We start from the raw sequence: 227,869 nt of genomic DNA, 5'->3' as shown, positions 1-227,869 counted from the left end.
CAGCAGATAGCGCTGGTCGTAATAGCGCCCCTCGCCGCTGTCTGCCACCAGCCGCACATGGGCCGCATTGACGCTGGCCACCGGCGCCACATGGCGCACCTCGAAGCGGCTGCCGCGACTCACTCTGGCACAGCCGCGCAGTTCCATCACCGACCCGCTGCGCGCATTTGTCGCACACCCCGGCTCGACGATGGCGCCAGTGAACCTGATGGTGCCCTGCCCGACTGTCTGCGCCGCGCCGCAGGTGCTTGCCCATAGGCAAAGAAGGCCTGTCACTACCGCAAATCGACGAACGTTCATGCCGAGACTCCTTCTTGGGTTAGTAAGAAGTTAGTCGTCGGCGCAGCGGTTAACTTGAGCTTATTTGTCTGGGAATGAGAGGTGCATCACGGATCCACCTGCCCCATCAACTCGGGGATGGTTTCCGGGCGCTGGGCATAACGCTGAGCCAGCGCCGCGCACACCATCAGCTGGATCTGGTGAAACAGCATCAACGGTAAAATCAGCACGCCCATGCTCGCCCCGGCGAACAGCACCTGGGCCATAGGGACGCCGGTGGCCAGGCTTTTCTTCGAGCCGCAGAACAGGATGGTGATGCGGTCTTCCTGGCTGAAACCGAATGCCTTGCCCAACAACGTGGACGCTACCAGCACCAACGCGAGCAATACGCAGCAGGCAACTACCAGACCGCCCAGTTGCCACAGAGGGATCTGGTGCCAGATGCCCTCATTGACCGCTTCGCTGAATGCGCCATAGACCACCAGCAGGATCGAGCCCTGGTCGACAAATTTCAGCCAGGATTTGTTGCGCCCGACCCAGTCGCCGATCCAGCGGCGGGCGATTTGCCCGGCAATGAATGGCAGCAGCAACTGCACGCTGATCTTCAGGATCGCGTCGACGGTGGAGCCGCCATCGCCGTGTACGTTCAGCAGCAGCGCCACCAGCAGCGGGGTCAGGAAGATACCGAACAGGCTGGAAGCCGCCGCACTGCAAATCGCCGCCGGGATATTGCCGCGGGCCAGGGACGTGAAGGCAATCGCTGATTGCACAGTGGCCGGCAACGCGCACAGATAGAGCATGCCCATGTACAGCTCAGTGCCGATCAGCGGCGACAGCACTGGCTTGAGCGCCAGGCCCAACAACGGGAACAGCACAAAGGTCAGGCTGAACACCAACAAATGCAGGCGCCAGTGGCCGGCGCCGGCGACGATGGCCTGGCGCGACAGCTTGGCGCCGTGCAGGAAAAACAGCAGCGCGATGGCCAGGTTGGTCACCCAGCCGAAGGCCACGGCGGTCTGGCCGCTGGCCGGCAGCAGCGAGGCAAGGATCACTGTGGCGATCAGGGTCAGGGTGAAGTTGTCGGGCAGAAAGCGCGGGCGGGTCATAAGCAAATCTTCCAGGGGTTGCCAAGAGCGTCCCGGCGACTCTAACGTAACGATCCTTTACCGACTAACGCCAATGAGCCAGTAAATGCCGCCAAAAGGACATGAAAAAACCGTGCGGCGCAGTGTGCCCGGGCTTTCCAGCCTGCCACGGCCGGTGTATGGGCGTACCGAGTCCTTGCCCAATCGGGCGCTGACAAGACGGCACAGCCACCCGTGGGTGCAGTTGTCCTACGCGATTTCCGGGGTGCTGGAGATCCACACCAGCGTCGGCCGTTTCGTCGCGCCCCCGCAGCGCGCCGTCTGGATTCCGGCAGGCATGCCCCATCGGGTGTTCAGTTCGCCCCATACCGAAATGCGCAGCTTGTACCTCGATTGCAGCGTCACCGCCTGGGCGGCCGAACGGTGTCAGGTGCTGGAAGTGAGCAGTTTTTTGCGCGAGTTGATCCGTAATTTCAGCCAGGTGCCGGTGGAATATGCTGAAGATGGGCCGGATGGGCGCCTGGCCCAGGTGCTGCTCGACCAACTTGCAGCCGCCCCCCAGGTGGATTTGATGCTGCCGCTACCCCACGACCCGCGGCTGCGGCAGATTTACCACAGCTTGAACCTGCACCCCGAGCAGCAGACCACCCTGGGGGATTGGAGCCCCAGGCTGGGCGTCAGCGAAAAGACCCTCAGCCGCTTGTTCCTCAAGGACACCGGGCTGACGTTCCGCGCGTGGCGCCAGCGCCTGCGACTGCTGAGCGCCCTGCCCGCCCTGGAGCGAGGCGAGCGGGTGACGGATGTGGCGTTGGGGTGTGGCTATGAATCGACCTCAGCGTTTATCAATGCATTTCGTCAGCAGTTCGATTCCACCCCCGGTGAGTTCTTCCGCTGACCCTCCCACGACGCAAATAATCCCCAAACCCACGCTCGGCTGGTATTGTGCCGCGCTTTGAAACACAGCAACCGACTGCGAGGAAATGGACGTTGAACACTGACGAAAAAATGACCGGGGACCTGTTCGAGGTCGATAAGCGCCTGTCACTCAAGCCCGTGGTGGACTTCAACGCCTACCTGCGCAGCGCCTTCGGCGATGGCCCCTGCACGTGCGTGCGTTGCGCTGCCAGTGACGGTGACGAAAGCGGCTATGAGTTCCAGCACACCTTCGCCTTCGACGCCAAGCCGGTGCATCGCCGTTTCGCTTCGACGGCGGGCAGCGATGTGTTGATGGCGTTGAAAAAGGCATGGCTGTCGTACACCAAGGCCGAGTTGCCGCTCAGTGGCGTGCTGGTGCTGGACACGGTCAAGGAGTTTGTCGAGCCGCAGTTGCACAAGCGCCTGGCGCCGTTGTTCGTGGCCAGTGGCTTGGTCAAGGATGTGGACGGCGAGTTGCGTATTCAGCCGCAAGCCATGGCCTGACACATCAAAAGGCGCCTGTGCGCAGCCCATCAATGGTCGCCGCGACTCTGAGCGAGCAAATGGTCGACCACGCTGCCCAGGCTGCCCACCTCATCGGCACCGTCGGCGCGGGCCTGGGCGTACCAACGTAACTGTTCGGTGGCACTGTTGCCGCGCCGCAGCAGCGCTTGCAGCGTATCGAACAGCCGCGGCTCGCTCAGGGCCTCTGCGGTGGCACCGAACGTCTGGCGCGCGCAGTGCAACCACTGTTCGGCGCTGCCCATGGCGCCTGTGTCGTCCAACGCAAAGTGACCGCCCGCGCCGTAGCGTTTGGCCTGCCAGCGATTTTCCTTGAGCAGCCAGCGCGTTTGCGCACAGAACCCGGCGCCGGGTCGCTCCAGGCCGCAGGCATGGGTGACCATGACGCGAAACAGCGTGGCCAGGGCCAGGGCATCCGCCAACCGCGGGCAGGCGTCGGTCATGCGCAGTTCGAGGGTTGGGTAACGCGCCGCCGGGCGAATGCCCCACCAGCCGTTGCCATCGGCCTTGATTGCACCCATGCGATGCAGCAACGCAAGATAGCGCAGGTATTCGTTCCAATCGGCGAAATGTTCCGGCACGCCCATGCGCGGCCATTCATCACAAGCGGCCTGGCGGTAGCTCATAAAGCCGCTGGGCGCGCCATCCCACAATGGCGAGGAGCAACTGAGCAGCAACAGCAGCGGCAGCCACGGTGACACCTGGTTCATCACGGCGATGCGGTCATGGGTGTGCGGCACCTGCACGTGCACATGCAGCCCGCACAATACGCTGCGCCGCGCTACGTATTGAATATCGTCGAACAACTGCTGGAAATGGGCTTGGTCAGTAGGCCGCTGTTCGCGCCAGTCGGCCAACGGATGGCTGCCGGCACACACCACGCCGAGGCCAAATTCACCCAGGCGCTGCGCCAGATTGCGGCGCACTGTCGCCAGGTAATCCGCGGCTTCAGCGCTGGCACTGAATACCGGTGACGCGACCTCGATCTGGCCCTGGAACATTTCATACGCAAAGCCTGCGCCGATCGCCTCACGACACGCCGCCAGCACCGCTGTCGAAGGCTCGCCGAGCATCCGGCGAGTGTGCAGATCGGTGATGAAGTATTCTTCTTCGATGCCGAAAGTGAGCATCAAGGGTCAACGCAGTCGGGTAACGGTGAGCGCAACCACCGCGATGCGCTCCACACGTTCATAGCCAGGTTTTTCCAGCTCCTCGCCGAAGACATCAGGATCCAGTTCGCGGTAGGTCCAGCCGTAGGCATCACTGCCCAGCAACGGCTTGACCGCGCCAAGGAAAGGATCGCCACCCGCCACCATCGCCACTCCGGTATACAGCAACAGGCTGCCGCCCAGAGCCAGGCGTGCGAGGGACTCGCTGACGATGCGCACCGACAACTGCTCCCCCAACGCCCCGCCACCATGGCGATAGGCACGCTGGCGGTCATCGTTCATGTACGGCGGGTTGGCGACGATCAGGTCGAACTGCCCTTCGACGCTGGCCAGCACGTCACTGTGGTACACGCTGACATTATTCAACCCGGCCAGCTCGGCGTTCACGGCGGTCAGGCGCAGGGCACGCGGGTTGATGTCCACCGCCAGCACCTGGGCGTCATGCCTGGCCCGGGCAACCACCAAGGCACCCACACCGGCGCCACAGCCAATGTCCACCGCACGCTTGAGCGGTTCGAAACGCTGCTGCAAATGGGCTTCGATCACCTGGGCAAAACGGTAGCTGTCGGGGCCGAAGAACACCGCATCCGCTTGTACCGTGGGATACGGCGAATGGGCGAACAGCAGATCGTCGAGGCTCGACCAACGCACCGTGCTGCGCCATAAGGCATCGTGCTTTTCGATCACATCGGCTTGCTGCAACTCTTCGCGAAACGCCTCGGGCAACAGGTCGTGGTCGAACGGCATCGACCAGCCGAATACGTCGCGCAGCGTCATCGCCAGCGGCGTCGCCAAACGCCGGTAGACGCGCTCATGGGTCAAGGGCGTCGGCGTAATGAAGCGGTAACCGCTTTCCTTCAACCCCCGGCCCAGGTTCAGCAAGGCACGATCAGCGAGTTGTTGGGCAGACATAGGCACATTCCTTAGCGCAAACGCGCACGCAGTTGGATAAAGCGGCGGGTGGCGTACAAGCCTGCGGGACTGCTGTGGCGCCGCGCTGACATCCATGGGATCAGCGCATTGAGCTGTTGCTCGTCGGGCAGGTTCCACAGTGAATCGGCCAGGGCCTGGGTGTCGGGGTCCGCCGGGCATTGCTGTTCGCGGGCAAGCCGACTGCCGCGCCCCGGCCGTACCGGCGGCACGCGCTGGCCGCTGGCCCAGTCACCGGCGATCCAGTCATGCAGCAGCTGTTTTTCCGCCGCGCTGAATACCCCGAACATCGCCGCGCCGGCCCCCTCGATCAACTGCCAGAAACGGCTGTCGGCAGGGTCCTGGTTGCGCTTGATCCAGCCCTTGTCCTGCAAGGCGGTGAGGAAATCGCCGATCTGCCCCGGCTTGGCCAGCCATTGGTTGACGGTCTGGCCTTCGAAGCGGCAGTAGTCCGAATGCATGTGCTGGCCGAAAGTGCGTTTGCGCTCAAGCATCGCGACCACTTCGTCGTGCAGGTTGAACTGCTGGATGACAGCCGTGGTACCCGGGCCAAGATCGTTGAGGCGATACCCAGCGGCGACGCGGCGGTAGAACGCGGCCCTGCCCTCGCCCAGCGGCAGCAGGCCCAACACCGATTGCGCGGCCTTGCTGGCGTGGCCGCTGCTGGCGTTATCGATGGTCACGTGGAGGGTGAAGTAATAGGGGTCGATGCCCAGTTCGCTGAGTTCGTAAGCGGTGATCAGCAGGTGCAGCGGCAACTGTTCGTAGCCCAGGTTGTAGCCGATGACTTCCGGCAGGAATTGGTCGGCGCACAGGCCCAGGGCCAGTTGCAGCGCACCTTGCAGGTAGTGCTCATCCTCAAGGCCGGCTTCGCTGTCGGCATCGTGGTCGCTGAGCAACTTGCGATAGATCACCACGTGGTTCTGCGCGGCCTCACCGTCGCCCAATTCCTCCAGATAGGTAGTGAGCAAGCCGTCGAAGCGCTGGTCTTGCCAATAGTGCAGCAGGCCGTAGAGCCAGGCGCCGTCCACCAGTTTGGTCGGTGCCACACGCTGCAGGACATACAACGCGTGGGCTTTGTTGTGAAAATAACGCCGTGGCCGGCCTTGCTGGCGCTGCTCAAGGTAGTCGGCATAGGCCTGGGCCACGACGGCGCAGCGCTGTTCGACCCAGGCCGCCAGGTGTTCGGGCGCTTCAGGCAAGTCGCAGTCGGTTTCCTCTACCTGGGCCAATTGATCCTGCAGGTAGTCACGCGCCAGTTCGGCGGCGTCTGGCGTTTCGCCGTACAGCTGTCGATACACCCGTTGATGGCGGCCCTGGGCCGAGTCGGTGAGAGAGGCCGGCTGGCCCGACAGCGCTGTAAGGAGTGTCATGATGGCAGTTTCCGCAAAGTCCGTTACAACGGGCCTTCCACAAGGTGGCCCCGCAAGAGCGCTCAACTTCACGCGCTTCTAGAATGCAGAGCGTCGGGGCGTGCGGAAAATTCAAATGAGGTTATGAAGGGGGGGATAAGCGGTCGCAGTAAAGGCGCTCGCTGATGAAATACGAAGGCGGGAGGCTCAGGGATATTCTTGCCGGGCGTGCAATACGTTGACTATTTCGATCCGCTCAGCAGTCACTCTATACACCAGCACATAATTGGGATGTACAACCACCTCACGAGTACCTGGCACCCGGCCGCACGGATACAGATAGGGGTGCTCAGCCAGTGGTAGAGGCGCGCCTTCCAGGCGGGTCTTGATGCGTCGTGCAGCGCCGGGGTTTTCTGCTGCGATAAAAGTCACGATATCAATCAGGTCGCCGATGGCTTCGTCAAGCCAAACAACGGCCAACATCAAGCCTTGGCCCGCTGCTCAAGCTCTGCTTGCAGAATAATCGCCTCAACTCGTGCCATGACCTCGTCATGAGGTACACCGGGGCCGGGGTTGGCCAAGCTTTTTTCGACTTTTTTACGAAACCAGAGATCATGACTACTCGCCTGCTCTTCGGTTTCAAACTCGGAAACAATTGGGGAAAGTTGAACACCCATCAGATAACCTCCTGTATGAATGCTCAGCAGTTTAGTCGCAACCTGGCGGGCTGTCTCGAACCACCGGATGAAATGCAGGGCGTCGCACTTCAAGCTTCAAACAAAACGGCACGTAAACGTGCCGTTGCGTCGTACTCACTCAGCGCTGTTACTTGCGCGCCGCCTCCCACTGCTTGAGCAGATCGTTGTAGTTCACGGTTTCACCCTTGGGCTTCTCGTTGGCCAGTTTCGGCTTCGGCGCGCCCGGCTGGTCGAACCAGTATTGCGCGTCACGCTCGGGGTTCATTTTCGGGCCGCACACCGGTTGCACCTTGGAGCGTTCCAGGCGCGTCATGATCGCGTCCTGCTCCTTGGCCAGATTGTCCAGCGCCTGTTGCGGGGTTTTCTCGCCGCTGGCGGCGGCGGCGATGTTGCTCCACCACAGTTGCGCCAGGCGTGGGTAGTCCGGCACGTTGGTGCCGGTAGGCGACCACTCGGTGCGCGCCGGGCTGCGGTAGAACTCCACCAGGCCCCCGAGCTTGGGCGCCATGTCGGTCATGGCCTGGGAGTTGATATCCGACTCACGAATCGGCGTCAGGCCCACGATGGTTTTCTTCAGTGACACGGTTTTGGAGGTGACGAACTGCGCGTACAGCCAGGCCGCGAGTTTCTGCTTCTCAGGCGTGGACTTGAGGAAGGTCCAGGAGCCTACGTCCTGATAGCCCTTCTTCATGCCCTTTTCCCAGTACGGCCCGACCGGCGACGGCGCCATGCGCCATTTCGGCGTACCGTCGGCATTCACCACCGGCAAGCCCGGCTTGACCATGTCGGCGGTAAACGCGGTGTACCAGAAAATCTGCTGGGCAATGTTGCCCTGGGACGGCACCGGGCCGGATTCGGAGAAGGTCATGCCCGCCGCTTCCGGCGGCGCGTAGGCTTTCATCCAATCCACATATTTTTGTGTGGCGAACACCGCCGCCGGGCCGTTGGTGTCGCCGCCGCGGGTCACGCTGGAACCCACCGGGTGGCAGTCCTCCACACGAATGCCCCACTCGTCCACCGGCAAGCCGTTGGGCAAACCCTTGTCACCGCCGCCGGCCATGGAAAACCACGCATCGGTAAAGCGCCAGCCCAGGGACGGGTCTTTCTTGCCGTAGTCCATGTGCCCGTAGATGCGCTTTCCGTCGATTTCCTTGACGTCTTCGCTGAAGAACTTGGCGATGTCTTCATAGGCCGACCAGTTCACCGGGACGCCGAGGTCGTAGCCGTATTTTTCCTTGAACTTGGCTTTCAGCTCCGGGCGTTCGAACCAGTCGGCGCGGAACCAGTAGAGGTTGGCGAACTGCTGGTCGGGCAGCTGATAGATCTTGCCGTCCGGCGCGGTGGTGAAGGACAGGCCGATAAAGTCCTTGAGGTCCAGGGTCGGCGAGGTGAAGTCCTTGCCTTCGTTGGCCATCAGGTCGGTGATGGACTCGGTCTTGCCGTAGCGAAAGTGCGTACCGATCAGGTCCGAGTCATTGACCCAGCCGTCATAGATATTCTTGTCGGACTGCATCTGGGTTTGCAGCTTCTCCACCACGTCGCCTTCCTGTAGCAGGTCGTGGGTCAGCTTGATGCCGGTGATTTCACTGAACGCCTTGGCCAGTACCTTGGATTCGTACTCATGGGTGGTGAGGGTTTCCGACACCACGTTGATCTTCATCCCACGGAAGGGCTCCGACGCCTTGATAAACCACTTCAATTCCTCAAGCTGTTGGGCTTCGGTGAGAGTCGAGGGCTTGAACTCGCTGCCGATCCATTTTTTCGCGGCATCTTCATACGCATCGGCCCAGGCCGAAGCGCTCAAACCGCTGAGGGCCAGTACGGCGGCCAATGAAATGCTATGTCGCAGCTTATTGTTTTTATTCAACATAGAGACCTCCTGGTTGTTTATTCATAAGGGCATTAGCCCCAACGCATCACACTCAACAGCCATAACAGGGAGAGCGCGGACGCCACCCAGATGCTCCAGTCGGTAACGCCGATGACCAGCAAATGCAGGTAGGCGCTGCCGAGAAGACCGATAAACAAGCGATCACCACGGGTGGTGCTGATCGGCAGCAACCCGCGCCGCGGAATGCTCGGCGAACGCAGTTCCCAGGTGGTCATGCCCGCCAGAATCAGGGCGATGCCACCAAAGAACAGCGCAGTGGGGGTGGTCCAGGCCATCCATTCCATCATCGACTCCTCTAGACCCGGCCCAGGGCAAAGCCCTTGGCCACGTGGTTGCGAACAAACCAGATCACCAACATGCCCGGGAGGATAGTCAATACCCCCGCTGCCGCCAGTACCCCCCAATCAATACCCGACGCAGAGACCGTGCGGGTCATTACCGCCGCGATGGGCTTGGCGTTGACCGAAGTCAGCGTGCGCGCCAGCAGCAGTTCGACCCAGGAAAACATAAAGCAGAAAAACGCAGTCACCCCGATGCCGGAGCCGATCAACGGAATAAAGATCTTCACGAAGAACTTGGGAAAACTATAGCCATCGATGTAGGCGGTTTCGTCGATTTCCTTGGGCACGCCGGACATGAAGCCTTCAAGGATCCACACCGCCAACGGCACGTTGAACAGGCAATGGGCCAGGGCCACGGCGATGTGCGTATCGAACAGGCCGATGGAGGAATACAGCTGGAAAAACGGCAGCAAAAACACCGCAGGCGGCGCCATGCGGTTGGTCAGCAGCCAGAAGAACAAGTGCTTGTCCCCCAGGAAGCGGTAGCGCGAGAACGCATAGGCTGCCGGCAACGCCACGCTCAGAGAGATCACCGTGTTCAGGCTCACGTAGTACAACGAGTTGAGATAGCCGGTGTACCAGCTCGGGTCGGTGAAGATCACTTTGTAGTTGGCCAGGGTGAAATCCTGGGGAAACAGGGTCAGGCCGCCGAGGATTTCGGTGTTGCTCTTGAACGACATGTTCAGCAGCCAGTAGATCGGCACCAGCAGGAACAGGATATAAATCAGTAACGGAATAAGCTTGCGCTTGCTCATGTCGGTGGCCTCAGCGGTTGGCGTCGGAATGGGTCATGGCGGTGTAGAACAGCCAGGACACCAACAGGATGATCAGGAAATACACCAGCGAAAACGCCGCCGCCGGGCCCAGGTCGAATTGGCCTACGGCCATCTGGGTGAGCGTCTGGCTCAAGAAGGTGGTGGCGTTCCCCGGCCCGCCCCCCGTGAGTACGAAAGGCTCGGTGTAGATCATGAAACTGTCCATGAAGCGCAGCATCACCGCGATCAACAGCACGCTTTTCATCTTCGGCAACTGGATATGTCGGAACACTGCCCAGGCCGATGCACGATCAATCCGCGCGGCCTGGTAGTAGACGTCCGGAATGGCCCTTAAACCCGAGTAGCACAACAGCGCCACCAACGAGGTCCAGTGCCACACATCCATCACCAGCACGGTGACCCAGGCGTCCATGGTGTTGGCCGCATAGTTGTAGCTGATGCCCATGGCGTTGAGGGTCGAACCCAGCAGGCCGATGTCGGCACGGCCAAAGATCTGCCAGATGGTGCCGACCACGTTCCATGGAATCAGCAGCGGAATGGCGAGGATAATCAGCACCAGCGATGACCAGCGCCCCTTGGTCGGCATGGTCAAGGCGATGGCGATGCCCAGCGGGATTTCAATCAGCAGCACACAGGCCGAGTAGATGAACTGGCGCAGCAACGAGTCATGCAAACGTGGATCGAGCAGCACCTGCTTGTACCAGTCGGCCCCGACGAAGTAGCGGCTGGACTGGTCGAAAATATCCTGCACCGAGTAATTGACCACGGTCATCATCGGGATCACCGCACTGAACGCCACCAGCAGGAACACCGGCAACACCAGCCACCAGGCCTTGTTGTTCTGCACCTTGTTCATGGCGCCACCTCCAGCAGGTAATCGTCGGCGTAAAGCATCAGCCATTGCGCGGGGAAGCTGATGGACGCCCTGCCCTCCGGCACCGGTTTGTCTTCGGCCAGGCGCACTTTGAGCGTGGCGCCGTCGAGGTTGAGGGTCATGATCTTGTAGGTGCCCAAGTCCTCCACATGCGTGACGTCGGCTTGCAGGGCGTCAGGGTTGTGGTCATCCCATACATGGATAAATTCCGGGCGGATGCCAACCTGGAGTTTTTTGCAGTCGGTCGCATGGATACGTTGCTGCAACGCGTCGGACAACGGCAGCAGTGTGTTGGCAAAGCCTACGCCGCCAGGCTTGGCCTGCACTTCGATCAGATTCATCCCAGGGCTGCCGATGAAATAGCCGACAAAGGTGTGGCTCGGCCGCTCGAACAACTCACGCGGTGTGCCGAACTGCACGATCTGCCCGCCGTACATCACCGCGATCTTGTCGGCGAAGGTGGAGGCTTCCAGTTGGTCATGGGTGACGTAGACCATAGTGATATTGAACTGCTCATGAATCTGCTTGAGCTTGCGCCGCAGTTTCCATTTCAGGTGCGGGTCGATCACCGTCAGCGGCTCGTCGAACAGGATCGCCGACACGTCATCGCGCACCAGGCCACGGCCCATGGAGACTTTCTGTTTTTCGTCGGCGGTGAGGTTGCGGGCTTTTTTGCTCAGCAGGGTTTGCAGGTCCAGAACTTCGGCGATTTCCTGCACCTTGCTGTGGATTTTCGCTTCGGCCATGCCCTGGTTTCGCAGCGGGAAGGCCAGGTTGTCGAACACCGTCATGGTGTCGTACACCACCGGGAACTGGAACACCTGGGCGATATTGCGTTTCTCCGGCGTGAGGTCGTTGACCACCTGGGTATCGAACAGCACCTGGCCCTCAGAGGGGCTGAGCAGGCCGGAGATGATATTGAGCAACGTGGACTTGCCGCAGCCCGACGGCCCGAGCAACGCGTAGGCACCGCCCTGCTCCCACACATGGTTCATTTCCCGAATGGCGTAGTCGTCAGGCCCTTTTGGCGTGGGGCTATAGCTATGGGCCAGGTTACGCAAATGGATCTCGGCCATCAGGCAACCCTCGCAACACGGCGCCCGGGGGCCTGGACCAAACGGCCCTGTCCATCGAACACAAACAGTTTATGGGTGGGGATATACACGCGGATCGGCGCGTCCACATCGTACTCATGCACCCCCGGCAAGTGCAGCACCAGCAGGAAGTGCTCGCTGCGCACATGCAGGAAGGTTTCCGAGCCGCTGATCTCGGCGACTTCCACGGTCACCGCCAGCTCCAGGTCATCGTCATTGCTCGGTACCAGGCTGATATGGCTGGGACGCACGCCGAAACGGAACTCGCCCTCGCCGATGGGGCGCAGGTCGACGTTGAGTGGGAAATGCACGAAATTGGCGAAGCTCACTTCGTTGCCGCTGATGCGCCCTGGCATCAGGTTGATCGGCGGTTCGGAGAACAGCTCAGCGGCCAGAACGGTTTGCGGCTGGTGATAGACCTCGGCGGCCTTGCCGCTCTGGATCACCCGGCCTTCGTGAAGAATGGTGGTGGTGCCACCCAGGGCCAGGGCCTCGTTGGGTTCGGTGGTAGCGTAAATGGCGATGGTGTGGCGCGCTTTGAACAGTTCGCGCATTTCCTGACGCAGCTCTTCGCGCAGTTTGTAGTCCAGGTTGACCAGGGGCTCATCGAACAGAATCAGTTCGGCGTCTTTGACCAGGGCGCGGGCCATGGCGGTGCGCTGCTGCTGGCCACCGGACAGTTCCAGCGGGTGGCGTTGCAGGAACTTCTCGATGCGCAGCATCCTGGCGGTTTCCAGCACCTTGCTCTGGATCAGCTCGTTGGACACACCGGCCTGGCGCAACGGCGAGGCGATGTTCTCGAATACGGTCATGGTGGGATAGTTGATGAACTGCTGGTAGACCATCGACACATTGCGCAGGCGTACCGGCTTTTGCGTAACGTCTACGCCGTTCATCAGGATGCGGCCGCTGTCGGGCTTGTCCAGACCAGCCATCAGGCGCATCAGACTGGTTTTGCCGGACAGGGTGCGACCGAGCAAGACGTTGAAAGAGCCGGCTTCAAAACGCAGGTTGGCGTCGTCGATCCAGGTTTGGCCGTCGACAACGCGGGAGACATGTTCCAGGGTCAATGACATGACACGACCTTTTTATTATTGGAATGAATCTGGCCAGGTGTCAGAGCGAGTTTCGTGCCAAAACTGCAAGCGCTTGATGCGTAAGGGAATGGGTTAATGGTGATGTTCAGGAGTGAACAAAGTGGCTGAACAACTGAACACTTTCGGGGTTGACAATGAACAGTTCTGAACAACACTCTCATGACCAACACAAGATAAAAATGTGGGAGGGGGCTTGCTCCCGATAGCGGTGTATCAGTCAGCATCTTTTCACTGACATACCGCTATCGGGAGCAAGTCGAATCGTCGCACCGCCCCTCCCACACTTGAACCCATTTCAATGGTTGAATGTGCACATCCAATAACAATAACAATAAAAATGAAGGTCGCACCATGGCCGAACCACTGGCACACGACACCCTTATCCAGGAATCCTGGCGACGTTGCCGCGCCTTCGGCCTGGACCACCAGAGCACGCCAAGCTTTGATCAACTGCCCGCCGAAGGCATCAGTCAACTCCTGGAAAGCCAGCATTCACTGGTGCAGACCACGCACCAGGAAGTACTGCCCTACTATGAAAACATCCTCAGCAACTCCAACTGCCTGATCATGCTGGCTGACAATCAGGGCCAGGTCCTGACGTCGTGGGGCACCCAGCGGTTTATCGAACCCAAGCTGGCCCGTGGCTTCAGCCCCGGCGCCAGCTGGATGGAACGTGCCAGCGGCACCAATGCCATCGGCACCGCGCTGGCCTGCGCCCAGGCCGTGCATATCGAGCACGATGAACACTTCCTAAAGGCCAACCGTTTCATGACCGGTTCCGCGGCGCCTATTTTCGACGCCCAGCGCGAAATCATCGCGGTGCTGGATGTGTCCAGCGACAGCTACCTGCCGCCCTCCCACACCCTGGGCATGGTCAAGATGATGAGTCAGACCGTGGAAAACCGGCTGATCCTCAACCTGTTCCGTGGCGAACATTTCCAACTGACCTTCAACACCGGCTTGAGCAACCTCGACAGCCAGTGGGCCGGCCTGCTGATCTTTGATGAAAGCGGCCAGGTACTATCAGCCAATCGGCGTGCGGATAACCTGCTGGGCATCAGCCTGTCGCGGGTGATGATCGACAGTCTGTTCAAGGTGTCGCTGCTGGAGTTGCTCAACCAGCCCGAAGGGTTGCCGTTTGCGTTGCAGGCGGCTGGGCGCAACCGCTTCCAGTGCCTGTTGAAGCGACCCAGGCAGATGCCAGTGCAGGCCCGGGTGTTCAGCCAACCGCCGCCAGCGCCGACCTCGATCAACCTCAAGACCCTGCATTTTGGCGATGTACGCATGGAGAAAGCGGTGCGCCAGGCCGAACGCCTGCTGGAAAAGGACATTCCATTGCTGATTCACGGCGAGACTGGGGTGGGCAAAGAGGTGTTCGTCAAAGCCCTGCATCAGGCCAGCTCGCGCAGCCGACAGGCATTGATCGCTGTGAACTGTGCGGCGATTCCGGCTGAGCTGGTGGAATCGGAACTGTTCGGCTACGAAAAAGGCGCCTTCACCGGCGCCAATCAGAAAGGCAGCATTGGCCTGATTCGCAAGGCGGACAAGGGCACGCTGTTTCTCGACGAGATCGGTGATATGCCCTTGCCGACCCAGGCCCGCCTGTTGCGGGTGTTGCAGGAGCGCTGTGTGCAACCGGTGGGCAGCAGTGAGGTGTTCCCGGTGGATTTGCGCATCATCTCGGCGACCAACCGCGCACTGCGCGAGCTGGTGCAGGCCGGGCGCTTCCGCGAGGATTTGTACTACCGCATCGGTGGCCTGACCCTGGAGTTGCCGCCATTGCGCGAGCGCACCGACAAGCAAGCGTTATTCCAGCAACTGTGGCAGCAACATCGCGAGCCGAACCAGTGGGCCGGGCTGAGTGCCGAGGTGCTGGGGTTATTCGAGCAACATCCGTGGCCGGGCAATTTGCGTCAGGTGAGCAGCGTGTTACAGGTGGCGCTGGCGATGGCCGAGGAGCAGCCGATCCGCGCAGAACATCTGCCCGATGATTTTTTTACCGATTTGAAGCAAACGGCGCCGCTGCCCACCTGCGAGCGCCTGGATGAAAATCTTGACCTCAACCAACGCCTGCGAGCCGTGGGCGGCAATATTTCCCACCTGGCGCGGGAGTTGGGAGTGAGCCGCAACACCCTGTACAAGCGCCTGCGCCAGCACGAAGGTTGATTTAACGCCAGCTCCACGACACGCCGGTGTAGATACCACGCCCATCGGCAGGGGTAGAACGTGCTGCGTCCATGCCTTTGTCGTCGTACCCCGGCGTAACGGTATTGGCATAGCGACGGTTGGTCAGGTTGCGCAGATCGACCCAGGCTTGCCAGTCTTGCTTGGGCGCGTCATAGCCGAACGTGGCGCCGAGGGTGGTGTAGGCCGCGGCGTAGTAAGAGTTGGCGTAGTCCACCGCTACCCGCGAGGCATGTTCGGTGTTGAGGCTGGTGTAGAAACCCGTCGGGTGGCTGTAGCGCACATGCGCCTGATAGTAATGCTTGGGGATGCCGGGCAAGGTGTTGTCGCCGAAACGGTCATCGTCACGGTAGTGGAAGTCGCTGAAGGTATAGGCCTGGCGCAGGTCGAGCTTGCCGTTGCGGCCGCCGTCCCATAACGGGCTGAGCAGGCTCAGTTCCACGCCCTGGTGCACGGTGGGGCTGGCGTTGGATTCGGCGATGATCGCGCTGCTGTTGGCAGTCTGGGCCTGGGTTTCCACGGAAAGCAGTTCGTGGCGTACTTCAGAGCGGTAGAGGGCCAGGTCCCACTGGCCGAGCCACGCTTCGCCGCGCCCGCCGATTTCCAGGGTGGTGGCGGTCTGATTGCGTAACTTCACACCTTCGCGCTGTAGCCCCGTAGCCGCGCCGCTGCCCGGACCGAAGTATTTGTTGGAACCCCAGATCATCGACCAGGCGTGCGGCGGCTCTACCGAGCGGCTCAGGTTGGCGTATACCTGCAATTGCGGGGTGAAGTCATAACGCAGGCCGATACGCGGTGCGTAGTCCCAGTCATGTTGACTGAGCGGCGCCTGGCCATCGGGGTAAGTCACCTGGGTTTCGCGGCGGGTGTAGATCGCGGCAAGGCCGGTGGTGAGCCACAGATCCTCCACCAGTTCCAGCTCGTTGCCGACATGCAGCACGGTGTCGGAGCCCAGGTAGCTGTAATCGCGGGTCTTGGTGCCGGGCGCGTAGATTGCGGTGTTGCCTGCGGGGGTGCGTACATATTCCGACGCGCCATTATTGGGCATCGCCTGGGTGGTACGCAGGCCGACGGTGGTTTTGCTGGCATGGCCGAACAGGCTGTCCTGACGGATGTAGTTCAGGGTGCCGCTGATATCGGTGTAGGCGACCTTGAGGCGGTTGGTGCCCTCGCGCAGATCCATCGGGTAGTCGTGATAGGCCAGCCCGACTTCCACTCGGGCGTTGTCGTCCAGTTGCAAGGTGGTCTTGTTGGCGATCCAGGTAGAGCCCGGTTGCAGGCGTTTTGAATCGCGGGCGGCGTTGAGGCTGTTGGCGGCACGCGGGTCATGGCTGATCTGGTAGCGCGTGAGCTTGCCGGGGGAATCGTTGGTGGTTTCGCGGTAGCGCAGGTAGAAGCGCGTTTCCAGGTCCGGGTTGAAGCGGTAGCCAAAGTTGGCGGCGATGCCCTTGCCGGTCCCGGCGCTCTGGTGCTGGTAGCCGTCGGACTCGGAATCGGTGAGGCTGATGTAGTAATCGGCATCCCCCAGCACCTGGCCGGAACTGACCTCCCGCTGGGCATAGCCGCGGCTACCGACTTCATAACGCACTTGCAGCTTGGGCGCGTCGTAGCCGGTGTGGGTCACGTAATTGACCGAACCACCCAGGGCCAACGCGCCCTGATCGAAGCCATTGGCGCCCCGCAGCACTTCCACGCGGCTTTGCCACAACGGGTCCTTGAGTTCATAAGGTGTACCGCCCGGGCCCGTGAGCGTCAGACCGTCGAACATTTCATACAGGCCGGAGGCATGGGCGCCCGGGCTGCGATTCAGGCCAGAACCGCGAATGGACAGCTTCACGCCTTCGTTATTCGCCGCCTTGGCGTACACCCCGGCCTGGTACTTGAACACATCCTCGTTACTGCTCACCCGCCCCTGTTGCACGCTGCTCATATCGATGTAATTGCTGCCGCCGGGCACGCGCTGTAGCTGTGCCTGGGCAATTTCGCCGGCACTGGCTTCAGTGGTGGTGACTTCGACTGGCGCCAGTTGCAGGCCTTCGGCCTGTACCAGCGAGCTGAGAGTCAGGGCGGCAAAAAGAAAGGGCGGGTGGCGCAGCAGCATTGGGGCGGGTCCTTGGGATTACGGAACGTGGCAGGCCAGGCCCACCACGCGAACAGTGATGGGAAGGCAGGCACGCCCGTCAGGTCACGCCTTATTGACGAACCATGACCCTGGCAAAACAGTACCAGACAGGTTTCAGCCGTCCGGCTTCGCCAATTCCCGCATCAGATCATCCGCATCGGAACCCGGCGCAAAGCGGAAACCGTACATTTCATCGGTAGCCAGAATCTCGTCCAGGGCATCCAGCAACTGGGCTTGCGAGGGTGAGTTGCGCAGCAGCGTGTGCGCCGGCAACAGCAACTCGGCAGAGACGCCCTGAGCAGTCGCGGCGTCGATGACCGCGAACAGGATAAACCGCAAACGTATTTCGCGATCCGTGGGCCAAACCGTTTTTCGTTTACCCAAGGGAGGGCCTCGTGTTTAAGAAAAATCCGAGGCTATTGCTCGCAGGCAAGCGTTTCAAGCAGCGAGAGGCAAGATAGGCACCTTCCTACAGCAGAAAGGGAAACACCCCACTGATTGTTCGATGGATGCGCCTCACTGCACCGGCAGGAAGTTCATCAGCAATAAACTTTGCGCGTAATTGAGGCCAATGCGTCGGTAACGCTCATCAAGGATTTGGGTAAGTAAGTCCAGGCGCGCAACGATCTTGCCAAACTCAACGGCAAAACTGAGGTTACTGCCCTCCTCCGATATTTCATTGGAGAACAACAGCAATACACCGTTGGCATCCTGGCGCTGGCTGAGCAGCCAGGTGGCCTTTTCGATATTGCGCGCCGCATTGCTGACAAACTGCGGGTTGATCGAGTCGGTCACATAAAACTGCGTACGCCCGCCGTGGGCGGTCACGAGCATACTGCCAATCGCGTAGATAAACGCGCCGACACGGTCACCACGAAAGTCGGGACTCAGGGAGTAACTCAGGGCGGCCAGATCACGCCGGTCTCCCAGTGCGGGCAAGGGTTGACGGTTTTCGATGGCCTGGCGAATGACCCGGGCGGCGCTCACCGCATCCGGATAGCCCGACTGACGCCACTGGCTGGGATTGCGCAGGTAAAGCTTGCTCATCAGCAGGTAGAGGCTTTGCAGGTTGTCGCGCATCCCCAGGGTGGCCATGCGATCGACACTGGTCTGGAAGAACTCATCGGGCTTGCCATCGCTGAATTGCCTGGCGATATCGCGGCCTTGTTGCTGGCTGCAACCCACTGCGCAGAGCGCGAGCAGCGCAGCCAGCAACAGCGGCCATAGAGAGGTAAAAACAGTTGACGTTCGATCCATCGGCACCGGGTCTGATTCTGTGGGCCACGTGCGGGAGTCGAGTGGCCGGGACAGGGGTAGATCAGCAAAATGGAAAAAAGTGCAGCGGTGCGGGTCAGATAAGCATGGGACTACAGGCGCTGATCTGACCCGGCACTTGATGGCCGGATGCGCTAAAGCACTATCGTGGCAAGCATCCCCAAGGCGCCCAGGCAAAACCCGACCAACGCGCCGCGCCCAGGCGCTTCATGAAACAGCGACCAAACCACCACAGGCTCAAGCAGCAACAAGGACGTGACCGAGACCACGGTGACAATCCAGATATCACCCACCGCCTTGTACCCCAGCCAATAAGCGCCCAGCAGGCAAAGCCCGGCAAAACACATCACCACGACAGGCAGCACAAACGTCGCCCAGGAGCCGCTGCCGGTGTGGGCCAGCCTGGCGGTTACCACCTCGCTGTAGATTGCACAAAACTCCCCGATCACCATCAACCCTAGAGCAAAAACTCCGAGTAGTTCTTTGGACATATCAAAAACTCCTTCGTATTCAGCGCAGTGTTTTTCAGCTCCCAGCCAGCGACGCTGACATCTAGGGAGGCGTTGGCTTGATACGAAATGCTTTTGAAAAGACCTGAATTATCGAAGTACTTGTCCACGCTCATATCCTTCAAAGGGGGTCGAGGCTCAGCGCCTCTTTGGTGAGTGCGAGCTGATCATAGAGGTACCGTGCCGCCATTCACAATGATCGAATGCCGATATTGAACGGTAAAAGCCGAGCCCCTCCCGGTTAGTGAGAGAAAAATTAAATAAGGATTTTCGCTGGAAAAATAAGAAAGGTCTTACATCTTTAGCGCTGATTTCATGCAATTAATCCCATATATTCAAGGAGCTAACCAGAAAGGATACCCATTGCTAGTTGTCACCAGAACACCCAATAAACGCCTATACATCGGCGACGAAATCCAAATCAAAGTGATCAAGGCTGAAGGCGACACTGTGTGTCTAGGAATCATTGCACCGAAACACATCTTGATTATTCGATCAGAACAAGACGAAAGAGCCTTGGATGACGCGCCTATACCTTCCGATGCACTGGAATAGGCAAGGTGCCCATGAGCATGATCGTAGTCATGGGCTGGTAATTGATGGCGAGTGCTGCCATGAGATTTTCTCTGGAAAAAAAGCCCGCCGAAACGAGCCTTGAGTAAATGGCGGATCGTTTAAAGACAGCTTTGCAGTGCCGCCAGTCTTTTGTTGGCGATCCAGTTGCCAACCACCACATAATATTTGGCCTCCGAGCCGGCCCCTTGAGGCTGAATATCGACGAAATATTGGGAGCCTTCTGTAAAGACCGTATATCCATTATCGCGTCCAGGCTGAAGCGTTGCGCCAGGAGTACCCCCGAAGATGGGCTGGTTTTGCCATTCGTAATGAACACATTTAGCCAGCGCTGCGTCGGACTTCTTCGAGGTCAAGACTTTGTATGGTCCCTCTTGGCGAGCCTCGTTCATCGTTGGCGCCATACACCCCGCTAGCATCGCCACCGCGGCGGCCACTATCAAAATCCGCATGTCATTCCCTTTTTAGTTTGGCGGGACTGTAGCACTGAGAGGGCTGGATGCAAAAAACCCAGCTCGGGACTGGACTGGCAAAGGTTTATGCCTGCGCACTCCAGACCGCCAACTCATAACCATCCGGGTCAATGAAGTGAAACCTTTTGCCTCCAGGAAAAGAGAGAATCTCCCGGCTTAATAGGCATCAAGCATGGATGGAGTACCAGTAAAGTGGGAGCGGCTCGGCGTGATCTGTGCGCCCTGGCTGCATGACTGATTGAGCAATTGCGTTGTCGAACTGTTTGAAGCAGCGACGATCTACCGACGTAGCGGTTTACCGTCGTTCCGAGGAGAGTATGAAGCCTACGCGCTGACCGCGGTAAGCAATAGGTTGCGGAAACCGCCAGAAATGATGCGGAAACGATCAGGCTTTAGAGCTTCTGCCTATCCAAAACCCGAAAACGCAAAAGCCCCGCAATCGCGAGGCTTTTGTGTAAATCTTGGCGGGAAACCAGGGATTCGAACCCTGGGAACGCTATTAACGTGCACGACATTGGTGACGCCCGACATCACTGTGAGCGCGCCTGGTAGGCTGCGTCGCTTCAAGGCCATGTGCTTCCTCAAGCCCGGCGAGCCTGAAAGAATCTTTAGATCGAGCTCCCAGACCGCCGCTTCTTTGAGTCGGGCAGCTCTCTTCGCTTGCAACTCAATGAGACCTACATCGTTAAGTACCATTGGAGATATCGCCCCATTGAACTTAGGTCGCCAAATCGCCCTTATTTCGAGCTGTTTTGCAAACCGGGGTTCTTTAATGATAGCAGGGTGACCCCCCCAGTTTCGACCGTTCCAGTCCTCTTCACGCATCATGTACCGAACTGTAGAAACCCCCAAAAGCTGTACCGGAATTTGTCTGTTTAAGGTTTTAGTCAGCCGCTGATAAAACTTACCTAGATCGGTAATTTCAATACAGGAATCAGCTTCCTCAAACTGATCCAGAACATCCCTTGAGTACTCGGCTGACACGCAATGAACGAAACAGTCCGGATGATTAAAGCCTCGAATAAATTGAATATCCTGCAGTACAACATCGGTCGAGTCGCCTAAATTAAAAATTTTGAATTGTTTAATAGCTTCAAGATGGATACTGCCAACATCCTTTTCAGTGACATAAGGGATGTGATGAGAAACGCGCTTAATGCCCTCATTTGCATCGGCTATGCCCCCTTTGTGCTCAGTTCGCCTGAAGTCATGGAGCGTTCCAATCCGAACACCTCCAAGCGCCAACAAAGAATCATTATGCCTCTGACCTGAATATCTAAACGCTGAAAGCACTCTTTGCTCCTTGATCCGGCTCCATGCCGGTCACATGGTACGTTAACCCAATTTCGCCCCTATCGAACTAAAGCCCAAACAGCGATAGATATCCGGTGTCAGGCACTTTCTTTCGTGGACTTCTTAGCTAAAAGAGCAAGTCGCTTGAATATTTCGCTTTTTCCTTCCTGCCTCGTTTTAGCAGACAAGTCGACTTGCACATCAAGCCAAGCATCTTCCAACTCAACGCGAAATAGATCTCTTAACTTATAAAGATCTATTATAAAATCATCCCAAGATTCTTTATAAGACAGCGCATATAGCTTGTCACACAAAGCTCTATCAAGCGAGAAAATTGCTTTAGTTGATGGGTCATCCCGGCTCAAGAGAAGCTCAATTCTAAATGTCAATAATGCTATTTTTTCTTGCGCAGCAAAGTACTCTCCTGACTCCGCATAGCCTTCCTTTTCCGTTAAGCTCCACGCTACTGAAAAAAGATATTGCATGTACTCTGCAGCGCACCCCCTTAACTCCACCATCCATTGATGTCGAAAGCCGGTGATATTCGCCCGTATCTGACGCCGTTGAAAAAGTATCGTAACGACGCCTATTAACAATGTAACGACAACTCCCGCGATGCTAGGCATGACAACTGAAAGATCTGTATCAGATGACACGTGCAAATAATATGGCGTGTCTTTTTCGCTGCCCAGAGAAGTAGCCACTGTATTTGGTTTTTCATATTTAACCTGATCAGCCGCAAGTTCGAATTTCTCAATAATTTCCATATAAGTGCCTCCAAGAATTTCATTAAGGATACTCAAATGGCCATCACTTATGGAAGCGTTTGTAGTGGCATCGAGTCCGCGACACAAGCGTGGCACCCGCTGGGCATGAAGGCCGCCTGGTTCGCCGAGATCGAGCCGTTCCCCTCGGCGGTCCTGGCGCACCACTACCCCGACGTCCCGAACCACGGCGACATGACGAAGCTTGCCGCCCTGGTGCTGGCCGGTAAGATCCCGGCGCCGGACGTGCTGGTCGGCGGAACCCCGTGCCAGGCCTTCTCGGTCGCCGGTATGCGCGAAGGTCTCGCCGACCCGCGCGGCGCCTTAACCATCAAATACGTGGAGCTTGCAGATGCAGTTGACTATGTTCGAACCACTAGAGGAGAAGCTGAGTGCGTTCTTACCTGGGAGAACGTCCCCGGCGTACTCAGCGATAAAGGGAACGCCTTCGGATGCTTTCTTGGCGCGCTTGCTGGGGAAGACTGCGAGCTGCAGTCTCCAGGGAAAAAATGGCAGGACGCTGGTTGTGTGTATGGACCCAAAAGAACAATCGCGTGGCGGGTCCTGGACGCCCAATATTTCGGCCTGGCCCAACGACGCCGTCGTGTGTTCGTTGTCGCAAGTGCTCGAGACGGGTTCGATCCCAGCGAGGTACTTTTTGAGCGCGAAGGCGTGCGCCGGGATACTGCGCCGCGCCGAGGCGAGGGGCAAGACGTTACCGGAACAGCTCCTTTCGGCCCTGCACTTCAGTGCGGATGTGGATTCGTCTTCGCTGAGCCACTAGGTCAGTACGGCTGCCCGAACTGCGAAGGTGACGAAGGCCCGGCGGTCGATATGTTTGGCGGTATTCCAGCGTTCGGCGGCCACAGCCTTGGCGGCTCGATCGAGCGGGCGGCAACGCTCACCGCCAAGGACAGCCGGTTAGACATCGAAAGCGAGACATTCTTCATTCACCCGGAGGTCGCCGGGACGCTCACAAGCCACGCGTTCAGTGGAGGCTCAGGCGGCAGGCCTGAGGGCGCAGCGGCAGGTCATTTCCTTGTTGCGCCAACACTCGTCGGTGGGGGCAGGAAAAACGGCGGCTACAGCTACGACGATGTGCCCTGCGTTGCCGCGACTCTCGACGCGAGCTATGGGCGGCTGCAGGTTTGTTCTGGCCAGGATGCGAATCACGGCCACAGCCACCTTGTGGTGCACGGAACGCAAGACCCCTGCGTCAGCATTGACCAAGCGCACAGCCTGGGAAGAAACAATGGTCAGGAAAACGCAGTTCTCTCTGTCACGCTGCGCGGTCGCGAGGGTGGCGGGACAGCTGATCTCGGCGGTGAAGTGCAAAACTGCTTACGGGCATCCGGAGGCGGTGGCGACAAAGCACATGTGCTGATTGATGCTGCCGTTCGCCGCCTCACTCCTATCGAATGCGAGCGCCTACAGGGTATGGCCGACGACTACACCCTGATCCCCTGGCGCGGCAAGCCTGCCAGCGAATGCCCGGACGGCCCCCGCTACAAGGCGATCGGCAACAGCAAGGCCGTCACCGTGGTTCGCTGGATCGGCCTACGACTTCTGCGCCAAATCACACCAAGCCCGTACGGGTGAGCATAGCTATCACTTGCGCGACAGACGTGATTAGGCCGAACAGCGCCACAGCTAATCGAAGCACGAGAATCGAGCATTTCATTGGGGCAAATCTCCAGATTTTGGGAGAGACGTTGTCCCTCTACCATTACATCCGACTTCAAGCCCCCCACTCCACCGCCCGAGCATGGCCCGGCAAGGACTCCCCATGTCTCCCTACAAAATATCCGGGACTACGGTAGTCAGCTTTTCCGGAGGCCGGACCAGCGCCTACATGCTGCGCAAGGTGCTGGACAACAACACCGATCTAGACGACCTTGTCATCACCTTTGCCAACACCGGCAAGGAACACCCCGCCACCCTGGAGTTTGTCCGGGAGTGCGCCGAGCGCTGGGCAGTGCCGATTGTCTGGCTGGAGTTTCGCGACGATGAAGCGGGTTTTGCGGTGGTGGATTACCCCACCGCCAGCCGCCAGGGCGAGCCGTTCGAAGCCCTGATCCGAAAACGGAAGTACCTGCCCAATCCGGTGACCAGGTTCTGCACCATCGACCTGAAGATCCGCATCATCCACAAGTACCTGCGCAGCTTAGGTCTTTCGACCGAGGAAGCCCCGGTGGCCATGATGACCGGCATTCGTGCCGACGAGCCGCGCCGGGTGGTGAAGATCAGGCACCGAAAAAGCACCAGCGAAAGCAAATGGGCAACAATGGTAATGCCGCTTGCCGATGCCGGTGTCGGCGTGCAAGACGTGACCGACTTCTGGGCAGGCCAACCGTTCGACCTGATGCTGCCGACGATCAACGGCAGGACGCTGGAAGGCAACTGCGACCTTTGCTTCCTAAAAGGTGCCAAGCAGGTCTATTCAATCATCGCAAGCGACCGCGATGAACCGATCCGCAAGGGTGATTGGTGGGCACGTATGGAGAGCTCAGTTGTTTCCGGCGGGAAGTTCACCGGCGACGGCGCCCGCTTCCGCAGCGACCGGCCCAGCTACCAGCAGATGCTCGACTACTCCGACACACAGTTCGATATGTTCGCCTACCACGACGAGTCCATTGATTGCTTTTGTGGTGACTGAGGCGCCCCTACTGACTTGGAACCTTGGCGCAGATAGCGTCATAGGCCAAATTGAAGTCGTAGCGAGGCAGTCCAGGTGTTTGACGGTAATCAGCAACTCTGCCCTCACGCTCAACTTTGAACGTATCTAGAAACTCATCATTTTCAGCAATAAGAATCTCAGGTTGACTGTAGTTTTCAAACTGACTTCCCGTTATGTCGATGATTTTTCCATCAAGCTTTAGCCAGACGTGCGTGCGCAATTCGTTATTTCGTCCGCCTAGCTCTCCATGAACCCTAACGGCGCCGGGAAAGCCCTGATCAGTAAGGTATCTAGCCAGCAGAAGCGATGAGTCATCACATGCTGCGTGCGGAAAGCTTCTGTCAATACTTACATTGAAGTAGAAGCCACTGAGAGCCAGTTCCTGTAACGCCGCTCGAAACTCAGTGACTACCTGCTCAAGGTCTCTTCGGTGCACACCCATCTCCTTAGTAGTTTCCCCAGAATGTAGCCTAGAGGTTTCATTATGCCCAATGTCTTTTGGCGAATGCTCGCCAAGCTGCTTGCGCGCCCGGCAGTAGCCGCCTGGCTCATCACCTGTGCCCAGCGCACACCGTACCTGCACATCATGACCGCCGACGGCGCCGAGGTGTACATGGGCCGTTGGTGGCTGTTCAACCCCTACTCCCGCGACACGCACAAGCCTGCGCTGTGGTGGTGCCCGTGGTCGTTCCGCATCCACCACATCATGCGGACCGATGAAGACCGGGATCTGCATGACCATCCCTGGAACGCCCGGACCGTCATCCTGCAGGGTTGGTACACCGAACAGCGGCTGCTCGATCATAAAGACCCTGTGCTGGCCGGTCTGAACGTGCCTACCGGCGCCCAGGCCACCGAATACATCGACCTCCACGCCGGAGACACCGCTCGGCTCAACCACGGCGAGTACCACTGTATCGACCAGATATCGCCAGGCGGCGTCTACACCCTCTTCATCACCAGCAAGTGGCGTGGCGACTGGGGCTTTCTGGTCAACGGAGTGAAGGTGCCTTGGCAGACCTATACAGGAATAAGCAAGCAACCCGAAAAAACTACCGATCTTCCCGATTGCGAGCTATTTTTAAGAAAATTATCTGCCAGGTATGACGAGCGATGATGGGTATAAACACTAGTAAAAATCCAATGAACTTCCCCGATGCGGAAAAGAAAGGGGGCTATAAATTAGCTTCCCTACTTAAAGAAAACACAGTTAATCCCGGGGACACTATTATAATCGAGCAATACATCACTGGATATGGAGCGTATAGCGGCTTCAAGCTGGTATCTTACATTTCAAATAAAGTTTTCGACGAAAACAAGTCTTTCCTTTATGCTGGATTCATTCCACCTTCTGAAAAAAACAATAACAAGTTACAATGGGGGAACGAAAAACTACGTTTTACAAACGATGGCGTGACAGTTTTACCTGCATCAATGAGAATAGATGGATGGCCAAGACCAGAGTCAACTTTCGATATGGAGTCTGGAACGAACAAGATAGTCACAGAAATGGCTCTTCTTAATGCCCCTTTTGTCTACAAACTCAAGACTCTCAAAAACGCCAGGCCCGGAGTGAAATACATGGTATTTTACTTAACATTTTTTAATGGTTCCGAATGGATATGCGAAGAGAGCAAAGTCGAATTCAAAATCAATAACACATTCGAAAGATATAACACTACATTGTCAATCCTAGCAGCACTGGCGTTGTTTGTAACAATTTTACATGATGGAGTCGCACCATTATTCGATGCATTCCATGAAGTAGCAAAACTTATTGCATCACTAAAAAAATGATCAAAAGCACACACCTTCTTCTATCTTAAAAAACCTGTAGAAATCACTCCAGATTAATTTTTTGCCGTCATAGCGGCAAGGACGAAGTCATGCCTGAAATAAAGGAACGCCCCATACTGTTCTCGGCGCCGATGGTGCGCGCCATCCTGGAAGGCCGGAAGACGGTCACGCGCCGGGCAATGAAGTGCCAGCCCGACGCGGATGCCAGCATCACGGTTGAGTCGTACAACGTGGCGGTCACCAATCGTCGCGGCTACCAAGAGGCAGGGCCAGCGATATTTGGCGCCTGGTGGCGTGATGGCGAGTCTGGGTGCAAGTCCCCTTACGGCAAGCCCGGCGACCGACTGTGGGTGCGCGAGACCTTCGCCTTGCTCGGCAACGAGGACGGCTGCTGTATCGACTGGCAAGACAACTTGGTCAAAGGCGACGAGCGGGGTGCGGCACGGATCTACCGGGCAAGCTGTCCACCGGGCGACTACGGGCTTAATCAGATCCCAGCGAAAGCGGAATGGAAGCCAGATACTGAAGCCATGGAGTATGACGGCGCATGGCGCCCCAGCATCCACATGCCGCGCTGGGCCAGCCGCATCCTGCTGGAAATCACCGACGTGCGCGTCGAGCGGTTGCAGGGCATCAGCGAGGAACAGGCCAACGCAGAAGGCGTGCGTCTCTATACCGACCATGCCGAACTGGGTGATTGGTGGCACGTTGACGGGATAGAGACGTATAGCGCTGACCCGCGCAAATCGTTCGAATTGCTCTGGTCATCAGTAGGTGGTAACTGGAGCGCCAACCCGTGGGTTTGGGTGGTCGAGTTCAAGCGGATGAAGCCAGTATCTCAGTAGCCCTCTTATTCACAAACCAATCGCAAACTTTTGCCCTGCCCTAATGCTGCCGCTTGAACCCTTCTGCAGGCGTCTCTATCACGTGTATGCATGTTGTCGATGCTTGGATTGCCAGTTTTTTCCATATCGCGCATCGCGGGCCTGCCAGGGTGATTGAGCGCCTCTTGGCCTTCGATGTGCAATTCGCGCGGAGTAGTTTTTGCCTCAGGGGACGATGCTGGTTTGGGCAACTCGTTAATGGCATCACCAAAGCGCTGAAGCAACGGTCCTTGCGGTAGTTCCTCAGCTGCCACCAACGTTGATATGGCGACGGCCAACATTGCAACGATGTATCCCTTAAGCACTGCAAACACCTCCTCATTGAGTAGCCTGACCATATAGCCGAGCAATCAATAACCGCCTGCTCAGATGCTTAGGCTGCCTCAGCACGACCTAATATCAAATTTTCAGCGAAACACTTCAGCGCTGTCACTTGCTGAACTGTTATCGAAATGTAACCCCCCCTTATATGCCTGCCGGTGAGTGGCGGGCGAGGTATTCACGCATGTTTATTTGCGCAGAAACGAAGATCGGGCAGTGCCAATCGCTCGGCGACCAAGTGCGAGTGTGTGCGCTTCGTCGCGGCGGCGGCTGGAGTCAGGCCCGCGAGGATCTGGCGAAGGAGGCAGAGCACTGGTTTGGCCGCGAGCCGATAACTACCAAACAAGACTGGCGCGCCGTTCGCGCTGAAGTCTTCCGAACCGATTAACTCACCTTTTGCCGCCCAGCGCGGCAAGGACACCCCATGTTCGCTATGAAACTCACCCTGATACTGCTGGGCGCTTTTCTGTGCCTGGTAGGAACCATCGGCTGGTTCGGCTGGCTCGGGCTCGACCTGCTGGACACCGGCACCACCGAGGCACTGCTCTACACCTTCGCCGGCACGTGCGCCTGGCTGCTGATCACCTTCGGCCTGGCCATCCACATCATTAAGACAGCGCGGCCCACTGTGGGCGGCGGGAGGTAGATATGCAGGCTGAAATACTGTCGGACGATGAGCTCGCCGACCTTACCGGTTACAAGCGTCGATGTGATCAGCGCAAATGGCTCAAGGATCGCAACTGGGTGTACGTCGAGAGCCGCGGCGGCCGGCCACTGGTTGGTCGGATGTTCGCCCGCATGAAGCTGGGCATGGTCAACGCCAAAATTGCTGATCCAAATCCGCCACCGGCGCGTCCGGCTTGGACGCCTGATTTCTCCAGAGTGAACTGATATGCGCCCCCGGAACACGGAAAACAGGGACTTGCCGCCAGGAATGGTGCGCCGCAAGCGCCCAAGGAAGAATGGAAAGATCTGGATCGGCTACTACTACCGTGACTCAGCGGGAAAAGAGATTCCGCTTGGAATGGACCTGAGCAAAGCCCGGCTGAAGTGGGCCGAACTGGAGGCCAAAGAAAAGCCTGCCGACCTGACAACGATGAAGGGCGTCTTCGACCGGTACGTGCGCGACGTCATCCCAAAAAAGGGCGAGCGGACCCAGAAGGACAACATGGCCGAACTGAAACAGCTTCGTCCTACGTTTGATGAGGCGCCCATCGATTCAATTACACCGTTCAACATCGCCGGCTACCGTGATGCCCGCTCAGCGAAGGTTCGTGCCAACCGCGAGATCGCGCTCCTGTCCCACGTTTTCAACATGGCCAGGGAGTGGGGGCTGACGGAGCGGGAGAACCCTTGCCAGGGCATCAGGAAGAACAAGGAGGCGCCGCGTGATTACTACGCCAACGCGGCTGTTTGGGATGCCGTCTACGCGGTTGCCGAACAAGAACTGAAGGAAGCCATGGACCTGGGCTATTTGACCGGACAGCGGCCTGCTGACGTGCTGATCATGCGCAGCGACGATACAGAGGGTGACTACTTCCTGGTAACGCAGGGCAAGACCGGCCAGAAGCTTCGAATCCTGATGCGTACGGAAGCCGGGGAAAACAGCTTGGGGAGATTGGTCAGGGAGATTGGCGAAAGGAATGTCGGTCATTCATCCAAGTACCTGTTGATCAACAGGAATGGAAAGCGAATGACGAAGGGGATGTTGCGCTTGCGCTGGGACAAGGCTCGGGAAAAAGCCCAGCAGAACGCCATCGAACAAGGCGACCCGCTGCTCGCGGCCAAGATTGGAGGGTTTCAGTTCCGCGACATCCGGCCGAAGGCCGCGTCGGAAATCATCGATATCGGGGATGCAAGCCTGCTGCTGGGACACAGCAAACAGGAGATCACAAAGCGGGTTTACAGGAGGATCGGCGCCACCGCGAAACCGTCCAAATAGGCAAAGTATCGGAACTCCTACCTAAAAGTTTCGGAACTCCCGCCAAAAGCAGAAGAAACATTCTCAAACCCCAGAAACACAAAAGCCCCGCAATCGCGGGGCTTTTGTGTAAATCTTGGCGGGAAACCAGGGATTCGAACCCTGGGAACGCTATTAACGTTCGCCGGTTTTCAAGACCGGTGCATTCAACCACTCTGCCAATTTCCCTTGTGCATCACAGGATTATAGTAGCTCATCCCGTGTCAGCGGGCGCCATAATACCCGAATGAAACACACTGTCAAACTCTCTGCATCGCTTGTTACAGAGCGTCTGTTATGATCTTTGCGACTGAACGTTTCAAAACTGAAGGAGTGTCGCCATGCGCGAACAGAATTACGCAGTGAATGGCAACGCGCAGGCTGAGCAGCTTGAAGTCAGCCGCGTGTTGCGCAATACGTACGGCTTGCTCGCCTTGACGCTCGCATTCAGCGGCGTGATGGCGTATGTGGCCCAACAGATGCGCGTTGGTTATCCGAATATCTTTGTCGTGCTGATCGGCTTCTATGGTCTGTTCTTCCTGACCAACAAGCTGCGCGATTCGGCCTGGGGCCTGGTGTCGGCGTTTGCCTTGACCGGTTTCATGGGCTTTATCCTCGGCCCGATCCTCAACCGTTACCTCGGCATGGCCGGCGGTGCGGAAGTGGTCAGTTCGGCGTTTGCCATGACGGCGCTGGTATTTGGTGGCCTGTCGGCCTACGTGCTGATCAGCCGTAAGGACATGAGCTTCCTGGGTGGCTTCATCACCGCAGGCTTCTTCGTGTTGCTGGCGGCGGTGGTGGCCAGCATGTTCTTCCAGATCAGCGGCCTGCAACTGGCGATCAGCGCAGGTTTTGTGCTGTTTTCCTCGGTGTGCATCCTGTTCCAGACCAGCGCCATCATCCACGGTGGTGAGCGTAACTACATCATGGCCACCATCAGCCTGTATGTATCGATCTACAACCTGTTTATCAGCCTGTTGCAGATCTTCGGCATCATGAGCCGCGACGACTGATCAACCAGCGCAATAAAAAATGCCCCGTATCGCAAGATACGGGGCATTTTCATTTCCAGGCCTGAAAGATCAGTACTGGTTGGGTTCCATCTCCAGCTCAACCTTGAAACGCTTGAAGATATCCTGCTGGATACGTAGCGCCAGGTTGGCAATCTCGCGCCCTGTGGCTGCGCCGTAGTTGACCAGCACCAGCGCCTGCATCTTGTGTACCCCCGCATCGCCGTCTCGAAAGCCCTTCCACCCTGCCTTGTCGATCAGCCAGCCGGCGGCGAGTTTCATTTGCCCGTCGGCCTGAGGGTATGCGACCAAGTCCGGGTATTGGCTTTGCAGTTCGGCAGCGAGGGCCTGGGACACCAGTGGGTTCTTGAAGAAGCTGCCGGCATTGCCCAACTCTGCCGGGTCCGGCAGTTTCTCGCGGCGAATGCTGCAAATCGCCCGGCTCACATCGCTTGGTGTAGCGTGGGTGATGCCCTGCGCGGTCAGGCGCTGTTGCACCGGGCCGTAGTCGAGTTTCAGGTGAGTGGTGCGGCTGAGGGCAAAGCGTACCCGCAGGATCAACCACCGCCCGACTTCATGCTTGAACAGGCTGTCACGGTAAGCAAAGTTGCATTCGTCCAGGCTGAAATCCCGCAGTTCGCCTGTCTGGCGATCCAGGGCGGTGAGGCCGGCGAAGACATCCTTGATCTCCACGCCATAGGCCCCGATGTTCTGCATGGGTGCGGCCCCGACGGTGCCGGGGATCAGGCTAAGGTTTTCCAGACCGCAGAAGCCGTGCTCAAGGGTCCACAAAACGAACGGGTGCCAGGCTTCGCCCGCTTCGGCTTCGACCACCACGTGCACGCCATCGTCCTGCAGCACGCGAATGCCTTGGGTTGCCATGCGCAACACCAACGCCGGGACATCCTGGGTCAACAGCAAATTGCTGCCGCCACCGATCACCAGCAACGGCACCGCGTGTGCAGCGGCATAGGCGATGGCCTCGCGAACCTCGGCATCGCTGTGGGCCTCGGCGAATAATTGAGCGCGCACATCAATGCCGAAGCTGTTGAATGGCTTGAGCGATACCTGCGCAAGCACTTGCAAGGTCATAACCGCCCCTTCAATTCGATCACCAATAAATCACAGGCGCGCTCGATCAGGTCCAGGACCCGCTCGAAACCTTGTTCACCTTCGTAGTAAGGGTCTGGCACTTCGTCCACTTCGCCGTCAAAGCGGCGCAGGAACAAGTCCAGTTCCGCCTTGCCCTGACCCGGCTGCATGGCCTTGAGGTTGCGCAGGTTGCTGTGGTCCATGGCCAGGATCAGGTCATAGCGCGCAAAGTCGGCGCGGCTAACCTGCTGGGCACGCTGGGATGACAGGTCGTAACCACGCCCCAGTGCCGCACGCTGGCTGCGCTGGTCCGGCGGGTTGCCGATATGCCATTCACCGGTGCCGGCAGACGCCACCTCGATCTGGCCGGCCAAGCCCGCCTCGCGCAATTTATGGCGCAGGACGCCTTCAGCGGTTGGCGAGCGGCAGATATTGCCCAGGCATACAAACAGAACTTCCATCAGGCGCCCAGCAGGCGACGGACGCGTTCGAGATCTTCCTGAGTGTCGACACCCGCCGGCGGCGCTTCCAACGCATCGCCCACATGGATGCGCACGCCGTGCCACAGGGCACGCAGTTGTTCGAGGGATTCGGTGTTTTCCAGCCAGCACGGGCCCCAGCTGACAAAATCATGCAGGAAACCCGCGCGGTAGGCGTAGATGCCGATATGGCGGCGATACGGCACGCCTTCCGGCAACACGTCGCGACTCCTGGCAAAGGCATCCCGCGCCCACGGCAAGGTAGAGCGACTGAAGGTCAGTGCCAGGCCGTTGATGTCGCTGACCACTTTCACCACGTTCGGGTTGAACAGCGTCTCGATGTCTTCGATCGGTTCGGCCAGGGTCGCCATACGCGCCTCGCCATGGGCCGCGAGGTTGGCGGCGACCTGGTCGATGACACCCGGCGGTATCAATGGCTCGTCACCTTGCACGTTGACCACGATGGCGTCGGGCGCCAGGCCAAGCTTGGTCGCCACCTCGGCCAGACGATCAGTGCCGGAGTTATGGTCTTCGCGGGTCAGGACGGCTTCGGCACCGAACCCTTTGCACGCCTCGATGATACGCGGGTCATCGGTGGCCACCACTACCCGCTCGGCGCTGCTCTTGCACGCTTGTTCCCACACCAGCTGGATCATCGGCTTGGTGCCGATCATTTGCAGCGGTTTGCCCGGCAGGCGCGTCGAGGCATAGCGCGAGGGAATGACGACGGTAAAGGCGGTGGTCATTTATCCAGGCGCTCATCGGTGGTCAGGGTACGGGCTTCGCTTTCAAGCATCACCGGGATGCCATCACGGATCGGGTAAGCCAGGCCGGCACCTTTGCTGATCAGCTCGGTTTTGTCGGCGCTGAGCTTGAGCGGGCCTTTGCAGATCGGGCAAGCGAGGATGTCGAGCAGTTTGGTGTCCATGAGTGATTCCTGGAAAGAAGCGTTAAGGCAATAGACGGTTGGGCAGCAGACGCATCAGCTGCGTGTCGAACCAGGCGACAAACGCCGGCGACGGCACCGCATCCACCGCAAGGTACCACCAGTCGGGCTGGGCAAAGGCGCGGCACTTCACCGCGTCCTTTTCGGTCATGACCAGCGGCAATGACGGGGTAAAATTCAAGACCTCGGCGCTGTAGGGCGCGTGGTCGGCAAAAGCATGGGGCAGCGGCTGCCAGTGTAGCGTTTCAAGGGTATTGAAGAAACGTTGCGGATTGCCGATACCGGCGACCGCATGCACCTGTTGGCCCGGCGCAAAGTGCGTGACGGGCTGGCGCTCGCCGCTGTGCAGGTTGACCAGCGCGGTGGGCTGCAGTCGGAAGGCAAAACCATCCTTACGGTCCGAACCGGCACCGTTATAGAGCAACGCATCCACACTTTGCAGGCGCTCCACCGGCTCGCGCAACGGCCCGGCCGGCAGGCAGCGACGATTGCCAAGGCCACGGGCAGCGTCGATCAGTACCAGTTCGAGATCGCGGGCCAGGCGGTAATGCTGCAGGCCGTCGTCGGAGAGGATCAGGTCCAGCGGTTCACTGGCCAAGAGGGCCTTTACCGCGCGGCTGCGGTCGGGGTCGATCATCAGCGCTACGCCGCTGCGCTGCACGATCAGCAAGGGCTCGTCGCCGGCCACCTCGGCACTGTGGCTGGCCTCGACCCGCCACGGCAACTGCGGCGGCTTGGCACCGTAGCCACGGCTGACCACGCCCACGCGCAAACCGCTACGACGGCAATGCTCGATCAACCACAGGATCAGCGGCGTCTTGCCGGTGCCTCCCACGGTGATATTGCCGACCACCACCACCGGCACCGGCGATTGATAAATCTCGCCCTCACCTGCCACGAAGCGCGCACGCTTGCGTTGCACCACCCGGCGATACAGTGACTCCAGCGGCCGCAACAGCACCAGTGCCGGATGGCCCTCATACCAGGCCTTGAGCAAACGATCGGACATGGCCATCAGGGCGGGCTCGCCGCCTCGACGGTGGTCATGCGCAAATGGCTGAAGCCGAGCTTGCCGGCCGCGTCCATGGCGGTGATCACCGCTTGGTGCTGGGTCTTGCCATCAGCACTGATCGACAGCGGTAGCTGGGTATCGCCACCGGACTCCTTCTGCAAGGCCTCCATCAGGCTGGCGAGGTCGTTTTTCTGCAGCAATTGGTTATTCACTGAAAATACGCCGTCTGCGCTGATGGCAATATCCAGTTGCTTGACCTGCTGGTCTTCGGCAGGTGAACCGCTCACCGCCTCGGGCAAGTCGACACGCAGCTGGGTTTCCCGAGTGAAGGTGGTGGTCACGACAAAGAACAGCAGCAGGATGAACACCACGTCGATCAATGACGCGAGGTTGATATCGACATTTTCCCGTTGCTTGCGGCGAAATTTCACGCTTTGCCCTCGACCAGGTCTACGTCACGATCGCCCTGCACCACTTCCACCAGCTTGATGGCCTCCTGTTCCATGCCAACCACCAGTTCGTCGATACGACGCTGCAGGAAGCGGTGGAAGAACACCGAAGGAATCCCCACCATCAGGCCGGCGGCGGTGGTGATCAATGCCTTGGAAATCCCCCCGGCCAATACTGCCGCGTTGGTGGTCATGCCCGAGCCCATGAACGAGCTGAAGATATCGATCATGCCCAGCACCGTGCCGAGCAAACCGAGCAGCGGTGCCATGGCGGCAATGGTGCCGAGGGCATTGATGTAGCGCTCCAGTTCATGGATAACCCGGGCAGCCGCTTCTTCGATGCACTCTTTCATGATCTCGCGACCATGCTTGGAGTTGGCCAGGCCGGCGGCGAGGATTTCACCCAGCGGCGAATTGGCGCGCAGTTCCTTGAGTTTTTGCTTGTCGAGCTGTTTGTTCTTGATCCAGCCCCAGACCTGCCCCAGCAGGTGTTCAGGGGTCACGCGACTGGCGCGCAGGGTCCACAGGCGTTCGGCGACGATGCCGAGTGCGGCGATGGAGCTCAGAATGATCGGCAACATCATCCAGCCGCCGGATTTGACCAATTCCCACACAGTGAATGTCCCCTCGAAAAAGTGCGCCACTTTACCATATAGGTTCGGCAGCGGGGTTCGTCGGCAACAGGCCCGCCTGTCGCACCCCTGAGTCTTTGGTAACGCTGGGTTACGGTAACGGTTCGCGCCAGAAACGACGTTGACTGCGCGCAACCGTTGGTGGCGTGAATGCCCCCAGGCGCAGCCGTACAGCGCCTTGCTCGGCACTGTCATATACCCGGCTACCCAGCGCCTGATAGCGCTCCAGCACCTGCGGATGCGGATGACCGAACGCGTTGCCGCGCCCCCGGGAAATCAGCACCGCGGTTGGCGCCAGCCGCTGCAGGAAAGCCCAGGACGAAGAACTGCGGCTGCCATGGTGCGGGGCTTGCAGCCAGTCGGTCGGAACCGCCAGCGGCGAGGCCAGAAATGCTTGCTCGGCGGCGCGATCGATATCACCGGTGAGCAGCAAGCGTTCACCGTTGGCCTGGACCTGCAATACACAGGATTTCGGATTGCCCTCGATAGCACCAGGCCATTGCCACAGTTCGAATGCCACGCCGTCCCACTCCCAATGTTCACCGCTCCTGCAGGGTTGCGTAGCGAGAAACGCTGGCAGCCCTTCGGTTTCACCGCCTACTACACGCTTTATGGGCAGGCCACGGCCCACCGCCGTCGCACCTCCGGCATGATCGGCATCGGCATGACTGAGCAGCATCATGTCCAACCGCCCTACCCCGAGCTTCTGCAACGACGGCAAGACCACGCGCGCGCCCAGATCGACAGGCCCCGAGCGCGGGCCGGCATCGTAGAGCAAGGTGTGATGGCGGGTACGCAGGATCAGTGCCTGGCCCTGGCCGACATCCAGTTGCAACACCTCCACCTGGCCATGGGGCACCCCATCCCTGGGTGGAAACACTGCCACCAACAGCATGGGCCAACCCAGCACTCGGAATGGCAGCCCCTTGGGCAACAACACAATCACTGCGCCCGCCAGGCTCACCAGCCAATACCTCAAAGGTACCTCAGCCGGTACCCAGGCCGGCAGTTGTGCAGCGAGCAGCGCCAGGCCCTTGAACAATCCGTCCAGTGCGCCACCGGCCAGCCACAACACGCCCTCGCCGACCAACGGCACCCACAGCAGCGCCGTACCCAGCAGCGCCAAGGGCAGTACCACCAGGCTGATCCAGGGCACGGCGAACAGATTGGCCACTGGGGCGCTGAGGCTGATAGGCAACCCCAACACCAGCAGGACCGGAAACAAGCCAATTGCGATCAACCACTGTGGACGGGTCCAGATTTGCCAGACGCTCCACGGTCCCAGGCGCCCGCTGAATGCCAACACCAACACCGCGACCGCCGCAAAAGACAACCAGAACCCCGGCTGTAGACTGGCCAAGGGCTCGATGAGCAACACGCCATTCAACGCCAGCAACAACGGCCACCACACCCCCAAATGGCGAAAACGCAAACGCCACAACAGCACCAGGCCCACCATCACACAAGCCCGCTGCACCGGCACGCCGGACCCTGCCAGCAGGCCATAGCCCAACGCCCCGGCAAACGCCAAGCCGCACGCCCATGGCAGCCATGGCCAGCCTCGCGGCCAGCAACCATAGCGCGCCAACATAGAGATCAAGCCGTAGATCAACCCCGCCAACAAACCAATGTGCTGTCCGGAAATCACCAGCAGATGCACCGTGCCGGTGTTCTGCAACACCTGCCAATCCTCAGGTGCAAGCCCGGAACCGTCGCCCAGCACCAACGCCGCCAGGCCCGCCTCGCGGCCGTGCGCTTCCACGGCCATCAGGCGCTGGCGAACGGCATCGCGCCAGGCATTGCGCGCCGGCGCCAGGCGCTCACCATCCTTCACCGTCGCGCTGGCGCCGATACGCTGGGCCAGCAGCCAGGCTTCGTGGTCAAAGCCATGAAAATTGAGCAGGCCGGCGGGCCGCTTGAGCGTCAGTGCCAGACGCCAGTACTCGCCGCTGTTTACGGTCGGCCCGCCGTGCCAGGACACCCGGATACGTTTGGGCAGCCGTGCATTGCGCGACCGACTGTCGGCCAACTCGAATCGCACGCCCGTGCCGGTCTGCTGCGGCAAGCCGATGACACGCCCTTGCACCCAGCGCGTCTGCCCGTCCAGCGCCGGTTGCAATCGATCATCCAGCGCCCACTGTGCGCTGATGCAGGCCCAACTCAGGCCGACCAGAAAAAACGCCACGGGATAGGTGCGAAAAGGCAGCAGCATCAAGGCCAGTATCAGCATGGCCAGCAACCCGGCGCCAGACGGCAATGCGGGTAACCAGCGCAACATCAGCAACCCCAGCGCCAGCGCGAACATCCCTGTTTTCATGAATCATCCTTTTCCAGTGATCCATTCAGTCTTAGCCGGCTGACCGATAGCGCCTATGATGTTTTGTCACAAAGTCTGAATTTTCTGTTTATAGAATCCGGGCATACTTGCCCTTCAAATTGACCTGGACCCCTTATGCCCCGGCGCTTATTCAAACGGTACATGCCCGATCCCAGCAGCATCAGGGAACACAAGTCATTACAGTTTCTTGGCACCCTGCTGCATGATCCGAACCTCTGGCACCTGAACCGGCATTCGGTGGCTCGCGCCATGGCGGTGGGTTTATTTGCGGCGTTTATACCGATTCCGTTGCAGATGCTGCTTGCGGCGATCCTGGCGATCACCGTGCGCGGCAATATGCCGATAGCGGTCAGCCTGGTGTGGCTGACCAATCCGGTCACCATGCCGGTGGTATTCGTCTGTACCTACCTGACCGGCGCCTGGCTGATGAATGTGCCGCCACGCAGCCTGCCCGACGACCTGACATGGGAATGGATCAGCGGCCAGTTGAGCACACTCTGGCAACCGTTTCTGCTGGGTTCGGTGGTACTGGGGCTGGTGCTGGGGGCGCTGGCTTATTGCTTGACCATGGCCTACTGGCGCTGGTGGGTCGCGCACCAGTGGAAGAAACGCAAGCTGCGTCGCCGTTGACGGTTAACGGGCCGGCAAGCGTATATGCACGCGCAAACCCGGACCGCAGTTCTGCGCCCATAAGCGCCCGCCCTGACGCTGCACGGCGTTGCGGGCAATGCTCAAGCCCAGGCCGAACCCGCCATCGCCGGGCCGCGAGCCGTCCAACCGGGTAAAGGGCGCGAAGATAGTTTCCAAATCCTGCTCATCAATACCGCCGCCCTGGTCCTGCAGCCAGATATGCCAATAGTCTCCTTCGCGGCAGCCGTCGAGTAGCACGGTACCCTCGGCTGGCGAGTGGCGTATGGCGTTGCGCAGGATATTCTCCAGGGCCTGGGCCAGTGCATTCAGGTTGCCGCGCACCCAACTGTCCGGCGGTAATAAGCACGGCAAGCGCGACGCCGGCCAGTGGCTTTCGAAACAGGCGTTTTCCCGCAACATGTCCCACAGCGCCTGGAGCTGAATGTCTTCCTGGGGCAGCGGCGCTGTTTCACTGTCGAGCCAGGCCAGTTGCAGGCTGTCTTCCACCAGGCGCTGCATGGCGTCGATTTCCCGACCCAGGCGCTCACGCAGCCTGGCCGGGTCTTGCTCGCTGTCGCAAGCCACCCGCAGGCGACTCAAAGGCGTGCGCAATTCATGGGACATGTCGCGCAGCAACTGCTGTTGCAAGCGCACCGTGCCCTGCAAGCGTTCAGACATATGGTCAAAGGCGCGCCCCAATTCCCCCAGTTCGTCCTGGCGACTGGTCGCATCCCGGGACATCCGCGTATTCAATTGATCCGCACGCCAGGCATTGGCCTGCTCGCGCAATTGATTGAGGGGCATGATCAGCAGCCGATAGAGGCCGATGCACAGCAACAAGGTAAACAGCCCCGGGATGACGCCATTGGTCACCACCCGCCAGAACAGTTGATAACGCCCCGGCATAAAGCGCTGCGGCAACTCGATCACCAGCGACCCCATCCCAGGATCAACCGGAAACGGTACCTTCATCCACGGCAAACCGATGACATGTCGGCTGACCGGCCAATCCAACCCGCGTAAGAAGGTCAGGCGCTGGCTTTCCTTGTCGCTGAGCGGCGTGCTGCCCAGGGATTGCAAATCGTTGCCGATCACACCCACCCAGGTGGTTTCACGCTTGGCCATCAGTTGCAACCAGGCATCCACGCCGGCGCGGCCTTGTGTACTCCACGCCAGTTCGGCACCTGCGGCGTAACCGCTGAGGATCTCCCGCGACTTGTCGGACAGGTAAGCACTCTGCTGCTCCATGTAGCGGCCCCACGACCAACTAAGCCAGATCATCAGCAAACAGAAGGCGATCAACAGGCAGGCCAGCTTCCAGAACAACGAGTGTTTGCCAGGCAGCCGCTCAAAGCCCTTCATCATGACCGCTCAGCACATAGCCTTTGCCCCACACTGTACGCACTTCACGCTCGGCGTAGCCGATGGCCTTGAGTTTGCGGCGAATCTGACTGACGTGCATGTCGAGGCTGCGGTCATGGGGTGCATAACCGCGCTGCAGCACGTGTTGATACAGGAAGGCTTTGCTGAGCACTTCTTCAACATTGCGCTGCAGGGTTTCCAGCAGCCGGTATTCGCTGCGCGTCAACCCGGCCCAGTGTTGCTGGCAGGCCACATCACAGCGCTCATCGTCAAACTGCAACACCCGGGCATCCTCACGCATCACCGGGCGCGGCGGCTCGGGTCGGCGATCCAGGGCCACGCGGCGCAGGATGGCTTCAATGCGCACACGCAGCTCTACCATGCTGAACGGTTTGGGCAGGTAGTCGTCCGCCCCCAGGCGAAAACCGCTGATGCGATCGGCTTCAGCGCCCAGGGCCGACATCAGGATCACCGGCATGGCATGGCTCTTGCGCAAATGGGTGAGGATCGACAAGCCGTCGAGCCCCGGCAGCAGGATGTCCATCAACACCAGGTCGAACGCCTGCTCGCAAGCCATTTGCAGGCCCTGTTGGCCGTTGCGGCACCACGTCACCTGAAAACCACTGCGGCCAAGTTGCTCATGCACGTAGGCACCCAGCACAGGGTCATCTTCGATGGTCAGGATTGTGGGTAGGCCAACTGCTGCGGGAGTCATTAGCGTCTGCAAGTCATTCTCAATCACTGATTATTCAAGATTAAACGTTCACAGGCAATCGCCACCCGGCGCCGAATGGCCCGAAGATTGCCGCATGTCATTAATTTGCAAGATTCCAGGCCGTGCAAATGGCTACACTGCGCAGGTGGCGCGGGCCGGATGCCTGTGTGGATAATGGATAACAACGTGGTAGCAGGAGAGTGGCGTGCTTAGAAGAATGGGGATAAAAGGCCGCGTACTGTTGCTGACCTTATTACCGACCAGCCTGATGGCTCTGTTGTTGGGAGGCTATTTCACCTGGATGCAACTTTCGGAGTTGCAGAGCCAGTTGCTGCAGCGCGGCGAAATGATTGCCGAGCAATTGGCGCCATTGGTAGCGCCGGCCCTGGGCCACAAGAACGCCGAGCTGCTGGAGCGCATCGCCACCCAGTCCCTGGAGCAACCGGACGTGCGCGCAGTGTCGTTCCTGGCGCCAGACCGTTCGTCCCTGGCCCACGCCGGCCCGACCATGCTCAACCCACCACCCACCGGCAACAGTTCGCGCCTGTTGCAGCGCACCGGCAACGATGCCACCCGCTATCTGCTGCCGGTATTCGGCCGTCATCGCAACCTCGCCGGCGACTTGATCCCGGATGAGGCAGACCGCCTGCTGGGCTGGGTCGAAGTGGAGCTGTCCCACAATGGCATGTTGCTGCGCGGCTACCGCAGCCTGTTCGCCAGCCTGTTGTTGATCGCCATCGGCCTGATGTTCACCGCAGCGCTCGCCCTGCGGATCAGCCGCACCATCAATTCGCCGATTGGCCAGATCAAGCAAGCCGTGGCCCAGCTCAAGGACGGCAACCTGGAAACACGCCTGCCGCCCCTGGGCAGCCAGGAACTGGACCAGCTCGCATCGGGCATCAACCGCATGGCCGAAACCCTGCAAAACGCCCAGGAAGAACTGCAACACAGCATCGACCAGGCCACCGAGGACGTACGCCAGAACCTGGAGACCATCGAGATCCAGAACATCGAGCTGGACCTGGCGCGCAAGGAGGCCCTGGAGGCCAGTCGCATCAAGTCCGAGTTCCTGGCCAATATGAGCCATGAGATCCGCACGCCGCTCAACGGCATCCTCGGTTTTACTCATCTGCTGCAAAAAAGCGAGCTGTCGCCGCGCCAGCTGGATTACCTGGGCACTATTGAAAAATCCGCCGATAACCTGCTGGGCATCATCAACGAAATCCTCGATTTCTCGAAGATCGAGGCCGGCAAGCTGGTGCTCGACAGCGTGCCCTTCAACCTGCGGGACTTGCTGCAAGACACCCTGACCATCCTCGCCCCCGCCGCCCATGCCAAGCAGCTTGAACTGGTGAGCCTGGTGTACCGCGATACGCCGCTGGCGTTGGTGGGCGACCCGCTGCGGCTCAAGCAGATCCTGACCAACCTGATCAGCAACGCGATCAAGTTCACCCGCGAAGGCACCATCGTCGCCCGGGCGATGGTCGAGGACGAACAGGAGGACAGCGTGCAATTGCGCATCAGCGTGCAAGACACCGGCATAGGCCTGTCCAACCAGGATGTGCGCGCGCTGTTCCAGGCGTTCAGCCAGGCCGACAACTCGCTGTCGCGCCAACCTGGCGGCACCGGCCTGGGCCTGGTGATTTCCAAGCGTTTGATCGAGCAGATGGGCGGTGAAATCGGCGTCGACAGCACGCCGGGTGAAGGCTCGGAATTCTGGATCAGCCTGAACCTGCCCAAGACCCGCGACGACGTCGAAGACCTGCCCGCCCCGCCGCTGCTGGGTCGCCGCGTGGCCGTACTGGAAAACCACGAGCTGGCGCGCCAGGCCCTGCAACACCAACTGGAAGACTGCGGCCTGGAAGTCACACCCTTCAATACCCTGGAAAGCCTGACCAACGGCATCACCAGTGCGCACCAGACCGAGCAGGCCATCAGCCTGGCGGTGCTCGGCGTGACGGCCAATGACATTCCGCCCGAGCGTCTCAACCAGCACTTGTGGGACCTTGAACACCTGGGTTGCAAAGTGCTGGTGCTGTGCCCGACCACCGAACAGATGCTGTTCAACCAATCGGTACCCAACCCCAACAGCCAATTGCAGGCCAAGCCGGCCTGTACACGCAAGCTGCGCCGCTCCCTGGCCGACCTGATCAGCCCCCGCCCTTCACGCAGCGAGCCGGGTGAGCCGCTGTCCAGCCGTGCGCCGCGTGTGCTGTGCGTGGACGACAACCCGGCGAACCTGTTGCTGGTACAAACCCTGCTGGAAGACATGGGCGCCAAGGTGCAGGCGGTGGAGAGCGGTTACGCGGCCATTGATGCGGTGAAGCAGGAAACCTTCGATCTGGTATTGATGGATGTACAAATGCCCGGCATGGACGGCCGCCAAAGCACTGAGGCGATCCGCCAGTGGGAAAGCGAGCGCCACGGTACGCCGCTGCCGGTGGTGGCCCTCACGGCACACGCCATGGCCAATGAAAAACGCGCCCTGCTGCAAAGCGGCATGGACGACTACCTGACCAAGCCCATCAGCGAGCGGCAACTGGCCCAGGTGGTGTTGAAGTGGACCGGCCTGGCCCTGCGTAACCAGGGCCCGGAACGCGTCAACGACGGCCCGGCTCAAGGTGTGCAACTGCTGGTGCTCGACCACGAGGAGGGCCTGCGCCTGGCCGCCAACAAGGCCGACCTCGCCGCCGACATGCTCGCCATGCTGCTGGCCTCCCTGGAAGCCGACCGCCTGGCGATTACCGTCGCCCGCGAAGCCAATGACAATCACGCCCTGATCGAACGCGTGCACCGTTTGCACGGCGCCACGCGCTACTGTGGCGTGCCGCAACTGCGCGCGGCGTGCCAACGCGCTGAAACCCTGCTCAAGCAGGACGATGCCAAGGCCATGGCCGCGCTGGATGAACTGGACATGGCGATTGCGCGGCTGGCCAGTGAAGCCAGAGTCAGCGCCTGACGCAACTTTATGGACAACACCAATCAAAATGTGGGAGCAAGCCCCCTCCCGCATTTAGTCAGCATTTCCATCGTGTAAATTGCAGGGAGCCTTCTTGATGCGCGTCATTCTTTTCAGCAGCCAGACCTACGACCGTGACAGTTTTCTCGGTGAACCGCTCCCCTCGGCCCTGGAGCTGCAATTCCAACCCGCCCGCCTCAACCTCGCCACCGTAGCCCTGGCCGAACACCATGAGGTGGTCTGCGCCTTTATCAATGACGACCTCAGCGCCCCGGTGCTGGAGCAACTGGCCAAGGGCGGTACACGCCTGATTGCCCTGCGTTCGGCCGGCTACAACCATGTCGATTTGGTCGCCGCCAAACGCCTGGGCCTGAGCATCGTGCGCGTGCCCGCCTATTCGCCCCACGCCGTGGCCGAACACGCCGTGGCGCTGATCCTGGCTCTCAACCGCCGCCTGCACCGTGCCTACAACCGTACCCGTGATGGCGACTTCAGCCTGCATGGGCTCACCGGTTTCGATCTGGTCGGCAAAACCGTCGGCGTGGTCGGCACCGGGCAGATCGGCGCGACCTTCGCCAAGATCATGGCCGGCTTCGGCTGCCAATTACTGGCTTATGACCCCTTCCCCAACCCACACGTCCAGGCCCTGGGCGCTCGCTACGTCAGCCTGCCCGACTTGCTGGCCGAGGCGCAGATCATCAGCCTGCACTGCCCGTTGACTGCCGACAGCAAACACCTGATCAACGCCCGTTCCCTGGCGCACATGCAGCCCGGTGCAATGCTGATCAACACCGGCCGCGGTGGCTTGGTCGATACGCCCGCGCTGATCGAAGCCCTCAAGGAGGGCCAATTGGGCTACCTGGGGCTGGACGTTTATGAAGAAGAAGCCCAGCTGTTTTTCGAGGACCGCTCGGACCTGCCCCTGCAAGACGACGTACTCGCGCGTCTGCTGACCTTCCCCAACGTGATCATCACTGCGCACCAGGCATTTCTCACTCGTGAAGCCCTGGCGGCGATCGCCGGTACGACGCTGGCCAACATTGTGGCGTGGGCCGATGGTCGGCCACAGAACCTGGTCGAGGGTTGATCAGCGGTCACATACCAGGCTCATGATGGGCCGGCACCCGTGATAGGATGCCGCGCCTATTTGGAGGATCCATGGCCGAACACGATTTCCGCTTCAGCTTGCTGAGCCCGCAACACACCCTGATCGAATGCCGCGCCCTTGTGCCGGGCCGTTACCAGGTCACCGGCAACGGTGGTTCGATCAAGCACGGTGACGTGCTGATCGTCACCCTGCGCGGCAGTAAAACCCTGTCGATGCGCCTGACCGTCGAAGGTGACGCACGCTACTCCATACGCCCGGCGGGCCAATGGGTCGCCATGGCCCAGGGGCCGAAGTTCGGCGAACTGGAAATTCACACCTGGAAGGTCAACTGCGACAGCTGCGACGTCGTGCTGGAGTTTGAATTTTCGGTGGAAACCAAGCTGACCAAAGAGCCGCTGCAACCGGCCGCCAACGCACGCATCAAAGAACTCGGCTGGGCCAGTGAAGGCGACAAGCACCGCTGCCCGAAATGCCAGCAGGCCGCACAATGAAGGGCCCGCTGCTGCTCGCCGCAATCGGCGCGGCTCTGACGGGTTGTGCTGCCGACGGCCCGAAGCTCGAACGCGACCACAGCTACGTGGTGGAGTGGATCGGTGAGCGCCCGCTGATGGACTACGCGCACCTGACCGTCACCCTTGGCGCTGATGGCCGCGCCTACGGCAACGGCGGCTGCAATCACTGGTTTGCACCGTATACCGTCGAGGGTGACAAGCTCAGCTTCGGACCTATCGGCAGCACCCGCAAAATGTGCGCCGAGGCGTTGATGGAGCAGGAGCACCGCTTCTTCCAGGCCTTGCAAGGCGTGCAGCGCTGGGACATCTCGCCGATCGAACAGACGCGGTTCTGGCCGGCCGAGGGCAAGCCGATTCGTTTGTGGCTTGAAGAAGGCTGATATTCCCAGTCTTTGGATTGATGGGATCCCAATGTGGGAGGGGGCTTGCTCCCGATAGCAGTGTGTCAGTCAATACATCAATTGACTGTTACACCGCTATCGGGAGCAAGCCCCCTCCCACACTTTCTCTGAGGTGTTGCTTTAACCGCGCAGAGCCTTGAGCTTGGCCAGCACCCCTTCTGCAGTCTGCTCACCCATCAACTGCTCACGCACCTTGCCCTTGTCGTCGATGATGTAGGTCACCGGCAACGCCTCGCTGCGTGGAATCTCGAAGATCCCGTCCGGGTTCTGGGCCAGGACCGTGAACTTGATCCCCAGCTTGTCGCTGGCGGCCTTCAGTTCCTCACCCTGCACATTGTCGAAGTTAACCCCGAACACCTCCACACCCTGCCCTTTCAGTTGCTCGGCCAAGGCATTGAGCTCGGGGATTTCCGTGCGGCACGGGCCACACCATTCGGCCCAGTAATTGACCACCAGCCACTGTTTGTCCAGGCGTTCGGCCGCCACTTTCTGGCCATATTGGTCAACGCCGTAATCGTTACCGCAGCCGCTGAGCAGCAGGGTTGTGATGATCGCCAATGCACCGATCAGTCGCCTTGTCATGGGGTATTCCTTCGCAAAAATGAACGTTGGCTGCGACCTATCGCCTCTTACGGTTTAAGGACAGGCGCCAGCGCAGGTAGAATACCCGCCACCTTACGCAAGATGCGACCCGCACATGACCGATCTGACGCTTTATCACAACCCGCGCTGCTCGAAATCCCGCGGTGCGCTCGAACTGCTTGAAGCTCGCGGCCTCAACCCGACCGTGGTGCGCTACCTGGAAACCCCGCTGGACGCCGCGCAAATCCAGGCCTTGCTCAAAAAGCTGGGGATCAGCGCGCGCCAACTGCTGCGCACCGGCGAAGAGGAATACAAAACCCTCAACCTGGCCGATGCCAACTTGAGCGAAGCGCAATTGATCGCCGCTATCGCCGGGCACCCCAAGCTGATGGAACGCCCGATCCTGGCAACTGCCGACAAAGCCATCATTGGCCGCCCACCCGAGAACGTATTGGAGATTCTGCCGTGACCACGCCCTATGTGCTGGTGCTGTATTACAGCCGCAACGGCTCGGTAAGCGAAATGGCCCGGCAGATTGCCCGGGGGATCGAGCAAGGCGGCATGGAAGCACGTCTGCGCACCGTGCCGGCGATTTCCACCGAGTGCGAAGCGGTGGCGCCGAGCATTCCCGAGGAAGGCGCGCTGTATGCCAGCCTGGATGATCTGAAGCACTGTTCAGGCCTGGCCCTGGGCAGCCCGACACGCTTTGGCAACATGGCTGCACCGCTCAAGTACTTCCTCGACGGCACCAGCAACCTGTGGCTCACCGGTGCCCTGGTCGGCAAGCCCGCCGGCGTGTTCACCTCTACCGCCAGCCTGCATGGCGGCCAGGAAACCACGCTGATGTCGATGTTGCTGCCGCTGCTGCACCACGGCATGTTGATCACCGGCCTGCCTTACAGCGAACAGGCACTGCTTGATACCCAGGGCGGCGGCACGCCATACGGCGCCAGCCACCATTCCGGGCCTGACGGCAAGCGGATGCTCGATCAACATGAAATCACCCTGTGCCGGGCCCTGGGCCTGCGCCTGGCCAAGACCGCCACGCTGCTGGAGCACGGCCGTGGCCCGCAAACCTAAAATCCTGCCGCCCCAGGCGTGGCTGGAACCGCGGGTAAACATTGCACGCGCACTGAGCCTGCTGGCGTTTTTTGCCCTGGTGGGCTTGTTGTGCGTGTACTACCTGTTCATCGCCGACCTGCATGGGGCGCGCCCATGGGTGATCCTGCTGATCGAACTGGTGCCGCTGCTGGTACTGGCGCCAGGGATGATGATCGGCAGTGCGCGCGGGCATTCGTGGATGTGCTTTGTGGTGAATCTGTATTTCATCAAGGGCGCGCTGGCGGTGTACGACCCGAACCGCCAGTGGTTCGGGGTGTTGGAGATGCTGGCGAGCCTGGCGGTGTTTTGCACGGCGCTGTTGTATGTGCGTTGGCGGCATCAGTTGAATCGGCGGTTGGCTGCAGAACCTGTATCGGCCTGAAGTCCGCTATCGCAGGCAAGCCAGCTCCCACATGTTGATAGGCGGCGCGGTCAAAATGTGCGGGCTGGCTTGCTCGCGAAGGCGTCACCTGGGTCTCAATGGTTGACGGTGTACGCCAACATCATCGACAACTGGCACATCGGCCGCCCACTCTCGGCATGCCACTGGTTGAAGGCGCCCTGTACTGTGGCCAAATCCCGCAGGCTGGTCGGCGCCTTGTCGACGATCTTCTGCGCATTCAACGCCGCCACCACGTCATAGCTCGGCACAAACGTATCCTTGCCCACCATGCGCAGGAAACGCGGTGCCGACAGCCCGCCCAGTTGGTGGCCATGCTTGCTCAGGTATTTCCATAACCCGACGATATCGGTGACCGGCCAATCGGCGACAAACGCACCGAAGCTGCCCTTTTCCTGCTCGATATCCAGGATCATCTGCGCATTGCGCGGCACACTCTTGAGTTTGCCCAGGTGGCGGATGATGCGGGCGTCCTGCATCAGGCGTTCCAAGTGCTCGGCGCCCATCAGCACGACTTTTTCCGGATCGAAGCCGAAAAAAACCTGCTCAAACGCCGGCCACTTGGCATCGACCACACTGTGCTTCAAGCCCGCACGAAACACCCGTAGCGCCAAAGTCGACAGGTAACGGTCATCGGTGATCTTGCGCAATTGCGCCGGGGTCTTGGGCACAGGCAGGTGGGCTTCCAGCTCGGCCGCCGAACCGAAGCGGTTCAGACAATATTCGTGCAGCCACTTGTAATCGCGCATGCCCTCTCCTGGCAGTTGAATTGAAAACGGCGCCCGCAAGCGCCGTTTACTAGAGCCTCGACGAGGCTTAGAGGTTCACTACATTGACGAAACGCGATGCGGCCGTCTCATCGATTTTCAAGCTGGTGAAATCGAACAGGTTGCGATCAGCCAGTTGAGACGGGATCACATTTTGCAGGCTGCGGAAGATGCTCTCGGTACGCCCGGGGGTCTTGCGCTCCCAGTCCAGCAGCATTTCCTTGACCACCTGGCGCTGCAGGTTTTCCTGGGAGCCGCACAGGTTGCAGGGGATGATCGGGAATTGCTTGAAGTCGGAGTACGCTTGGATGTCCTTCTCGTTGCAATACGCCAGCGGGCGGATTACCACATTGCGCCCGTCATCGGCGCGCAGCTTGGGCGGCATGGCCTTGAGCGAGCCATTGAAGAACATATTCAGGAAGAACGTCTCGACGATGTCATCGCGGTGATGACCCAGGGCCATCTTGGTCGCGCCGATCTCGTCGGCAAAGGTGTAGAGCGTGCCACGGCGCAGGCGCGAGCACAGCGAGCAGGTGGTCTTGCCTTCCGGGATCAGCTCCTTGACCACCGAGTAGGTGTCTTTCTCGACGATGTGGTATTCAACGCCCAATTCCTTGAGGTAGGCCGGCAATACGTGCTCGGGGAAGCCGGGTTGCTTCTGGTCCATGTTCACCGCCACGATCTCGAACTTGATCGGCGCGACCTTTTGCAGGTGCAGCAATACGTCGAGCATGGTGTAGCTGTCTTTGCCACCAGAGAGGCAGACCATGACCTTGTCGCCGTCCTCGATCATGTTGAAATCGGCGACCGCTTCACCGGCCAGGCGACGCAGGCGTTTTTGCAGTTTGTTCTGGTTGACCGTAAGAGTGCCCATGGCGCTTGGATCCGCTGAAGGTGTGTGACGAAAAGCCGGGTATTTTAGCGATGTCGAGTACCTACATTCAATGTGAGAGGGGGCTTGCTCCCGATAGCGGTGCATCAGCCACCACTTGTAGTGCCTGGCACACCGCTATCGGGAGCAAGCCCCCTCCCACATTTGACAGACCCCACCGCGATTAAGCGCCCTGTTTACAGCGCAATTTGCTCTAAAGGCCCTACAGTTATTCCGGTCATCACTTCCTATACTGCGACTTGAGGTCGCACACATATCCAGACCTTTCAGGCCATCTGGCCGGTGGGCGCTCCGATGGGGGGCGATGGTAATAACGACAGGAGTGACTGGCATGATCCATCACGTCGTGGGGCTTTTTACCCATCCCGACCAGGAATGGCGGGAAATCCGTGGCGATAAAGAAGAAAGTATCGGCCACATGTACCTTACTCACACCCTGATTCTCGCGGCGATCCCCGCCGTGTCCGCCTTTATCGGCACCACCCAGGTTGGCTGGGTCATCGGCAACCGGGCGCCGGTGATGTTGACCCAGGAAAGCGCACTGTGGATGACGCTCATGTCGTACGCGGCCATGCTTGGCGGCGTGGCGGTGATGGGCGCGTTCATTCACTGGATGGCCCGCACCTACGACGCCAGCCCCAGCATGGCACGCTGCGTGGCCTTCGCCACCTATACCGCAACGCCACTGTTTGTCGGCGGGCTTGCGGCACTCTACCCGCATATGTGGCTGGGCATGGTGGTCGGCACGGCGGCCATTTGCTACACGGTGTACCTGCTCTACGTGGGGCTGCCGACCTTCATGAGTATCGACCCGGACGAAGGCTTCCTGTTTTCCAGTTCGGTATTGGCCGTGGGCCTGGTGGTACTGGTGGCGATCATGGCGTTTACCGTGATTGTGTGGGGCCTGGGCGTAGGGCCCATCTACACCAACTAAGCAACTCAACCCGCAGGCAAGGCCACCGCAAGGTGGCTTTGTGCGTTATGCATGACCATTCGGCGCCTGACAGATTCGGAAACACCCTGCTTTGCGGCATACTGGGCGTCTCTGGAGATTTGTACAGCATGCCCGAGCAACTCAATACCCGCGTCGAAGATTGTTTCCTGCAAGCCGAATCCTTTTTCAAACGAAGCTTCAAACGCCCCCAGGTCAGCCTCAAGCTGCGGGGCCAGAAAGCCGGTGTCGCGCATTTGCACGAGAACCTGCTGCGCTTCAACCCGCAGTTGTACCGTGAAAACAGCCAGCATTTTCTCAAGCAAACCGTGGCCCACGAAGTGGCGCACCTGATTGCCCACCAGTTGTTTGGCGAGCGTATCCAGCCCCACGGCGAGGAATGGCAGTTGATCATGCGCGGGGTCTACGAACTGCCGCCGGACCGCTGCCATACCTATGAGGTCAAGCGCCGCCAGGTGACCCGTTATATCTACCGCTGCCCGTGTGCGGACAGTGACTTCCCGTTCTCGCCGCAGCGCCATGGCCTGGTGAACCAGGGGCGGCGGTATTTGTGTCGGCGGTGTAGGCAGACTCTGGTGTTCACCGGGGAAACTCGGGTGGAATGAGGGCCTCTTCGCAGGCAAGCCAGCTCCCACATCTGGATCTGTGAACGCAATCAAAATGTGGGAGCTGGCTTGCCTGCGAAAGCGTCGGCTCAGTCAACCTACAACCTTGGCCTGACGCAATTCATCTATCCGCTGAGCACTGATCCCCAACTCCACCAACACCTCGTCACTATGCGCCCCCACCGCCACCCCAATATGCCTGGGCGCCGGCAACCCTTCTGAGAACTTCAGCGGGCAGGCCAATTGCGCTTGTGTCGAGCCATCCCCCCGGGGCACATGGCTGACCAGCTCCCGCGCCTTCAACTGCGGATGCTCAACAGCCTCCGCCAGGCTCAACACCGGCTCCACACACGCATCCACCCCGGCAAACAACTCACACAATTCTTCAAAACTGCGCTTCTCGAATTCCACCTGCAGGGCCTGCTTGAGCACTGCCTGCTGCTCTGGCTTCACGCTGTGGGCCGCCAGCTCCGGCCTGCCCAGTGCCTCACACAACTGCTGCATAAAGGCCGGTTCCAAACTCCCCACCGACATCCAGCGCCCATCGCGAGTGCGATAGTAATCGTAAAAACTGCCACCATTGAGTACATGGTTCTCCCACTCCGGCTCCACTCCGCAGGCTAGATAGCCAGCCCCGACCATGGCGTTCAGGCTGAACGAACAATCGGTCATGCTCACATCCAGGTATTGCCCCACTCCGCTCTGCTGCCTGGCAATCACCGCCGCCAGCAAGCCCACCACCGCATGCAGCGAACCACCTGCCACGTCCGCCAGTTGCACGCCCAGCGGCAACGGCCCGCTGTCCCTCCGCCCGGTGTGACTGGCCACACCGGCCAACGCCAGGTAATTGATATCGTGCCCGGCGCGGTCCTTGTAAGGGCCGGTCTGGCCGTAGCCGGTAATCGACACATAAATCAACCCGGGATTGATCGCCTTCAGCGCCTCATAACCCAGCCCCAGGCGCTCCATAACCCCAGGGCGAAACTGTTCGAGCAGGATGTCATGACTCTTGACCAGCTCACGCACGATCTCCACCGCCTCGGCCTGCTTGAGGTCCAGGGCCAGGCTGCGTTTGTTGCGGTTCAGATACGCGTGGCTGGCCGAGGTACCGCGGTCATGGGGCGGCAACACCCGCAACAGGTCCATGCGCGTGGGCGATTCGATACGCAGCACCTCGGCGCCCATGTCCGCCAGCATCAACGAGGCAAACGGGCCGGGCAGCAAGGTGGAAAAATCCAGCACTTTAAGGGACGCCAAGGGACCAGACATAGAGACTCCATTCGGGTTGCGATCACCCACAGACTAGGCAGCCTGGCGGCTGCCGGCAATCGTCAGAACGATCAGCGACAGTGACCGTTTTGATCACGGCGGGCTTTTTCGCGGCGGCGGCTTTATCATTGGCCGACGTTTGTTGGCAGAGTCTCCCATGAAGTTCGCGATTGCACTGTATAGCGCCGCCCACGCGCCCTCCTCGCGCCGCGCCCTGCTGTTCGCACAAGCAGCGCTGGCGGGCGGGCATGAGATTGTGCGGCTGTTTTTTTATCAGGATGGCGTGTACAGCGCGTCCAATAACATCGTAGCGCCCCAGGACGAGCCAGACATTGCGCGCCAATGGCGCGAGTTTGTCAGCCAGCACCAGCTCGACGGCGTGGTGTGCATCGCCGCCGCCTTGCGCCGTGGTGTGCTGAACGCCGAGGAGGCCGCACGCTATCAACGCAGCGCGGTCAATCTGCAGGCGCCATGGGCGTTATCGGGCCTTGGGCAATTGCATGACGCGATCCAGGATGCCGACCGCCTGATCTGTTTTGGAGGGCCGTGAGATGTCCAAATCCTTATTGGTGATCAGCCGACAGGCGCCGTGGTCCGGGCCAAGTGCGCGGGAAGCACTGGATATCGTGCTGGCTGGTGGCGCGTTTGATCTGCCCATCGGTCTGCTGTTTCTGGATGACGGTGTGTTCCAGCTGGCGCCGCATCAGGCCGCCAAGGCCGTGCAACAAAAAGACCTGAGCGCCAACTTGCAGGCATTGGGCCTGTTCGGCATTGATGACGTGTTCGCCTGCGGCCACAGCCTGTCCGCACGCGGGTTGCTGCCGCCCGCCAATGCGCAGACGCTGCACAGCCAAGCCATTTGCGAGCTGATTGATCGTTACGACCAGGTGATTACCCTCTGATGTCGACTCTACATGTGGTGTCTCACTCTCCCTTTACCGACAGCCGCCTCGACAGCTGCCTGCGCATCTGCGGCGCTCAGGACGCAATCCTGCTGTGTGGCGACGGTGCCTACGCGCTGCACACGCCCGCCCTGCAAAGCAAAGGCGTGAAGGTCTTTGTACTGGCCGAAGACATGCAGGCGCGCAACCTGCCGCTTCCCGACTGGGCTGACAGCGTGGATTATCCAGGTTTCGTGCAACTGTCGATCGACTACGACAAGGTCAACACCTGGCTATGAACACCCTGACCGTCGGCACACGCAGCCTCGAACTGGACAAGGACGGTTACCTCGTCGACCTCAATGACTGGTCCGATGAGGTGGCGCACGCCCTGGCCGCTGCCGAAGCCCTGGAGCTGACTGCGGATCACTGGGAAATCCTCAAGCTGCTGCGCCAGTTCTATACCGAATTCCAGCTGTCCCCTGCCACACGCCCGCTGATCAAGTACACCGCCTTGAAACTGGGCCCGGAAAAGGGCAACAGCCTGCGTCTAAACAAACTGTTCAACGGCACTCCCGCCAAACTCGCCGCCAAGTTGGCGGGCCTGCCCAGGCCGACGAATTGCTTATGACCGACTTCGCCCCCTTGACCCTCAACACGCCCGAAGAGCACCCTTTTGCCCAGTTCGTACGCATCCTCGGCAAAGGCAAGCGCGGCGCGCGCAACCTCACCCGCGAAGAAGCGCGGCAAGCCATGGGCATGTTGCTCGACGAAAAGGTTGAAGACACCCAGCTCGGTGCCTTTTTGATGCTACTGCGTCACAAAGAAGAGAGCCCGGAAGAACTCGCCGGTTTCACCGAAGCGGTACGTGAACGCCTGGATGCACCGGCGTTGAACGTGGATATCGACTGGCCGACTTACGCCGGCAAAAAGCGCCATCTGCCGTGGTTTCTGCTGGCGGCCAAGTGCCTGGCGCAAAACGGCGTGCGCATTCTGATGCACGGCGGCGGTGCCCACACGGCGGGCCGGCTGTACACCGAGCAACTGCTGGAGACGCTGCAGATCCCGCTGTGCCGCAATTGGCAGCAGGTGGGAAGCGCCTTCGAGCAGGGCAACCTGGCCTTTATCCCGCTGGGCGACTGGGCGCCGCAATTGCAACGCATGATCGACCTGCGCAACACCCTCGGCCTGCGCTCGCCCATTCATTCCCTGGCGCGGCTGCTTAACCCGCTGAATGCGCGCTGCGGCCTGCAAAGCATCTTCCACCCGGGCTACCAGGGCGTGCACCGCGATGCCAGCGGCCTGCTCGGGGACAATGTGATCGTGGTCAAGGGCGACGGCGGCGAGATCGAAATCAACCCCGACACCCTCAGTCACCTGTATGGCACCACCGGCGGCCAGAGTTGGGACGAAGAGTGGCCCGCGCTCTCCGCCCAGCGTCACGTCAAACCGGCGACGCTTGAGCCTGAACAGTTGAAAGCGTTGTGGCGCGGCGAAGTCGAGGACAGCTACCCGCAACTGGCGCTGATCGCCACCATGGCCCTGGCGTTGCGCGGTCTCGGCCACCCGCGGCAACAGGCCTTCGATTTGGCCCAGCAATACTGGGACGCACGGGATAAATCGATTTAGTCGATCATTCACCCCCGGTCTTTGCGCTTTTAGTTCGAACTCATCCCTTTAGACTGGACTCCAACGTTTAACAGCCAAGGAGCCAGTCATGGGTTTGCTGATTGAAGGACAGTGGAAAGACCAGTGGTATGAGAGTAGCGCAGATGGCGCTTTCCAACGGGAACAGGCACAACGCCGCAACTGGGTGACCGCCGATGGCGCGCCCGGCCCGAGTGGCGAAGGTGGCTTCAAGGCTGAGGCTGGCCGCTATCACCTCTATGTATCCCTGGCCTGCCCCTGGGCGCACCGCACCTTGATCCTGCGCAAGCTCAAAGGCCTGGAAAGCCTGATCGACGTGTCAGTGGTCAGCTGGTTGATGCTGGAAAACGGCTGGACCTTCGACAAGGCCCACGGCTCCAGCGGTGACAAACTGGACGATCTGGCCTTCATGCACCAGCGCTACACCGCCGATACGACCGACTACACCGGGCGCGTCACCGTGCCGGTGCTGTGGGACAAAAAACTCAAGCGCATCGTCAGCAATGAATCGGCGGAAATCATCCGCATGTTCAATAACGCGTTCAACGGGCTGACCGGCAATACCCTGGATTTTTATCCCGACACGCTGCGTCCGACCATCGACGCCCTGAACGAGCGTATCTACCCGGCCGTGAACAACGGCGTATACCGCGCAGGTTTTGCCACGTCACAACAGGCGTATGAACGTGCGTTTGATGATGTGTTTGCCGAGCTGGATCATTTGGAACAACACCTGGGCCAGCATCGTTATCTGGCCGGTGAGTACCTGACAGAGGCGGATGTGCGGCTGTTTACCACGTTGATTCGCTTTGACGCGGTGTATTACAGCCACTTCAAGTGCAACCTGCGGCGGATTGCCGATTATGCGAATTTGTCGAATTGGCTAAGGGAGATGTATCAGTGGCCGGACGTGGCCGAGACGGTGGACTTTGCCCATATCAAGGGGCATTACTATGCCAGCCATCGCACGATCAACCCGACGGGGATTGTGCCGAAGGGGCCGTTGCAAGAGTTTGACAACAGCCATGATCGGGCGCGACTTTCAGGTAAAGGTGTCTTTAGCTGATCTGGATTATCGGTTGTATTTGATGGCCTCATCGGGAGCAAGCCCCCTCCCACATTTTGACTGTGTTCACAAACCAAAATGTGGGAGGGGGCTTGCTCCCGATGCTTTTAAGGCTCAGACCTGAGACTGAGCCCCTTCGAACCATTTGAGCTTCTCGCGCAACACCACCACCTCACCCACGATCACCAGCGTCGGCGCATGTACTTCATGCTCCGCCACCATGCGCGGCAAGTCCGCCAGGGTGCCGGTAAACACACGCTGGTTGGAAGTGGTGCCCTGCTGGATCAAAGCCGCCGGTGTGTCCGCCGAGCGCCCGTGCTTGATCAACTGCTCGCAAATGATCGGCAAGCCAATCAAGCCCATGTAGAACACCAGGGTCTGCGACGGCCCGACCAGGTCCTGCCAGGGCAGATCCGACGTATTGTTCTTCAGGTGCCCGGTGATGAAGCGCACCGATTGCGCATAGTCACGGTGCGTCAGCGGAATCCCGGCATACGCGGCACAACCACTGGCCGCCGTGATCCCTGGCACCACCTGGAACGGGATGCCATGGGCCGCCAATTCCTCGATTTCTTCGCCACCGCGCCCAAAAATGAACGGATCGCCGCCCTTGAGGCGCAGCACGCGCTTGCCTTGCTTGGCCAGGTCGACCAGTTGCTGGTTGATCTTATCCTGAGGCACAGCGTGGTCGGCACGCCGCTTGCCGACGTAAACTCGCTCGGCATCACGACGGCACAGTTCCAGGATCGCCGGCGCCACCAGACGGTCGTACAGCACCACGTCGGCCTGCTGCATCAGGCGCAAGGCACGAAAGGTGAGCAAGTCCGGGTCACCCGGGCCTGCACCCACCAGGTACACCTCGCCGGGTGCATAAGGTGGCGCGCCATTGACCTTTTCGATCAACAGGCGCTCAGCTTCATCGCCCTGCCCGGCCAGTTGACGGTCGGCAATCGGCCCTTGGAACACCTCTTCCCAGAACGCACGGCGCTGCTGCACATCCGGGTACAAACCTTTGACCTGGGCGCGAAAACGCGCGGCCAAACCGGCCAATTGGCCGTAGGTGGACGGAATCCAGGTTTCCAGCTTGGCGCGGATCAAGCGCGCCAGCACCGGCGCGTCGCCGCCGCTGGACACCGCAATTACCAACGGCGAACGGTCGACAATCGCCGGGAAGATCACGCTGCACAAGGCCGGCGCATCTACAACATTGACCGGCACGCAACGGCGCTTGGCCTCACTGGACACTTGCGCGTTCAGCGGCTCGTCGTCCGTTGCCGCGATGATCAGGGTGCAACCCTCCAGGTCAGCCTCCTGATAACCGCGCAAAATCAGTTCCCCGCCACTGCCCAGTACCAGCTCACGCAACTGGTCTTCGATCTGGGGAGCAACCACCCGCAGCAACGCACCGGCGTCGGCCAGCAGCCGGGATTTGCGCAAGGCAATCTCCCCACCACCGACGACCAACACTCGACTGCCGCGCAGGTTATGAAACAGCGGCAGAAATTCCATTTAGGCGATGACCTCAACGCCGCCCATGTACGGCTTGAGCACCTCAGGTACACGGATCGAACCGTCAGCCTGCTGGTAGTTTTCCAGCACGGCCACCAAGGTACGGCCTACGGCCAGGCCCGAACCGTTAAGGGTGTGCACCAACTCCGGCTTGCCGGTTTCCGGGTTGCGGAAACGCGCCTGCATACGACGGGCCTGGAAATCACCGCAGTTGGAGCACGACGAAATTTCGCGGTACTTGTCTTGGCTCGGTACCCACACTTCCAAATCGTAGGTCTTCACAGCGCTGAAGCCCATGTCGCCGGTGCACAGCGCCAGTACGCGGTACGGCAGCTCCAACAGTTGCAGAACGCGTTCGGCATTGGCGGTCAGGCCTTCCAGGGCTTCCATGGAAGTCGACGGCTCGACCACCTGCACCATCTCGACCTTGTCGAACTGGTGTTGGCGGATCATGCCGCGCGTATCGCGACCCGATGCGCCGGCTTCACTGCGAAAGCACGGGCTGTGGGCAACCAGCTTCAACGGCAGTTGCTTGGCATCGAGGATTTCGCCGGCGACGATATTGGTCAGCGACACCTCGGCGGTCGGGATCAGGTACAGATCGGCTTCGCCGTCGCGAGTGATCTTGAACAGGTCTTCTTCGAATTTCGGCAACTGGCTGGTACCCATCAGCGCCGGCGCTTGGACCAGGTACGGGGTGTAGGCTTCTTCGTAGCCATGCTCACCGGTGTGCAGGTTGATCATGAACTGCGCCAGCGCACGGTGCATACGGGCGATCGGGCCACGCAGCAAAGCGAAACGGGCACCGGACATTTTTGCCGCGGTCTCGAAATCCAGGCCACCGGTCAATTCGCCCAGGGCCACATGGTCCTTGATCTCGAAATCGAAGGCTTTGGGCGTACCCCAGCGGCGTACTTCAACGTTGCCGTCTTCGTCTTCGCCTACCGGCACGGATTCGTGGGGCAGGTTCGGAATGCCCAGCAGGATCGAGTCCAGCTCGGTCTGGATGCCTTCCAGCTCGGTTTTGCCGTTGGACAGCTCAGTGCCCATACGCTCGACATCCGCCATCAGCGGTGCGATGTCTTCGCCGCGCTGTTTGGCCTGGCCAATGGACTTGGAACGCGCATTACGCTCAGCCTGCAGTGCTTCGGTGCGGGTCTGGACGGTCTTGCGCTGTTCTTCCAGCGCTTCGATGCGCGCAACATCCAAGGCAAAGCCACGGGATGCCAGGCGGTCCGCTACGTCCTGAAGGTTGCTACGTAACAGTTTGGAATCGAGCATGTCGGTCTCTCGTTATCAAAGTTTGGTCAAGGACAGGCCGGCCCAGGTGGCGAGCAGCCCGCCGAACACGCTGATGCCCAGGTACCCGAAGGCGACCAGGGCCTGCCCGCTTTCCAGCAGCCGCAGCGTATCCAGTGAAAAGGATGAAAAGGTCGTCAGACCGCCTACAAAACCGACAATCAAGCCGGCGCGAATTTCAATCGGCACTTCCGGGCGCAACAGGAACCAGCCGTACAACAGCCCGATAATCAAACAGCCCACCAGGTTGACTGCCAGGGTCGCCGCATAAAAATGCTTCGGCCACTGGGCGCTGACCCAGGTGCTGGTGGCGAAACGCAATAATGTACCAGCGATGCCGGCTGCGGACACGGCAAGAATCGTCTTGAGCACTACTTTCTCCGCTGACGGGGGCTGAGACGGTCGAGTTGGGCCAGATGGTTGAGCTTTTCGCCGATCTTCAGCTCCAGCCCACGGGGCACTGGCTGGTAGAGCGGCAACGGTTCCAGAGCATCGGGGAAGTAGTCTTCGCCGGCTGCATAGGCATCCGGTTCGTCATGAGCGTAGCGATATTCGTCACCGTAACCCAGCTGCTTCATCAGTTTGGTCGGCGCGTTGCGCAAGTGCATCGGCACTTCCAGCGAACCATGTTCAGCCGCCGCTCGCAGCGCCGACTTGAAGCCCATGTACACCGCGTTGCTTTTCGGTGCGCAGGCCAGGTAGGTGATGGCCTGGGCCACCGCCAACTCGCCTTCCGGGCTGCCGAGGCGCTCCTGCACCTCCCAGGCCGCCAGGCACAGGCTCAGGGCTCGCGGGTCGGCATTGCCGATGTCTTCGCTGGCCATGCGCACCACGCGACGGGCCAGGTACAACGGATCGCAACCGCCGTCGATCATGCGTGCGAACCAGTACAGCGCACCGTCCGGGTTGGAGCCGCGCACGGACTTGTGCAGGGCGGAAATCTGGTCGTAGAAAGCTTCACCGCCCTTGTCGAAGCGCCGGCGCGTATCACCCAGCAGGCTTTGCAGCAGATCGACGCCAATTTCACCGCCGTCTTCAGCCAGGTCCGAAGCGTTTTCCAGCAGGTTGAGAAAACGCCTGCCATCGCCATCTGCGGCGGTGAGCAGGATCTTGAAGCCTTCTTCACTGACGCTCAGATGGCGCTTGCCCAGGCCCTTGTCTTCATTCAAGGCCCGCTGCAGCAGCTTTTGCATCGCCGCCTCGTCCAGGCTTTTGAGCACGTAGACACGCGCTCGCGACAACAAGGCGTTGTTGAGTTCAAACGAAGGGTTTTCAGTGGTGGCGCCGATAAAGATCAAGGTGCCGTCTTCAACATACGGCAGGAACGCATCCTGCTGCGACTTGTTGAAGCGATGCACTTCGTCGACAAACAGGATGGTGCGCTTGCCGTACTGGCCGGCCTGCTGCTTGGCGACTTCCACCGCCTGGCGGATTTCCTTGACCCCGGCAAGCACCGCCGAGACCGTTTCAAAGTGGGCATCCGAGACTTTCGCCAGCAGCCGCGCCAGGGTGGTCTTGCCCACGCCCGGCGGGCCCCAGAAAATCATCGAGTGCAGCGCGCCCTGCTCCAGCGCTTCGCGCAAGGGCTTGCCGCGAGCGAGCAGGTGTTCCTGACCGACGTACTCATCCAGGTTGGTCGAACGCAAGCGTGCGGCCAGGGGCTGGGCAATCGGGTCACTTCGAAACAGATCCATGGGCAGCGCTTGAAACCTCTCGGCAGGTTATTCCTGGATCACGTCGGCACCCTTGGGGATGTCGAACTTGAACTTGGATGCATCCACAACGCCGTTGGCCTTGACGCCGGTGAACAGAATATTGGTGCGCTGACCCACGCTGTCGACCAGTTGCATGTCATTGATCAAACCGCCACGGAACGAAAGGCGAAGACTATCGAAAAGGGTGTCTTTGGCTTTCGGCTTGAGGGTGAAATCCATTACGTCACCGGTTTGCTTGGAAGTGATGTCAAAGCTATCGCTGATTTTCGACACATCGCCCGACAACAGCAACGCCGGCGTCTGATTCAAGCGCGGGTCGAGCTTCTTGATCGTGGCCTGCTCTAGATCCGGGTCCCATAAGGTGACCTTCTGGCCATCAGAAACGATGGTCTGCTCAGCCTTACCCTCGGTATGCCAATAAAAAAGCCCTGGACGCTGCACGGCCATTTCACCGGCAGTTTCCTGTAATTGAGTACCACCGGCATCCAGGGTCAACTGGGAGAAGCGCGAGGTCAGGGTTTTGGAGTCATTCAGCAGTCCGGTCAGGCGCGTTACGGCCTGTTCATCAGCGTGAGCCGAAACAGCGGTCAAGGCCAGTGCCGGCAACAACAGCATGCGGATAAAGCGCATGGGAGTCCTCATTGAGTAGTCAGGGCGGTGCCGCGTGTTACCACGCGGCACCGGGGTCAGTCGCGCATCTGCCCGGGGGCGATGATTTCACGCGAGCCGTTGGTGTTCATTGCAGTGACGACGCCGGCGTGTTCCATGGCTTCGATCATGCGGGCAGCGCGGTTGTAGCCGATTTTCAACTTGCGTTGCACTGCGGAGATAGAGGCGCGACGGCTTTCCAGCACGAAGGCCACGGCCTCATCGTACAGCGCGTCGGTTTCGGCATCATCGTCGCCACCGCCGCTGCCACCGTCAAAACCGCTGCCGGCCTCTTCGACGCCTGCGAGGATGTCGTCGTTGTATTCCGGGGCGCCGCGCAGTTTCCAGGCTTCGACCACGCGGTGTACTTCGTCATCGGACACAAAGGCACCGTGAACGCGAATCGGCAGGCTGGTGCCCGGCGGCATGTAGAGCATGTCACCGTGGCCCAGCAGCTGCTCGGCGCCACCCTGGTCGATGATGGTCCGTGAGTCGATCTTGCTCGATACCTGGAACGCCATGCGTGTCGGGATGTTGGCCTTGATCAGACCGGTGATCACATCCACCGACGGGCGCTGAGTCGCGAGGATCAAGTGAATCCCGGCGGCACGTGCCTTCTGGGCAATACGCGCGATCAGTTCTTCGACCTTCTTGCCGACGATCATCATCATGTCGGCGAATTCGTCGACCACCACCACGATGGTCGGCAGCTTGGTCAGCAGCGGTGCCTCATCGTGAATGTTTTCGCGTTTGTACAGCGGGTCGGTCAGCGGTTCGCCGGCGTCCTGGGCTTCCTTGACCTTGGCGTTGAAGCCCGACAGGTTACGTACGCCCATCTTGGCCATCAGCTTGTAGCGGCGCTCCATCTCGGCAACGCTCCAACGCAGGGCGTTGGCGGCGTCCTTCATGTCGGTAACCACCGGGCACAACAGGTGCGGAATGCCTTCGTAGATCGACAGCTCCAACATCTTCGGGTCGATCATGATCAGCTTGGCGTCATCCGGCCCGGACTTGAACAGGATCGACAGGATCATTGCGTTCACACCCACCGACTTACCGGAACCGGTGGTACCGGCTACCAGCAGGTGAGGCATTTTCGCCAGGTCGGTGATCACCGGCTTGCCGCCGATGTCATGGCCGAGGGCCAGGGTGACCGGCGATTTGAAATTGTCGTACTCGGGGGTCGACAGCACTTCGGAGAAACGCACGATCTGGCGGTCTTCGTTAGGAATCTCTATACCCACGGTGGTCTTGCCCGGGATCACTTCCACCACGCGCACGCTGGTCACGGCCAGGGAACGGGCCAAGTCTTTGGCCAGGTTGGAAATACGGCTGACTTTGACACCGGCGGCCGGCTGGATTTCGTAACGGGTAATCACCGGGCCGGGATGGATCGAATCCACCGACACTTCGACGCCGAACTCCTTGAGCTTGATTTCCAGCAGATGGCCGACAGCCGCCAGGGATTCGGGGGAATAATTGAGCTGTTTCTTTTCTGCCGGGTCAAGAATCGAGATCGGCGGCAAGGTGCCTTCGACGGCGCTGTCGATAAACAGCGGGGCCTGTTTCTCTTTCTGTACGCGATGGCTGGGTTCTGGCGCCTTGGGCGGTGCCGGAGCGATCACTGGCGGTACCTGCTTCTCGCGATCCGACATGTGCTTGCTCAGGGCCTGCTCGCGCTCGATCAAGCGTTCCTTGACCTTGGCCTGCTCGCGCCGATCCGGCGTGCTCGGGGCCACCACCTCGTTGACGCGGGTGTCGACCTCACGCAGTTGGGCAACCATTTGCTTGCGCTCGACACGGGCGGCCCACCAGCGGTTGGCAGCGCCCTGGAACAATTCGAACAGGTCGAGGGTGATCTTGCCGGTCACGTCCATCACCTTGAACCATGACAGGTCGGTGAACACCGTGAGGCCGAACAGGAACAGCGCGATGAACATCAAGGTGCTGCCCTGGATATTCAGCGTGCGGCGCGCCAGGTCACCGAGGCTTTCGCCCAGCGCCCCGCCCGCACCCGCCGGCAGGCCGGTGGGTGCATGGAAGTGAATATGCGCCAGCGCCGCGCCGGACAGCACCAGGAACACCAGGCCGATCAGGCGCCAGGAAAACAGCCAGCCGCTCCACTGCCACGGCTCGTGACGCTGGCGGAAGATCTGCCAGGTCTTGATCGCCAGCAGCAGCGGGAAAATGTACGCGAAATAACCCAGGATCATGAACAGGATATCGGCGCTGTAGGACCCTACCGGCCCACCGAAATTCTGCACATCGTCGATCTTGCTGTTATGGCTCCAGCCCGGATCGTCCTTGCCATAGGTGAGCAAGGCCATCATCAGGAACAGGCACAGGGCACCGATGGCAATCAGTGCGCCTTCCTTGAGTCGGTAATGCAGGTGCTGGCGCCAGGCCGGTACGACTGCTGCTTTGGGTGCTGCGGCGGATTTCTTCAAAACGGGTCTTTTCCTGCGCCTTTAGCGCGTCCATCTGTTGAATGACTACACATGACTGCCCTATCCCGAGCAGCTGAAAAATGAACGTATGTTGCTGAATCTACTTTTAACACCAGGTCACGGATAGGTGAAATGGCGATAACGCCACAATGGGCGCATTGTACGGGTTTGCGTGCGCGATGCCACACACTTGCCCTCCACCTGGCAGCCTTGGCAATCGAAGTGTCAAAGCCTGTTCAATTTGAGCATGCATTGCCTTTGCTGACAAAGGCTTATGAGCTGTATCTGGCAATCCAGGCAAACTTGGCAGAGGGCTGGCATGGGCCAGCCCCGATTACGACCACGCCTTATGCACAGAGTTGCAGAAACACCCGCTCATGCTAATCCGGCCTCACCGCTTAATCGGGCTGGCCCCTTGGCGCCGGGTCGACAATAATCAACGCTTGTGCGGCAGACGCCTTGTCTGCCACTCCCCTCCCCTTCCGTAAGCCTGGATGCCATGCTGACCTGGTTACAACGCGACAACCTGACTTTCCCGCCCCTGGCCAAGGCCATGCGCGAACCCAATGGCCTGCTCGCCGCCGGTGGCGACCTGTCGGCCGAACGCCTGATCCAGGCCTATCGCCATGGCTGCTTTCCGTGGTTCTCCGAAGGCCAGCCTATCCTCTGGTGGTCACCCGACCCACGCACGGTGATCTTCCCCGACGAACTGCATGTGTCCCGCAGCCTCGGCAAACTGCTGCGCCAACAGCGTTATACCGTAACGTTCGACCAGGATTTCGCCGCTGTCATCCAGGCCTGTGCTGCACCGCGCGCCTACGCGGACGGCACCTGGATCACCGAGGGCATCCAGAACGCCTACCTGGCGCTGCACAAGCGCGGCTACGCCCACTCCGTGGAAGTGTGGGACCAGGGCGAACTGGTAGGTGGCCTGTATGGCCTGGCGATGGGCCAGCTGTTTTTTGGCGAATCCATGTTCAGCCGCGCCGACAACGCCTCGAAATTCGGTTTCGCCACATTGACCCGTCAATTGCAGGCGTGGGGCTTCGTGCTGATCGACTGCCAGATGCCCAATGACCACCTGCACAGCCTGGGCGCCCGCGCCATACCGCGCAGCGACTTCGCTGACTTGCTGCGCAAGCATTTGGACCAACCCAGCTCTGGACCGTGGGTTTCGTAGGCGACTTTGGCCTACCTGGCTTACACTTATTCCAAAGCTTATCCCGAGGGTTGATCATGACCGAGCTGGCGCGCTTGAAGTTCTATGCCACTCAAGCCCACTCTTGCAGCTATCTGCCCGATGAGCAGGCCACCACGCTGTTCCTCGATCCCAGCCAGCCGATGGACGTGCATGTGTACGCCGACCTCTCGGAGATGGGGTTTCGGCGCAGCGGCGATCATCTGTACCGACCTCACTGCCAGAATTGCAACGCGTGTGTGCCGGCGCGCATCCCTGCCGCGCAATTTTTGCCCGATCGCAATCAGAAACGCATCCTCAAACGCAACGCCGACCTGACGGTAAACGCGGTCAAGCCGCAGTACAGCGAAGAGTATTTCGATCTTTATCAGCGCTACATCGAGCAACGCCATGCCGATGGCGACATGTTCCCGCCCAGCCGTGATCAGTTTTCCACCTTCCTGGTACGTGACCTGCCGTTCTCGCGCTTCTACGAGTTCCGCCTCGATGGACGGCTGCTGGCCGTGGCGGTGACCGACCTGCTGCCCAATGGCCTATCGGCGGTATATACCTTCTATGAACCCGACGAAGAACGCCGCAGCCTGGGGCGCTTTGCGATCCTCTGGCAAATAGGTGAAGCGCTGCGCCTGGAACTGGAAGCGGTGTACCTTGGATACTGGATCAAGAACTGCAAAAAGATGAACTACAAGACCCAATATCGGCCCATTGAGCTGCTGATTAATCAAAGATGGGTCACACTTAACTAGAACCCCTTGGCTTGAACCCTCTTTTTCGGGCACAATGCACGCCGCTTTTGCCTGGCGCAGTTGCACCGGGCCATTCACTGGATACCGAGGGCTTTACTGCATGTCGAAAGAAGACAGCTTCGAAATGGAAGGCACTGTCGTCGACACCCTGCCCAACACCATGTTTCGTGTGGAGTTGGAAAATGGGCACGTCGTAACCGCGCATATCTCCGGCAAGATGCGCAAGAACTACATTCGTATTCTTACCGGTGACAAAGTGCGCGTCGAGCTGACGCCCTATGACTTGAGCAAAGGGCGCATCACTTACCGCGCTCGCTAAGCAAGTCAATACAAAACGCCCGGTTATGCCGGGCGTTTTTGTGTGGGTGGCATACACATAAATTGTGGGAGGGGGCTTGCCCCCGATAGCAGTGTGTCAGGCAACTAATTTGTTGCTGAACCACCGCTATCGGGAGCAAGCCCCCTCCCACATTGGATCTCCATTGTTCTGAGAATTGCATTTCAAGTCAGCAAAAAGGCGCCTTTCGGCGCCTTTTGTGTTGCTGCAGAACGATCAGGCCATTTCTGCCGTGGTCTCGAACTCGAAGGTCAGCTCGCCGTCCTTCAGGTCGATATGCACCACGCCGCCATGATCGGAGAGTTCGCCGAACAGGATCTCTTCGGCCAGCGGCCGCTTGATCTTGTCCTGGATCAGACGCGCCATTGGGCGTGCGCCCATTGCCGCATCGTAGCCGCCCTCTGCGATCCAACTGCGAGCCGCTTCCGTCACATCCAGCTGCACGCGCTTGTCTTCCAACTGCGCCTGAAGCTCGGTGAGGAACTTGTCCACCACGCTCTTGATAACCTCATGGCTGAGGCGACCAAATTGGATAATGGTGTCCAGACGGTTGCGGAACTCCGGCGTGAAGCTCTTCTTGATCACTTCCATTGCATCGGAAGAGTGATCCTGATGCGTGAAGCCGATAGACGCTCGCGCAGCAGTTTCGGCACCGGCGTTGGTGGTCATGATCACGATCACATTACGGAAGTCCGCCTTGCGCCCGTTGTTATCGGTCAGCGTCCCGTGATCCATGACCTGCAACAGCAGGTTGAAGACTTCCGGGTGAGCCTTTTCGATTTCATCGAGCAGCAGTACGCAATGCGGCTGCTTGGTGATCGCCTCGGTCAACAAGCCGCCCTGATCGAAACCGACATAGCCCGGCGGCGCACCGATCAGGCGCGACACTGTGTGACGCTCCATGTACTCGGACATGTCGAAACGGACCAGCTCGATACCCATGGCCTTGGCCAACTGCCGCGCCGCCTCGGTCTTGCCGACGCCGGTAGGCCCTGCGAACAGGAACGAACCGACCGGCTTGTCCGGCGACTTGAGGCCCGCGCGGGACAATTTGATAGCCGTGGACAGCGAGTCGATCGCCGCATCCTGACCGAACACAGTGAGCTTGAGATCGCGCTCCAGGTTACGCAGCAGCTCCTTGTCGGAACTGGTGACGTGTTTTGGCGGAATCCGCGCGATTTTCGCCACGATGTCCTCGACCTGAGGCACATCGATACGCTTCACACGCTTCTCGACCGGCTGCAGCCGCTGGTAGGCGCCCGCCTCGTCGATCACGTCGATGGCCTTGTCCGGCATGTGCCGGTCATTGATGTAGCGCGACGCCAGCTCAGCCGCCGCACGCAGGGCCTCATCGGTGTACTCGATGCCGTGGTGCGCTTCAAAACGCCCCTTGAGCCCACGCAGGATGCCAATAGTGTCTTCAACCGAAGGCTCGGACACGTCGACTTTCTGGAAGCGTCGCGCCAAGGCACGGTCTTTTTCGAAAATGCCGCGAAACTCCTGGAAGGTGGTGGAGCCGATGCAGCGGATATCACCCGAAGACAGCAATGGCTTGAGCAGGTTGGAGGCGTCCATCACCCCACCGGAGGCCGCACCGGCACCAATGATGGTGTGGATCTCGTCGATGAACAGGATCGCCTGCGGGCGTTTTTTCAGCTCGCCGAGCAGCGCCTTGAAGCGCTTCTCGAAATCGCCACGGTACTTGGTCCCGGCGAGCAATGCGCCCAGGTCAAGAGAGTAGACGACGCTGTTGGCCAGCAGGTCCGGCACCTGGTTGTCGACAATGCGCTTGGCCAGGCCTTCGGCAATCGCGGTTTTACCCACGCCCGCCTCACCCACCAACAACGGGTTGTTCTTGCGACGCCGCGCGAGAATCTGCGCTACACGCTCGACCTCGCTCTCACGCCCGACCAGCGGATCGATCCGCCCCTGTCGCGCCATCTCATTGAGATTGCTGGCATAGGCATCCAGCGGGTTGCTTGAAGAAGAAGACTCACCGCCCTCGTCGTCCTGCATATCCTGCTCACCCTCGGAATGATCGCCGTGCCCGGGGACCTTGGAGATACCGTGGGCGATGTAATTGACGACATCAATACGGGCAACGCTCTGCTGCTTGAGCAGAAACACGGCCTGGCTTTCCTGTTCGCTGAAAATTGCCACCAGCACGTTTGCGCCTGTGACCTCACGCTTACCGGAGCTCTGTACGTGGAAGACAGCACGCTGCAATACCCGCTGGAAGCCCAGGGTTGGCTGGGTCTCGCGGTCCTCGTCATGCACGGGGATCAGTGGCGTGGTGGAGTCGATAAACTCCTGCAGATCATGCTTGAGTTTGTCGAGGTTGGCGCCGCACGCACGCAGAACGGTGGCGGCAGCTTCATTATCCAAAAGTGCCAGCAAAAGGTGCTCGACGGTCATGAACTCATGACGCTTCGAACGAGCCTCCTTGAAGGCAAGATTGAGGGTGACTTCGAGCTCGCGGTTTAACATAGCTTCACCTCATACCCAAGTGGTCGGCGTTAACCGTCCTTCTCGATTTCACAGAGTAGCGGATGCTGGCTTTCCCTGGCGTACTGGTTGACCTGCATGGCCTTTGTCTCGGCGATGTCGCGGGTAAACACTCCACATACTGCCCGTCCTTCTGTGTGAACGGCCAGCATTACCTTGGTCGCCAACTCGCGGTTCAGGTTAAAAAACACCTCGAGCACTTCGACGACGAAATCCATCGGTGTGTAGTCATCATTGAACAAAACCACCTTGTACATCGGCGGTGCCTGTAAAGCAGGCTTGGCCTCCTGAACAGCAATGCCTGCAGAACCGTCGTCGTCATGTTCCTGATCCGGGCGATCCTGATTGAATGTTAGTCGAATCTGGCTATTTGCATGCATGGAAAGAAAGGTTCGTCAGTGGTTCAATTACAGTGGTGGGGGCGAGCTGTCAGAATTTCAACTCTGACCGATTGGTCGCCTTGACTATCGGCAAATCGGTGTTACAACCAATAGAGCCCACAGTGGGTAAAAAAGGTCCGCGCAGTCAACCTTATTTATTCGGGTTAGGACGGATAAACTGGATGATACTCCAGTGATGGAGTCTGGTGCAGAGGGATATGGCGATGCTAAGTGGTAAGGTCAAGTGGTTCAACAATGCCAAGGGTTACGGTTTCATTGTCGAGGACGGCAAGGATGAGGACCTTTTTGCGCATTTCTCCGTGATCGATATGGATGGGTACAAAACGCTGAAGGCGGGTCAACCGGTGTCCTTTGATCTTAAACAGGGCCCAAAGGGCTTGAATGCGGTGAATATCAAGTTAGTCACCGCCCCGTCTGCCGCAGAAAAAGTTGCAGCGCCCGATCAAAAGTCAAAAAAAGAAACAGGCCTGATCAGCCACTGAACAAAGCACTGAAAGCAAACCGGCCGCCCAATTCATCAAGGCGGCCGGTTTTTTTCTGCCTGTTTACATGTGCTTGATCAGCGCATCACCAAAGCCCGACGACGACACCAACGTAGCGCCATCCATCAGGCGCTCAAAGTCATAGGTCACGGTCTTGGCAGAAATCGCACCATTGGTGCCCTTGATGATCAAGTCAGCCGCCTCGACCCAGCCCATATGACGCAGCATCATTTCCGCCGACAGAATCAATGAACCCGGGTTGACCTGGTCCTTGCCCGCATACTTGGGCGCAGTACCGTGAGTAGCTTCGAACATCGCCACGGTGTCCGACAGGTTGGCTCCCGGCGCGATACCAATACCACCAACCTCCGCCGCCAAGGCATCGGACAAGTAGTCGCCATTGAGGTTGAGCGTGGCAATCACATCATACTCAGCCGGACGCAGCAGGATCTGCTGGAGCATGGCATCGGCAATCGCATCCTTGACCACCACATTCTTGCCGGTCTTGGGGTTCTTGAACTGCATCCACGGGCCGCCGTCGAGCAGCGTCGCGCCGAATTCTTCAGCCGCCACTTCGTAGGCCCACTCCTTGAAGGCGCCTTCGGTGAACTTCATGATGTTGCCTTTGTGCACGATGGTCAGCGAGTCGCGGTCGTTATCGACTACATACTGCAGGGCCTTGCGCGCTAGGCGCTTGGTACCCTCTTTCGACACCGGCTTGACGCCAATCCCGCAATCCTGGTCGAAACGGATCTTGGTAACACCCATTTCCTCCTTGAGGAACTTGATCACCTTGATAGCCTCAGGCGAACCGGCTTTCCACTCGATACCCGCGTAAATATCCTCGGAGTTCTCACGGAAGATGGTCATGTCCACATCGCCTGGCTTCTTGACCGGGCTGGGCACGCCTTCAAACCAGCGCACCGGGCGCAGACACACATACAGGTCGAGCTGCTGACGCAGAGCCACGTTCAGCGAGCGAATACCACCCCCGACCGGCGTGGTCAGCGGGCCCTTGATGGACACTACGTAATCCTTGACCGCGTCCAGGGTTTCCTGGGGCAACCAGGTGTCCTGGTCGTAGACCTGGGTCGCCTTTTCGCCGGCATACACCTCCATCCACGAGATTTTGCGCTTGCCGCCGTAAGCCTTTTCAACAGCTGCGTCGACTACCTTGATCATCACCGGGCTGATGTCGACGCCAATACCGTCACCTTCGATATAGGGGATGATCGGTTGGTCAGGAACATTGAGAGAATGGTCTGCATTGACGGTGATTTTGTCGCCGACTGCCGGAACCTGAATCTTCTTGTATCCCATGCTGAACTCCATCTATGGATTGAACATCTGGCTGCGTTCGAGCCTACTCCAGATAAATGGCGACCGAAACCTCGCGCCATGCTCATTTGCATCGAAAACAGCATAAATTGTCGCCTACAAGCCTGAAAGCAAAGGGAAAAGTGCCAATCTTGAGCACATCATTCAACTTTCGGCGTAACCCCACCCCTGCGACCTTTAGACCAATGGACGACACACCTTTTGTATGAAGGCTCTGCGTAAGCATAGCGACCTATGTATAATGCCGCCGCTGACCAAAGAGTCACGACGGTTGACCGCTCTAGACAGTAGCCTTCAGCCAGAAAGCAGGACTATTACAATAGTCCAAACGCTTGACGCTCGACTGATGCAACCCAACATCACCGCGAAGAAACCTCGACATTTCGCTCATGGATGACTTTGAACGAACGCGCTCCACCCGGCGCATCTCGAGTTTCTGCGCACGCTTTCAGCAAAGAAGAGAGTTAATCCGAATATGCCCACCCGCTCGAAGATCATCTACACCTTCACCGACGAAGCTCCAGCCCTCGCCACCTATTCACTGTTGCCTATCGTAGAGGCCTTCACGGCTTCCGCTGATATTGCCGTTGAAACCCGCGACATCTCCCTCGCAGGGCGCATCCTCGCAAGCTTCCCCGAGCAACTGGGCACCAAGGCTATCCCGGACCACCTCGCCGAACTGGGCGACCTGGCCGTAACCCCTGAAGCCAACATCATCAAGCTGCCTAACATCAGTGCCTCGACCCCGCAGCTGCAAGCCGCGATCAAGGAACTGCAGGCCCAGGGCTACGCCCTGCCGGACTACCCGGAAACCGTAACCACCGACGCGGAAAAAGAAACCCGTGCACGTTACGACAAGGTCAAGGGCAGCGCCGTGAACCCGGTACTGCGCGAAGGCAACTCCGACCGCCGCGCGCCGCTGTCGGTCAAGAACTACGCACGCAAGCACCCGCACAAGATGGGCGCCTGGGCTGCCGACTCCAAGTCGCACATTGCCCACATGAGCAATGGTGACTTCTACGGCAGCGAAAAAGCCGTACAGATCGAAGCCGCCGATGCTGTCAAAATTGCGCTGGTTGCTCAGGACGGCACCACCACCGTCCTGAAAGAAAAGACCAGCGTCCAGGCCGGCGAGATCATCGACACCGCCGTGCTGAGCAAGAAAGCGCTGCGCAGCTTCATCGCCGCTGAAATCGAAGACGCCAAGAAGCAAGGCGTGCTGCTGTCGGTTCACCTCAAAGCCACCATGATGAAGGTCTCCGACCCGATCATGTTCGGCCAGATCGTTGCCGAGTTCTATAAAGATGCCCTGGCCAAGCACGCTACCGTGCTTGAGCAGATCGGCTTCAACCTGAACAACGGCATCGGCGACCTGTATGCCCGCATCAAGGCCCTGCCGGCCGACCAGCAAGCGCAGATCGAAGCCGACATCCAGGCCGTCTACGCCGCTCGTCCTGCCCTGGCGATGGTCAACTCCGACAAAGGCATCACCAACCTGCACGTGCCGAGCGACGTGATCGTCGACGCCTCGATGCCGGCCATGATCCGTGACTCCGGCAAGATGTGGGGCACCGACGGCCAGTTGCACGACACCAAGGCTGTGATCCCGGATCGCTGCTACGCCACCATCTACCAGGCGGTCATCGAAGACTGCAAGGCCAATGGCGCCTTCGACCCGACCACCATGGGCAGCGTGCCAAACGTTGGCCTGATGGCCAAGAAAGCCGAAGAGTACGGCTCCCACGACAAGACCTTCCAGATCAAGGCTGACGGCGTTGTTCGCGTCACCGACAGCCAGGGCAACCTGCTGATGGAACAGAAAGTCGAGGCCGGCGACATCTTCCGCATGTGCCAGACCAAAGACGCGCCGATCCAGGACTGGGTCAAGCTCGCCGTCAACCGTGCCCGCGCCAGCAACACCCCGGCCATTTTCTGGCTGGACCCCAAGCGCGCTCACGATGGCGTAGTGGTCGAGAAAGTTCAGGCGTACCTGAAAGACCACAACACCGAAGGCCTGGACATCCGCATCATGGCCCCGGTCGATGCGATGAAGTTCACCCTGGAGCGCACCCGCAAGGGCCTGGACACCATTTCGGTGACCGGCAACGTGCTGCGCGACTACCTGACCGACCTGTTCCCGATCATGGAACTGGGCACCAGCGCCAAGATGCTGTCGATCGTGCCGCTGATGAACGGCGGCGGCCTGTTCGAAACCGGCGCTGGCGGTTCGGCTCCCAAGCACGTTCAGCAGCTGCTGGAAGAAAACTTCCTGCGTTGGGACTCCCTGGGCGAGTTCCTGGCCCTGGCCGCTTCCCTTGAGCACCTGGGTGTGACCTACAACAACCCCAAAGCCTTGGTACTGTCCAAGACCCTGGACCAGGCTACCGGCCAGTTCCTGGACAACAACAAGTCGCCATCGCGCAAAGTCGGCAACATCGACAACCGCGGCAGCCACTTCTACCTGGCGCTGTACTGGGCCCAAGCCCTGGCCGCCCAGACCGAAGACGCTGCACTGCAAGCGCAGTTCGGCGAACTGGCAAAAACCCTGGCCGAGAACGAAGCAACCATCGTTGCCGAACTCAACGCCGTACAAGGCAAGCCAGTGGACATCGGCGGCTACTACGCGCCGAACCCCGAGCTGACCAGCAAGGCCATGCGCCCAAGCAACACCCTCAATGCGGCGATTGCCAAGTTGAAGTAAGGTTGTAAGGATGCAAAGAAGCCCCGGCCCAGTGCCGGGGTTTCTGTTTGTAGGGACTTCATTGAAGAAACCCAATCAAATCTGGGAGCTGGCTTGCCTGCGATTACAGTCTGTCAGTTCATACAGGTGCAGCTGACCCACCGCCATCACAGGCAAGCCAGCTCCCACATTGACCGAGTCACCTTCCCGATACCGAGGTTTGCAATGACCTGGCTCCCCCACATCACCGTCGCCACCATCGTCGAAGACAACGGCCGCTTCCTGATGGTTGAAGAACTCAAGGGCGGCCGCGCCGTACTCAATCAGCCCGCCGGCCACCTGGACCCGAACGAAACCCTCACCGAGGCCGCGGTGCGTGAAACCCTCGAAGAAACCGGCTGGGATGTCGAGCCCACTGGCATCGTCGGCATTTACCTGTACACCGCACCGAGCAATGGCGTGACCTATCAGCGCGTATGCTTTATCGCCAAGGCGCTGAAACATCACCCGGACTATCAACTCGACGAAGGCATCCTGCGCGCCCGCTGGCTGACCCGTGACGAGCTGATGACCGTGCGCGATGACTGGCGCAGCGAGCTGATCATCCGCTGTATCGATGATTATCTGGGCGGCCACCGGCACAGTCTCGAATTGATCCGCCCTTCTCTTTAGCCTTAGCGGCTCGGGCCTGATAGAATCGCGTCCTTTTTCAAGACACCCGTTGAAACCCTATGCGTGATCCAGCCCCTTCTGACACACAAAAGAAGCGCGTCATCGTCGGTATGTCCGGCGGCGTGGATTCTTCCGTTTCCGCCGTTCTGCTCATGGAGCAGGGTTATGAGGTGGAAGGCCTGTTCATGAAGAACTGGGAAGAAGACGATGGAACCGAATACTGCACCGCCATGGACGACCTGGCGGACGCCCAGGCCGTGTGCGACAAGATCGGTATCAAGCTGCACACCGCCAACTTTGCCGCCGAGTACTGGGACAACGTGTTCGAGCACTTCCTGGCCGAATACAAGGCCGGCCGCACGCCGAACCCGGACATCCTGTGCAACCGCGAAATCAAGTTCAAGGCGTTCCTCGATTACGCCATGATGCTTGGCGCCGACCTGATTGCCACGGGCCACTACGTGCGCCGTCGCGATATCGATGGCCGCACCGAATTGCTCAAGGGCCTGGACCCGAACAAGGACCAGAGCTACTTCCTGCACGCCGTCGGCGGTGAACAGATTGCCAAGACCCTGTTCCCGGTCGGCGAACTGGAAAAGCCCGAAGTGCGCAAGATCGCCGAGCAACACGGCCTGGCCACCGCCAAGAAGAAAGACTCCACCGGGATCTGCTTTATCGGCGAGCGCCGCTTCAGCGATTTCCTCAAGCAGTACCTGCCGGCGCAGCCGGGCGAGATCAAGACCACTGACGGCGAAGTGATCGGCCGTCACCATGGCCTGATGTACCACACCATTGGCCAGCGCCAGGGCCTGGGCATCGGCGGCTTGAAAGACGCAGGTGAAGAGCCTTGGTACGTGCTGGTCAAGGATCTGGAAAACAACGTGCTGGTGGTCGGCCAGGGCAACGAACATCCGTTGCTGTTCTCCGGCGCCCTGCTCGCTTCCGAGATCTACTGGGTCAACCCGATCGACCTGAGCACGCCACGCCGCCTGACCGCCAAAGTGCGCTATCGCCAGAGCGACCAGCCGTGCACCCTGGAAAAAACCGCCACCGGTTACCGCGCGACCTTCGATGACCCGCAACGCGCGGTCACCCCAGGCCAATCCGTGGTGTTCTACGACGGCGAAATCTGCCTGGGCGGCGGCGTGATTGAAGTTGCGCAAGCCTGGAGCCATCCGGCATGAGTCCGACCCAGGAGCAATTGACGGCACTGGGCGGGGTCTTCCTCGCAGCAGTCCTGGTGGACAAGATCGCCAAGACCGGCCAGGTGACCGAGGCCGGCCTGACGTGCATGCTCGGCAGCCTGCTGGTGGTTGATCCGAAGGATACCCTGGACGTGTACGGCGGCGACGACCTGAGCCTGCGCGAAGGTTATCGCGCCCTGATCGGCGCCCTCGAACGCGACCCAAGCACCCTGCAGCGCGAGCCGTTGCGCTACGCCCTGTCGATGCTCGGCCTGGAACGACAGCTAGCCAAGCGCGACGACCTGCTGGAAACCATCGGCAAGCGCCTGCCGCAAATCCAGTCCCAGGTTGAGCACTTCGGCCCGGCCCACGAAAACGTAATCGCGGCCTGCGGGGCGCTTTACCAGGACACCTTGAGCACCTTGCGCCAAAGGATCCAGGTCCACGGCGACATGCGCAACCTGCAACAACCCAATAACGCCTCGAAAATCCGTGCCCTGCTTCTGGCCGGTATTCGTTCGGCGCGGTTGTGGCGGCAGTTGGGCGGACATCGCTGGCAACTGGTGATCAGCCGACGCAAATTGCTCAAAGAGCTTTACCCGTTGATGCGCAACGAATAAGTCGCATCAGCAGGCCATTTTCAAGCCGTTACGCGTAATACGCCGGTCAGTTGGCAACGGACCGGCGGATTTTTTCATGTATGATACGCGCCCCATTTCGTTGCCCGACTGTCCGAGAACACCCCATGCAGCTCTCTTCGCTCACTGCGGTTTCCCCTGTTGACGGCCGCTACGCCGGCAAAACCCAGGCCCTGCGCCCTATTTTCAGCGAATACGGTTTGATCCGTGCGCGTGTACTGGTTGAAGTGCGCTGGCTCCAGCGCCTGGCCGCTCACCCTGCCATCGGCGAAGTGCCGGCGTTTTCCGCCGAGGCCAACGCTGTATTGAACACCCTGGCGGAAAACTTCTCCCTGGAGCACGCCGAGCGTGTGAAAGAGATCGAGCGCACCACCAACCACGACGTCAAAGCCATCGAGTACCTGCTCAAAGAGCAAGCGGCCAAGCTGCCGGAACTGGCCCAGGTCAGCGAATTCATCCACTTTGCCTGCACCAGCGAGGACATCAACAACCTGTCCCACGCCCTGATGCTGCGCGAAGGTCGTGATGACGTGATGCTGCCGTTGATGCGCCAGACCGCCAACGCTATCCGTGAACTGGCGATCCGTTTCGCTGATGTGCCGATGCTCTCGCGCACCCATGGCCAGCCAGCGTCGCCGACCACCCTGGGCAAAGAGCTGGCCAACGTGGTGTACCGCCTGGAGCGCCAGATCGCTCAAGTGGCCGCCGTGCCATTGCTGGGCAAGATCAACGGCGCCGTGGGCAACTACAACGCCCACCTGTCGGCCTACCCCGAGATCGACTGGGAAGCCAACGCCCGCGCCTTCATCGAAGACGAACTGGGCCTGGGTTTCAACCCTTACACCACGCAGATCGAACCCCACGACTACATTGCCGAGCTGTTCGACGCGATTGCGCGCTTCAACACCATCCTGATCGACTTCGATCGCGATATCTGGGGCTACATCTCCCTGGGCTACTTCAAGCAGCGCACCATTGCCGGTGAAATCGGCTCGTCGACCATGCCGCACAAGGTCAACCCGATCGACTTCGAGAACTCCGAAGGCAACCTCGGCATCGCCAACGCGCTGTTCCAGCACCTGGCCAGCAAGTTGCCGATCTCTCGCTGGCAGCGCGACCTGACCGACTCCACCGTACTGCGCAACCTCGGTGTAGGCTTTGCCCACAGCGTGATCGCGTACGAAGCCAGCCTCAAAGGCATCAGCAAGCTGGAGCTCAACGAGCAGAAAATCGCCGCTGACCTGGATGCATGCTGGGAAGTCCTGGCCGAGCCGATCCAGACCGTGATGCGTCGCTACAACATCGAAAACCCGTACGAAAAACTCAAAGAACTGACACGCGGCAAGGGGATCACCTCTGAAGCGCTGCAGACTTTCATCGACGGCCTGGACATGCCAGCTGCCGCCAAGGCCGAGCTGAAACTGCTGACCCCGGCCAACTACATCGGTAACGCTGTAGAGCAAGCCAAGCGCATCTGATTACCGCAAGACCCTTGAGACGCCCGGCCGCGCCGGGCGTTTTTATTCCAGTCTTAAAAGTGCTTTTTTTCAATAGGTTACACATGAATCCTGATATCCCTCTTCAACTTCTGGGCGGCATCACGGCACGGGAATTCCTGCGCGACTACTGGCAGAAGAAACCCCTGCTGATCCGTCAGGCCATCCCTGACTTCGAAAGCCCGATCGACGCCGACGAACTGGCAGGCCTGGCCCTGGAAGAAGAAGTCGAATCGCGCCTGGTGATCGAACACGGCGAGCGCCCGTGGGAACTGCGTCGCGGCCCATTCGCCGAAGATGCCTTCAGCGCCCTGCCAGAGCGTGAGTGGACCCTGCTGGTGCAGGCGGTCGACCAGTTCGTGCCGGAAGTCGCCGAACTGCTGGAGCACTTCCGTTTCCTGCCAAGCTGGCGTATCGACGATGTGATGATCAGCTTCGCCGCGCCCGGCGGCAGCGTCGGTCCGCACTTCGATAACTACGATGTGTTCCTGCTGCAAGCCCAGGGCAAGCGCAACTGGAAGATCGGCCAGATGTGCAGCTCCGAAAGCCCGCTGCTGCAACACGCTGACCTGCGCATCCTCGCCGAATTCGAAGAAAGCGCCGAATGGGTGCTGGAGCCAGGCGACATGCTCTACCTGCCACCGCGCCTGGCGCACTTCGGCATTGCCGAAGACGATTGCATGACCTACTCGGTGGGTTTCCGCGCCCCGAGCGCCGCCGAAGTGCTGACCCACTTCACCGACTTCCTCAGCCAGTACCTGACTGACGAAGAGCGCTACACCGACGCCGACGCCCAGCCGGTCAGCGACCCACACCAGATTCAGGTCGACGCTCTGGATCGCCTCAAGGGTCTGCTGGCTGAGCACATGAGCGACGAGCGCATGTTGCTGACCTGGTTCGGCCAGTTCATGACCGAGCCGCGCTACCCGGAACTGGTCGCTGGTGAAGAGCTGGGCGAAGAAGACTTCATCAACAGCCTGCAAGATGGCGCGATTCTGGTACGCAACCCAAGCGCGCGCCTGGCCTGGTCTGAAGTCGACGACGATGTATTGCTGTTTGCCAGTGGCCAGAGCCGTTACCTGCCCGGCAAGCTGCGTGAACTGCTGAAGCTGGTGTGCTCGGCCGACGCACTGCACAGCGAAAACCTCAGCGTATGGCTGGCCGACGAAGACGGCCGCGACCTGCTGTGCGAACTGGTCAAGCAAGGCAGCCTGGGGTTCGCGGATGAATAAGATTCACGTAAGTGTCGCGGACTGGCGAAAGGATATCGACGAGATTCGGCGCATTCGTGAAGCGGTATTTATCGCCGAGCAATCGGTTCCAGCCGAGCTCGAGTGGGATGCGGACGACGCTGGCGCCATGCATTTCCTCGCATTCGAAGGCGACTTTCCGATTGGTACCGCACGCCTGCTGCCCAGCGGCGAGATTGGTCGCGTGTCGGTGCTCAAGGACTGGCGCGGGCTGAAGGTGGGCGACAAGCTGATGGAAGCGGTGATTGGAGTGGCTGAAAAGCGCGGCCAGACCCGGCAGTTCCTCAGTGCGCAGGTGTATGCGGCGCCGTTTTATGAGCGGTTGGGTTTCAAGATCGTCAGCGATGAGTTTCTTGAAGTCGGGATTCCGCATGTGGATATGGTGCGCGGGGGCTGACTCAAGACCGAGTCGCCTATATCGGGAGCAAGCCCCCTCCCACATTTGACTGAGTCCATCCGTTGAAATGCGGTCAAAATGTGGGAGGGGGCTTGCTCCCGATAGCCATATCAGCAACACCTCAAAATGCCCTGCCTGCCAGGGCATTTTGCCGTCTACGATTCAACTTGCGCCCCGCCAGGCCGACAAACTGGCACTATCAAGCCAAATGACTCGCAGAGATAACGGACATGTCCCTACGCACCTTGCTCACCGCCCTGCTCCTGACCGCCAGTGTTTCGGCCCTGGCTGCCACCGAGGTCGTCAACCTGAGCAACCGCACCAGCGCCGACCTACTGCCCGTGGCGCAGAACTTCATCGGCAAGGACGGCACCGTCAGCGCCTACGGCAACCAGCTTATTGTTAACGCCGACCCTGCGAAGATCGAGGGCTTGCGTACCCTGCTCTCCCAACTGGACACGCCGGCCAAGCGCCTGCTGATCACCGTCGACACCAACGAAACCAACCAGCAGAACAGCGGCGACAGCCAGACCCGCATCATCAGCTATGGCACCTTCAGCCGCGATGGCGGCATCCAGCAGATCCAGGCCAGCGAAGGCGTGCCGGCGCTTATTCAGATCGGCCAGAGCGTACCGCTGACCACCACGCACCAGGATGGCTATGGCCGCCTGCAGAACCAGACCCAGTATCGCAACGTCACCCAGGGCTTTTACGTCACCGCCAGCGTCACCGGCGAGACCGTACACCTGGCTATCAGTACCAACCGTGACCGTATGAGCCAGGAGCGTCCTGATGTAGTGAACGTGCAGAGCACCGACACAACCGTCAGCGGACGCTTGGGCGAATGGATTACCCTGGTAGGCATCAATGGCGAAACCCAAGCCGACAAATCTTCTACAACCCGCAGCTACTCTACTCAGGGCCGCGATGACCTGACGGTACGGGTCAAGGTCGACACCCTGAACTGAAGCACCAAAAACTGACTGGCGAGTCGTATTAGACCAAAGATGTAGTGCCTTGAAAAAAGCACTACAAAACATTTGACGATCCAAAAAAGCATGGGCATGATGGCCTCGCTCCCGCTAATCAGGGGCCCTGGCAAGGGCCTTCGGATCGCCGCTCCAAGTTACCCACCTGAGCCGATTCGTGTCTGTACCGCCCACAAGGCACGTTGGACGAGGTTGCGACTGGAACGAAGTTGTCCCGAGGGACGGAAGCTAACCAGGTAACCCGGCTACGCACTGATGAATCGTACAAAGGCCCACGACGCCCGAAGACCGTTTGCAGTTTGCCCTTACCTGCTCAACTCCGCCTTGAGCCAATCGTTCATCCCGTCGCCTACCCCGCCGAACTTGACTTGAACACCCAAGCTTCTGGTCAGCGAGCAGCCATCACCACGCACTTTCTACGTGGCTGGCAAATGGAATTTTCCACCTAGACCTATGCGACGAGGTTTTTCCCCATGGCACTGACACGCGAACAGCAAATTGCAGCCCTTGAAAAAGATTGGGCTGAAAACCCACGCTGGAAAGGCGTGACCCGCGCTTATTCCGCTGCTGACGTCGTCCGCCTGCGTGGCTCGGTCCAACCTGAGCACACCTTTGCAAAACTCGGCGCCGAGAAGCTGTGGAACCTGGTCACCCAAGGTGCCAAGCCGTCCTTCCGTCCCGACAAAGATTTCGTCAACTGCATGGGCGCCCTCACTGGCGGCCAGGCAGTCCAACAGGTAAAAGCCGGCATCCAGGCGATCTACCTGTCCGGCTGGCAAGTGGCAGCGGACAACAACTCCGCTGAATCCATGTACCCCGACCAGTCGCTGTACCCGGTGGACTCGGTTCCAACCGTGGTCAAGCGCATCAACAACTCGTTCCGTCGTGCCGACCAGATCCAGTGGAAAGCCGGCAAGAACCCGGGTGACGAAGGCTACATCGACTACTTCGCGCCAATCGTGGCTGATGCCGAAGCCGGTTTCGGCGGCGTACTCAACGCCTACGAGCTGATGAAGAGCATGATCGAGGCAGGCGCTGCCGGCGTGCACTTCGAAGACCAGCTTGCTTCCGTGAAAAAATGCGGCCACATGGGCGGCAAGGTACTGGTACCAACCCAGGAAGCCGTACAGAAGCTGACCGCTGCTCGTTTGGCGGCCGACGTCGCCGGTACTCCGACCATCATCCTGGCCCGTACCGATGCCAACGCCGCTGACCTGCTGACCTCGGACTGCGACCCGTACGACCAGCCGTTCGTGACTGGCGAACGCACCCAGGAAGGCTTCTATAAAGTCCGCGCCGGCCTGGACCAAGCCATTGCCCGCGGCCTGGCCTACGCGCCGTACGCCGACCTGATCTGGTGCGAGACCGCCAAGCCGGACCTGGACGAAGCTCGTCGCTTCGCCGAAGCGATCAAGAAGGAATACCCGGACCAACTGCTGTCCTACAACTGCTCGCCTTCCTTCAACTGGAAGAAGAACCTGGACGACGCGACCATCGCCAAGTTCCAGCGTGAACTGTCGGCAATGGGCTACAAGCACCAGTTCATCACCCTGGCCGGCATTCACAACATGTGGCACAGCATGTTCAACCTGGCGCATGACTACGCCCGCAACGACATGACTGCCTATGTGAAGCTGCAGGAGCAGGAATTCGCTGACGCCGCCAAAGGCTACACCTTCGTGGCGCACCAGCAGGAAGTGGGTACCGGCTACTTCGACGACATGACCACCGTGATCCAGGGCGGCACCTCGTCCGTGACCGCGCTGACCGGTTCGACCGAAGAAGAGCAGTTCCACTGATCCACTGAGTACACGGCCACTGCGGCCCCAGGGAAGACCTAACCGCAGTGCCGCACAACAATCACGCCCCGACTGGTTCGGGGCGTTTTTTTGCCTGCACAAAACCTACCGATGCACTGCGGACCAAATGTGGGAGGGGGCTTGCTCCCGATAGCGGTGGATCAGCAACAGTTGGGTTGGCTGATACTCAGCTATCGGGAGCAAGCCCCCTCCCACAAGGAATTTTGCGCAAAACATTGATCCAGAGCGGTATTCGCACACATCCAATCGGTTAAAAGAACCGTTGCGACAACTAAGCGACACTCAAGCAAGTAACGGCAACTTCCCCCGCCACATGAGAAACAATCGCTTAAACCCCACGCAAACAATATTCATTATCATTTGGCGCCTGAAAACTTCGTTACAGCTTAAACAAAACATAATTGATGAAAAGCCCGCTAATGCCCACGGTACAAGGGCTACAGCCCCAAGAAGGTGCACTATGTGCTTATTCCACCGAATAATTTCGCCCTGGGAATTTTACTTGCCCGGTGTTTAGCCATAAAATCACCGCGATTGATTGCAGTGCGACATATCGTCACTGCATCGTTACTTTTTCGAGCTCAGAGACCTTTGCTCTCTGTTAAGGATTTCCAGCATGACCGACGCGACAGGACTCATGGCCCACAACTGGGGCTTTGCCATTTTCCTCCTCGGTGTAGTGGGCCTCTGCGCCTTCATGCTTGGCGTCTCCAGCCTACTCGGGTCAAAAGCCTGGGGCCGCAGCAAAAACGAACCGTTCGAGTCCGGCATGCTACCTACAGGTGGCGCCCGCTTGCGGCTCTCAGCCAAATTCTATCTGGTCGCGATGCTCTTCGTGATCTTCGATATCGAAGCCCTCTTTCTCTTTGCATGGTCTGTGTCCGTCCGCGAAAGCGGCTGGACCGGATTCGTCGAAGCTCTCGTTTTCATAGCAATTCTGTTGGCAGGTCTTGTCTACCTGTTCCGAGTGGGCGCCCTTGACTGGGCTCCGGAAGCTCGTCGCAAGCGGCAGGCGAAGCTGAAACAATGAGGCTTTGGCAATGCAATACAATCTCACCAGGATCGACCCGGATGCTCCTAACGAGCAGTACCCCATCGGCGAACGGGAAACCGTTTCCGACCCGTTAGAAGACCAAGTCCACAAAAACATCTACATGGGCAAGCTGGAAGACGTGCTGAGTGGCGCGGTCAACTGGGGGCGTAAAAACTCCCTGTGGCCGTACAACTTCGGCCTTTCGTGCTGCTACGTGGAAATGACCACCGCCTTCACGGCACCCCATGACATCGCCCGCTTTGGCGCCGAAGTTATCCGGGCATCACCGCGCCAGGCGGATTTCATGGTTATCGCCGGTACCTGCTTCATCAAGATGGCGCCGATCATCCAGCGTCTCTATGAGCAAATGCTCGAACCGAAGTGGGTCATCTCCATGGGTTCGTGCGCCAACTCCGGTGGCATGTACGACATCTACTCGGTCGTTCAAGGGGTGGACAAGTTCCTGCCCGTGGACGTCTACGTGCCTGGCTGCCCGCCCCGCCCCGAAGCATTCCTGCAAGGCTTGATGCTGTTGCAGGAATCGATTGGCAAGGAGCGTCGCCCACTGTCCTGGGTCGTCGGTGATCAAGGCGTGTACCGCGCCGAGATGCCGTCCCAAAAGGAACAGCGCCGCGAACAGCGAATCGCAGTCACCAACCTGCGCAGCCCCGACGAAGTCTGATCCAGCACCGCTTCTTTTATAGAACGAAAACCTGGCTTCATTCTTTACGTTGACCGAAAGCGATAAAAAACCATGACTACAGGCAGTGCTCTGTACATCCCGCCTTATAAGGCAGACGACCAGGATGTGGTTGTCGAACTCAATAACCGTTTTGGCCCTGACGCCTTCACCGCCCAGGCCACACGCACCGGTATGCCGGTGCTGTGGGTGGCGCGCGCCAGGCTCGTCGAAGTCCTGACCTTCCTGCGCAACCTGCCCAAGCCGTACGTCATGCTCTATGACCTGCATGGCGTGGACGAGCGACTGCGCACCAAGCGCCAGGGGCTGCCGAGCGGCGCCGATTTCACCGTCTTCTACCACTTGATGTCGCTGGAACGTAACAGTGACGTGATGATCAAGGTCGCCCTGAGCGAGAGCGACCTGAGCATCCCGACCGTCACCGGTATCTGGCCGAACGCCAGCTGGTACGAGCGTGAAGTCTGGGACATGTTCGGCATCGACTTCCCTGGCCACCCACACCTGACGCGCATCATGATGCCGCCGACCTGGGAAGGTCACCCACTGCGCAAGGACTTCCCTGCCCGCGCCACCGAATTCGACCCGTACAGCCTCAACCTCGCCAAGCAGCAGCTTGAAGAAGAAGCGGCGCGCTTCCGTCCGGAAGACTGGGGCATGAAACGCTCCGGCACCAACGAGGACTACATGTTCCTCAACCTGGGCCCGAACCACCCTTCGGCTCACGGTGCCTTCCGTATCATCCTGCAACTGGACGGCGAAGAAATCGTCGACTGCGTCCCGGACATCGGCTACCACCACCGTGGCGCCGAGAAGATGGCCGAGCGTCAGTCCTGGCACAGCTTCATCCCGTACACCGACCGTATCGACTACCTCGGCGGCGTGATGAACAACCTGCCGTACGTGCTCTCGGTCGAGAAGCTGGCCGGCATTAAAGTGCCAGACCGCGTCGACACCATCCGCATCATGATGGCCGAGTTCTTCCGCATCACCAGCCACCTGCTGTTCCTGGGTACCTATATCCAGGACGTCGGCGCCATGACTCCGGTGTTCTTCACTTTCACCGACCGTCAGCGCGCCTACAAGGTCATCGAAGCCATCACCGGTTTCCGCCTGCACCCGGCCTGGTACCGCATCGGCGGCGTGGCCCACGACCTGCCGAACGGCTGGGAGCGCCTGGTCAAGGAGTTCATCGACTGGATGCCCAAGCGTCTGGACGAGTACCAGAAAGCCGCGCTGGACAACAGCATCCTCAAGGGTCGTACCATCGGCGTCGCCCAGTACAACACCAAAGAGGCCCTGGAATGGGGCGTCACCGGTGCCGGCCTGCGTTCCACCGGTTGCGACTTCGACCTGCGCAAGGCGCGCCCGTACTCCGGCTACGAGAACTTCGAGTTCGAAGTACCGCTGGCGGCCAATGGCGATGCCTACGACCGTTGCATCGTGCGCGTCGAAGAAATGCGCCAGAGCCTGAAGATCATCGAGCAGTGCATGCGCAACATGCCGGCCGGCCCGTACAAGGCGGATCACCCGCTGACCACGCCGCCGCCCAAAGAGCGCACGCTGCAGCACATCGAAACCCTGATCACGCACTTCCTGCAAGTTTCGTGGGGCCCGGTCATGCCGGCCAACGAATCCTTCCAGATGATCGAAGCGACCAAGGGTATCAACAGTTATTACCTGACGAGCGATGGCGGCACCATGAGCTACCGCACCCGGATTCGTACCCCAAGTTTTGCCCACTTGCAGCAGATCCCTTCGGTGATCAAAGGCGAGATGGTCGCGGACTTGATTGCGTACCTGGGTAGTATCGATTTCGTTATGGCCGACGTGGACCGCTAAGCATGAACAGCACGCTTATCCAGACAGACCGTTTCACCCTCAGTGAAACCGAGCGCTCGGCCATCGAGCACGAGCTGCATCACTACGAAGACCCGCGCGCAGCGTCGATCGAAGCCTTGAAGATCGTCCAGAAGGAACGTGGCTGGGTGCCCGACGGCGCCCTTTACGCCATCGGCGAGATCCTCGGCATCCCCGCCAGCGACGTTGAAGGCGTGGCGACGTTCTACAGCCAGATTTTCCGTCAGCCGGTCGGCCGTCACATCATTCGCGTGTGCGACAGCATGGTCTGCTACATCGGCGGCCATGAGTCCGTGGTCAGCGAAATCCAGGCCAAGCTCGGTATCGGCCTCGGCCAGACCACCGCCGACGGCCGCTTCACGCTGCTGCCGGTGTGCTGCCTGGGCAACTGCGACAAGGCGCCGGCGTTGATGATCGACGACGACACATTCGGTGACGTACAGCCTGCTGGCGTGACCCAATTGCTCGAGGGCTACCCATGACCCTGACTTCCTTCGGCCCGGCCAACCTGATCAAGCGTTCGGCCGAGACCCACCCGCTGACCTGGCGCCTGCGTGACGACGGCGAGCCGGTATGGCTTGACGAATACCAGGCCAAGAACGGTTACGCCGCAGCGCGCAAAGCCTTCGCCGATATGGCCCAGGACGATATCGTCCAGACCGTGAAGGACGCCGGCCTCAAGGGCCGCGGCGGCGCAGGCTTCCCCACGGGTGTGAAGTGGGGCCTGATGCCCAAAGACGAATCCATCAACATCCGCTACCTGCTGTGCAACGCGGATGAAATGGAGCCCAACACCTGGAAAGACCGCATGCTGATGGAGCAACTGCCCCATCTGCTGATCGAAGGCATGTTGATCAGCGCCCGTGCGCTCAAGACCTACCGTGGCTACATCTTCCTGCGTGGCGAGTACACCACCGCCGCCAAGCACCTCAACCGTGCAGTGGCAGAAGCCAAGGCCGCGGGCCTGCTGGGCAAGAACATCCTCGGTTCCGGCTTCGACTTCGAACTGTTCGTGCACACCGGCGCCGGGCGTTATATCTGTGGTGAAGAAACCGCACTGATCAACTCCCTCGAAGGTCGCCGCGCCAACCCGCGCTCCAAGCCGCCCTTCCCCGCCGCCGTAGGCGTGTGGGGCAAGCCGACCTGCGTGAACAACGTCGAGACCCTGTGCAACGTGCCGGCGATCATCGCCGACGGCGTGGACTGGTACAAATCGTTGGCTCGCGAGGGCAGCGAAGACATGGGCACCAAGCTCATGGGCTTCTCCGGCAAGGTCAAGAACCCGGGTCTGTGGGAGCTGCCGTTCGGCGTGACCGCACGCGAGCTGTTCGAGGACTACGCCGGCGGTATGCGCGACGGCTACACCTTGAAAGCCTGGCAGCCAGGCGGCGCCGGCACCGGTTTCCTGCTTCCTGAGCACCTGGACGCACAAATGTATGCCGGCGGCATCGGCAAGGTGGGCACCCGGATGGGTACCGGCCTGGCAATGGCGGTCGACAACACCGTGAACATGGTCTCGCTGCTGCGCAACATGGAGCAGTTCTTTGCCCGTGAATCCTGCGGATTCTGCACCCCATGCCGCGACGGCCTGCCGTGGAGCGTCAAGCTGCTGATGGCCCTGGAAAACGGCGAAGGCCGCGAGGGTGATATCGAAACCCTGCTGGGCCTGGTCGGCTTCCTCGGCCCAGGCAAGACCTTCTGTGCTCACGCACCGGGCGCCGTAGAGCCATTGGGCAGCGCAATCAAATACTTCCGCTCGGAGTTCGAAGCCGGCATCGCGCCCACCAGCGCCGCCGTCCCGCCTCTGGCGAAGCCGATCGTAGTCGGCGCGTAACGCTTAAACAGGCGAAGGGTCCGTGCCCTTCGCCCGCTCATGTGCTGACGCCGTAAAGGCTGTGTAGATGCACATGAATAACAAGATTCCATTAGCCACGCCCGCTGACAACGGGCCAACGAAGAACTTTGAACCATGGCCACTATCCACGTAGACGGCAAAGCGCTCGAAGTCGATGGGGCGGACAACCTGTTACAGGCGTGTCTGTCACTCGGCCTCGATATTCCATATTTCTGCTGGCACCCCGCGCTCGGTAGCGTCGGTGCCTGTCGCCAGTGTGCGGTCAAGCAATACACCGACGAGAACGACACCCGTGGTCGTATCGTCATGTCTTGCATGACCCCAGCCACCGACAACACCTGGATCTCCATCGACGATGAAGAGTCCAAGGCGTTCCGCGCCAGCGTTGTCGAATGGCTGATGACCAACCACCCCCACGACTGCCCGGTCTGTGAGGAAGGCGGCCACTGCCACCTGCAAGACATGACGGTGATGACCGGCCACAACGAGCGCCGTTATCGCTTCACCAAGCGTACCCACCAGAACCAGGACCTCGGCCCGTTCATTTCCCACGAAATGAACCGCTGCATCGCCTGCTACCGCTGCGTGCGCTTCTATAAAGACTACGCCGGCGGCACCGACCTGGGCGTCTTCGGCGCCCACGACAACGTGTACTTCGGTCGCGTTGAAGACGGCGTGCTTGAGAGCGAGTTTTCCGGCAACCTCACCGAGGTCTGCCCGACCGGTGTGTTTACCGACAAGACTCACTCCGAGCGCTACAACCGTAAGTGGGACATGCAATTTGCGCCGAGCATCTGCCATGGCTGCTCCAGCGGTTGCAACATCTCCCCGGGCGAGCGCTACGGCGAACTGCGTCGCATCGAAAACCGCTTCAACGGTTCGGTCAACCAGTACTTCCTGTGCGACCGTGGCCGTTTCGGCTATGGCTACGTCAACCGCGAAGACCGCCCACGCCAGCCGCTGCTGGCCGATGGCGCCAAGCTGAGCCTGGACGCCGCGCTGGATAAAGCCGCCGACCTGCTGCGCGGGCGCAATATCGTCGGTATCGGTTCGCCGCGTGCCAGCCTCGAAAGCAACTTCGCGTTGCGCGAGCTGGTCGGTGCCGAGCACTTCTACTGCGGTATCGAAGCCGGCGAGCTGGAGCGCATCCGCCTGGTCCTGCAAGTGCTGAACGACAGCCCGCTGCCGGTTCCGAACATGCGCGACATCGAAGACCACGATGCCATCTTTGTGCTCGGTGAAGACCTGACCCAGACCGCGGCGCGCATTGCCCTGTCGCTGCGCCAGTCGGTCAAAGGCAAGGCCGAAGAAATGGCCGACGCCATGCGCGTACAGCCGTGGCTTGACGCGGCGGTGAAAAACATCGGTCAGCACTCGCTGAACCCGCTGTTTATCGCCTCGCTGGCTGAAACCAAGCTCGACGACATCGCCGAAGAATGCGTGCACGCCGCACCGGACGACCTGGCACGCCTCGGTTTCGCCGTGGCCCACGCCCTCGACGCCAGCGCGCCTGCCGTCGACGGCCTGGACACCGAAGCCGTCGAACTGGCCCAGCGCATCGCCGACGCCCTGCTGGCGGCCAAGCGCCCGTTGATCATTGCCGGTACCTCGTTGGGTTCCAAGGCGCTGATCGAAGCCGCTGCCAACATCGCCAAAGCCCTGAAGCTGCGCGACAAGAACGGCTCCATCAGCCTGGTGGTGCCGGAAGCCAACAGCCTGGGCCTGGCCATGCTCGGTGGCGAGTCCCTGGACGCCGCCCTGCAAGCAGTGACCGACGGCAGCGCCGACGCCATTGTGGTATTGGAAAACGACCTGTACACCCGCACCGCTGCCGCTAAGGTTGACGCTGCGCTGGACGCTGCCAAAGTCCTGATCGTGGCCGACCACCAGAAGACCGCCACCAGCGAGCGCGCCGACCTGGTGCTGCCAGCCGCCACCTTCGCCGAAGGCGACGGTACCCTGGTCAGCCAGGAAGGCCGCGCCCAGCGCTTCTTCCAGGTGTTCGATCCGAAGTACATGGACGCCAGCATCCTGGTACACGAAGGCTGGCGCTGGCTGCACGCCCTGCGTGCGACCCTGCTGAACCAGCCGATCGACTGGACCCAGCTCGATCACGTGACCGCTGCCACCGCCGCCAGCGCGCCGCAGCTGGCTCGTATTGTCGATGCCGCGCCGTCTGCCGCGTTCCGTATCAAGGGCCTGAAACTGGCCCGTGAACCGCTGCGCTACTCCGGTCGTACCGCCATGCGCGCCGACATCAGCGTGCACGAACCGCGTACCCCGCAAGATATCGACACTGCGTTCGCCTTCTCCATGGAAGGTTACTCGGGCTCGGCCGAGCCGCGTCAGCAGGTGCCGTTTGCCTGGTCGCCGGGCTGGAACTCGCCGCAGGCCTGGAACAAGTTCCAGGATGAAGTCGGTGGTCACATCCGTGCTGGCGACCCGGGCACCCGACTGATCGAAAGCACCGGTGACTCGCTGAACTGGTTCACTGCGGTACCGCGTCCGTTCAACCCGGCTCCGGGCACCTGGCAGGTCGTGCCGTTCTTCCACCTGTTCGGCAGCGAAGAAACCTCTTCCAAGGCCGCGCCGGTTCAAGAGCGCATTCCTGCCGCTTACGTGTCCGTGGCCAAGTCCGAAGCCGACCGCCTGGGCGTCAACGACGGCGCGCTGCTCAGCCTCAACGTCGCCGGCCAGACCTTGCGTCTGCCGCTGCGTATCAATGACGAGCTGGGTGCCGGCCTGGTTGCACTGCCTAAAGGCATCGCCGGTATTCCGCCTGCCATTTTCGGCAAAACCGTTGACGGTCTGCAGGAGGCAGCGCAATGACTTGGTTCACGCCGGAAGTAATTGACGTGATCATCTCGGTGGTCAAGGCCATCGTGATCCTGTTGGCCGTGGTCGTCGCGGGCGCGCTGCTCAGCTTCGTCGAACGTCGCCTGCTGGGCTGGTGGCAGGACCGTTACGGTCCGAACCGCGTTGGCCCATTCGGCATGTTCCAGATCGCGGCCGACATGCTGAAAATGTTCTTCAAGGAAGACTGGACCCCGCCGTTCGCCGACAAGGTGATCTTCACCCTGGCACCGGTGGTAGCCATGAGCGCCTTGCTGATCGCCTTCGCGATCATCCCGATCACCCCGACCTGGGGCGTGGCGGACCTGAACATCGGCTTGCTGTTCTTCTTCGCCATGGCCGGTCTGTCGGTGTATGCGGTGCTGTTCGCCGGTTGGGCCAGTAACAACAAGTTCGCCCTGCTGGGCAGCTTGCGGGCCTCGGCCCAGACCGTGTCCTACGAAGTGTTCATGGGCCTGGCCCTGATGGGCATCGTGGTGCAGGTCGGCTCGTTCAACATGCGCGATATCGTCGAGTACCAGGCACAGAACCTGTGGTTCATCATTCCGCAGTTCTTTGGCTTCTGCACCTTCTTCATCGCTGGCGTGGCCGTGACTCACCGTCACCCGTTCGACCAGCCGGAAGCGGAGCAGGAACTGGCCGACGGTTACCACATTGAATATGCCGGCATGAAGTGGGGCATGTTCTTCGTCGGTGAGTACATCGGCATCATCTTGATCTCGGCCCTGCTGGTCACGCTGTTCTTCGGCGGCTGGCACGGTCCGTTCGGCATCCTGCCGCAGTTGGCCTTCTTCTGGTTCTTCTTGAAGACCGCGTTCTTCATCATGCTGTTCATCCTGCTGCGCGCCTCGATTCCGCGCCCACGCTATGACCAGGTGATGGATTTCAGCTGGAGATTCTGCCTGCCGCTGACCCTGATCAATTTGCTGGTGACGGCTGCCGTCGTGTTGTTGAACACGCCAGCTGCCGCGGTTCAGTGAGGATTTGACCCATGTTCAAATATATTGGCGACATCGTTAAGGGTACCGGTACCCAGTTGCGAAGCCTGGTGATGGTGTTCGGTCACGGCTTTCGCAAACGCGACACCCTGCAATACCCCGAAGAAGCGGTGTACCTGCCGCCGCGCTATCGCGGCCGCATCGTACTGACCCGCGACCCCGATGGCGAAGAGCGTTGCGTAGCCTGCAACCTATGCGCCGTGGCGTGCCCGGTGGGTTGCATCTCCCTGCAGAAAGCTGAAACCGAAGACGGTCGCTGGTACCCGGACTTCTTCCGTATCAACTTCTCGCGCTGCATTTTCTGCGGCCTCTGCGAGGAAGCTTGCCCGACCACCGCGATCCAGCTCACACCGGATTTCGAGATGGCCGAGTTCAAACGTCAGGACCTGGTGTACGAGAAAGAAGATCTGCTGATCTCTGGTCCCGGTAAAAACCCTGATTACAACTTCTATCGTGTTGCAGGTATGGCCGTTGCCGGTAAGCCGAAGGGCGCCGCACAAAACGAAGCCGAGCCGATCAACGTGAAGAGCTTGCTGCCTTAAGGAAGAAAGATGGAATTCGCTTTCTATTTCGCATCGGGTATTGCAGTGGTGTCCACGCTTCGCGTGATCACCAACACCAACCCCGTGCACGCCCTGCTCTACCTGATCATTTCGTTGATCGCCGTGGCCATGACCTTTTTCAGCCTCGGCGCACCGTTCGCCGGTGTACTGGAAGTGATCGCCTACGCCGGCGCCATCATGGTGCTGTTCGTGTTTGTGGTGATGATGCTCAACCTGGGGCCGGCTTCGGTCGCCCAGGAGCGCGTCTGGCTCAAGCCCGGCATCTGGCTCGGCCCGGTTGTCCTCGCAGCATTGCTGCTGGGTGAACTGCTGTATGTACTGTTCGCTCACCAGAGCGGCCAGGCCATCGGCCACACCACCGTAGACGCCAAAGCCGTGGGCATCAGCCTGTTCGGCCCGTACCTGCTGGTGGTCGAACTGGCTTCGATGCTGCTGCTCGCCGCAGCCATCACCGCCTTCCACTTGGGCCGCAACGAAGCCAAGGAGCAATGACGATGCCTGCTATCCCTTTGGAGCATGGTCTGGCGGTCGCCGGCATCCTGTTCTGCCTTGGCCTGGTCGGCCTGATGGTGCGCCGTAACATTCTGTTCGTGTTGATGAGCCTGGAAATCATGATGAACGCCGCGGCACTGGCGTTCATCGTGGCGGGCGCACGTTGGGGCCAGCCGGATGGACAAGTCATGTTCATCCTGGTGATCAGCCTGGCAGCCGCCGAAGCCAGTATTGGCCTGGCGATCCTGCTGCAGCTGTATCGTCGCTTCCACACGCTTGATATCGACGCTGCCAGTGAGATGCGCGGATGAACATGATCTTTCTGACTTTCGTATTCCCCCTGATCGGTTTCCTGCTGCTGTCGTTCTCTCGCGGGCGCTGGTCGGAAAACCTCTCGGCCTTGATCGGCGTGGGTTCCATCGGCCTGTCGGCCATCGTGGCCGCCTACGTCATCTGGCAATTCAACGTGGCGCCGCCAGAAGGCGGTCACTACACCCTGGTGCTGTGGCAGTGGATGTCGGTGGAAGGCTTCAAGCCCAACTTCGCCCTCTACGTCGACGGCCTTTCGATCACCATGCTCGGCGTGGTGGTCGGTGTAGGCTTTTTGATCCACCTGTTCGCGTCCTGGTACATGCGCGGTGAAGCGGGCTACTCGCGCTTCTTCTCGTACACCAACCTGTTTATCGCCAGCATGTTGTTCCTGGTGCTCGGCGATAACCTGTTGTTCCTGTACTTCGGCTGGGAAGGCGTGGGCCTGTGCTCGTACCTGTTGATCGGTTTCTACTACAGCAACCGCAACAACGGCAATGCGGCACTCAAGGCATTTATCGTCACCCGTATCGGCGACGTGTTCATGGCCATTGGCCTGTTCATCCTGTTCCAACAGGTGGGCACGCTGAACATCCAGGAACTGCTGGTGCTGGCACCGCAGAAATTCCAGGTCGGCGACTTCTGGATCACCTTGGCGACCCTGATGCTGCTGGGCGGCGCCGTGGGTAAATCCGCGCAACTGCCGCTGCAAACCTGGCTGGCGGATGCGATGGCTGGCCCTACACCGGTTTCGGCACTGATCCACGCCGCAACCATGGTGACCGCCGGTGTCTACCTGATCGCCCGTACCCACGGCCTGTTCACCCTGGCGCCGGACATCCTGCATCTTGTAGGTATCGTCGGTGGCGTGACCCTGGTACTGGCCGGTTTTGCTGCCCTGGTACAGACCGACATCAAGCGTATCCTCGCCTACTCGACCATGAGCCAGATCGGCTACATGTTCCTGGCCCTGGGCGTTGGCGCCTGGGACGCGGCGATCTTCCACCTGATGACCCACGCGTTCTTCAAGGCGTTGCTGTTCCTCGCCTCCGGTGCGGTGATCGTCGCCTGCCACCACGAGCAGAACATCTTCAAGATGGGCGGCCTGTGGAAGAAACTGCCACTGGCCTACGCCAGCTTCATCGTCGGTGGTGCCGCACTCGCAGCCCTGCCGTTGGTGACCGCCGGTTTCTACTCCAAGGACGAAATCCTCTGGGAAGCCTTTGCCAGCGGTAACCAGAACCTGCTCTACGCAGGCTTGGTGGGTGCGTTCATGACCTCGCTGTACACCTTCCGTCTGATCTTCATCACCTTCCACGGTGAAGCCAAGACCGAAGCACACGCAGGCCATGGCATCTCCCACTGGCTGCCACTGTCGGTGCTGATCATCCTGTCGACCTTCATCGGCGCCATGATCACTCCACCACTGGCCGGCGTATTGCCAGAAAGCGTTGGCCATGCCGGCGGCGCAGACAAGCACAGCCTGGAAATCGCCTCGGGCGCCATTGCCATCGCCGGTATCCTGCTGGCCGCCCTGCTGTTCCTCGGCAAGCGTCGCTTCGTGACCGCCGTGGCCAACAGTGGCATCGGGCGCTTCCTGTCGGCCTGGTGGTTCGCTGCCTGGGGCTTCGATTGGCTCTACGACAAACTGTTCGTCAAGCCATACCTCGCCATCAGCCATGTACTGCGCAAAGACCCACTCGACCAGACCATCGGTTTGATCCCGCGCGCCGCCAAGGCCGGTCACACCGCCCTGAGCCGCAGCGAGACTGGCCAACTGCGTTGGTATGCAGCGTCCATGGCGGCCGGTGCCGTGCTGGTGATCGGCGCCATCGTCGTGGTAGCGGTCTGACTATGTTTAAGTGCACTGCGTACTTTGCAAACTTGCGAAAGGAAACGAGCCCGTCATGATTCTGCCCTGGCTAATCCTGATCCCCTTTATCGGCGGCCTGCTCTGCTGGATGGGTGAACGCTTCGGCGCCACCCTCCCCCGCTGGATTGCGTTGCTGACCATGTCCCTGGAACTCGCACTCGGCCTCTGGCTGTGGGCCCATGGTGACTATTCATTCGCTCCGGCACCGGGTGTCGATCCGACCTTCGCGCTTGAATTCAAGCACGTGTGGATCCAGCGCTTCGGCATCAACGTGCACCTGGCCCTCGACGGCCTGTCGCTGTTGATGATCCTGCTGACCGGCCTGCTGGGTATCCTCTCGGTACTCTGCTCCTGGAAAGAGATCCAGCGTCACGTGGGCTTCTTCCACCTGAACCTGATGTGGATCCTGGGCGGCGTGGTCGGCGTGTTCCTGGCGCTGGACCTGTTCATGTTCTTCTTCTTCTGGGAAATGATGCTGGTGCCGATGTACTTCCTCATCGCGCTCTGGGGTCACAGTTCTTCGGACGGCAAGAAAACCCGGATCTACGCGGCGACCAAGTTCTTCATCTTCACCCAGGCTTCCGGCCTGATCATGTTGGTGGCGATCCTGGGCTTGGTCCTGGTCAACTTCAACAGCACCGGCGTGATTACGTTCAACTACGCCGACCTGTTGAAAACCAAGATGTCGCTGACCACCGAGTACATCCTGATGCTCGGCTTCTTCATCGCCTTCGCGGTGAAGCTGCCAGTGGTGCCGTTTCACTCCTGGTTGCCTGACGCTCACGCCCAGGCGCCGACTGCCGGTTCCGTGGACCTGGCCGGTATCCTGTTGAAGACGGCGGCCTACGGCCTGCTGCGTTTCGCCCTGCCGCTGTTCCCGAATGCCTCGGCCGAGTTCGCGCCGATCGCCATGACCCTGGGTCTGATCGGGATCTTCTACGGTGCGTTCCTGGCCTTCGCGCAAACCGACATCAAGCGCCTGATTGCCTTCTCGTCCGTTTCCCACATGGGTTTCGTACTGATCGGCATCTACTCCGGCAGCCAACTGGCGCTGCAAGGCGCAGTGATCCAGATGTTGGCCCACGGTGTTTCGGCCGCTGCCCTGTTTATCCTCAGTGGTCAGTTGTACGAGCGCCTGCACACCCGTGACATGCGTGAAATGGGTGGCGTGTGGTCGCGCATTGCTTATCTGCCGGCGATCAGCCTGTTCTTCGCCGCTGCATCCCTGGGCTTGCCGGGGACCGGTAACTTCATCGGCGAATTCCTGATCCTGATGGGGGCCTTCGTGCAGACGCCATGGATCAGCGCCATTGCTACCTCCGGCCTGGTGTTCGGTTCGGTGTACTCGCTGATCATGATCCACCGCGCCTACTTCGGCCCGGCCAAGTCCGACACCGTCCTGCAAGGGATGGATGCGCGCGAACTGATCATGGTGCTCGGCCTTGCGGTGTTGCTGATCTTCATCGGCGTGTACCCGCAACCGTTCCTGGACACTTCTGCCGCAACGATGCATGGCGTGCAGCAGTGGTTCGGCACCGCCTTCTCTCAACTCGCTTCGGCCCGGTAAGAGCGCTATGGAATTCACGATCCAACACTTTATCGCGCTTGCGCCGCTGCTGATTACCAGCCTCACCATCGTGGTGGTGATGCTGGCAATCGCCTGGCGCCGCAATCACTCGCAAACGTTCCTGCTGTCCTGCGCCGGGTTGAACCTGGCCCTGCTGTCGATCATCCCGGCCCTCAAGGTCGCGCCACTGGCGGTCACGCCATTGATGATGGTCGATGACTTCGCGTTGCTGTACATCGCCCTGATCCTGGTGGCGACCCTGGCCTGCGTCACCCTCGCCCACGCCTACCTCGGCGAAGGCGGCACCGGCTACCCGGGTAACAAGGAAGAGCTGTACCTGCTGATCCTGCTGGCTGCGGCCGGCGGTATCGTGCTGGTCAGCGCGCAGCACCTGGCCGGCTTGTTCATCGGCCTGGAACTGCTGTCGATCCCGACCTACGGCCTGGTGGCCTACGCCTTCTTCAACAAGCGCTCCCTGGAAGCCGGCATCAAGTACATGGTGCTGTCGGCGGCCGGTTCCGCGTTCCTGTTGTTCGGTATGGCCCTGCTCTACGCAGAAGCCGGCAGCCTGAGCTTCACTGGTATCGGCCACGCTCTGGCCGCCACCAACAGCCCGGCGCCGATTGCCCAGTTGGGCCTGGCGATGATGCTGATCGGCCTGGCGTTCAAGCTGTCGCTGGTGCCGTTCCACTTGTGGACCCCAGACGTGTACGAAGGCGCCCCGGCGCCGGTGGCCGCGTTCCTGGCGACTGCGTCGAAGGTGGCGGTGTTTGCGGTGATGGTGCGTCTGTTCCAGATCTCGCCTGCCGCCAACACCGGCGTGCTGAGCAACGTGCTGACCGTAATCGCCATTGCGTCGATCCTGTTCGGTAACCTGCTGGCGCTGACCCAGAACAACCTCAAGCGTCTGCTGGGTTACTCGTCCATCGCCCACTTCGGCTACCTGCTGATCGCCCTGGTGGCGAGCAAGGGCCTGGCCGTGGAAGCCATTGGCGTGTACTTGGTCACCTACGTGATCACCAGCCTCGGCGCCTTCGGTGTGATCACACTGATGTCTTCGCCTTACAAAGGCCGTGACGCCGACGCCCTGTACGAATACCGCGGCCTGTTCTGGCGCCGTCCGTACCTGACTGCCGTGCTGACCGTAATGATGCTGTCCCTGGCCGGCATTCCGCTGACCGCGGGCTTTATCGGCAAGTTCTACATTGTCGCAACCGGTGTTGAAGCCCACGAGTGGTGGTTGGTAGCGTCCCTGGTACTGGGCAGCGCCATCGGCGTGTTCTACTACCTGCGCGTGATGGTCACCCTGTACCTGATCGAGCCAAACCTGCGCCGTGTGGATGCCGAGCTGCATTGGGAACAGAAAGCCGGTGGCGTGATGCTGCTGGCCATCGCCCTGCTCGCGTTCTTCCTGGGCGTGTACCCACAACCGTTGCTCACCCTGGTGCAGCATGCGGTGCTGGGCGTTTGATCGCTTAGGTTGATGCAGCAAGCAGAACGGCGCCTTTGGGCGCCGTTTTGCGTTTCCCAGGATCTGCTTTTCCCCTCCCCTGCTCGCTGAATTTTCCTCCTCGATCTGCCTCTTCATCCGGCATCTACCCGATGAAGCCGGCCGTATGGTGTTTGCGTTTTAAGAAAGTTCCCACAGCGCGGTCACTTGACCTAACGCGAGTGGGCCACCAAACTCTACGCAGTCTACGTACAGAACATGGATGCTCTATTTATCGAACTGCCGGCATTCGAGCGGCATCGCAAGGACTATCTGAGTGAGGAGCTTTTCCAGGGTTTTCAACAGGAGTTAATGAAAAACCCCGAAGCAGGAGATGTGATCGAAGGAACGGGCGGGTTGAGAAAGGTTCGCTTCGTTGATGAAAGGCGAAACAAAGGCAAGCGTGGTGGCCTGCGAGTCATTTACTACTGGTGGTCAGGCGGCACGCAATTCTGGTTATTCACCTTGTACGGCAAGCACGAACAGAGCGACCTGACACCCCACCACAAGAAAGCTCTTAAACACATGCTGGACAGGGAAATCAAAGCGAGAACACATCATGAAACGTGACATCTTTTCCGAACTGGTCGAAGGCTTCGACGCCCTGGCCGATGAGCGCCAGGGTAAAATCACCCTGCGCAACCACAAGGTCCACCTTAACAAGCTGGCGCCGCTCACCGCTGATGAGGTGATCGCCGTGCGCCAGCAACTCAACCTTTCCCGGTCGGTATTCGCCATGTACCTGCGTACCAACACCCGCACCCTGGAGAACTGGGAACAAGGCCGGGCCAAGCCCAACGCCCAGGCCGTCACCCTGATCCGTCTGGTAGCGCGTTTTCCTGAAACCGTGGCGCAACTTGCCGCATTGGGCTGACCTGCGAAAGCAAAAAAAAACGCCCCGATTATCGAGGCGTTTTTTGCAGTACAACAGCGTCAGAATGCAATACCGACCTTGAAGCCGTATTCGTCACGCTTGAGCTTGGTGTTGTCGGCCACATAGGAGTCGTCGTCGAGCTTGTACTCGGTGCGGGTGTAGTACAGGCCCGCCATCACTGGCAGGTCGCCCTTCTGGTTCATCAGCAGGCTGACTTCAGCATAGGGGTTGGTGCGGTCCTTGAGGTCCACGCTGTCGCTGCCAACGCCGTCTACCTTGAGTTTGGCACGGCCATCGATGGTGTGACGGGCGCCGGCTTCAACGCGCAGCGTCATGTCATCGAACTGGTGGTTGTAGCCCAGCGCAGCCTTGGCGAACGGCGACTTGTTGGTCAGCTTCATATCGTAGCCATTGGTGTCCGGCTCATAGCGGGTCCAGGTGTAGCCACCGCCTACGATCACGTCGACGAAGTTGCGCGCATCCAGCGCGGCACGCCAGCCGAGGTCAAGGTCGGCCTGGCCTTCCTTGAGCTTGTTGTCGCTTTTTTCGCCGTACTTGGCTTCGATACCGGCCTGGTAGATGAAGCCGGACTCGGCGGTGAGCTTGTTGCCGAAGTTATAGAACAGGCCCGCTTCAGGCATGTGGTCCTTGTCGCTTTCGCTACCGCCTTCCAGCTTGAAGTCGTTGTAGCTGCCCAGGATCCCGAACGTGGAGATCGGGTCGGTGGAAGGTGCAGCGAACACCACGCCAGGCGCAGCGACCAGGGCCAGCAACGAGGTGTTCTTGAGAAATTTTCCGAATAGTTTGGACATCGTTTTACATCTCCATTTTAAGGTGGGCAAAGTATTCAGGAATCGGTTCGAACCTTGGCGTTTGCAAAAAGTTCGAACGGATTTGCACCAAAATGGAGAAAAAACGGTTCAGCGAAGGCTCTATCTCAATATTCTTCAGGATTCGTGCGGATAAGGCTTTCAACGGCTTCGCGAAGTCGAGGCTGATCCGGCAGCTGAATCCCGAACGTGTCGTGCAATAGCGCCAGCAACTCGTCGGCGCTTTGAAGCGTGCGCTTTTCACTGGGCCGATCCAGGTAATGAAGCGCATAGTTGGCGTTGGCCAAGGTATGACGTTTACCGGGGGCAAGCAGCGCAGCCTTCAACTGCCCAACGAACGGCGACCCCGGGTGCGTGGAGACGTACCAGTTGCCGATTTCGTAGTCGATATCTGCCTGCACTTGCAGATCGAACACGTACAAGCCGCGCCACTCTTCACCGACCTGGGCCCACAATGTGTAGCTGCCCTGATTGCAAGTCAGCCGAAAAGGCTCATGGGCCGTGGCCTGGGGCGCTTCGTTGTCCAGTTGCAACGGGCTACTGGGGACCATGCCACCGAAGCCGACATCGGTGATATAGCGCACGCCGTCGAGGATTACCAGGCTCAGACGATGAGTACGGCCGGTGTGGGCGTCCGGTGGTCCGCCAATCACCACACGACCGGTAATGCCGCGAGCCTCATAGCCCAGCTCCTGCAACAAGGCCAGGAACAGCTGGTTCAACTCATAACAATAGCCGCCGCGTCCTTGGTGCAACACCTTCTGTGTGACGCTTTGCAGGTCAATCGGCACCGGCGCGTGCATCAGGGTCGACAGGCTTTCAAAGGCAAAGGTGCAGACATGGCGCAGCTGCAAGTCCCGCAGGGTCTGCAAGGTGGGTGCCGGTGGCGAGGCATAGCCCAGGCGTTGCAGGTACAGGCGGCTATCCGTGGGTGTGAGCATGGCGCGATCCTCGGGCGCAGGGCAAGAGCGTCACTATGCCGCGCCACTGCGTACGTTGTCATTTTGAATGAACCTTTTAGAACGCTGGCCTATCCATCTATAACAAGACAGGGAGGCAACATGAGTACCGCAAAAATCTACACCATCCACTATCAGCTACACGGTAAACCCAAGTCTTTCGTGGTGCGCGCCGAGGTGATGAATAACGCCGAAGCCTGGCACTGGGCGGCCGTTGATGCCGACATTGCCCATGTCAGCCGCATCGGCCGCGTCGGTCACGAGCAAGTGAAAAAAACCACCCGGCCCTGGGCGGAAAAATACGGCATCACCGACGTCAGTTGGACCCCACCCAAATAAACAAAGCCCCGCACGACGGCGGGGCTCGATTCACTTCTTCAAGTCGCCCAACGGATCGTAGGGCGGCTTTTTCTCAGATGACTTTTTCTCATCCAGCGGCGCAATAGCCGGACCTACCGGGTCGACCTGAGGGTCGGCCACATCTGGCGAGTCCGGGTCGAAACCCAGCTCATCCTTGCCACTGGCGTGCTCGTTGGAGTGGGGACCATCGGTACGTTTGTTCATCACATGCTCCTGCTAAAGCGGGCGCGCTTTGTCGTGGAGGTTTTCCAGGTCTTGTTCGACGTGCTCGACATCGTTGTCGGGGCCACGCTCTTTGGGATCGTTGGGGCGCAAAGCATCGTTGTCGCGCTCCTCCTCCCCCGGGGTGCGGTTCGGATCTGGTGTACCTGGCGGTGGCTGCTTGTGTTCAGACATGATGGCTTACCTCATGAGGGGCTTCACAGGTTTAGAGAAACCGTGCGCAGTCATCGTTCAACTTCATTGCTGCAAGCATGAGAAGATGACCGCCCTTTCTGGAGACCTGACCCGGATGTTCGAGCTCAAACCCTGCGACCCTGTCACCTACCGTCAACAGACCCGCCGCAGCACGCTGATAGTGGCCGTGCTGTTCCTGGCCCTGGCCATGCTGCTGTCGAGCCTCGCGGTGATGCTGTTCGGTGAGCCTGGGGGGGACAACTTTCGCTTCAATGTCGGCGGTGTATTTGCCGGGGTGTTGATCACCGTCGCACTGGTGCGTGGCCCGTTCTGGTCCCAGCCCTGGCTGGCGCCGGCGGTGTATGGCTGGCAACTCAAGCGCAGCCTGATGAGCGTGACCAACGTAATGCACAAGGTCACCGAGCGGGTACAAGCCAACGACCCGGCCGCCATCAAACTGTTGCGGTTCTATCACATGGGGCTGACGCAAATGCATGAGCTGGATGCCAACTCCAGCGCCCAGGCGCAACTGGTCGGCGAGATCGACGCACACAAGACCAAGATGCACGCACTGGGGATCGATACCGAACAAACCCGGCTTGACCCCGCGTGGCTGGAAACGCTCAAAAGCGCTTGAGGCGTACGTCAGGGAGCAGGCAAAGGTCGTTAAAAAACCAAACTCAGGTCCAGACGCCCTTCCCTGACCGGGGGACACCAGTAATAGCCACCAGTCAATGGCTTACTGATGCGATACAAACCATCGACAATCCCATCCTCCAACCCGCTCATACGCCGAAGCTGCGCCTCAAACGCATCGAAGGAATGGCCAAACGCGAGGAACATCAATCCTGCCTGGCCATTCTCGGCCCAAGGCATCGAGCGTCGCACCACGAAGGCTTCCGGGGTGAAGCTTTCCTGGGCTGTGCGCTTGGTGTGGGCCGATTCCGGAGCGTCGTCGAGCTCTTCGTTGTCGCCATGGCGTCGGCCGATGATGTGATCACGCTCCTGGGCAGGCAACGCGGCGAACCCGTCGAGGTCGTGCTGCCATTGCTGGATAGCGGCAAAGCTGGCACCGCTGTCGGTCAAGGCGGCCTCCACGGCGGCATCGTCGTGAGGGTTTTCGGTGCCGTCTTCGTAGTCGGTCAGGTCAAAACCGGTCTTGTAGCGGAAGCCTTCAGTCGATTGCACCAGGCGAAACGCCGGGGCCAGGGCTTTCTCGATGGCACGACTACGCAGCAGCAACTCGCCACGATCCACCCCATGCAGCCATACCCACAGCGCCTGTTGAGTCGAAGGGTTGTCAGCGCCAGGGCCGCTGACGGCGGGGAATGCACGCAGCCCTTCAATTTCGGCGCCCAGCGCCTTTACCAGCGGTTCACCGAAACCGACCACGGCCGCCGCATCCGTCAACTGCACCAGCGCGTCCAGCGCCGCGGGCACGGCTTGCAGGGAATCGAGGGCGAAAAACAGATGGCGGGCCTGCAAAGGCACCGGTGCGGCAAGAATGCCCGGCTGGTACTGACTCATGTGAACTCCTTCTGAAAAGCCGCGCAGTTTACCCGGCGCGCACCGCGCTGCGAACAACAATGCGCGTAAGCCTTGCCTTAGAGCCGCTAGTTGGGTGACTCTCTAGTCATGTTTTGCAACTATTCCAGGGGTAGCGACATGACCACCAGCAACCTGCTCGCCCAGCTGTTTCCCACTTCCGTCACCCAGATTCCCGAGCAATTTCGCCTGGCGGCGCCCATTGAGCAGCGTGATTACCTGGTCGATGGCCAGCTGCGGGTGTGGAACGGCCCGCTCGCTCGCGTGCAAAGCCCGGTGCAACTGGGCGATGAGCGCGTGCATATCGGCAGCACGCCATTGCTGGATGCCGACACCGCCCTCACCGCCCTGGATGCCGCCGTGCGTGCCTATGACCGTGGCCAGGGTGAGTGGCCGACAATGCGCGTTGTCGAACGTATCCAGCACGTCGAGGCATTTTTACGGCGTATGCGCGAACAGCGCGATGCGGTGGTGAAGCTGCTGATGTGGGAAATCGGCAAGAACCTCAAGGATTCGCAGAAAGAATTCGACCGCACCTGCGACTACATCACCGACACCATCAACGCCCTCAAGGAACTCGACCGCCGCAGCAGCCGCTTCGAGCTGGAGCAGGACACCCTCGGGCAAATCCGCCGCGTACCGCTGGGCGTGGCGCTGTGCATGGGGCCTTATAACTACCCGTTGAACGAGACCTTCACCACACTGATCCCGGCGTTGATCATGGGCAATACCGTGGTGTTCAAACCGGCCAAGCTCGGTGTGCTGTTGATCCGCCCCTTGCTGGAGGCGTTCCGCGACAGCTTCCCGGCCGGGGTGATCAACGTCATCTACGGCAGCGGCCGCGAAACCGTGAGCGCGCTGATGGCCAGCGGCAAGATCGATATCTTCGCGTTTATCGGCACCAACAAGGCTGCCAGCGACTTGAAAAAACTGCACCCCAAGCCACACCGCTTGCGTGCTGCGCTGGGGCTGGATGCGAAGAACCCCGGGATCGTGCTGCCCGAGGTGGATCTGGATAACGCGGTGAGTGAAGCGGTCACCGGTTCGCTGTCATTTAACGGCCAGCGTTGCACTGCGTTGAAGATCCTGTTCGTGCATGAAGATGTCGTCGATAGCTTTATCGAGAAATTCAACACCAAACTCGCGACGCTCAAGCCCGGTATGCCCTGGGAAGACGGCGTGGCGCTGACGCCACTGCCGGAAGTGGGCAAGGTGGATTACCTCAACGAACTGGTGGCCGATGCCGCCCGACACGGCGCCCAGGTGGTCAATAGCGAGGGCGGCAGCAGCCGTGGTTCGTTCTTCTACCCGGCGGTGCTGTACCCGGTGAACCCGCAGATGCGCGTCTACCATGAAGAGCAATTCGGCCCGGTGGTGCCGATCGTGCCCTACCGTGACCTGGAGACCGTGATCGACTACGTGCTGGATTCGGATTTTGGCCAGCAGTTGAGTATCTTCGGCACCGACCCCGTCGCCGTCGGGCGCCTGGTGGACACCTTTGCCAACCAGGTCGGCCGTATCAATATCAATGCCCAATGCCAACGCGGGCCGGATACCTTCCCCTTCAACGGGCGCAAGAACTCGGCCGAAGGCACGCTGTCGGTACATGACGCCTTGCGGGTGTTCTCGATCCGCACCCTGGTGGCGACCAAGTTCCAAGAGAGTAACAAGGCGTTGGTCAGCGATATCCTGCGCAACCGTGACTCGAGCTTCCTGACTACCGACTACATCTTCTGAAGCCAACCCCGTTCCAATATGCAGACAGGTCAGTGTAGTAGCTGGCTTGCCTGCGATGCGGGCACCTCGGTCTTTCAGTCAGGTCGCGGTGATGTAATCGCAGGCAAGCCAGCTCCCACATTTGATCGAGCACATTCATACATTTGAGGCCACTTTAAGACTGATGAACCTGCCTTTCTTTGCCCGGCGCCTGCTGCGCCCCTTGCTCGACCCCTACCGCCGCTTTCGTCATGCCAAGCTGATCCACGCCGCGCGCGTGTCGGTGGGGTTGCTGGCAACCATCCTGCTGACCACCGGCCTCAACCTGCCCCACGGTGAATGGGCGTCGGTGACCATGCTGATCGTGATCGGCGGGTTGCAGCACCACGGCAATATCGGCAAGAAAGCCGTCGAGCGCGCCTACGGCACCTTGATCGGCGCCAGCGTCGGCTTGCTGCTGGTGGTGCAGCAGGCTTACTTCGGCCTGCCGTTGCTCACCTACCTGTTCATGTCGGTGGTGTGCGGGTTCTTTTCCTATCACGCCATCGGCAAAGGCGGCTATATCGCACTGCTCTCGGCGATCACGGTGTTTATCGTCGCCGGCCACGGCGATAACCCTATCTCCGATGGATTGTGGCGCACCGTCGATATCCTGATCGGCATTGTGCTGGCCCTGGCGTTTTCCTTTGCCTTGCCGTTGTACGCCGTGTATTCGTGGCGCTACAACCTGGCCAGCGCCCTGCGTGACTGCGCGCAGATTTATAGCCGGATCATCAATAGCCAATCGATAACTGACGATGAACACCTCAAGCTACTCAACCGCTTGAACGGGGCGATGGTGCAACTGCGCTCGTTGATGCCGTCGGTGTCCAAGGAAGTGCGGATTTCCATGACTGAACTGGATGCGATCCAGCGGCACCTGCGCCTGTGCATCAGCACCCTGGAGATTCTGGGCAATACCCGGCCGGACCCGCGCGACGAGCAGGCCACGGCGCGGATGCGGGTGATGTTGAAGGCCGAACATCGGCAGATTCGGGTGCAGTTGGTGGGGATGGCGCGGGCGTTGAAGTCGGGGGTGACGGAGCGGTTGGAGCGCAGCGGTCATATGGATGGCAGTAAACCAACACTGGATACGCCAGTGTACAGCGCGCTGGATGGGTATCGGTTGTTGACCGTGCAACTGGCAGCCAACATTGACGGCATGCGTCAACGTTTGGCGAAGACTTCCGGCGCCTGGAAAATTTGAAGGCACAGGAGTAAATTGAAAACGGGGCAGCCAACGACTAAAAAACTGACTGCCCCATTACGGCCAGCAAATGATCTTATTGGAGACCTACTCCGAGCAGACCGTTATTACCTACCCACTGTTTGTAAATACCTTCTGCTCCCGTGTAGATATTCCTCCCGTACCAATAATCAAAAAACAGCAAGTTGTGACTCCACGTACTGGACCAATAGTTCCCATTCCCCATGGGCCAACGACTGCCATACGCGTTGCTCAATTGACGCATTTCATCAAGAGACGCCAGGCGAACGCCTCGACTGCTGGCCCTGGCGTTAATATCCGTTTTGGTGCCTCCTCCTAAGCCATAAACCCACACGACACCGTTGACATAGACGGTATAGCTCCTTGTTTGCACCGGTACTGAGGAGTCGCGCACTGTGATCGTCGACCATCCGTTCCCCCTTACCGTGACATAGCCATTGCCGTCCACAACTGCCACGCCAGTGTTGCTTGATGAGTAGTAGTAATTGGCTGTACCACCGGATGCGCGCCGTGAGAACGAGTTTCCGGAATTAAATGTCGGCAGGACATTTCGGTGTTCGGCAAGCAGGTAAGTCCGGCCGTTCAAGGTGACCGCAGACTGATCGAAATTCAGCGGCGACGTCAGTCGAATGTAGTACTGCGTGGACGGGAACGCGATTGCATCACTGCGCTCGCCATCGACTTTGTAGCTGACCGCCAACGTGATCGTGACCACACTGTTATTCGGCAGGCCCAATAGCCAGGCACGTGAGATCAACTTGTCGCGCAGGCCATTGGCGGCCTCTGCGTCGCTGATCGGATAGCCCGTCAAAATGTCCTGCGTAACAGCCCCAGGGCTGGAAACCGACGCCCACACTTTCTGTCCTGGAGCGCTCAAACGCCATTTGGCAACGGCCATCCTTCCGTCACTGGTGAATGTGGGCGGGTTAAGGCTTCCACCATGGGCCACTCCATTAATGAGAGCACGCGGCAAGTTGGCAGACGCAATAGTCCCAAACGTGACTTTCTGCTCATCGGATGTACCCTTGCCCCCTCTGGCCAACTCGGCGATGTATTGTAAATGAACGGTACTGTTCACACTCCTGGCCACCAGGTCATTGGGAATGTTGAAGGTAACCGTCCCACCATCCAATCCATCCAGTGGCCCTAAATCAATCGTCAATCCATCTTCCAAGACCCAGTGGAGCGTGACCTGGTCAGTCCCGCCCACGTTCATGTTGGGATAGCTCACCAGCACTTGGCATTTGTTTTCGACTGTCAGTGGGTAGACCGACACTTCCGGCCCGCTGGCAGGCGTCGAGTCCTTGATCTCAGGATGAGGGAATACGTTCGGTTGGTCCTGGACCACGTGATGACGAACGCCGAACAGCACCGCATTGTCCCGCAGCGTACTGTGGTCGAACGTCACCCAAAAGCTGATCGTCAGCACGGACCAGTCTTGCAGGCGACGCAAACGACCTACTGGTGCGAATGCCGAAGGGCCATAGTCGACATCCGCCTCGACGACCTCACGACCAACAAAAGTCGACTCCTCATAGGCATCTCCCGTGTCGAGCGTGCCCGAATAGTGCAACCACATGCGTTGACCCACTGCGGCATACATATAGGGCGGCACCCGAGTCATGTCCAGATCGTCCAGCAACGTCTTTTGCAACACGCTGTTGTCACCGATGCTGTCGATCAACGGGCCAGGCAAGTGGTACAGAGAGAGTAAATGCACTACCAGTGTCGGTGACGACGTAGCAAACCCATTACGGATCACCTTGAAGAACACTTCGATGTCACGGCCATCAGGGTGGATGTTGTAGCCGATGGCTTCGACCGGGATGGTGAAGTCGATAGAGTCGCCGGTCTGTCCCTCCTTGATTTCCGAATAGCTGCCTATTCCTTGCAGCCCCGTCCAGTGAACCTCGACTTTGTCGGCCGGCTTGATGAACTCATAACGCACCCGCACCGTGGCACCCTCCGGCCATGTCTGCATCGGGTCGAGTTCATGGGTGTCGGGGTTGGCTTGCAGCACTTCGGGCATGAACAGTTCGCCCAGTGCGGTACCAATGGTCACTATCGCGTCCTCGGAGTACTGGAAGACGCCAAAACGGTCAATCAGAAAACTGGCAGTGAGCGTGCCATCCAAGTTGTCATTAAAGAGCTGTTTTGGAATATCGATTAAAAGTGGGTTGCCCGCCAAAAACAGTGGATATTCATACTGCACTTCTCCGCTGGCAGAACCCGTATATTTGATGACGATCAGGTCGCCCTGTTTGAAGTCCGCACGCAACTCCAGCGTCCCCACACTGCCAACCAGGGCCGGATCAATGTTGCCATTGATGGCATCCTGGAACACGGGGGCCTGCAGCGTGCGCGGCGGGCGTCCTATTTGTACCCAGCGGCGCTCCGACTCTCGGATTCCCAGCGCACCGGTGACGATGTAATGCACGTTGGTGTCGCGTAAACCTTCAAAACGCATGTATTCGCCATTGAGAAAGTCTCGTGTGCGGACATGCGAGCCGGCCAGGCGCGAGGACGACACCAGTTCCGAGGAGTTGTCCAAGTGATAACCCTGGATGCGAACCGTCAGATCGTCCCCCGGGCTGCCCGGCGGTTGGTAGTCCGGCATTTCCACCGTAATGAGCGGCAAGCCCGGCTCGATGAATGGCCCATGGGCCTGCCGAACCAGGGGCCTGGGCAACTCAAAACGCCGGCCGGCCACGGTAACTGTGGTCTTCCTGGAGGGCAGATCGTCTTCACCGTCTCTTTCCCGCACATACGAGACCGTGAGGGTGCTTTGGATAAGGGAACGGACCAACTCGTTGCGGATGGGGAATTCGTAATACTGGGGAATCCTGACGACTTCTTGCCGTAAGGATTCGGTCACATACTCACCCGTCGGAGTCGTGCCGTGTACGGTGAGCAAGATAAAGTCACCCACACGAAAATGAGGGCTGTTACGCGGCACATCCACTTCAGCATGTGCTGGCGCCTGACCCAACGCATCGGCGTCCAGGACCATCGTAAGTTCATCCGCTTCGACTATAAACGGCTCCGGCAGCAGCGACGTCGCCAGGTCGACCTCTACGGGTACCGGTTTGCACCACGGCTGCAACTCACCCGAGCGATTGCGCACCTCGTCATACAGATAAAACTGCACGACAAAATGTCCCGATTTGGCCGCAGCGATGAATTCAGGAGTAATCAAGAACGTCAGGTCAGAGCCCACTTGGTCAGCTGTAACAGGGGGTAGATCAAAACGATGCTCTCCCCAGTAGAACATCACCAGGTCGTTGACTCGCATGCACTCCCATGCCCGAATCGTTGCAGTAACGCCCCTGGCCGCGACGACAGCGTCAATTAACGTATGCGAAAGGGTCAGCACCAGTTTGGAGTGCCAGTTTTCATGAGGACGATCGTCGGCCCCTCCGGGACGGGTGTCCTTGATAAACACAATTTGGCGCGGTGAGGTACTGAGTTGAGTGCTCCCCACACGCTCGACCTCGCCGTAGACATCGTCCACAAAGCCCAGTGGCACTTTGCTGCGAGGAATGTTCAGGAAGAACCGCGCGTTAGTAGTCTCGTCAGGCTTGACGGTATCCTCTCCCAGCACCAAGTCCCCCTTCTTGAACCGAAAGATGTCGCCCGCTGAAAGAGGCGTCCAGCGCTCAAAGACGATGTCCAGCCCCTCTTCGACATGACGAATGCCCAAACCATAGGAGGCCCCCTCTACCGGTATGACCTGTGGAGGAGAGGAATAGGGGGAATCCAAATCCTCAACAACGGTAAATCCGGGGCGGGTGTTCGATGGTTTCACCACGGCAGGTGGCTTTTTTACCGGAGTAGGTCTGGTGGGGGCTGACTGGGCTTCGGGGTTCGCGGTTGCTGATTCAGACGCTGGAGGTTTGGCAGGCATTATCTTTCTCCGGGTTAAAGCCCGTGCAGGCCTGCACGAGTCATGGAGAAATCACACGCCCGATCTCCCATCACGTCTAGCTGTCAGAATTGACAGTGGCGACGAGTGGCGGCGCATCGCTCAAAAGTGCCGTTAATACAATGTCCGCACATTCACACTTCTTCTTACATATTTTTCACGTTTTATTCACAAGCCGAAACGTAGTGTGAAGCCTCATCCGTTACAAACGTTGCATATCAAGCCCGCCGCCCCAGCGGGCTTTTTTTTGCCTGTCTTTTGGTGCTGGAAAACGCCCCGCTTTTGTAGGGGTTTGGGGATTGGCTTCAGCGTGTGGCTTGTTCGCGAATGGCGCGCTGGGTATCCAGCACCTTCGCCAACGCCGTTTCAGCCTCTGCACTCTGCTGCGGCACCCGAATCGCCGCCGACACCAGCGTGATCAGCTTGGCCATCACCTCGGCATCCGTGGCCGGGCGGCCCAGGCTCATGGAGTTCATCAGCAGGCGCAGTTCGGTGCCGGCCATGACCCCGGAAATGGCCTTGAGGGCAAATTGCAGGCGTACGCCCAGCTCATTGCGCGGCAGGTCTGGCAGTGCCAGGGCGAAGGCTTCGAAGAAGCGCTGGAACACCGGCTGGTAATGCACCTTGAGGTATTCCTGGATAAACGGCGAGGTGTCGCTGTAAACCCGGCCAAGGAAGCGAATGAACGAGCGCCCTTCCCCGCTGGCCGGGTCGCTGCGTTCCAGGCCCATGGCCGGGGCGAACAGCACGCCGAGCAGCGTGTCGCAATCCAGCGGGCCGTCGGATTCGGCTTCACAGCGCGCCAGCAGTTCCAGGCGCTGCTCGTTGAGCGGCTCCAGGCGTTGCATCAGCAAGGTTTTCATCAGGGAGTCCTTGTCCCCGAAGTGGTAGTTCACCGCCGCCAGGTTGACCTGGGCGCGTTCGGTTATCTGGCGTAGCAACACGGCGTCGTAGCCGTACTTGATGAAGAGGGCCTCTGTCGCATCCAGCAATCGAGTCTTGGTAACGTTTGGAGCGCTGAGTTTCTTCGCGACCATAAGGGTTCCACGGCGGAAATATTGTTTTAAAAAATAATTTGATTTTTTTATACCGGGGCGGCCCGGCGAAAGCAAGTAGTGACACTCCGCCATATCACTAAAAGCCTGTATAACCGGGCTATCGAGACCTATTGAAAGGATTTCTACCGGTCCGAAACCTGCATTCGGCAGAACGTTTCAAAGGGTAAAACCGCTCTACATCCATGGCTGGCGAAGCAGATTGAACGCAGGTACTATTCAAACAATATTTTAAAAACAAGAAATAAAACCAGTCCGTGACGCGTACAGGCAGCTCCCGAACTTGTTACAAGGATTTTCCGGGGGCATGGCAGTACCGTCGTGACTGCAGGCGTAGTCATGATGACAGACACCCCCACGCAACCCGGCTTGATCTCCCTGCAAGGCATCGGCAAGCGTTATCAGCTCGCCGGGCAGGAGCTGAGCATTCTCAATGACGTGTGCCTGTCCATCGCTCGCGGTGACAGCTGCGGCATCCTCGGTGCCTCCGGTTCCGGCAAAAGCACCCTGCTCAACATTCTCGGCCTGCTGGACCTGCCCAACTGCGGCCAGTACCACTTTGCCGGTCACGATATTTTCAATGCCACGCCCGACGAACTGGCCGCGATCCGCAACCAGCAGATCGGTTTTGTGTTCCAGAGCTTCAACCTGCTGCCCCGCCTGAGCGCCCTGGACAACGTCGCGCTGCCCTTAAGTTATCGCGGCGTATCGCGGCATGAATCGGTGGAACAGGCCCAGCGTATGCTCGATCAAGTCGGCCTGGCCGAGCGCGCCCACCATCGCCCGGCCGACCTCTCCGGCGGCCAGCGTCAGCGCGTCGCCATTGCCCGCGCACTGGTCGGCAAACCCTCGGTGATCCTCGCCGACGAACCCACCGGCAACCTCGACAGCACCACCGCACAGGAAATCATGGACCTGCTGCTGAGCCTCAACCGTGAGCAGCAGGTGACGCTGATCATCGTCACCCACGACGCCCACATTGCCGAGCGCCTGGAGCGCAAGATCCTGGTGCGCAACGGTGTGGTGCACGAGGCCGAGCGCCCATGAGCCTGCGGGTCGAGCAGAGCCTCAGCCAACTGCTGCATGAAGCCTTGATCAGCCTGCGCACCCTGGGCAAACGTTCGATCCTGGCGCTGCTGGGCATTGTGATCGGCAGCTCCTCGGTAGTGGCGCTGATCAATATCGGCCACAACGCGGCAGTGGATGCCGCGATGATCTTCAAGGACATGGGCACCGATACCCTCATCGCCCAGTTCCCGCCCAAGGGCAGCAGCAATGTGCCGATGCGTACCCAACTCGACCTCGACGCCGTACGCCTGGCCGTACCGGGCATTGCCCATATCGGCGCGCTCAGCCTGTTCAGCGGGCCCATCGTGTTTCATGGGCGCACCACCAATGCCAACCTGGTCGGCAGCACGCCGGGTATACAGGCCGCCATGCGCCTGGCCGTGCGCGAGGGGCGCTTCCTGTCGGCCTTCGACGCCAGCGAAACTTTCGCTGTGATTGGTGACCCACTTGCCCAGGCCCTCAGTGCGCCGGGCGACCCACTGCAACTGGGCGACCGCGTGCGCATCAACGACTACCTGTTTCTGATCGTGGGCATCCTGCACGACCAGCCCCGGGCCATGCTGATGCCAGTGCAGGCCAACGAGTCGTTGTTTATTCCGGCCGAAGGTATGCGCCGCATCTATGCCACCCCGCAGATCAGCAATGTGATCATCCGTGCGGCGCCAGGGCAGGACATGGAGCGTATCGCGAGGGACGCCACCGCTGCGCTGCAACCCCAACTCAGCGACCACGACGTCAATATCACGGTGCCCCAGCAGATGATCGACGGCATGACGCGCCAAAGTCGCACCTTCGCCTACCTGCTGTTGGCCCTTGGCGCGATTTCCCTGGTGGGCGGCGGTGTCGGGGTGATGAACGTGATGCTGATGAATGTCTCGGAGCGCCGCCGCGAGATCGGCATACGCATGGCCCTGGGCGCACGCCAGCGCGATATCCGCAACCTGTTCCTGCTCGAAGCCGTCACGCTCACCGCCGTGGGTGCGCTGTGCGGTGCGGTGCTGGGCATGACCGCCGCCTGGCTGTATGCGTGGCTGTCGGGCTGGGCATTTGCCCTGGCGGTGGCCGCCCTGCCCCTGGGGGTGGGCAGTACGTTACTGGTAGGTTTGTTCTTTGGCATCTACCCGGCGGTCTCGGCCTCGCGGTTACAGCCGGTGGAGGCCCTGCGCGATGAATAAGTGCGGGCTGCTCCTTCTGCTGATCAGCCTGCCGGGCATGACTGCCGAGATGGTTATCAACCCTTCGGCGCCCAGCAGTACCCGCAGCGGCTACGAGCGTAGCGTCTCGCTGAACGCCCAGGCTACAACCATGACCCTTGGCGACGCGGTGTACCTGGGCCTGCGTAATAACCCGGCGATTCGCAGCGCCTACCTGCAACGAGTGGCGCAGAAGTTCGATCTGCGCGTGGCCGAAGATGTGTTCAACCCCAAGCTCACCCTCAACAGCTATTACCGCAGCACCCGCGGCTCCCAAGACAATGCGCGCAACGCCAACGTCGCGCCCACCAGCAGCCTGCTCGGCGAATACGGCACGCGCTTGAGCATGGCCTGGACCCAGCAGTTGAACAACGCCAACCGCGCCGGCCGTTACCGCAGCGACGGGCTCGACCTGGCGATCATCCAACCGCTGATGCGCGGCGCCGGCTGGGACGCCACCACCGCGCCGCTGCGCCTGTCGCGCCTGGCCGAGCAGGCCAACCGCCTGAACCTCAAGGCCACCGTGGCGCAAACCATCAGCCAGATCATCGCCACCTACCGCGAACTGCTGCGTGCCCAGGAACAACTGGTGATCGTGCAGGACGCGCTCAAGCGCTCCAACACCTTGCTGGACGTGAACAAGGCACTGATCAGCGCCGGGCGCATGGCCGAGTTCGAGATCGTGCAAACCGAAGCCGACATCGCCACCCAGCAGTTGGGCGTGGAAGAAGCTCGCAATCAACTGGACACCAGCCGCCTGGCCTTGCTGCGCCTGCTGGCGCTGGACCTGTCGACACCAGTGCGCGCCACCGAAGCCCTGGAGGCCAACCCCATGGAAATTGACCAACGCCAAGCCTTCAACCTGGCGCAAAACCAGCAACCGGAATACCTCGCCGCCCTGCTCGGTAGCCAACAGGCCGACCTCAACCTGGTGATCGCCAAGGACTCCGGGCGCTGGCAAGTGGACCTGGTCGCCGGCGCCAACCAGGTGCGCGCCGCCACCGACAACAACAACGGCCATGACAATAACCGTACCTGGGACAGCTACGCCGGGGTGCAGGTGCAGATCCCCATTGGCGACATCAGCACGCGCCAGGCCGAAGTACGTGCGCGAGTGAACGTCGAGGACCAGGAAATCCGCATTACCGATGCGCGCCAGGAGCTGGAGCGCAACGTCAACAACGTGGTGCGTGACCTCGGCACCCGCTGGCGCCAATATGAAATTTCCAAGCGTGCCGTGGAGTTGTCACGGCGCAAGATCGAAATCGAACGGGAAAAACTCAGTGCCGGACGCTCCACTAACTTCCAGGTATTGAGCTTCGAAACCGACCTGCGCAACGCCGAAAATGCCCAGCTCAACGCGCTGATCGCTTATTTGAACGCCCAGACTCAACTCGACCTGACCCTGGGCATGACGCTGGAAAGTTGGGAAATCGCCCTCAATGACTACTAATCAAAAACGCTTGCTCGCCGTTGCCCTAATCGTGTTGTTAGCCGGCGCGGCCATCGGTCTGTTCAGCCAGCGCAGCGGTGCCGAGCAGGCCAGCACCGCCGAGCAGTGGCTGGCGGTAAAACCCGACCCGCTGGTGCACCAGATCGGCCTGGTGGGCAAGATCGAGCCCGACACTACCGTCACCCTCACGGCGCCGTTCGACGGCAACGTGTTGGCCAACCTGGTCGAACAAGGCCAGCGCGTCGAGGCCGGCCAGGTGCTGTTGCGCATGGACCCGGCGACTCTTGAAGTGCAGTTGCGCGACGCCCTTTCCGCCCAGCTCAAGGCCCGGCGTGCCGTACAGGAAATGCAGGACTGGGACAGCAGCCCCGCCGTCAGCCGCGCTCGTCGTAGTTTACGCACCGCCGAAATGACCGCCGGCAATACCCAGCGCAAACTTACCGAGAGTGAAAACCTGTTCAAACGCGGCATCATTCCGCGCAACGAACTGGACGATCTCAAGCAGCAAACCCAACAGCAGCAACTCGACCTGGCAGCGGCGCGCGGCGAACTGCAACAGGCCCAGGACCAAGGCAGAGGCGAATACCGACAGATTGCCGAAATGGAGCTGACCAATGCCACGGTGAAATACGAAGCCTTGCAAAAACTCCTTGAAGGCAAGGAGGTCAAGGCACCGTTCTCCGGCATCGTAGTGCCCGCGCCCGGCAGCAGCAACACCGCCCAAGGGGGTGGCAACAACAACGCGCCGGTGCAGGCCGGCAGCAAGGTCAGCCAGGGCCAAGTGCTGTTTGGCCTGGCCAATATCGAGCGGCTGAAAATCGTCGCCAAGGTCTCCGAGCTGGACATCAACCAGTTGCACCAGGGCCAGGCGGTGGAAGTAATGGGCGATGGCTTCGACGGCGAACGGCTGACCGGCTCGGTCAGCGTGGTCAGTGGCTTGGCCATCGCCAGCGACAACCAGGGCAGCGCGCAATTTCCGGTGACCCTGTCGATCCCCAAGCTGACGCCGCAGCAGTTGCAACGGGTGCGTCTGGGCATGAGTGCGCGGCTGACCATCGTGACCTACAACAATGACCAGGCGCTCGTGATTCCCAGTCAGGCGATCCAGGCCGACATGACAGTGGAGTATCGGCCAGCGATGGATAAACCGGTCGAGCGGGTGAAAGTCACCACCGGGCAATCGACGCCCCAGGGCGTTGAGGTATTCGGACTCAAGCCAGGCTTTGTGAAAACCTCAAGATAAGCGCAGATCAACCTGTGGGAGGGGGCTTGCTCCCGATAGCAGTGCATCAGCCACAAATGTATTTACTGACACGCCCTCATCGGGAGCAAGCCCCCTCCCACATTTGATTTTCGTTGCTTTGAGCATTGACGTTCACTTCGCGGATCAGGGCTTGCTCACCTCCCCCATTTAGATCTGTGTGAGCTTGGTTGCCAGTGCCTTGGCCTGGAGCGCCACATCCGTCACCGCCGTACTCTCCCACCACATGCCCCGCAACGGCGGCCCCATGGCAAACAGTCGCTGGCTGGCATGGCCCTGGGCATCCAGCACCGCGCCGGCTGCATCCGCCGCAATCCCCAACGCCAAAGGCCCAGGCCGGATCAACCCACGCTTGAGCAGTTGTTGCGGCAATGGCCGGGCGACACGACGCCAGTCGTACTCGATGCCGCTGGAGTTGATCAGCGCCGCTCCCGAAACCTGTGTGACCTCCTGCCCGCCACGATAGCGCACCGCAATGGCAACGCCCTCATCCGACGGCACCAAACCCTTGAACGACGCTGCGCGAATCCGCAGCCGCTCTTCTGCCTGCAAGCGCGTCACCAACTGCGCACTCAACGGTGGCGAGCGGTGGTGATGGCTTTCCCACCATGGCCGCACATGTCGCACGAACTGGCGCTTCTGAGGCTCACTGGCCTGACTCCACAAGCGTGCGATGTGCCCGCGCACGGTGTCCAACGGCGCCTGCCAGTCGATGCCTTGCGCCAGCGCGAACTGACATTGGCGTCGCACCTCACGCAGCAATTGCCGAGGGCTGCGCAGGTTGTAATCGGCGGCCAGGAAGTCATCCCAACTTGGCGGCTGTCTGCGCACATGGGGCAACAGGCCGTGGCGCGAAAAGATCTCGATGGGACCGCGATGCCCGGCCTGTTCCAGCGACACCACGGCATCGACCATGGTCAACCCGGAGCCGATGATCAGTACCGTTGATTGCGGGTCGAGTTGGGTCATCGCTTGCACGTCCCATGGGTCCATGGCTGCGGCGTTCAAACCGCTGGACTCGGTTAGGGGCGTGCGCGCTGCCGGGAACATGCCGGTGGCCAATACCGCAAAAGTGCCACGCAGTTGCTCCCCATTATCGAGGGTCAACAGCGTGGAGGCTGCGTCGACTTGCAGGTCCACCCCTTCGGCGCGGATATGCTCGACGGTCGACGTAGACAACGCCTTGGCCTCGGCCAAGCGCTGTTGCGCGTACAGCCCGAAAATCCCGCGTGGCGGGAACAGTTCGCTGATGGGCACATGCTGCTGATCCGACTCCGGCCACCCTCCACTGCCGATGTATTCGGTGAGCCATTGGGTCAAATCGTCGGCATTGTCCGGGTCGACGCTCATGCGCGCCGCATTGCCGTTCAAGGTATGACCCAGCTCGACCGCGCTATAGGCCTCGCCCCGCCCCAGCTCAGCACGCGGCTCAATCACCAGGATGCGCCGCGTGCCCGGCAGGCGCAGCAGTTGCACGGCCAGCATCGTACCGCTCAGGCCGCCGCCGATGATCAGCACATCTGCGCTGCGGGTGTATTCACTCATGCAGGTTCGCCCTTACTGTCTGCCCAAATAAAAATGTCATGCCAATCGCCTCGCGCCAACAGTTACGCGGCACTGCCGCTCCAGACTACTTGCCCAGGATTTGCATCACACTTTGTTGCGCTGAGTCCTTAGTCACTCCCGCTATCAGAACCCAGTGAGTTATACCTGTTGCTTTTGACAGTATACGCAGCCCGGTTCAACTAATAGCCTATTCATCGCGCCCCTCCTTTCCAAAGGAAACATCAAATGAATAACCCCAATCACTCCAACGCCAAACTTATTTCGGGAACCTGTACCGCCGTGGTGGAGGGCGATGAGGACTTGAAACGTTTTGAAGGCCCCCCCGTTCACTTCTACCTGGATGAAGATCTCAACCGATGGTTCATATCAGCCCTCACTGAACCCGTGCCGTTTGGGCATCACCAACAAATCGAGCTGATTTTACCCAACGAGGGCCATGTCATAGATAAAACTTATGAGATCGTCAACGAATGGGGCGCTCAAGGAAAAGCCAATGCTTCATGGATAAAAAGGACTTCTCATACATTCCGTCCCTATACCGCCTCTAGCGGAAGTGTGAAGGTGTCCTTGGACCCCGCCAAGGAGACAGTACACCTTACTTTCCACTTTAAAGCGCAAAGTGGTACACGAATCGTCACCCTTACAAAGGGTGATATGGAAGTTGAAGGCACGACGAAACGCCGCAAGGCTAACGCAACAGGTTCAGTGACCTGCGATATCAGTGATGCCGTCAACCGGGCCTATCGGTCCATGGAGACTGCGCTCACTACCCAGCCTGCGTCAGGTAGTTTTCCAGCCCATATCAGCGTATGGTCACGAGAGTTCGTCCCAGCGCCTGATCCGCATCCGTTTGACTACAGAGTAGTCTTCAACTTCGCCGAGGGCCTTGTACCGGGCACTTATAACTTCAGTTCGGACAACAAACAGGTGCGTGCTTTTGTATTCGACCTCAATCAAAACGTCGCCTGGCCAAGCGAAAGCGGTACGATTACGCTGACCTCGATTCCTGACTTTGAAACATTAGCAGGAACGCTGTCGGGAGACTTCGACTTTGCCGGAACAGTAAGACTTGCAGATGGCCGTGAACTGCGTATAAAAGTCGGCAACGGAAAGCTGAATATCGAAAAATAGACCTGCTGTTGTTTCCAGCCCCGCAAGTTGACGTAGTTAGACTCGTGACGCACAAACCGTAGGCGCTGGTAAGCGCCTACGGTTTTAACTGCTCAGAAAGCGGTTCAGCGTTTGACTTCATACTTTGCGACAGGGGATTGCACCACGCTACCCCCTCGGGAAGTGATCATAGTCGCCAAAATCGCCGAAGCAACTCAAGACTACTGGCTGGCGAAGGGAGTAACACGTGTTTTCAGGTTTGCTCTACTGTGAAAACCCACAGGTATAAACCAGTAGACCATCCGGCTAGATCACGACATTACGAACAAATCGCACCGCCACTTCACCATCATTGCGATAGCCGTGGGATTGGCGGCTGGCGAACATATAGAACTCACCGGCCGCGACGGTTTTTTCTTGGTCGTCGAGAATCAGGGTCAATGCACCTTCATACACGAACAACTGCACACTCCAACCTTCCGGGTCCGGTTCGGGGCTGTAGCGGTCCCCAGGCTCCAGGCACATATCCCACAATTCCACTTCGCGTCGGGCGGTGGCCTTGGCGAGCAGTACTGCTTTGCTGCCTGGGGTTTCACCGGCCCACGCCAGTTCGTTGATACGACTATGGTCAGGCGCATCCGGCGCCTGAATCAAGTCGCTGAACGCCACGTCCAACGCTTCAGCCACACGGTCGAGGGTGGAGAGACTGACGTTCTTCTCCCCCGCTTCAATCGCCACCAGCATGCGCCGGCTGACCCCGGACTTTTCCGAAAGTGCAGTCTGGCTCAGGTCGGCGGCGTGGCGCAGGCGACGGACGTTCTGGCTGACGTGCTGCAGGACCGAGGCCCGTTGCGGATTTTCTTTGTGCACTATATTGCTCAATAGGTGGGTGTGCGCAGTATACTGCCCAGCGTGCGGCGCATTGTGCGGTCCGTGCCTTTCCCTTGCAAGACCGAGCCGCCATGACAGCCCCGACCTCCCCTTCGCGATTCAACCGCTTCAGCAAAGCCGAATGCATCCTGGTGGTGATCACCATGATCTGGGGCGGCACCTTCTTGCTGGTGCAACATGCCATGACCGTCAGCGGGCCGATGTTTTTTGTGGGGCTGCGCTTCGCGGCGGCGACAATTGTGGTGGGGTTCTTTTCCTTGCGCACCCTGCGCGACCTGACCCTGTTCGAATTGAAGGCCGGGGTGTTTATCGGGGTGGCGATCATGTTTGGCTACGGTTTGCAGACGATTGGCTTGCAGACCATCCTGAGCAGCCAGTCGGCGTTTATCACCGCGTTGTATGTACCGTTCGTGCCGCTGTTGCAGTGGCTGGTGCTGGGCCGTCGCCCCGGGTTGATGCCCAGCATCGGCATCATGCTGGCGTTTGCCGGGTTGATGCTGTTGACTGGCCCGGCGGGGGCTTCACTGAACTTCAGCCCAGGTGAAATCGCTACGCTGATCGGTGCCGTGGCAATAGCGGCCGAGATCATCTTGATCAGCGCATTTGCCGGCCAGGTGGATATTCGCCGGGTAACCGTGGTGCAACTGGCCACCGCTTCGGTGCTGTCGTTCATGATGGTGGTGCCCATGGGCGAGGCGTTGCCGGGCTTTTCTTGGCTGTTGCTGTTCAGCGCCGTGGGCCTGGGCTTGACCAGTGCGGTGATCCAGGTCGCGATGAATTGGGCGCAGCAGAGTGTGTCGCCAACCCGGGCGACCTTGATCTATGCCGGCGAGCCGGTGTGGGCAGGCGTGGTCGGACGAATTGCCGGGGAGCGCTTCCCGCCGATTGCAATGGTTGGGGCCGTGTTGATTGTGGTGGCGGTGATTGTGAGTGAGATGAAAACGAAGGGGCAGAAGGCAGTTGAACTCGCAGATGCCTTGGAACAGGAGCGTCAGGGATAACCTGCAAACCCTGTGGTGCCCGCTCTATCGTCATCGCGGGCAAGCCCGGCTCCCACAGGGGTTAGCGTTTCAATTCAAGGGTTTTGAACCAGTGCTAAATGAGAGGTTTCGGCCTACCTTGTAGGATCCTGCCACATCTTGCCGTTTGGTGATCGTGAAAGCGGCACGTATGATGCATCCCAAACTCCCGCAGATTAGAAGCCTATGTCCCTGATAGTTCTACTGCTTCTGCCATTCATTGGCAGCTGTCTGGCGGCCTTGCTGCCGCACAACGCACGTAATACCGAATCCCTGCTGGCCGGCCTGGTGGCATTGGTCGGCACTATTCAAGTCGCACTGCTCTACCCCCAGATCGCCCATGGTGGCGTAATACGCGAAGAATTCCTGTGGTTGCCCAGTCTTGGGCTGAACTTCGTGTTGCGCATGGACGGCTTTGCCTGGCTGTTCTCGATGCTGGTGCTCGGCATCGGCACGCTGGTGTCGTTGTATGCGCGTTATTACATGTCGCCGGACGATCCGGTGCCGCGCTTCTTTGCGTTCTTCCTCGCGTTCATGGGCGCCATGCTTGGCCTGGTGATTTCCGGCAACCTGATTCAGATCGTGTTCTTCTGGGAACTGACCAGCCTGTTCTCGTTCCTGCTGATCGGCTATTGGCACCACCGCGCCGATGCGCGGCGTGGTGCGTACATGGCGCTGATGGTCACTGGCGCCGGCGGCTTGTGCCTACTGGCCGGGGTGATGCTGCTGGGGCATATCGTCGGCAGCTATGACCTGGACCAGGTGCTGGCGGCGGGCGACCAGATTCGCGCGCACTCGCTGTACCCGGTCATGCTGGCCCTGGTGCTGATCGGCGCCTTGAGCAAAAGCGCGCAGTTCCCCTTCCACTTCTGGCTGCCCCATGCCATGGCGGCACCGACGCCTGTTTCGGCGTATCTGCATTCGGCGACGATGGTGAAGGCCGGCGTGTTCCTGCTGGCCCGCCTGTGGCCGTCGCTGTCCGGCAGCGAAGAATGGTTCTGGATCGTCGGCGGTGCCGGCGCCCTCACCCTCCTCCTCGGCGCTTACTGCGCCATGTTCCAAAACGATCTCAAGGGCTTGCTGGCCTACTCCACCATCAGCCACCTCGGGCTGATTACCCTGCTGCTGGGCCTTAACAGCCCGCTGGCCGCCGTCGCCGCAGTGTTCCATATCCTCAACCACGCCACTTTCAAGGCGTCGCTGTTCATGGCGGCGGGCATCATCGACCACGAAAGCGGCACGCGGGATATCCGCAAGCTCAGTGGCCTGGTGCGTCTGATCCCGTTTACCGCGACCCTGGCCATGGTAGCCAGTGCCTCCATGGCCGGTGTGCCGTTGCTCAATGGCTTCCTGTCCAAAGAGATGTTCTTTGCCGAAACCGTATTCATCTCGTCGACCCAATGGGTGGAAATCGCCCTGCCGGTGATTGCGACCATCGCCGGTACGTTCAGCGTGGCCTACGCCCTGCGCTTTACCGTGGATGTGTTCTTCGGCCCACCGGCTACCGACTTGCCGCACACGCCTCACGAGCCACCGCGCTGGATGCGTGCGCCGGTGGAATTGCTGGTGTTCACCTGCCTGCTGGTGGGGATTTTCCCGGCCCAGGTGGTCGGCTCGATCCTTGCCGCTGCGGCGTTGCCCGTGGTCGGTGGTGTGCTGCCCGAGTACAGCCTGGCGATCTGGCACGGCTGGAACGCGCCGATGATCATGAGCCTGGTGGCAATGACCGGCGGCGTGGTGCTGTACCTGATGCTGCGCAAGCAACTCAAGCGTGGCCGCTTCGAATACCCGCCGCTGATCGGCTATTTCAACGGCAAGCGTGGCTTCGAGCGCTGCCTGGTGGTGATGATGCGCGGTGTGCGCAGGATCGAAAAACGCATCAGCACCAAGCGCCTGCAAACCCAATTGTTCCTGCTGGTGATCGTCGCGGTGATCGGGGCCATGATCCCCATGATCAACAGTGGCCTCACATGGGGCGACCGGCCGAAGATTGCGGGCTCCATCGTCTTCGTCACCCTGTGGTTGCTGGCGATTGCCTGCGCGCTGGGCGCCGCCTGGCAAGCCAAGTATCACCGGCTGGCGGCCCTGACCATGGTCAGCGTGTGCGGCCTGATGACGTGCGTGACCTTCGTGTGGTTCTCGGCGCCGGACCTGGCCCTGACCCAATTGGTGGTGGAAGTGGTGACCACCGTGCTGATCCTGCTCGGCCTGCGCTGGCTGCCACGGCGTATCGAGGAGGTTTGGCCATTACCCAACACCTTGCGCAAGGCGCGCATTCGCCGGGTGCGCGACTTGTTGCTGTCCACTGTAGTGGGCGGCGGCATGGCGCTGTTGTCCTACGCGATGCTGACCCGCCAGACACCCAACGATATCTCCTCGTTCTACTTGAGCCGTGCCCTGCCCGAAGGCGGCGGCAGCAATGTGGTGAACGTGATGCTCGTGGACTTCCGGGGCTTCGATACGCTGGGCGAAATCACCGTGCTGGGTGCCGTGGCCTTGACCGTATATGCCTTGCTGCGACGCTTCCGCCCGTCCAAGGAAAGCATGGAGTTGCCGGCGCAACAGCGCCAATTGGCACCGGACGTGGCCACCGACCTGGTCAACCCGCGCCAGGCCAGTGACACCGCGCTGGGCTTTATGATGGTGCCGGCGGTGCTGGTGCGCCTGCTGTTGCCGATTGCGCTGGTGGTGTCGTTCTACCTGTTCCTGCGCGGTCACAACCAACCAGGCGGCGGGTTTGTCGCCGGGCTGGTGATGTCGGTAGCGTTTATCCTGCAATACATGGTGGCGGGCACCCAATGGGTCGAAGCGCAGATGAGCCTGCGGCCCATGCGCTGGATGGGCTTCGGCCTGCTGTCGGCGACCTTGACCGGCCTTGGCGCGCTGTTCGCCGGATACCCGTTCCTGACCACCCATACCTGGCATTTCCACGTGCCACTGCTCGGCGATATCCATATCGCCAGTGCGTTGTTCTTCGACATTGGCGTGTACGCCATGGTCGTGGGCTCGACGCTGCTGATGCTGACCGCCCTCGGCCACCAATCTGTGCGAGCACATAAACCGAGCAACCAGCCCAAAGTCGTTGCTGCAACCGAAGGAGCCGCCTGATGGAAGAAGTCATCGCAATTGCCATTGGGGTCCTGGCGGCCTCCGGCGTCTGGCTGGTGCTGCGGCCACGGACATTCCAGGTGGTGATGGGCCTGTGCCTGTTGTCGTACGGGGTCAATCTGTTCATTTTCAGCATGGGCAGCCTGTTTATCGGCAAGGAACCGATCATCAAGGACGGCGTGCCGCAAGACCTGCTCAACTACACCGACCCCCTGCCCCAGGCCCTGGTACTTACAGCCATCGTGATCAGCTTCGCCATGACCGCGTTGTTCCTGGTGGTGCTGCTGGCATCCCGGGGCCTGACCGGCACTGACCATGTGGATGGCCGGGAGCCCAAGGAATGACGTGGATGAATCAACTGATCGTCGCGCCGATCCTGCTGCCGCTGCTCACGGCCGGGTTGATGCTGATGCTCGGCGAAAAGCGCCGCCCACTTAAGGCCCAGATCAACCTGTTCTCCAGTGTCATCGGCCTGGGCATCGCGATCCTGCTGCTGTACTGGACGCAACAAGGCGGCCCCGGCTCGATTGGTGTGTACCTGCCGGGCAACTGGCAGGTGCCGTTCGGCATCGTGTTGGTGGTGGACCAACTGTCGGCAATGATGCTGGTGCTGACCGGGATCATCGGCGTGAGCGCGCTGCTGTTCGCGATGGCCCGCTGGGACCGTGCGGGCACTAGCTTCCATGCGCTGTTCCAGATCCAACTGATGGGTCTGTACGGCGCATTCCTCACCGCGGATTTGTTCAACCTGTTCGTGTTCTTCGAGGTGCTGCTGGCGGCGTCCTACGGCCTGATGCTGCATGGTTCGGGTCGTGCTCGGGTGTCGTCCGGCCTGCATTACATTGCGATCAACCTGCTGGCGTCGTCGCTGTTCCTGATTGGTGCGGCGATGATCTACGGCGTCACCGGCACGCTGAATTTCGCTGACCTGGCGCTGAAAATCCCGCTGGTGCCGGAGGCTGATCGCGGCCTGCTGCACGCTGGCGCAGCGATCCTGGCGACCGCGTTTCTGGCCAAGGCCGGCATGTGGCCGCTGAACTTCTGGCTGGCGCCCGCCTACTCCTCGGCCAGTGCGCCGGTGGCGGCGATGTTTGCGATCATGACCAAGGTTGGCGTGTACACCGTGCTACGCCTGTGGACCCTGCTGTTTTCCGGCCAGGCCGGCGCTTCGGCGCTGTTTGGCGGCGACTGGCTGGTGTATGGCGGCATGGCGACCATCGTCTGCGCGGCGCTGGCGATGGTGGCGGCGCAACGCCTGGAGCGCATGGCGAGCCTGAGCATTCTGGTCTCGGCCGGGATCCTGCTGTCGGCGGTAGGGTTTGCCCAGCCAAGCCTGACCGCTGGGGCATTGTTCTATCTGGTCAGCTCCACCCTGGCACTGAGTGCGCTGTTCCTGCTGGCTGAATTGATCGAGCGTTCGCGCTCGGCCAACGACCTGCCGCTTGATGAAGAGATTGATGCGCTGCCCAAGGCCATGGAGTCGCTGCATCCGCGTCCGGGTGTGAACCTGGACGATGAGCAGAAAGCCGTGGTCGGACAGGTCATCCCCTGGACCATGGCCTTTCTCGGCTTGAGCTTTATCGCCTGCGCGCTGCTGATTATCGGCATGCCGCCATTGTCGGGGTTCATCGGCAAACTCAGCCTGTTGAGTGCGCTGATCAACCCACTGGGCCTGGGCAACGCCGTGGACGAATCGATCCGTCCTGCAGCCTGGGGCCTGGTGGCGCTGCTGATTCTGTCCGGCCTGGCGTCGCTGATCGCCTTCGCCCGCCTTGGCATCCAGCGCTTCTGGACCCCGGAAGAGCGCCCATCACCGCTGTTGCGACGCTACGAGTGCGTGCCGATCTTCGTGCTGCTGGGCTTGAGCATCGCCTTGACGTTCAAGGCCGAACCCTTGATGCGCTACACCCTGGCCACCGCCAAGAGCCTGAACAACCCGGAAAGCTATGTGATGGCGGTAATGGCCACACGTCCGGTGCCGAGCCCTGAAGCCAAGGCCGCCGCGCTGGAGGTGCAACCATGAAGCGCCTGTTTCCTGCACCCTGGTTGTCGCTGGCCCTGTGGGTGTTGTGGCTGCTGCTGAACCTGTCGATCAGCCCCGGCAACCTGCTGCTGGGCGCGCTGCTGGGCTTTCTCGCGCCTTTGCTGATGGCGCCGCTGCGCCCGCAGCCGATCAGCCTGCGTCGCCCTGGCGTGATCCTGCGCCTGTTCCTGTTGGTGGGCCGCGACGTGATCGTCTCCAACCTGCAAGTGGCGTGGGGTGTACTGACCTGCGGCACACGCCCGCCGCGCTCGCGCTTCATCAAGATCCCCCTGGACCTGCACAGCCCCAACGGCCTTGCCGCGCTCTCGATGATTACCACGGTGATCCCCGGCACCATTTGGTCGGAACTGGCGCTGGACCGTAGCATCTTGCTGCTGCACGTATTCGACCTTGACGATGAAGCCCTGTTTATCCAGCACTTCAAAGCCACCTACGAGCGGCCCCTGATGGAGATCTTCGAATGAGCGCCCTGCTCTCCAATGCGATCCTGGCCAGCCTGTTCCTGTTCTCGCTGGCGATGGTGCTGACCCTGATCCGCCTGTTCAAAGGCCCGTCCGCCCAGGACCGAGTCCTGGCGCTGGACTATCTGTACATCCTGGCCATGCTGATGATGCTGGTGCTGGGTATTCGCTATGCCAGTGATACCTACTTTGAAGCGGCGCTGCTGATCGCGCTGTTCGGCTTCGTGGGCTCGTTTGCCCTGGCGAAATTCCTGCTGCGTGGGGAGGTGATTGAATGATGCCGTTATGGGTTGAAGTGATAGTGGGGGTGCTGCTGGTGCTCAGCAGTGTGTTTGCGTTGATTGGCGCGATTGGCTTGCTGCGGATGAAGGAATTTTTCCAACGCATGCACCCGCCGGCACTCGCCTCGACATTGGGCGCATGGTGCGTGGCACTGGCGTCGATTATCTATTTTTCGGTGCTCAAGTCCGGGCCGGTGTTGCATGGTTGGTTGATTCCGGTTTTGCTCGCGATCACCGTGCCGGTCACCACACTGCTGTTGGCGCGAACCGCCCTATTCCGCAAACGCATGGCCGGTGACGATGTGCCGGCTGAAGTCAGCAGCCGCCGCTGACCTCTCAGGCAGGCACATAAAAATGTGGGAGCTGGCTTGCCTGCGATGAGGTCGGATCAGTCACTGAAGAGGTTGGCTGGCCCACCGCTATCGCAGGCAAGCCAGCTCCCACAGTTGGATGGGTGCTAGGCGAAGAATCGGATTCTTGCCGCCAATTCCGCCAATTCGGCATCATCCGCCCGCACAAAATCGTGGGACGAGATGTAGCCCTCATACGCCTCGAAAAACTTCTCCACCTTCGAACTCATTGGCTTGAATGTACTGTCCTGCCCGGTCCCATGCATGGGAAACAACTTCGCATGCAGGTGGTCCACCCCATACCCTTCCAGAATCATCCCCGTACGCGCCACATCGGGAAATGCGCGGTCGATCTGTTGTGCGGTTTTCTTTGCTGCGACCGCGAGCCCTGCCAACACTTCATCCGACTGCGCAAACGCATAGCTGCCGTAATGCTGCTTTGGAATCACCACGCTGAAACCCGGTGTGTTAGGGAAGATCGACAGGAACGCCATATGCTGATCATCCTCCCACAGGATATGGGCCGGGGAAGTTTTGCGGACAATGCTGCAGAAAATACAATCCATTTGAATCACCGCCAGTTTCGTCTTGGGTTTGGTCGTGGCAACCATCTAAAGCTAGGATGGAATGAGCGTCAAACCCTACGGGCATTTTGGGAAATGTCCTAAGACCTGGGTATGCCCGCTGTGCTGAGACAGGAGTTCACCATGGATAAAAACATCATTGTCATCGGCGGCGAGTCCAGCGAAGACATGACGCGCATGACCCGCATCGACGAATATATCGTCGCTTCGTCGGGCAAAACCCAGCCCACGGTGCTCTATATCTCCACAGCCAATGGCGATGACCGTACGAAGATTGCCGACTTCACGCTCAAATACCAAAGCGCCGGCTGCACCGTTGTGCCATTGACGTTTTTCATTCCGCCTTTTCCAACCCCAGCTCATGTTGCCGCGCTGTTTGAACAGGCTGACATCATCTACGTGGCCGGCGGCAACACCCGAGCCTTGCTGGCCATCTGGCGTGAATTTGACGTGACCGCCCTTTTGAAGCAAGCCCAGGAACACGGCAAAGTGCTTTGCGGCGTCAGTGCCGGCGCCATCTGCTGGTTCGACCACGGGCATTCCGACTCAGGGGGCGTATATGCGCTGATCGACGGGCTGGGTTTTCTCCCTGGCGCGCTGTGCCCGCACTTCAGCTCAGAGGCGGGAAGAGAATCTTCGTTCGTTGAACTGGTTCGACTTAAAAACATACGCCCCGCCTACGCGCTGGATGACGGAGTTGCCCTGCATTTCAAGAACGGTGAATACCATGCGACTGTTCATAACTACACGACTGGTAGTGCATATAAACTCAGCAGCACTTCGGAGCCCATTGCAAGGAAACGCCCTACAGCTCTTTAGGGTTGCCGCTCAGAAAATGGCCGCCTAATCTTTGGCGGTCGCTGCAAATTCAGCGACCGGGTTTCGCAGCTCGGTTAAACTCTAGACGCACAGTGTCCACCTCAGATAGCGGGCGCTTTTTAATGCCTGATGTTATGGCGGCTGTGCGCGGGATACCTTCGGGTATGCCGGGTGCTAGAGTCCCGGTCTGCGAACCTGCGTACAGCTGCCACCCAAATATCGTTTCGCAGCGATGGGTGGTGACTCCAATACTCTAGGAGCTACGCCATGATTAAAGACAGTCCGAATCCACCGTCAGATTCAACCGCATTTCACACTGCCGCTCATCGAGCGATAAATCACTACCTGAACCCGTCTGAAAAATCAGAGCCATCTGCTGAGGATCATGGTTTGTTTACCGTACGTGAAGGATTAGACGTCGAGACGCTGCTGGTCAACGCGTCGGAGGATCTTGCGTCGGTTCAAGCGCTGGCAAGCCATTTGGCTTTTGAGATCGAAGGCACCCCGCGTAGCGTAGCTCTGGGAATTTGCCGGATGCTGGAAGGGATTCAGCTGATGGTGGATAAAACGCTAAAACTCAAAGACAAACCAATTCACGGATAGATCTGATCCGAAGACCGAGCAAAGTGAGCACGGTCAAAAGTGGGAGGGGGCTTGCTCCCGATGGCAGTGGGCCAGTTGCAGACGAGCTGACTGACCTACCGCCATCGGGAGCAAGCCCCCTCCCACATCTGGATCAGGCCTGATCAGCCAACCGCCACGTCGTCCCACCCTTCCCGTCTTCCAACACCACACCCATCGCGGTCAGTTGGTCACGGATACGGTCGGATTCCGCCCAGTCCTTGTTAGCCCGAGCAGCCAGACGCGCCTGAATCAACGCATCCACCTGCGCCGCATCCACACGCCCTTCAGCGCCGGCCTGCAGGAAGTCATCGGCTTCCATCTGCAACACACCCAGTACGCTGGCCAGTTCTTTGAGGCGCGCCGCCAGGCCCGCTGCCGCGTCGAGATCAGTCTCACGCAAGCGGTTGATCTCACGCACCATCTCGAACAGCACCGCGCAGGCTTCCGGCGTGCCGAAGTCGTCGTTCATGACTTCGGTAAAGCGTGCCACGAACGTTTCGCCACCAGCAGGTGCCACCGCTGGCAAGCCTTTCAACGCGTGGTAGAAACGCTCCAGGGCGCCCTTGGCGTCCTTGAGGTTGTCTTCCGAGTAGTTGATGGCGCTGCGGTAGTGGCTGGACACCAGCAGGTAACGCACCACTTCCGGGTGGTACTTTTCCAGCACGTCGCGGATGGTGAAGAAGTTGTTCAAGGACTTGGACATCTTCTCGCCATTGATGCGGATCATGCCGCAGTGCATCCAGGCGTTGGCGTAGGTCTTGCCAGTGGCGGCTTCGCTCTGGGCGATTTCGTTTTCGTGGTGCGGGAACTCCAGGTCGCTGCCGCCGCCATGAATATCGAAGGTCTCGCCCAGGCAGCAGGTGGACATTACCGAGCATTCGATGTGCCAGCCCGGACGCCCAGGGCCCCACGGCGATTCCCAGCTTGGCTCGCCGGGCTTGGTACCTTTCCACAGTACGAAGTCGAGCGGGTCCTGCTTGGCTTCGTCGACTTCGATGCGCGCGCCGATGCGCAGGTCTTCGATCTTCTTGCGCGACAGCTTGCCGTAGCCCATGAACTTGGCGACGCGGTAGTACACGTCACCATTGCCTGGGGCGTAGGCGTAACCCTTGTCGATCAGGGTCTGGATCATCGCGTGCATGCCAGGGATGTGGTCCGTGGCACGCGGTTCCATGTCCGGCTTGAGGATGTTGAGGCGCGCCTCGTCCTCGTGCATGGCAGCGATCATGCGCTCGGTCAGCGCGTCGAACGACTCGCCGTTTTCGTTGGCGCGGTTGATGATCTTGTCGTCGATGTCGGTGATGTTGCGCACATAGGTCAAGTCATAGCCGCTGAAACGCAACCAGCGGGTCACCAGGTCGAAGGCAACCATGCTGCGGCCGTGGCCGATGTGGCAGTAGTCGTACACGGTCATGCCGCACACGTACATGCGCACCTTGTTGCCATCCAGGGGCTTGAAGACTTCTTTGGTCTTGCTGAGTGTGTTGTAGATCGTTAGCACGACAGTTCCTTAAACAGAATCACTGGCCCCACGAATCTCGCAAGGTCACGGTACGGTTGAATACCGGAGCACCAGGTTTGGAGTCCTTGATATCTGCGCAGAAGTAACCTTCGCGCTCGAACTGGAAACGGTCTTCCGGCTGTGCGTCGCCAAGCGATGGCTCGGCACGACAACCTGTGAGCACTTGCAGTGAGTCAGGGTTGATGTTGTCGAGGAAACTCGCGCTGTCTTCGGCCTTCTCAGGGTTCGGCGAGCGGAACAGACGATCGTACAGGCGCACTTCGCATTCGATGCTGGCAGCGGCCGGCACCCAGTGGACCACACCCTTGACCTTGCGGCCTTCAGGGTTCTTGCCCAGGGTGTCCGGATCGTACGAGCAGCGCAGTTCGACGATGTTGCCATCGGCGTCCTTGATGGCTTCGTCCGCACGGATCACGTAGCTGCCGCGCAGGCGCACTTCGCCGTTCGGCTCCAGGCGCTTGTAGCCCTTGGGCGGCTCTTCCATGAAGTCGTCGCGGTCGATGTAGATTTCGCGGGCGAATGGCAATTTGCGCACGCCCAGCTCTTCCTTCTGCGGATGACGCGGCAGTTCGAGGTTCTCGACCTGGCCTTCCGGGTAGTTGGTGATCACTACCTTCAACGGCCGCAGCACGCACATGGCGCGGGGGGCGTTGGCGTCGAGGTCCTGGCGGATGCTGAATTCCAGCATCCCGAAGTCGACCACACCGTCGGAACGGTTGGTGCCGACCATGTCGCAGAAGTTGCGGATCGACGCCGGGGTGTAGCCACGGCGACGGAAGCCCGACAGCGTGGACATGCGCGGGTCATCCCAGCCATGTACGTGCTTTTCATCCACCAGTTGCTTGAGCTTGCGCTTGCTGGTGATGGTGTAGTTCAGGTTCAGGCGGCTGAATTCGTACTGACGCGGGTGCGCCGGTACCGGCAGGCTGTCCAGGAACCACTCGTACAGTGGGCGATGGCTTTCGAACTCCAGGGTGCAGATGGAGTGGGTGATGCCTTCGATGGCGTCCGACTGACCGTGGGTGAAGTCGTAGTTGGGGTAGATGCACCACTTGTCACCGGTCTGGTGGTGGTGGGCATGGCGGATGCGATACATGATCGGGTCGCGCAGGTTCATGTTCGGCGAGGCCATGTCGATCTTGGCACGCAGCACGCGGGCGCCGTCCGGGAACTCGCCGGCGCGCATACGGTTGAACCAGTCCAGGTTCTCTTCCACCGAACGGTCGCGGAACGGGCTGTTCTTGCCCGGCTCGGTCAGCGTGCCACGGTACTCCTTGGCCTGCTCCGGGGTCAGGTCGTCCACATAGGCCTTGCCGGCCTTGATCAGCTCGACAGCCCAGTCGAACAACTGGTCGAAATACTTGGAGGCATAGCGCACTTCACCGGACCATTCGAAGCCCAGCCACTTGATGTCGCTTTCAATGGCGTCGATGTATTCCTGGTCTTCCTTGGCCGGGTTGGTGTCGTCGAAACGCAGGTGCGTGACGCCACCGAACTCCTGGGCCAGGCCGAAGTTCACACAGATCGACTTGGCGTGACCGATGTGCAGGTAGCCGTTGGGCTCTGGCGGGAAGCGGGTGACGATCTGCGTATGCTTGCCCGAATCCAGGTCCGCCTGGATGATCGGGCGCAGGAAATTGACCGGGACGGCAGGTCCGGCCTTGGCATTCGAGGTAGGGTCGACAGTGGGCTTGCTCATAGGATCCTTGAACAGACAGGTTCGTGGCCGGGTCAGGCCAGATAAAACAAAGGGCTTATCATAGCCGAAGCTGTCAACCACCTGACAGAGCGCGGTCGAAAACTGCTGCTTTAATTGCTGCTTTAATGACAGGCGCGGTAAAAAACCACCTCGAAATTCCTGCAAGGCACGCTAAACTGCGCGTCTTGGCCCAAGCTTCGCCAAACCGGTCGTGGCGCCCAGGCGCCCAAACCCACGAATTCCCTGAAAAGAGTAGTGAACATGACTCAAGTCAAACTGACCACCAACCACGGTGACATCGTCATCGAGCTGAACGCCGACAAGGCGCCGATCACCGTCGCCAACTTCATCGAATACGTGAAAGCCGGCCACTACGAAAACACCGTTTTCCACCGTGTCATCGGCAACTTCATGATCCAGGGCGGCGGTTTCGAGCCTGGCATGAAAGAGAAGAAAGACAAGCGCCCAAGCATCCAGAACGAAGCGGACAACGGCCTTTCCAACGACAAGTACACCGTCGCCATGGCCCGTACCATGGAGCCGCATTCGGCCTCCGCGCAGTTCTTCATCAACGTCGCCGACAACGCCTTCCTCAACCACAGCGGCAAGAACGTGCAGGGTTGGGGCTACGCGGTGTTCGGTAAAGTCACCGAAGGCCAGGACGTTGTCGACAAGATCAAAGGCGTGTCCACCACCTCCAAGGCCGGTCACCAGGACGTTCCAGCCGAAGACGTGATCGTCGAGAAAGCCGAGATCGTTGGGTGATATTACTGATTTCAGATTTGCATCTGGAAGAGGAGCGCCCGGACATTACCCGGGCGTTTCTGGATCTGCTCCACGGTCGCGCCCGTGGCGCCCAGGCGTTGTACATTCTGGGGGACTTCTTCGAAGCCTGGATTGGCGATGATGGCATGACCGCCTTCCAGCGTTCCATCTGTACAGCGTTGCGTGAACTGAGCGACAGCGGCACCCCGATTTTCATCATGCATGGCAACCGCGATTTCCTGATCGGCAAGGCGTTCTGCAAAGCGGCAGGCGCCACCTTGCTCAAGGACCCGAGTGTTGTGCAATTGTATGGCGAGCCTGTGCTGCTGATGCACGGCGACAGCCTCTGCACCCGCGACCTTGGCTATATGAAGCTGCGGCGCATCCTGCGTAACCCGATTGTGTTGTTTATCCTGCGCCATCTGCCCCTGGGCACGCGCCACAAACTGGCACGCAAACTACGTAGCGAAAGCTCTGCCCAAGTGCGCATGAAGGCCAACGACATTGTCGATGTCACGCCTGAAGAAGTGCCGCGAGTAATGCAGCAGTTCGGCGTGCACACCCTGGTCCACGGCCATACGCACCGCCCTGCGATCCATAAGTTGCAGATCGGCGACCAGGCGGCCAAGCGCATTGTGCTGGGGGACTGGGACAAGCAAGGGTGGGCATTGCAGGTGGATGAGCAAGGCTTTCAACTGACGGCGTTTGATTTCGTCAACCCGCAGTTGGCACTGCCTGGCGCCTAAACCTCTGACACAACACCGATCAACCTGTGGGAGCTGGCTTGCCTGCGATAGCATCACCTCGGTGCATCTGATACACCGAGGTGTCGGCATCGCAGGCAAGCCAGCTCCCACAGGGACCGCGCTGACCTTATGATCAGTGCCCCGCAGCCGCCGGCCCTGCCTTTGCGGTAAATGGCGGCTTGGCCAGCCACACCAGCAACATCAACCCCATGAACATCCACCCCAGCAACGTGAAGTAATCCACGGTGGACATCATGTACGCCTGGCTGGTGAGAATCTGGTCCAGCTGCGTGTACGCCTTCTGCCCTGCCCCGCCCAGCGCCTGCAAGGCATCACGGGTGGCCGAGTCGTAGGTGGTCATGTTCTCGCTCATGTAGGCATGGTGCTGGTCCGCCCGGCGAATCCAGATCCAGGTGGTCAGCGACGCCGCAAAACTGCCGCCCAAGGTGCGCAGGAAGGTCGCGAGCCCGGCGCCGTCGGCGATCTGGTGCGGTGGCAGGTCGGACATCAGGATGCTCAAGGTCGGCATGAAGAACAGCGCCACGCCGATACCCATGAACAACTGCACCATGGCGATGTGGGTGAAGTCCACTTCGTTGGTGAAACCGGCGCGCATAAAGCAGCTCAAGCCAATCGCCAGGAACGCCAGGCCAGCCAGCAAGCGCAGGTCGAACTTGTGCGCGTACTTGCCCACGAATGGCGACATCAGCACCGGCAAAATGCCGATGGGCGCCACCGCCAGCCCGGCCCAAGTGGCGGTATAGCCCATCTGGGTTTGCAGCCACTGCGGCAGGATCAGGTTGATGCCGAAAAAGCCCGCATACCCCAGGATCAACACGATGGTGCCGATACGGAAATTACGGTGTGCGAACAGCCGCAGGTTGACCACCGGGTGCTTGTCGGTCATTTCCCAGATGACGAACACCGCCAGGGCGATCACCGAAATGGCCGCACCAATGATGATGAAATTGGATTCGAACCAGTCCAGGTCATTGCCCTTGTCGAGGATGATCTGCAAGGCGCCGACCCCGACGATCAGGCTCAACAAACCAACGTAATCCATCGGCTGGTAGCTGGTGACCACCGGACGCTTCTTCAACTGCGAGCGCACCACCATCACCGCGAAGATACCGATGGGCACGTTGATGAAGAAGATCCACGGCCAGCTGTAGCTGTCAGTGATCCAGCCGCCGAGGATAGGGCCTGCAATCGGTGCCACCACCGTGACCATTGCCAGTAACGCCAGGGCCATCCCGCGCCTGGCGGGTGGGTAGACCGCGATCAACAGCGTCTGCGTCATCGGGTACAACGGCCCGGCGACCAAACCTTGCAGCACCCGAAAGCCGATCAACTCGGGCATCGAGGTGGAAATCCCGCACAGGAACGAGGCCAGCACAAACAGGATGGTCGCCCACAGAAACAGCTTCACCTCGCCAAAGCGCCGGCTCAACCAGCCGGTGAGCGGCAACGCGATGGCGTTACTCACCGCAAACGAGGTGATCACCCAGGTGCCCTGCTCCGAACTCACGCCCAGGTTGCCGGAAATGGTCGGCAACGCCACGTTGGCGATGGTGGTGTCGAGCACCTGCATAAAGGTCGCCAGCGACAGGCCAATAGTGGCCATCAACAGGCTGGGTGGCGTGAACGAGGCGTTATTGCTCATCAGCGTTGCGCAGCCTTGGGAGCGGCGACGCTGTTGTCATGAATCAACTGATTGATCATGGCATCCGCTTCGGCCAATTGACGGTCATACACGCTGGTGGTGAACGAGGCCTTTTGCGGCGCCTGTTGCGCCAGCACCGGGCCGCTCTGGTCGTGCAGGTCTACGTTGACCACGGTACTCAAACCCACCCGCAGCGGGTGCTTGGCCAACTCTTCAGCGTTGATATGGATGCGCACCGGTACCCGCTGCACGATCTTGATCCAGTTGCCGGTGGCGTTCTGTGCGGGCAGCAAGGCGAACGCGCTGCCGGTGCCGGCGCCGAGGCTGTCGACGGTGCCGCTGTACTTCACGTCGCTGCCGTAGATGTCCGACTCGATATCCACCGGCTGGCCGATGCGCATATCCCGCAGTTGGGTTTCCTTGAAGTTGGCGTCAATCCACAGCTGGTCCAGCGGAATCACGGCCATCAGCGCGGTGCCCGGTTGAACACGCTGGCCCAGTTGTACGGTGCGCTTGGCTACATAGCCGGTGACCGGCGCAATCAGGGTGCTGCGCGCATTGGTCAGGTAGGCCTGACGCAGTTGTGCAGCGGCGGCTTGCACGTCGGGGTGGGACGAAATCACCGTGTCATCCACCAGAGCATTGGTGGTTTTGAGTTGTTGCTCAAGGTTGGTCAAGGCGTTCTTGGCCGCGGTCAGGCTGTCGCGAGCGTGGGACAGTTCTTCCTGGGAGATCGCGCCGCCCTGGGCCAGGGTCTTACGCCGGTTGTAGTTGTCCTGGGCCGTTTGCACATCGGCCTTCTGCGCATTGACCTGGGCTTTCATGCCGTCGACATTGCTGTACAACCCGCGCACCTGGCGCACGGTGCGCGCCAGGTTGGCCTGGGCACTTTGCAGGCCGACGGCAGCATCGTTGGGGTCGAAATTGATCAGCACCTGGCCTTCATGCACAAGGTCGCCATCGTCGGCGCCGATGCTGACCACGGTGCCGGTGACCAGTGGGGTGATTTCCACCACGTTGCCGTTCACGTAGGCATCGTCGGTGCTCTCGTTGAAGCGCCCGTAGAACTCATACCAGGCCCACACGCCGACCACACCGAGGATGACGATCAGCGCCAGGCCGATGAGCATGACTTTGCGTTTGCGTGGGTTGTTGTCTTTGGGTTGTTCAGTTGCGTTGTTGCTGTCGGCAGTGGCCATGACAAATACCTCAAATTATTCCGTGCGTGTGGCGGGGGTGGTCGCGGCCACGTTGCTGGCGTTGTATCCGCCGCCCAGGGCCTGCATCAGTTGAATCGACAGATCGATCTGCGCCGCCTTCAGGGTCGCCAGCTGACGCTGGGCCTGCAGCAGTTGCTGCTCGATGCTGAGCACATCCAGGTAGTTACCGATGCCCGAGCTGTAGCGTTGCACCCCGGTGTCGTAGGACTGCTGGGCGATGTCAGCGGCATGTTGCTGGGCCTGGATCTGGCGGCCGGTGTCGCGCAGCTGCGAAAGGCTGTTGCCGATATCACCCAGGGCTTGCACCAGGGTTTTGTTGTACTGGGCCACGGCCAGGTCGTAGTCGGCGTCGCGGGCGTCAAGGTCGGCGCGCAGGCGGCCGCCATCAAAAATCGGCAGCGAAATCGTCGGCGCAATATTGAAGAAACGGCTGGCCGAACCGAACATCGCATCGCCCAGCAACGACTCGGCGCCTGCGCTCGCGCTCAGGTTGAGGTTGGGGTAGAAGCGGGTTTTGCTGGCGTCGATGTTCTTGCTCGCCGCCTCCACTCGCCAGCGTGCGGCGACCAGGTCCGGGCGACGACCGAGCAGCTCGGCAGGCAACACCGCGGGCACCGCGACGGCGCTGGGTTTGAGCACCGCCGGGCGGGCCAACTCGCCACCCCGGTCCGGGCCTTTGCCGAGCAATACGGCGAGGGCGATCTTGGCGCTTTGCAGTTGTTTTTCCGCGTCGATCAGTTGCGACTGGGAGCTGGCTTCCAGGCTCTCGGTCTGCTGGTATTGGTATTCACTGTCGATGCCGGAACTCAGGCGGCGCTTGCTCAGGTCGAGCATCTGGCGGGTGCGCTTGAGGTCATCGACAGCCAGGTCACGCACGATATGCGCCTGGCCCAGGTCGCTGTAGGCTTTGGCCACGTTGGCCGCCAGGGTCAGGCGCGCGGCCTGCTGGTCGACTTCGGCGGCGCGGGCCTGGCCCAACGCGGCTTCCCAGGCTGCGCGCTGGCCGCCCCAGAGGTCGAAGTTGTAGTTGAAGCTGGCGCCGATGTTGCGCACCGTCGAATAGGCATCGCCCTGACCACGCGGGTCCTGGTCCTTGGCCAAGCGAGAGCGGCTTACACCGGCGCTGGCATCCACGGTCGGCATACGGGCGGCGTTGGCGGCATAGGCGGCGGCTTCGGCCTGATGGGCACGGGCGTCGGCGACTTGCATGTCGGGGCTGTTTTGCAGGGCTTCCTGGATCAGGCCGTCAAGCTGTGGGTCGCCTAGGCTTTTCCACCAGTCGGCGGCCGGCCAGGCGGCGCTCGACAGCGTTACGCCACTGAGGGATTTGCCGGTTTGCAGAGTGTTGGCGTCGAGGCGCTTGCCCTGGGTGTCGAGGCCGCTGTAATTGGCGCAACCGGCCAACGTCATCGCCGCCAGCACCAGGCTGAGTGCGCGTGTGTTCATGATCTACCTACCCGCTGGATCGTGATGGGGTCACCCGCAGCGATCAGTATCTTCTTCAGGATCCGCTCCAGGGTTTCCAACTCGCCCGGTTCAAGCGCGCCGGCCAGTTGGTTGAGGGCCTGGGCGCCGATGTGCGGGAGCATGTCCGCCAGGCGCTGGCCCTCGGCGGTCAGCACCAACTGCACCTGGCGGCGATCCAGCTCGGAGCGCTTGCGGCTGAGCAAGTCTTTTTGCTCCAGCCGGTCGAGCATCCGCGTCATCGAACCGCTGTCCAGGGACAGGTTGCGGCACAGCTCTGCCGGGGTGTCGACGCCGAACTGGGCCATGATGATCAACACCTTGAACTGCGCGGCGGTGATGCCGTGGGGTTCCATGTGGGTGTCGATGATGCGGTCCTTGAGAATCGCGGCGCGGCCCAGCAACAGGCCGAGGTGGCAGTTGTGGAAGTTATCGGGGGTGAAGTGAGGCATCGAAAGTCACCTTATTACTGCCTAGGCAGTGAATGTGTGACGAGATGTTACTGCTTAGGCAGCGAATGTCAAATGGAATAATTAGGTTGCTTGGTAGTTGACCGAAGGCTGGAGTGAAATGAAAACCAATGTGGGAGGAGCAAGTCGAATCGTCGCACCGCCCCTCCCACATTTTTTACCGCGTACCGATCAGAAATCGCGTTTGTAAAAGATATCCAGGGAACTGGCTACGCCCGTAGCGACTTCCAGGTACACCTTCTTGCTCAGCAGGTAGCGCAACGCAATGGTGTTAGCCGGTTCAAACACCCCGACCCCATAACGCAGGCTGAGCTTCTCGTTGATCTTGCCGCTGGCCACCACCGCGGTGCTGTTACCGGTGCCCTGGGTGTCGAGGTCGAAATCCTGGATACCCAGCTTATTGGCGATATCCGAGGTCACACCGGCGCTGCCCATCAAGCCCAGGCCCAGGGCGGCTTCGGCGAGCATGTTGTTGTCTTCGCCAGTGTTGGTGCGCGAACGGCCCAACACCAGGTACGACAGCGCATCCTCTTGAGCCATGGCCGGCTCGGAGAAAATCTGCGTGGCCGGCTGTTCGGCGCTGCCGCTCAGGCGAATACCGGCAGTCACGGTGCGGGACGATTCAACCACTACGCGCACCGCTTCGATATCCAGGAACGGTTGGTCCAGCGGCCCGGCGAACAACAGCCGCGCACGGCGCACATTGAGGCGCTGGCCGTAGGCACGGTAGCGGCCGTCGTTGAGCCACAGCTCGCCACGGGTGTCCATGTTGTCGCCGATATGCACATGGCCCTGGACCTTGGCGGTGAGGCCAAAACCGGCGAAGTTGAGCTGGTCTTTACCCACCTCCACGTCGATATCCATGGCCATCGCCATCGGCGCTTTGCCCTCTTCGGTCTGGCTGCCGATGATCACCGTGTCGTCAGAGACCTTGACCGTCGAAGGCGGCAGCTCGCGCACGGTGATATCGCCACGGGGGATATGCACTTTGCCGGCAATCGCCAGTTTGTCGTCCTTGAGGCTGATCTTCAGGTCGGGTGCCACTTCCAGCTTGGCATAGGGTTCTACGGTGACCGGCAGTTGCGAGCCCTTCAGGCTGAGGTCGACGACCAGGGCGCGGCCCCAGTCGATCTGGCCCGTGAGGTTACCCTGCCCGGCCTTGCCGCTACGCCAGCCACCGTTGAGCTGCACGCTTTCGCCGGCGATCTGCGCCTGCAGGTTCAAGCCCTCAAGGCTGATGGGCAACTCGGGCCCGGAGACTTCACCGTCCACCAGGTTCAGGTTGCCGTTGACCAGCGGCGCGAGCAAACCGCCCGAGATGCGGCCACTGCCGTTGAGCTTGCCGGTGAGCTTTTCCACCATCGGCACAAACGGCCGCGCCACGGCGAGGTCCAGGCCGGTGAGGCTGAAATTGCCGGTGATCGGCTTATTGTTCGGCAGCGGATTTATCTGCGCCTGCAACAACAACTCGCCAAGCTTGCCGCCACGAAAATTCAGCTGGGTGTCGATACGCTTGGGGTTGAGGGTGGTTTCCAGCTTCAGGGTGTCGTAGGGGAAATCCAGCCACTGGCCCTTGTCACGCACGCGCAAGGTGCCGCCGCTGGCATCTACCGCCACTACGCCCTTGGGTCCGCTTTCGGGCAAATCGAGCTGTACGTCAGCATTGAGCTTGCCCTGCCAGGCGAAGTCTTTGGGCAAAAATGCCGCAAGGCTGTCGATGGGGAATTGCTTGAGGTGGTAACGCAGCTTCGGTTCGGGCATCAGGCGCTGGTCTTCGCCACACAGGCTGGCGGGCCCGGAGACCCAGCAGTGAGCACCGAAGGTCAGCTTGCCATCGGCCAGGCGCTCGATTTTCGCCGGGGCTTGCAGCCGCCAGTCCTGGCCACCGGCTTGCACGTCGCCACTGGCGAGGCGCCCGCGCCAGTTGTCTTTATCGAAGTTGCCATCCAATGCCAGGGCCAGCTTGACCAGGGGGCCGGCCAGGTCCAGTTGGACCTTTTGGTTCTTGATATCGCCCTGGGCGCTGGCGGTCAGGTTGCCGACCTGGGTTTCGCCGGCGTAGATGCCGCTGGCCTTGAGGTCGAGCTTGGCGCGTTGGGCGCTATCGAGGCTGGCGTCGAGGTTGAGGGCTTGCAGGCGATTGTCGGCAAATGCGAGTTGCTGGCCCTTGAGGTCGAGTTTGCCTTGCGGCGCCTTCAAGGTGCCGGCCACATCGACACGCCCATTGATTTGCCCGCGCAGTTGCGGCCAGAGCTGGGCCAGGCGCGTCAGCTTGATGTCGATCTGCCCGGCCAGGCGTTGTTGCAGGCTGCCACTGCCGTTGATGCGGTTGTCACCCAGGCGGATGTCCAGGTTGGCGAGGGTCCATTGTTCGCCTGCACCTTCGGCCTTGGCCGCCAGCACAGCGGTTTGCCCGCGCAGGCGGCCCTTGAGGTCGAGGTCGGCGTTGAGCTTGAGTTGTTCATTTTTGAACTCGCCTTTGCTGCGCAGCGGTCCGGCCAGGGTGCCGGGTAACTCGGCCACCCAGTACGCCGGGTTCAACGCCGACAGGTCCAGCGCGGTGTCCCAGGCAATACCGTCGGCAAATTGCAGGTTCAGGTGGCCTTCGGCCTTGCCCTGACCGGCCGTCAGTTTCAACTCGGGCAGGAAGACTTGCTTGAGGTCGCCACTGAAGGGGGTGACCACATTGAACTTACCCGCCGGGCCATCAAGGTCGGCCTTGAGGTTGCCCAGGTAATTGCCGTCCTTATAGGAGATTTCACCATTGAAGGTACGCAATGCCACTTGCGGCTCGTCGATGACGGGATAGAGGCGATGCCAGGGGAAGTCCAGCCAGTCGATTTTGGCGTCAGCACTGAAGCCTTGTTGCCAGTCCAGGTTGGCACTGAGCTTGAGGCTTTGCTGGTCACCGGCATTCAGGTCCAGCCCGGCGATCTGCGCGCCCTTGGCGTCGACCTTGCCTTGCAGGAGTAAATCCACCGGGCCTTTTTCCGCTGGCAGCACGGCCTTGCCCAGCAACTGGTAGCCATCTTTCAGGTTGCCCTTGGCGCTCAAGTCCAACTGGTTGAGTTGCAAGGTGTCAGGCAGGTCGGCGCTGGGTTTGAACGCCTCGGAGGTGATGTGCAACTGCGCCGGCAGGTTTTCGGCCAGGGGTTGCAGCTCGCCTTTGAGCTTGGCCGGCAGGTAGCCGCTGCTGTCGGCGTCGAGCTTGAGGGTCTTGAGCAGGTCGCCGTCGAGCTTGAGCGCGACGCTCCAGGGTGCACCGCCTGGGGCGTAGGGCAGGCTCAGGTTGCCGGTGGCATTCAGCGGCCAATCGCCGGTAGGTTGCAGCAGGCCGGCAAGGTCGAGCACCAGGTCATCGCGCTGCAAATGTACCGAGTCAATCTGCATACCAGCGGTGGTCCAGTGCGCCGCCAGTTGCAGGCCCTTGAGTTCTTCGCTGCCGTTGAACAGCAGGCTACCGATGCGAACGTCGCCCAGTTGGATGGCAACCGGCAGTTTCAGGTCGGGGAGTTGAATCGGCCCGCTGCTGCTCTCTTCGGCACTGGGGGCAAATTCCAGGCTGACCTGTTCCACGTCCAGTCGGTTGATACACAGGGTCATGCGCAACAGACAGCCGGGCGACCAGTCAAACGTCGGCGCATTCAGCTCGACGCGGCTGCCGTCCTGCTGCCACAGCAGATGATCGGCACTCCACTGCCCGCCCAGGCGGCCCTGGTAATTCTCCACGCTCAAACCTGGCACCTGGCCCAAGGCCCAGCGACTGCCCGCCTGGGTGCCAAGCACTGACCACAGCGCCAACAACAGCAACACGAGGATGGCGACCAGCACCAGCCCCGCTATCTTCAAACCACGCATCACAGCTCAGGCCCCATGGAAAAGTGCAAGCGAACGCCGCCCGGATCTTCGAGGGCATGGGCCAGGTCGAGGCGGATCGGCCCCACCGGCGACACCCAGCGCACGCCGACGCCGACGCCGGTTTTCAGGCTCGGCAGGTCCAGGTTGTTGAACGAGTTACCCTGGTCGATGAAGGTCGCGATCCGCCATTTATCGGTGATGGAGTATTGATACTCGGCACTCAAGGCCACCATGTAGCGACCACCGATACGGTCGCCACGATCGTTCTCGGGCGACAGGGTCTGGTACTCGTAGCCGCGCACGCTCTGGTCGCCACCGGCAAAGAAGCGCAACGACGGCGGCACGGATTTGTAGCCGTTGGTGGCACTGCCGCCAAATTGTGCGCGCCCCAGAAAACGGTGGTTGTCCCACAAGGTGGTCAGGCCCTTGATCGTGGCCGTGCCGTAAAGCAGGTTGGTGTCAGACCCCAGGCCCTCTTTGGCGACCTTGGTGTCGAACATCAGGCGATAGCCATGGTGCGGGTCGATACGGTTGTCGCTGCGCAGGTAGGAATAACTCACCCCCGGCATCAACAGGTTACTCAGCCCCGAGTCATTGCCCAGGCGGTATTCCTCACGCTGGTACTTGAGGGAAATCACCCGCGTCCAGCCGCTGGGCAACTTGCTGTGCCATTCGGGGCCAATGGTGAGCAGCTTGCTCAAGGTGTCGGTGTTGGCGATCTCTTCATTCTGATAGCCGCCGGCAAAACGCAATTTGTCGGTGAGCGGCGGGTCCAGCGGGATGTCATACCACAGGCCGACGTTCTGCCGCGGTGCCGACAATTCGGCTTCCCAACCGTAGCTGTGGCCCTGGGGGTTGACCCAATGCCGCGTCCAGTTGGCTTTGCCCCGTGGGCCGACGTCGGTGGAGTAACCCAGGCCGAGGCCCATGGTGCGGGGCTTGCGGGTTTCCAATTGTACAGCGACCGGGATCACGTCATCAGTCGCGGCGGTGGGGCTGGCGTCCACGCGCACGCCTTCGAAGAAGCCGCTGGCTTGCAGGTTCTGGTTGAGTTCGGCGACCAGCTCGGAGTCGTACGGCGTGCCACTGTCAAAGGGCACCATGCGTTGCAACAGTTCTTCATCAAACGGCGTGTCGCCGCTGAAGCTGACCTTGCCCATGCTGTAGCGCGGGCCGCTGTCGTAAATGAGTTCGATGTCGGCCACGCCCGCTTGAGGATCAACCGCGAGCTTCTGGCTAGTGAAGCGCCCGCTGAAAAAGCCGTAGCGTGACGCCTGGTTCTGGATCAGGCGCTTGGCGTCTTCGTAATGACCGTGATTGAGCACGGCACCGGGCTTGAGGTCGTCGCTGGCGGGTACGCGAAAGGCCTTGAGGCTCGCGGCCTGGCCATCGACCCGAATGGTCACGTCGCGCAAATGCACCGGTTCGCCGGGGTCGATGGTGAGGGTCAGGCGCGGATTCTTGCCGCCCTTCACCTCGCTGGCGATCTGTGGCTGATAGAAGCCCAGTGCCTGCGCGGCTTTGCGCGCCTGCTCCTCGGCGCCACGGCTGAACCGCAGCAAGGCTTCTTCGTCACGATCGCCAACCCCGCCGATATAGCCTTCGATGTTGGCTTTCAGCGCGTCGTTTGAGGGTTTGATCCGCACGTCCAGTTCACTTTGCGCCAATGCGCCGCAGCTTGTGAACAGCAGAATCAAGCCGCTGGTAAATCTTCCTGGATACTTCATAGGCGCGGATGCTACACGAGCTAGGGAGGGACTTTGAACTCGGATTTGTCTGAATAATTCTGTCCTAAGACGTTGCAGGATGTAACGCCTGGGGATTGGGATGGAAAAACACATGCTCCAGCACCGGCCCTACGGCGACTTCACCGATCTCCTCATAGCCTTGGCGCTTGTAGAAATCCAGGTAACGGGAGTTGCCGGTGTCGAGCACCACGCCTGAGGAGTGCGGATCGTCGGCGCACCAGTTGTGCACGGCTTCAAGCAGTTGCTCACCATGATGCTGGCCCTGGAACTGCGGGTGAATGCCCAGCAACGGCAGCACATGCACGGCCTCGCTGGGCAGGCACGCCAGGACTGCCTGATGGTATTCCAGGTAACGCCGGGTACCGCGCACGCCGGTACTCAGCCACATGCGGATCTGCCAGGCCCAGCTCTCGGTGATGCCCAGGCGTCGTTGCGGCGGCGCAATCAGGGCGATACCGATCAGCCGGTCGTTGACGAACAGGCCGATGGCGGGAAGCTTCTGAAAAAAGTGCTGTTTGACCAATTCGCGCACGGTGGCGCGCACCCGTTGTTCATAACCCGGCCGTTCGGCTTCGAAGATATAGGCGAAGGTCGGTTCATGGCGATACGCCTGGTAAAGCAGGGATCGCGCTTCACGGGAATAACCGCTATTGAGCAGGCGGATTTCGGCAGTGGCCGTCGAAGTGTCTGGCATAACAGTCAATCTCCCTGGGCGCCACTCAAACATGGCGTTCTTATGGGTACGAACCTGTGCAGCTCCAGTCGTTCCCAGACATTAGCAGCGCATTCACCCTGCCGCCACGCTGGCCCCCGTCCGACTTGTCGGCTAGCATCGCCCTTTTGCCAGACTGGACTGCCGACCATGAAAATCGTCTCCTTCAATATCAACGGGCTGCGTGCTCGCCCTCATCAGCTGGCGGCGCTGATTGAAAAGCATCAACCTGACGTGATCGGCCTGCAGGAAACCAAGGTTCACGATGATCAGTTCCCGCTGGCCGAAGTGCAGGCTTTGGGTTATCACGTGTACTACCACGGGCAGAAAGGCCACTACGGCGTGGCCCTGCTCTCGCGCCAGCCGGCCTTGAGCCTGCACAAAGGTTTTGCCAGCGATGAAGAAGACGCCCAGCGTCGTTTCATCTGGGGTACCTTCGCCGATGAAAACGGCCACCCGGTGACCATCATGAACGGCTACTTCCCCCAGGGCGAAAGCCGCGATCACCCCACCAAGTTCCCGGCCAAGCAGCGCTTCTATGAAGACTTGCAGCACCTGCTGGAAAGCCAGTTCAGCAATGACCAGGCGCTGGTGGTGATGGGCGACGTGAACATTTCCCCGCAAGACTGCGACATCGGTATCGGCGCCGATAACGCCAAGCGCTGGCTGAAAACCGGCAAGTGCAGCTTCCTGCCGGAGGAGCGCGAGTGGATGGAGCGCCTGAAGAACTGGGGCCTGGTGGACAGCTTCCGCCACCTCAACCCGGACGTGACCGACCGTTTCAGCTGGTTCGACTATCGCAGCCGTGGGTTTGAGGATGAGCCCAAGCGCGGGCTGCGCATTGACGTGATCATGGCGTCCACCGGGCTGGTGCCACGGGTCAAGGATGCCGGGGTGGATTACGATTTGCGTGGCTTGGAGAAGCCGTCGGACCATGCACCGATCTGGTTGGAACTGAGCTGATAGCAAGCCTGGTGAAGATCTAAATGTGGGAGGGGCGGTGCGACGATTCGACTTGCCCCCTCCCACATTTAGCCTTGCGATGCATCAGTCACATTGCTGCAACCCAACTGACTTAATCTCGCGGCACTTCCTTTGGCTTGAGAAGGTGCCGGCATGATGCTGCGCGTTCTGTTCCTGTGTATTGCGATCGCCCTCCCCGCCGTGGCAGCCCCTCTTCCCGTCCCCGGCCAAGGTCCCGCCCTGCGCATCCAGGGCTCCAACACCATCGGCGCGGCACTCGGCCCGGCGTTGGTCATGGGTTTGATGGAGCATCAAGGCTTACGGGATGTGCGCAGCGAACCGGGCGCCGGGGCAAATGAACAGAGCGTGGTCGGCACGACGCGCCAAGGCAAAACGGTGACCATCGAAGTCGCGGCCCACGGTTCCAGCACCGGCTTTGCCGCGCTGAAAAATACCCGCGCGGACCTCGCCGCCGCGTCCCGCCCGATCAAGGACGGCGAACTGGTGGACCTTGAACCTCTGGGCGACCTGAAAAGCCCCGATGCCGAACAGGTCATCGCCATTGATGGCCTGGCGATCATTGTTAACCCACGCAACCCACTCAATACTCTTGACACCGAGCAGTTGGCCCAGATATTCAACGGCGAAGTCAGCACCTGGGAGGCGTTGGGCGGGAGTGGCGGTGCCATTCATTTATATGCCCGTGATGATCAGTCCGGCACCTACGACACCTTCAGGGAACTGGTGTTGAGCCGACGTCAGCAGCCGCTCGCGCCGTCAGCCAAACGTTTCGAATCCAGCGAACAGCTGTCCGATGCCGTTAGCCAGGATCCCCAAGGTATCGGCTTTATCGGCCTGCCCTATGTGCGTCAGGCTAAAGCAGTGGCGATTGTCGATGGTGACTCGCAACCGATGTTGCCGCTGACCAGCCTCATCGCCACCGAGGATTACCCGCTGTCGCGACGGCTGTTCTTTTATCTGCCGCCCTCCTCCCGCAATCCGTGGGCCAAGGCGTTGGTGGACTTTACCCAATCCAGTAAAGGCCAGGCGATTGTGGCGGCCAATGGGTTTATCGCCCAACAGGTGCAGGCGATCGGCGTGACACCTCGCCCGTCAATGCCTGACGACTACCAGGCCATCGCCCGCGACGCTCAGCGCCTGACGGTAAATTTTCGCTTCGAAGAGGGTAGCGCCAGCCTCGACAACAAGGCACGCCAGGATTTGCAGCGGGTGGTGGCCTATATCAAAAGCCACGGCAAGCTGAACAAGCAGGTCACGCTGGTGGGCTTTGGCGATACCAAGAACGATCCGCAACGTGCGGCGTTGCTGTCGAAGTTACGGGCGATGGCGGTGCGCCGCGAGCTGGCAAAGAGCGGCGTGGTGCTCAAGGATATTCGCGGGTTTGGCGCGCAAATGCCGGTGGCGGCGAATACCGCGGACGAAGGTAGGATCAAGAATCGGCGGGTGGAGGTTTGGGTGTACTGAGCCTTGGAGTTTGAGGTGCTTGGACTGGCCTCATCGGGGGCAAGCCCCCTCCCACACTTGGATTTGTGAATACAGTCAAAATGTGGGAGGGGGCTTGCTCCCGATAGAGGTGACGCGGTGTTACTGCCCGCCGCGCATCAACTCGCGCGGCACATACTTGCCAATCTCGAACTTGCCGATCGCCGCGCGGTGCACTTCGTCCGGGCCATCCGCCAGGCGCAGGGTACGTTGCATGGCGTACATATAGGCCAGCGGGAAATCATTGGAAACCCCGGCGCCGCCATGGATCTGGATCGCACGGTCGATCACCTTCAAGGCCACATTCGGCGCCACCACCTTGATCTGGGCGATTTCGCTTTTCGCCACTTTATTGCCCACGGTGTCCATCATGTACGCCGCTTTCAGGGTCAGCAGGCGCGCCATGTCGATTTCCATGCGTGAGTCGGCAATCTTGTCGATATTGCCACCCAGGCGGGCCAGCGGCTTGCCGAACGCGGTGCGGCTCACCGAGCGTTTGCACATCAATTCCAGGGCACGCTCAGCCATGCCGATGGAGCGCATGCAGTGGTGGATACGGCCCGGGCCAAGGCGGCCCTGGGCGATTTCGAAGCCACGACCTTCCCCCAGCAAGACGTTCTCATACGGCACGCGCACGTTGTCGAACAGCACCTCGGCGTGGCCATGGGGGGCATCGTCGTAGCCGAACACCGGCAACGGGCGCACGATTTTCACGCCGGGGGTGTCTACCGGCACCAGAATCATCGAGTGCTGCTGATGGCGCGGCGCATCCGGGTTGCTCAAGCCCATGAAGATCAGGATTTTGCAACGCGGGTCACAGGCGCCGGAGGTCCACCATTTCTTGCCGTTGATCACCCACTCATCGCCCTGGCGTTCGGCGCGGGCGGCCATGTTGGTGGCATCCGAGGAGGCAACATCGGGCTCGGTCATGGCGAAGGCCGAGCGGATTTCGCCACGCAACAGTGGTTCAAGCCAGCGTTGTTTCTGCTCTTCGTTGGCGTAGCGCACCAGCACTTCCATATTGCCGGTGTCGGGAGCGGAGCAGTTGAACGGCTCCGGGCCCAATAACGAGCGACCCATGATTTCCGCGAGCGGCGCGTACTCAAGGTTAGTCAAGCCAGCGCCCAGCTCGGATTCCGGCAGGAACAGGTTCCACAAGCCCTCGGCTTTAGCCTTGGCCTTGAGCTCTTCCATGATGGCCGTGGGCTGCCAGCGATCACCTTCGTTGACTTGGCGCTCAAACACCGGCTCGGCCGGATAGACGTATGCGTCCATGAACGCAGTGACGCGCTCACGCAGTTCCTGAACCTTGGGCGAATAGGCGAAATCCATGAGCAGCTCCCTTCTTTGAGAGGTTGTTTAGGTCATGTATTCGATGCTAGAACAGCGCTGATAATTTACCTAGCCTATTCTCGGCGTGTATTAACATTCATCACCGATATATGATCGGCGCATGGACACTCACAATAAGAGCGCAACGAAATGAATTTGAGCAAGGTCGACCTCAACCTCTTCATCGTCTTTGATGCGATCTATACCGAAGCCAATCTGACCCGCGCCGGGCAGATCGTCGGCATCACCCAGCCGGCGGTATCCAACGCCCTGGCACGCCTGCGCGAAACCTTCAACGACCCGCTGTTTGTGCGCACCGCCCAAGGCATGGTGCCCACACCGATGGCGCAGAACATCATCGGCCCGGTGCGCAATGCGCTGTCGTTGCTGCGGGTGTCGGTGCAGGAAAGCCGGATTTTCAATCCCCAGCAGGCCGCCAAGACCTACCGCATCAGCATGACAGACCTCACTGAAGCGGTGATTCTGCCGTTATTGTTCCAGCGCCTGCGCCGCCTGGCGCCGACCGTGGTGATCGAGAGTTTCCTGTCCAAGCGCCGTGAGACCACCAAGGAACTGGCCGCCGGGCGCCTGGATTTCGCCGTGGATGCGCCGCTCAACACCGACCCGCAGGTGCGCCATGTCAAATTGATGGAAGACCGCTACGTGTGCGCCATGCGCAAGGGTCACCCCATGGCAGGCAAGGACAAATTCAGCCTGGATGACTACCTGTCATTGACCCACATCCATATCTCCAGCCGTCGCAATGGCTTGGGCCATGTGGACCTGGCGCTGGGCAAAATGGGCATCCAGCGCAAGATCGCCCTGCGCTCGCAGCACTACCTGATGGCTTCGCAAGTGTTGCAGCAGACCGACATGGTCATGACCGTGCCCGAACGCTTCGCTCGTCGCCATGAACTGCACTGGTTCAACCTGCCGGTCAACGACGTGCCCCCGGTGGAAACCCACCTGTACTGGCATGAAAGCACCGACCAGGACCCGGCAAACCGCTGGATGCGCGAGCAGATGATCGAGTTGTGCCAGCAAGTCACCGCCCACGAAAAGAAGCTCGACAAACAGCAATCCTAAGGTTCAAGAATACCCATTGTGGGAGGGGGCTTGCCCCCGATGGCACGCGCAGCGCCCCTTGACGTTCACGTCAACCTGCAATTAGCTTAGCGCCAAGCCTTTCTTGAGCACCGCCATGAGCACCACCTACAGCATCTCCGACCTCGCCCGCGAGCTCGACATCACCACGCGCGCCATTCGCTTCTATGAAGAACAAGGCCTGCTGGCCCCGGAACGCCGGGGCCAGGAGCGTATCTACTCGGCGCGGGACAAAGTCAGCCTCAAGCTGATCCTGCGGGGCAAGCGCATCGGCTTTTCCCTGGCCGAATGCCGCGAACTGATCGAGCTCTACGACCCCAGCGGCGGTAACCAGATCCAGCTCAACAGCATGTTGGCGAAGATCGCCGAACGCCGCGAACAGTTGGAACAGCAACTGCTGGATATCGAACAAATGAAGCTGGAACTGGACACCGCCGAAGAGCGCTGCACCCAGGCCCTTGCGCACACCATGAGCCAAGCCGGCCATTAACCAGAAGGTAACTGCCATGTCCCTCCCCTCTTACGTGCGCCTGGTGGAAGTCGGCCCACGCGACGGTTTGCAGAACGAAGCCCAGCCCATCAGCGTGGCGGACAAAGTCCAGTTGGTAGACGCGTTGAGCGAAGCCGGCTTGAGCTATATCGAAGTCGGCAGTTTTGTCTCGCCAAAATGGGTGCCGCAGATGGCCGGTTCGGCTGAAGTATTCGCGCAGATCCAGCGCAAGCCCGGCGTGAGCTACGGTGCACTGGCGCCGAACCTGCGCGGGTTTGAAGATGCGCTGGCGGCCGGGGTCAAGGAAGTTGCGGTGTTTGCCGCGGCGTCCGAGGCTTTTTCCCAGCGCAATATCAACTGCTCCATCAGCGAAAGCCTGGAGCGATTCGCGCCGATCATGGCCGCGGCCAAACAGCACGGCATCAGCGTGCGCGGGTATGTGTCGTGCGTGTTGGGCTGCCCTTACGAAGGCGATATCGCCCCGGAGCAAGTGGCCGCGGTCGCCAGTGAGCTGTACGCCATGGGCTGCTATGAAGTGTCCCTGGGTGACACCATCGGCACGGGCACCGCGGGCGCAACTCGGCGCCTGTTCGAAGTGGTCGGGGCGCAAGTGCCAAGGGACAAGCTGGCCGGGCATTTCCATGACACCTACGGCCAGGCCATCGCCAATATCTATGCCAGCCTGCTGGAAGGCATAAATGTATTCGACAGCTCTATCGCGGGCCTCGGCGGCTGCCCTTACGCCAAGGGCGCCAGCGGTAACGTGGCCACCGAAGACGTGTTGTACCTGCTCAACGGTTTGGGGATCGAAACGGGGATCGACCTGGAACGCTTGATTGGCGCAGGCCGGCAGATCAGCCACGTCCTTGGTCGACCTAGCGGGTCCCGTGTTGCGAAGGTGCGTAACGCCAGTTGAGTAGCACAGCTGTGACAATGTGTTACCGCACACCTGCACAACGGGTAACGCGGGAACATAATTCGTCATGCCTAGGCAAAACTATTTGCCCGAAAAATACTAACTACATGATTTTAAACGAATTTAAAAAGTTGGCACGGCTCCTGCTATCTCTATGGCATAACAAGAATAAAAAGCGCCAAACCTAATAAAAACAAGACGAAACGACTCTGACATAACAAAAACAACACGGCAGAGACGCAGCTAACAGATTTTTTTGGAGAAGATGTGCTTCGCAGGGTACGGCATGCCGCAACCCGTAACCGGATAGAGAAAAATAAAACTACCTCAGGTAGCTACCACTGGTTGGATCGTTTACGAAGAAGCAGGTCAGCGCTCAAAAAAATACGTTTGCTCTTGACCCCGGATGGGGGTCGCCAAAAATAGCGGTACGGGCCACGGCTACCAAAAACAACAACAGGCCGCCCCTCAATAATAAGAAAAGAGCACGCAACGACAAATTAAAGGGGACCTTCGGGTCCCCTTTGTGCTGCTTGCACTTATGTGACTTAGGCGGATGCCACCTTCTTCGTCGAAAATTGGTTAAGCACAGTAACCGTCAAAGCCCGCAGCGCAGCTGTTTCCTTGGCTTGTCGCTGCGCCCTCAGTTGTTTCATTTCCTGGTTATAGAAACCACTGGTCATTGACCCATCGGCCAGAATTTGATCCCGGCTCTTACCCAGCAGGCTGGCAACTCTGTTAACCGCTGTCTCGTACTCTAGCTGCCAAGCCTTCTTTGCATCCTGCTCTACAAGGTCATCCTGTGTGTTCTGCAGATCTACCACCTTTTCCAACGCCTCTTGCTTCTCGGTTATTACCTCAAAATCGGCCATCGTCAGGGTGCTGAGGTCCTGTGGGTATTGGGCGCGAAGTTGGTTTCTCCAAAATTCCATGTCCACAAAAAAATGACTTTTTTCACTGATGTTTTTTTCGCCCTCAAGCACTTGTACATAGGCAGCATCAAGAGTCTCCGGGGCCACACCCGCGATAGGGCGATGGAGCATCTCAAGGGATTTGATCGGCAAATCCAGTCGCTGCGCCAAGCCGGAGCGATAAGCAAAGATGACTTCGGCCTGCTCGGTGAAGGCCGGCCCGCGCGACTCGACGTCACGCTCAGCGATGATATCTACCAACTTCAGGCGAAATAGTCGCTCTGCGGTGCCAATCAGGGTCGCCTCAACGTCATGCTCTCCGACCCTCTCAAGCGATTTTTCCACCAACAGATCAGTTTCCATGTTCATGAACTCCAGCACACTCCCGTCACCACAGGTAACGCGATCATCAGCTGATTTAAACAATACATCGCGAGTGTGTTGGTTCTCATGGACGGCCCCAATCATGTCCCAAACGCGCTCCGCCAGTTGCGGCCGGGTAACCCCGGATTTGTACTCTGCACAACGGGTTGTGTCCGCCACCACGGTAAAAAATGCCGCCGCCTCGGGACTGGAACTGAGCTGGTCCCACATTTCGCCGCGACCGGCCTGCATGGCTGGGGGGGAATCGTGCAGCCACAACCTGCGCGCCTCAGCCAGGGTGACGTGGTCATCGGTAAGGACTACTTGCGACACAGGATTTTCATGCACGTTGATTCGGTCCGGATTCTCAACGGCGTACTCGGGCAGCTGAGTAATCGCGTTTGTGTGCAGATCGATCCGGTTCAGGTTATGCAGTCGTTCGGCGCCTCTGGGGAACGTTGTCGTTCCGGTATTCGCCAGATTCAGCCTGTTCAAGTCACGCATGTTGCTCAGATCGGCGGCCCATCCCAACTGACGGTTATGGGAGAGGTTAAGTACGGTCAAACGCTGCATGCCTTCGAGATGCGCCTGGCTTTGCCTCGTCAACCGAATGTCGTTACTGCTCATATCGAGCCAGGTCAAACCGGCTCCACCGTTGGCAAACTCCGGCAGCTGCGTGAAGTTGCTAGAGCTGATATCCAACCAGCGCAAACCGCCGAATGCGCGCAAGAAGGGCAAGGACGCATCCGAAAGGTACATTCTGGATAAATCCAAACAGTCCACATGGTCCATGTTCGCCGTAATCGCTGGTAACTCACCGGGTTGCTCATCAGCCAAGCGCAGGATGTACGCCATGTGCTCTTGCTCGGCGGCCATGGCCTGTTGCGGCGACCGACGCTGCCATGCATCTTTGATGGCAACGACGACCCGGCCACGGGTCCTGCGTTGCTGGCTATCACCGTCGGCCCGCCAGGCGTCCAAGTCTGTATTGAGTTGCTTGAACTCGTCTTTGAGCAAATCCATTTTTGCCATAAATTCAATATCGTTGACGCCCTCTAGCCCCAGTATCTGATCCACCTGCGCGATGGACATTGACGGATAAAGGTCTAACGCTGCCCTTTCACATGCATAAGGTCGACGACCCGCACCGCCTACCGGGCTCAATGGATAACCAAAGCGTCCATCGGCAAGGCGCATTGGCGGTTTGTAGCGTGGTTTGGCAGGCTGCATGCGCAGCAACGCACGCAGTTCATCGCGAGGCATCAGCGGCATTTGCTCCAGTGCCTGTTTCAGACTCGCGCCGCGATCAGAGGCCGTCAGGTTCATCGCCCTCCAATCCTCAGGAGAAACTGCTGACTGTACAGCCCCATAGATGTCCGCCTGATGGTTCAATACCGCGATTTTTTCGTCCTGTACCTCATAAAGGTTCTTGGGACCGAACTTGATGAAACGACGCTTGACCGCCGCATTCTCTGGCCCCACCGAATCCAGTAGGCGCTCTCCACCCGGCAGCCGTTCGACAACATCAATGCGCAGGTCTGATGGCCAACCAGGAAGTTTATCCAGACTGTGCAGCACCATGCGTTGCGTGTCGTCATTGGCCAGGGTTTTTCGGTATAACCCTTCATACGTTCGCGCCAAACGCACCTGCTGCTGATAATGACGGGCCTCTTCAGCCAAGTTCTGCGGCATACGTTGGCGCTCGGTGAGCGCTTGCATTTCGGAGGAGTTGGCACCGTTCAACAGTTCCTCGACAACCGCCGAGGGTAGAGAAGGGAATAAGCGTTTGATAAACCTTACTGTCGCGCTTTCTCCACCCTCGGCGGCGGCGTAGCGCTGGCTGAAAAGGTCAGATTGATACGCCGCTCTCTGTGAGGCCCTGACAGTGGAAACTTCCTCTGCCACGACATTATCCATTTCAAGTCGCTTCAAGGTATCGGTCAGTAGCGCGGGCAGTGCTGCCTGGTCTGTATGTATCTTACGTAGAGTGTCCACTTCCGTTGCAGTCATTTGCACTATGCGTTCGAGCTTAAGAGGCTCATTGGCAAAACGCTCTGCCATCGGGCCCAACCGCTGCATCAACTGCGGCCCGGTCAATGTCATCGGGTTCTCGTGCTCATGTGCCCACGCCCCGGCGCCCGTACGGCTTACCTTTGGGGTATAAGCCGCCGGGTTGTCCGGATGCAGGATTTTAAAGTCATTGCTGGCACCCATCCGCTCCACCAAGTAATGCATGTTATTTTTTTCCCGCAGGTATAACCCCCCTTCATGTTCAAACAATCCGTCTTCATTGGCCGTGAGACCATCAGGCATTGTGACCTGGCGCTGATAAGGCCTCAGGTCAGGAGAATACAGACGGATATTTCCATCGGGGCAACGAACGTGGGACAGGCTTTCAACAAATGCCGTCTTGACCAGCGGAAACAACTTGGCCCCCACCGCCGCCGTAGTTACATTAAAGGCAATGGCCGAAACATGGGCCCATGCCGCTTTTGTATCCCCTTCGTCCCACGCCGCTATTCCCGATGCGACTTCCCATAACATTTGCGCTGCCCCAATTGCGAGCATCACGGGAGCCAGCTCGGGGAAAATAAAAACTGCAACATTCAATACATTCAAAGCCATGCTGCCCATTTTCACCAACCAGGCGTTACGTGCACGCTGATCCGCCGCATCATTGGAAACGGCCATCGCTTGCGCATTCCTCAGTATTAGATTGGCTTTTTGCCAAGCGTGTTCGCGCCACAACACCGAAAAACGCCCCCCATAAGAAGCGGTGACGCCCCTGAGATCCTTTTTGTCAGAATCATAATCTTCACGTTCAGAAAATTTACCGGAGGGATCAAGATGCCGCTTGAGCTTTGTAAAAAATACACCTTGTTGCTCGTAGGGTATGAACTGACTAAAAAACCTTCGATAACTTACCAGGCACAATCGCTCAACCAAATCAAGTTTGAAGCTTGTCAAACTCGAGTATTCCTTCAACATACAAACAGGATCTCCTGGAATGAACACCACACAAGGCTCATTCATGAACACCAGGCTGCGATGAGCAACTTGCACATTGACATTACCTATAACAACAATTTGCGCCAGCGGCTGCCCAAGCAACTTAAGTCCCGAATAAGTGAGTGTTTTCTCTCGCCACTTTAATTCCTGATGGTTATCCGCTGTTTTCCGCATCACCTGGTAGGTGTCTTCTTGAATATCCCCGCACCCAAGCGCTACCTCGGCGGCGAACAGGAACTGATACCTGGCCGAATTCAACATGCGATTACGCATGGTCTTGGTGGCGGTGCCCGCTGCAAAGTTGGGTGTGTCTTCGGGACAGATAAACGACTCGACATGCCTCAAGTATTGCGTACCCAAATCCAATTCTCGGCACAGGCTGGCAAACAAATGAGGTTTTATCGAGACTCTACCGCCGAGCGTTTGTGTATGATTGAACGTATAAGAGGGCGATTGTCGATGAAAATCATACTGAGTGATAAGCCTGGCGTTCTGATCGGCCACCTCAAGGGTATCTTCTATCGCAAAGTTCTTTAATGCCGCCTCAAGCAGACTAACACCTTCGTAATAGCAATAACATGATGCCTCTCGCCCAAAGACTTTAGAGCGATCAGCCGGCATCAACTTTTCAGTGGCAAAAAATAGCTGCCTTACATTGTGACGCCCACCGAATTTTTCTTTCATGGCCGCCACTAAAAGTGGTTCGGCAAAATCCACAACCCCTTTAAGCCCATTAAAACTGTGATCCAGTCTATTCAGCGAATTAAAGCTGCGGATGTAAGCATCACTCAGCTTCAACTTTTTCCCCGACGACAAGTTTTTATACCATTCGGGCATCGCGAACTGCGTTTCAGAAAACTCCTTTTTGCGCTTAAGGTCGGCGGCGCCGTACCAGGACGGCAACCGGTCCTGTATCACCCGTGCATGAACGCTCTGCACCGCCGTTGATTGACTGCTGCCAGGTTGATCAAGCTCACTCATTTACCAAACTCCATTTGAAGGAACAAACGATCAATGTGCGATCGTTCGCGCTTCAAACGGTGGTATTCAGCTAGCCCGCGCTACAAAGCGCCCCACGGCTCATTCTCGGGCAGACGCCAACTCCTCAATGCTGATCTCGCGCATGCGAAATTTCTGGATCTTGCCCGTCACCGTCATCGGAAACTCGTCCACAAACTTGAAGTACCTGGGCGTCTTGAAGTGGGCGATGCGGTCCTTGCACCAGCTCGACAGTTCCAGCTCGTTGGCCACATGGCCGGGATGAAACTTGATCCAGGCGACGATTTCTTCACCGTAACGCTCATCCGGAATACCGATGATCTGCACATCGGCCACTGCCGGGTGGGTGAAGAAAAACTCTTCCAGCTCACGCGGGTACACGTTCTCGCCCCCGCGAATAATCATGTCCTTGTTACGCCCGGCAATGCAGACGTAGCCGTGCTCGTCCATGGTTGCCAGGTCGCCGGTGTGCATCCAGCCGGCCTCATCGATTGCCTCGCGGGTGCCGTCGGGGTTGTTCCAGTAACCGAGCATCACGCTGTAGCCGCGCGTACATAGTTCACCGATCACGCCGCGCACCACGGTGTTGCCGGCATCATCGACAATCTTGGTCTCCAGTTGCGGTTGGGTGCGGCCCACCGTGGTGACGCGCCGTTCTATATCGTCATCCGCCCCGGTTTGCAGCGACACGGGGCTGGTTTCGGTCATGCCGTAGGCAATTTGCACTTCGCGCATGTGCAGTTCGTTGATGACCCGACGCATGACTTCGATCGGGCATGTCGCCCCGGCCATGATACCGGTGCGCAGGCTGGCCAAGTCGAACCCGGCCCGGCCTGGGTGATCAAGCATGGCGATAAACATGGTCGGCACGCCATACAGGCCGGTGGCTCGTTCTTCGGCGACGGCAGTCAATGTCAGCAGCGGGTCGAAACCGTCATTGGGATAGATCATGGTGGTGCCGTGGGTGATGCAACCGAGGTTACCCATCACCATGCCGAAGCAGTGATACAGCGGCACCGGGATGACCAGGCGGTCCTGCGCGGTCAAGCCCAGGCTTTCGCCGACCATGTAACCGTTATTGAGGATATTGTGGTGACTGAGGGTGGCACCCTTGGGGAAACCGGTGGTGCCGGAGGTGTATTGGATATTCACGGGTTGGTCGAAGTGCAGGCTGGTCTGCCGGCTTTGCAGTTGCTCGGGGCTAACTCCGGCGCCCAGGGCCGACAGTTGCGACCAAGGCATGAATTCAGGCGGCGGGCTGGGATCGAGACTGATGAGGCCGCGCAGCTCAGGCTTCAATGCCTGGAGCATGGCGTGGTAATCGGAGCTCTTGAACGAACCGGCGCACACCAGCCATTGGCAGCCGGATTGCTTGAGCACGTAATCCAGCTCACTGCTGCGATAGGCCGGGTTGATATTGACGAGGATCACACCGAGCTTAGCGCTTGCCACTTGGCAGATCAGCCATTCGGCGCAATTGGGCGCCCAGATACCCAGGCGGTCACCGATCTGCATACCCAAGGCGAGGAACGCCCGTGCATGCAGATCAACCGTCTCGGCCAGTTGCCGCCAGGTGTAGCGCCGCTGCTGATGGCGAACCACCAAGGCTTCGCCATCGGGATACTGCGCGACGGTTTGATCGAATGCCTGGCCAATGGTCATCGCCAGCAAGCGCTTGTCCTGAGAGCCACGGCTGTAGCTCTGATTCGGTTGATCCATAACGACCCCTTGTTGTCTTTTTTGTAGGTTGACGTAAACGTAAACTACGATTGACAGCACCGCAACGCAAGCTTACGTTAACGTAAAGGTGAGCGCCCTCCTCCTGCGCCCAATCCACACAACAACAAAGCTGACATTAAGGTGCCTGCCCATGAGTTACCCGTCCCTGAACTTCGCCCTCGGCGAAACCATCGACATGCTGCGCGACCAGGTGCAGTCCTTTGTGGCCAAGGAAGTCGCACCGCGTGCGGCGCAGATCGACATCGATAACCTGTTCCCCGCCGACCTGTGGCGCAAGTTCGGGGACATGGGCCTGCTGGGCATCACCGTGCCGGAAGAATACGGCGGCGCCGGCCTGGGTTACCTGGCCCATGTAGTGAGCATGGAAGAAATCAGCCGCGGCTCGGCCTCGGTGGCGCTGTCATACGGTGCGCACTCCAACCTGTGCGTCAACCAGATCAATCGCAACGGCAACCACGAACAGAAACTCAAGTACCTGCCCAAGCTGATCAGCGGCGAGCACATCGGCGCCCTGGCCATGAGCGAGCCGAATGCCGGCTCCGATGTGGTCTCGATGAAACTGCGCGCCGACAAACGCGGCGACCACTACGTACTCAACGGTAGCAAGACCTGGATCACCAACGGCCCCGACGCCAATACCTATGTGATCTACGCCAAGACCGACCTGGAAAAAGGCCCCCACGGCATCACAGCCTTCATCGTCGAGCGCGACTGGAAAGGCTTCAGTCGCAGCAACAAGTTCGACAAGCTGGGCATGCGCGGCTCCAATACCTGCGAGCTGTTTTTTGATGACGTGCAAGTACCGGAAGAAAACATCCTCGGCGTGCTCAATGGCGGCGTGAAAGTGCTGATGAGCGGCCTGGACTACGAACGCGTGGTGCTGTCCGGCGGCCCCACCGGGATCATGCAGGCGTGCATGGATTTGATCGTGCCCTACATCCACGACCGCAAGCAGTTCGGCCAGAGCATCGGTGAATTCCAGCTGATCCAGGGCAAGGTTGCCGACATGTACACCCAGCTCAACGCCAGCCGCGCCTACCTCTACGCCGTGGCCCAAGCATGCGAGCGCGGCGAGACTACGCGCAAGGACGCCGCCGGTGTGATCCTGTACAGCGCCGAGCGCGCCACGCAGATGGCCCTGGATGCGATCCAGATCCTGGGCGGCAACGGCTATATCAACGAATTCCCCGCCGGGCGCCTGTTGCGTGACGCCAAGCTGTATGAAATCGGCGCCGGCACCAGTGAGATTCGGCGGATGTTGATCGGTCGCGAACTGTTCAACGAAACCCGCTGAAGGAGCGCGTCATGGCCACCCTGCATACCCAACTCAACCCGCGCTCGGCGGAATTTGCCGCCAATAGCGCGGCGATGCTTGCACAGGTCGACGCCCTGCATACCCTGCTCGCCCACGTGCAACAGGGTGGCGGTGCCAAGGCCCAGGAACGCCACACCTCGCGCGGCAAGCTGCTGCCCCGGGAGCGCATCAATCGCTTGCTCGACCCGGGTTCGCCGTTTCTTGAACTCAGCCAACTGGCGGCTCATCAGGTGTATGGCGAAGACGTACCGGCGGCTGGCGTGATTGCCGGAATCGGCCGTGTGGAAGGCGTCGAGTGCATGATCGTCGCCAACGATGCCACGGTCAAAGGCGGTTCCTACTACCCACTGACAGTGAAAAAGCACCTGCGCGCCCAAACCATCGCCGAGCAGAATCGTCTGCCGTGCATCTACCTGGTGGATTCCGGCGGCGCCAACCTGCCACGCCAGGACGAGGTATTCCCCGACCGCGAACACTTCGGGCGGATCTTCTTCAACCAGGCCAACATGAGCGCCCAGGGCATCCCGCAGATCGCCGTGGTGATGGGTTCATGTACCGCCGGCGGCGCCTATGTGCCGGCGATGGCCGATGAAGCAATCATGGTGCGCCAGCAAGCCACCATTTTCCTTGCGGGCCCGCCGCTGGTGAAGGCGGCCACCGGTGAGGTGGTCAGCGCCGAAGACCTCGGCGGCGCCGATGTGCACTGCAAGATCTCCGGCGTGGCCGACCACTACGCCGACAGCGACGAACACGCCCTGGCGCTGGCCCGGCGCAGCGTGGCCAACCTCAATTGGCGCAAACAAGGTGAGTTGCTGCAGCGCCCGCCCGTGGCACCGCTGTACAGCAGCGAAGAGCTGTACGGCGTGATTCCGGCGGATGCCAAGCAGCCGTTCGATGTGCGCGAAGTCATCGCGCGGTTGGTGGACGCTTCGGTGTTCGACGAGTTCAAGGCGTTGTTCGGGACAACGTTGGTCTGCGGCTTTGCGCACTTGCATGGCTACCCGATTGCGATCCTGGCCAACAACGGCATCCTGTTCGCCGAGGCCGCGCAGAAAGGCGCGCACTTTATCGAACTGGCCTGCCAGCGTGGGATCCCCCTGCTGTTCCTGCAAAACATCACCGGCTTTATGGTCGGCCAGAAATACGAAGCCGGCGGCATCGCCAAACATGGTGCCAAGCTGGTCACGGCGGTCGCGTGCGCCAGGGTGCCGAAGTTCACCGTGATCATCGGTGGCAGTTTTGGCGCCGGTAACTATGGGATGTGCGGCCGCGCCTATGACCCGCGCTTCTTGTGGATGTGGCCCAACGCACGCATTGGCGTGATGGGCGCCGAACAGGCCGCCGGGGTGCTGGTACAAGTCAAGCGCGAGCAGGCTGAGCGCGCAGGCAGCGGTTTCAGTGCGCAGGAGGAAGCCGCCATCAAGCAGCCGATCCTCGACCAGTATGAAACCCAGGGCCATCCCTACTACTCCAGCGCGCGCTTGTGGGATGACGGGGTCATCGACCCGTTGCAGACCCGCGACGTGCTGGCCCTGGCCTTGTCCGCCGCACTGAACGCCCGCATCGAGCCGAGCCGCTTCGGCGTGTTCCGCATGTAAATGGAGCTGCACCCCATGAACGATTTCAACACCCTCGAACTGATCACCGACAGCCGTGGCTTTGCCACGCTGTGGCTCAGTCGTGAAGCCAAGAACAACGCGTTCAATGCCGAAATGATCCGCGAACTGATCATCGCCCTGGACCGAGTGCAAGCCGACCCGTCCCTGCGATTTCTGATACTGCGCGGGCGCGGCAAGCATTTCAGTGCCGGCGCCGACCTGGCCTGGATGCAGCAGTCGGCCGAGCTGGACTACCACACCAACCTGGACGACGCTCGCGAACTGGCGGAGCTGATGTACAACCTGTCCAAGCTGAAAATCCCCACGCTGGCCGTGGTGCAAGGTGCGGCCTATGGTGGCGCGCTGGGGTTGATCAGTTGCTGCGACATGGCCATCGGCGCCGATGACGCGCAATTCTGCCTGTCGGAAGTGCGCATCGGCCTGGCGCCCGCAGTGATCAGCCCATTCGTGGTGCAGGCCATCGGCCAACGCGCGGCCCGCCGCTATGCTCTGACGGCTGAGCGATTTGGCGGCCAGCGGGCGCAGGAGATCGGCTTGCTGGCAGAGAGTTATCCGGCCGAGAGCCTGGATCACCAGGTGGACCAGTGGGTGGCCAACCTGCTGCAAAACAGTCCGGCGGCGATGCGCGCCAGTAAGGATTTACTGCGTGAAGTGGGCAACGGTGCCCTCACCCCGGCGCTGCGACGCTATTGCGAAAACGCCATTGCGCGCATTCGCGTAAGCGCCGAGGGCCAGGAAGGGTTGCGGGCCTTCCTGCAAAAACGTGCGCCGAGCTGGCAAGCCCAGGAGCCGCGCTCATGAGCACACTGACCACCGTACTGGTAGCCAACCGTGGCGAGATTGCCTGCCGGGTCATGCGCACTGCCAAGGCCATGGGGCTGACGACCGTGGCCGTGCACAGCGCCATCGACCGTGATGCGCGCCATAGCCGCGAGGCGGATATTCGTGTCGACCTGGGAGGCAGCAAAGCCACCGACAGTTACTTGCAAATCGACAAACTGATTGCCGCCGCCCACGCCAGTGGCGCCCAGGCGATTCACCCCGGCTACGGCTTCCTCTCGGAAAACGCTGGCTTTGCCCGGGCCATCGAGGCGGCAGGCTTGATCTTCCTCGGCCCGCCCGCTGCCGCCATCGACGCCATGGGCAGCAAATCGGCGGCCAAGGCATTGATGGAAACCGCCGGTGTGCCCCTGGTGCCGGGCTATCACGGCGAGGCCCAGGACCTGGAGACCTTCCGCGCCGCCTGTGAGCGTATTGGCTACCCGGTATTGCTCAAGGCTACGGCCGGTGGCGGCGGCAAGGGCATGAAGGTGGTCGAGGATGTCAGCCAATTGGCCGATGCCCTGGCCTCCGCCCAGCGCGAGGCGCTGTCGTCCTTCGGCAATGGGCAGATGCTGGTGGAGAAGTACCTGCTCAAGCCGCGCCATGTCGAGATTCAAGTGTTTGCCGACCAGCATGGCCATTGCCTGTACCTCAATGAGCGCGACTGCTCGATCCAGCGGCGCCATCAAAAGGTTGTCGAAGAAGCGCCGGCGCCAGGGCTCAGCGTTGAGCAACGCAAGGCCATGGGCGAAGCGGCCGTGCGTGCGGCCCAGGCCATCGGCTATGTCGGTGCCGGTACGGTGGAGTTTCTGCTGGATGCCCGTGGCGAGTTTTTCTTTATGGAGATGAATACGCGACTGCAAGTGGAGCATCCGGTCACCGAGGCGATTACCGGTCTGGACCTGGTGGCGTGGCAGATCCGGGTCGCCCAGGGCGAGGCGCTGCCGATCACACAGGAGCAGGTACCCTTGATCGGTCATGCGATTGAAGTGCGGCTGTATGCCGAAGATCCGGCCAACGAGTTCCTGCCGGCCACCGGTCACCTGGCGCTGTACCGCGAATCCAGCCCTGGCCCGGGCCGTCGGGTAGACAGCGGTGTCGAGCAAGGGGACAGCGTGTCGCCCTTCTACGACCCGATGCTCGGCAAACTGATTGCCTGGGGCGAAGACCGCGAACAGGCACGCCTGCGACTTTTAAGTATGCTCGATGAGTTCGCGGTGGGTGGGCTCAAGACCAACCTGGGTTTTCTGCGGCGCATCATCGGCCATCCCGCGTTCGCGGCGGCCGAATTGGACACCGGGTTTATCCCGCGTTATCAGGATGAACTGTTACCGGCGCCCGGTGCGTTGAGCGATGCATTCTGGCAGGCAGCAGGTTCGGCGTTTATGCAGAGCCTGCCGGTAGGTGATGGGCCTTGGGCCAATAACCAGGGCTTTCGTGCGGGCCTGCCCGCCGAAGTGTCGCTGCATCTGAGCTGCAACGGGCAGGATCGGCTGGTGACATTGGCCAACACGTCACAATTGTGCGGCGAGCAGCTGCTGATCGAACACCAGGGTGTGCGCCGTGCCCATCTGGCGGTCCGCAACGAAGGCAGCCTGTACCTGCGCTGGAATGGCGAGATGCATGCCGTCAGGCTGTTCGACCCGATTGCGGCGGTCGAGGCCGGCCAATCTCATCAGGGCGGTCTCAGCGCACCGATGAACGGCAGCATCGTTCGTGTGCTGGTAGAGGTAGGCCAAACCGTTGAGGCTGGCACACAGCTGGTGGTACTCGAAGCCATGAAGATGGAACACAGCATCCGTGCGCCCCATGACGGGGTGGTCAAGGCGCTGTTCTGCCAGGAAGGTGAAATGGTTGCCGAAGGCAGCGCGCTGGTGGAGCTTGAAACTACCGCCTAGAACTTCGCGGTGGCTTGCACCACGACGCCAAGGATGTGGCAGTCGTCGGTGAGCAGCGCCTTGGGGTACGTCGGATTGAGCGGCACCAGATAGCGCTGGCCGCTCTCTTCCTGCAATTGGCGAAAAGTGGCCTGGGAACTGCCAGACCATTGGGCGACCACCAGTTTGCCGGGTACAGGATCGATGGCCGGATCCACCAGGATCATCGTCCCGGCACCGATGCTCATGCCCGTGGGCGCGGTCATGGCGTCGCCCGTTACAGGCAGCCAGAACGCCTCGCCACGCGCGTGGTAATCGCTCAATTCGTAGCGGCCAGGCCCATAGAGTGCACGTTCTTCGCGCAGCTCGCACGCCTGCTGCCAGTCGCTGACCGGATAGCGAAAATACGGGTTGTAGTGCTGTTGCAACGCAGGCTCTTGCGCGGCCCGTTCGCGAATCTCCAGCGCCACCTCCAGGTAGCCCAGCCCGAGCTCGGCCAGCACCCGGTTCATGTCCGCAAGGCTCGGCACTCGGCGCTTGTTGAGCCAATGGCCGACGCCGCCCTGGGACATACCCAGGCGCTCTGCCAGTTGCTCCTGCGTGACCTTGCGGTCTTTCATGTTGGCTTTGACCAACGCTATCCAGTTATCCATGGCGCCTGACAATACGGTGCGTATTTTTCGGGGCAATAAACAGTTTGTAGTAATCCATAAAACGACATAAATACGATACGTACTATCATCAAGCCTAAGGATTTCGACACCCACCGGAGTACTGCCGCTTATGACGAATAGCCCGCTTTCATTGCCCGAAATACCCGAACAGGTTGAATTACAGAACATGTGCCACAGCGGCGCGGCCCAGCGCGCGCTGGACTATTACTTGAAAGAAGATATGTCGGCACCAGCCGTGGAGGGTGCCCTGTTCGCGATCAAGCCGGGCGTCAGCCAAGAGGAGGCCCTGGTTCACGCGTCTGACCTGCTGCGCAGTGCTGCGGCAACCGCCTACGAATCAGCGTGCAGCCATCAAGGCAATCAGCGCGACCTGGCGTTTTCCGTGGTGTATTTGATCGATATGGCGAAGGCGATGGTGGAGCGCTCGTTGCAAGCGCCGGGGGCCCGGGCAAATGCGTAACAGACGCGAAAGAAAAATATTTCTATCCAAGGGATAAAAACATTTGACTTGCAAATGATAATGATTATTATTGGACCAAGCTGATCGCGAGATCAGTCGATAGACCAAGGGACCTTAGGTCGGACTCTTGGAATATCTCCTCATCAGGCTAATCACGGTTTTTGACCCGGCTCTTTGGCCGGGTCTTTTTTTTGCCAGTTTCCCTGGCATGGCTTCAGGCTAATGAAGACTGTGTGTTGCTCGATGGCGCGCATGGTAGCAAAAGACCATCGTCGAAAGAAAGCCACACGACAGCTCTAGCCCGGATCTTTGCGAAATAGCGCTTGAGAATCAATCTCATAGCCCCTAAGCTGCCGCGGCGTCAGGGATGACGCCCCCTCCCCGTGCAACAATTTTGCATCCAGGTTTTACCTGACCTCTGTGTAATATAGCCGCCACATCACTCATATTCAGGCAACCAGACTATGACCGTGGCCTTGACCTCCATCAAGATCAGCACCGACTTCGACAGCGGCAATATCCAGGTCCTGGATGCCAGCGATGCCTATCAGTTGTTACTGGCAATCAAACCCGACACCCGCAGCAAACATTTTCAATGGTTCCACTTCAAGGCCGAAGGCATGCATGTGGGGCACACCCACACTTTTCGATTGAGCAACGCCGGTGGCTCATCCTATAAACACGCCTGGAGCGGCTACAACGCCGTGGCATCCTATGACCATATCAACTGGTTCCGGGTGCCAACGCGCTTTGATGGCGAGATCCTGCATATCACGCTCCAGACCCGCGAAAAGCACGTATGGTTCGCCTACTTCGAACCCTACAGCCGTGAACGTCACGACTGGCTGATCGAACAAGCCCTGAAGTACGCCGGCGTCAAGCTGCTGGCCACCGGCAAGAGTGTCGAGGGCCGCGATATACAACTGTTGCGCCGTGGCAAAGGGGCTGAAGGTCGCCGTAAGGTGTGGATCATTGCCCAACAGCACCCCGGCGAACACATGGCCGAATGGTTTATGGAGGGCGTGATTGAACGCCTGCAAAAGGACGGTGACGCGGAGTTGAAAAAACTCTTGAAAGTGGCCGACCTGTACCTGGTGCCCAACATGAACCCCGATGGCGCTTTTCACGGTCACCTGCGTACCAACGCCATGGGCCAGGATCTGAACCGCGCCTGGCAGAGCGCCAATCAGGAAACCAGCCCGGAAGTACTGTTTGTGCAGCAGCAAATGGAAAAGTACGGCGTGGACCTGTTCCTCGATATCCATGGCGACGAAGAAATCCCCTACATCTTCACCGCCGGCTGCGAAGGCAATCCAGGCTACACCCCACGCATCGAAGCCCTGGAAAAACACTTTCGCAACCACCTGAGCCATCTGACCCGGGACTTCCAAACCACCTACGGCTACACCCGCGACCTGCCGGGCGAAGCTAACATGACCCTGGCCTGCAACGCAGTCGGTGAGAAGTACGACTGCCTGTCCCTGACCCTGGAGATGCCCTTCAAGGACAACGACGATGCGCCCAACCCGCGTACCGGCTGGTCGGGCGATCGATCGAAACAGCTGGGCAAGGACGTATTGAGCAGCGTCGCCGATATCGTCGGGCTTTTGCGTTAACCCTTGTGGCAAGCTTTTTGTGGCGAGCGAGCTTGCTCGCCACAGAAGCGATCAATCCCGGGTGCCGGTCATGCTCTGCAATACCCCATCGCGGCGGATCAACCCGTGGAACAGCGCCGCCGCCAAGTGCACCAGCACTGTCAGGAACAACAGGTAGGCAAGGTAGCCGTGAGCCTTGCGCAACAGCGCAAACAACGGCGCATTCGCCCCTACCAGCGCTGGCAGTTGTACAGAACTGCTGAGCATCACCGGGTCACCGGCGGCCGAAATCATCGCCCAGCCCAGCAGCGGCAACACCAGCATCAACGCATACAGCAGCACATGGGAAGCCTTGGCCGCCAGCACTTGCCACATCGGCAAATCGGCTGGCAACGGCGGTTGCCGGGTGGTAAAGCGCACGGCCAAACGCACGAGCACCAGGGCCAGGATCGCAATACCCAGCGGTTTGTGCAGGTGGATCAGCCATTCATGGCGTTCCGACACCGACGCCGCCAATCCCGCACCGATAAACAGCATGGCAATGATCATCAGCGCCATCAGCCAGTGCAACAGACGCGCCAGCGGTGCAAAAAAACGCGGTTGAGCATTCATGGCTTCGACTCCTGAGGGGGGCTGTGCAACGGGCTGACTTCACCCGCACGGCGCAGATACGAACTGGCATACGCGGCGGAGCGTGCGGCCAGCAACGGGTCGTTGGAGGCCTCGATACCGCTGGGCAAAATCAGCGGGTCAAAGTTGATATCACGGCAATCACCGTCTGCCTGCGGCTGGCTGCTTTGCAGTACCAGAGTGCCGGCGTTGAACTGCGTATGCGGGCCAGTCCAGGTCTTGCTCGCGTCATCCAAGGGGTCGCCGGGGTTGGCCAGGGTCATGTTCAACTGCCAACGCAAAGGCCCGGCGGCCAGGCGCTGCACCAAATCCTGTTCCAGGAAGTCACTGCCCGACGGCGCAGCATCACCCGCCGCGTCCTGGCTTTGCGGCACCACGCTCCACCGCACGGCCTGACGCTTGCCACCTTCGCCCACCAGGTAAAACGCATTGATGCCGTTGTAGGTTTGCGTCGCATAACTGGCCGATGGCTTGGCAGTCTTGACCCAGGCCAGGAACGGCGCCGTCTCCGGGTGTGCGGCAAAAAACGCCGGCATGTTCGCAGGGTTCGGCTTGCCGGTGGCCGGGTCTGGCGCACCCGCCTTGAGCAGCTGGTAGAACGCCTCGGGCGTGCCCACCGGAAACACCGGCATACTGTTCATTCCCGTTCGCCACTGCTGGCCGTTTGCCTGGCTGAATTGCACGGCAAAACTGCGAATCGGCACACTGCTGTCCGGTGCATAGGGATTGCCGCTGGGCAAGGCAAACCGGCCAATCACCGGGGTCTTGGCCTCGCTGAACACCTGGGCGCTGGAGTAAGCACGCGCCTCTGTGCTCGCCTCGAAGTAACCCGCCACACACACACCTTTGGCATGATTGCGGCGAAAGCCCGGGTGTACGCCGTTATTGGTTTCCAGGGCATTGACCAAGGTCTTTGGCCGCAGACGCTGTGGGTCGAGGGTGCCGTTGACGTAGGCAAATGCAACCACCAACACTGCCACCACGCCCCCTATACACGCCAGCCTTACGAGCAGACTTGTAGTACCAAGAGGCGGACGCGGCGGTAAAGAGTGATCAACCATAGAAGCTCCAGGGCCCGAGGCCGCAGGGGGAAAGTGTTATGAGACGAATCCCACGTAGGCTTATTCCCCCTTCACTGTAGTTTCTTTGTAGTCAACACGTGGCCAGATCGAGTGCCGGCTAGGGCTGATTAAACAAGGCCTGCCGCTTGTGAAGAAATGCCTGCATTCCTTCTTGCTGATCAGGCGTGGCAAACAGTCCATGAAACAACCTTCGCTCTTGACGCACACCTTCGTGCAACCCGACCTCCAGAGAATGCTCCACCGCCTGCCGCGCTGCACGGGTGGCCGTTCGCGAGAAGGAGGCAATTTGTGCCGCCACCGCCATCACCTCGTCCAGCAAGTTCGCAGCCGGGTAAACCCGCGACACCAACCCCGCCTGCTCTGCTTCCGTGGCGGTCATTGACCGGCCAGTCAACACCAGGTCCATGGTCTTGGCCTTGCCGATCAGCCCGGTCAACCGCTGGGTCGCGCCCATGCCCGGGATGACGCCTAGCTTAATTTCCGGCTGTGCAAAGGTGGCGGTATCAGCAGCGAAAATCATGTCGCACATCATCGCCAGCTCACAGCCTCCGCCAAACGCATAGCCCGCCACTGCGGCAATCGTCGGGGTGCGCAAACGGGTGAAGCCCTCCCAACCGACGAAGTAGTCTTCGTTGAGCACGTCCAGATAGGACTTGCCGCTCATCTCTTTGATATCGGCCCCTGCCGCGAAGAACTCTGCGGTGCCGGTAATGACAAAACACCCAATCCGAGGGTCTCGATCCATTGCTTCCAGATGACTGATCAACTCAGTCATCAGCGCCGAACTCAGCGCATTCTTGACTTCAGGACGGTTGAGCTTGACCAGGACCACTCGATCATGACGTTCCACAAACACGTTCATAGGCATCTCCACTGATTGATGTTGTTCACACTTGGGGCTGTCTCAGGAATCCCAGATCGCGCCATGGGCGGGTATTCCCCGAGCTTCCAACTCTTGCACCAGACGCTGGGTCACCGTTTGGTTGGCAATACAGATCACGGCTTCTGCACCAAAGGCTTGCACTGCACCGTAAGCCAACTTCACCAGGTCTGGCTTGCCGCGCTCATCGGTGTCCCAGATCAATGCGCAAGGCTGGGCGCGCAGAATTTCCTCCACCAGTTCATCGCCATAGGTCGTCCTCGGGCTACGGGCAGACCAGATCAACTGAATCGGTACCTGAGCCGCCAGCAGATGCGGCATGACAGGCCCGATGCCGCTGCCAGTGGCGATGTACACCACCGACTTGAACAGGGTTTCTACATTGGCAACACCCGCTGTGGTGATGCCCTTAACCCACACATGTCGCGGCAAGTCCTCGATAAATCGCCCGGTCCAATCCCCTGCGCGGGAAATTATCAGGCGGAAACCCGCCTCGTGTGGCGTGGGAATATTGGCAAAGGAATGCCACTCCAGCAGTGGGTTGCGGCTGATCGCGGTGGATGAACCGGCGAACGGTGTGGTGTGGCTCAAACGCGTAATCACCGCATGTCCGGAAGGCCGTGCGTGTTCAACAGCCACCTTGCGCAGCCGCAGCCAGGGCAGCAGGACGCTCAGGGTCAGCACTGCCAGCATCCAAAACGTAACGCTGTGCAGCAGGCTCGACGTGGTCAGTAACGTTTGCCACCAGAACAACAGCAACGCACTCCAACCGCCAAACCGATGAACGCGTTCAAACCCATTGTGGAACCGGCCTCGAATACGTGGTTGAGCCATGACCACTATGAGCAGCAATAAGCCGAGCAGCATAACGCTGACCCATAACCCGGCCACCGAAACACTGTCAGGTTGTTGCAGGTAACGCGTAACCTGCACGCCAACCAGGGCGGCAAACCACCCAGTGGCCGCAAAGGCTGCGCCACTGTGCAGCCCACCGAAGTGGTACACCTTGGCCGCGCTACGCCGCACCTGTAAGGGCCATGTAGGCGGTATTCGCGTTGCCAGCCAGAACAGCCCATTGATCACGTATTGCTGGCGAACGAGAATGGCAACCGACAGGTTGATCAGCACCATGTCCGACAGCGTCTGAACCGGGATGGCGTGCAGGTCCACAGCCAACAGCAAAAACACCAGGTTGCCCATCAGCGCGGCGGCTGCCAGGCGGTTGTAACAGGAAAACATCGGCAGTGACGTCCAGCGACGCCAAAGCGCCGGCTTGGGCGGTACAACGGTACGGATCAGCGTATCAATCATGGCCGGGCTCCCCGGTCGCGAACGCCAGCACCGCCAACTGATTCTCCCGGGCCGTTTGCAGTAACAATGCCTTATCGATCTTGCCCCTCGCTGTCAGTGGAAAATGCTCCACTGCGTAGATGGACTGAGGCACGCAGTAATAGGCCAGGCGCTGTTGGCACGCGGTTTGGCAAGCCTCGATGTCAGTGCTGGCAGGCGAAACAAAGGCCACCAACGTGCGGCTGTCCAGCTTCAAAGTGACGGCGCGCATGCATCCAGCGCCGGCCTCCAGAGCCGCCGACACCGCATCCAGCTCCACACGAAAGCCGCGGACTTTCACTTGGTCATCCACGCGCCCTAAGTGTTCGAGCTGGCCGTCTCCCACCCAGCGCCCCAAATCTCGTGTGCGGAACATCATGGCGTCGCCACCGAGAAAGGGATCCGGACGGTATCGCTGCTGGGTCAATGCCGTATTGTTCAGGTAGCCTGCTGTCACACCCGCGCCACCGGCCCACATCTCTCCCGTTTCACCCAAGGCACAGGCACGCCCCTGCTCATCGAGCACATAGACAGTGTTATTGGGTGTTGGCCGGCCAATAGTCAGTAGCGTGCCTGGTACATGCCGGTGCAGCGTGTTGACGATGGTCGTCTCGGTAGGACCGCAGCCGTTGTAGAACGTACAGTGCTCGGCCCACCGATCCGCCAGGGCCTGGGAGCAGGCTTCTCCAGCCACCGCAACGACGTTGAGGTGGGGACACTGTCGAGGCTCAAGGGTGGCCAGTATCGAAGGCGTTGCGATCAACACATTGCACTGTGCGGCCGTCTGCGCGATGTCTTTGCCGCGAATCAGCAAGGTCGCACCATGAGCCAGGCAACCGAGTATTTCCCAAGCCGCCATGTCAAAGCCGATATTGAGAATCTGCCCTACGGTACGACCCGGTGCCATACCCATCCGCCCAGGTTCAGTGAGCAGAATATTGCATACGTTACGGTGGCTGACACACACGCCGTTAGGGCGCCCTGTGGTTCCAGATGTAAACAGTACAAAGCACAGATCATCCGGGCCAGCACCGACACGCACGCAATCATTGTCTTCAGCCAGCCATGGCGTTTGAGCAATGAACGTATCCAAATTGAGGCAGCGGTGGGACGCGTCTGCCGGAATGCGCTCCACCAGGCTCGATAAGGTCAGAATCACCGGGCTGGTCAATGATTCGAGGACCATGCCCAATTGCAGGGTGGGTACGATTCTGGCGTCCTGAGGGACATACGCGGCGCCAATCTTTAACACCGCCAGGAGCCCGACCAGCATGGGAATCGAGCGCTCGACGAACAATCCCACCGTGTCCCCACGCTTAACACCCTGCCCAAGCAGATGCTCAGCCAATCGATTGGCTTGTCGGTTGAGTTGTTCATAGCTGATACGTTGGCCCGCGCATACCGCAGCGGTCGCCTGGGGTGCCAGCCTCGCTTGCGCTTCGAAGGCTTGGTGCACGTTGGCGTAGGTGGCTCGGGTTGAAAGGCCACAACCCCATCGCTCAAATAAAACCCGCTGCGCGGCAGGCAAATGAGCCAGCGAGATGCAGGAAAAAAACTGTTTATCACTCGGCAAACACGTCATAAGCACCCTCTCACTATTCAACTGCCGGCTGAATGCCGACAGATGCAAGGGTGGATAGAGGGCTGCGCACGAGATTACAGACTCTCAAGGTATACAGACGCTTCCCACGTATTAGCCGGGAAGTTTCTTTGCGCAAAGCGTGGAATAACCTACAGGGACCAACGTCTACTTCAACACACGTGAGTAGACTCATCCCCATGCATGAACTCGACGAACAGTTACACGAACTCATCCCCAGGTTGCGGCGTTTTGCCGTGTCGCTGACGCGCAACAGCAGCAGCGCCGATGACCTGGTGCAGGCGACCCTGGAGCGGGCGATCATCGCCTGGGCTGATAAGCGTGTCGAAGGCGACCTGCGCGCCTGGCTGTTCGCGATCCTCTATCGGCAGTTCCTCGACGCCCATCGCCGCAGCCGACGCTATGCACGTATGCTCGAATTCTTCACCGGGCGCGATGATGCGCAACCGTCGGTGGAGCGCACAGTGATGGCCCAATCCACCCTGCAAGCCTTCGACCAACTCAGCACCGAACAACGCGCCCTTTTGCTGTGGGTGTCCGTGGAGGGTTTGAGCTACAAGGAAGTCGCCGAGATCCTTCAGGTACCCATCGGCACCGTGATGTCGCGCCTGTCCCGTGCGCGCCAAGCGTTGCGTCAGCTCAGCGATGGCGAAATTACCGGCCCTGCCCTGCGGAGACTCAAATGATCAGCCTGCCCCCCAGCGAACGCGATTTGCATGCCTACGTCGATCACCAACTGCCGGACAGTGACCGCCGCGTACTTGAAGCCTGGCTGGCCAACCACCCCGAAACGGCCGCCCAGGTACACGCCTGGCAACAGGACGCGCAATTATTGCGGGCATCCTTGAGCGGCACCCTGCAGCAGCCGAGTAATCCGGCACTGGACCCGGCGTTGATCCGTCAGCGTATCAAGCGTCAGTCCCGCCGCCACTTCGCCAGCGCGGCGGCGTTGCTGATTGCCGTGAGCCTTGGCGGGCTTGGCGGCTGGCACGCCCGCGAAGCCACCCAACCACAGCCGCTGCCGATGACCGATGCCATGCAGGCTTACCGTCTGTTTGCCCAGGACGGCGTCATGCCCGCCGACTACAACGACGACGGCAGCGGCACTATGCAAGCCTGGCTCGACCGCTATTTCGATCAAGCCCATCGCCTGCCCGACCTGAGCCAGGCAGGCTTCAAACCGGTCAGCGGGCGCCTGCTCACTACCGATCAGGGTGCAGCCGCCATGGTGCTGTACCAAGACCCCCAAGGCCGACGCATCAGCTTTTATATCCGCCCGCCGGGACCGAACAACGGCTTCCTGCCTCGTGGCAGCCGCAGCGCCGATGGTTTGCAGGCCGAGTACTGGTCGGGCGGCGGCTATAACTACGCAATGGTCAGCCCGGTAGACCAGCCCACCCCGGCGCTGATGAAGTTCTAGAAACCCACGTCCAGCACCACGTTGTCCAGGTAGGTGCCGCCGGGTGGTGTGGGCTGGTCGGTGTAGATGCGAGCGTTGTAGTTAAATACCTGGCTGCCTATGCCCAACCCATTGCCGGGGTTGACCTCCGCTGTGGAACTGGCCCGCCGCGCCGCGCCGACGCTGCCCCAACGCGTGGTGCCGGCGCTTTTGAAGAGGTCATAGGCCAGGTAGTTGCTGCCGGAAACCATGCGTCGGCGCCCGCCGACACTGATCGGGTTCTGGCCGTCGCTCAAGCCCACGGTGTAGGCACTGCCCTTGGTGCAGGCGATATTGATGGTCTGGCCGGTCACTGCGGTAAACCCACTGACCACCGGCGCGCTGCCAAAGCTGATATTCGGCGCGGTGATCTGGCAGTCATTGGTCACGGTCATGCTGACGGTCAGGCTTGCCGTGCCGCTGCCCGTGTCACGCCCCAGGCAAATGCCGCCAACGCCGATTCCCGAGCAATAATTCCACACCCAGGCGATGTTCAATGTCTCGGTGTACAGCCCCGCTGCGATATTGCTGCCGGTAATGCTGCTCAGGTACAACGGCACGGTTTTCGCCCCGGGCCCGGCGATCAGGCCAATGCTCTGGGCAATGCCGCCCGCGCCCCCAAAATCGAATTGAGTGCCGCGGGTGATGGGATAACTGGTGCTGTTGTTGCCATAAATCGTGTAGCCAATCACATCACCGGTCGGCCCGACCATACCAGCAGTGGACGAGGTGATCGTGGCGTAGAAGTGGTCGGTGGACACCAGCAGCGAAATCAACGCCTGGGTGCAACTCAATCCGGAGTTGGTGGTAGAGCTGGTTTGCGCGGCAGTGCGCACCGTCATCGAGCTGATCGAACCGAAACTGGCCGGCACCGTGGAAACCACCGAACACACCGCCATAACCTGCCCGGAAAATAACAGCCCTGCCCCATACATCCATGCCTTGCCCCTCACCCGCAGTCTCCTTGCTCAAGCACTCACTGGCACACCAACGGCCCGATCAGGGGCACGTCCTGTTGCTGCTCATCGATAGCGAATGTCGCCTGGCAGGTGCGCCCCTCACTGAGGGTGACCTGCAAAGTATTGTGGGCGCTGAGGTTTTCCAGATAGACCAGCCCATCCCACCCCACCACCGCCTGGGTGTTGCTTTGCTCGTGCACCACCAGGCTGCCCAGCGGTAGCTCCTGATGCTGGCGATCCACCAGGGTGATACTGGCGGCGAGCACCCGGCGCAGCGGGAACTCCAACAGATAGCCGCTGCCCCGGCGTACCGACACGCGCTGCTCCACATTGGGGCTCTGCACGTTCGCCGGCAGGTTCAACGGGTCAATTTCATATTTGCCGCGGTAATACGCGCTGCTCCATGGCACCAGCAAATGACCGTTGCGGTCGGTCTGGCCCACCAGCTGGTTTTCGTAGCGCACTGGAATCCCGGCGAACCCCTGGGTACTCACCACCACAAACGCGTCATTGATACGGTTGGCAGCAAAGGTTTCGCCGCCCATCCACACCAGCGAGCCGCTGGCATCCGCCCAGCGCGTTTGGGCGTCACTGCTGCCGTACACGCCGGCCTGCAACTGCACTGACTGCAAGCGCCAGGTCAGGTCGGCCTGCCGATAGCTTGGCGCATCGCCCTGGGCATAGCCGAGGTTGTAGCCCACGCCGCCTTCGCTGGGCACCGCGCGGCTGTAGTTGATGCGCTGGCGACTGGTGCCGTCCTTGCTGCGCTCGGTGCTCAAGGCCAGGCTGCCGTTGAGGTCGAACGGGATCACCAGTTGCGCCTGCATGGCCCAGTTGCTGTCGCCGATTTCGCGGTTGGCCGACAGGTAGAAGCTGGTGTTGCGCCACAGCGGTTTGCTCCAGCTGAGGTTGAGCAGGCGCGTGCGCGAATCGTCTGCCGCCTGCACGTCGAAATACCCCAGGCCCAGGCTGCCGAAACGTTGAAGGTTGAGGCTCAGCGTCACCTGCTCGCTGCGCTTGCTGAGGCTGGCGTAAGGGGTGTCGACCAGGGTCAGGTCGGCGTAGTCATCGCGCCGTTCAACGCGCTGGTACATCAGGCTGTAGCGCGTGCTGTTGTACTGGTAGCCAAGGCTGAGTTGCTGGCCGCTGCGGCTGTCGAACTGGCTCTGGCTGAGGGCGGTATTGAGCACGCCGAAGTTGCCCAGGCGCAGGTTGGCGCCAAGCCCGCCGAGGGTCAGGTCGCTGGATGCTTCGGCATGGCTTTCCAGGGTCAGGCTGTCGGAATAGCCATAGCGAAAGGTGCCACTGGTTATGCCCGGCCCGTAACCGAAATCGCGCAGGGTGTAGTCACGGCGCAAGGTACCGGCAGCCACGGAAAAATCCGTCAAGCCTTGTTGCAGCAAGGTGCTGGTAACGTAGAACGGCACCGTGGTCGACACCTGGCGCCCGAGGGCGTCGGTGGTCACCACGACAGCCTCCCCGGCGCCGTTGATAAATGGCACGTTGGTCAGGGTATAAGGCCCGGGTTGCAGCTGCGCGGTGTCGGATTTATAGCCGTTGATAAACAGGTCCACCGACGAGGGCACCGCCGCCTCACCGGCGAACTGCGGCAAAGGGTAAGTGACCAGGTCCGGGCGCACGGCAAAGTCCCGGGACACTTGCACCCCGCCCAGACGCACCGAGCTGCTCCAGGGCAGCGAGCCGCTGATCACGTCGCCCGCCTCGTAGGTGAGCAGGCGCTCATCATCGGAAAATCGCCAGGTGGTGTCGTAGCGCCGGTAACCGTTGCCGAGGGTACTGTCGGTGATGCCATCAGCCAGGGTCTGGCGCACCTGCCCGGTGTTGGACAAGGTGCCCCAGGTGTCGAACAGCCGCACTTCGTTCCAGGCGGCGAGGTAGCTGCCGCCGTCATCGGTGTCGTTGAAATACACGTCATAGTTGAGCAAGGCGCCGAAGCTGCTCATGGCCTGGGTGCGCGGATAGGTATTGCGATTGCCGATAAACTGCGCCTGCAACCAGGATGGCGGTACATCCAGCAACAGGCGCTGGCCGTTGCTGTCGTAGTCGCTGTGCAGCCCAGGCACCTGGTCCAGGGCCACGCTGCCGACAGGCTCGCCGGGCAATTTCATACCCACGTCCTGCAGCGCGCTGGCGGGCACAAACAGCTGGCCGGCGCGCTGGTCGACCGCAATGACGCGGCCGGTGTCCATCTGGTTGACCACCAGTTCCAGAAACAGCTGTGCATCGGCGACTGCCTCCATGCTGCCCGGCGGCGGCGGCAAGTCGCCTGCCATCGCAGCGCCCCACAACCCGCTTGCCACTGCCACCGATGGCCATAAACCCCGAGCCCAACCACGACTCACCATGGCGTTGTGTCCTTCAATGGACATCTCCATCCTGTTAAAACCCGGGCGTATGCCCGTAGCGCTACCTGACGGTTATCGCTTGGGCGCCAGGCTTTCCAATTGGGGCGCACCGTTGACCCTGACCTGCAACGGCTGGTCGGCCGATACGGCATCCGGCACCGGCCAGCGCATACTCGCGCCCGGCAGCACATAGCCGAGCAGACCTTCTACCAGCGGCCGGGTCTGCCCGCCTTGTTTGAACGACGCATCGGTGAGCCGCGCATGCACGGCGCCCTGGTTGCGCATCTCGATGTAACTGCGCCCGCCCACGTTGACCTTTTGCCAGCTCAAGTCCGGCTTGCCGGCCCCCTTGGGGTCGCGTTGACGTGTGGCGTCGTCCTTGCTCCACAGCCCGGCGCCGTAGGCAAACAAGGGCACCGAATAGCGCATCTGGAAGCGAATCGCCGCCGCCGTGTTCTTGCCTTCCGGCGGCGCCGGCACCTGCAGCGCCGAGGGGATTTCATCGATGATGATGCGATAGGCCAGCTCCTGCCCCGGCGGTACTTCGCGGGTTCGGGTCAGGCGCACCAGTTGCTTCTGGCCGGGCTCGATTTTGGCCACCGGCGGGCTGCCGATCACGTCGCGCTGGTTTTGGTACTGCTCGTCGAAACCGTTCTGGCTCCAGGCAAATACGCGGATCTGCAGGTTGGCCGTTTCCGTGCCACGGTTCTCCAACCACAGCGCGCTGGCCTGTTGATCGGCCTCCAGCACCGGGTCGATGGGCCAGATCAGCACCGAACTGGCCGCCTGCACCAGCCCTGCGCCACACAAAAGCCCCAAGGCAATACCCGCGGCCCACCACCGCCGGGAAGTTGAATGCATAAATCCACTCCTCAATACCGTTAGCCCTACCACGACAGCTGCACCTGCAGCGTGTCGCTGTACGTCCCCCCAGGCTGATTGCCGGGTAATACCACCCGCCCGTAAATCGGCAGGCTGATGTTGTTGGCATCGCTGTAAGTCACGCTGACGCTCTGGCTGACGCCCAGGCTCTGGCTGAACGCCGCGTCGCGAAACAGTTGATAGGCCACCCGCGCGCTGCCGCTGTTGAGCTGCAAATTGCGCCCGGCGCTGTTGTAAAGGCCGCCATCCACACTCATGGTCAGCGCCACCCCCGGAGTGCATTGCAAGGTCACACCGCCGGTGAGGGCTGCCGTGACCGTACCGGTGGCCAGTGCCGAATAGCTGCCATAGGCCAACGCGCCGTAGTTGGAGCCGCCGCCCACGATCAGGCAACCGGGAGTAATGGTCGCGCTGACCTGGAAGCTCTGGCTGGTCGCTGCCGACAACGGCAACGGCAGCGCCAATCCACAGGCCACCCCCAGCCTGAGCCACAGGGTCAGAACGTCAGCTCCACGGCCACGGTATCGGTGTAAGTACCTGCCGGCAGGCCCGCCTTGCCCACCGCGCGACCGTAGAGGTTGACGGTTTGTGCCACGCCGGTACTGGTGGCGAGCGTCACCACGCCATCGATCGCCAACAGCGCGGAACGCCCGCTGTCAGTGTAGAAATCGTAAGGCACGAAGTTACCCGCCCCATCGGCCAGCGCACGGGTGCCCCCCGGCGAGGCGCCATCATGGGTGCCGGCACGCACCGTCACCGTTGGCGTGGTACCGGCTGAACACAGAATCGACAGCGCCCCGCCGGTGCCGGTGCCGCCCAGCAACTGGGCGTCGGCATTGGTAAACAGGCTGTTGGTGGTGCCGAAGTTCAAGCTACCGAAATTCAGCCCGGTAGCCGCCCCGGAGCCGTTGACCTGGCAACTGGCGATCAAGGTCAGGCTCGAACTGATCTGCCCGGTAACCGTGGTCGCCGCATTCAGGCTGGAGGCCAGCGCCAGGCCCAGGGCACATACGCCCATTCGCGATACGAGTACATGCATGATATCCATCCTCATGGTTTACCAATCCAGAGTCACCGTCAGGGTGTCTGTGTAGATGCCGGCCGGTAGGGCCCTGGTATTCGCCACCACGGAGCCGAATACCGGAATGGGTACCTGCGCGCCCTGGGTCACGACGAAATTGCGTTGCTGGCCGATGCGGTAGGCACTCTGGCCCAACGCATCGGCCGATAGCCGATAGGGAATGGTCTGGCGCCCGTTGCTCAAGCGGCGCGTGGTGCCGTCGCCATGGGCGCCACCGTCGATGGTCACGGTAAAACTGCTGACCAACGACGGGTTGCAGGACACCGACAGCGGCGCTTTATCGCCATCGGAAATGGTCGCGCCCAAGGTGTCGTTCCAGGTCGGTCCCTGGCTGCCGAAATCCAACAGCGCAGTGCCACCGTCCGGCGTCACTGGCGCGCGTTCCACGCCTTTGCTGACTTCGCAACTGGCGGTAATCACCAACCGCGCGTGAATCTGCCCGTTGACCACAGCCGCCTGCGCGTCCTCGGCCAGCAACAGCAGGCCGCCCAAGGCCGCGATGGCCAGATAGCGGCTTACCATGTGACCGTGACCTTGAGCAGGTCGGAATAACGCCCCACCGCAGGGATGTCTTTGAGCGGTTCAATGCGGCCATACAACGGCAGATCAACCGAGCCGGTGTCCGGTACGCGGCCGCTGACCGGCACGTCCACCGGCAAGGGGATCAACCGGGCTGCGTCGGCATAAATGCGATAAGGAATGGGCTTGCTTGAGGGCATCGCATTACTGAGGTAACGCACTTCGCCCACGCCACCGTGCAGGCCGCCGTCAACGCGCATTTGGTAAGGCGTGTCGGGGTTGCACTCCAGGCGCGGCTGGCGCTGGCTGATCAGGGCCGCACTCAGTGGGCCGGCCGGGTCATCCAGACGCGGGCCGCTGCCGAAATCCAATACGCCAAGTTGCTCGATGCCCGCATTGCGAGTGGTGCCCACCAACTGGCAACCCCGCTGCACGTCGATGCGCACCTCCACCTGGAGTTGCGCAGCAGAAGCCGTGTTGCAGAGCATCGCGCCCATGACAGCCAATACCGCCGGTCCCTTCACTGCCCCAATTCCTTATACAGGGGTAACAACCTTGTATGAGGTTAGCCAGTTAACGCGAAAGTGCCAGTTTGCAAGGCTCGGCGCCCTTCACTGTTGGTCAAATGGCATCAAGCGTCCTACAGTAAGCGACCACCGCAATACAGAGTGATTATTCTTGGCCGTGCTTGCCCTGTTCCAGCGCCTGCTGGGTAAAAAATCCGACGCCTGGGGAGCCTCGCCCATTCCTGCCTATTTTCAGAAAAAGGCCGAACAACAAGGCTACACCCTCAGTGACGGCCAAATCCGGGCGATTACCGCCCTGAATCGGGAGGCCCAGCACCTGCTTTATGGCCAGGCCACGCGCAGCCTGTACCTGCACGGCCCGGTAGGTCGCGGCAAGAGCTGGCTGCTGGACGGGTTTTTCCAGGCGCTGCCCATCGCCGAGAAGCAACGCGTGCATTTCCACGACTTCTTTGCCCGGCTGCACCAGGGCATGTTTGCGCACCGCGAGCATGAGGATGCCTTGGGCGTCACTCTGGATCAGTTGCTCGCTGATTGCCGTGTGCTGTGTTTTGACGAGTTCCATGTGCACGATATCGGCGATGCAATGCTCATCAGCCGCTTGTTCAAGGCCCTGTTCCAACGCGACGTGCTGGTATTGGTAACGTCCAACTACCCGCCCGAAGGGTTGCTGCCCAACCCGCTGTATCACGAACGATTCAAACCGGTGATCGACCTGATCGCCGCACGCATGGACGTGCTGGAAGTCAGCGCGCCCCAGGACTTTCGCAGCCTGCCCCAGGCCCACGCTCAACAACGTTTCACCCGCGGCCACTATGTGTGGCCGGGTACACCGGCACAGCGGGAAAGCCTGGGTGTGCCTGCCACCAATGGCCCGGCGCAAACCCTGACGGTTGGCAATCGGCAGTTGCTGTGCCGAGACCATCAGGCGCGGACCATCCTGTTCACCTTCAACGACCTGTGTGAACAGCTCACCGCCGTGATGGATTACCTGCTGCTGTGCCAGGACTTCGACCACTGGATCATCGACGGCCTGCCGCAGTTGGCCGAATGCCCTATCGCCGTGCAACAGCGTTTTATCAACCTGGTGGACGTGCTCTACGATCAGGACAAACACCTGACCCTCATGGGTCACCAGCCGCTGGATAAAGCCCTGGAAGGCCAGGCCATCGACCTCGCCCGCACCGCCAGCCGCTTGCAGCAGTTGCACATGCTCTGCCCGCAAACCGCACCCGAGCCGCTATCATGAGCGCCTTTTACGCCCCCTTCCGAGTGCCGCGCTGTTCATGAATACCCTCGCCCAACTCAAGGCCGGCCAATTGGCCGGCGCCAAGCGCCTGGACCTGGCCTGCGGGCTGACCGAGTTCCCCCGGGAAATCTTCGACCTGGCCGACTCCCTGGAAATCCTCAATCTCACCGGCAATGCCTTGAGTAGCCTGCCCGAGGACCTGCACCGCCTGACACACCTGCGTGTGCTGTTTTGTTCGGACAACGCGTTTACCGAGCTGCCGGCGTGCCTGGGGCAGTGCGCGAAGTTGAGCATGATCGGCTTCAAGGCCAACCAGATCGGCCATGTGCCCGCCGCCGCCCTGCCGCCGAAGTTGCGCTGGCTGATCCTCACCGACAACTGCATCAGCCAATTGCCCGATGAACTGGGTCAGCGCCCGTTGCTGCAAAAGTTGATGCTGGCCGGTAACCAACTGACGCAATTGCCGCAAAGCCTGGCCCACTGCCAAAACCTGGAACTGATCCGCATCGCCTCCAACCGCTTGACCCACCTGCCGCAGTGGCTGCTGACCTTGCCAAGCCTGACCTGGCTGGCCTACGCCGGCAACCCGGTGGAAATGGCCATGACAGTGACGGGCGAAGATGGGACGCCGAACATTCCCTGGGCTGAACTGGAACTGGGAGAAGTATTGGGCGAAGGCGCTTCCGGGATCATTCACAAAGCAATCTGGAAACCCCAGGCGCTGCCGGTCGCGGTCAAGCTATACAAAGGCACCATCACCAGCGACGGGTCACCGCTGCATGAAATGCAAGCCTGCATTGCCGCCGGGCTGCATCCCAACCTGATCAAGGTGCAAGGCCGTGTCATCGGGCACCCGCAAGATCAGGCAGCATTGGTCATGAGCCTGATCGACCCGAGCTACCGCAACCTCGCGGCGCTGCCTAGCCTGGCGTCCTGCACCCGGGACATCTACGAAGCCGATACCCGTTTCAGCCTCGACGTGGCGCTGCGCATGGCACGAGGCATCGCTTCGGTGGCGGCGCACTTGCACCGTCAGGGGATTACCCACGGTGACCTGTATGGCCACAACATCCTGTGGAATGTGACGGGTGATTGTTTGCTCGGAGACTTCGGCGCGGCGTCATTCCATGCCACGGCCGACACCTTGGAAACCAGGGCGTTGCAGCGTATTGAAGTGCGCGCATTCGGGGTGTTGCTGGGGGAGTTGTTGGATCGGGGTGAAGGGGCAGTAAATGAGGATCTGGTTGAACTGCAAAAAAGCTGTTGCCAGCCCGATGTGTTGGCGCGGCCAAGCTTTGAAGAAATCGACGGCGTACTGAGCGCTATCTAACACCGCTGGAACAATGTGGGAGGGGGCAAGCCCCCTCCCACTATGCAGTGATGACTAGCCAGCCAGGCCGACAAACATATCCTGCACATCATCATGGTTATCCAGGCCTTCCAGGAACGCCTCGACTTCGGCCATCTGCTCATCGGTCAAACCACTGACCGGGTTCTTCGACAGGTAACCCAGCTTGGCCGACAGCACGGTGAAACCCTGCTCTGGCAAAGCTTTCTGCACGGCATCCAGGTCGGTGGTTTCGGTGATGAACAGGGTGGTGCCCTCTTCTTCACCGTCTTCAAAATCCTGGGCGCCAGCTTCGATGGCGGCCATTTCCGGATCAGCATCAGGGGTGTCCGGCGATGCTTCAATCAGGCCGACGTGGTTGAAATCCCACGCCACCGAACCGGAAGCGCCCAGCTGGCCCTTGCGGAACGCCACGCGGATTTCCGCCACGGTGCGGTTGATGTTGTCGGTTACGCACTCAACGATCAGGGGCACCTGGTGCGGGGCAAACCCTTCGTAGGTCACACGGTGGTACTGCACGGTTTCACCGAGCAGACCGGCGCCCTTCTTGATCGCACGATCCAGGGTTTCCTTGGGCATCGAGGCTTTCTTGGCCTGCTCGACCACCAGGCGCAGGTGCGCGTTGGTCGCGGTATCGGCGCCGTTGCGGGCGGCGATGGTGATCTCTTTCACCAGCTTGCCGAAAATCTTGCCCTTGGCATTGGCTGCCGCTTCTTTATGTTTGACTTTCCACTGTGCGCCCATGACTCACTCTCTACTTTCCATGGCGCCGAAACGTCTACTGGCCGGCGCTTTGGGGGCAGAGTTTATAGCGCAAGAACACGCTAATCCACCAAAAAACCGGCCAGGTGCCTCAGGTGCGCAGGGGTTTGATGGTGGCACTGCGATCCGGTATGAAGTCCCCCACCTGCGCCAGAACAGCCGGCCTGGCGTTCCAGTAGGGCATCAATACCAGTGAAGAAAACAGCGCCGCGCCGGCAAACACGATAAACACCGTGACGGTATCGAAGTAGCCCGGCAGCAAGCCGCCGAGGATCGCGCCCACCGAACCGCAACCATTCACAAACCCTGCCGCCGTGGCGCCGGCTTTGGCAGTGCCGAAGTCAATGGCGGCGGTGCTGCTGATCATCGAGTCCGGACCGTACAGAGTCAGGCCCATGACAAACAGCAAGGCCATCACCAGCACCACACTGCCGGTGTGCAGCGCGCCCATGAACAACGCCAGGGCCACGGTCAACGCCAGCAGGCTCAGCACACAGGCCGGCATACGCCGGGCGCCGAACAGTTTGTCGGAAGCCAGGCCGATCAGTACCGGCCCGAGCAAACCGGCCAGCTCAAACGCGGTGGGCACGATGGCCGCGCCGACCTTGCCCACCGACGGCATCTGTTCGTAGACGATTACCGGGCCCCACAGCAAAATCGCGTAGCGCGCCGGCTTGAGCAGGAAGTACGCCAGCCCCAGCGTCAACACCGTGCGGTTGCGCAAGATAGCGCGCAACGGTTCAAGCACACTGATGCGCTGTTCGGCGGCCCTGTTCTCGGCACTCATGAGCGGCTCGGGCTCCACCGCTGGCAAACCCACATCCTGGGGGGTATTGCGCTGGAAAATAAAGAACAGCACGGCCACCACCGCCACCACCGCAGCACTGGAGATAAACGCCGCGTGCCAACTACCGATCAGGGTGTAGGCCCACCAGCCGGCGAACGGTGAAGCCACCAAGCCGCCAAAGGCATAGCACGAACTCCACAGCCCCAACACCCGCCCACGCTGCTGGGCCGGGAAGAAACTACCGAGGTTCTTGCACAACCCCGACCAGCCGGTGGACTGCGCCAACCCCTGGATCAACATGCAGGTGACAAAGATCGGCAAGGTCGCAAACGTGCCCATCACCAGCGCGGCGGCGGCGGAAACCAGCAAGCCGCCAAGCACCACCACCCGTGGCCCGAAGCGGTCGGCGAGCATGCCCCAGGTGAACTGGCCCACGGCGTACGCAGCGAGATACAAGCCATCGAGGTTGGCCATCATCATTTTATCGAGGGGGAAGCTTGGGTCGTCGCCGATCCCCAGTTTTGCCACCGAGAAGGCTTTGCGGGTGAAATAGAACGCGGCGTACGCCAGCCAGGTGATGGCGAAAATCTGCACGCGCCAACGCTTGATGCTACCCATAGGGATATTCATGGTGGTTCTGACCTCAGGTGTGAGTGTGCCGGCAGAATCGAAAGAAAACGCCTGTTTTTTTTATGGTTGAGCACTGCAATGCCGGGCCTTGGAGGGCGCGGTATTGGTCAGATGAACGCGGTGTGCCTGCGCCCATGGCCGTCGAGGTTGTAGGACTCAACCTACGGCGGCTGAGGTGCATCAAAGCAATGGCTGACTAATAGGTAAAATCGATTTATCGTATTTCAAATATAAGCTCAGCTTGTAAGAGGACGTGCCATGTCGGTTTCCCATGCCCAACTCAAAGCCTTCCATGCGGTGGCCGTGCACGGCAGTTTTACCGGCGCCGCCGAGCGCCTGTTCCTGACCCAGCCCGCGATTTCCGACCAGGTGCGCAAACTCGAAGAGCGCTTCGGCGTGTTGCTGTTTCACCGCAACAAACGTTCGGTACGCCTGACCGACCTGGGCGAACGCCTGCTGGGCATTACTCAGCGCCTATTTGTGATCGAGGCGCAAGCCGAAGAATTGCTGCAAGACTCCCGCGCCCTGCTCACTGGCACCCTCACCCTGGCGGTGGATGCGCCCGTACATGTACTGCCACAGATTGCCCGCTTCTGCCGGCTGTACCCGGGAATCAGCGTGAAGATCGAAACCGGCAACACCGATGAGTCGTTGTTGCGCCTGTACAACTACCAGGCCGACCTGGCGCTGTTGGGTCGCGATGTCGACGATGCGCGCCTGCTGTCGCTGCCATTGCCCGACGATCAACTGCTGGCGTTTGTCGCCTGCAACCATCCCTGGGCCGGGCGCGAATCCATCTGCCTGGCCGACCTGGATGACACGCCCTTGGTGCTGCGGGAAATCGGCTCAGTGACCCGTCAGACCCTGGAGCAGGAAATGCGCCAGGCCGGCCTGCGCATTCGCCCGGCGATTCAAGTTGAAGGCCGCGAAGCCGCGCGTGAAGCAGTGGTGGTGGGCATTGGCGTGGGCGTGGTATCGGCGGCAGAGTTCGGCGCAGACGCTCGGGTGTACGCCATGCCGATCCGCGACTGCACTCAGCGCATGAAGGAAACCCTCGTCTGCCTGAAAGAACAGAGCTCACGTCGCGTGGTGGCGAGCTTTTTGGAGATCGTGCGTGACAGCCTTCACGCCAACTCGAAAAAAGCCTGAATCAAGCGCAGCGAACGGCGCCGCTCCATGCAGCCGAGCGTATGCCGGTTCAGCAGGCCATCGCCCAGGATCGGCACAGCGTGTACCCGCGGGTCCGGGCTGACCTCCATCGACGACACCACCCCTACCCCCAGTTCGGCCGCGACGGCTTCGGTCACGGCTTCACGGCTGTCCAGTTCCAGCAGCACCCTGGGCTGCACATTCGCCGCCAGGCACGCGTCGTCGAACGTGCGCCGGGTAATGGAACTGGGTTCACGCAGCACCATGATCACCTCATGCAGCTGCGCCAGTTCAATCCCGTCGGGCTGCTTTGCCCACGGATGCGCTGCCGGCACCAGCGCGCAAATCCGTGACTCGTCCAGAGGTTGCAGGTGCAAGCCATTGCGCGGCTCCACCTCGGTGAGCACTGCCACATCGGCATGTTCGGACAGCAGCGCCGCCAGGGTTTCCTGGGCGTTGCCCAGGCGCAGGTTCACGGTAATGCCCGGGTAGCGCGAGCGCAGGCTGGCGATCATCGGCATCACCAGGTGCGGACCATCCGCGGCTACTTCCAGGCGCCCAGTGAGCAACTGCCGGTTGGCCTCCAGCATGGTCTGCGCCTCATCCACCAAACCGAAGATCGCCCGGGTGATGGCCGCCAAGCGTGCGCCCTCTTCGGTCAACTCCACCCGCCGGGCGGTACGGCGCAACAGCGCAATCTGGTAATGCTCTTCAAGCGCCTTGATATGCCCGGTTACCGCCGGCTGGCTGATGAACAGCCGCGCCGCAGCACGGGTAAAACTGCCCTCGCGGGCCACGGCATCGAATGCACGTAGTTGGAACAGATTCATAGCTATCGGCCTCACTGATAGCTCGCATAACAACAAACAATTTGATTGATAACAAGCCAAACTGCAATTTAGGCGCCGTAGCTTCAACCCCGACCCTTGCGAGGATTTGAGATGACCACTGCCGCGCCGATCCTGTTGACCCCTGGCCCCCTGACCACTTCGACCCGCACCCGTCAGGCGATGATGGTGGATTGGGGGTCATGGGACGATCGCTTCAACCAGCTCACCGCCAGCGTCTGCACGCAGCTGCTGGCGATCCTCAATGCTGCCGACAGCCACCATTGCGTGCCGTTGCAGGGCAGCGGCACCTTCGCCGTCGAAGCCGCCATCGGCACGCTGGTCCCGCGCAATGGCAAGGTGTTGGTGCTGATCAACGGCGCCTACGGCAAGCGCCTGGCGAAGATTTGCGAAGTGCTCGGTCGCTCGTTCAGCACCTTTGAAACCGCTGAGGACGAGCCCACCACCGCTGCCGATGTAGATCGCCTACTGCAGGCTGACGCGGCCATCACCCACGTCGCGCTGATCCATTGTGAAACCAGCACCGGCATTCTCAACCCGCTGGCGGAGATCGCCCAGGTCGTCAAACGCCACGACAAGCGCCTGATCATCGATGCCATGAGTTCTTTCGGCGCGCTGGCGATTGATGCTCGCGAAGTGCCGTTCGAGGCGCTGATCGCCGCCTCGGGCAAATGCCTGGAAGGCGTACCGGGCATGGGCTTTGTCTTTGCCGAAAAAGCTGCGCTGGCCGCCTCCCAGGGCAACTGCCATTCCCTGGCAATGGACCTGTTCGACCAGCACACCTATATGGCCAAGACCGGCCAATGGCGTTTCACCCCACCGACCCACGTCGTCGCGGCCCTGCATGAAGCGTTGCTGCAATACGCCGAAGAAGGCGGCCTGCCCGCCCGTCATCAACGCTACGCCGACAACTGTCAGGCACTGCTGGACGGCATGGCTGCGCTGGGCCTGCGCAGTTTCCTGCCGGCGGCGATCCAGGCGCCGATCATCGTCACCTTCCACGCACCAAAAGACCCGCGCTACCAGTTCAAGGACTTCTACGAACGGGTCAAGGCCAAGGGTTTCATCCTTTACCCCGGCAAGCTGACCCAGGTGGAAACCTTTCGCGTGGGCTGCATCGGCCATGTCGATGCGGCCGGTATGCAGGCGGCGGTCAAGGCTATCGCCGACGTGCTGCAAGAAATGGAAGTGCTGGACATTTGACTGCCCCCATTACCCACAGGACCTGAACCATGAACTATCAAAACCCCAACACCCTCCAGGCCGTTATCCTCGACTGGGCCGGCACCGTGGTCGACTTCGGCTCCTTTGCCCCCACGCAGATCTTTGTCGAGGCGTTTGCCGAGTTCGACGTGCAAGTCTCTATCGAAGAAGCCCGTGGCCCGATGGGCATGGGCAAGTGGGACCATATCCGCACTCTCTGCGACCAGCCGCAAGTTGCCGAGCGCTACCGCAAGGCCTTCGGCCGCACACCGACCGATGATGACGTGACCGCCATCTACCAGCGTTTCATGCCGCTGCAAATCGAGAAGATCGCCGAACACTCAGCCCTGATCCCCGGCGCCCTCGACACCCTGGCCGGCGTGCGCGCCCAAGGTATCAAGATCGGCTCCTGCTCCGGCTATCCCAAGCAGGTGATGGACAAGGTCGTCGCCCTGGCCGCCACCAACGGCTATGTCGCCGACCACGTGGTCGCGACCGATGAAGTCCCCAACGGCCGCCCGTGGCCGGCCCAGGCCCTGGCCAACGTGATCGCCCTGGGCATTGATGATGTGGCCGCGTGCGTGAAGGTCGACGACACCGTGCCGGGTATTCTCGAAGGCCGTCGTGCCGGGATGTGGACCGTAGCGCTGACCTGTTCGGGCAATGCCCTGGGCCTGACCTACGAGCAATTTCGCGCCCTGGACAGCGCCACACTGGCCAGCGAGCGTCAGCGTATCGAAGCGATGTTCCAAGCCTCGCGCCCGCACTACCTGATCGACACTATCAACGACCTGCCGAATGTCATCGCCGACATCAACGCACGCCTGGCACGCGGGGAAATGCCGCAAAGTTACTGACCAGGATCAAGGCAACGGCATTGGCAACGAGCGAAGCGCTCAAAACGGGCATACAGTTAACGTACTCCGTCGCTAAAGAGCGGAGGTATGCCCTGATGAGTGAGGAAAAAAGCAATGCCGTGGAAAAACTCCGATACGCGCTACAGCACCATGTCGATTGCGTTGCACTGGTTGATGGTGGTGCTGCTGGCGGTGGTCTACGCCTGCATTGAGTTACGCGGCCAGTTCCCCAAAGGCAGCGGTGCGCGCACGCTGATTGTGGAAATGCACTTTATGTTCGGACTTACCGTGTTTGTGCTGGTGTGGCTGCGCCTGTTCGCACGCAGCCTGGGGGTGGCGCCGAAGATCGTGCCGGCACCGCCGCCATGGCAGAGCCTGCTGGCGAAGCTGATGCATGGGGCGCTGTATGCGTTGATGATCGGGTTGCCGATTGCCGGTTGGTTGATCGTCAGTGCCAAGGGGCATTCGGTGATGTTCTATGGGATGGAGTTACCGCCGCTGATTGCAGAAAACAAGGCGTTGGCCGAGGAGATTGAAGGCTGGCACGTGCTGTTCGCCCAGATCGGTTACTGGCTGATCGGGCTGCATGCGCTGGCGGGGATTTTTCACCATTATGTGATGCGCGATAACACTGCCTTGCGAATGATGCCGGGCGGGCACAATCCCACCCGTTGACACCTACAGGAAACCTCGGCGGCCTTGCAGGCCGCCAGTGTGGATGAAGATCAGCCGGGTGCCGGGGGCAAAGCGTCCGGCCTCGATCTGTTGCTTCAATGCCAGCAGCGCCTTGCCGGTGTAGAGCGGCTCCAGTGGCACACCGCAGGCCCGTTCGGTGCGCTCGATAAAGTCGAGCAGCAGCGGATCGACCTTGGCAAAGCCGCCACGGCAGGCGTCCAGCAACTCATAACCGGTCTGCACAATCGCACTCACATTCTGCGCCACGCCATGATCATCCGGCACAGCCATTGCGCCGTACACCGGATGCGCGCCGGCCTCCGCCAGCACCAACCCGGCCAGGGTAGTACCGGTGCCCGCCGCCAGCCACCATGCGTCGTAATCCGTCCAACCGAGGTGGCTCAACTGCGCCCGCGCCTGCTCCACCAACACCCCACAGCCCAGCGCACCCTCCAGACCACCACCGCCTTCGGGTATCGGATAAAGGTCGGGATACTGCTCGCGCCAGGGCAGCCAGAAACCCGGCTCATGCCGCGCCCGATAACCGCCGTAGCCCAGCCAATGCAGTTGCATGCCGAAGGTCTTGAGGTCGAGCACCGTGGGAGTGTCTTGGGGATGGCCGCGCAACAGGCCGACCGTGGGAAAATCAAAGCGCTTGCCCGCCGCTGCCAGTGCGTGCAGATGGTTGGAGTGAGCCCCGCCAAGGCTGATAACCCCTTGGGCGCCGGTAGCGCGGGCCTGAGCCAAGTGTTCGGTAAGCTTGAACCACTTGTTGCCGCTGATCAGCGGGTCGATGCGGTCCAGGCGCAGCACGGCCAGCTCGATGCCGTTCAGCCAAACAAGCTGCACAGGTTCAAGGGGCGCATAAGGCAGCCAATCGAAAGGGCCCATCGGCAGGTATCTGAATGAGAAAGGGGCGGCAAGTCTAACACCGCCCCTGTTGTCGCCTTACAACTCGGCAGCCAGGCGCGAGCCCTGATTGATGGCGCGCTTGGCGTCCAGCTCGGCCGCCACATCGGCGCCGCCGATCAGGTGCACGTTCTGGCCGGCAGCGACCAGGCCGTCATGCAGTTCGCGCAGCGGGTCCTGGCCGGCGCAGATGACAATGTTGTCCACCGCCAGCACCTGCGGTTCACCCTCGGCGCCGATGCGGATATGTAAGCCTGCGTCATCGATCTTCAAGTACTCGACACTGTTGAGCATCTGCACCTGTTTGTTCTTCAAACCGGTACGGTGAATCCAGCCGGTGGTCTTGCCCAGGCCGTCGCCAACCTTGGAAGCCTTGCGTTGCAGCAGGAACACCTCGCGGGCCGGCGCATGGCGCTCGGGCTTGATCCCGGCCACCCCGCCACGTGCTTCCAGTTGGGTATCGATGCCCCACTCTTTCCAGAACGCCTCGCGATCCAGGCTGGTAGACACGCCTTGGTGTACGAGGAATTCCGATACATCGAAACCGATGCCGCCGGCACCGATAACCGCCACACGCTTGCCCACCGGCTTGCGCTCCAGGATCACATCCAGGTAACTCAACACCTTGGCGTTCTCGACTCCCGGGATCGCCGGGGTGCGCGGCGCGATACCGGTGGCCAGGATCACCTCGTCATAACCACCTGCCACCAGCTGCTCGACGCCCACACGAGTGTTGAGGCACAGCTCTACGTGAGTGGTCTGCAATTTGCGTTTGAAGTAACGTAGGGTTTCGAAAAACTCTTCCTTACCCGGCACACGCTTGGCGATATTGAACTGGCCGCCAATCTCGCTGGCGGAATCGAACAAGGTCACCTGATGCCCACGCTCAGCGGCAACAGTGGCAGCGGCCAGACCGGCAGGGCCGGCGCCGACCACCGCGATTTTCTTGATCTGCTTGACGGGCAGGTAATTGAGTTCGGTTTCATAGCAGGCGCGCGGGTTGACCAAACAGGTGGTCAGCTTGCCGCCGAAGGTGTGGTCCAGGCACGCCTGGTTGCAGCCGATGCAGGTGTTGATTTCATCGGCGCGCCCAGCGGCGGCCTTGTTGACGAACTCCGGGTCGGCCAGAAACGGGCGCGCCATCGAGACCATGTCGGCATCGCCTTCGGCCAGGATCTGCTCGGCGATTTCCGGGGTGTTGATGCGGTTGGTGGTGATCAGCGGAATCTGCACCGCACCGCGCAATTTGGCGGTGACTTTGCTGAAGGCGCCACGCGGGACCTTGGTGGCAATGGTCGGGATACGCGCTTCGTGCCAGCCGATACCGGTGTTGATGATCGTCGCGCCAGCCTGCTCGATAGCCTTGGCCAACTGCACGATTTCCTTCCAGACGCTGCCGCCTTCCACCAGATCAAGCATCGACAGGCGGAAGATAATGATGAAGTTCGGGCCGACGGCCTCGCGCACGCGACGCACGATCTCCACCGCCAGGCGCATACGGTTTTCAAAGCTGCCGCCCCAACGGTCGGTGCGATGGTTGGTCTGGGCGGCGAGGAACTGGTTAATGAAGTAGCCCTCCGAACCCATGATTTCCACACCGTCGTATTCGGCGGCCTGGGCCAGCAAAGAGCAGGTGACAAAATCCTGAATCTGCTTCTCGATGCCCTCCTCATCCAATTCCTTGGGCTTGAACGGGTTGATCGGCGCCTGGATCGCACTCGGCGCCACCTGCTTGGGGCTGTAGGCATAACGCCCGGCGTGAAGGATCTGCATGCAGATCTTGCCGCCCGCCTCGTGCACCGCCTGGGTGACGATCTTGTGCTTGCGCGCCTCTTCTTCAGTGGTCAGCTTGGCTGCCCCGGCGTATACACCGCCTTCATCATTCGGACCAATGCCGCCGGTGACCATCAGGCCCACGCCACCACGGGCGCGCTCGGCAAAGTAGGCTGCCATGCGCTCGAAACCGCCGGGCTTTTCTTCCAGGCCGGTGTGCATCGAGCCCATCAGGGTACGGTTGCGCAAGGTGGTAAAACCCAGGTCCAACGGGGCCAGCAGGTGCGGGTAGGCAGCAGCGGTCATGGTACAGCTCCACAACGGATCATCACGGGACGTGGCGCACTCGAACGGTGTGCCATCGGTTTATGTCCCACAGACTAAGAGGCGGTGGACCACGGCTCAATGACTGAAACTGACAAGTTATTGATCCAAATGCACAGCGCCCCTTGGCAAGCCGCGCCATGGGCCCTACCCTAGTCGCGAACCCTGCACCTGGTCTGTTGTCTGTTGCCCCATGCGTAAACTTCTAGCGTTCACCGTCACCATGGCCCTGGTTGCCGCCCTTGCCGCGTATCTGGTCTGGACCCAGGAGCGCCCCGTGGCGCATTACCTGTCGGACCTGCGTATCACCCTCGCCGTCAATGAGGGCGAACCAGCCGACCGTGGCAACCTGCTCGGCATTCAGCCAGAGCTGTTCCCTGCCGACTATCAAAGCCTGGAACGCCTGCATCTGAAGCTGTCGAGCTACCTGCAAAAAGCGCGCGACCAAGGCCTGATCAACGCCAAGACCATCGTGGTGCTGCCCGAACATATCGGCACCTGGCTGATGCTCAAGGGCGAAAAAAACGAGCTGTACCAGGCCACGCATTTGAAGGATGCGATGAACTGGCTGTCGATCAGCAACCCACTGCAGTTTGCGAAAGCCTGGATCAGCGCCACCGGCGACAACCGCATGGATGACGCCTACCTGCGCATGAAGGCCCCTGCCATGGCGCGCGACTATCAAGTGGTGTTCGGCGGCCTGGCAAAAGAATTTGGTGTAACCCTGGTGGCAGGCTCCATCGCCCTGCCCAACCCGAGCGTGATCCAGGGGCAGTTGGAAGTCGGCCATGGCGCGCTGTACAACGCCAGCGTGGTGTTTGCCGCCGACGGTTTGCCACTGGGCCAACCGCAGCGTCAGCTCTACCCGATCTACGATGAGCGTGGCTTTATCGAGCCAGGCGATGAGAATGTCGTCAGCGTGGTGGATACGCCTGCCGGGCGCCTGGGCATCCTGGTCGGCAGCGACAGCTGGTACCCGGACAACTATCGCAAGCTTAACGAGCAAGGTGCGCAACTGATCGCAGTACCGGCCTTCGTCACTGGCCGCGACACCTGGGACCGTCCATGGCGCGGCTTCAAGAGCGTGTCGACGCCTTCCGAGGTCAGCCTCAAACCCGAAGAAACCAGCGAAGGCGCCGCCTGGCGCCGCCTCACGCTGATCAGCCAGCAGCCTGTCAGCCAGGCCATGGCGGGCATGAGCGTGTTTTTACGTGGGCAGTTCTGGGACCTGGGCAGCGCCGGCCAGAGTTTTCTGAGCAGCAACGGGCAAGTGTTCGCCGACGGCGATGCCCGTGGCGCGCGCCTGCTGAATATCTGGCTGTAGCCCTTGAAGCCGGTGCGCCTGGGGGATCTGTCGGTGGGCTTCGTGCACACCCTGGCCGATGCCATCCAGAGCCACGGCCTGGACCCGCAACCGCTGTTGCTGCAATACGGCCTGGACTCTGCACGCCTGGCTGAAGCCGGCGCACGCCTGTCGATCCCGCGCTATATGCGCCTGGGCCACGCGGCCATCCAACTGACCGGCGACCCGGGCCTGGGCCTGCGCATGGGCCAACTCAGCCGCTTGAGCCAGGCCGGCCTGGCCGGTGTCACCGCCGCCCAGGCCCCCAATGTGCGCGAAGCGGCGCGCACGCTCACACGCTTTGAAGCGCTGTACGGCTCCAACTATCGCGGGCAATCGAGCTTTCATGAAGATGCCGAAGGCGCCTGGCTGCGGTTCTACTCCATCAGCCCCTACAACGCCTATAACCGCTTTGTGGTGGACTCGATCATCGCCGGTTGGCTGCAACAATTATCCAGCCTGGCGCAACAGCCGGTGCAGGCACAACGGATAGAAATCGAATTCGACGCGCCGGACTATCACGAACACTACAATAGGCTGGGAAGCGGCCTGGTGCACTTCGGCGCCGATGCCAATCAACTGCGTCTGAGCCAACCCACCTTGGCGCTGCGCAACCCACAGCACTGCCCAAGCACCTGGCACCTGCTGCTGCAGCTGTGTGAAAGGGAGTTGGAGCAGCTGACTCGCACCCGCAGCCTGCGCGAGCGCATCACGCGGTTGCTCGGGCCGATGCTCAATGGCGGCCGGGAACCCGACCTGGAAGAGGTGGCGGCACGCTTAAAACTGCCGACCTGGACACTGCGGCGCAAACTGGCCGAGGAAGGCACACAGTTTCGCGCAATTCTCAACGACACCCGCCGCGACCTGGCCATGACCTATATTCGCGATACCGAGCTGGCATTTGGCGAGATCGCCTACTTGCTTGGCTTTGCTTCAGCCCAAGCCTTCCAGCGGGCCTTCAGGCGCTGGAATAACCAGACCCCAGGGGAATTTCGCCGCAGTCAGCGGCATTCCGCCTGAAGTCAGCGTTACAGCTCGGTGGCATCGTCGACCGGATCCAGCGGGTCCAACTCGAATGCCTGATACTCCAGCAGTTCTTCCTGGTAATCGTCCATGGTGGACTCCTTCTTCAAATGAAAGCGGTGGCAGGTAAATGACCTGCGAACCCAGCCTAAAGTGCCGTCATGACGAAAAAATGTCGACGTTGTGACATTCCTGCGCTTGAAAAGTTAAACGCGACAGGCGCCGGATAATTTAATCCCATGACTTGAAGTGCGATTGCAATCATTGCAAATGCAATCACATTTCCAGTAGGGTACAAATATCCGTTGGAAGGAGCTTGGACCCATGCCTGCCTCTATCGCGCATTCTGCGCAGAGCTGCATCGATGCACTCAGCACCGCCGTTTGCCCGGGCAACTCGCCGCTGTATACGGTGATGAGCATGGCCAATACCCTGGAATCCAGCCGGCACGCCTGGGTGATCCGTGGCCAGTCATGCAGCCGCCGCGTGGGCAACTGGCCTATCTGGTTTGCGCGCAATCGCGGCGAAAAACCCCTGCTCTATCTGCACAGCGCAGTGTCGTCTGCACAGTTGTGCGCACTGTCGGAGCAGACCGCCCAACGTGGCATCTTGTGCAATGACATCGAGAACCAGCCTTCCCCGTGGCCCAAGGGCACGCACCCGTCATTGCCAGTATGGCTGGCGGCTCATCCACGCTGCACACCCTACGATCCCGCCTCGGGAGACGAAGCTCGAGCGATTCTGCTGGCAGGACTACGCACGCTGTACATCGACGGCCAGCCAGGTTTTTATTATTTGACGCTGCATGACCAGGATGCCCACACGACACTGACTGCCCAGGACCGAGAGGATGCCCACAAAGGCATGTATCCGATCCAGCGTAATCAAGCAGCCGATGTGCGCCTGCTCGGGGCTGGCTGGGCATTGCAAGAGGTCATGCATGCCGCAAGGTTGCTGGAACAGGACTGGAATATTACGGCGCAGGTGTGGAGCAGCCCCAGCTACACACGGTTGGCCCGTGAGGCGGCGACCGCGGAGCGCTGGAACCGCTTGCACCCCTTGGCCCCCAGGCGCAGCTGCCATTTACGTGATTGCCTGGCAGGCAGTAGCGCACCCGTCATTGCCGTCACCGGTTATCCGCAGGTGATTGTCGATCAATTAGCCGCGCATGTAGATGCACGATTTATCGCCTTGGGCGCAGGCTCGATGCAGGCCTCTGCGCCGAGCCGCTATTGGATTGTGGCGTCAGCGTTAAGAGCGCTGGCCGATGAAGGGCGTACCGAGGTGCAGCAGGTGGAAAACGCACTGCAGCGCTATCACCTGAAGTGAGGGGGAATGCAATTGCGCAAGCAAGGTCCCCCGCACTGAGTCTGTTTTCGAACCTACGATTTACGTCGGCTGCGCACTTGCACACCCGCATCCATCGCCAAGCCCGCCGTGCGCTCCAGGGCATCGGCAAATGCCTGGCGCTGCTCGGGTTCGATTTGTGAAATGAACAGCTCGTCCACGGTGCTTTCGTAGATTTTCCACATGCTCTTGCGCAGCGCTCGACCCGTGTCCGTGATCGAGGCAAACGCCGCACGACCGTCGCCATCGGAGCGGGAACGCACTACCAGGCCGTCCTTTTCCAGGCGGTCCACCAGGCGCGTGAGGTTATAGCGCTCAATGGCCAGCACATCGGCCAGTTCGTGCATACGCCGGGTGCCGCCGGGCCCGCTTTCCAGGCCCCACAACGCATCGTACCAGGCGTACGGCGGCAGGCCCGCCGCAGCCAGGCGCCGCTCGATTTCACGGATGACCGTCCTGTGAGCCCTGACAAAACGGAACCATACATCCGGCTCTTTCGACGACATGCAACACCATCCGGGGAATTTCAAGAAGGTTGCAATAGTAGCTCATCCCGCGCTAGATTCTGGCATGTCGTTGCAATTGCAACTACATTTTGCATCACTCCCGCGAGGAGCTCGCTGCTTGAATCCGCCTACCCTGGAGCCTCACATGACCCCGAATGACCCAGTAAGACTCGACGATGATCCGCAGGAAACCCGCGAATGGCTGGACTCCATCGAATCGGTGCTGTCCACCGAGGGCCGTCCCCGCGCTCATTACCTGATCGATCAGTTGCTGGATTTCGACGTTGCACGGCATGGCGACTTCTACGGGCGGGTGACCACCCCCTACGTCAATACCATCCCGGTTGAGCGCCAGTTGCCCTACCCCGGTAACCAGGCCATCGAGCGGCGCACCAATGCGTTCATCCGCTGGAATGCCATGGCGATGGTATTGCGCGCAGGCAAACACTCAGGCGTGGGTGGGCATATCGCCACCTATGCGTCAGCCGCCGTGCTGTATGACGTAGGCTTCGATCATTTTTTCCGTGGCCGAACCGACACATTCGACGGCGACCTGGTGTACATCCAGGGCCATTCCTCACCAGGCATTTATGGCCGTGCCTACCTGGAGGGCCGTATCAGCGAAGCGCAGCTGGATAACTTTCGGCGCGAGGCCGGTGGCGAGGGTTTGTCTTCCTACCCTCACCCACGCTTGATGCCGGACTTCTGGCAATTCCCTACGGTCTCCATGGGCCTGGGGCCGATCACCGCCGCGTACCAGGCGCGTTTTATGCGGTACCTGGAGTTTCGAGACCTCAAGCAGCATCAGGGCCGCAAGGTTTGGGCATTCCTCGGCGATGGCGAAATGGACCAGCCCGAATCCCTGGCGGCCATCTCCCTGGCGGGCCGCGAAAAACTCGACAACCTGATCTTCGTGGTCAACTGCAACCTGCAACGCCTGGATGGTCCGGTGCGCGGCAATGCCAAGGTGATCCAGGAGTTCGAGAGCCTGTACCGTGCCGCCGGCTGGAATGTGATCAAGGTGATCTGGGGCGGCGGCTGGGACGCGCTGCTGGAAAAGGACCAGAGCGGCCTGCTGCGCCAACGCATGATGGAATGCGTGGATGGCGACTACCAGAATTACAAATCCCAGAGTGGCGCTTATGTGCGTGAACACTTCTTTGGCAAATACCCGCAGTTGCTGGCGCTGGTTGCGGACATGTCCGACGACGACATCTGGAAACTCTCACGGGGCGGGCATGACCCGGACAAGGTCTACAACGCCTACGCCGCCGCCGTGCGCCACAAGGGCCAGCCCACGGTGATACTGGCCAAGACGGTCAAGGGCTTCGGCATGGGTGAAGCTGGCGAAGGCCAAAACATCAACCATCAGCTGAAGAAGATGGGGGCCGAAGCGGTAAAAGCTTTCCGCGACCGCTTCGGCCTGGAGGTCGACGATGACCGGCTCGAAGAAATCCCCTACCTCAAACCCGCCGTCGACAGCGAAGAGGCCCACTACTTTGCCGCACGACGGCAGGCGCTGGGAGGCTATGTGCCAGCGCGCCACACTAGCGCTGCGCCGCTGCAAATCCCCGAGCTGAGCGCCTTCGCCACCCAACTCAAAGACACCGGTGAGCGCGCCATCTCCACCACCATGGCCTTTGTGCGCATCCTCGGCACGCTGCTCAAGGACACGCATTTGGGCAAGCTGATCGTGCCTATTGTGCCGGATGAGTCGCGCACCTTTGGCATGGAAAGCCTGTTCCGCCAGATCGGTATCCACTCAGCCGTCGGCCAGCTCTATACCCCACAGGACGCCGGGCAATTGAGCTACTACAAAGAGAGCAAAGACGGACAGATCATGCAGGAAGGGCTGAATGAATCCGGCGCCATTTCTTCCTGGATCGCGGCAAGTACCTCCTATAGCAACCATGGCCTGATGACCGTGCCGTTCTATATTTTCTACTCGATGTTCGGCTTCCAGCGCGTCGGCGACCTGGCCTGGGCGGCGGGCGATGCGCGAGCACGGGGCTTCCTGCTGGGCGCCACGGCCGGGCGCACCACGCTGATGGGTGAAGGCTTGCAGCACGACGACGGGCACAGCCATATCCTGGCGTCGGTGATTCCCTGCTGCGTGGCCTATGACCCGACTTTTGCCTACGAACTGGCAGTGATTATTCGCGAGGGTATGCGGCGCATGTATGTCGAACAGGAGGACATCTATTACTACATCACCCTGCTCAACGAAAACTATCCGCACCCGGCGATGCCGGAAGGCGTTGAAGAAGGCATTCTCAAGGGCATGTATCCGCTGAGCAGCCACCCGCAGGCAAAGGTGCAGCTCATGGGCAGCGGTTCAATCTTGCGCGAAGTGATCGCCGCAGCCGAGTTGCTCGCCAAGGATTTCGCCGTGCATAGCGATGTCTGGAGCGTCACCAGCCTGACCGAATTGCGCCGTGATGGGCACGCCGCCGAACGCTGGAACCTCCTGCACCCGCAAAGCGAGCCGCGCCAAAGCTACGTCGAAACCTGCCTTGCCGGGAGAACCGGCGCTGTGGTGGTGGCCACGGACTACATGAAGTTGTTCGCCGACCAGATTCGCCCCTTCGTGCATAACCGCCGTTTTGTCGCACTGGGTACCGACGGTTTCGGGCAATCGGACACCCGCGAGACATTGCGCGAGTTCTTCGAGGTAGACCGGCACTTTATCGCTTTAGCAGCCTTGAAGGCGTTGGCTGATGACGGTGTGATTGGTCGTGACAACGTCGCCCTGGCCATCAGCCGCTACGGGATCAACGTCGACAAGGCCGATCCCGTAGCCATCTGAGTTACTGCGCAGGCGCTGGCAAGGGCGGTATTGCCTCTGTCGGCGCAGGCAGGCTGGGATTGGTCGGCGCCGGCGCGGGCTCGGTTGCTGGCGCCGAGGCAGGCGCAGGTTCCGGGGTCGGTGCGATCGGCGCAGCCTCAGGTGGCGGTGCCAGGGGTTGCGAAGCGGCAGGCGCTACAGGTGCCTCCTTCGGCGCCTCGACCTTCTCGGCTACTGGAGCGGCTACCGGAGCGGCCTTGGGTTCAGGCACACCCAGGTCAGCCTTGGGCTGCTCGGGTATATGCTCGGCCTGCTTGACCTCCTGCGGCAGGAACACATCCACCAGCGCAAAGTAACGCTCGTAGAACTTCGGCGCCGAGACGGTCTCGCTCGCGACTTTCACCATCGAGTCGTCAGTGGAGCCGATCGGCATCGACACCGAACCCAGCACACCCACGCCGAGGCTGGCGGAGTTGTTGACCTTCTTCAGCGCATAGCGATCCTGCAAGGCGTTGGCAAACATCGTCGAGTGATTGCTGCCTTTGCCATCAGCAGCGCACACCACGTTGAAACTGATCTGCAGATGGGTCTCGCCGGTCTGCTGGAAACTCTTGTTGCCCGCCACCAGCTTTGGATCGCTGCTGGTAATGATGTAACCCTGGCTCAGCAGGGCACGACGCGCCGCTTCACACGCCGCTACATCGCTGACCGGGTAATCGCGGGAAAACGTACCGGAATCGTCGAAATTCTCATGTTCATAGATAGCGGTCTTGGGTGAGGAGCAGCCCGCGGCGCCCGCCAGCACCAGCGCCAACCCGAGGCTACGCAAGTGAAATGATGTCGACATTGAAAATCCTGTGGAAAACGGTCCGGACGGTATTGTGCAACAGAACGCGGCCTTGAAGCGCGCATTCCTGTCGGTTAAACATCTCAGCCTTGTGAAGCCGCGTCAGTAGGAAAAAGCCCGGCACACATATGGTCGATAAACACGCGCAATTTGGGCGAGGCATGGCGACTGGCCGGCCACAGCAACCAGAAACTGCCGCGGTGTTCGAGGTGTTCATCCAGCACGCGCTGCAAAGCCCCTTGCGCAACCGCCTCGTTGACCATGTAGTCCGGCAGACACGCAATACCGAGACCTTCCTGAGCCACATGCTTGAGAGACTCAATGGTGCTGCTGACCAGCGGCGCACGCAAGCTCGGCTCCGCCGCGCCCGGCACCAGTCGCAGCGGCCAGGGCTCGAGTTTGCCGGAGGCGCAGAATTTATGCCGAAGGCAGGCGTGATGACTCAAGTCCTGGGGCAGGAGTGGCGTGCCGTATTGGTCGAAATAGCCGGGCGTACCGACAAGTACCAATTGGTAATGCCCCAGATGGCGCGCCATCAAGCGCGAGTCTTCCGGCTTGCCGGTGCGGATCACCGCGTCGAAGCCTTCATCGATGACATCCACCATACGGTCGGAAAAATCCACGTCCAACTCGATATCCGGATAGGCACGCATAAAGCCACTGATCACCGGCATCAACAACCCGCGCACTTGGGGCACGCTGATACGCAGTTTGCCCCGCGGGGTGGCACTGGCCTCGCTCAACTCCAGCTCAGCCGCTTCCACTTCCGCCAGGATACGCCGCGAGCGCTCCAGCAACAGCGCGCCCTCACTGGTCAGGGTGATACTGCGGGTACTTCGATGAAACAGCCTGACACCCAGGCGCTCCTCCATGCGTGCGATGCTTTTACCTACCGCTGAGGATGACACGCCCAATACCCGCCCGGCCGCGGTGAAGCTACGGGTTTGCGCGACCTGTACGAATACCGAGAGCCCGCTCAGACTGTCCATGCTGATGCCTTGGTCGATTGCGGACAAAAATGTCCGATAAGTTCGGCACCTTAGCCTGTTTTTCCGCGCATCGCAGCCCCCTACCCTGCCTCCTTGCCCCTTCAAGGAGACTCCCATGAACAACAACGCTTCATTGACCGCTACGGCGCCCGTGCATGAACCCCTGCCATTGGCAGGGTTGCTGGCCCTGGCCTCGGCCGGCTTTATTACCATCCTCACCGAGGCCATGCCCGCCGGGCTGCTGCCGCAAATGAGCGCCGGGCTGGAAGTGTCACAGGCGCTGGTCGGGCAGTTGGTGACGCTCTACGCCCTGGGCTCATTGCTCGCGGCCATCCCGCTGACCTTGCTGACCCGTGGCTGGCGTCGCAGGCCTCTGCTGTTGATCGCCATAGGCGGCTTTGCCTTGGTCAACAGTGTCACCGCGTTTTCCAACCACTACGGCGTGACCTTGATCGCTCGCTTCTTTGCGGGTGTATTCGCCGGGCTGCTGTGGGCGCTGTTGGCAGGCTACGCCAGCCGCATGGTTGCCCCTCATCTGCAGGGCCGGGCGATCGCCGTGGCCATGCTCGGTGCGCCGCTGGCCTTGTCCCTCGGCGTACCTGCTGGCACCCTGCTTGGCACGCTGGTCGGTTGGCGCAGCACCTTTGCCATCATGACCGGCCTGACCCTGTTACTGCTGGTGTGGGCGCGCTGGCAATTGCCGGATTTTGCCGGCGAAGCAGCCAGCAAACGTCTGGGCTTGAATCGCGTGCTGGCCATGCCGGGAATCCGCCCAGTGCTGTGGGTGACCTTCACCTATGTGTTGGCTCATAACATCCTCTACACCTACATCGCTCCCTTGCTGGTGCCCGCCGGCATCGGCAGCGAGATCGACCAGGTATTACTGGTGTTCGGCTTGATGGCGTTGGTAAGCATCTGGTTGGTGGGCATATGGATTGATCAACACCTGCGGTTGCTGACCCTCATCAGTTGCGCGACGTTCGCCGCAGCTGCCCTGCTCCTGGGTTTCTGGATCAGCTCTGCGATCTGCATCTACATCAGCGTGGCGGCCTGGGGCCTGGCTTTCGGAGGCCTGCCGGCCCTGCTGCAAACCGCACTCGCGAAGTCGGCCGGCAACTCGGCCGATGCCGCGCAATCCATGCTGGTCACCGCGTGGAACCTTGGCATTGCCGGGGGTGGGCTGGCTGGCGGCTTGATGCTCCAACACTGGGGCGTCATCGCATTTCCATGGGCCGTGCTGGGGTTGATAGCGCTGGCGCTGGGTGCAATGACGGGCAAGGCCTGGCACGGCCGATGACAAGTTTGTTTACAACTTATTCCTCTACTTCCTATCATCACCTCTGGGTGCGTTGCTGCATAAGGCGCGGCGCAGGTTAAAAGCCAAGCATTGGTCGGGCCGCCAATGGAGATTTGTCGTGCCTGATAAACACCCTGCCATCCCCCGCCCTCAGCGCCTGACTGAGGGCGCGCTGTCTGCCCTTGAGCGTTTTTCCCATATCGAAGCCGTGAGCGGTATCGTCCTGCTGTTGGCAGCGATCGTGGCGCTGATCTGGGCCAACAGCCCCGCCGCAGCGACCTACGAACACTTCTGGAATACGCCTGTTACCCTGGGACTTGGCGATTACAGCGTGTCGCGCTCCCTGCACTTTCTGGTCAATGACGGGCTGATGACCATCTTCTTTCTGGTAGTCGGCGCCGAGATCCGTCAGGAAATCAAAGATGGCGCCCTGGCCAACCTGAAACTGGCCACGCTGCCCTTGGGCGCTGCGCTGGGCGGTGTGCTGATGCCTGCACTCATCTACACCCTGCTCAACCACGGCACCGTCGCCGCCAGTGGCTGGGCGGTACCCACCGCGACCGACATCGCCTTTGCTGTGGGCGTGCTGGCGCTGCTGGGCAAGTCGATTCCCAGTGGCGTGCGTATCCTGTTGCTGGCCCTGGCGATCATCGATGACATCGTGGCGATCCTGATCATCGCGATCTTCTTCACTGCCAGTCTCGATTACATGGGCTTGGTGATTGCCGCAGGCGGGCTGGCGCTGGTGCTGGTGTTCCAACGCATGGGCATCGGCAAGGCCGCGATCTATCTGTTACCTGGCGCGGTTGTATGGTTCGGGCTGCTCAAGACCGGCGTGCACCCGACCCTCGCCGGGGTGATCCTGGGCTTGATGACGCCGGTCAACTCCAAGCCCACCACGGAGCGCCCGCTGGAGACCATTGAACGCACGTTCAACGAGCTGATGGAGCGCTTCTCGCATTCGGCAGAAGGCCCCCAACAGGTCGCCCAGCCCCTCAAGCAACTGCGCCAAGCCCAGCGGGAGATATTGCCGCCGGTGCAACGGGTGCAATCGGCACTGCATCCGTGGGTGGCATTCGGCGTGATGCCGCTTTTCGCCCTGGCCAATGCTGGCGTGAGCCTGCACGGCTTCAACCTGGATGATCCGATGGCTCACGGGGTGTTCATGGGGGTCATCTTTGCGCTGGTACTCGGCAAACCCCTGGGCGTGATGCTGGCGAGCCTGATGCTGGTCAAGCTCAATATCTGCAAGCTGCCGGACGGTGTGACCTGGACAGGCGTCGGCCTGGTTGGCCTGCTGGCCGGGATCGGGTTCACCATGTCGATCTTTATCTCCTCCCTGGCCTTCTCGGACCCTGCCTTGCTGTCGGCCGCCAAGCTCAGTGTATTGGCCGCTTCGACCCTGGCAGCGGTGATCGGCCTGACCTGGGGCAAGCTCAAGTTTTCAGGCAAGCACCCATAAGGCGAGTTAAGCACCCACTTTATCAAAGGCAAAAAAAGACCCCGGCCTTTTCAGGACGGGGTCTTTTTTATTCAAGCCGGCATCAGTACTTCTTGATGTCTGCCTGGGTTTCCAGCTGCTTGCGGAACGCCGCGAAGTCCTGCTGGCCGATACGGGAAGCGAGGAAGCGGCGGTATTGCGCCTTTTCTTCGTCCGTAGGGGCTGCCGCTTCGTTGACGCCGTTCAAGCGCACAATCACCAGGCTGCCATCACGCAGCGTCACCGTGGTGAAAGTAGGCTTGTCCTTGGCCGCAGGCTTGGGCATGCGGAACAGGGCTTGAAGCACGGCTGGATCGATGGATTCCTGACCGCGGGTCGCCGCTTCAGTCACCTTCCAGGCCTGACCGTCAATCGGCTGGTCCAGCGCGGTTTTGCCGTCACGCAGGCTGGCGATCAACTCGTCGGCATGGGCTTTGGCGGCAGCGCTCGCACGCTCCTTGGTCATCTGGGTGCGAATCGCCGCAGCGACGCTCTCAAGCGGCAGTTGAGCCGGCTTTAGATGCTCTTTGGCACGCAACACGATGATGGTTTCCGGGTCCAGCTCGATGGCACTGCTGTTGGCACCTTCATCCAGCACTTCCGGGCTGAATGCCGCAGTCACCACAGCACGGTTGGCTGCAACGCCTTCGCCACCTTCACGGCCAAACGGCGCCGAGGTGTGGACGGTCAGCTTCAGGTCAGATGCCGGCTGGGCCAGGTCGGACGCTTCGAATGCCGCATCTTCCAATTGCTTGGTCGCTTCGACAAACCGCTGTTCAACCTGTTGGGTCTTGAGCTCGCGGGTCAGCTTGTCTTTCAGGCTGGCAAACGATGGCACCTCAGGTGCTTCAACGCCCAGCAACTTGATCAAGTGCCAACCGAAGGCACTGCGCACCGGCGCCGATACCTGGTCTTGCTTCAAGCCGTACAGGGCCGTTTCGAAGTCCGGATCGTAGACGCCAGGGCCGGCAAAGCCCAGGTCACCGCCATTGTTGGCCGAACCTGGATCCTGGGAGAACTCCTTGGCCAGGGCTTCGAACTTCTCGCCTTTGGCCAGGCGTGCCTGGACTTCTTCGATCTTGGCCTTGGCTTGCGCCTCGGTGACCTTATCGTTGACTTCGATCAGGATGTGCGCGGCACGACGCTGTTCAGCGAGGTTGGCGGTTTCCTTCTCGTAGGCAGCCTGCAGTTCATCGTCCTTGACGGTGACCTGGTCGAAGAAGGAGGACTTCTTCAATTCCAGATAGTCGATGACCACCTGGTCCGGGGTCATGAACTCTTTGGCGTGCTGATCGTAGTAAGCCTTGACCTCATCATCGGTGAGCTTCACCGCTGCCGGGTCTGCCTTGATGTTGACGGTGGCGAAATCGCGGGTCTGTTTTTCCAGACGGGCGAATGCCAGCACCTCGGCATCGGTGACGAAACCGCTGCCGGCGATACCTGCGCGAACCTGGCCGATCAGCATTTCCTGGGTCAGCATCTGACGGAATTGCATACGGCTATAGCCCAGTTGACGGATCACCTGGTCAAAACGTTCGGCATTGAACTTGCCATCCACCTGGAATTCCGGCGTCTGCAGGATCACCTGGTCCAAAGCGGCTTCCGAAAAGCCGAACTTGGCATCAGCAGCGCCTTGCAGCAGCAGCTTGCGGTCGATCAGGCCCTTGAGGGCCGCGTCGCGCAGCAGTTTTTCGTCCAGCAGCGAAGCATCGAAATCCTTGCCCAGCTGTTGCATCAGCTGGCGACGTTGCATGTCGACAGCCTGGCTCAGTTCGGTCTGGGTGATCTGTTCACCGTTGACCTTGGCCACGTCCTGCGCGTTATTACCCGAAGCCTGGAAAATGGCTTCGATACCGGTGAACGCCATCAATGCGACGATGATCCCGATAATGGTCTTGGCAATCCAGCCTTGTGAATTGTCCCTGATATTTTGCAGCATGCGTCCCCCAGAAACGGTTGAACTTCAAAAATAGGCAACCGTGGAGCGTGGGTAGAGTCCGGATAGAAGAAAGGCGCATCCGAGGATGCGCCTTCTCGTAACTGGCGGAGCGGACGGGGGTTTGAACTCTCACCCCCGGCGTGGCGACCCGATGGATACGTGGGTCGCTACCGCTCCGCTGCCAGGTCGGACGTGCGTCCGACCCGGGTAAGCAAAGGCTTGATCGAAGCTTAGTTAACGGCTTCTTTCAGGGCTTTACCGGCTTTGAAACCTGGTTTCTTGGCAGCAGCGATTTGCAGTGCTTTGCCAGTCTGTGGGTTACGGCCAGTGCGAGCTGGGCGGTCAGTCACAGAGAAAGTACCGAAGCCTACCAGTACCACGGAGTCGCCGGCCTTCAGAGCGCCAGTGACGGATTCGATTACTGCGTCCAGCGCACGGCCAGCAGCAGCTTTCGGGATATCAGCGGATGCGGCGATAGCATCAATCAGTTCCGACTTGTTCACTCTAAGTCCCCTTATATATCTATTGAGTATGATTCTAAGTTTTTTGGTAAAAGCAAAAACCAGTGCTGGGTGGCCTACAGACACTTAAGAGCCGCTTTATAACAAGGGCTCTAAAAAGCTGTCAAGGAAGCCCCCAGGCTTTAACACATTAATGCGTGCTAATTCTTTCCTTGGAATCTGACTCGCGTTTTTCGTCCTTCGCGACTATCTCCGGAGCTACATCCGGCAAGGGTTCCGGCGCGTATTGCAGCGCAATTTGCAGGACCTCGTCAATCCATTTAACCGGTTTAATCTGAAGATCCTGCTTGATGTTGTCAGGAATTTCCTTCAAGTCGCGAACATTCTCTTCCGGAATGATCACCGTCTTGATTCCGCCCCGGTGAGCCGCCAGCAATTTCTCTTTCAGACCACCGATGGCCAATACCTGACCACGCAGGGTAATTTCCCCGGTCATTGCGACGTCAGCGCGCACAGGGATGCCAGTCAATGCCGACACCAGGGCCGTGCACATGCCTACGCCCGCGCTAGGGCCGTCTTTCGGAGTCGCCCCTTCCGGCATATGGATATGGGTGTCGTGCTTCTCATGGAAGTCCAGCGGGATGCCCAGGCTGCGGGCGCGACTGCGCACCACGGTCTGCGCGGCCGTGATGGATTCGACCATCACGTCACCCAGGGAGCCGGTCTTGATCAACTGGCCTTTGCCGGGAATCACCGCAGCTTCAATGGTGAGCAATTCGCCACCCACCTGAGTCCACGCCAGGCCAGTCACCTGCCCGACCTGGTCCTGCTGCTCGGCCAGGCCGTAGCGGAATTTCTTCACGCCCAGGAAGTGTTCCAGGGAGTCGGCAACTACCTTCACAGAGAAACGTTTTTCCAGTGCGTGTTCTTTCACCGCCTTGCGGCAGATCTTCGCGATCTGGCGCTCAAGGCCCCGTACACCGGCCTCGCGGGTGTAGTAACGCACGATGTCGCGGATCGCCTCGACTTCAAACTCGATCTCGCCCTTCTTCAGGCCGTTGGCCGAAATCTGCTTGGGTGCGAGGTATTTGACGGCGATATTGATCTTCTCGTCTTCGGTGTAACCCGGCAGACGAATCACCTCCATCCGGTCCAGCAAGGCTGGCGGAATGTTCATGGAGTTGGAGGTGCACAGGAACATTACGTCAGACAAGTCGTAGTCGACTTCCAGGTAATGGTCGTTGAAGTTGTGATTCTGCTCCGGATCGAGCACCTCAAGCAGCGCGGAGGCAGGATCGCCACGCATATCGCTGCCCATTTTGTCGATTTCATCGAGCAGGAACAGCGGGTTGCGCACGCCCACTTTTGTCATCTTTTGAATCAATCTTCCTGGCATCGAACCGATGTAGGTACGGCGATGACCACGGATTTCCGCCTCGTCACGCACACCGCCCAGGGCCATGCGCACAAACTTGCGGTTGGTGGCACTGGCAATCGACTCGGCCAGGGAGGTTTTACCCACACCCGGAGGGCCGACCAGGCACAACACCGGACCACGAATCTTTTTCACGCGCTTTTGCACGGCAAGGTATTCGAGGATGCGCTCTTTGACTTCCTCAAGACCATAGTGGTCGGCATCGAGGATTTCTTCGGCGCGAGCCAGATCCAGGCGCACCTTGGTCTGGGCCTTCCACGGCACCTGCACCAGCCAATCGATGTAGGAACGCACCACGGTGGCTTCGGCCGACATTGGCGACATCTGCTTGAGCTTGTTCAGCTCTGCGGTAGCCTTGGTCAAGGCATCTTTGGGCAGGCCAGCGGCATCAATGCGCTTTTTCAGCTCTTCGATTTCGTTGTGGCCTTCCTCGCCGTCGCCGAGTTCCTTCTGAATGGCCTTCATCTGCTCATTCAGGTAGTACTCGCGCTGGCTGCGCTCCATTTGCTTCTTCACCCGACCGCGGATGCGTTTTTCTACCTGCAACAGGTCGATTTCGCCGTCCAGCAGCGCCAACACGTGCTCGACACGGGCCGACAGGTCGATGATTTCGAGGATGTCCTGCTTCTGCTCGATTTTCAGCGCCATGTGCGCGGCCATGGTATCAACCAGGCGGCTTGGTTCATCAATGCTGCTGAGGGAAGACAGCACTTCAGCGGGGACTTTCTTGCCCAACTGCACATACTGCTCGAACTGCGAGAGCAGGCTGCGCACAAACACTTCGGATTCGCGCTCTGCAGCTTCGACTTCTTCGATCAGTGCCACTTCGGCGCGCAGGTGCCCGTCCACTTCCATGAAACGCTCTACGGCACCGCGCTGCTCGCCTTCCACCAGCACCTTGACGGTGCCATCAGGCAGCTTGAGCAATTGCAGCACAGTGGCAATGGTGCCGACGCGATACAGGGCATCTTCACCCGGATCATCATCAGCAGGATTCTTCTGGGCCAACAGCAGGATCTGCTTGTCGCCCGTCATCGCAGCCTCGAGGGCTTCGATAGACTTCTCGCGCCCCACGAACAGCGGGATAACCATGTGCGGATAGACGACGACATCACGCAACGGCAGGAGAGGCAATTCGATGGTTGTCTTCATGATTTCGCCTCTATGACAGTTGATAAGTAAGCATGAAACCAAGATGGGGGTTACATGCAAAAAAAACAAGCTCAATGCCAGTAGTTAAACGCATGAATACACGCGAATTTAACCACCGCACCAAGAAAACGCCCCAAAAAACAAGGGGCCCCTAGAGGCCCCTTGCTTGTACCGCAACTGCTGAACGCTTACGCGTCTGGCGCAGCCTTGGCCGTCGGCTCACTGTTTTCGTAGATATACAGTGGCTTGGACTTGCCTTCGATAACGCTTTCGTCGATCACCACTTTGCTCACCTCAGACTGCGAGGGGATTTCGTACATGGTGTCGAGCAACACGCCTTCGAGGATCGAACGCAGGCCACGTGCACCGGTCTTGCGCTCCAGTGCCCGCTTGGCCACCGATTTGAGCGCGTCGGTACGGAACTCGAGGTCCACGCCTTCCATCTCGAACAACTTGGCGTATTGCTTGGTCAGGGCGTTCTTAGGCTCGGTGAGGATCTGAATCAAAGCCGCCTCATCCAATTCGTCCAATGTCGCCAGGACCGGCAAGCGGCCAACGAACTCCGGGATCAGACCAAACTTGACCAGATCGTCAGGCTCGACTTCACGCAGGGACTCGCCCACCTTCTTGCCTTCTTCCTTGCTGCGCACTTCCGCACTGAAACCAATGCCGCCACGGGTGGAGCGCTGCTGGATAACCTTCTCCAGGCCGGAGAATGCGCCACCACAAATGAACAGGATGTTGCGCGTATCAACCTGAAGGAATTCCTGCTGCGGGTGCTTGCGGCCGCCTTGTGGCGGTACGGAAGCAACCGTGCCTTCGATCAGTTTCAACAGTGCCTGCTGCACGCCTTCACCGGAAACGTCCCGAGTGATCGACGGGTTGTCGGACTTGCGCGAAATCTTGTCGATTTCATCGATGTAGACAATACCCATCTGGGCCTTCTCTACGTCGTAGTCGCACTTTTGCAGCAGTTTCTGAATGATGTTCTCGACATCTTCGCCCACATAGCCAGCCTCGGTGAGGGTGGTGGCGTCGGCAATGGTGAACGGAACGTTCAGCAGGCGAGCGAGGGTTTCCGCAAGCAAGGTTTTACCCGAGCCTGTAGGACCGATCAGCAGGATGTTGCTCTTGCCGAGTTCGACCTCGTCGCCTTTCTTGTCACGCTGGTTCAGGCGCTTGTAGTGGTTGTACACCGCTACGGCCAGAACCTTCTTTGCACGCTCCTGGCCAATAACGTATTGGTCCAGGATGCCGCTGATTTCTTTAGGCGATGGGAGTTTGTGCGCACTGCTCTCGGCCTGGGCTTCCTGCACCTCCTCGCGGATGATGTCATTGCACAGGTCGACGCATTCGTCGCAGATAAACACCGAGGGGCCGGCAATCAATTTGCGTACTTCATGCTGGCTTTTGCCACAGAAGGAGCAATAGAGCAGCTTGCCGTTGTCCTCGCCGTTGCGGGTGTCAGTCATTCGTTCGATCCAAATCCGATAGGCTTGCAACACAAGATGAAGGCTTATGCGGGCTTTTTCAAGCCCGCCAGTGGTCGGACATGCCGACCAGCCCTATTTTGAGCGGCTTATATTAAGCGGGGCGCTTTTCGATCACTGCGTCGATCAACCCGTATTCACGGGCGGCTTCTGCGCTCATGAAATTGTCACGGTTGGTATCGCGCTCGATTTCTTCCAGTGTGTGCCCGCTGTGCTTGGCCATCAGCGTGTTCAGACGCTCACGAATGAAAAGGATTTCCTTGGCATGGATTTCAATGTCCGATGCCTGGCCCTGGAAACCGCCCAGTGGCTGGTGAATCATCACACGTGAGTTCGGCAGGCAGAAACGCTTGCCTTCGGCACCCGCCGTCAGCAGGAACGCGCCCATGCTGCAAGCCTGGCCGATGCAGGTAGTCGACACGTTTGGCTTGATGAATTGCATGGTGTCGTAGATCGACATCCCTGCGGTCACCGAACCACCTGGCGAGTTGATGTAGAGATGGATGTCCTTGTCCGGGTTTTCCGCTTCAAGGAACAGCAATTGCGCACAGATCAGGTTAGCCATGTAGTCCTCTACCGGGCCAACCAGAAAGATCACTCGCTCCTTGAGCAGGCGCGAGTAGATGTCGTAGGCGCGTTCGCCACGAGCGGACTGCTCGACAACCATCGGGACCAGGCCGCCGGCGGCCTGGATATCAGAGTTCTGCTGAATATAGGAATTACGGAACATGCTCTGCAGTTACTCCCAAATAGTCATGTCTTGAAAACGCATAAGCCAGCGCGAGGCTGGCTTATGGTTGAATTTCCAACGAGTTGGACAATCAGTCGGCTTGTGCTGCTTCCGCCGGTTTGACTGCTTCTTCGTAAGAGACCGCTTTATCGGTCACCTTAGCCTTCTGCAGAACAGTATCCACAACTTGTTCTTCAAGCACAACCGAACGTACTTCGTTCAGCTGTTGGTCATTCTTGTAGTACCAAGCCACGACCTGCTCAGGTTCCTGGTAGGCCGAAGCCATTTCCTGGATCATTTCGCGAACGCGGTCTTCGTCAGGCTTGAGGTCGAACTGCTTGACCACTTCAGCCACGATCAGGCCCAGCACAACGCGGCGCTTGGCTTGCTCTTCGAACAGCTCGGCTGGCAGTTGGTCAGGCTTGATGTTGCCACCAAACTGCTGAACAGCTTGTACGCGCAGGCGATCCACTTCGTTGGACAGCAGGGCCTTGGGCACTTCGATCGGGTTGGCGGCCAGCAGACCGTCCATGACCTGGTTCTTGACCTTGGACTTGATGGCCTGGCGCAGTTCACGCTCCATGTTCTTGCGAACTTCGGTGCGGAAACCTTCGATGCCGGTTTCCTTGATACCGAATTGAGCGAAGAACTCTTCGTTCAGCTCTGGCAGCTTAGGCTCGGAAACGCTGTTGACGGTAACGGTGAACTCGGCAGCTTTGCCGGCCAGGTCCAGGTTCTGGTAGTCCGCTGGAAATTCCAGGTTCAGAACGCGCTCTTCGCCGGCTTTGGCGCCAACCAGACCGTCTTCGAAGCCAGGGATCATGCGGTTGGAACCCAGCACCAGCTGAGTGCCCTTGGCGGAGCCGCCAGCGAACACTTCGCCGTCAACCTTGCCAACGAAATCGATGTTCAACTGGTCTTCGTTCTGGGCAGCACGCTCGGCCACTTCAAAACGGGTGTTCTGCTTGCGCAGGATTTCCAGCATGTTGTCCAGGTCCGAATCAGCCACTTCGGCGCTCAGACGCTCGATTTCGATACCTTCGAAACCAGCCACTTCGAATTCCGGGAACACTTCGAATACGGCAACGTATTCCAGGTCCTTGCCAGCTTCCAGGGACTTGGGTTCGATCGAAGGCGAGCCAGCCGGGTTCAGCTTTTGCTCGACAACGGCTTCGTAGAAGGAAGCCTGGATCACGTCACCTACAGCTTCCTGGCGCGCATCGGCACCAAAACGACGCTTGATTTCGCTCATCGGCACTTTGCCTGGACGGAAACCAGCGATCTTGGCCTTCTGGGCAGTCTGCTGCAGACGCTTGTTGACCGCAGTCTCGATACGCTCTGCCGGCACGGTGATGCTCAGGCGGCGCTCGAGAGCAGTAGTATTTTCAACAGAAACTTGCATGGATATTCCTCGTTGCACAGACGTTAGCCGGCCATTTCCGACCCCAATCAAGGGCATGCATTCTAGTGGGTCAAACTCAAGAAGTCACCCTACTGAAAATACAGCGGAAAACAGCCGGCAATTTATCGTTACGAAGGCACGGATGCACCTCGCCCCGGTGACAAATACAGCCAACTGCGCCAGGGCTCTGCGCCGCCTCTTCTATATAGAAGAAACCAGTCATTTCCCTGACGCCCGACCCCGCGCACAGGGCCTGCGGGCAGCGCGGCATCATCGAGACACACAAATACGATGAAACACCCCACCCTTTCGACCTTGCACCTGCAGCTGCCGGATATACGAACCGCTAAAACCAAAAAAGGCGCCAGACTGTTAAATCTGGCGCCTTTCGAATATGGGGTGGACGAAGGGGATCGAACCCTCGACAACGGGAGTCACAATCCCGTGCTCTACCAACTGAGCTACGCCCACCATATTGCGTTAACAAAGAAACCAAACTACTTCTTTGTTGAGCCCTGCCCCGCCTGACGGCACAGCAAAGCTTTAATTGGTGCGGATGAAGAGACTCGAACTCTTACGCCTCGCGGCGCTGGAACCTAAATCCAGTGTGTCTACCAATTCCACCACATCCGCGCTTGAAGCTCTTAAAGCAAAGGCGCCAGACGATTAATCTGGCGCCTTTCAAAATATGGGGTGGACGAAGGGGATCGAACCCTCGACAACGGGAGTCACAATCCCGTGCTCTACCAACTGAGCTACGCCCACCATATAGCGCTACTTGTGCCAAAGCTGCCTAATGGCGCACCCGGCAGGACTCGAACCTGCGACCATCCGCTTAGAAGGCGGATGCTCTATCCAGCTGAGCTACGGGCGCCTGATTAATCTGTACTCTTGGAGGATTACAAACTAAGTGTTTCCAGCCTTGCAGGACAACAATTCTGCTCGACCTTCTAACCAGTGCTAGGCTGTGCCCGACAAGTGCGACGAATAGTATAGAGCGTCCTGATACCCGTCAAATCTTTTTTGAAAAAAACTGATTTTATTTAAGGGCTTAGGGCAATTTGCAGACCAAGCGCCTTTGCCCTCGCGCCCTGGCGTGCGAGAATGCGCGCACTTTTCTTCCCCCTCTCGATGGTTAATCACGCGTAATGACTGCACAACTTATCGACGGCAAATCAATCGCCGCCAGCCTGCGCCAGCAGATCGCCAAACGCGTCACCGAGCGTCGCCAGCAAGGCCTGCGCACGCCTGGCCTCGCGGTGATCCTGGTCGGCAGCGATCCTGCCTCTCAGGTTTATGTCTCGCACAAGCGTAAAGACTGTGAAGAGGTCGGCTTTATTTCCAAAGCCTACGACTTGCCTTCTGACACCACTCAACAGGCCCTGACCGACCTGATTGACCGCCTCAACGATGATCCGGAAATGGACGGCATCCTGCTGCAGCTGCCGCTGCCCGAGCACCTGGACGCCTCCAAGTTGCTGGAACGCATCCGCCCGGACAAAGACGTCGACGGTTTCCACCCTTATAACGTCGGCCGCCTGGCCCAACGTATCCCGCTGCTGCGCCCATGCACACCCAAAGGCATCATGACCTTGCTGGAAAGCACCGGGGTCGATCTCTATGGTCTGGACGCAGTCGTGGTAGGCGCATCCAATATCGTCGGTCGCCCGATGGCCATGGAGCTGCTGCTGGCCGGCTGCACCGTGACCGTCACCCACCGCTTCACCAAGGACCTGGCTGGCCACGTTGGCCGCGCCGACCTGGTGGTGGTCGCTGCTGGCAAGCCGGGGTTGGTCAAAGGTGAATGGATCAAGGAAGGCGCCATCGTCATCGACGTGGGCATCAACCGCCAGGATGACGGCAAGCTGGTCGGCGACGTCGTCTACGACACTGCCCTGCCCCGCGCCGGCTGGATCACGCCAGTGCCAGGTGGTGTCGGACCGATGACCCGCGCCTGCCTGTTGGAAAATACCTTGTACGCAGCAGAAACCCTGCACGGTTAATAACCAAGCGTAATGAAAAAGCCCTGCCTTAGCGCGGGGCTTTTTATTGCCTGAGAAAAAACTGTTTTTTCTTAGTTTTTAAGCACTTTCATCCGGTTCTGGAAGAACATTCGACAGTTTCTGATCCATACTCCTAGAATGTAACGTCATTTTTCATAAAGCCCGTTCCCGAACGGTATTTCCTTACTTTTTAGCGAGTTCATCCGCGTGAAAATTCGTCTCTCTATTGTCGGCCTGTTTTTCGCTTTGACAGGCACCTTCGCCCACGCCGCCGAATCCACCCTGGCCCCGCGTGACGCCTCCAAACTGCAAATCGCCTCCGGCAGCGCCATGCTGGTGGACTTGCAAACCAACAAAGTCATTTATTCCAGCAATCCCGACGTGGTGGTCCCCATCGCTTCAGTGAGCAAACTGATGACCGGCCTGATCGTGCTGGAAGCCAAGCAGAACATGGATGAGTACATCGACATCAACATCACCGACACGCCAGAGATGAAAGGCGTGTTCTCCCGGGTAAAAATCGGCAGCCAGATGCCGCGCAAGGAAATGCTGCTGATTGCGCTGATGTCCTCGGAAAACCGCGCCGCGGCGAGCCTGGCCCACCACTATCCGGGTGGCTATGCGGCATTCATTGCGGCGATGAACGCCAAGGCCAAGTCCCTGGGGATGACCAGCACCCACTATGTGGAGCCTACCGGCCTGTCGATCCATAACGTCTCGACCGCTCGCGACCTGAGCAAGCTGCTGGCGTACGCGCGTAAATTCCCGATGCTGAGCCAGTTGAGCACCACCAAGGAAAAGACCGTGGCGTTCCGCAAGCCCAACTACACCTTGGGTTTCTCCAACACCAACCACCTGATCAACCGCGCCAACTGGGACATTAAGCTGACCAAGACCGGCTTTACCAACCAGGCCGGCCATTGCCTGGTATTGGTGACCAGCATGGGCAACCGCCCGGTGTCGCTGGTGATCCTGGATGCCTTTGGCAAATTCACCCATTTTGCCGACGCCAGCCGGATTCGCAGCTGGGTTGAGACCGGCAAAGGCGGCGCGGTGCCGGACGTTGCGTTGCGCTACAAGGCTGACAAGAATCTGAAGAACCGGGGGAATGCGGTAGAAGTTCGCCGCTAACTAACCACCATCTTATTGAAATAAGCAGGCCCAATGTGGGAGGGGGCTTGCTCCCGATGGCGGTGTGCCAGGCTATAAAACTTATCCTGATCAACCGCTATCGGGAGCAAGCCCCCTCCCACATTTTTATTTGCGTTCTGCCAACACTTTGAGCGCTTGGGCCGCTGCCCCTTCCTGCCCCGCCTGGCCTGTTGCATTCGCCGCATCACGCCAGCGCTGCGCATCCACATTGGCCGGTAATTGGCTCGGCCGCTGGGTGAGGATAGCCCAGTGCCCCGCGCTCTTCCACGCCGACTCGAAGTCGCTGAATTCCATAATCAATCGGCGCTCGTTTCCAGAGCGCAACAACACCGTGCTCTTCTGCTGGTTGAACCCCACCACCACGACATAACGCGCTCCGGACCAGAAGCTGGAATTGATTCGCGCCATCACCGGGTAACCCGCCGCCACCTGCGCCAGCACCGCGGTCAGCTTGGCGTCCAGTGGGTACACCATCAGCCCGTATTCGCGCGCCAGCACCTGCATGTTGCGTTCGAGGTTCGCCTCAGCACCCGGCAGGCGCAGCGGCTTGTCCAGCAACCCCGGTGTCATGACAATGCCTTGTTGCGACAGCATACTGGCAAGTGCCGTAGGACCGCTCTGATAAGCCTCGCTGCGAAAGGTCGGCACGCCGTTGAGTTCAACGCGCTCCGGCAGGCCGGACAGCTTCGACGGTTGGCTGGAACAAGCCGTTAACCCCAGGGCACAAGCCAGCAAGATGGATGTTTTAAGGTTCGAGCGTAAGCGCAATGTTTTACTCTCTTGATCAACGGGCGGTGAGGGCCCTGATCATAGGATGCTCTTGAGCGCGGGTATAGCCTGGCACATCAGTAAAGCACCCGCGATAGAGCAAACAAGTTGGACAGACACGACCATTGGTCAATAGCAGGCAACCGCCAGGTAGCTAGACTGTCCATTGAGAAGACTGTGTGTGCCCCAAGTGGGCGAAAGGAGGCCCGAATGAGCCTTGCGACGACAATTTTTCTGTTGATCTGTGGTTGGTTGGCAGTGGCCGCGGCCATGTTGTGGGGGGTCATGCGCGTGACTCGCCGGCATCATCACCCCCACGTCAAACCTGCCGCGCCCGCCAAGCCTCCCAAGGCGACGGCTCATCACGCCTAGCCAGGCATGCAATTGAAGTCTTGGGTGGCGGCGATTTCCTTGCCGTGCCCGTCCTTGAGGGATGCACGCACGGTGGTGCCCAGGCTCGACTCTTCCAGTGTGTAATGCTCACCCGCCTTGAAGTGTTTGTATTCCACCCGGCCCTGGCAGTCTTGCTGGTTGTCGTCGCCGGGTTCGTCTTCAAACAAGGTCACGTCCAGCCGATGGTCACCGGGGCTGACTTCAAAGTAGCGCCCGTCATCGACGCGTTTACCGTCCACCCGCTCGGCCATCAGGTCATTTGGCGCTTCCTCTTTCAGGCCGATCCAGGCTTGGCTCGGGTCGGCCTTGGGCAGCGGGCCGGCGCAGGCCGAGAGCAACACAACAACGCTCAGCATAGGTATCAACAACAGGGTTTTCAGTGACATGGCAGGGCTCCAAAGAACATCAAAAAAAGACGTATCCGATGGCTGGCAAGCTTGAAGATCCGGCGTTTGCAGAACAAATGAATACCAATGAAACGATCTTCAGCCATTACCTAAATCTTCCTTCACCTGGCTGAAAGGTGCGTGTTAGGTGGGTCGGGCAAGACTGCCGGGGTTTGCAATCCTGCTCTTCTCGGAGACTCACGCATGCTCGGGCTGGTAAAGACCGCACTGCAAAAGCCGTACACGTTTATCGTGTTGGCCATATTCATCTGCATCATCGGGCCCATGGCGGCCCTGCGTACGCCCACTGATGTGTTTCCCGATATCGGCATACCCGTGGTCGCGGTGGTCTGGCAGTACAACGGCCTGTCCCCGGACGCCATGGCCGGCCGGGTGATCTACACCTATGAACGCTCCTTGAGCACCACCGTCAACGACATCGAACATATCGAATCGCAATCACTGCCCGGCATGGGCATCGTCAAGATCTTCTTCCAGCCCGGCGTCGATATCCGCACCGCCAACGCCCAGGTCACAGCGGTGTCGCAAACCGTGCTCAAGCAGATGCCACCGGGCATCACGCCGCCGCTGATCCTCAACTACAGCGCCTCCACGGTGCCGATCCTGCAAATGGCCTTCTCCAGCCCGAGCCTTTCCGAAGCCAGGATCCGCGACCTGGTGCAGAACAACATCCGCCTGCCCCTGAGCGCGCTGCCCGGCCTGGCCATGCCCACGCCGATGGGCGGCAAGCAGCGTCAGATCACCCTCGACCTCGACCCCCAGGCCCTGGCTGCCAAGGGCTTGTCGGCCCAGGACGTCGGCAATGCCCTGGCCTTGCAGAACCAGATCATCCCGGTGGGCACCGCCAAGCTGGGTTCCAACGAATACACGATCCTGCTCAACAACAGCCCCAAGGCCATCGATGAACTCAATGACCTGCCGATCAAGACAGTCGACGGCGCAATCATCACCATCGGCCAGGTCGCCCATGTGCGCGACGGTTCGCCGCCACAAACCAACATCGTGCGCGTCGACGGCCATCGCGCGGTGCTGATGCCGGCGTTGAAGAACGGCAGCATCTCTACCCTGTCGATCATCGACGGCATCCGCCAGATGCTGCCACGCATCAACGAAACCCTGCCGCCTTCACTGAAAACCTCACTGCTGGGTGATGCCTCGGTGTTCGTCAAGCAATCGGTGGGCAGCGTAGCCCAGGAAGGCATCATTGCCGCGCTGCTCACCAGTGCGATGATCCTGTTGTTTCTCGGCAGTTGGCGCTCGACCTTGATCATCGCCGCGTCGATTCCGCTGGCGGTGCTCTCGGCCATCGCGCTGCTGGCGGTCAGCGGGCAAACCCTCAACGTGATGACTCTCGGCGGGCTGGCGTTGGCGGTGGGGATTCTGGTGGACGACGCCACAGTGACCATCGAAAACATCAACTGGCACCTGGAACAAGGCAAGGCGGTGAACACTGCGATCCTCGACGGTGCCGCGCAAATCGTCGGCCCGGCGTTTGTCTCGCTGCTGTGCATCTGCATCGTGTTTGTGCCGATGTTTTTGCTGCAAGGCATCGCCGGTTATCTGTTCCGGCCAATGGCGCTGGCGGTGATATTTGCCATGGCCAGTTCGTTCATCCTCTCGCGCACCCTGGTGCCGACGCTGGCGATGTTCCTGCTCAAGCCGCATACGCCGGAGCAAGGCGTGGGGCATCATCCCGAAGATCAATTCATCAACCATCATGAGGGTGAGCAACACGCGAAACCGCGCAATGCGTTGCTGCAATCGGTGCTGAATTTCCAACAGGGCTTTGAGCGTCACTTCTCCAATATCCGTGACACTTACCATGGCTTGCTGACGTTGGCGCTGGGGGCGCGAAAGCGCTTCATTGTCGGCTTCCTGGCCTGCGTAATCGCCTCATTCGCGTTGCTGCCGAGCCTGGGCCAGGACTTTTTCCCGGCCACCGATGCCGGTGCCCTCGCGCTGCATGTGCGCTTGCCGCTGGGCACGCGAATCGAGGAAAGCGCCGCTGCGTTCGATCGCATCGAAGCACGCATTCGCGAGGTCATCCCCGCCGACGAACTCGACACCATCGTCGACAATATCGGCATCCCGCTCAGCGGTATCGACATGGCCTACAGCAGCAGCGGCACCATCGGCCCTCAGGATGGCGATATCCAGGTCACCCTGAATAAGCACCACGCCCCCACCGCCGACTACGTGAAAAAACTGCGTGAAGCCCTGCCGCAAAGTTTCCCCGGCAGCCACTTTGCGTTCCTGCCGGCAGACATCAGCAGCCAGATTCTCAACTTCGGCGCGCCGGCCCCGCTGGATGTGAAAATCTCCGGGCGCAGCGATGCAGAAAACCGCGCTTACGCCGTAGAACTCGAACGACGCTTGCAACACGTACCAGGCATTGCAGACCTGCATATCCAGCAGTCCACCGGTTACCCCTCCTTGCAGGTCAATGTCGACCGCCTGCGCGCCAACGGCTTGGGCATTACCGAAAAAGACGTCACCAACAGCATGGTCGCCTCCCTGGCCGGCAGCTCCCAGGTGGCACCGACCTTCTGGCTCAACCCGGCCAATGGCGTGTCCTATTCCATCGTCGCCGCCACCCCGCAGTACCGTCTCGACAGCCTGCCATCACTGGAGGCCCTACCGGTGACCGGTGCCAATGGCCAATCGCAAATCCTCGGGGGCGTGGCGACCATCTCCCGCGTACAAAGCCCGGCGGTGGTCACCCACTACAACATCGAACCGACCCTGGACCTGTATGCCAACGTACAAGGTCGCGACCTGGGCGGCGTGGCCCGTGATGTGCAAAAAGTGCTGGACGACACTGCATCCATGCGTCCCAAAGGCGCGACCATCAGCCTGCACGGGCAAATCGATGCGCTGCATGAGGCGTTCAGTGGTTTGAGCTTGGGGCTGCTCGGCGCCGTGGTGCTGATCTACTTGCTGATCGTGGTCAACTTCCAGTCCTGGGCCGACCCCTTTGTGATCATCACGGCGTTACCGGCCGCACTGGCGGGGATCGTGTGGATGCTGTTCCTCAGCGGCACCTCGTTATCGGTCCCGGCGCTCACCGGCGCCATCCTGTGCATGGGCGTGGCCACCGCCAACTCGATCCTGGTGGTGAGCTTCTGCCGTGAACGCCTGGCCGAACATGGCGACGCGTTGAAAGCCGCCATGGAAGCCGGTTACACGCGCTTTCGCCCAGTGTGCATGACCGCCCTGGCAATGATCATCGGCATGTTGCCCCTGGCGCTGTCCGAGGAGCAAAACGCGCCGCTGGGTCGCGCCGTTATCGGCGGTTTGATCTTCGCCACCATCGCCACTCTGTTGTTTGTACCCGTGGTCTTCAGCCTGGTCCACGGCCGTCACCCTACTCGCGCAATTGCTGGAGAAACGCCCCATGTCGTCTGATCACAAACCCTCGCGCAAGCGTCTGATGCTGATGGGTGTCGGCGGCCTGACCCTCGCTGCCCTGCTGGTCGCCAGCGGCTTGCACGCCCGCACGCTGCACGAGCGATCTGTCGCTGCCTGGACCGAAACGGCGGCCATTCCCCAAGTGATGGTGTTGCAACCCCAACAGAACACTGCCGGCGATACGCTGCGCTTGCCGGCGCACCTGGAAGCCTGGAGCACAGCGCCGATCCATGCGCGGGTCAGCGGCTATCTGAAAGACTGGAAAGTGGATATGGGCACGCAGGTCAAGGCCGGGCAAATCCTCGCCGAAATCGACAGCCCTGACCTCGACCAGCAACTGGCGCAGACTCACGCACGGCTGATTCAGGAACAGGCCAATGCACGTCTGGCAGCCACCACTGCCACGCGCTGGCAACACCTGTTGGCGAGCCATTCGGTGTCGCGTCAGGAAGCCGATGAAAAAACCTCGAACGCCGCCGCTACCACAGCCAATGCCGAGGCTGGCGCAGCGGACTACGCTCGCTTGTCAGCATTGGAGGGCTACAAAACCCTGCGTGCGCCATTCGCTGGCACCATCACTGCGCGGCATACCGATATCGGTCAGTTGATCAAAGCCGATACCGACAGCGATCTGGCGCTGTTCACCCTGGCCGACACCCACCAACTGCGCCTGTATGTGCCGGTGCCGCAGAACTACGCGGCAGTGATCCATCCGGGCCTGGAAGCCGAGTTGACGGTGCCTGAGCACCCAGGCGAACACTTCAAGGCGCGCCTGATCGGTGACTCCACCGCCATCGACCGCCGCTCCGGCACCCTGCTCGCCCAGTTCGTCGTCGACAACCCCAGCGGTGAATTGCTACCGGGCGACTACGCCGAAGCCAGCCTGCCGATTCCGGCCGATACTCACGGCGTGAGCATCCCGGCCAGCGCCTTGATCTTCCGCGCCCAGGGTACGCAAGTGGCGGTGTTGGATGGGCAGAATCATGTGCACCTGCAAGACATCCACATCGGTCTGGACCTGGGCGAGCGCCTGGTGATCGACCAGGGTTTGAAAGCCACCGACCACATCATCGACAACCCGCCCGATGCCTTGCGCGAAGGCGACCCGGTGCAACTGGCCGACGCCGCCGGAGGTGCCCATGCGCCCAAGGCTTAAACCGTTCGCAGCGTTGATGCTGCTGGCGTTGCAGGGTTGCTCGATGGCACCGACCTATACCGCGCCATCGATTGACCTGCCCGCCCACTACCGCGAACAGACCAGCGACGGCCCATGGCACAGCGCGCAACCGTCCGATCAGTTGGTGACCCAGTGGTGGCAACTCTATAACGATCCAACGTTGAACAAGCTGCAGCAGCAATTGCTCAACAGCAACCCGGACCTGGCTGCGGCACTGGCGCACTTCGATGCCTCCCAGGCGTATGCCAGCCAGTTGCACGCCGGGCTGTTCCCGCAAATCAGCGCCAGCGCACAGCCGCAGCGCCAACGGCAATCGGACGCGAGACCGTTGCGCGGCACAACGCAGCCGTCGGTGTACAACAGCAACGTCGCCGGGTTTTCGTTGAGCTACGACCTGGACCTGTGGGGCAAGATTCGCAATCAGGTCGCGGCCGGTGACGCTCAGGCGCAAGCGTCAGGCGATGACTTGGCGGTGGCTCGCCTGAGCCTGCAACGGCAGTTGACGACGTTATATGTGCAACTCAATGGCCTGGATGCACAGAGCCGAATACTCGACAGCTCGCTGGAGGATTTCAGCCAAGCGCTGCAACTGACGCGCAGTCGCTACGAAGGCCAGATTGCCTCGGAACTGGACCTGACCCGCGCACAAAATCAACTGGCCGAGGCCAAGGCGCAACTGGATGAAGTGCGTGGGCAACGCAACCTGACCGAGCATGCAATCGGCGAGTTGGTGGGCGTGGCGGCCAGTGATTTTTCATTGCCGCCCAGCCCGCAGTTGATGGCCTTGCCAAAGATTCCATCGCAGTTGCCAAGCCACTTGCTGCAACGTCGCCCGGACATTGCCGCGGCTGAACGCCGCGTGTTTGCGGCCAACGCAAATATCGGCGTAGCCAAGGCGGCGTGGTATCCGGATTTCAGCCTGACCGGGTTGATAGGCGGGCAGACGCAAGGCGTCGGTAATCTGCTGTCAGCTGGCAATCGATATTGGGCGTTGGGGCCGTTGGTGAGCCTGCCGATCTTTGATGGTGGGCGGTTGAGTGCCAATGAGCGCCAGGCCAAGGCCGAGTTTGAAGAGGCGTCGGCGCAATACCGTAGCCATGTGTTGCAAGCCGTACGAGAGGTAGAGGACAACCTGGGGCAACTGAGGGACTTGCAGCAGCAAGCCCAGGATGAACAGGCGGCGGCGCGGGCGGCGCAACATACCCAGGCGTTGGCGATGAACAGCTATCAGGCGGGGGCGGTGAGTTATCTGGATGTGGTCACCGCACAAACTGCGGCGCTACAGGCGCAGCGCACATTACAGGCCGTACAGACGCGGCAGCTGGTGGCAAGTGTGGGGCTTTTGACCGCACTCGGCGGTGGCTGGCAACCTGGCGCCTGACGTCAATACCGCAATCGGGAGCAAGCCCCCTCCCACACTGGTCCTGCGCCAGACACAACCTGTATGAACATGCCCCCTCTGTGGGAGGAGCTGCCCACCTTCCCACACTGGTTCCGCGCCAGACACACTATGTATGAACACCGCGGCCCCCTGTGGGAGGGGGTTTGCTCCCGATAGCGGCGGGTCAGCTACGGACAAATTGACTGACACACCGTCATCGGGAGCAAGCCCCCTCCCACATTTTCAACCACTGGCGATAGCTGCTGAAGCTGCCACCATGGCGCGCAACAACACCGCACACCCCGCCGCCAGATCATCCGGCGCGGCATTTTCGATTTCGTTATGGCTGATGCCACCTTCACACGGCACGAAGATCATCCCCGCCGGGCCAAGCTCGGCGACGAAGATTGCGTCGTGCCCTGCCCCGCTGACAATGTCCATATTCGACAGGCCCAACCCATTGGCCGCATCGCGCACGGCGTCGACGCAGCCTTTGTCGAAGTACAGCGGCGGGAAGTCGGCAGTGGGTTCCATCTCGTAACTCAGCCCATGTTTGGCACAAGTGTCCTCAATCACCTGGCGCACCTGGGCAATCATCGAGTCCAGCCGTGCTGGCTCTAAATGACGGAAATCCAGGGTCATGCGTACCTCCCCCGGAATCACGTTGCGCGACCCTGGATACGCTTGCAGGCAACCCACCGTGCCACAGGCGTGCGGCTGATGCCCCAGCGCCGCCGCATTCACCGCCGCCACCACCACCGCTGCGCCCACCAGGGCATCCTTGCGCAGGTGCATCGGCGTCGGGCCGGCGTGCGCCTCGACACCGCGCAGTTTGAGGTCGAACCACTTTTGTCCGAGGGCGCCGAGTACAACGCCGATGGTTTTCTTTTCATCCTCAAGAATCGGCCCTTGCTCGATGTGCGCCTCGAAATAGGCGCCAACCTTATGCCCGCTCTCGGGGCGCGTCCCGGCATAGCCGATGGCATTCAACGCAGCGCCGACGCTGACGCCGTCCGCATCGACCTTGGCCAGGGTATCGGCCAGGCTGAACTTTTCGGCGAACACGCCGGAGCCCATCATGCACGGTGGAAACCGCGAGCCTTCCTCGTTGGTCCACACCACCACTTCCAACGGCGCCTCGGTTTCAATCTTGAGATCGTTAAGGGTGCGCAACACTTCCACCCCCGCCAGTACACCGAAGCAACCGTCGAACTTGCCGCCGGTAGGCTGGGTATCGATATGGCTGCCGGTCATCACCGGCGGCAGGTCCGCGTTGCGCCCTGGACGGCGGGCGAAGATATTGCCGATGCCGTCGATGCTCACGGTACAGCCGGCCTCTTCGCACCACTGCACGAAGAGATCGCGGGCCTTGCGGTCAAGGTCGGTAAGGGCCAGGCGACACACCCCGCCCTTGGGGGTAGCGCCGAGCCTGGCCAGGTCCATCAGCGACTGCCACAGGCGGTCGCGGTTGATGTGCTGATGGGTCGATTGCAGAACGTCGAGGGCAGCGTTCATGGGGATCTCCTCAGGCTGTATTTCTTATGATTGGAACAGGTGGCACGCGGTCCAATGTGGGAGGGGGCTTGCTCCCGATAGCAGTGGCCGAGTCGATATATGCGTGACTGATACATCGCCATCGGGGGCAAGCCCCCCCACATTGACCGCGTTCACAAGGATGATTTGGCTACGGCCGGGTTAATACCGCGCTTGGCATTGAGCCCGTAATACAACACCCCGCCCAACGCCGAACCGGTAAACCAGCCATAGCTGTAAAACCAACTGAACGCATCGCTGCCCAGCGACAACAGGGTCAGCACCACCGGCACGCCAAAGGCGATGAAACCACTCCAGTTCCACGCCGGGTACACGTCATCACGGTAAAGTCCTGCCAGGTCCAGTTGCTGTTTGCGGGTGATGAAGTAGTCCACCACCATGATCCCGGCAATCGGGCCCAGCAGGCTCGAATAGCCGAGCAACCAATTGGAGTAAACGGTCTCCAGGCTGACATCGGAAACGATCAACCCAAGCTTTTTCAGCAGCTCATGGGCCATCAGCGCCAGCCCTACCAGCCCGGTCAGGATCACCGCGGTGGTGCGGTTGATCAGCTTGGGCGCGATGTTCTGGAAGTCGTTGGTGGGCGAAACGATGTTCGCCGCCGTGTTGGTGGACAAGGTGGCGACGATGATCAGCGCCATCGCCACTGCCACCCACACCGGGCTCTGGATATGGCCGATCAGGGTCACCGGGTCGGAGACGCTGACGCCCACCAGTTTCACCGAGGCGGCGGTCATGATCACGCCGAGGGCGGCGAACAGGAACATGGTCAGCGGCAGGCCGAAGATCTGCCCGAGGATCTGGTCTTTCTGGCTCTTGGCGTAGCGGCTGAAGTCGGGAATGTTCAGCGACAAGGTGGCCCAGAAGCCTACCATCGCGGTCAGACCCGCCATGAAATAGCCGGTGAGGCTTGCGCCTTCAGGGCGCTTGGGTGGGATCGCCATCAGCTCGCTGAGGGACACATTCGGCATCGCCCACACCAGCAGGCCGATACCTACCGCCACCAGCAACGGCGCCGACAGGGTTTCCAGGCGCTTGATCGACTCGGCACCGCGCAACACCACCCACAGGTTCAGGCACCAGAAAATCATGAAGCCAATCACTTCACCGGTGCCACCCAGCGACTTCCAACCCTCGAAAATCGAACCGAGAAACAGGTGAATCGCCAACCCGCCAAACATCGTCTGGATCCCGAACCAGCCGCAGGCCACCAACGCGCGAATCAGGCACGGCACGTTGGAACCGAGAATGCCGAATGACGAGCGCAACAACACCGGAAACGGGATGCCGTACTTGGTGCCGGGAAATGCGTTGAGCGTCAGCGGGATCAACACCACGATATTGGCCAGCAGGATCGCTATCAGCGCCTCGCCCACCGACAAGCCGAAATACGCGGTGAGTACCCCGCCCAGGGTGTAGGTCGGCACGCAAATCGACATACCGACCCACAATGCGGTGATGTGCCATTTGTTCCAGGTGCGCTCATGCACCTTGGTGGGTGCCATGTCATGGTTGTAGCGAGGGCTGTCGAGGACGTCGGGGCCGGCGTCGAGTTCGTACAGGCCGTTGCGCTCGATGACTTGCGATCTGTTCTGTTGCATGGCCGCTCCACGGTTTTTTTTAAAGTTATTTTTGCTCACCTGCACGCTGTGTACAGGAGGCCGGAGTACCGCATAAACAACATGACATCTCGGGCCCCGACCAATTGCCTTTGCACTCAATTACCGTGCCGACAACGGCTGCTGAACCCGCACCGCTTATATAACGTGCTGATGTTTATCAGCTTTCCGAGTGAGCCTGGGTTACTTGTCGCGCTATTGGGGCCAGCCATTGCGCAAGTTGTTCGAACCGTCAGGTCTCAATCTGGTGCAACACAATTATTTTTATTTTTCAGTGCCGTCAAGAGGCATATCTCAAGCGTCTGATTTGCAATAAGAAATGTTGCTCAAAAACAGAAGCTGTCAAGTGCGTCAAAATGGTGAGCGCTCGCTACATTTTGGTGATTTTGTTATTTTTATCTTTTAATTCAGCCACTTAATTTAATTATAAGCTTAAGAAAAATCTTCTTGCCCAATCGAAAAACTCGGGCTAGTTTCTATTCCTGTCACCGATGACAGGAATTAATCCTCCATCGACCGGCAGTATTACAACACTTAGAACTGGCATAAGCCGGTCAAGCCTGTGAGGAACTCGACATGTCGCTGTTGATCCGTGGCGCAACCGTTATTACCCATGATGAAAGTTACCGCGCCGATGTGTTATGCGCAGGCGGTCTAATTCGGGCCATTGGCACCGATCTGGATATTCCCGCCGGCACTGAAATACTCGATGGCAGCGGCCAATACTTGATGCCGGGCGGCATCGATCCCCACACCCATATGCAACTGCCCTTCATGGGCACCGTGGCCAGCGAAGACTTTTTCAGTGGTACGGCCGCAGGCTTGGCCGGTGGTACCACGTCGATCATCGACTTTGTGATTCCCAACCCGCAGCAATCGTTGATGGAAGCCTTCCACCAGTGGCGCGGCTGGGCAGAAAAGTCCGCATCCGACTATGGCTTCCATGTAGCGATCACCTGGTGGAGCGAGCAGGTACGCGAGGAAATGGCCGAACTGGTCAGCCATCACGGCATCAACAGCTTCAAGCATTTCATGGCTTACAAGAACGCAATCATGGCCGCCGACGATACCTTGGTAGCCAGCTTCGAACGCTGCCTGGAGCTGGGCGCGGTGCCCACCGTTCATGCGGAAAACGGCGAGCTGGTGTATCACCTGCAACGCAAGCTGATGGCCCAGGGCATCACCGGACCGGAAGCCCATCCGCTGTCGCGCCCGTCCCAGGTGGAAGGCGAAGCGGCCAGCCGCGCAATACGAATTGCCGAGACCATCGGCACGCCGCTGTACCTGGTACATGTGTCGACCAAAGAGGCGCTGGATGAAATCACCTACGCTCGGGGCAAGGGCCAGGCGGTGTACGGTGAAGTACTCGCCGGCCACTTGCTGCTGGACGACAGCGTCTACCAGCACCCGGATTGGCAGACCGCCGCCGGCTATGTCATGAGCCCACCGTTCCGTCCGCGCGGGCATCAGGAGGCCCTGTGGCACGGCCTGCAATCGGGCAACCTGCACACCACCGCGACTGACCACTGCTGCTTCTGCGCCGAGCAAAAAGCCGCCGGGCGTGACGACTTCAGCAAGATCCCCAACGGCACCGCCGGTATCGAAGACCGCATGGCGCTGCTGTGGCACGAAGGCGTCAACACGGGGCGCCTGTCGATGCAGGCGTTCGTTGCGCTGACCTCCACCAACACGGCGAAAATCTTCAACCTCTACCCCCGTAAAGGCGCGATTCGCGTCGGGGCGGATGCCGACCTGGTGCTCTGGGACCCTGAAGGCACGCGAACCATTTCGGCCAAGACCCACCACCAGCAGGTCGACTTCAACATCTTCGAAGGCAAGACCGTGCGCGGCGTGCCGAGCCACACCATCAGCCAGGGCAAGCTGGTCTGGGCCGATGGCGACCTGCGCGCAGAACGGGGTGCCGGGCGCTATGTGGAGCGGCCGGCGTATCCGTCGGTGTTCGAGCAGTTGAGCAAGCGGGCAGCGCTTTCCAAACCAGTGGCTGTGAACCGCTGAACCCGCTATCGGGAGCAAGCCCCCTCCCACAGTGGAACGCATTCCAATGTGGGAGGGGCGGTGCGACGATTCGACTTGCTCCCGATGAGGCCCGAACAATCAACACAAAAACCAATGCCCATCAGAGGCAGCACCTCAATAACCGTGAGGCCAATACCGTGATCCAGACCCTGACCCACCTTCCCCACCCCCGCGATGACGCGGCCACCCTCGCCAGCCAGTTCAGCGACCTGGCACCGCCGCTCAACGCCCGGCAAGCGCATCTGGAAGCCTCGCGCTGCCTGTACTGTTACGACGCGCCGTGCGTGAACGCATGCCCCAGCGAGATCGACATCCCGTCGTTCATCCGCAATATCCACACCGAGAACGTGCAAGGCGCTGCGCAGAAAATCCTCTCGGCCAACATCCTCGGCGGCAGTTGCGCTCGGGTTTGCCCCACGGAGATCCTGTGCCAGCAAGCCTGCGTGCGTAACAACGCCCAAGAATGCGCGCCGGTGCTGATCGGTTTGTTACAACGCTACGCCATCGACAACGCGCACTTCAGCGAACACCCGTTCCAGCGCGCCGCGCCCACCGGTAAGCGCATCGCCGTGGTCGGCGCCGGGCCGGCGGGGTTGGCCTGCGCCCACCGCGCCGCGTTGCACG

The 227,869-nt window shown here is 60.0% G+C and carries 206 protein-coding genes, 5 tRNA genes and 2 pseudogenes (1 of these 213 cut by a window edge); 109 read left to right on the top strand and 104 right to left on the bottom strand.

All coding sequences use genetic code 11. The features are described 5' to 3' along the window. Both E3O56_RS12275 and E3O56_RS12270 read right to left on the bottom strand, forming a co-directional pair. A protein-coding gene (locus tag E3O56_RS12275; protein WP_248090015.1) for a type 1 fimbrial protein crosses the window boundary here: on the bottom strand, positions 1–300 show its 5' portion. The gene continues 63 nt to the left of window position 1, outside the view; only the first 300 of its 363 coding nucleotides appear in the window; it begins with the start codon at positions 298–300; its stop codon lies beyond the left edge, outside the window. An 86-nt stretch (positions 301–386) separates the two neighbouring features. Next, the gene (locus E3O56_RS12270; protein ID WP_148853876.1) at positions 387–1,385 is read right to left on the bottom strand and encodes a bile acid:sodium symporter family protein; all 999 of its coding nucleotides are present in this window, start codon (positions 1,383–1,385) and stop codon (positions 387–389) included. 85 nt (positions 1,386–1,470) lie between these two features. Here E3O56_RS12270 and E3O56_RS12265 point away from each other — a divergent pair, with 85 nt between their 5' ends. Together E3O56_RS12265 and E3O56_RS12260 are read left to right on the top strand one after the other, a co-directional pair. Further along, positions 1,471–2,259 (top strand): helix-turn-helix transcriptional regulator, encoded by a 789-nt coding sequence (locus E3O56_RS12265; protein WP_248128334.1) that lies wholly within the window; start codon positions 1,471–1,473, stop codon positions 2,257–2,259. A gap of 92 nt (positions 2,260–2,351) precedes the next feature. Beyond that, on the top strand, positions 2,352–2,783 hold the full coding sequence (locus tag E3O56_RS12260) for a hypothetical protein (protein WP_148853875.1): 432 nt from the start codon (positions 2,352–2,354) through the stop codon (positions 2,781–2,783). Positions 2,784–2,812: 29 nt separating this feature from the next. Here the strand turns inward: E3O56_RS12260 and E3O56_RS12255 are convergent, their stop codons facing one another. The 11 genes from E3O56_RS12255 to E3O56_RS12205 form a co-directional block, all read right to left on the bottom strand. After that, complete coding sequence (locus E3O56_RS12255) at positions 2,813–3,931, bottom strand: carboxylate-amine ligase (protein ID WP_248128332.1); 1,119 nt, start codon at positions 3,929–3,931, stop codon at positions 2,813–2,815. A 6-nt stretch (positions 3,932–3,937) separates the two neighbouring features. Continuing rightward, positions 3,938–4,882 carry a class I SAM-dependent methyltransferase gene (locus tag E3O56_RS12250; protein ID WP_228308501.1) on the bottom strand — a complete coding sequence of 315 codons (945 nt, stop codon included), beginning with the start codon at positions 4,880–4,882 and terminating at the stop codon, positions 3,938–3,940. Between the two features lie 11 nt (positions 4,883–4,893). Continuing rightward, positions 4,894–6,273 carry an iron-containing redox enzyme family protein gene (locus E3O56_RS12245; protein WP_248128331.1) on the bottom strand — a complete coding sequence of 460 codons (1,380 nt, stop codon included), beginning with the start codon at positions 6,271–6,273 and terminating at the stop codon, positions 4,894–4,896. Between the two features lie 186 nt (positions 6,274–6,459). Continuing rightward, positions 6,460–6,735 carry a type II toxin-antitoxin system RelE/ParE family toxin gene (locus E3O56_RS12240; RefSeq protein ID WP_032880728.1) on the bottom strand — a complete coding sequence of 92 codons (276 nt, stop codon included), beginning with the start codon at positions 6,733–6,735 and terminating at the stop codon, positions 6,460–6,462. Then, positions 6,735–6,929: a stability determinant gene (locus tag E3O56_RS12235; RefSeq protein ID WP_078821576.1), complete on the bottom strand. Its 195-nt coding sequence runs from the start codon at positions 6,927–6,929 to the stop codon at positions 6,735–6,737. The genes E3O56_RS12240 and E3O56_RS12235 overlap by 1 nt, the downstream gene beginning before the upstream one ends. Before the next feature lie 148 nt (positions 6,930–7,077). Next, positions 7,078–8,820 (bottom strand): ABC transporter substrate-binding protein, encoded by a 1,743-nt coding sequence (locus E3O56_RS12230; RefSeq protein WP_003192009.1) that lies wholly within the window; start codon positions 8,818–8,820, stop codon positions 7,078–7,080. A 32-nt stretch (positions 8,821–8,852) separates the two neighbouring features. Further along, complete coding sequence (locus E3O56_RS12225) at positions 8,853–9,125, bottom strand: DUF2160 domain-containing protein (RefSeq protein WP_003192011.1); 273 nt, start codon at positions 9,123–9,125, stop codon at positions 8,853–8,855. Between the two features lie 11 nt (positions 9,126–9,136). Further along, positions 9,137–9,937 carry a carbohydrate ABC transporter permease gene (locus E3O56_RS12220; RefSeq protein ID WP_003232361.1) on the bottom strand — a complete coding sequence of 267 codons (801 nt, stop codon included), beginning with the start codon at positions 9,935–9,937 and terminating at the stop codon, positions 9,137–9,139. Between the two features lie 10 nt (positions 9,938–9,947). Next, positions 9,948–10,814 (bottom strand): sugar ABC transporter permease, encoded by an 867-nt coding sequence (locus E3O56_RS12215; protein ID WP_005789024.1) that lies wholly within the window; start codon positions 10,812–10,814, stop codon positions 9,948–9,950. Next, complete coding sequence (locus E3O56_RS12210; RefSeq protein WP_148853871.1) at positions 10,811–11,908, bottom strand: ABC transporter ATP-binding protein; 1,098 nt, start codon at positions 11,906–11,908, stop codon at positions 10,811–10,813. Before E3O56_RS12210 ends, E3O56_RS12215 begins: the two co-directional genes overlap by 4 nt. After that, entirely contained in the window at positions 11,908–13,002 is a 1,095-nt protein-coding gene (locus E3O56_RS12205) for an ABC transporter ATP-binding protein (RefSeq protein WP_057703149.1), read from the bottom strand. Before E3O56_RS12205 ends, E3O56_RS12210 begins: the two co-directional genes overlap by 1 nt. A 372-nt stretch (positions 13,003–13,374) precedes the next feature. Between E3O56_RS12205 and E3O56_RS12200 the strand changes: the two genes are divergently transcribed. Then, the gene (locus tag E3O56_RS12200; RefSeq protein ID WP_248128329.1) at positions 13,375–15,189 is read left to right on the top strand and encodes a sigma-54-dependent Fis family transcriptional regulator; all 1,815 of its coding nucleotides are present in this window, start codon (positions 13,375–13,377) and stop codon (positions 15,187–15,189) included. A 1-nt stretch (position 15,190) separates the two neighbouring features. Here the strand turns inward: E3O56_RS12200 and E3O56_RS12195 are convergent, their stop codons facing one another. The 8 genes and pseudogenes from E3O56_RS12195 to E3O56_RS12160 form a co-directional block, all read right to left on the bottom strand. Beyond that, on the bottom strand, positions 15,191–17,308 hold the full coding sequence (locus E3O56_RS12195) for a TonB-dependent receptor (RefSeq protein ID WP_248128327.1): 2,118 nt from the start codon (positions 17,306–17,308) through the stop codon (positions 15,191–15,193). Positions 17,309–17,443: 135 nt separating this feature from the next. Further along, complete coding sequence (locus E3O56_RS12190; protein ID WP_050549417.1) at positions 17,444–17,713, bottom strand: hypothetical protein; 270 nt, start codon at positions 17,711–17,713, stop codon at positions 17,444–17,446. A gap of 132 nt (positions 17,714–17,845) precedes the next feature. After that, positions 17,846–18,586, bottom strand: coding sequence for a hypothetical protein (locus E3O56_RS12185; protein WP_005789034.1), 741 nt, complete (start codon positions 18,584–18,586; stop codon positions 17,846–17,848). Positions 18,587–18,738: 152 nt separating this feature from the next. Next, the gene (locus E3O56_RS12180; protein ID WP_032880721.1) at positions 18,739–19,056 is read right to left on the bottom strand and encodes a hypothetical protein; all 318 of its coding nucleotides are present in this window, start codon (positions 19,054–19,056) and stop codon (positions 18,739–18,741) included. 731 nt (positions 19,057–19,787) lie between these two features. Next, the gene (locus E3O56_RS12175) at positions 19,788–20,078 is read right to left on the bottom strand and encodes a hypothetical protein (RefSeq protein WP_236648079.1); all 291 of its coding nucleotides are present in this window, start codon (positions 20,076–20,078) and stop codon (positions 19,788–19,790) included. Positions 20,079–20,223: 145 nt separating this feature from the next. Continuing rightward, positions 20,224–20,319 (bottom strand): annotated as a pseudogene (locus E3O56_RS12170) (VOC family protein); the annotation flags it as partial. A 245-nt stretch (positions 20,320–20,564) separates the two neighbouring features. Beyond that, positions 20,565–21,452 (bottom strand): hypothetical protein, encoded by an 888-nt coding sequence (locus E3O56_RS12165; RefSeq protein WP_248128326.1) that lies wholly within the window; start codon positions 21,450–21,452, stop codon positions 20,565–20,567. 98 nt (positions 21,453–21,550) lie between these two features. Beyond that, a complete protein-coding gene (locus E3O56_RS12160; protein ID WP_248128325.1) occupies positions 21,551–22,219 on the bottom strand; it encodes a hypothetical protein in 669 nt (222 codons plus the stop codon). A gap of 36 nt (positions 22,220–22,255) precedes the next feature. Between E3O56_RS12160 and E3O56_RS12155 the strand changes: the two genes are divergently transcribed. Beyond that, positions 22,256–23,815, top strand: coding sequence for a DNA cytosine methyltransferase (locus E3O56_RS12155; protein WP_248128323.1), 1,560 nt, complete (start codon positions 22,256–22,258; stop codon positions 23,813–23,815). Between the two features lie 187 nt (positions 23,816–24,002). After that, complete coding sequence (locus tag E3O56_RS12150) at positions 24,003–24,872, top strand: phosphoadenosine phosphosulfate reductase family protein (RefSeq protein ID WP_248128321.1); 870 nt, start codon at positions 24,003–24,005, stop codon at positions 24,870–24,872. Positions 24,873–24,879: 7 nt separating this feature from the next. Here E3O56_RS12150 and E3O56_RS12145 read toward each other — a convergent pair whose 3' ends face one another. Beyond that, entirely contained in the window at positions 24,880–25,329 is a 450-nt protein-coding gene (locus E3O56_RS12145) for a hypothetical protein (RefSeq protein ID WP_248128319.1), read from the bottom strand. 48 nt (positions 25,330–25,377) lie between these two features. Here E3O56_RS12145 and E3O56_RS12140 point away from each other — a divergent pair, with 48 nt between their 5' ends. The 3 genes from E3O56_RS12140 to E3O56_RS12130 all read left to right on the top strand — a co-directional run bounded on the left by E3O56_RS12140 (position 25,378) and on the right by E3O56_RS12130 (position 27,535). After that, a complete protein-coding gene (locus tag E3O56_RS12140) occupies positions 25,378–26,010 on the top strand; it encodes a hypothetical protein (RefSeq protein ID WP_248128317.1) in 633 nt (210 codons plus the stop codon). After that, entirely contained in the window at positions 26,007–26,690 is a 684-nt protein-coding gene (locus tag E3O56_RS12135) for a hypothetical protein (protein WP_248128315.1), read from the top strand. Before E3O56_RS12140 ends, E3O56_RS12135 begins: the two co-directional genes overlap by 4 nt. 89 nt (positions 26,691–26,779) lie before the next feature. After that, the gene (locus tag E3O56_RS12130) at positions 26,780–27,535 is read left to right on the top strand and encodes a morphogenetic protein (protein ID WP_248128314.1); all 756 of its coding nucleotides are present in this window, start codon (positions 26,780–26,782) and stop codon (positions 27,533–27,535) included. Positions 27,536–27,540: 5 nt separating this feature from the next. Here E3O56_RS12130 and E3O56_RS12125 read toward each other — a convergent pair whose 3' ends face one another. Beyond that, positions 27,541–27,924 carry a hypothetical protein gene (locus tag E3O56_RS12125; protein WP_248128312.1) on the bottom strand — a complete coding sequence of 128 codons (384 nt, stop codon included), beginning with the start codon at positions 27,922–27,924 and terminating at the stop codon, positions 27,541–27,543. A gap of 395 nt (positions 27,925–28,319) precedes the next feature. On the opposite strand from E3O56_RS12125, the gene E3O56_RS12120 reads away from it, so the two are divergent. The 3 genes from E3O56_RS12120 to E3O56_RS12110 are packed head-to-tail and all read left to right on the top strand — an operon-like array spanning position 28,320 to position 29,837. Continuing rightward, positions 28,320–28,541: a hypothetical protein gene (locus E3O56_RS12120; RefSeq protein WP_248128311.1), complete on the top strand. Its 222-nt coding sequence runs from the start codon at positions 28,320–28,322 to the stop codon at positions 28,539–28,541. A 2-nt stretch (positions 28,542–28,543) separates the two neighbouring features. After that, on the top strand, positions 28,544–28,786 hold the full coding sequence (locus tag E3O56_RS12115; protein WP_248128310.1) for a DUF4224 domain-containing protein: 243 nt from the start codon (positions 28,544–28,546) through the stop codon (positions 28,784–28,786). Between the two features lies 1 nt (position 28,787). After that, positions 28,788–29,837, top strand: coding sequence for a tyrosine-type recombinase/integrase (locus tag E3O56_RS12110; RefSeq protein ID WP_248128308.1), 1,050 nt, complete (start codon positions 28,788–28,790; stop codon positions 29,835–29,837). A gap of 116 nt (positions 29,838–29,953) precedes the next feature. Here E3O56_RS12110 and E3O56_RS12105 read toward each other — a convergent pair. Next, positions 29,954–30,044, bottom strand: a tRNA-Ser gene (locus E3O56_RS12105). 152 nt (positions 30,045–30,196) lie between these two features. On the opposite strand from E3O56_RS12105, the gene E3O56_RS12100 reads away from it, so the two are divergent. After that, positions 30,197–30,868, top strand: a complete 672-nt coding sequence (locus tag E3O56_RS12100; RefSeq protein WP_003192030.1) for a Bax inhibitor-1/YccA family protein — start codon at positions 30,197–30,199, stop codon at positions 30,866–30,868. 69 nt (positions 30,869–30,937) lie between these two features. Here E3O56_RS12100 and murB read toward each other — a convergent pair whose 3' ends face one another. The 8 genes from murB to E3O56_RS12060 form a co-directional block, all read right to left on the bottom strand. After that, positions 30,938–31,957, bottom strand: a complete 1,020-nt coding sequence (murB, locus tag E3O56_RS12095; protein ID WP_223018506.1) for a UDP-N-acetylmuramate dehydrogenase — start codon at positions 31,955–31,957, stop codon at positions 30,938–30,940. Beyond that, positions 31,954–32,418 carry a low molecular weight protein-tyrosine-phosphatase gene (locus E3O56_RS12090; RefSeq protein ID WP_078821648.1) on the bottom strand — a complete coding sequence of 155 codons (465 nt, stop codon included), beginning with the start codon at positions 32,416–32,418 and terminating at the stop codon, positions 31,954–31,956. The genes murB and E3O56_RS12090 overlap by 4 nt, the downstream gene beginning before the upstream one ends. Then, complete coding sequence (kdsB, locus tag E3O56_RS12085) at positions 32,418–33,182, bottom strand: 3-deoxy-manno-octulosonate cytidylyltransferase (protein WP_032880648.1); 765 nt, start codon at positions 33,180–33,182, stop codon at positions 32,418–32,420. Before kdsB ends, E3O56_RS12090 begins: the two co-directional genes overlap by 1 nt. After that, positions 33,179–33,364 carry a Trm112 family protein gene (locus tag E3O56_RS12080; protein ID WP_003174668.1) on the bottom strand — a complete coding sequence of 62 codons (186 nt, stop codon included), beginning with the start codon at positions 33,362–33,364 and terminating at the stop codon, positions 33,179–33,181. The genes kdsB and E3O56_RS12080 overlap by 4 nt, the downstream gene beginning before the upstream one ends. A 22-nt stretch (positions 33,365–33,386) precedes the next feature. Beyond that, positions 33,387–34,397 (bottom strand): tetraacyldisaccharide 4'-kinase, encoded by a 1,011-nt coding sequence (gene lpxK, locus E3O56_RS12075; protein ID WP_032880646.1) that lies wholly within the window; start codon positions 34,395–34,397, stop codon positions 33,387–33,389. Next, positions 34,397–34,825 (bottom strand): biopolymer transporter ExbD, encoded by a 429-nt coding sequence (locus E3O56_RS12070; protein ID WP_032880645.1) that lies wholly within the window; start codon positions 34,823–34,825, stop codon positions 34,397–34,399. The genes lpxK and E3O56_RS12070 overlap by 1 nt, the downstream gene beginning before the upstream one ends. Then, complete coding sequence (locus tag E3O56_RS12065) at positions 34,822–35,457, bottom strand: MotA/TolQ/ExbB proton channel family protein (protein WP_005789055.1); 636 nt, start codon at positions 35,455–35,457, stop codon at positions 34,822–34,824. Before E3O56_RS12065 ends, E3O56_RS12070 begins: the two co-directional genes overlap by 4 nt. Before the next feature lie 109 nt (positions 35,458–35,566). Further along, the gene (locus E3O56_RS12060) at positions 35,567–37,792 is read right to left on the bottom strand and encodes a DNA internalization-related competence protein ComEC/Rec2 (RefSeq protein ID WP_248128306.1); all 2,226 of its coding nucleotides are present in this window, start codon (positions 37,790–37,792) and stop codon (positions 35,567–35,569) included. A 135-nt stretch (positions 37,793–37,927) separates the two neighbouring features. Here E3O56_RS12060 and E3O56_RS12055 point away from each other — a divergent pair, with 135 nt between their 5' ends. Continuing rightward, entirely contained in the window at positions 37,928–38,443 is a 516-nt protein-coding gene (locus tag E3O56_RS12055; protein ID WP_005789057.1) for a DUF2062 domain-containing protein, read from the top strand. A 3-nt stretch (positions 38,444–38,446) separates the two neighbouring features. Here E3O56_RS12055 and E3O56_RS12050 read toward each other — a convergent pair whose 3' ends face one another. Continuing rightward, positions 38,447–39,805 (bottom strand): sensor histidine kinase, encoded by a 1,359-nt coding sequence (locus tag E3O56_RS12050; protein ID WP_078821650.1) that lies wholly within the window; start codon positions 39,803–39,805, stop codon positions 38,447–38,449. Next, on the bottom strand, positions 39,792–40,520 hold the full coding sequence (locus tag E3O56_RS12045; RefSeq protein ID WP_005789059.1) for a response regulator transcription factor: 729 nt from the start codon (positions 40,518–40,520) through the stop codon (positions 39,792–39,794). Before E3O56_RS12045 ends, E3O56_RS12050 begins: the two co-directional genes overlap by 14 nt. Positions 40,521–40,725: 205 nt before the next feature. Between E3O56_RS12045 and E3O56_RS12040 the strand changes: the two genes are divergently transcribed. The 4 genes from E3O56_RS12040 to E3O56_RS12025 all read left to right on the top strand — a co-directional run bounded on the left by E3O56_RS12040 (position 40,726) and on the right by E3O56_RS12025 (position 45,479). Further along, entirely contained in the window at positions 40,726–43,479 is a 2,754-nt protein-coding gene (locus tag E3O56_RS12040; RefSeq protein ID WP_248128305.1) for a response regulator, read from the top strand. Positions 43,480–43,576: 97 nt separating this feature from the next. Continuing rightward, entirely contained in the window at positions 43,577–44,566 is a 990-nt protein-coding gene (locus E3O56_RS12035) for a 2-hydroxyacid dehydrogenase (protein ID WP_248128304.1), read from the top strand. A 71-nt stretch (positions 44,567–44,637) separates the two neighbouring features. After that, entirely contained in the window at positions 44,638–45,078 is a 441-nt protein-coding gene (locus tag E3O56_RS12030) for a hypothetical protein (RefSeq protein ID WP_078821651.1), read from the top strand. Further along, entirely contained in the window at positions 45,075–45,479 is a 405-nt protein-coding gene (locus E3O56_RS12025; protein ID WP_032880638.1) for an META domain-containing protein, read from the top strand. Before E3O56_RS12030 ends, E3O56_RS12025 begins: the two co-directional genes overlap by 4 nt. Before the next feature lie 141 nt (positions 45,480–45,620). Here E3O56_RS12025 and E3O56_RS12020 read toward each other — a convergent pair whose 3' ends face one another. Then, positions 45,621–46,082 (bottom strand): TlpA disulfide reductase family protein, encoded by a 462-nt coding sequence (locus E3O56_RS12020; protein WP_005789064.1) that lies wholly within the window; start codon positions 46,080–46,082, stop codon positions 45,621–45,623. A gap of 115 nt (positions 46,083–46,197) precedes the next feature. Here E3O56_RS12020 and arsC point away from each other — a divergent pair, with 115 nt between their 5' ends. From arsC to E3O56_RS12005, 3 genes are read left to right on the top strand one after another with little or no spacing between them, the layout of a single operon-like run. Continuing rightward, positions 46,198–46,551 (top strand): arsenate reductase (glutaredoxin), encoded by a 354-nt coding sequence (gene arsC, locus E3O56_RS12015; RefSeq protein WP_078821654.1) that lies wholly within the window; start codon positions 46,198–46,200, stop codon positions 46,549–46,551. Further along, the gene (wrbA, locus tag E3O56_RS12010; RefSeq protein ID WP_216091701.1) at positions 46,548–47,162 is read left to right on the top strand and encodes an NAD(P)H:quinone oxidoreductase; all 615 of its coding nucleotides are present in this window, start codon (positions 46,548–46,550) and stop codon (positions 47,160–47,162) included. The genes arsC and wrbA overlap by 4 nt, the downstream gene beginning before the upstream one ends. After that, complete coding sequence (locus E3O56_RS12005) at positions 47,146–47,565, top strand: DUF2069 domain-containing protein (RefSeq protein WP_248128302.1); 420 nt, start codon at positions 47,146–47,148, stop codon at positions 47,563–47,565. The genes wrbA and E3O56_RS12005 overlap by 17 nt, the downstream gene beginning before the upstream one ends. A 95-nt stretch (positions 47,566–47,660) precedes the next feature. Here E3O56_RS12005 and E3O56_RS12000 read toward each other — a convergent pair whose 3' ends face one another. Then, the gene (locus E3O56_RS12000; RefSeq protein ID WP_228308576.1) at positions 47,661–48,332 is read right to left on the bottom strand and encodes a DNA-3-methyladenine glycosylase I; all 672 of its coding nucleotides are present in this window, start codon (positions 48,330–48,332) and stop codon (positions 47,661–47,663) included. A 67-nt stretch (positions 48,333–48,399) separates the two neighbouring features. Then, positions 48,400–49,224 (bottom strand): tRNA 2-thiocytidine(32) synthetase TtcA, encoded by an 825-nt coding sequence (ttcA, locus tag E3O56_RS11995; protein ID WP_044274647.1) that lies wholly within the window; start codon positions 49,222–49,224, stop codon positions 48,400–48,402. A 349-nt stretch (positions 49,225–49,573) separates the two neighbouring features. Between ttcA and E3O56_RS11990 the strand changes: the two genes are divergently transcribed. Both E3O56_RS11990 and E3O56_RS11985 read left to right on the top strand, forming a co-directional pair. Continuing rightward, positions 49,574–50,176: a Yip1 family protein gene (locus E3O56_RS11990; RefSeq protein WP_005789070.1), complete on the top strand. Its 603-nt coding sequence runs from the start codon at positions 49,574–49,576 to the stop codon at positions 50,174–50,176. 128 nt (positions 50,177–50,304) lie between these two features. Beyond that, on the top strand, positions 50,305–50,799 hold the full coding sequence (locus tag E3O56_RS11985) for a SprT family zinc-dependent metalloprotease (RefSeq protein ID WP_003192067.1): 495 nt from the start codon (positions 50,305–50,307) through the stop codon (positions 50,797–50,799). Positions 50,800–50,892: 93 nt separating this feature from the next. On the opposite strand, the gene E3O56_RS11980 is transcribed toward E3O56_RS11985, so the two are convergent. Next, positions 50,893–52,068, bottom strand: coding sequence for a CaiB/BaiF CoA-transferase family protein (locus E3O56_RS11980; protein WP_223018503.1), 1,176 nt, complete (start codon positions 52,066–52,068; stop codon positions 50,893–50,895). Between the two features lie 157 nt (positions 52,069–52,225). Here E3O56_RS11980 and tusD point away from each other — a divergent pair, with 157 nt between their 5' ends. From tusD to E3O56_RS11950, 6 genes are all read left to right on the top strand, one after another. Further along, positions 52,226–52,618: a sulfurtransferase complex subunit TusD gene (tusD, locus tag E3O56_RS11975; RefSeq protein WP_005789072.1), complete on the top strand. Its 393-nt coding sequence runs from the start codon at positions 52,226–52,228 to the stop codon at positions 52,616–52,618. A gap of 1 nt (position 52,619) precedes the next feature. Beyond that, positions 52,620–52,970 (top strand): sulfurtransferase complex subunit TusC, encoded by a 351-nt coding sequence (gene tusC, locus E3O56_RS11970; RefSeq protein ID WP_032880631.1) that lies wholly within the window; start codon positions 52,620–52,622, stop codon positions 52,968–52,970. Then, positions 52,970–53,248 carry a sulfurtransferase complex subunit TusB gene (tusB, locus tag E3O56_RS11965; protein WP_005789074.1) on the top strand — a complete coding sequence of 93 codons (279 nt, stop codon included), beginning with the start codon at positions 52,970–52,972 and terminating at the stop codon, positions 53,246–53,248. The genes tusC and tusB overlap by 1 nt, the downstream gene beginning before the upstream one ends. Next, positions 53,245–53,580, top strand: coding sequence for a TusE/DsrC/DsvC family sulfur relay protein (locus E3O56_RS11960; protein WP_005789076.1), 336 nt, complete (start codon positions 53,245–53,247; stop codon positions 53,578–53,580). Before tusB ends, E3O56_RS11960 begins: the two co-directional genes overlap by 4 nt. Continuing rightward, positions 53,577–54,578: a glycosyl transferase family protein gene (locus tag E3O56_RS11955; RefSeq protein WP_248128301.1), complete on the top strand. Its 1,002-nt coding sequence runs from the start codon at positions 53,577–53,579 to the stop codon at positions 54,576–54,578. Before E3O56_RS11960 ends, E3O56_RS11955 begins: the two co-directional genes overlap by 4 nt. A gap of 88 nt (positions 54,579–54,666) precedes the next feature. Next, on the top strand, positions 54,667–55,662 hold the full coding sequence (locus tag E3O56_RS11950; protein WP_078821661.1) for a glutathione S-transferase family protein: 996 nt from the start codon (positions 54,667–54,669) through the stop codon (positions 55,660–55,662). A 114-nt stretch (positions 55,663–55,776) separates the two neighbouring features. On the opposite strand, the gene cysG is transcribed toward E3O56_RS11950, so the two are convergent. The 6 genes from cysG to E3O56_RS11920 are packed head-to-tail and all read right to left on the bottom strand — an operon-like array spanning position 55,777 to position 63,280. Next, positions 55,777–57,171, bottom strand: coding sequence for a siroheme synthase CysG (gene cysG, locus E3O56_RS11945; RefSeq protein ID WP_032880627.1), 1,395 nt, complete (start codon positions 57,169–57,171; stop codon positions 55,777–55,779). Beyond that, complete coding sequence (serS, locus tag E3O56_RS11940) at positions 57,172–58,452, bottom strand: serine--tRNA ligase (protein WP_005789081.1); 1,281 nt, start codon at positions 58,450–58,452, stop codon at positions 57,172–57,174. Positions 58,453–58,467: 15 nt separating this feature from the next. Continuing rightward, positions 58,468–58,842: a fluoride efflux transporter CrcB gene (gene crcB / locus E3O56_RS11935; protein ID WP_005789082.1), complete on the bottom strand. Its 375-nt coding sequence runs from the start codon at positions 58,840–58,842 to the stop codon at positions 58,468–58,470. Further along, on the bottom strand, positions 58,842–60,164 hold the full coding sequence (locus tag E3O56_RS11930; RefSeq protein WP_032880626.1) for a replication-associated recombination protein A: 1,323 nt from the start codon (positions 60,162–60,164) through the stop codon (positions 58,842–58,844). The genes crcB and E3O56_RS11930 overlap by 1 nt, the downstream gene beginning before the upstream one ends. A gap of 27 nt (positions 60,165–60,191) precedes the next feature. Next, entirely contained in the window at positions 60,192–60,815 is a 624-nt protein-coding gene (gene lolA, locus E3O56_RS11925) for an outer membrane lipoprotein chaperone LolA (RefSeq protein WP_032880625.1), read from the bottom strand. 56 nt (positions 60,816–60,871) lie between these two features. Further along, positions 60,872–63,280, bottom strand: a complete 2,409-nt coding sequence (locus E3O56_RS11920) for a DNA translocase FtsK (RefSeq protein WP_005789085.1) — start codon at positions 63,278–63,280, stop codon at positions 60,872–60,874. A gap of 499 nt (positions 63,281–63,779) precedes the next feature. On the opposite strand from E3O56_RS11920, the gene aat reads away from it, so the two are divergent. From aat to infA, 3 genes are all read left to right on the top strand, one after another. Then, on the top strand, positions 63,780–64,460 hold the full coding sequence (gene aat, locus E3O56_RS11915; protein ID WP_005789086.1) for a leucyl/phenylalanyl-tRNA--protein transferase: 681 nt from the start codon (positions 63,780–63,782) through the stop codon (positions 64,458–64,460). Positions 64,461–64,516: 56 nt separating this feature from the next. Continuing rightward, positions 64,517–65,224 carry an arginyltransferase gene (locus E3O56_RS11910; RefSeq protein ID WP_248128299.1) on the top strand — a complete coding sequence of 236 codons (708 nt, stop codon included), beginning with the start codon at positions 64,517–64,519 and terminating at the stop codon, positions 65,222–65,224. 100 nt (positions 65,225–65,324) lie between these two features. After that, positions 65,325–65,543 carry a translation initiation factor IF-1 gene (infA, locus tag E3O56_RS11905; protein WP_002553999.1) on the top strand — a complete coding sequence of 73 codons (219 nt, stop codon included), beginning with the start codon at positions 65,325–65,327 and terminating at the stop codon, positions 65,541–65,543. A gap of 234 nt (positions 65,544–65,777) precedes the next feature. On the opposite strand, the gene clpA is transcribed toward infA, so the two are convergent. Together clpA and clpS are read right to left on the bottom strand one after the other, a co-directional pair. Continuing rightward, a complete protein-coding gene (gene clpA, locus E3O56_RS11900; protein ID WP_032880624.1) occupies positions 65,778–68,048 on the bottom strand; it encodes an ATP-dependent Clp protease ATP-binding subunit ClpA in 2,271 nt (756 codons plus the stop codon). 29 nt (positions 68,049–68,077) lie between these two features. Next, positions 68,078–68,446, bottom strand: a complete 369-nt coding sequence (gene clpS, locus E3O56_RS11895; RefSeq protein WP_005789091.1) for an ATP-dependent Clp protease adapter ClpS — start codon at positions 68,444–68,446, stop codon at positions 68,078–68,080. Between the two features lie 224 nt (positions 68,447–68,670). On the opposite strand from clpS, the gene cspD reads away from it, so the two are divergent. Next, complete coding sequence (gene cspD, locus E3O56_RS11890; RefSeq protein ID WP_248128355.1) at positions 68,671–68,949, top strand: cold shock domain-containing protein CspD; 279 nt, start codon at positions 68,671–68,673, stop codon at positions 68,947–68,949. Between the two features lie 63 nt (positions 68,950–69,012). On the opposite strand, the gene icd is transcribed toward cspD, so the two are convergent. Then, positions 69,013–70,269, bottom strand: coding sequence for an NADP-dependent isocitrate dehydrogenase (gene icd, locus E3O56_RS11885; RefSeq protein WP_005789095.1), 1,257 nt, complete (start codon positions 70,267–70,269; stop codon positions 69,013–69,015). Positions 70,270–70,762: 493 nt separating this feature from the next. On the opposite strand from icd, the gene E3O56_RS11880 reads away from it, so the two are divergent. The 24 genes from E3O56_RS11880 (at position 70,763) to E3O56_RS11765 (ending at position 97,876) form a co-directional block, all read left to right on the top strand. Continuing rightward, positions 70,763–72,988 carry an NADP-dependent isocitrate dehydrogenase gene (locus tag E3O56_RS11880; protein WP_005789097.1) on the top strand — a complete coding sequence of 742 codons (2,226 nt, stop codon included), beginning with the start codon at positions 70,763–70,765 and terminating at the stop codon, positions 72,986–72,988. Positions 72,989–73,192: 204 nt separating this feature from the next. Then, on the top strand, positions 73,193–73,639 hold the full coding sequence (locus E3O56_RS11875; RefSeq protein ID WP_248128298.1) for an NUDIX hydrolase: 447 nt from the start codon (positions 73,193–73,195) through the stop codon (positions 73,637–73,639). Between the two features lie 59 nt (positions 73,640–73,698). Next, a complete protein-coding gene (gene mnmA / locus E3O56_RS11870; RefSeq protein WP_248128297.1) occupies positions 73,699–74,823 on the top strand; it encodes a tRNA 2-thiouridine(34) synthase MnmA in 1,125 nt (374 codons plus the stop codon). After that, complete coding sequence (gene hflD, locus E3O56_RS11865; protein WP_005789104.1) at positions 74,820–75,443, top strand: high frequency lysogenization protein HflD; 624 nt, start codon at positions 74,820–74,822, stop codon at positions 75,441–75,443. The genes mnmA and hflD overlap by 4 nt, the downstream gene beginning before the upstream one ends. A gap of 125 nt (positions 75,444–75,568) precedes the next feature. Next, entirely contained in the window at positions 75,569–76,939 is a 1,371-nt protein-coding gene (purB, locus tag E3O56_RS11860; RefSeq protein ID WP_005789106.1) for an adenylosuccinate lyase, read from the top strand. Between the two features lie 83 nt (positions 76,940–77,022). Continuing rightward, entirely contained in the window at positions 77,023–78,189 is a 1,167-nt protein-coding gene (locus E3O56_RS11855) for a cupin domain-containing protein (protein ID WP_005789108.1), read from the top strand. Then, complete coding sequence (locus E3O56_RS11850; protein ID WP_032880619.1) at positions 78,182–78,604, top strand: GNAT family N-acetyltransferase; 423 nt, start codon at positions 78,182–78,184, stop codon at positions 78,602–78,604. Before E3O56_RS11855 ends, E3O56_RS11850 begins: the two co-directional genes overlap by 8 nt. A 230-nt stretch (positions 78,605–78,834) precedes the next feature. Beyond that, positions 78,835–79,572 carry a secretin N-terminal domain-containing protein gene (locus tag E3O56_RS11845; RefSeq protein ID WP_248128296.1) on the top strand — a complete coding sequence of 246 codons (738 nt, stop codon included), beginning with the start codon at positions 78,835–78,837 and terminating at the stop codon, positions 79,570–79,572. Positions 79,573–80,066: 494 nt separating this feature from the next. Further along, complete coding sequence (gene aceA, locus E3O56_RS11840; RefSeq protein WP_003174717.1) at positions 80,067–81,392, top strand: isocitrate lyase; 1,326 nt, start codon at positions 80,067–80,069, stop codon at positions 81,390–81,392. Between the two features lie 637 nt (positions 81,393–82,029). Next, positions 82,030–82,443, top strand: coding sequence for an NADH-quinone oxidoreductase subunit A (locus E3O56_RS11835; protein WP_003192109.1), 414 nt, complete (start codon positions 82,030–82,032; stop codon positions 82,441–82,443). Between the two features lie 10 nt (positions 82,444–82,453). Then, positions 82,454–83,128, top strand: coding sequence for an NADH-quinone oxidoreductase subunit B (locus tag E3O56_RS11830; protein WP_003174719.1), 675 nt, complete (start codon positions 82,454–82,456; stop codon positions 83,126–83,128). 72 nt (positions 83,129–83,200) lie between these two features. After that, positions 83,201–84,985: an NADH-quinone oxidoreductase subunit C/D gene (gene nuoC / locus E3O56_RS11825; protein ID WP_005789116.1), complete on the top strand. Its 1,785-nt coding sequence runs from the start codon at positions 83,201–83,203 to the stop codon at positions 84,983–84,985. Between the two features lie 2 nt (positions 84,986–84,987). Continuing rightward, entirely contained in the window at positions 84,988–85,485 is a 498-nt protein-coding gene (nuoE, locus tag E3O56_RS11820; RefSeq protein WP_003232080.1) for an NADH-quinone oxidoreductase subunit NuoE, read from the top strand. Further along, positions 85,482–86,837 carry an NADH-quinone oxidoreductase subunit NuoF gene (nuoF, locus tag E3O56_RS11815; RefSeq protein WP_005789119.1) on the top strand — a complete coding sequence of 452 codons (1,356 nt, stop codon included), beginning with the start codon at positions 85,482–85,484 and terminating at the stop codon, positions 86,835–86,837. The genes nuoE and nuoF overlap by 4 nt, the downstream gene beginning before the upstream one ends. A 135-nt stretch (positions 86,838–86,972) precedes the next feature. Next, positions 86,973–89,687 (top strand): NADH-quinone oxidoreductase subunit NuoG, encoded by a 2,715-nt coding sequence (nuoG, locus tag E3O56_RS11810; protein WP_248128295.1) that lies wholly within the window; start codon positions 86,973–86,975, stop codon positions 89,685–89,687. Then, positions 89,684–90,691, top strand: coding sequence for an NADH-quinone oxidoreductase subunit NuoH (nuoH, locus tag E3O56_RS11805; protein ID WP_003192116.1), 1,008 nt, complete (start codon positions 89,684–89,686; stop codon positions 90,689–90,691). Before nuoG ends, nuoH begins: the two co-directional genes overlap by 4 nt. 11 nt (positions 90,692–90,702) lie before the next feature. Further along, positions 90,703–91,251, top strand: coding sequence for an NADH-quinone oxidoreductase subunit NuoI (gene nuoI / locus E3O56_RS11800; RefSeq protein WP_003174725.1), 549 nt, complete (start codon positions 90,703–90,705; stop codon positions 91,249–91,251). A 9-nt stretch (positions 91,252–91,260) separates the two neighbouring features. After that, positions 91,261–91,764 (top strand): NADH-quinone oxidoreductase subunit J, encoded by a 504-nt coding sequence (nuoJ, locus tag E3O56_RS11795; RefSeq protein WP_003174726.1) that lies wholly within the window; start codon positions 91,261–91,263, stop codon positions 91,762–91,764. A 2-nt stretch (positions 91,765–91,766) separates the two neighbouring features. Further along, positions 91,767–92,075, top strand: coding sequence for an NADH-quinone oxidoreductase subunit NuoK (gene nuoK / locus E3O56_RS11790; RefSeq protein ID WP_003174727.1), 309 nt, complete (start codon positions 91,767–91,769; stop codon positions 92,073–92,075). After that, positions 92,072–93,925, top strand: coding sequence for an NADH-quinone oxidoreductase subunit L (gene nuoL, locus E3O56_RS11785; RefSeq protein WP_046068643.1), 1,854 nt, complete (start codon positions 92,072–92,074; stop codon positions 93,923–93,925). Before nuoK ends, nuoL begins: the two co-directional genes overlap by 4 nt. 55 nt (positions 93,926–93,980) lie before the next feature. Next, positions 93,981–95,513: an NADH-quinone oxidoreductase subunit M gene (nuoM, locus tag E3O56_RS11780; protein ID WP_103734497.1), complete on the top strand. Its 1,533-nt coding sequence runs from the start codon at positions 93,981–93,983 to the stop codon at positions 95,511–95,513. Positions 95,514–95,520: 7 nt separating this feature from the next. Beyond that, positions 95,521–96,984, top strand: a complete 1,464-nt coding sequence (gene nuoN, locus E3O56_RS11775) for an NADH-quinone oxidoreductase subunit NuoN (protein WP_003192122.1) — start codon at positions 95,521–95,523, stop codon at positions 96,982–96,984. A gap of 237 nt (positions 96,985–97,221) precedes the next feature. After that, the gene (locus E3O56_RS11770; protein WP_043046578.1) at positions 97,222–97,572 is read left to right on the top strand and encodes a toxin; all 351 of its coding nucleotides are present in this window, start codon (positions 97,222–97,224) and stop codon (positions 97,570–97,572) included. Beyond that, complete coding sequence (locus E3O56_RS11765) at positions 97,562–97,876, top strand: XRE family transcriptional regulator (RefSeq protein WP_014718915.1); 315 nt, start codon at positions 97,562–97,564, stop codon at positions 97,874–97,876. The genes E3O56_RS11770 and E3O56_RS11765 overlap by 11 nt, the downstream gene beginning before the upstream one ends. A gap of 59 nt (positions 97,877–97,935) precedes the next feature. Here E3O56_RS11765 and E3O56_RS11760 read toward each other — a convergent pair whose 3' ends face one another. Then, complete coding sequence (locus E3O56_RS11760) at positions 97,936–98,688, bottom strand: outer membrane beta-barrel protein (protein WP_032880612.1); 753 nt, start codon at positions 98,686–98,688, stop codon at positions 97,936–97,938. Between the two features lie 125 nt (positions 98,689–98,813). Next, the gene (locus tag E3O56_RS11755) at positions 98,814–99,647 is read right to left on the bottom strand and encodes an arylamine N-acetyltransferase (protein WP_248128293.1); all 834 of its coding nucleotides are present in this window, start codon (positions 99,645–99,647) and stop codon (positions 98,814–98,816) included. A gap of 120 nt (positions 99,648–99,767) precedes the next feature. On the opposite strand from E3O56_RS11755, the gene E3O56_RS11750 reads away from it, so the two are divergent. Beyond that, on the top strand, positions 99,768–100,004 hold the full coding sequence (locus E3O56_RS11750) for a DUF6555 family protein (RefSeq protein WP_005789137.1): 237 nt from the start codon (positions 99,768–99,770) through the stop codon (positions 100,002–100,004). Between the two features lie 30 nt (positions 100,005–100,034). Here the strand turns inward: E3O56_RS11750 and E3O56_RS11745 are convergent, their stop codons facing one another. Both E3O56_RS11745 and E3O56_RS11740 read right to left on the bottom strand, forming a co-directional pair. Next, the gene (locus tag E3O56_RS11745; RefSeq protein ID WP_005789138.1) at positions 100,035–100,229 is read right to left on the bottom strand and encodes a DUF6021 family protein; all 195 of its coding nucleotides are present in this window, start codon (positions 100,227–100,229) and stop codon (positions 100,035–100,037) included. A gap of 12 nt (positions 100,230–100,241) precedes the next feature. After that, the gene (locus tag E3O56_RS11740; protein ID WP_005789140.1) at positions 100,242–100,421 is read right to left on the bottom strand and encodes a hypothetical protein; all 180 of its coding nucleotides are present in this window, start codon (positions 100,419–100,421) and stop codon (positions 100,242–100,244) included. A 115-nt stretch (positions 100,422–100,536) separates the two neighbouring features. Here E3O56_RS11740 and E3O56_RS11735 point away from each other — a divergent pair, with 115 nt between their 5' ends. Next, positions 100,537–101,058, top strand: coding sequence for a DUF3087 family protein (locus E3O56_RS11735; RefSeq protein WP_032880610.1), 522 nt, complete (start codon positions 100,537–100,539; stop codon positions 101,056–101,058). A 29-nt stretch (positions 101,059–101,087) separates the two neighbouring features. Here the strand turns inward: E3O56_RS11735 and E3O56_RS11730 are convergent, their stop codons facing one another. Beyond that, positions 101,088–101,948, bottom strand: a complete 861-nt coding sequence (locus E3O56_RS11730) for a Dyp-type peroxidase (RefSeq protein ID WP_032880609.1) — start codon at positions 101,946–101,948, stop codon at positions 101,088–101,090. A gap of 138 nt (positions 101,949–102,086) precedes the next feature. On the opposite strand from E3O56_RS11730, the gene E3O56_RS11725 reads away from it, so the two are divergent. Together E3O56_RS11725 and E3O56_RS11720 are read left to right on the top strand one after the other, a co-directional pair. Then, positions 102,087–103,703, top strand: coding sequence for an NADP-dependent glyceraldehyde-3-phosphate dehydrogenase (locus tag E3O56_RS11725; RefSeq protein ID WP_248128291.1), 1,617 nt, complete (start codon positions 102,087–102,089; stop codon positions 103,701–103,703). A gap of 163 nt (positions 103,704–103,866) precedes the next feature. After that, the gene (locus E3O56_RS11720) at positions 103,867–104,928 is read left to right on the top strand and encodes an FUSC family protein (protein WP_248128289.1); all 1,062 of its coding nucleotides are present in this window, start codon (positions 103,867–103,869) and stop codon (positions 104,926–104,928) included. Positions 104,929–105,004: 76 nt separating this feature from the next. Here E3O56_RS11720 and E3O56_RS11715 read toward each other — a convergent pair whose 3' ends face one another. Then, positions 105,005–108,853, bottom strand: coding sequence for a hypothetical protein (locus E3O56_RS11715; RefSeq protein ID WP_248128287.1), 3,849 nt, complete (start codon positions 108,851–108,853; stop codon positions 105,005–105,007). 323 nt (positions 108,854–109,176) lie between these two features. Then, the gene (locus E3O56_RS11710) at positions 109,177–109,908 is read right to left on the bottom strand and encodes a TetR/AcrR family transcriptional regulator (protein ID WP_014718925.1); all 732 of its coding nucleotides are present in this window, start codon (positions 109,906–109,908) and stop codon (positions 109,177–109,179) included. A gap of 357 nt (positions 109,909–110,265) precedes the next feature. On the opposite strand from E3O56_RS11710, the gene E3O56_RS11705 reads away from it, so the two are divergent. Genes E3O56_RS11705 through E3O56_RS11690 form a run of 4 tightly spaced genes read left to right on the top strand, consistent with a single transcriptional unit; the run spans position 110,266 to position 114,883 of the window. Beyond that, complete coding sequence (locus E3O56_RS11705; RefSeq protein WP_078821672.1) at positions 110,266–110,973, top strand: ABC transporter ATP-binding protein; 708 nt, start codon at positions 110,266–110,268, stop codon at positions 110,971–110,973. Next, the gene (locus E3O56_RS11700; RefSeq protein WP_032880604.1) at positions 110,970–112,169 is read left to right on the top strand and encodes an ABC transporter permease; all 1,200 of its coding nucleotides are present in this window, start codon (positions 110,970–110,972) and stop codon (positions 112,167–112,169) included. The genes E3O56_RS11705 and E3O56_RS11700 overlap by 4 nt, the downstream gene beginning before the upstream one ends. Continuing rightward, positions 112,162–113,640 (top strand): TolC family protein, encoded by a 1,479-nt coding sequence (locus tag E3O56_RS11695; protein WP_248128286.1) that lies wholly within the window; start codon positions 112,162–112,164, stop codon positions 113,638–113,640. Before E3O56_RS11700 ends, E3O56_RS11695 begins: the two co-directional genes overlap by 8 nt. After that, complete coding sequence (locus E3O56_RS11690; RefSeq protein ID WP_248128284.1) at positions 113,630–114,883, top strand: HlyD family efflux transporter periplasmic adaptor subunit; 1,254 nt, start codon at positions 113,630–113,632, stop codon at positions 114,881–114,883. Before E3O56_RS11695 ends, E3O56_RS11690 begins: the two co-directional genes overlap by 11 nt. 168 nt (positions 114,884–115,051) lie before the next feature. Here E3O56_RS11690 and E3O56_RS11685 read toward each other — a convergent pair whose 3' ends face one another. After that, entirely contained in the window at positions 115,052–116,446 is a 1,395-nt protein-coding gene (locus E3O56_RS11685; protein ID WP_248128282.1) for an FAD/NAD(P)-binding protein, read from the bottom strand. A gap of 246 nt (positions 116,447–116,692) precedes the next feature. Here E3O56_RS11685 and E3O56_RS11680 point away from each other — a divergent pair, with 246 nt between their 5' ends. Further along, positions 116,693–117,598, top strand: a complete 906-nt coding sequence (locus E3O56_RS11680) for a hypothetical protein (RefSeq protein ID WP_248128281.1) — start codon at positions 116,693–116,695, stop codon at positions 117,596–117,598. Between the two features lie 285 nt (positions 117,599–117,883). On the opposite strand, the gene E3O56_RS11675 is transcribed toward E3O56_RS11680, so the two are convergent. Next, on the bottom strand, positions 117,884–118,447 hold the full coding sequence (locus E3O56_RS11675) for an XRE family transcriptional regulator (protein WP_248128279.1): 564 nt from the start codon (positions 118,445–118,447) through the stop codon (positions 117,884–117,886). Positions 118,448–118,539: 92 nt separating this feature from the next. Here E3O56_RS11675 and E3O56_RS11670 point away from each other — a divergent pair, with 92 nt between their 5' ends. The 7 genes from E3O56_RS11670 to E3O56_RS11640 all read left to right on the top strand — a co-directional run bounded on the left by E3O56_RS11670 (position 118,540) and on the right by E3O56_RS11640 (position 125,713). Further along, entirely contained in the window at positions 118,540–119,469 is a 930-nt protein-coding gene (locus E3O56_RS11670; RefSeq protein WP_103734484.1) for a DMT family transporter, read from the top strand. A gap of 204 nt (positions 119,470–119,673) precedes the next feature. Beyond that, on the top strand, positions 119,674–122,595 hold the full coding sequence (locus tag E3O56_RS11665) for a monovalent cation/H+ antiporter subunit A (RefSeq protein ID WP_078821677.1): 2,922 nt from the start codon (positions 119,674–119,676) through the stop codon (positions 122,593–122,595). Beyond that, positions 122,595–122,939, top strand: coding sequence for a Na+/H+ antiporter subunit C (locus E3O56_RS11660; RefSeq protein ID WP_005789164.1), 345 nt, complete (start codon positions 122,595–122,597; stop codon positions 122,937–122,939). The genes E3O56_RS11665 and E3O56_RS11660 overlap by 1 nt, the downstream gene beginning before the upstream one ends. Beyond that, on the top strand, positions 122,936–124,618 hold the full coding sequence (locus E3O56_RS11655; RefSeq protein WP_103734482.1) for a monovalent cation/H+ antiporter subunit D: 1,683 nt from the start codon (positions 122,936–122,938) through the stop codon (positions 124,616–124,618). Before E3O56_RS11660 ends, E3O56_RS11655 begins: the two co-directional genes overlap by 4 nt. Beyond that, on the top strand, positions 124,615–125,103 hold the full coding sequence (locus tag E3O56_RS11650; protein WP_194438605.1) for a Na+/H+ antiporter subunit E: 489 nt from the start codon (positions 124,615–124,617) through the stop codon (positions 125,101–125,103). Before E3O56_RS11655 ends, E3O56_RS11650 begins: the two co-directional genes overlap by 4 nt. After that, positions 125,100–125,378, top strand: coding sequence for a K+/H+ antiporter subunit F (locus tag E3O56_RS11645; protein WP_032880591.1), 279 nt, complete (start codon positions 125,100–125,102; stop codon positions 125,376–125,378). The genes E3O56_RS11650 and E3O56_RS11645 overlap by 4 nt, the downstream gene beginning before the upstream one ends. Further along, complete coding sequence (locus E3O56_RS11640) at positions 125,375–125,713, top strand: Na+/H+ antiporter subunit G (protein WP_122733446.1); 339 nt, start codon at positions 125,375–125,377, stop codon at positions 125,711–125,713. The genes E3O56_RS11645 and E3O56_RS11640 overlap by 4 nt, the downstream gene beginning before the upstream one ends. Positions 125,714–125,838: 125 nt before the next feature. Here E3O56_RS11640 and E3O56_RS11635 read toward each other — a convergent pair whose 3' ends face one another. Then, positions 125,839–126,297: an HIT family protein gene (locus E3O56_RS11635; protein WP_248128354.1), complete on the bottom strand. Its 459-nt coding sequence runs from the start codon at positions 126,295–126,297 to the stop codon at positions 125,839–125,841. Positions 126,298–126,438: 141 nt separating this feature from the next. Here E3O56_RS11635 and E3O56_RS11630 point away from each other — a divergent pair, with 141 nt between their 5' ends. Continuing rightward, positions 126,439–127,134, top strand: a complete 696-nt coding sequence (locus E3O56_RS11630) for a peptidase E (RefSeq protein WP_248128278.1) — start codon at positions 126,439–126,441, stop codon at positions 127,132–127,134. 267 nt (positions 127,135–127,401) lie between these two features. After that, complete coding sequence (locus E3O56_RS11625; protein ID WP_228308588.1) at positions 127,402–127,737, top strand: DUF6124 family protein; 336 nt, start codon at positions 127,402–127,404, stop codon at positions 127,735–127,737. Positions 127,738–127,870: 133 nt separating this feature from the next. Here the strand turns inward: E3O56_RS11625 and cysS are convergent, their stop codons facing one another. Then, positions 127,871–129,259 carry a cysteine--tRNA ligase gene (cysS, locus tag E3O56_RS11620; RefSeq protein WP_078821682.1) on the bottom strand — a complete coding sequence of 463 codons (1,389 nt, stop codon included), beginning with the start codon at positions 129,257–129,259 and terminating at the stop codon, positions 127,871–127,873. Between the two features lie 19 nt (positions 129,260–129,278). Further along, the gene (locus E3O56_RS11615) at positions 129,279–130,979 is read right to left on the bottom strand and encodes a glutamine--tRNA ligase/YqeY domain fusion protein (RefSeq protein ID WP_005789177.1); all 1,701 of its coding nucleotides are present in this window, start codon (positions 130,977–130,979) and stop codon (positions 129,279–129,281) included. A gap of 261 nt (positions 130,980–131,240) precedes the next feature. Here E3O56_RS11615 and E3O56_RS11610 point away from each other — a divergent pair, with 261 nt between their 5' ends. Next, positions 131,241–131,744 carry a peptidylprolyl isomerase gene (locus E3O56_RS11610; protein ID WP_005789179.1) on the top strand — a complete coding sequence of 168 codons (504 nt, stop codon included), beginning with the start codon at positions 131,241–131,243 and terminating at the stop codon, positions 131,742–131,744. Then, complete coding sequence (gene lpxH, locus E3O56_RS11605; RefSeq protein WP_103734479.1) at positions 131,741–132,490, top strand: UDP-2,3-diacylglucosamine diphosphatase; 750 nt, start codon at positions 131,741–131,743, stop codon at positions 132,488–132,490. The genes E3O56_RS11610 and lpxH overlap by 4 nt, the downstream gene beginning before the upstream one ends. A gap of 133 nt (positions 132,491–132,623) precedes the next feature. On the opposite strand, the gene E3O56_RS11600 is transcribed toward lpxH, so the two are convergent. The 7 genes from E3O56_RS11600 to E3O56_RS11570 all read right to left on the bottom strand — a co-directional run bounded on the left by E3O56_RS11600 (position 132,624) and on the right by E3O56_RS11570 (position 143,607). Next, the gene (locus E3O56_RS11600) at positions 132,624–134,153 is read right to left on the bottom strand and encodes a DHA2 family efflux MFS transporter permease subunit (RefSeq protein ID WP_032880582.1); all 1,530 of its coding nucleotides are present in this window, start codon (positions 134,151–134,153) and stop codon (positions 132,624–132,626) included. Next, complete coding sequence (locus tag E3O56_RS11595; RefSeq protein ID WP_032880580.1) at positions 134,153–135,352, bottom strand: HlyD family efflux transporter periplasmic adaptor subunit; 1,200 nt, start codon at positions 135,350–135,352, stop codon at positions 134,153–134,155. Before E3O56_RS11595 ends, E3O56_RS11600 begins: the two co-directional genes overlap by 1 nt. Before the next feature lie 15 nt (positions 135,353–135,367). Continuing rightward, the gene (locus E3O56_RS11590; RefSeq protein ID WP_078821685.1) at positions 135,368–136,819 is read right to left on the bottom strand and encodes an efflux transporter outer membrane subunit; all 1,452 of its coding nucleotides are present in this window, start codon (positions 136,817–136,819) and stop codon (positions 135,368–135,370) included. Beyond that, entirely contained in the window at positions 136,816–137,289 is a 474-nt protein-coding gene (locus E3O56_RS11585) for a MarR family transcriptional regulator (RefSeq protein ID WP_005789189.1), read from the bottom strand. The genes E3O56_RS11590 and E3O56_RS11585 overlap by 4 nt, the downstream gene beginning before the upstream one ends. A gap of 189 nt (positions 137,290–137,478) precedes the next feature. Next, positions 137,479–141,165: a translocation/assembly module TamB domain-containing protein gene (locus E3O56_RS11580; RefSeq protein WP_248128277.1), complete on the bottom strand. Its 3,687-nt coding sequence runs from the start codon at positions 141,163–141,165 to the stop codon at positions 137,479–137,481. After that, complete coding sequence (locus E3O56_RS11575; RefSeq protein WP_103734475.1) at positions 141,165–142,892, bottom strand: autotransporter assembly complex family protein; 1,728 nt, start codon at positions 142,890–142,892, stop codon at positions 141,165–141,167. Before E3O56_RS11575 ends, E3O56_RS11580 begins: the two co-directional genes overlap by 1 nt. Before the next feature lie 64 nt (positions 142,893–142,956). Continuing rightward, the gene (locus tag E3O56_RS11570; RefSeq protein ID WP_005789194.1) at positions 142,957–143,607 is read right to left on the bottom strand and encodes a GNAT family N-acetyltransferase; all 651 of its coding nucleotides are present in this window, start codon (positions 143,605–143,607) and stop codon (positions 142,957–142,959) included. A gap of 168 nt (positions 143,608–143,775) precedes the next feature. Between E3O56_RS11570 and xthA the strand changes: the two genes are divergently transcribed. Next, positions 143,776–144,588, top strand: a complete 813-nt coding sequence (gene xthA / locus E3O56_RS11565) for an exodeoxyribonuclease III (RefSeq protein ID WP_032880573.1) — start codon at positions 143,776–143,778, stop codon at positions 144,586–144,588. Positions 144,589–144,741: 153 nt separating this feature from the next. Next, positions 144,742–146,073 (top strand): phosphate ABC transporter substrate-binding/OmpA family protein, encoded by a 1,332-nt coding sequence (locus E3O56_RS11560; RefSeq protein ID WP_248128276.1) that lies wholly within the window; start codon positions 144,742–144,744, stop codon positions 146,071–146,073. A gap of 120 nt (positions 146,074–146,193) precedes the next feature. Here E3O56_RS11560 and E3O56_RS11555 read toward each other — a convergent pair whose 3' ends face one another. Beyond that, entirely contained in the window at positions 146,194–147,423 is a 1,230-nt protein-coding gene (locus tag E3O56_RS11555; protein WP_248128274.1) for an acyl-CoA dehydrogenase, read from the bottom strand. Positions 147,424–147,573: 150 nt separating this feature from the next. Between E3O56_RS11555 and E3O56_RS11550 the strand changes: the two genes are divergently transcribed. The 3 genes from E3O56_RS11550 (at position 147,574) to E3O56_RS11540 (ending at position 149,933) form a co-directional block, all read left to right on the top strand. Continuing rightward, a complete protein-coding gene (locus tag E3O56_RS11550) occupies positions 147,574–148,509 on the top strand; it encodes a LysR family transcriptional regulator (protein WP_032880570.1) in 936 nt (311 codons plus the stop codon). 115 nt (positions 148,510–148,624) lie between these two features. Then, positions 148,625–149,017, top strand: coding sequence for a MerR family DNA-binding transcriptional regulator (locus E3O56_RS11545; RefSeq protein WP_005789203.1), 393 nt, complete (start codon positions 148,625–148,627; stop codon positions 149,015–149,017). Positions 149,018–149,033: 16 nt separating this feature from the next. Continuing rightward, positions 149,034–149,933, top strand: a complete 900-nt coding sequence (locus E3O56_RS11540; protein WP_248128272.1) for a hydroxymethylglutaryl-CoA lyase — start codon at positions 149,034–149,036, stop codon at positions 149,931–149,933. Between the two features lie 548 nt (positions 149,934–150,481). Here the strand turns inward: E3O56_RS11540 and E3O56_RS11535 are convergent. Both E3O56_RS11535 and E3O56_RS11530 read right to left on the bottom strand, forming a co-directional pair. Further along, the gene (locus E3O56_RS11535) at positions 150,482–155,197 is read right to left on the bottom strand and encodes a DUF6543 domain-containing protein (RefSeq protein WP_248128271.1); all 4,716 of its coding nucleotides are present in this window, start codon (positions 155,195–155,197) and stop codon (positions 150,482–150,484) included. A 99-nt stretch (positions 155,198–155,296) separates the two neighbouring features. Continuing rightward, on the bottom strand, positions 155,297–156,934 hold the full coding sequence (locus E3O56_RS11530) for an AMP-binding protein (RefSeq protein WP_248128270.1): 1,638 nt from the start codon (positions 156,932–156,934) through the stop codon (positions 155,297–155,299). Positions 156,935–157,085: 151 nt separating this feature from the next. Here E3O56_RS11530 and E3O56_RS11525 point away from each other — a divergent pair, with 151 nt between their 5' ends. From E3O56_RS11525 to E3O56_RS11510, 4 genes are read left to right on the top strand one after another with little or no spacing between them, the layout of a single operon-like run. Then, on the top strand, positions 157,086–158,249 hold the full coding sequence (locus E3O56_RS11525) for an isovaleryl-CoA dehydrogenase (protein WP_005789212.1): 1,164 nt from the start codon (positions 157,086–157,088) through the stop codon (positions 158,247–158,249). Between the two features lie 11 nt (positions 158,250–158,260). Further along, positions 158,261–159,868 carry a carboxyl transferase domain-containing protein gene (locus tag E3O56_RS11520; protein WP_032880566.1) on the top strand — a complete coding sequence of 536 codons (1,608 nt, stop codon included), beginning with the start codon at positions 158,261–158,263 and terminating at the stop codon, positions 159,866–159,868. A gap of 15 nt (positions 159,869–159,883) precedes the next feature. Continuing rightward, entirely contained in the window at positions 159,884–160,690 is an 807-nt protein-coding gene (locus E3O56_RS11515; RefSeq protein ID WP_032880565.1) for a gamma-carboxygeranoyl-CoA hydratase, read from the top strand. Beyond that, positions 160,687–162,609: an acetyl/propionyl/methylcrotonyl-CoA carboxylase subunit alpha gene (locus E3O56_RS11510; RefSeq protein WP_103734470.1), complete on the top strand. Its 1,923-nt coding sequence runs from the start codon at positions 160,687–160,689 to the stop codon at positions 162,607–162,609. The genes E3O56_RS11515 and E3O56_RS11510 overlap by 4 nt, the downstream gene beginning before the upstream one ends. Here the strand turns inward: E3O56_RS11510 and E3O56_RS11505 are convergent. Then, entirely contained in the window at positions 162,606–163,241 is a 636-nt protein-coding gene (locus E3O56_RS11505) for a S24 family peptidase (RefSeq protein WP_103734469.1), read from the bottom strand. The two genes, E3O56_RS11510 and E3O56_RS11505, sit on opposite strands and share 4 nt — an antisense overlap. A 130-nt stretch (positions 163,242–163,371) precedes the next feature. Here E3O56_RS11505 and E3O56_RS11500 point away from each other — a divergent pair, with 130 nt between their 5' ends. Together E3O56_RS11500 and E3O56_RS11495 are read left to right on the top strand one after the other, a co-directional pair. Beyond that, on the top strand, positions 163,372–163,722 hold the full coding sequence (locus E3O56_RS11500; protein WP_248128269.1) for a DUF3077 domain-containing protein: 351 nt from the start codon (positions 163,372–163,374) through the stop codon (positions 163,720–163,722). 464 nt (positions 163,723–164,186) lie between these two features. Beyond that, positions 164,187–165,338, top strand: coding sequence for a M14-type cytosolic carboxypeptidase (locus E3O56_RS11495; protein WP_005789223.1), 1,152 nt, complete (start codon positions 164,187–164,189; stop codon positions 165,336–165,338). 51 nt (positions 165,339–165,389) lie between these two features. On the opposite strand, the gene E3O56_RS11490 is transcribed toward E3O56_RS11495, so the two are convergent. The 5 genes from E3O56_RS11490 to E3O56_RS11470 all read right to left on the bottom strand — a co-directional run bounded on the left by E3O56_RS11490 (position 165,390) and on the right by E3O56_RS11470 (position 170,820). After that, entirely contained in the window at positions 165,390–165,929 is a 540-nt protein-coding gene (locus E3O56_RS11490; RefSeq protein ID WP_078821698.1) for a cytochrome b, read from the bottom strand. Further along, the gene (locus E3O56_RS11485; RefSeq protein WP_248128268.1) at positions 165,926–167,008 is read right to left on the bottom strand and encodes a catalase family peroxidase; all 1,083 of its coding nucleotides are present in this window, start codon (positions 167,006–167,008) and stop codon (positions 165,926–165,928) included. The genes E3O56_RS11490 and E3O56_RS11485 overlap by 4 nt, the downstream gene beginning before the upstream one ends. A gap of 118 nt (positions 167,009–167,126) precedes the next feature. After that, positions 167,127–167,891, bottom strand: a complete 765-nt coding sequence (locus E3O56_RS11480) for an enoyl-CoA hydratase-related protein (RefSeq protein ID WP_032880559.1) — start codon at positions 167,889–167,891, stop codon at positions 167,127–167,129. 42 nt (positions 167,892–167,933) lie between these two features. Further along, entirely contained in the window at positions 167,934–169,220 is a 1,287-nt protein-coding gene (locus E3O56_RS11475) for a membrane protein (protein WP_032880558.1), read from the bottom strand. Continuing rightward, positions 169,213–170,820, bottom strand: coding sequence for an amino acid adenylation domain-containing protein (locus E3O56_RS11470; protein WP_248128266.1), 1,608 nt, complete (start codon positions 170,818–170,820; stop codon positions 169,213–169,215). Before E3O56_RS11470 ends, E3O56_RS11475 begins: the two co-directional genes overlap by 8 nt. A 197-nt stretch (positions 170,821–171,017) precedes the next feature. Between E3O56_RS11470 and E3O56_RS11465 the strand changes: the two genes are divergently transcribed. Beyond that, complete coding sequence (locus E3O56_RS11465) at positions 171,018–171,524, top strand: sigma-70 family RNA polymerase sigma factor (RefSeq protein ID WP_032880556.1); 507 nt, start codon at positions 171,018–171,020, stop codon at positions 171,522–171,524. Beyond that, a complete protein-coding gene (locus tag E3O56_RS11460) occupies positions 171,521–172,258 on the top strand; it encodes an anti-sigma factor (RefSeq protein ID WP_248128264.1) in 738 nt (245 codons plus the stop codon). The genes E3O56_RS11465 and E3O56_RS11460 overlap by 4 nt, the downstream gene beginning before the upstream one ends. Here E3O56_RS11460 and E3O56_RS11455 read toward each other — a convergent pair. The 7 genes from E3O56_RS11455 to E3O56_RS11425 form a co-directional block, all read right to left on the bottom strand. Further along, the gene (locus E3O56_RS11455; protein ID WP_179119838.1) at positions 172,255–173,211 is read right to left on the bottom strand and encodes a spore coat U domain-containing protein; all 957 of its coding nucleotides are present in this window, start codon (positions 173,209–173,211) and stop codon (positions 172,255–172,257) included. The two genes, E3O56_RS11460 and E3O56_RS11455, sit on opposite strands and share 4 nt — an antisense overlap. Positions 173,212–173,252: 41 nt before the next feature. Next, positions 173,253–175,601, bottom strand: coding sequence for a fimbria/pilus outer membrane usher protein (locus E3O56_RS11450; protein ID WP_248128353.1), 2,349 nt, complete (start codon positions 175,599–175,601; stop codon positions 173,253–173,255). A gap of 72 nt (positions 175,602–175,673) precedes the next feature. After that, positions 175,674–176,462: a molecular chaperone gene (locus tag E3O56_RS11445; protein WP_248128263.1), complete on the bottom strand. Its 789-nt coding sequence runs from the start codon at positions 176,460–176,462 to the stop codon at positions 175,674–175,676. 26 nt (positions 176,463–176,488) lie between these two features. Further along, positions 176,489–176,977, bottom strand: coding sequence for a spore coat U domain-containing protein (locus E3O56_RS11440; RefSeq protein ID WP_032880552.1), 489 nt, complete (start codon positions 176,975–176,977; stop codon positions 176,489–176,491). A gap of 2 nt (positions 176,978–176,979) precedes the next feature. Then, positions 176,980–177,522, bottom strand: coding sequence for a spore coat protein U domain-containing protein (locus E3O56_RS11435; protein WP_248128262.1), 543 nt, complete (start codon positions 177,520–177,522; stop codon positions 176,980–176,982). An 18-nt stretch (positions 177,523–177,540) separates the two neighbouring features. After that, positions 177,541–178,086 (bottom strand): spore coat protein U domain-containing protein, encoded by a 546-nt coding sequence (locus E3O56_RS11430; protein ID WP_032880551.1) that lies wholly within the window; start codon positions 178,084–178,086, stop codon positions 177,541–177,543. Continuing rightward, entirely contained in the window at positions 178,080–178,571 is a 492-nt protein-coding gene (locus E3O56_RS11425; protein ID WP_187432786.1) for a spore coat U domain-containing protein, read from the bottom strand. Before E3O56_RS11425 ends, E3O56_RS11430 begins: the two co-directional genes overlap by 7 nt. 190 nt (positions 178,572–178,761) lie before the next feature. Between E3O56_RS11425 and zapE the strand changes: the two genes are divergently transcribed. Together zapE and E3O56_RS11415 are read left to right on the top strand one after the other, a co-directional pair. Next, entirely contained in the window at positions 178,762–179,856 is a 1,095-nt protein-coding gene (gene zapE, locus E3O56_RS11420) for a cell division protein ZapE (RefSeq protein ID WP_103734462.1), read from the top strand. A gap of 37 nt (positions 179,857–179,893) precedes the next feature. After that, positions 179,894–181,186, top strand: a complete 1,293-nt coding sequence (locus E3O56_RS11415) for a protein kinase (protein WP_248128260.1) — start codon at positions 179,894–179,896, stop codon at positions 181,184–181,186. 54 nt (positions 181,187–181,240) lie between these two features. On the opposite strand, the gene E3O56_RS11410 is transcribed toward E3O56_RS11415, so the two are convergent. Both E3O56_RS11410 and E3O56_RS11405 read right to left on the bottom strand, forming a co-directional pair. Then, positions 181,241–181,948, bottom strand: a complete 708-nt coding sequence (locus E3O56_RS11410; protein ID WP_005789254.1) for a YebC/PmpR family DNA-binding transcriptional regulator — start codon at positions 181,946–181,948, stop codon at positions 181,241–181,243. A 109-nt stretch (positions 181,949–182,057) separates the two neighbouring features. Further along, positions 182,058–183,383: an MFS transporter gene (locus tag E3O56_RS11405; protein ID WP_103734460.1), complete on the bottom strand. Its 1,326-nt coding sequence runs from the start codon at positions 183,381–183,383 to the stop codon at positions 182,058–182,060. 258 nt (positions 183,384–183,641) lie between these two features. On the opposite strand from E3O56_RS11405, the gene E3O56_RS11400 reads away from it, so the two are divergent. After that, positions 183,642–184,532: a LysR substrate-binding domain-containing protein gene (locus E3O56_RS11400; RefSeq protein WP_103734459.1), complete on the top strand. Its 891-nt coding sequence runs from the start codon at positions 183,642–183,644 to the stop codon at positions 184,530–184,532. On the opposite strand, the gene E3O56_RS11395 is transcribed toward E3O56_RS11400, so the two are convergent. Further along, positions 184,508–185,362 (bottom strand): LysR substrate-binding domain-containing protein, encoded by an 855-nt coding sequence (locus E3O56_RS11395; RefSeq protein ID WP_103734458.1) that lies wholly within the window; start codon positions 185,360–185,362, stop codon positions 184,508–184,510. The two genes, E3O56_RS11400 and E3O56_RS11395, sit on opposite strands and share 25 nt — an antisense overlap. Positions 185,363–185,473: 111 nt before the next feature. On the opposite strand from E3O56_RS11395, the gene E3O56_RS11390 reads away from it, so the two are divergent. The 3 genes from E3O56_RS11390 (at position 185,474) to E3O56_RS11380 (ending at position 188,115) form a co-directional block, all read left to right on the top strand. Beyond that, positions 185,474–186,583, top strand: a complete 1,110-nt coding sequence (locus E3O56_RS11390; protein ID WP_248128258.1) for a 2-aminoethylphosphonate--pyruvate transaminase — start codon at positions 185,474–185,476, stop codon at positions 186,581–186,583. A gap of 29 nt (positions 186,584–186,612) precedes the next feature. Beyond that, positions 186,613–187,440, top strand: a complete 828-nt coding sequence (gene phnX / locus E3O56_RS11385) for a phosphonoacetaldehyde hydrolase (RefSeq protein ID WP_248090082.1) — start codon at positions 186,613–186,615, stop codon at positions 187,438–187,440. A 114-nt stretch (positions 187,441–187,554) separates the two neighbouring features. After that, positions 187,555–188,115: a cytochrome b gene (locus E3O56_RS11380; RefSeq protein WP_046068703.1), complete on the top strand. Its 561-nt coding sequence runs from the start codon at positions 187,555–187,557 to the stop codon at positions 188,113–188,115. A gap of 3 nt (positions 188,116–188,118) precedes the next feature. On the opposite strand, the gene E3O56_RS11375 is transcribed toward E3O56_RS11380, so the two are convergent. Then, positions 188,119–189,006 (bottom strand): pyridoxal-phosphate dependent enzyme, encoded by an 888-nt coding sequence (locus tag E3O56_RS11375; protein WP_216091741.1) that lies wholly within the window; start codon positions 189,004–189,006, stop codon positions 188,119–188,121. Between the two features lie 57 nt (positions 189,007–189,063). Beyond that, positions 189,064–191,103, bottom strand: coding sequence for an NADPH-dependent 2,4-dienoyl-CoA reductase (locus E3O56_RS11370; protein ID WP_032880539.1), 2,040 nt, complete (start codon positions 191,101–191,103; stop codon positions 189,064–189,066). A gap of 211 nt (positions 191,104–191,314) precedes the next feature. On the opposite strand from E3O56_RS11370, the gene E3O56_RS11365 reads away from it, so the two are divergent. From E3O56_RS11365 to E3O56_RS11355, 3 genes are all read left to right on the top strand, one after another. Then, positions 191,315–192,445, top strand: a complete 1,131-nt coding sequence (locus E3O56_RS11365; RefSeq protein ID WP_078821715.1) for a carbon-nitrogen hydrolase family protein — start codon at positions 191,315–191,317, stop codon at positions 192,443–192,445. Positions 192,446–192,448: 3 nt separating this feature from the next. Further along, positions 192,449–193,483 (top strand): AraC family transcriptional regulator, encoded by a 1,035-nt coding sequence (locus tag E3O56_RS11360; protein ID WP_248128256.1) that lies wholly within the window; start codon positions 192,449–192,451, stop codon positions 193,481–193,483. A 327-nt stretch (positions 193,484–193,810) separates the two neighbouring features. Next, complete coding sequence (locus E3O56_RS11355) at positions 193,811–194,815, top strand: pyruvate dehydrogenase (protein WP_248128255.1); 1,005 nt, start codon at positions 193,811–193,813, stop codon at positions 194,813–194,815. 53 nt (positions 194,816–194,868) lie between these two features. Here E3O56_RS11355 and E3O56_RS11350 read toward each other — a convergent pair whose 3' ends face one another. Next, positions 194,869–195,339: a MarR family transcriptional regulator gene (locus E3O56_RS11350; protein WP_032880533.1), complete on the bottom strand. Its 471-nt coding sequence runs from the start codon at positions 195,337–195,339 to the stop codon at positions 194,869–194,871. Between the two features lie 145 nt (positions 195,340–195,484). Between E3O56_RS11350 and aceE the strand changes: the two genes are divergently transcribed. Beyond that, complete coding sequence (aceE, locus tag E3O56_RS11345; RefSeq protein WP_248128254.1) at positions 195,485–198,145, top strand: pyruvate dehydrogenase (acetyl-transferring), homodimeric type; 2,661 nt, start codon at positions 195,485–195,487, stop codon at positions 198,143–198,145. A gap of 1 nt (position 198,146) precedes the next feature. Here the strand turns inward: aceE and E3O56_RS11340 are convergent, their stop codons facing one another. After that, entirely contained in the window at positions 198,147–198,971 is an 825-nt protein-coding gene (locus tag E3O56_RS11340) for a DUF2242 domain-containing protein (RefSeq protein ID WP_103734449.1), read from the bottom strand. Between the two features lie 83 nt (positions 198,972–199,054). Further along, positions 199,055–199,960 carry a LysR family transcriptional regulator gene (locus E3O56_RS11335; protein ID WP_248128253.1) on the bottom strand — a complete coding sequence of 302 codons (906 nt, stop codon included), beginning with the start codon at positions 199,958–199,960 and terminating at the stop codon, positions 199,055–199,057. Between the two features lie 115 nt (positions 199,961–200,075). Here E3O56_RS11335 and E3O56_RS11330 point away from each other — a divergent pair, with 115 nt between their 5' ends. Further along, positions 200,076–201,257: an MFS transporter gene (locus E3O56_RS11330; RefSeq protein WP_248128251.1), complete on the top strand. Its 1,182-nt coding sequence runs from the start codon at positions 200,076–200,078 to the stop codon at positions 201,255–201,257. 118 nt (positions 201,258–201,375) lie between these two features. Beyond that, a complete protein-coding gene (gene nhaA / locus E3O56_RS11325; RefSeq protein WP_223018470.1) occupies positions 201,376–202,719 on the top strand; it encodes a Na+/H+ antiporter NhaA in 1,344 nt (447 codons plus the stop codon). Positions 202,720–202,801: 82 nt separating this feature from the next. On the opposite strand, the gene E3O56_RS11320 is transcribed toward nhaA, so the two are convergent. The 10 genes from E3O56_RS11320 to E3O56_RS11275 all read right to left on the bottom strand — a co-directional run bounded on the left by E3O56_RS11320 (position 202,802) and on the right by E3O56_RS11275 (position 212,220). Next, positions 202,802–204,676, bottom strand: a complete 1,875-nt coding sequence (locus E3O56_RS11320) for a SurA N-terminal domain-containing protein (protein WP_032880522.1) — start codon at positions 204,674–204,676, stop codon at positions 202,802–202,804. Positions 204,677–204,906: 230 nt separating this feature from the next. Then, entirely contained in the window at positions 204,907–205,179 is a 273-nt protein-coding gene (locus tag E3O56_RS11315) for an HU family DNA-binding protein (protein WP_003174819.1), read from the bottom strand. A 148-nt stretch (positions 205,180–205,327) separates the two neighbouring features. Next, on the bottom strand, positions 205,328–207,724 hold the full coding sequence (gene lon, locus E3O56_RS11310; protein ID WP_032880520.1) for an endopeptidase La: 2,397 nt from the start codon (positions 207,722–207,724) through the stop codon (positions 205,328–205,330). A gap of 188 nt (positions 207,725–207,912) precedes the next feature. Further along, entirely contained in the window at positions 207,913–209,196 is a 1,284-nt protein-coding gene (clpX, locus tag E3O56_RS11305; RefSeq protein WP_003238279.1) for an ATP-dependent Clp protease ATP-binding subunit ClpX, read from the bottom strand. A gap of 112 nt (positions 209,197–209,308) precedes the next feature. After that, positions 209,309–209,944: an ATP-dependent Clp endopeptidase proteolytic subunit ClpP gene (gene clpP / locus E3O56_RS11300; RefSeq protein ID WP_005789297.1), complete on the bottom strand. Its 636-nt coding sequence runs from the start codon at positions 209,942–209,944 to the stop codon at positions 209,309–209,311. A gap of 91 nt (positions 209,945–210,035) precedes the next feature. Continuing rightward, the gene (tig, locus tag E3O56_RS11295) at positions 210,036–211,346 is read right to left on the bottom strand and encodes a trigger factor (protein WP_032880518.1); all 1,311 of its coding nucleotides are present in this window, start codon (positions 211,344–211,346) and stop codon (positions 210,036–210,038) included. Positions 211,347–211,741: 395 nt separating this feature from the next. Then, positions 211,742–211,817, bottom strand: a tRNA-His gene (locus tag E3O56_RS11290). 77 nt (positions 211,818–211,894) lie between these two features. Further along, positions 211,895–211,979, bottom strand: a tRNA-Leu gene (locus E3O56_RS11285). Between the two features lie 56 nt (positions 211,980–212,035). Continuing rightward, positions 212,036–212,111, bottom strand: a tRNA-His gene (locus E3O56_RS11280). Between the two features lie 32 nt (positions 212,112–212,143). Next, positions 212,144–212,220: transfer RNA gene (locus E3O56_RS11275), tRNA-Arg, on the bottom strand. Positions 212,221–212,494: 274 nt separating this feature from the next. Between E3O56_RS11275 and folD the strand changes: the two genes are divergently transcribed. Next, positions 212,495–213,349 (top strand): bifunctional methylenetetrahydrofolate dehydrogenase/methenyltetrahydrofolate cyclohydrolase FolD, encoded by an 855-nt coding sequence (folD, locus tag E3O56_RS11270; RefSeq protein ID WP_005789300.1) that lies wholly within the window; start codon positions 212,495–212,497, stop codon positions 213,347–213,349. A gap of 207 nt (positions 213,350–213,556) precedes the next feature. Next, on the top strand, positions 213,557–214,480 hold the full coding sequence (pbpG, locus tag E3O56_RS11265) for a D-alanyl-D-alanine endopeptidase (RefSeq protein ID WP_248128249.1): 924 nt from the start codon (positions 213,557–213,559) through the stop codon (positions 214,478–214,480). 126 nt (positions 214,481–214,606) lie between these two features. Here pbpG and E3O56_RS11260 read toward each other — a convergent pair whose 3' ends face one another. Continuing rightward, the gene (locus E3O56_RS11260; RefSeq protein WP_032880515.1) at positions 214,607–215,269 is read right to left on the bottom strand and encodes a peptidase C39 family protein; all 663 of its coding nucleotides are present in this window, start codon (positions 215,267–215,269) and stop codon (positions 214,607–214,609) included. Positions 215,270–215,479: 210 nt separating this feature from the next. On the opposite strand from E3O56_RS11260, the gene E3O56_RS11255 reads away from it, so the two are divergent. Beyond that, complete coding sequence (locus E3O56_RS11255; RefSeq protein WP_005789305.1) at positions 215,480–215,641, top strand: hypothetical protein; 162 nt, start codon at positions 215,480–215,482, stop codon at positions 215,639–215,641. Here E3O56_RS11255 and E3O56_RS11250 read toward each other — a convergent pair. Next, positions 215,638–216,048, bottom strand: coding sequence for a hypothetical protein (locus tag E3O56_RS11250; protein ID WP_005789306.1), 411 nt, complete (start codon positions 216,046–216,048; stop codon positions 215,638–215,640). The genes E3O56_RS11255 and E3O56_RS11250 overlap by 4 nt on opposite strands. Positions 216,049–216,252: 204 nt before the next feature. Between E3O56_RS11250 and E3O56_RS11245 the strand changes: the two genes are divergently transcribed. The 3 genes from E3O56_RS11245 to E3O56_RS11235 are packed head-to-tail and all read left to right on the top strand — an operon-like array spanning position 216,253 to position 222,035. Then, entirely contained in the window at positions 216,253–219,474 is a 3,222-nt protein-coding gene (locus E3O56_RS11245) for an efflux RND transporter permease subunit (RefSeq protein WP_248128247.1), read from the top strand. Next, entirely contained in the window at positions 219,464–220,633 is a 1,170-nt protein-coding gene (locus E3O56_RS11240; RefSeq protein WP_248128245.1) for an efflux RND transporter periplasmic adaptor subunit, read from the top strand. The genes E3O56_RS11245 and E3O56_RS11240 overlap by 11 nt, the downstream gene beginning before the upstream one ends. After that, entirely contained in the window at positions 220,617–222,035 is a 1,419-nt protein-coding gene (locus E3O56_RS11235) for an efflux transporter outer membrane subunit (RefSeq protein ID WP_248128243.1), read from the top strand. Before E3O56_RS11240 ends, E3O56_RS11235 begins: the two co-directional genes overlap by 17 nt. Positions 222,036–222,278: 243 nt before the next feature. Here E3O56_RS11235 and E3O56_RS11230 read toward each other — a convergent pair whose 3' ends face one another. Both E3O56_RS11230 and E3O56_RS11225 read right to left on the bottom strand, forming a co-directional pair. After that, positions 222,279–223,550: a Zn-dependent hydrolase gene (locus E3O56_RS11230; protein ID WP_248090096.1), complete on the bottom strand. Its 1,272-nt coding sequence runs from the start codon at positions 223,548–223,550 to the stop codon at positions 222,279–222,281. Between the two features lie 152 nt (positions 223,551–223,702). Beyond that, positions 223,703–225,190, bottom strand: coding sequence for an NCS1 family nucleobase:cation symporter-1 (locus E3O56_RS11225; protein WP_005789314.1), 1,488 nt, complete (start codon positions 225,188–225,190; stop codon positions 223,703–223,705). 594 nt (positions 225,191–225,784) lie between these two features. Between E3O56_RS11225 and hydA the strand changes: the two genes are divergently transcribed. Further along, positions 225,785–227,224, top strand: coding sequence for a dihydropyrimidinase (hydA, locus tag E3O56_RS11220; protein ID WP_005789316.1), 1,440 nt, complete (start codon positions 225,785–225,787; stop codon positions 227,222–227,224). A gap of 158 nt (positions 227,225–227,382) precedes the next feature. Then, positions 227,383–227,869: pseudogene (locus E3O56_RS11215) on the top strand (dihydropyrimidine dehydrogenase); the annotation flags it as partial.

It is taken from the genome of Pseudomonas sp. W2Aug9 (assembly GCF_023127755.1).
GTDB lineage: Bacteria > Pseudomonadota > Gammaproteobacteria > Pseudomonadales > Pseudomonadaceae > Aquipseudomonas > Aquipseudomonas synxantha_A.
This window is presented reverse-complemented; position numbering and strand designations above follow the sequence as displayed.

Excerpts from the sequence above, each read along its gene's own strand:
- E3O56_RS12270 (WP_148853876.1), bottom strand. The coding sequence starts at position 1,385 with ATGACCCGCCCGCGCTTTCTGCCCGACAACTTCACCCTGACCCTGATC.
- E3O56_RS12265 (WP_248128334.1), top strand. The coding sequence starts at position 1,471 with ATGCCGCCAAAAGGACATGAAAAAACCGTGCGGCGCAGTGTGCCCGGG.
- E3O56_RS12255 (WP_248128332.1), bottom strand. The coding sequence starts at position 3,931 with ATGCTCACTTTCGGCATCGAAGAAGAATACTTCATCACCGATCTGCAC.
- E3O56_RS12250 (WP_228308501.1), bottom strand. The coding sequence starts at position 4,882 with ATGTCTGCCCAACAACTCGCTGATCGTGCCTTGCTGAACCTGGGCCGG.
- E3O56_RS12245 (WP_248128331.1), bottom strand. The coding sequence starts at position 6,273 with ATGACACTCCTTACAGCGCTGTCGGGCCAGCCGGCCTCTCTCACCGAC.
- E3O56_RS12240 (WP_032880728.1), bottom strand. The coding sequence starts at position 6,735 with ATGTTGGCCGTTGTTTGGCTTGACGAAGCCATCGGCGACCTGATTGAT.
- E3O56_RS12235 (WP_078821576.1), bottom strand. The coding sequence starts at position 6,929 with ATGGGTGTTCAACTTTCCCCAATTGTTTCCGAGTTTGAAACCGAAGAG.
- E3O56_RS12230 (WP_003192009.1), bottom strand. The coding sequence starts at position 8,820 with ATGTTGAATAAAAACAATAAGCTGCGACATAGCATTTCATTGGCCGCC.
- E3O56_RS12225 (WP_003192011.1), bottom strand. The coding sequence starts at position 9,125 with ATGGAATGGATGGCCTGGACCACCCCCACTGCGCTGTTCTTTGGTGGC.
- E3O56_RS12220 (WP_003232361.1), bottom strand. The coding sequence starts at position 9,937 with ATGAGCAAGCGCAAGCTTATTCCGTTACTGATTTATATCCTGTTCCTG.
- E3O56_RS12215 (WP_005789024.1), bottom strand. The coding sequence starts at position 10,814 with ATGAACAAGGTGCAGAACAACAAGGCCTGGTGGCTGGTGTTGCCGGTG.
- E3O56_RS12210 (WP_148853871.1), bottom strand. The coding sequence starts at position 11,908 with ATGGCCGAGATCCATTTGCGTAACCTGGCCCATAGCTATAGCCCCACG.
- E3O56_RS12205 (WP_057703149.1), bottom strand. The coding sequence starts at position 13,002 with ATGTCATTGACCCTGGAACATGTCTCCCGCGTTGTCGACGGCCAAACC.
- E3O56_RS12200 (WP_248128329.1), top strand. The coding sequence starts at position 13,375 with ATGGCCGAACCACTGGCACACGACACCCTTATCCAGGAATCCTGGCGA.
- E3O56_RS12195 (WP_248128327.1), bottom strand. The coding sequence starts at position 17,308 with ATGCTGCTGCGCCACCCGCCCTTTCTTTTTGCCGCCCTGACTCTCAGC.
- E3O56_RS12185 (WP_005789034.1), bottom strand. The coding sequence starts at position 18,586 with ATGGATCGAACGTCAACTGTTTTTACCTCTCTATGGCCGCTGTTGCTG.
- E3O56_RS12180 (WP_032880721.1), bottom strand. The coding sequence starts at position 19,056 with ATGGTGATCGGGGAGTTTTGTGCAATCTACAGCGAGGTGGTAACCGCC.
- E3O56_RS12175 (WP_236648079.1), bottom strand. The coding sequence starts at position 20,078 with ATGAACGAGGCTCGCCAAGAGGGACCATACAAAGTCTTGACCTCGAAG.
- E3O56_RS12160 (WP_248128325.1), bottom strand. The coding sequence starts at position 22,219 with ATGGAAATTATTGAGAAATTCGAACTTGCGGCTGATCAGGTTAAATAT.
- E3O56_RS12155 (WP_248128323.1), top strand. The coding sequence starts at position 22,256 with ATGGCCATCACTTATGGAAGCGTTTGTAGTGGCATCGAGTCCGCGACA.
- E3O56_RS12150 (WP_248128321.1), top strand. The coding sequence starts at position 24,003 with ATGTCTCCCTACAAAATATCCGGGACTACGGTAGTCAGCTTTTCCGGA.
- E3O56_RS12140 (WP_248128317.1), top strand. The coding sequence starts at position 25,378 with ATGCCCAATGTCTTTTGGCGAATGCTCGCCAAGCTGCTTGCGCGCCCG.
- E3O56_RS12135 (WP_248128315.1), top strand. The coding sequence starts at position 26,007 with ATGATGGGTATAAACACTAGTAAAAATCCAATGAACTTCCCCGATGCG.
- E3O56_RS12130 (WP_248128314.1), top strand. The coding sequence starts at position 26,780 with ATGCCTGAAATAAAGGAACGCCCCATACTGTTCTCGGCGCCGATGGTG.
- E3O56_RS12120 (WP_248128311.1), top strand. The coding sequence starts at position 28,320 with ATGTTCGCTATGAAACTCACCCTGATACTGCTGGGCGCTTTTCTGTGC.
- E3O56_RS12115 (WP_248128310.1), top strand. The coding sequence starts at position 28,544 with ATGCAGGCTGAAATACTGTCGGACGATGAGCTCGCCGACCTTACCGGT.
- E3O56_RS12110 (WP_248128308.1), top strand. The coding sequence starts at position 28,788 with ATGCGCCCCCGGAACACGGAAAACAGGGACTTGCCGCCAGGAATGGTG.
- E3O56_RS12100 (WP_003192030.1), top strand. The coding sequence starts at position 30,197 with ATGCGCGAACAGAATTACGCAGTGAATGGCAACGCGCAGGCTGAGCAG.
- murB (WP_223018506.1), bottom strand. The coding sequence starts at position 31,957 with ATGACCTTGCAAGTGCTTGCGCAGGTATCGCTCAAGCCATTCAACAGC.
- E3O56_RS12090 (WP_078821648.1), bottom strand. The coding sequence starts at position 32,418 with ATGGAAGTTCTGTTTGTATGCCTGGGCAATATCTGCCGCTCGCCAACC.
- kdsB (WP_032880648.1), bottom strand. The coding sequence starts at position 33,182 with ATGACCACCGCCTTTACCGTCGTCATTCCCTCGCGCTATGCCTCGACG.
- E3O56_RS12080 (WP_003174668.1), bottom strand. The coding sequence starts at position 33,364 with ATGGACACCAAACTGCTCGACATCCTCGCTTGCCCGATCTGCAAAGGC.
- lpxK (WP_032880646.1), bottom strand. The coding sequence starts at position 34,397 with ATGGCCATGTCCGATCGTTTGCTCAAGGCCTGGTATGAGGGCCATCCG.
- E3O56_RS12060 (WP_248128306.1), bottom strand. The coding sequence starts at position 37,792 with ATGAAAACAGGGATGTTCGCGCTGGCGCTGGGGTTGCTGATGTTGCGC.
- E3O56_RS12055 (WP_005789057.1), top strand. The coding sequence starts at position 37,928 with ATGCCCCGGCGCTTATTCAAACGGTACATGCCCGATCCCAGCAGCATC.
- E3O56_RS12050 (WP_078821650.1), bottom strand. The coding sequence starts at position 39,805 with ATGAAGGGCTTTGAGCGGCTGCCTGGCAAACACTCGTTGTTCTGGAAG.
- E3O56_RS12045 (WP_005789059.1), bottom strand. The coding sequence starts at position 40,520 with ATGACTCCCGCAGCAGTTGGCCTACCCACAATCCTGACCATCGAAGAT.
- E3O56_RS12035 (WP_248128304.1), top strand. The coding sequence starts at position 43,577 with ATGCGCGTCATTCTTTTCAGCAGCCAGACCTACGACCGTGACAGTTTT.
- E3O56_RS12030 (WP_078821651.1), top strand. The coding sequence starts at position 44,638 with ATGGCCGAACACGATTTCCGCTTCAGCTTGCTGAGCCCGCAACACACC.
- E3O56_RS12025 (WP_032880638.1), top strand. The coding sequence starts at position 45,075 with ATGAAGGGCCCGCTGCTGCTCGCCGCAATCGGCGCGGCTCTGACGGGT.
- E3O56_RS12020 (WP_005789064.1), bottom strand. The coding sequence starts at position 46,082 with ATGACAAGGCGACTGATCGGTGCATTGGCGATCATCACAACCCTGCTG.
- arsC (WP_078821654.1), top strand. The coding sequence starts at position 46,198 with ATGACCGATCTGACGCTTTATCACAACCCGCGCTGCTCGAAATCCCGC.
- E3O56_RS12000 (WP_228308576.1), bottom strand. The coding sequence starts at position 48,332 with ATGCGCGATTACAAGTGGCTGCACGAATATTGTCTGAACCGCTTCGGT.
- ttcA (WP_044274647.1), bottom strand. The coding sequence starts at position 49,224 with ATGGGCACTCTTACGGTCAACCAGAACAAACTGCAAAAACGCCTGCGT.
- E3O56_RS11990 (WP_005789070.1), top strand. The coding sequence starts at position 49,574 with ATGATCCATCACGTCGTGGGGCTTTTTACCCATCCCGACCAGGAATGG.
- E3O56_RS11985 (WP_003192067.1), top strand. The coding sequence starts at position 50,305 with ATGCCCGAGCAACTCAATACCCGCGTCGAAGATTGTTTCCTGCAAGCC.
- E3O56_RS11980 (WP_223018503.1), bottom strand. The coding sequence starts at position 52,068 with ATGTCTGGTCCCTTGGCGTCCCTTAAAGTGCTGGATTTTTCCACCTTG.
- tusD (WP_005789072.1), top strand. The coding sequence starts at position 52,226 with ATGAAGTTCGCGATTGCACTGTATAGCGCCGCCCACGCGCCCTCCTCG.
- tusC (WP_032880631.1), top strand. The coding sequence starts at position 52,620 with ATGTCCAAATCCTTATTGGTGATCAGCCGACAGGCGCCGTGGTCCGGG.
- tusB (WP_005789074.1), top strand. The coding sequence starts at position 52,970 with ATGTCGACTCTACATGTGGTGTCTCACTCTCCCTTTACCGACAGCCGC.
- E3O56_RS11960 (WP_005789076.1), top strand. The coding sequence starts at position 53,245 with ATGAACACCCTGACCGTCGGCACACGCAGCCTCGAACTGGACAAGGAC.
- E3O56_RS11955 (WP_248128301.1), top strand. The coding sequence starts at position 53,577 with ATGACCGACTTCGCCCCCTTGACCCTCAACACGCCCGAAGAGCACCCT.
- E3O56_RS11950 (WP_078821661.1), top strand. The coding sequence starts at position 54,667 with ATGGGTTTGCTGATTGAAGGACAGTGGAAAGACCAGTGGTATGAGAGT.
- cysG (WP_032880627.1), bottom strand. The coding sequence starts at position 57,171 with ATGGAATTTCTGCCGCTGTTTCATAACCTGCGCGGCAGTCGAGTGTTG.
- serS (WP_005789081.1), bottom strand. The coding sequence starts at position 58,452 with ATGCTCGATTCCAAACTGTTACGTAGCAACCTTCAGGACGTAGCGGAC.
- E3O56_RS11930 (WP_032880626.1), bottom strand. The coding sequence starts at position 60,164 with ATGGATCTGTTTCGAAGTGACCCGATTGCCCAGCCCCTGGCCGCACGC.
- lolA (WP_032880625.1), bottom strand. The coding sequence starts at position 60,815 with ATGCGCTTTATCCGCATGCTGTTGTTGCCGGCACTGGCCTTGACCGCT.
- aat (WP_005789086.1), top strand. The coding sequence starts at position 63,780 with ATGCTGACCTGGTTACAACGCGACAACCTGACTTTCCCGCCCCTGGCC.
- E3O56_RS11910 (WP_248128299.1), top strand. The coding sequence starts at position 64,517 with ATGACCGAGCTGGCGCGCTTGAAGTTCTATGCCACTCAAGCCCACTCT.
- infA (WP_002553999.1), top strand. The coding sequence starts at position 65,325 with ATGTCGAAAGAAGACAGCTTCGAAATGGAAGGCACTGTCGTCGACACC.
- clpA (WP_032880624.1), bottom strand. The coding sequence starts at position 68,048 with ATGTTAAACCGCGAGCTCGAAGTCACCCTCAATCTTGCCTTCAAGGAG.
- clpS (WP_005789091.1), bottom strand. The coding sequence starts at position 68,446 with ATGCATGCAAATAGCCAGATTCGACTAACATTCAATCAGGATCGCCCG.
- cspD (WP_248128355.1), top strand. The coding sequence starts at position 68,671 with ATGCTAAGTGGTAAGGTCAAGTGGTTCAACAATGCCAAGGGTTACGGT.
- icd (WP_005789095.1), bottom strand. The coding sequence starts at position 70,269 with ATGGGATACAAGAAGATTCAGGTTCCGGCAGTCGGCGACAAAATCACC.
- E3O56_RS11880 (WP_005789097.1), top strand. The coding sequence starts at position 70,763 with ATGCCCACCCGCTCGAAGATCATCTACACCTTCACCGACGAAGCTCCA.
- E3O56_RS11875 (WP_248128298.1), top strand. The coding sequence starts at position 73,193 with ATGACCTGGCTCCCCCACATCACCGTCGCCACCATCGTCGAAGACAAC.
- mnmA (WP_248128297.1), top strand. The coding sequence starts at position 73,699 with ATGCGTGATCCAGCCCCTTCTGACACACAAAAGAAGCGCGTCATCGTC.
- hflD (WP_005789104.1), top strand. The coding sequence starts at position 74,820 with ATGAGTCCGACCCAGGAGCAATTGACGGCACTGGGCGGGGTCTTCCTC.
- purB (WP_005789106.1), top strand. The coding sequence starts at position 75,569 with ATGCAGCTCTCTTCGCTCACTGCGGTTTCCCCTGTTGACGGCCGCTAC.
- E3O56_RS11855 (WP_005789108.1), top strand. The coding sequence starts at position 77,023 with ATGAATCCTGATATCCCTCTTCAACTTCTGGGCGGCATCACGGCACGG.
- E3O56_RS11850 (WP_032880619.1), top strand. The coding sequence starts at position 78,182 with ATGAATAAGATTCACGTAAGTGTCGCGGACTGGCGAAAGGATATCGAC.
- E3O56_RS11845 (WP_248128296.1), top strand. The coding sequence starts at position 78,835 with ATGTCCCTACGCACCTTGCTCACCGCCCTGCTCCTGACCGCCAGTGTT.
- aceA (WP_003174717.1), top strand. The coding sequence starts at position 80,067 with ATGGCACTGACACGCGAACAGCAAATTGCAGCCCTTGAAAAAGATTGG.
- E3O56_RS11835 (WP_003192109.1), top strand. The coding sequence starts at position 82,030 with ATGACCGACGCGACAGGACTCATGGCCCACAACTGGGGCTTTGCCATT.
- E3O56_RS11830 (WP_003174719.1), top strand. The coding sequence starts at position 82,454 with ATGCAATACAATCTCACCAGGATCGACCCGGATGCTCCTAACGAGCAG.
- nuoC (WP_005789116.1), top strand. The coding sequence starts at position 83,201 with ATGACTACAGGCAGTGCTCTGTACATCCCGCCTTATAAGGCAGACGAC.
- nuoE (WP_003232080.1), top strand. The coding sequence starts at position 84,988 with ATGAACAGCACGCTTATCCAGACAGACCGTTTCACCCTCAGTGAAACC.
- nuoF (WP_005789119.1), top strand. The coding sequence starts at position 85,482 with ATGACCCTGACTTCCTTCGGCCCGGCCAACCTGATCAAGCGTTCGGCC.
- nuoG (WP_248128295.1), top strand. The coding sequence starts at position 86,973 with ATGGCCACTATCCACGTAGACGGCAAAGCGCTCGAAGTCGATGGGGCG.
- nuoH (WP_003192116.1), top strand. The coding sequence starts at position 89,684 with ATGACTTGGTTCACGCCGGAAGTAATTGACGTGATCATCTCGGTGGTC.
- nuoI (WP_003174725.1), top strand. The coding sequence starts at position 90,703 with ATGTTCAAATATATTGGCGACATCGTTAAGGGTACCGGTACCCAGTTG.
- nuoJ (WP_003174726.1), top strand. The coding sequence starts at position 91,261 with ATGGAATTCGCTTTCTATTTCGCATCGGGTATTGCAGTGGTGTCCACG.
- nuoK (WP_003174727.1), top strand. The coding sequence starts at position 91,767 with ATGCCTGCTATCCCTTTGGAGCATGGTCTGGCGGTCGCCGGCATCCTG.
- nuoL (WP_046068643.1), top strand. The coding sequence starts at position 92,072 with ATGAACATGATCTTTCTGACTTTCGTATTCCCCCTGATCGGTTTCCTG.
- nuoM (WP_103734497.1), top strand. The coding sequence starts at position 93,981 with ATGATTCTGCCCTGGCTAATCCTGATCCCCTTTATCGGCGGCCTGCTC.
- nuoN (WP_003192122.1), top strand. The coding sequence starts at position 95,521 with ATGGAATTCACGATCCAACACTTTATCGCGCTTGCGCCGCTGCTGATT.
- E3O56_RS11770 (WP_043046578.1), top strand. The coding sequence starts at position 97,222 with ATGGATGCTCTATTTATCGAACTGCCGGCATTCGAGCGGCATCGCAAG.
- E3O56_RS11765 (WP_014718915.1), top strand. The coding sequence starts at position 97,562 with ATGAAACGTGACATCTTTTCCGAACTGGTCGAAGGCTTCGACGCCCTG.
- E3O56_RS11760 (WP_032880612.1), bottom strand. The coding sequence starts at position 98,688 with ATGTCCAAACTATTCGGAAAATTTCTCAAGAACACCTCGTTGCTGGCC.
- E3O56_RS11755 (WP_248128293.1), bottom strand. The coding sequence starts at position 99,647 with ATGCTCACACCCACGGATAGCCGCCTGTACCTGCAACGCCTGGGCTAT.
- E3O56_RS11750 (WP_005789137.1), top strand. The coding sequence starts at position 99,768 with ATGAGTACCGCAAAAATCTACACCATCCACTATCAGCTACACGGTAAA.
- E3O56_RS11745 (WP_005789138.1), bottom strand. The coding sequence starts at position 100,229 with ATGAACAAACGTACCGATGGTCCCCACTCCAACGAGCACGCCAGTGGC.
- E3O56_RS11740 (WP_005789140.1), bottom strand. The coding sequence starts at position 100,421 with ATGTCTGAACACAAGCAGCCACCGCCAGGTACACCAGATCCGAACCGC.
- E3O56_RS11735 (WP_032880610.1), top strand. The coding sequence starts at position 100,537 with ATGTTCGAGCTCAAACCCTGCGACCCTGTCACCTACCGTCAACAGACC.
- E3O56_RS11730 (WP_032880609.1), bottom strand. The coding sequence starts at position 101,948 with ATGAGTCAGTACCAGCCGGGCATTCTTGCCGCACCGGTGCCTTTGCAG.
- E3O56_RS11725 (WP_248128291.1), top strand. The coding sequence starts at position 102,087 with ATGACCACCAGCAACCTGCTCGCCCAGCTGTTTCCCACTTCCGTCACC.
- E3O56_RS11720 (WP_248128289.1), top strand. The coding sequence starts at position 103,867 with ATGAACCTGCCTTTCTTTGCCCGGCGCCTGCTGCGCCCCTTGCTCGAC.
- E3O56_RS11715 (WP_248128287.1), bottom strand. The coding sequence starts at position 108,853 with ATGCCTGCCAAACCTCCAGCGTCTGAATCAGCAACCGCGAACCCCGAA.
- E3O56_RS11710 (WP_014718925.1), bottom strand. The coding sequence starts at position 109,908 with ATGGTCGCGAAGAAACTCAGCGCTCCAAACGTTACCAAGACTCGATTG.
- E3O56_RS11705 (WP_078821672.1), top strand. The coding sequence starts at position 110,266 with ATGATGACAGACACCCCCACGCAACCCGGCTTGATCTCCCTGCAAGGC.
- E3O56_RS11700 (WP_032880604.1), top strand. The coding sequence starts at position 110,970 with ATGAGCCTGCGGGTCGAGCAGAGCCTCAGCCAACTGCTGCATGAAGCC.
- E3O56_RS11695 (WP_248128286.1), top strand. The coding sequence starts at position 112,162 with ATGAATAAGTGCGGGCTGCTCCTTCTGCTGATCAGCCTGCCGGGCATG.
- E3O56_RS11690 (WP_248128284.1), top strand. The coding sequence starts at position 113,630 with ATGACTACTAATCAAAAACGCTTGCTCGCCGTTGCCCTAATCGTGTTG.
- E3O56_RS11685 (WP_248128282.1), bottom strand. The coding sequence starts at position 116,446 with ATGAGTGAATACACCCGCAGCGCAGATGTGCTGATCATCGGCGGCGGC.
- E3O56_RS11680 (WP_248128281.1), top strand. The coding sequence starts at position 116,693 with ATGAATAACCCCAATCACTCCAACGCCAAACTTATTTCGGGAACCTGT.
- E3O56_RS11670 (WP_103734484.1), top strand. The coding sequence starts at position 118,540 with ATGACAGCCCCGACCTCCCCTTCGCGATTCAACCGCTTCAGCAAAGCC.
- E3O56_RS11665 (WP_078821677.1), top strand. The coding sequence starts at position 119,674 with ATGTCCCTGATAGTTCTACTGCTTCTGCCATTCATTGGCAGCTGTCTG.
- E3O56_RS11660 (WP_005789164.1), top strand. The coding sequence starts at position 122,595 with ATGGAAGAAGTCATCGCAATTGCCATTGGGGTCCTGGCGGCCTCCGGC.
- E3O56_RS11655 (WP_103734482.1), top strand. The coding sequence starts at position 122,936 with ATGACGTGGATGAATCAACTGATCGTCGCGCCGATCCTGCTGCCGCTG.
- E3O56_RS11650 (WP_194438605.1), top strand. The coding sequence starts at position 124,615 with ATGAAGCGCCTGTTTCCTGCACCCTGGTTGTCGCTGGCCCTGTGGGTG.
- E3O56_RS11645 (WP_032880591.1), top strand. The coding sequence starts at position 125,100 with ATGAGCGCCCTGCTCTCCAATGCGATCCTGGCCAGCCTGTTCCTGTTC.
- E3O56_RS11640 (WP_122733446.1), top strand. The coding sequence starts at position 125,375 with ATGATGCCGTTATGGGTTGAAGTGATAGTGGGGGTGCTGCTGGTGCTC.
- E3O56_RS11635 (WP_248128354.1), bottom strand. The coding sequence starts at position 126,297 with ATGGATTGTATTTTCTGCAGCATTGTCCGCAAAACTTCCCCGGCCCAT.
- E3O56_RS11630 (WP_248128278.1), top strand. The coding sequence starts at position 126,439 with ATGGATAAAAACATCATTGTCATCGGCGGCGAGTCCAGCGAAGACATG.
- E3O56_RS11625 (WP_228308588.1), top strand. The coding sequence starts at position 127,402 with ATGATTAAAGACAGTCCGAATCCACCGTCAGATTCAACCGCATTTCAC.
- E3O56_RS11615 (WP_005789177.1), bottom strand. The coding sequence starts at position 130,979 with ATGAGCAAGCCCACTGTCGACCCTACCTCGAATGCCAAGGCCGGACCT.
- E3O56_RS11610 (WP_005789179.1), top strand. The coding sequence starts at position 131,241 with ATGACTCAAGTCAAACTGACCACCAACCACGGTGACATCGTCATCGAG.
- E3O56_RS11600 (WP_032880582.1), bottom strand. The coding sequence starts at position 134,153 with ATGAGCAATAACGCCTCGTTCACGCCACCCAGCCTGTTGATGGCCACT.
- E3O56_RS11595 (WP_032880580.1), bottom strand. The coding sequence starts at position 135,352 with ATGGCCACTGCCGACAGCAACAACGCAACTGAACAACCCAAAGACAAC.
- E3O56_RS11590 (WP_078821685.1), bottom strand. The coding sequence starts at position 136,819 with ATGAACACACGCGCACTCAGCCTGGTGCTGGCGGCGATGACGTTGGCC.
- E3O56_RS11585 (WP_005789189.1), bottom strand. The coding sequence starts at position 137,289 with ATGCCTCACTTCACCCCCGATAACTTCCACAACTGCCACCTCGGCCTG.
- E3O56_RS11580 (WP_248128277.1), bottom strand. The coding sequence starts at position 141,165 with ATGCGTGGTTTGAAGATAGCGGGGCTGGTGCTGGTCGCCATCCTCGTG.
- E3O56_RS11575 (WP_103734475.1), bottom strand. The coding sequence starts at position 142,892 with ATGAAGTATCCAGGAAGATTTACCAGCGGCTTGATTCTGCTGTTCACA.
- E3O56_RS11570 (WP_005789194.1), bottom strand. The coding sequence starts at position 143,607 with ATGCCAGACACTTCGACGGCCACTGCCGAAATCCGCCTGCTCAATAGC.
- xthA (WP_032880573.1), top strand. The coding sequence starts at position 143,776 with ATGAAAATCGTCTCCTTCAATATCAACGGGCTGCGTGCTCGCCCTCAT.
- E3O56_RS11560 (WP_248128276.1), top strand. The coding sequence starts at position 144,742 with ATGATGCTGCGCGTTCTGTTCCTGTGTATTGCGATCGCCCTCCCCGCC.
- E3O56_RS11555 (WP_248128274.1), bottom strand. The coding sequence starts at position 147,423 with ATGGATTTCGCCTATTCGCCCAAGGTTCAGGAACTGCGTGAGCGCGTC.
- E3O56_RS11550 (WP_032880570.1), top strand. The coding sequence starts at position 147,574 with ATGAATTTGAGCAAGGTCGACCTCAACCTCTTCATCGTCTTTGATGCG.
- E3O56_RS11545 (WP_005789203.1), top strand. The coding sequence starts at position 148,625 with ATGAGCACCACCTACAGCATCTCCGACCTCGCCCGCGAGCTCGACATC.
- E3O56_RS11540 (WP_248128272.1), top strand. The coding sequence starts at position 149,034 with ATGTCCCTCCCCTCTTACGTGCGCCTGGTGGAAGTCGGCCCACGCGAC.
- E3O56_RS11535 (WP_248128271.1), bottom strand. The coding sequence starts at position 155,197 with ATGAGTGAGCTTGATCAACCTGGCAGCAGTCAATCAACGGCGGTGCAG.
- E3O56_RS11530 (WP_248128270.1), bottom strand. The coding sequence starts at position 156,934 with ATGGATCAACCGAATCAGAGCTACAGCCGTGGCTCTCAGGACAAGCGC.
- E3O56_RS11525 (WP_005789212.1), top strand. The coding sequence starts at position 157,086 with ATGAGTTACCCGTCCCTGAACTTCGCCCTCGGCGAAACCATCGACATG.
- E3O56_RS11520 (WP_032880566.1), top strand. The coding sequence starts at position 158,261 with ATGGCCACCCTGCATACCCAACTCAACCCGCGCTCGGCGGAATTTGCC.
- E3O56_RS11515 (WP_032880565.1), top strand. The coding sequence starts at position 159,884 with ATGAACGATTTCAACACCCTCGAACTGATCACCGACAGCCGTGGCTTT.
- E3O56_RS11510 (WP_103734470.1), top strand. The coding sequence starts at position 160,687 with ATGAGCACACTGACCACCGTACTGGTAGCCAACCGTGGCGAGATTGCC.
- E3O56_RS11505 (WP_103734469.1), bottom strand. The coding sequence starts at position 163,241 with ATGGATAACTGGATAGCGTTGGTCAAAGCCAACATGAAAGACCGCAAG.
- E3O56_RS11500 (WP_248128269.1), top strand. The coding sequence starts at position 163,372 with ATGACGAATAGCCCGCTTTCATTGCCCGAAATACCCGAACAGGTTGAA.
- E3O56_RS11495 (WP_005789223.1), top strand. The coding sequence starts at position 164,187 with ATGACCGTGGCCTTGACCTCCATCAAGATCAGCACCGACTTCGACAGC.
- E3O56_RS11490 (WP_078821698.1), bottom strand. The coding sequence starts at position 165,929 with ATGAATGCTCAACCGCGTTTTTTTGCACCGCTGGCGCGTCTGTTGCAC.
- E3O56_RS11485 (WP_248128268.1), bottom strand. The coding sequence starts at position 167,008 with ATGGTTGATCACTCTTTACCGCCGCGTCCGCCTCTTGGTACTACAAGT.
- E3O56_RS11480 (WP_032880559.1), bottom strand. The coding sequence starts at position 167,891 with ATGAACGTGTTTGTGGAACGTCATGATCGAGTGGTCCTGGTCAAGCTC.
- E3O56_RS11475 (WP_032880558.1), bottom strand. The coding sequence starts at position 169,220 with ATGATTGATACGCTGATCCGTACCGTTGTACCGCCCAAGCCGGCGCTT.
- E3O56_RS11470 (WP_248128266.1), bottom strand. The coding sequence starts at position 170,820 with ATGACGTGTTTGCCGAGTGATAAACAGTTTTTTTCCTGCATCTCGCTG.
- E3O56_RS11465 (WP_032880556.1), top strand. The coding sequence starts at position 171,018 with ATGCATGAACTCGACGAACAGTTACACGAACTCATCCCCAGGTTGCGG.
- E3O56_RS11460 (WP_248128264.1), top strand. The coding sequence starts at position 171,521 with ATGATCAGCCTGCCCCCCAGCGAACGCGATTTGCATGCCTACGTCGAT.
- E3O56_RS11455 (WP_179119838.1), bottom strand. The coding sequence starts at position 173,211 with ATGTATGGGGCAGGGCTGTTATTTTCCGGGCAGGTTATGGCGGTGTGT.
- E3O56_RS11450 (WP_248128353.1), bottom strand. The coding sequence starts at position 175,601 with ATGGTGAGTCGTGGTTGGGCTCGGGGTTTATGGCCATCGGTGGCAGTG.
- E3O56_RS11445 (WP_248128263.1), bottom strand. The coding sequence starts at position 176,462 with ATGCATTCAACTTCCCGGCGGTGGTGGGCCGCGGGTATTGCCTTGGGG.
- E3O56_RS11435 (WP_248128262.1), bottom strand. The coding sequence starts at position 177,522 with ATGCATGTACTCGTATCGCGAATGGGCGTATGTGCCCTGGGCCTGGCG.
- E3O56_RS11430 (WP_032880551.1), bottom strand. The coding sequence starts at position 178,086 with ATGGTAAGCCGCTATCTGGCCATCGCGGCCTTGGGCGGCCTGCTGTTG.
- E3O56_RS11425 (WP_187432786.1), bottom strand. The coding sequence starts at position 178,571 with ATGCTCTGCAACACGGCTTCTGCTGCGCAACTCCAGGTGGAGGTGCGC.
- E3O56_RS11415 (WP_248128260.1), top strand. The coding sequence starts at position 179,894 with ATGAATACCCTCGCCCAACTCAAGGCCGGCCAATTGGCCGGCGCCAAG.
- E3O56_RS11410 (WP_005789254.1), bottom strand. The coding sequence starts at position 181,948 with ATGGGCGCACAGTGGAAAGTCAAACATAAAGAAGCGGCAGCCAATGCC.
- E3O56_RS11405 (WP_103734460.1), bottom strand. The coding sequence starts at position 183,383 with ATGAATATCCCTATGGGTAGCATCAAGCGTTGGCGCGTGCAGATTTTC.
- E3O56_RS11400 (WP_103734459.1), top strand. The coding sequence starts at position 183,642 with ATGTCGGTTTCCCATGCCCAACTCAAAGCCTTCCATGCGGTGGCCGTG.
- E3O56_RS11395 (WP_103734458.1), bottom strand. The coding sequence starts at position 185,362 with ATGAATCTGTTCCAACTACGTGCATTCGATGCCGTGGCCCGCGAGGGC.
- E3O56_RS11390 (WP_248128258.1), top strand. The coding sequence starts at position 185,474 with ATGACCACTGCCGCGCCGATCCTGTTGACCCCTGGCCCCCTGACCACT.
- phnX (WP_248090082.1), top strand. The coding sequence starts at position 186,613 with ATGAACTATCAAAACCCCAACACCCTCCAGGCCGTTATCCTCGACTGG.
- E3O56_RS11380 (WP_046068703.1), top strand. The coding sequence starts at position 187,555 with ATGCCGTGGAAAAACTCCGATACGCGCTACAGCACCATGTCGATTGCG.
- E3O56_RS11375 (WP_216091741.1), bottom strand. The coding sequence starts at position 189,006 with ATGGGCCCTTTCGATTGGCTGCCTTATGCGCCCCTTGAACCTGTGCAG.
- E3O56_RS11370 (WP_032880539.1), bottom strand. The coding sequence starts at position 191,103 with ATGACCGCTGCTGCCTACCCGCACCTGCTGGCCCCGTTGGACCTGGGT.
- E3O56_RS11365 (WP_078821715.1), top strand. The coding sequence starts at position 191,315 with ATGCGTAAACTTCTAGCGTTCACCGTCACCATGGCCCTGGTTGCCGCC.
- E3O56_RS11355 (WP_248128255.1), top strand. The coding sequence starts at position 193,811 with ATGCCTGCCTCTATCGCGCATTCTGCGCAGAGCTGCATCGATGCACTC.
- E3O56_RS11350 (WP_032880533.1), bottom strand. The coding sequence starts at position 195,339 with ATGTCGTCGAAAGAGCCGGATGTATGGTTCCGTTTTGTCAGGGCTCAC.
- aceE (WP_248128254.1), top strand. The coding sequence starts at position 195,485 with ATGACCCCGAATGACCCAGTAAGACTCGACGATGATCCGCAGGAAACC.
- E3O56_RS11340 (WP_103734449.1), bottom strand. The coding sequence starts at position 198,971 with ATGTCGACATCATTTCACTTGCGTAGCCTCGGGTTGGCGCTGGTGCTG.
- E3O56_RS11335 (WP_248128253.1), bottom strand. The coding sequence starts at position 199,960 with ATGGACAGTCTGAGCGGGCTCTCGGTATTCGTACAGGTCGCGCAAACC.
- E3O56_RS11330 (WP_248128251.1), top strand. The coding sequence starts at position 200,076 with ATGAACAACAACGCTTCATTGACCGCTACGGCGCCCGTGCATGAACCC.
- E3O56_RS11320 (WP_032880522.1), bottom strand. The coding sequence starts at position 204,676 with ATGCTGCAAAATATCAGGGACAATTCACAAGGCTGGATTGCCAAGACC.
- lon (WP_032880520.1), bottom strand. The coding sequence starts at position 207,724 with ATGAAGACAACCATCGAATTGCCTCTCCTGCCGTTGCGTGATGTCGTC.
- clpX (WP_003238279.1), bottom strand. The coding sequence starts at position 209,196 with ATGACTGACACCCGCAACGGCGAGGACAACGGCAAGCTGCTCTATTGC.
- clpP (WP_005789297.1), bottom strand. The coding sequence starts at position 209,944 with ATGTTCCGTAATTCCTATATTCAGCAGAACTCTGATATCCAGGCCGCC.
- tig (WP_032880518.1), bottom strand. The coding sequence starts at position 211,346 with ATGCAAGTTTCTGTTGAAAATACTACTGCTCTCGAGCGCCGCCTGAGC.
- folD (WP_005789300.1), top strand. The coding sequence starts at position 212,495 with ATGACTGCACAACTTATCGACGGCAAATCAATCGCCGCCAGCCTGCGC.
- E3O56_RS11255 (WP_005789305.1), top strand. The coding sequence starts at position 215,480 with ATGAGCCTTGCGACGACAATTTTTCTGTTGATCTGTGGTTGGTTGGCA.
- E3O56_RS11250 (WP_005789306.1), bottom strand. The coding sequence starts at position 216,048 with ATGTCACTGAAAACCCTGTTGTTGATACCTATGCTGAGCGTTGTTGTG.
- E3O56_RS11245 (WP_248128247.1), top strand. The coding sequence starts at position 216,253 with ATGCTCGGGCTGGTAAAGACCGCACTGCAAAAGCCGTACACGTTTATC.
- E3O56_RS11240 (WP_248128245.1), top strand. The coding sequence starts at position 219,464 with ATGTCGTCTGATCACAAACCCTCGCGCAAGCGTCTGATGCTGATGGGT.
- E3O56_RS11235 (WP_248128243.1), top strand. The coding sequence starts at position 220,617 with ATGCGCCCAAGGCTTAAACCGTTCGCAGCGTTGATGCTGCTGGCGTTG.
- E3O56_RS11230 (WP_248090096.1), bottom strand. The coding sequence starts at position 223,550 with ATGAACGCTGCCCTCGACGTTCTGCAATCGACCCATCAGCACATCAAC.
- E3O56_RS11225 (WP_005789314.1), bottom strand. The coding sequence starts at position 225,190 with ATGCAACAGAACAGATCGCAAGTCATCGAGCGCAACGGCCTGTACGAA.
- hydA (WP_005789316.1), top strand. The coding sequence starts at position 225,785 with ATGTCGCTGTTGATCCGTGGCGCAACCGTTATTACCCATGATGAAAGT.